This is a genomic window from Acinetobacter sp. ANC 4218, assembly GCF_002135245.1.
GTDB lineage: Bacteria > Pseudomonadota > Gammaproteobacteria > Pseudomonadales > Moraxellaceae > Acinetobacter.
This window is the reverse complement of sequence record NZ_NEGD01000009.1, coordinates 1-180,780: the sequence shown is the minus strand read 5'-3', so window position 1 is coordinate 180,780 and position 180,780 is coordinate 1. Positions and strand designations below refer to the sequence as shown.

Here is a 180,780-nt window from a genome sequence, read left to right as displayed (position 1 = left end):
CGAATGCGGATATTAACGCATCTCGTAACATCTTAGCGGTAGGACATACCGTTTTGTCTGTGGAGGGAAGACGCAGTAAAGGTCGCCCTGCGAAGCAGAAAGCAAGCGAAATCCGTGAGGAAGTCGCCTAAGAGCCTTTGCTTTTAGAATCCCTGAGAAACGAGTTTCGCAAGGAGCTAGTCGAAAGTGGTGGGAGTATGTCAAATTGTCGCTGCCATTCCTTTAACGCCCAATTATACGACAAACGAGCAACGCCACACGCTTGAGCGAAATGACTTGCTTGCTTGTTGGTGGGCATCAACTCAATGACATGCCCTCGTATAAATCGACTCATAGTACTTCTTTAACCGCCTGTATTAACTTTTGATTCTTTTTACTTCGACTGCCATACAATCTTGCAGAGAATACAGTGATAATTTCCAGTATATCTTGGGCAAGTTCTTCTTCAAAACTCAGATTTTCGCCTTGATTAATAATCACAATTTCAACATTTCTTGCTTCACATAAAGCAAAAACCAACTCAGCACCAAAGCGTAGTAAGCGATCTTTATGTGTTAAAACCAAACGACCAATTTGATTATCAATAATCCCATCTAAAAGAGCCTTTAAACCCTTTTTATGGTAATTCATGCCTGAACCGAGATCGCTGATGAGTTCAAATGTCCAGCCTTGTTTAGCACAGTACATTTCTAAAACTTGTTTTTGTCGCTCAAGATCAGCCTTTTGGTCATGACTTGATACTCTTGCATAAGCAATCGTTTTTCGATTATTTTGAATAGCAAGATCATGGATAAGTTCAGGCGTTATTTTACTTAGATCATAACGTCTGTGATTTTTAGGGGTTCTATCTGCAACTAAAGTGCCTTCCTCATCCCATCTTCTTAGGGTTTGAATGGAAACGCCCAATGTTTTAGCTGCAACACCAATACTAACATATCTACTCATTTGTATATAATAATATAGAAATAAGTAGATTTAAATTAACATTTAACAACTCTTGTAGCACACAAGGTTTTTTTTCGAGGCTGATCTCATGTCACTGTTACGCCGTTGGTTTGATCCACTTCGATCGAGTTGGTTTTATCAAAAGCCAACTCGTCAGGTGGAATTATCTACGGAGCAGGGTTTAACCATCCACTTGCGTCTGGATGATGTCTATAGCTATCTGGCTGCACAGCAGTTACCTGAACTTGAAGAAATCTTGAGTGATGAGATCAAACCCTTAAAGGTGATCATTTCCAGTGAAACGGCAGAACCTCCCAATAACATGTCAGAAATGGAGTGGCAAAATTACTGCCTCAACGATGCCAAAATTTTGTCCAAACAGCATCGTTTTAGTTTTCATGAAACCCCCGAACAGCCACCACTTGAAGCCATTGCTCAAGCAGAAACCATCCTTCGCAATACTCCTTTACGCGGCCAGGATTTCCTGTATTTACTCGAAGATGTGTTCCACATGCTGTGGCAAAAACAGTATGGCAAATTGCGTACCTTGCATGCCATGGCTAGTCGCCATCATCCAGCGCAAAATTTTCCGGAACGGATTTTTAACGATAACGAAGTGCTTGTCAGCTATTTTGAATTCGGGGAGCGCAAGTATCATGCGGTGGATGATCTGCTGCGTTTGACCCGCCGTTTAAAACAGCAAAAATTACTCACTGGCAATCCGATTTTCCTGATCAACCATATTGAATGGCGTGAACACCTGATTAGTGATGCTGAGGAACTGAATGAAATTCAGGCGCTGGATCCGGAACTGGATTTATATATTGCCCTGGAAGACCCGATTTCCTGGCTATTGTTGGCCTATATTAAAGAAGAGCTGGCCAATTTTTATAATATTCACCTCAATGTTTACCCGCTGTCTTATCATGGACGGGACCTGTTTGACTGGGGGCTGGCGACACGCTTGTCCAAACGTACCGAAGTGAAATTTACCCCGTTTTGCCGTCCTACCCAGCAAGCAACTTATGAGATAGCGAAACTGTTTTATAGCGTGCCTGAAGAGCAGCGTGTGGAAGCCATGTACAGCATTTTGCAGGCAGTCTGGACCAAAGGCAAAGACTTGTCATTTAGGGCACATTTTGACCAGATCAAGCGTGATTTAGAGATCAATGAACTGAGCACTGAAGATATTGCTGCCAAATTAAAAGAAAATGACATACTCTGTGAAATGAAGTCTCAGCCCGATTTTCCTGTGCTCGAACTGCGCATTGATGGTCAAAGTTATGTGTTTAATAGTTTGTACCGGGTCTGGATGATCGAAAGTATTTTTAGTAATGTTTTAGAAGACCAATATAAAAGTGAAAATGATGATAGCAAAGATGAAGAAAGAGAAATGTGAGTCTTTAGAACAGGCCCGTGCACAGATTGATGCAATTGATACCGCACTCATTGAGATGATAGCTACCCGTCAGTTTTATGTCGATCAGGCTACGCGTTTTAAGCGTACTGTACAGGACGTACAATCTCCGGAACGGGTCGAGCAGGTCATTCAGAAAGTACGTGCACAAGCACTAGATTTGGGAACCGATCCTGATCTGGTGGAACATTTATATCGTCAAATGATCCAACGTTTTATTCAGCGCGAATTGCGAGAATTTCGTCCTTAATTTTATTTAAATTTCGCTAAGAACATACTTGCGCTTGGGCATAAGCGTCTAGCAGTAGGAATCCCCCACCTAGCGAAAGCGTAGGTGGTGGAAGAATGTCAAGATTTATCGCCCAGGCTAAAGAACCAGTTCAGAATTAAGGCTGCAAACGTAGCGGTACCAATACCACCCAAATTAAAGCTGCCGAATTGCAGGGCAAAGTCACCGGTGCCTAAAATAATGGTCACCGCAGCCACCATCAGGTTTTTGTTTTTAGAGAAATCAACCTTGTTTTCAATCCAGATTTTTGCCCCGGCAATGGTAATTAAACCGAAGACCACAATCGATGCACCAGTTAAGATAGCAGTCGGAATGGTATGGATAATGGCACCAAATTTTGGTGAAAGTCCCAAGAAAACCGCAAAGATACCGGCAAAAACAAAAATGATGGTGGAATAGACACGAGTCACCGCCATCACGCCAATATTTTCACCATAAGTCGTCATCCCCGGAGCACCGACACCACCTGATAAAGTGGTTGCAAGACCATCGGCAACAAAGGCTTTACCAATATGCGGATCAAGGTTTTCACCGGTCATGGCACCCACTGCTTTGATATGCCCCAGGTTTTCAGCCACTAAAATCAAGGCAATCGGCGCAATAATTAGCATGGCATTGGCATCGAATACCGGTGAGTGGAAGGTAGGAATACCAAACCAGTCTGCCTGTTGAATTGGAGCAAAATTAATGGGTGTGCCATGTCCCATCACATTGGAAACAATATAATAAATTAAGTAAGCCAGTAATAAACCGATCAATAACAGCAGACGTTGCAGCAGGCCTTTGGTAAATACTGCAATAGAACCCATGCACATCACGGTGACCAGTGACATCCACATATTGAAGTTATTCCCTGCTACGCCTTTAACAGTCACCGGTGCCAAATTCAGGCCGATGATCATGACCACAGCACCAGTCACTACAGGGGGCATGAGTTTTTCAATCCATTTGGTTCCGGTTGCCATCACAATAAAACCAAAAATGGCATACAGAATACCGCAGGCCATAATACCACCAGCGGCTAGGGCCAGATTGGTATTGGGTGCACCCGTACCCGAAGCGGCATAACCCGTTGCTGCAATGACCACCCCAATAAAGGCAAAGCTGGAACCCAGATAACTCGGCACACGTCCCCCGGTCATCAGGAAAAACAGGATGGTACAGATGCCTGACATTAAAATAGCCAGATTAGGATCAAAGCCCATCAGGAAGGGCGCAAGTACAGTCGCCCCAAACATGGCAAAAGCATGTTGTACACCCAAAACTACACTTTGTGCAGGTGGAAGGTATTCATTGGTACCGACAGGACGTGCATCGATACTGCCTTCGTACGGGCGCCATTTGGGAAACCAATTGGACATTTTTTGAGCACTCTAAAAACAAATTGTGCACATCATACGCTTCTTTTTTGGAAGATTTAATCATTGAAACAAAATTTTATTTATACTAATACCATGACTTTTCAAATATTTTTACCATGTGATAAAAAATTTAATAATTAAAAATAACGCTAAATCAATAGTTAATAGGTATGAAGATGGGTTGATAGATTCATAAATATTTTTTGTTTTATTTATAAAAAATATAGTCAAATCATTATAAAACTAATACAATGGTGCAATGAGTTATTCAGAACATTTTAGACGTAAAATTTTAGCTAAGCTTGAGGAAGGTTATTCTATTCGAGCGGTAGCTGCACAATTTGAAATTAATAAAAATACCATTGTTGAATGGAAGAAACGTATAGAGATTAAAAAAACTCGCGTACGTAAACCTTCTAAAATTAACGATGATGCTTTACGTGAAGATGTTGAAAAGTATCCTGATGCTTATCAATATGAACGTGCTGCACGTTTTAATTGTGGTGTTTCATCTATTGGTGCTGCATTAAAGCGCTTAAATATTACAGTTAAAAAAAGACGTTAAGCCATCCTAAAGCAGATACAAAGCTTAGGGATAAATTTATTCAGCAAGTGAATGAATTAGAAAAAACCCACCCGATTATTTATCTGGATGAAAGTGGTTTTAAGTCACATGATTACAGACCTCATGGCTACTCACGAAAAGGAGTACCCTGTTTAGGGCAATATAATTGGCAATTAAAGAATCAGACCAATGCCATTGGAGCAATCCATGAGGGTAAGTTATTTTCAGTCGGTTTATTTGACTGCAAAATCAATTCAGATGTTTTTCATTTTTGGATTGAGCAATTCCTCATACCAGCATTACCTGAAAATAGTGTAGTGGTTATGGATAATGCAGCATTTCATAAAAGAGCAGATATTCAGGAGTTATTGGAACAACAAGGGCATAAAATTCTTTGGCTTCCTGCATACAGCCCTGATTTAAATCCTATAGATGAGCGATATATCGTGCAAGGTGGGCATGGGTTAAACGTAAGCGTAAAGAATGGTTGATCGACTCAGTCGATGAATTATTTCGAGTTTTTTTCAAATCCTGTATGGATAATAAAGTAGTTTGACTATAATGGGAAACTTTTGACCATAAGGTTAAAAAAAGCACATTGCAGGAATGTGCTTTTTCTATGGGAAATCAGAATTTAACCGGTATTACGCAATCCGGCTGCAATCCCGGCAATACTCACCATTAAGGCATGATCGACTGGGGTATGTTCTGCCTGACGTTCTGCCAGATAGCGACGGCGGCGTTTCATCAGTTCGGCCTGCAATAAATGCAGCGGCAACAAATACGGTTTGCGTACCCGCATAGACTGATCCAGCACTTCATTGCTGCTGAGCAGTTTGGATTCGCCTTTCAGCGCCAGCAAGGTTTGTACCGCATCTTTTAAGCGCTGACGCAGTTCATTGCCCAGGACTTTTAAGTCTTCATCTTCGGTCAAATGTGATTCGTAATATAAGGCGACATTACTATCTGCTTTGGACAATACCATTTCCAGCATGTCAATCAGGGTCTGGAAATATGGCCATTGTTGCAGCATCTCATCCAGCAGTGGTTTTTGCCCTTGATGAATCACCTGGTTAATGGCTGCTCCAGTGCCCAGCCAGGCTGGAAGCATCAGACGGATTTGGGTCCATGCAAAGACCCAGGGAATGGCACGTAAGGATTCAATCCCACCACTGACCTTGCGTTTTGCCGGGCGTGAACCGAGTGGCAACATTTGCAATTCTAGTTCCGGTGTAACCGTACGCAGGTATTTTACAAAATGTGGATTTTCACGCACGGTTTGACGATACACCTGTACCGACAAATCGGTCATGCTATGCATCAGTTCACGCCATTCATCCTTAGGTACCGGTGGCGGCAATAGGGTTGCCTCTAAAGTGGCTGCGGTATAAATCTCCAGATTCTGTAAGGCAATACCTTCCAGACCAAACTTGAAGCGGATCATTTCCCCTTGTTCAGTCACGCGAATGGCACCGGAAATCGAGCCTGGCGGTTGTGAAAACAGTGCCTGCTGGGTTGGAGCACCACCCCGGCTGATGGAACCGCCGCGGCCATGGAACAGGGTGAGTTGTACTGCATGTTTTTTTGCCACCGCAGTCAGTTCTTCCTGCGCACGGTATTGCGCCCAGTTGGCAGACATAAATCCGGCATCTTTGGCTGAGTCGGAATAGCCAATCATCACCTCGTGCTTGCCCTGAATATGCTGTTTGTACCAATGCATATTGAACAGGGTATTCATGGTACTGGCTGCACCGTCCAGATCTTTCAGGGTTTCAAACAGCGGAACTACACGAAGTGGATGCTTGATGCCGGCTTCTTTTTGCAGCAATAACACGGCCAAGACATCACTTGGATATTCCGCCATGGAAATAATATACGCACCCAGACTTTCTTCCGGTTGTTCGGCCAGCGTGCGCATGGTGGCAAACACTTCCTGTACATCCGGATGTTCAATCAGGCTTTGTTTAGGTTCATTCAGATGTTTAGGCAACAACGGACGTTTGCTTTGTAATTCCTGCAACAGGAAGTTTTGGCGCGCCTGTTCGGTCCAGGTTTCAAAATTGCCCAGACCCAGATATTCAGTAATGGCAGAAATGGCCTGACGATGACGACCGGATTCCTGACGGATATCCAGTTTCAGCAGTTCAATGCCAAAGCAGTTGACGCGATGGATAAAGTCCAGCAGTTTGCCATTGGCAATTTCTGGCAGGTTGCAGGCAATCAGTGAACGGTAGCACAGCAATAAAGGCTGTAATAATTCATCTTTGCTTTTAATCACCAGATGATCATCGGCATCTTGCCCTTGCAGTTTTTGCGCCAGCCAGTGACGGGTGGCTTTGAGGCGTTCGCGGGTATCCCGCAGATATTCACGGTAGGGTTCAGGGTGGCTATGGCCCAGTGCCTGCATCAGTTCATCGCTGCAGTTTTGAATCGACAGTTCCCAGCGCAGGTCTTCCATATCACGCAGATATAAATCAGCCGCTTTCCAGCGCGACAGCCACAGCACCTCCTGGGTAATGTTATGCGTGACGTTCGGGTTGCCGTCACGGTCACCGCCCATCCAGGAGGCAAAACGCACCGGTGCAACGGTTAAAGGTAAACGCTGGCTACAGTGATCTTCAACCATTTCATCCAGTTCGCGGATGAATTTGGGAATGGCATTCCATAGGGTTTGTTCAATAGTGGTAAAGCCCCATTTCGCTTCATCGACTGGGGTTGGCCGGTGCTGGCGGATTTCATCGGTCTGCCAAGCGGAACAAATCAGTTGTTTGAGTTCTTGCAGTACGGCTTTGCGTTCACGTGGGGTCAGTTTTTGTTGATCAGACTTAAACAGGCAGTCATTAATATCATCATATTTTTGAATTAAGGTACGACGGCTGACTTCAGTCGGATGTGCAGTCAACACCAGTTCAATTTTCAGTTCACAGATTTGCTTGAATAGGGTGTCGGCTGAAATTTCGTGATCTTTAAATTTCTGGAACAGATGATCGAGCGGATTGGGAGAGGGTGCATGTTCATCGAATTCGCTTTGACGGCGACTTCGAACTACATTGTACTGTTCGGCAATATTGGCAAAATTCAGAAAGTGGGTGAATGCACGGGTAAGTGGAAGAATCTCATCATCTTCCAGACTCAGGAATAGTTGTTCAAGCTGTTTTTCGGCTTCTACCTGGCCATCACGTGCACCTTTGGACAGGGCACGAATCTGCTCCACCTGATTAAACAAATCTTGTCCCGCATGTTCCTTGAGGGTTTCTCCCAGTAAGTTCCCAAGTAAGCGTACATCCTCACGCAGTGGAGCATCAATTTGTTGAATCATTTTTTTTCATTCTCCTAGGCTACTCCTTTGAATATACCCCGATTCAATGACATTCCAAGTAGGGGGCAGACAAAAGTCGGTAATTTTTTGCTGCTAAAACTAGCAATTGAGTTGCCGTTGGTGCAGTCAAGGAAAATGGAATTACAGATTTTAAGGTTTTTTCTGATATTTCAGCATAAAGATTTCAATACTGTTCAAGATAATCTGCTGTTTCTCTTCAGCAGTGGGTACTTCCCGCACCCCAAGCAGCACTTCATGATGGCGCAGACCCAACAGTAAAGAAAGGATCAGTAAGGTCAGGTTTTTTAATGCTTCTGGCTGAATAAAGCCCAATTCGATAGCCTGCTGAAAAAAATTTTCCCACAGTGCATTCATACGCAGATGGCATGCATTATAAAACGTCTGTGCCAGTGGATTTTGTTCCGCCGCCAGTTCCACCAATAAGCGTTCCAGCTTGATGGCCTCTGGCAAATTGGTGATATTGAGGGCCAGCTCACAGGCATGCACAAATTCTTGATAAAAATTACTGTCGGCTTGCAGGTTTAAGGGGCGAGCACTGAGTAATTCTTCGCATGTGGCAACAATGGCACAGACAAATAAATTGGCTTTATCCTGAAAGTGATTGTAGACGGTCAGTTTGGTGACACCCGCTTCCTGGGCAATCTGGTTCATGCTGGAACCATGGTAGCCACACCTTAAAAATAAGCTTTTTGCTGCAGTTAAAATGCGCTGACGTTTTTCTAAGTCTTTGGGGCGACCCACATTTATTTGCACAATTTTTTCCAAAAAAATGAAAAAGGTCATTGATTTGACCCTCGATTCCCAATTAATGTACCGATAAGTATATTAATTAAAAAACGATCAGTTTAAGATAATGCTTATTTTGCCTTAAAAAACATTTTGAGATAAGAGCCAACCTCATGAGCATAGTAAAAATTGCAGTAAAAACCGCCCTGGTCAGCATGATGATTATTTGCAGTGTGACTTTATTGGGCTGCAGCACGGAGGCAACCGAAACAGAACAGGTTCCGTTTGTGATGGTGACTCAGCCGAACAATACCCATAATGAGCAGAAAAGCTATGCCGGAGATGTGCAGGCACGCCAGCAAACGGCTTTGGCCTTCCGGGTGGGCGGACAGATTATCGAACGTTATGTCGATGTGGGCGATCAGGTCAAAGTGGGGCAGGTACTGGCAAAACTCGATGTGAAAGATGCCCAGCTGCAGCTCAATGCAGCAAAAGCTCAACTGGAAAGTGCCCAATCGGCCGCAAAAATTGCCGCAGATGAACGGCAGCGCTTTAAGCAATTGCTGCCGATGAATGCGGTCAGCCATTCGCAATATGATGCGGTGGATAATCAGTATAAGTCAGCGATGTCCGCGCTGAAACAGGCGCAGTCCAATTATCAGGTTACGAGTAACCAAACCGGTTATAACCAGCTGATTGCCAATAAAAATGGCGTGATTACTGCGCGTAACATTGAAGTGGGGCAGGTGGTCGCTGCGGGACAGGCTGCTTATCAGGTGGCGATTGCCGGTGATCGTGAGGTGGTGATCGGGGTACCGGAACAGGCCATTTCAGAGATTAAAGTCGGTCAGACAGCATGGGTTACTTTATGGTCCGAACCTGAAGATAAATTTGCCGGCTATGTGCGTGAAATTTCTCCGGCAGCCGATCAGTCCCGAACCTTTAGTGTCAAAGTCGCTTTGCGTGGAAGTAATGCTGCCATTCAGCTGGGCCAGAGTGCACGGGTATTTTTTAACAATATCCAAAACAATGTACTTAGCGTGCCTTTGTCCAGTGTCTCGGCCAATGGTCAGCAGGCCTATGTCTGGGTGGTGAAACCGGACCAGACCATTCATAAGGTGGCTGTGAACCTGGGAGCCTATGGTCGTGACAGTGTGCCGGTATTGTCCGGTCTGAATCCGCAAGATTATGTGGTGATTGGCGGGGTGCATTTATTGCGTGAAAAACAGAAAATCCAGCCGATTGACCGAGAAAATCGTGCCGTGAAAATTCAGCCAGGAGCTGTATCATGAATTTAGGCTCGAACTTTAACCTGTCGGAATGGGCCCTGAAAAATAAAGGCTTGATTCTTTATTTCATGCTGCTGCTCGGCATTGTCGGCATTGTTTCCTATTCCAAACTGGCCCAAAGTGAAGATCCCCCATTTACCTTTAAGGTGATGGTCATCCAGACCTACTGGCCGGGTGCAACCGCACAGGAAGTGTCGTTGCAGGTCACTGACCGCATCGAAAAGGAGTTGATGAGTACCGGTAATTACGAACGCATCATGGCCTATTCGCGTCCCGGTGAATCACTGGTGACGTTTGTCGCCAAAGATTCGCTGCGCTCAAACCAGATTCCCGATGTCTGGTATCAGGTGCGCAAAAAAGTGGGCGATATCCAGCATCAATTGCCGAGTGGGGTGCAGGGGCCGTTTTTTAATGATGAATTTGGCGATACCTTTGGAAATATCTATGTCCTGACCGGCAAAGATTATGACTATGCCATATTGAAGGAATATGCCGACCGTCTGCAACTGCAACTGCAACGGGTCAAGGATGTCGGCAAGGTCAATCTGGTAGGCCTGCAAGACCAGAAAATCTGGATTGAACTGTCCAATACCAAAGCGGTACAGCTCGGCATTCCGGTCACAACTATTCAGCAAGCCCTGCAACAACAAAATACCGTGGCCAGTGCCGGCTTTTTTGAAACTGGCACCGACCGCATTCAGATGCGGGTCAGCGGTCAATTAAAAAGTATTGATGAACTTAAACAAATGCCCCTGTTGGTGGCAGGAAAAACCATTCAGCTGGGTGATGTTGCGGACATTTATCGTGGCTTTAGCGAGCCGGCCCAGCCACGCATGCGTTTTATGGGCGAAAATGGCATTGGGATTGCCGTATCCATGCGCAAAGGTGGCGACATTCTGGCTTTGGGTAAAAATTTAGAGGCTGAATTTGCCCATTTGCAAAAATCTTTGCCCTTGGGCATGCAGCTAAAAAAAGTTTCCGACCAACCGGTTGCGGTGAAACGCAGCGTGAATGAATTCATGAAAGTGCTGGCAGAAGCGGTGATTATTGTCCTGTTGGTCAGTTTCTTTTCCCTGGGTTTTCGTACCGGTCTGGTGGTGGCATTTTCCATTCCACTGGTGCTGGCCATGACCTTTGCCGGCATGAATCTATTCGATGTCGGACTGCATAAAATTTCACTGGGCGCTTTAATTCTGGCGCTCGGTTTATTGGTGGATGACGCCATTATTGCCATTGAAATGATGGCCGTAAAAATGGAGCAGGGCTATAGCCGGCTGGAGGCGGCAGGTTTTGCCTGGAAAACCACGGCTTTTCCCATGCTGACTGGCACTCTGATTACCGCAGCCGGCTTTTTACCGATTGCTACTGCTGCATCCAGTACCGGTGAATATACCCGTTCCATTTTCCAGGTGGTGACCATTGCCTTGGTGGTGTCATGGTTTGCGGCAGTCCTTTTTGTACCGTATCTGGGCGATAAGCTGCTGCCCGATTTTAATCAAGACCTGCTGCAAAAAGCGCCATGGTATCAGCGCTTATGGGCGCGCTTACGCAGGCAACCCGAACCGCAAGCTGTGCTACATCATGCCGGTGAGCATCATTATCCATACCAAACCCGGTTTTATCAAAAATTTAGAGGTTGGGTGAGTCAGTGTATTAGCTACCGTAAAACCGTGATTGCCACCACGGTCGGCATTTTTGTGCTGTCGGTGCTGATGTTTAAACTGGTGCCACAGCAGTTCTTCCCGCCGTCTAACCGGGCTGAAATTCTGGTCGATTTAAAACTGGAAGAAGGGGCATCGCTCACGGCCACAGAAAATGCGGTAAAAAAAGTGGAAAAATTCCTGTCGACCAAACAAGGTATCGACAATTATGTGGCCTATGTCGGCACGGGTTCCACCCGTTTCTACTTGCCACTGGACCAGCAATTGCCACAGGCCAGTTTTGCCCAGTTTGTGGTTTTGGCTTCGTCCTTAGATGACCGCGATGAAATCCGCAAATCTTTAGATCATGAAATCCGTAAATTGCTGCCGGATGTGCGTACCCGGGTCTCGCTGTTGGAAAATGGTCCGCCTGTCGGTTATCCATTGCAGTATCGCGTTTCCGGTGAAGACCTGAATCTGGTGCGTCAATGGGCACATAAGGTTTCCGCCGTCATTGCAGAGAATCCGAACACCACTAATGTTCATCTGGACTGGGGCGAACCGAGTAAGGTCATTCAGCTGAATATTGATCAGGATCGCGCCCGTCAAATGGGAGTATCAACTTTAGATTTGTCACAATTCCTGAACAGTTCCATCAGTGGTGCTGTGATTAACCAGTATCGTGAAAAACGTGAACTGATTGAAATCCGTTTGCGTGGAGACCAGAACGAACGCATCAATGTGGAATCTTTGTCCAGTCTGGCTGTACCGACTGTCAATGGTGGTTCAGTACCTTTGGCACAAATTGCCAAAATTGAATATAAGTTTGAAGATGGCCTGATCTGGCATCGTAACCGTTTGCCGACCATTACCGTACGTGCCGATATTCGGACCAAGTTGCAGCCTGCAACCGTGGTCGGGCAACTTGCTGATAAAATGGATCAGCTGCGGGCCGAATTGCCAAGCGGTTATCTGGTTGAAGTGGGCGGTACGGTCGAAGAGTCGGCTCGTGGACAAAACTCGGTCAATGCTGGTATGCCGTTTTTTCTGGCGGTGGTGATGACCTTGCTGATGATTCAGCTCAAGAGTATGTCTCGTGCATTTATCGTCTTTTTGACGGCACCTTTAGGCCTGATTGGAGTAGTATTGTTTCTGTTATTGCTGAATAAACCCTTTGGTTTTGTGGCAATGCTGGGAACCATTGCCCTGTCAGGCATGATCATGCGCAATTCTCTCATCCTGATTGACCAGATTGAACAGGACATTCAGGCTGGACATGATCCCTGGAATGCCATTATCGATGCAACCGTACGTCGTTGCCGCCCGATTGTGCTGACTGCTCTGGCCGCAGTATTGGCGATGATTCCACTCTCCCGCAGTATTTTCTTTGGTCCGATGGCGGTGGCGATTATGGGAGGCTTGATTGTGGCGACCCTATTGACGCTGTTCTTTTTACCGGCATTGTATGCACAATGGTTTAAAGTGAAAAAAAATAGCCAAACGGAGTAATTTTTTGACAATAATCAGGTGCGAAACGTTGAAAACTTCAATATAGTAGCACCTAATATTTGTATACATTTTTATCAAGCAATTTACTGCATATTAAAACTCTAAACATGCGGTAAATGGGGTTGAAACGCACATGAAGCAAGACAACTTAAGCCGACTTCGCCGTTCCGTTGCGATTTCCTATGTCTTGATGTTTTTCGCGTTATTTACTGTGATTAGTGGCATATTTGCTTATTGGTTTGCGCGTAAAGTTACACAAGTGGATGAAGTGGAGGTCTGGCTTGAAGCCCAAGCCCTCTGGATCATGCGTAATATTGTGATTTATATGATTTTGGTATGTTTTGCAGCACTCTGGTTTATTCCGCTGATTTTCTTTTATTGGGATAGTGCAGTTTGGGTAAAAGGTTGTACCGTTGCAGGCGTGGTTTTCGCCATGATTGCCTTCTTATTCTTGTTGAATGCCTGGCTGAAAGGAATCTCCCGGTTTTTCAAAAATAAAGCCGTTTTCTAATCCGAGTAAACTTTTTTCCCCTCTTTCCCTTGTAAAATTTGTTTCCGTCCCCAATTTCACACCACAGTTAAGTATTAAATAAAATTCCGTGAGGAGCATCGCCAGACATGGCTAAACGTGATTATTATGAGGTTTTGGGCGTCGCTAAAACCGCTAGTGATGATGAAATTAAAAAAGCCTACCGTAAGTTGGCGATGAAATATCATCCAGACCGTAACCCGGACAACCCTGAAGCTGAAGAAAAATTTAAAGAAGCTGCCGAAGCTTATGAAATTTTATCCGACAGTGAAAAACGCAGCATGTATGACCGTATGGGGCACAATGCCTTTGAAGGCGGCATGGGCGGTGGTGGCTTCAGTGGTGGTTTCAGCGCTGAAGACATCTTTAGTCAGTTTGGCGACATCTTTGGTGGCGCATTTGGTGGCGGTGGTGGCCGTGGCCAGCAACGTGCACGTCGCGGATCAGACCTGCGCTACGTGATGGAATTGACCCTTGAAGAAGCGGTCAAAGGCGTGAAAAAAACCATTACATTTACTGCGCCGGCACCGTGTGAAACCTGTGATGGTAAAGGCTCTAAAAATCCGAACGATGTTGAAACCTGTAAAACCTGTCATGGTGCAGGTCAAGTGCGTATGCAGCAAGGTTTCTTCTCTGTTCAGCAAACCTGTAGCACCTGTCGCGGTCAGGGTAAAATCATCAAGAACCCATGTAACACCTGTCATGGTTCTGGTGTAAAAGACCGTCAGCAAACCCTTGAAGTGACCATTCCTGCTGGTGTGGACAATGGCGACCGCGTACGTTTAAGCGGTAAGGGCGAAGCAATCCGTGATGGTCAATCCGGTGATCTATACGTAGAAGTGGTGGTGCGCGAGCATGACATCTTCCAGCGTGATGGTGCCGATCTGTATATGGATGTGCCGGTATCTATTGCCGATGCTGCATTGGGTAAAGAAATCCAGATTCCAACCCTAGATGGCCGTGTCAGCCTGAAAATTCCTGAGGGCACTCAAACTGGCAAACTGTTCCGCTTGCGTGGTAAAGGGGTTAAACCGGTACGTACCAGCATGCAGGGTGACTTGCTTTGCCGCGTAGTGGTCGAAACTCCGGTGAATTTGACTGCTCGTCAACGTGAGTTGTTGAAAGAATTGCAAGAAACGATGGATGGTGATGACAATAAATCATCGCCTAAGAAGAAATCGTTCTTCGGTCTGTTTGATTAATTTCAGACATAGTTTGAAAAAAAGGGGGGAATATTCAATATTCCCCCCTTTTTTATAAGCGCTTATTCGATGATTGGTTTGTCAATAGCTTCGACATCTACCCATTGCGTTGCTGCTTCGCCAGCCGGTTCTTGCTTGGTCGCTGCCGGATTAGTTTCAGCTTGAGCCGGTGTAGCGCTATGGGTACGAATATTTATTTTGACTTGCGATAAGCTTTCCAAAGTATCTCCCGCTTGGATTGCCGGTTCTGCCCACGCTGTGTTGACGATGGTTGCCATAAAAACAGTTAACGTGATTTTTTTCGAATGCATGTTGATTTCCTTATAATTCATCTTTTGATCACTCGTGTTGCGTAGTCTGCGCAGTGATGTTTACAGGGAGATGAAAATCAGCAGCAAAATCATTTATTTTTAATGCTGAACTTTCAATATAGCAACCGGTCGGGGTTGAGCCATTACATCGTCATCGTGCTTTGGCATAAACATTCGTCATGACCGGTTTCTTTTTAAATAAAAAATTTCAGGCTGAAACTTAGTCTCGGTACATAGTTTTGATATAGTAAGAACAATTTAAAATCAACATTGGGAATATGTTATGTCAGCAGCTCCACGCATTGGTGTATTGGGTGCAGGCGGTCGTATGGGACGCATCCTTATTCAGGCCGTTAAAGAAGCAGGTTACCAGCTTGCAGCAGCAGTTGAACGCCCTGAAAGCAGCCTGATTGGTGCAGATGCAGGTGAGCTTGCCGGTATTGGTGCTGTGGGTGTAAAAGTGGTAGGTAGTCTGCAAGAAGTTTTGCAAGACTGTGACGTGGTGATTGATTTTACTGCACCAGTTGCAACTGCTCAGCATTTAAAATTGTGCCGTGAAGCAGGTGTAGCGATTGTGATTGGTACCACAGGCATGAATGATGAACAAAAAGCGTATCTGGATGACAGCGCAACGCAAACCCCTGTGGTTTATGCTGCCAACTATTCGGTTGGCGTGAACGTTTCGATCAAACTGTTAGAGCTGGCGTCTAAAGTGTTTGGTGATACCGTCGATATTGAAGTGATTGAAGCGCATCACCGTCATAAGGTCGATGCACCGTCAGGTACAGCACTGATGATGGGTGAGGCGATTGCCGACACTTTGGGGCGTAACTTGAAAGAAGTGGCTGTTTACGGTCGTGAAGGTCATACTGGCCCACGTGATCGTCAAACCATTGGTTTTGAAACGATTCGTGGTGGCGACATCGTCGGTGAACACACAGTGATGTTTATTGGTGAAGGCGAACGTGTGGAAATTACCCATAAAGCCACCAACCGTATGAACTTTGCCGCAGGGGCCGTTCGTGCCGCAGCATGGGTCGTGGGTCGCGAAGCATGCAAATATGATATGAAAGACGTACTGGGTTTTAACGATATTCAGGTATAAAAAATCGTCAAAATCATTTATAACAATACAACAAAATTAAAATAAGAAGCTCAACGGAATGAAAAAAGTGATCTTGATGGCTTGTGCCGTAGCCTGTTTGGCTGCTGCACAGGCTAAACCTGTCGATAATGCCAAGCTCAGTATTCACAAAAATAATATTAAGGTCTGGACCTATCAAAACAGTCAAAACCCGGTATTTTTATATAAAGCTGAAACCACCTACGATACGCCTTTTGAAAAGGCCGTTGGTCTGATTCTGGATGTCGACCATGCGGTGAAATGGGTACCGTATATGGGGAGTATCAAAGTCCTTTCGCGCGATGATAAAAAAGGCGAATTTTTATTGTATATGGTGCTGGATTTTCCTTTTCCGCTAAAAGACCGTGATTTGGTGGTGCAAGGCAAAATGATAAAAGATGCTCAAGGCATCATCACGATCAAGAATAAAGCGGTTGATAAAGCTTATGCCAAAAATCCGGATTATATCCGTTTAACCCATTATGAAGGCGATTGGACCTTTCAGAAATTAGCCAATAATAAAGTCAAGGTTTCAACTTATGGTTATGCCAATCCTGAAGGTTCCATTCCTTTAACTTTTGTGAATATGTTTGTACAGCAGCAACCTTATCAGATGCTGCAAAAGATGAAGACAGAACTTGCCAAACCCTCAAGTATTCCGCTGTTGCCTGAAGCCTTACGCTAATTAACAAAACAAAAAAAATTCCGCATTATGCGGAATTTTTCCTCATCGTATCTGATGAAATTTGAATTCAGCAGAATCAAAGAAAAATTAGAAATCAGCTTTTAACACAATCCGGTAACGGGCCTGACCCGAATGTAGACGTTCGATCGCTTGATTGAGCTGTGACATTGGAAAAACTTCAATTTGTGGCGCAATATTTTTCCGCGCAGCAAATTTCAGTAACTGACGCAGTGCAGCAGGCGAGCCGGTAGGTGAACCGGTAATCGATTTTGCACCGCCAATCAGCATGCCGGCAGAGATCTGCATCGGTTCAAGTACCAGACCCAGCATATGTACCGTACCGTTTGGAGCCAGAGTGGTTAAATAGGCAGCCCAGTCCAGAGTGACATTGACGGTGCTTAGCAATAAATCAAACTTGCCGCGTTGAGCTTTTAATGCGACTGTATCACGGCTATTCACCACATGGTCTGCACCCATGGCTTTCAGTTCTTCGGTCTTATCTAAGTTAGACGTGAATGCGGTAATTTCACAGCCCCAGGCTTTCAGCAGTTTGATTGCCATATGACCCAGGCCACCAATACCAATCACACCCACATGATGAATGGCCTGAATCTGGTGTTTTAAAATCGGATCAAACACGGTAATCCCACCACAAAGTAACGGACCGGCACTTTCCGGATCCAGATCTTCGGGCAGGGGAATCACCCATTGCCAGCCGGCACGGACTTTATCGGCAAATCCACCAGCATGACCCACAATGGTCGCTTTTTTCTCACCGCTACATAGGACTTGCTGACCTGATACACAAGGATCACAATGCTGGCAGCTTTCAGCAGTCCAGCCGATGCCTACGCGTTGTCCCACTTTCAGACCTTTGGCTTCTGAACCCAGCTGGGTAATAGTGCCAATAATTTCATGCCCGGCCACCACAGGATAAACCGAAGATTTCCAGTCATTATTAATCACTGAAATATCGGAATGGCATAAACCGCAGTATTCAACTTTAACTTCAACTTGATGGGGCTGTAGTTCTCCTGCATCAAACTGATAGGGTTCAAGTGCTGCACCTGCCTGCATCGCTGCATAGGCATGGATGATATTGTCACTCATGGCAGAATCCTTTTATGGTTATAGTCACGTGTTAAGTTGATTTAAAAGTGCAATGGTTTTCATGGTCTTCGACCATACCCACAGCCTGCATAAAAGCATAGCAGGTAGTGGGTCCAACAAATTTAAAGCCTTTCTTTTTTAAGGCTTTGGATAGTGCAAGGCTGATGTCGGTTTGGGCCGGTGCCTGACGATAATCCGGCACATCATTGTGTAGGATCTGATGTTCAACAAAGCTCCATAACCAGTCGCTGACATTCATTTGTTGTGGTTTTAATTCTTGTGTTAACTGCTGCCAGGCCATGGCATTGTCACGGATGGCCTTGAGCTTGCCGATGTGCCGGATCAAGCCGGCATCTTGGAGTTTATTTTCCAGTTCTGCATCACTGAACTGGGCGATCTTGGCAATTGGGTATTGAAAGAAATGTTGCCGATAGCAGTCACGTTTTTTCAGTACGGTAATCCAGGACAGACCGGCCTGCTGTCCTTCCAGGCACAGCATTTCAAATAAATGCGCCTCATCATGACTGGCTTTGCCCCACTCATGATCATGGTAAGTCATATACAGTGGATCATTCGAGCACCAAGCACAGCGTTGAATCGACATTTTTGATGCTCCTGACCAGGTTTAAAGCTTGAATTCAGTCCATTGATCTTGCTGGTTATCCCAGTAATACAGTTCGGCTTGCGGTAAATCGGTGAATTGAATCCACATATCTTTACCCGTTTTTTCTGCAAAACCGGTGCTGATCAAAAGCGCTTCTTCGGTAATTTCCATCACCCAGCCCTGGTGGGTTTGTCCCGCCAACACAATTTTCTGTTGATTGCCTGATTCAGCAAATTCGACCAAACGATTGATCAACGCTTCTGACATGAATAGTTCCTAAAAATTAACGTAAATAAGGATAGGGATTCACCACGCCACGACCCTTACCTTCGAGGTAAATACCGTAGTGTAAATGCGGTGCCGTATGACGGGCATTGCCGGTATTGCCGACATAACCAATCAGATCACCTTTTTTGACATAATCACCGACATTTAAGCCGCGTTTATGATCATCAAGATGGGCATAGTAATGCCAGCTTCCACCAGGACCCAGAATCCAAACCACTTTACCACCCAAATTGTTATTGCGTAAGTCGGCAATGAGTCCTTCTGTGGCACTCAACACTTTTGTTCCACGTGGAGCCATGATATCAATGCCTTCATGAGTACGACCATGACTACGCGAAGCTCCCCAAGTATCTTTTAATTGTCTGGCTTGGATATTTTTGACTGGTATAGGCAATGATGATTTCAGCTGCATACTTTTCAGCTTTTGCATCTGAGCCGGGGGAAGCGGGGTAGAGGACGGTTTTTGCGGTGTCGAGGTACATGCCGCAATCCACAAAATGCTAAAACCCAAGAATAAGGCTGAAATAAAACGTAGCACTGTTCATCCTTTTTTCATTCTAATGTATATGAAATTATTTGAACTACAGTACCTGACTATCTCATAAATTTACTGCAGAGATCAATTTTTTCATTGCAGTAGGCAGACCCATGGCGGTTGCCTTTTGTGGTGTTAACCAGGTGCCATTCAGTTCAATGGCCAGATGTTCTTGCTGGTCAGTATCGACGTCAAAACACAAGGCTTCCAGTTGCCAGGTAAAATGAGTAAAACTATGCGTGATTTGCCCACGTTGAATCACTTTTTTTAAACCTAAAGATTGGCACAGTCGTTTAAATTCGGCAGCATCTTCGAGAATCGGCAAGCACCATAAACCGCCCCATAGCCCGCTATTCGGGCGTTGTTGCCATAACCATTGCTGTTGAGACTGAATCAGCAAAACTTGCGCTGATTTTACCGGAACAGGCTTTTTGGCTTTTTTAAACGGCAGCTCAGTTTCCAGTCCCTGTTGATGGGCTTTACAATGCTGCTGCATCGGGCAATATAAACACAAGGGTTTTTTCGGCGTACAGATGGTTGCCCCGAGATCCATAATCGCCTGAGTATAGTCATGATTGCGTTCAATAGGACACAACTGTTCTGCCAGTTGCCACATGGCACGTTCATGCACAGGTTTGGACAGGTCATCTTCAATGGCAAAGAAACGTGCCAATACCCGTTTGACATTGCCATCCATAATCACACCGTACTGACGCAAACCGAGGGACATCAGTGCCCCGGCAGTGGATGGGCCAATTCCGGGAAGCTCAATCCATTGTTCTAATGTAGTTGGAAAATGACCTTGACGAGCTACCATTCCCGCAGCTTTATGCAAATTTCGAGCGCGGGCATAATAACCCAGACCCGCCCAATAAGGGGCTACATCATCCCAACTGGCCTGTCCCAAATCTGCTACCGTCGGAAAGCGTTCGATGAAACGTTCAAAATATTGCAGCACAGTTTTAACTTGGGTTTGCTGCAACATGATTTCTGAGACCCAGACCTTGTAGGGATCGTCCGCGACTTGCCAAGGCAAATCATGGCGGCCATGAACGTCAAACCATGAAAGCAGGGCATCGGCAAAAGAAAACTGTGACATGTGAACCGTAGCGTGAGAATAGATGAATAGTTTGACATACTCCCACCACTTTCGCATAGCTCAAGTGGAGGATTCTAAAAGCATAAGCTCCTAGGCGACTTCCTTACGGATTTCGCTTGTTTTCTGTATCGCAGGGCGACCTTTACCACATCCTCCCTCCACAGACAAAACGGTGTGTCCCACCGCTAAAATGTTACATGCAGCATTAAAGTCTGCATTCGCAACAAAACCGCATTCGACACACTCAAATTTCTCTTGGGTCTGTCGGTTTTCTTTCGCTACATGACCACACTGAGAACAGGTTTGACTGGTGTACTGTGCGTTTACCTTAACAAGCAATCCACCGCTCCATTGTTGTTTATACTCAAGCATATTAACAAGCATCGACCATCCTTGATCTAGAATGGCCTTGTTCAAGCCTGACTTGGCTTTCACGTTTTTGCCTTTCTGCTCTTGTGTGCCACTTGCTGACCTCGACATATTGGCTACTTCCAAGTCCTCAACTACAATCATTGCGTGGTTTTTGCTGAACGTTGTGGTGACTTTGTGCAAGTAGTCATGCCGAATATTGGCAATATGGTGATGTAACTTTTGAATCTTGTGATTCAACTTTTTCCAGTTCTCACTGAATTTCACTTTCTTGGCCAGTTTTCTTTGTAGCTTGGCAATTTTAATCTGATTTTGTTTAAAGCTGTTTTTAGGTGAAATCACTTCACCCTCAGAGGTTGTTATCAGCTTCTTGATACCTAAATCCACGCCGATTGCGGTTTTGGATGGGTGAACTGGCTTTTCAACCGTGCGGTTGGTACAGAATGAAATATACCAGTGACCACATAGCTTCTTGATGGTAATGCTTGTGATTGTCCCTAGAATTTCTTGAGATTTTTTAAACTTAATCCATCCGATTTTCTTAGGTAGTGAAACTCTGTTGTTGTCGATCTTACAACCCTGAAAGGGGATTCTGAATGATTGATCACCACTCGATTTTTTCTTAAATCGTGGCATCAATGGGCGTAATTGGATTTCAGAACCATCAGCCAGTTTAAAGAATTTAGGTTTTTTAGGTTTACGCTTTTTTTGTTTTAGTTGAGTATGTTCTTTGGGATCAAAGAATTTAGCCCATGCCTTAGCAAGATCACGGATTTTTTGTTGAAGTGAAGCTGAGAAAGTATCACCGAGAAAAGCAAAATCAGGGTTTTTCTTTAATGGTAGTAAGTGTTTTTCTAACACTTCGTAACGTATGTATTCTTCTTTAGAAAACAACTCAAATGATTCAGCTAGAATTTTATTCCACACAAAACGAGCAGAACCTATTGCTTGATTAAGCAATATTTCCTGTTCTTCATTCGGCAATAGCCTGAATTTATATTGTTGTAAAATCTTCATTTAAACCATTGTTTAAAAAGAATTAATATGGTCGAATTATACCCAAAATTGTTAAAAAACCAACTGAAATTAATTTTAAATTGGCTTTCGCCACTCGCTTATATCCCCCACCTGACTGTCGGTGGGGGGCTTACGCTCGATTCAGATAAAGTTTGATCCATTTTATTTGCTGGTCATGCCCCAGCGCTCGTCAAGTTTCAAGGTTTGGCCTTCATAGCGTGGAATAACATGAATATGCAAATGTTCATCAACCTGGCCAAATACCGCACCATCATTAAAGCCAATATGAAAACCTGTAGGATGGTAACGTAGCTTTAATTCATTACGGGCAAGCTCAAGCAGAGACATCAGGCTTTTGCGTTCTTTGTCCGTGATATCAAAAAAAGAACTGACATGACGTAAAGGAACAATCACGGAATGACCTTTGGATAAAGCATTTGGTTCGGGTAAAATGACCCCGAAATCATTTTTATCAATGATGTCATATTCATCAAAATTGCAATATGCACAATTATTTGTAGTCATTGTTATATCCTCTCTAAATTATCCATGTCAGTGGATCGGTAAAAATAGCCAAACGATCTTTACCTTCATTGTTATTCACCAAGTCGTGTTTTAAATAATTCATACATGGCAGATAAACCTTGTTGTTCGGCTGCTGCGTTATAGCCCAGATCAATACCATTGGCTTTGGCACGTTCGTCTGCCAGCGGGTTGCTAAAACCATGTTTAGCATCTTCGAAGACAATCACTTCATGCTCGACTTGAGCAGCATGCATCTCTTCTTTAAAGCGTGCGACATCGTCCAGGCTGACCATACTATCCAGTTCTCCGTGGAGTACTAAAATTTCAGCTTTTACCTGTCCGGGCTGTGCAGGGGTTTTCGGAGTTAAGTTACCATGGAAAGTCACCACAGCTTTTAAATCCGCACCAGAACGAGCTAGATCAAGTACCACTTTGCCGCCATAACAAAAGCCTATAGCTGCCAGTTTATCTGCATTTACTTCTTCTTGTGCAGCTAATGTGGCTAAACCTGAAGACGCACGGGTCACAATTGTTTCAGGATCTTCAAAGGTTTGCATCATCCATTCGCTGGCTTGAGGAACAGCTGTGGTGACTTTTTTATCTCCGTACATATCAATGGCAAGAGCGGCGTAGCCGTGTTCGGCAAGTTCACGTGCACGTTGTTCGGTGTAATCATTTCGTCCCCACCATTCTGGTGCCACAATAATGCCAGGGAGCGGTTTTTCCGATTCAGGTGCGGCAAAGTATCCGATCAAATGTGTTCCATCTGGGGCAGTGTACTGAATTTCGCGAGTTTTAATGCCGAGAGCCATGGATTCAATCCTTGTAATAAATAAAAAATGTCTGAATTAAAAAGTATAGAAAAGAATTTCTTTAATGATTGTACAAGATTGTTCAACTTTGACGACATACTAAGATGCATAAATTGAAACATGCTTTTAATTCAGTAGAATATGTATCTAAATATTTAATAAATAAGGAGTTAATATTATTTTTAGGTGTTGGGAAAAGAGAAAATAGATCGGCAGGATTTCAGAATAATGACCTCTTCCAGAACGGAGCGCAACATGTGCCAGAGTATCTCATCCATGCTAAAAATGGCGAGCAGTCATAACTGTTGGGGGAGTTTCAGATTGACCCACTCGCTATTTTGAAATGAGATAGTGACTGACCGATTACTTGCTGGATTTGGGCAATACTTCAAGCAGTTCGACATCAAAAATCAAGGTGCTATTCGGTTCAATCACATCGCCGGAGCCAATTTGACCGTAGCCAAGTTGTGCCGGAATGAAAAAGCGATATTTGGCCCCTTCGTTCATCAGCTGTAAGCCTTCCACCCAGCCTTGAATCACTTGGCTGACCTGAAATTCCGCTGGCTGGTTTCGGGCAATCGAGCTATCAAACACGGTTCCATCAATGAGCCGGCCTTCATAATTGACTTTAACCACGGAATAGGGCTTTGGCGATTTTCCGTTGCCCTGTTTTAAAATCTGATACTGCAAACCTGATTTGGTGCTTTGAATACCTTCTTTTTTGGCATTGGCTGCTAAAAATTCCGCCCCAATTTTGGCGTTGGTTTCGGCCTTTTGTTTTAATTCAATCAGCTGTTTTGCTTCACTTAGCTTTTTATGCTGATTCAAAACACGAGCCATTTCTTCATCTGTCAGGGCAGATTTAACGCCTTGAGTGGCTGTCTTTAAACCCAGGATGAAAGCCTCCAAGTCTAAATCTTTAAATGATTCAGTATTGCTGCGTCCCATTAAGTAACCGAAGCTGTAACCAACTTGTTCTTTTAAACTACTGCTATTGGTCACCGTTTTTGCAAAACTTGCCGTTGTGCACATGCATAAACAAAGTAGTGTTATAGATGTTTTCATTTTCTTATCTCAAGATAAAGAAAGGAGAGCAACAGCTCTCCTTAAAATTTTTATTTTACTTTAATCAGTTCAACATCAAAAATCAGGGTGCTATTGGCAGGAATTGTGCCCGGAACACCTTGTTCGCCGTAGCCTAATTGTGAAGGAATATAAAGGGTGGCTTTACCGCCTTCTTTCATCAGTTGCAAGCCTTCAGTCCAACCGGGAATGACCTGATTCAGCGGGAATTCAATCGGTTGGCCACGTTCAATCGAGCTGTCAAATACCTTGCCATCGACCAGTTGGCCTTTGTAATGAACGGTAACCACAGAAGTAGCAGTCGGCTGTTTACCTGTACCTTCTTTGGTGATTTTGTACTGCAAGCCTGAAGCCGTGGTTTTCACACCTGGTTTTTTCGCATTTTCAGCCAAGAAATTGTCACTTGATGATTGAGCTGTTTTGGCTTGGTCCAGCTGTTTCTGTTGCATCTCTTTTTGGAACTGCTGATAGGCTTGTTGAAGTTCTTGTTCTGTATAAGCCGGTTTATTACGAGCATGCCCTTCACGTACACCTGTAACAAAACTGTTAATGTCTAATTCAGGCGGGGTTTGATGTGCGACTTCATAACCGAGCGCATAACTGATTTTTTCAACAGCAGAGGCATTTTTTGATGCTTTTGATGTCACGGTAGCCGGGTTTTGAGTTGCATAATAAACAGGTACAAGTGCAGCACCGCCTAAAAGAACAGCGACAGCGATGGGTAAGGCTTTACTCATAGGTTTTCCCAAAATCATTTTATATTAAAAAAGTTGCATTAATTTTAGCAGACTTTTCTATGCAGCACGTTTCGAGCGAATCGTGGTGTACAGAAATCCAATATATTCTTATCAACCCAACTATTCTATAACAGGCTGAATATAGAAAACATTTCTCATACAATAAAATATCTGTTTTTTATTTCCATAAAAAATAAGCCTCAAAAGCAAAAGCCAGTGATTTCCCACTGGCTTTCAGCCTACAGCGCTTTAAACGATATCGATGAAAAAGATTTAATCATTGTCTTTTGAGGCTTTATAACCATAAGTATAGTTATAGCCATAGCCATAGCCATAGCCATAAGCGCCCGAGCCACGTTGAATATCATTCAAAATAAAGCCATTGACCTTAACATTGACTTGTTCAAAACGATTGACAGTTAATTCCAGTTCTTTCATCTGTGATTTTGCATATCGTGCGATGACTAAATTCACACCCGCATATTGTGAAATGATAATACCGTCTGTTACTGCCAGTACAGGTGGGGTATCGATAATAACGTGATCATAACGGGGTGAAATTTGTTCTAGAAGTTCCGAGAATTTTGCCGAACTTAAAAGCTCTGAAGGATTCACCGGACTTTTACCACGGGTAATTACATCCAGGTGGGGAACGTCAGTGGATTTAACAATACTTTCAAGTGTTTGTTGACTATTTAAATATTCAGCCAAACCGGATTGGTTGTCATGGTTGAAATACTTATGTAAATAACCACGACGCATATCACCATCAATAATTAATACCCGCTTATTACTTTGCGCCAAAATTGTCGCTAAGTTTGCTGAAATAAAAGATTTACCCACTTCAGGGGAAGGACCAGCAATCATGATGATATTGTTTTTGGCGTTGCTTAAAGCAAAGTGAATGGCAGTACGCATGCTACGTAAGCTTTCGATGGCAATATCATCGCTATTTTTAATGGCTAAAATAGGAATATGCTTTTTCTTTTTCAGAAGCTTAATCCGACTTTCTTGAATCGGTGAACGTGGAACAGTGGCATAGACCGGTAAATCCAGTTCATTTTCAATTTGATCCGCATCTTTAATCCCTGAGCGCATCATATTGCGTAATAAAGCCAGTAAGGTTCCCAGGAAACCACCCAGGAATATGGCCAAAATTAAAATTTGCAGTTTCTTTGGTTTAATTGGTTCAATTGGCAATACAGCTGTATCAACCACACGGACATTGCCAATTTCACCTGCTTTGGCAATGCGCAATTGCTGGTATGAGTTAAGCAGGGCGGTATAAAGCTGCTGTTTGACTTCAACCTCACGGTAAAGTTGCAAATAGCGGCGTTGCAAGTCTGGCAACTGTTTTAAGGTGCCATTCAGCTCGGCAATTTTCTTATTAATTGCGCCCAGTTGAGCATTCATTTGCTCCATCACCGGATGTTCATTGGTGTATTTTGCAGAAGCTTCTGCCAGTTTCTGCTCCAGTTCAGCTTTGGAGGTTTCAAGCTGAATGCTCTGGGTTAAATACAGTTCAGATTCTTTGGTCACATCAACAGTATTATACTGTTGGCGGAATTTGTTGAATTCGCGTTCAGCCACATCAAGCTGCTGTTTTAATTCTGGTAACTGCTCTTCAAGAAATTTAAGCGTTTGTGCGGTTTCAGCGGAGCGACGTTCAATATTTTGGTGGCTATAGGCAACCAGAATTGAGTTAAGGACTTTGGTAATATGCTCTTTGTCTTGACCTTGATAATTTAGGCCCAAAATGCCGGTCAGTTTGCCTTTTTCGGCCACAGAATAGTTATTTGTGATTGAACCCATTGCTGCGGGTAAAGACATTTTTTGAATATTATAGCTGTCTTTTAACGGGTCTTGAGTGTAAATGGCAACTTTCCAGGTTCCGGATGCTGAGCTGTGTTGGCTCTCCTGGTTGATCGGACCACTAATAACCACTTGCTGGGTTGCTGCATCTGTTAGAGTGAATTTATTGTCATTAAAATTAAGCAGCAAATTTTTGTCTAAATAGTCAGGTGGAACTTCAAACTTGCGAACCTCAAAGGACTGGGCATCATCCTTAAATAAAACAGATTTGTTTTGATATTGGGTTTGATAATCATGGGGGTGTAATAAACGATCAAAAAAACTGTTTTCTGTGCCTGAAATTTTTAAATCGAGATTTAAGTTTTTAATAACAGAACCCAGTACCAAACGGGACTTGAGAAGTTCTATTTCAGCTTGAGCTGGTTGCTTCTGCTCAATCATATTGGATAAATCACCCAATAAAGCAGCAGAGGTTCCCTTACTTTCCTCTACTTGTACCAGGGCATCCACTGAATAGGTATCCGGCGTTGTTTTTAAATACAGCAGTGCAGAAACCAGACTTAAAATGATGCAGAGTGCTATCAGTTTCCATTGCGCAATCAGTGAAAAGAAGAGTTCTTTTAAATCAATAGTATCTTCAGTATTGGTATTTTGGCTCATAATTTTGCTATCAAAAAGTTAAATATGTTGTGTCCAGTCGCTAATACAATCCCGTATTAACTGACAGGTTTCATCAAAGACCAATTGCTCATGCTGGTAAGGGTCAGGAACGTTTCTGCCTTGCCAATGCCCTAAGCGGAAAGTTTTTCCTTTCGCAAAAGGCCAGGTCTGCTCTATATGCTTTTGCTGATTTTGACTCATCACTAAAACCAAGTCTGCTTGCTTGATTCGCTTTGCATCCAGTTTTTTTGCAATATGAGCACTTATATCAATACCTAGATGCTGCATACAAAGTGTCGCTTTGGGGTCTGCGTTATGGCCGACTAAAGCGGCAATACCTGCAGACTCAATATGCAGTTGCGGATACTGCTGTTTTAAGAAATATTCAGCCATCGGGCTACGACAGATATTGCCTACACAAACTACAAGAATGTTCTGAATTTGCATTATTGCCCCAGGCGATCCAAATTATAAAGTGCATTCGAGAATGGAATAATTTGGTTCACGACACGTTGCCAACGCGCCAGGCCGGAAGCATCGACATAGACAATATCATTGCTGCGCATTTTGAACTTGTTGGCTAAACCAAAATCGGCAATACTGGTTAAATCCAGTTGATATACTTCAGTCAATGGATTCATAGCATCGCTACGGACGACATAAATTTTACTTCGGCTCGCAGACAGCGGATTTAAACCTAAACTTTCACCTAAAACATCACTTAAACTCATGCCCTGATCACGCATTGGCAGGGATTGGTTTTTACCCGATTCACCCATCACATAAATTTTTTGGTTTTCACGTGAATTGACATATAAAGTGTCATTGGGTTGGATCAGCAGGTTATGTAAGGACAGTCCAGCTTTTTCCAGTTCAATACTATTGAGCTGATAGGTGCGACCTTGTCTGACCAGGGTAATAGATGTGTTATCGCCTTGCTGGGAATTCACTCCACCTGCCATGCCCAAAGCGGTATATACACTGATAGGTTGATCACTGAGCGCAAATTGTCCACCTTTCATCACATTGCCTTGTACAGAAAAGCGCTGGCCTTGATAGGACAAGATGCGAGCAATCACATCCGGTGTTTTTAAATAACGAGACAGCTGGTTGCGTAATTCCTGATTAACCTGTGTTAATGATTTTCCTGCTGCTTTATAACGACCAATCATGGGAAATTGAATATAACCACTTTGGTCAATTTGATAACCATTAGCCTGAGCAGACTGTTCACTACTTATTGAACTTGTAGGCGGGGTAATTTCAGGATAGGCCCAAAGATAAATAGAAAGAATATCTCCAGGACTCAATTTATAATTTTTATGGGAAGTATTAAATAAATGGGCATAATCCTGACGAATATTGATTTCAGCAGGCTGCACGGCAAACAACGATTCTTGGGTGAGTTTGATTACATTGACTTGAGTGCCCAAATCCGTTTGATAAACTCCTTCGCTTGGTAAGTCATAAGTTTGAAGACCTGATGTAATAGCACAACCAGTCATTCCTAAACTCAGTGCAAACATAACGCTATAACGGTAATAACTCACTCGAAATCCTGTTTATAAAAATAATTTTAAATTAAATATATAGGTCTAATTCGTCCAAAAATAAATTTGAACCCTATTATTTTATACCATTAATGTTTTGTTACCTAGTCTAAGATGTTGTTGAATCGTAAGATGTTAGGTATAGGAGAGGAAATACTACTTGGTTATCATTAAATAAGGAATTGTGGGAAAATGAAATTTATTTATTGCATGATATTTTTCGCGTTTATAAGTCCTCATTTTAAGGTTGACTTAAATTGCCCGTTTGAATGATCTCTCCTCTAAAGACAATATTTTACAATTAAAATTACTGCAATTTCTGTTATATTATAATGCTATTTACAACGTCACGATGATCAAGAATTCATCGATCGCATAGGCTTCTATATGTTACAACTCTCTGAACTGAAAATAGCAATTATTGGGCTAGGTTATGTCGGTTTACCCTTAGCTGTAGAGTTTGGAAAACAAGTCCCTGTTGTTGGTTTTGATATTCATCAAAAGCGTATTGATGAATTAAAACACGGTCAAGACCATACCTTAGAGGTCTCGCCTGAAGAATTAAAACAATCTACTCATTTAACCTATACTGCAAATTTAGAAGATCTAAACGACTGCAACTTCTTTATTGTGACGGTGCCGACCCCGATTGATGAATATAAACAGCCGGATCTGACGCCACTGGTCAAAGCCTCACAAAGTATTGGTAAAGTGCTGAAAAAAGGCGATATTGTTGTTTATGAGTCAACGGTTTATCCGGGAGCCACTGAAGAGGTGTGCATTCCTGAACTGGAAAAAGTTTCAGGCTTGAAATTTAATCAGGATTTCTTTGCTGGTTATAGTCCAGAGCGTATTAATCCGGGTGACAAATTGCACCGCGTGACCAATATTCTCAAAATCACTTCAGGTTCTACGCCTGAAGTCGCTGATTTTGTTGATCAGGTCTATAACCTGATTATTGAAGCCGGCACGCATAAAGCTACCAGCATTAAAGTGGCCGAAGCGGCAAAGGTGATTGAAAATACCCAGCGGGATGTCAATATTGCGCTGATTAACGAGCTGGCCTTGATTTTCAATAAAATGGGGATTGATACTGAAGCGGTGCTTGAGGCTGCGGGAACGAAATGGAATTTCCTGCCGTTCCGTCCGGGTCTGGTCGGTGGGCATTGTATCGGGGTGGATCCGTATTATCTCACCCATAAAGCACAAGCGATTGGTTATCACCCTGAAATTATTTTGGCCGGCCGCCGTCTGAATGATGCCATGGGTGCCTATGTGGTGACTCAGCTGGTGAAAGGCATGCTGAAAAAACGCATTCAGGTGGAAGATGCCAAGGTGCTGATTCTGGGTTTAAGTTTTAAAGAAAACTGTCCCGATATCCGTAACACCCGCATCATCGACATTGTCAATGAACTGAAAGAATATCACGTGAATGTGGATGTTTATGATCCATGGGTAGATTGTGCCGAAGCCGAGCATGAATATGGGATTCATCCAGTTCCGACATTAACAGACCACAGCTATGACGCCATTATTCTGGCGGTGGCACATCATCAGTTTAAAGAGATGGGCGTAGAGAAAATTCGTGCCTTGGGCAAAGCAGAACATGTTTTATATGATTTGAAATATGTACTTGCACAGTCTGAATCTGATCTTCGTTTGTAATTTTAAAAGTGTTAGGAAGTATCGTCATGAGTCAATATCAGCTGGTTTGTGAACAGTTAAAGCAAGCACCGAAAACGTGGCTGGTCACGGGGGTTGCCGGTTTTATTGGCTCCAATCTGTTAGAAACACTGTTGAAACTCGATCAAACGGTTGTCGGTCTGGATAACTTCGCTACCGGTCATCAACATAACTTAGATGAAGTACAGTCATTGGTCACTGCGGCGCAATGGGCGAAATTCACCTTCTATGAAGGCGATATCCGCAATCTGGAAGACTGTCAAAAAGCCTGTGCCGGTGTGGATTATGTCTTGCATGAAGCAGCTTTAGGCTCAGTACCACGTTCGATTGCCGACCCGATCACCACCAATGCAGCCAATATTACCGGCTTTTTAAATATGCTGACGGCTGCACGTGATGCCAAAGTCTCCAGCTTTACCTATGCCGCCAGTAGTTCAACTTATGGTGACCATCCGGCACTGCCTAAAGTTGAAGAAAATATCGGCAAGCCACTTTCGCCTTATGCGGTCACCAAATATGTAAATGAGCTGTATGCTGAAGTCTTTGCCCGAACTTATGGCTTTAAAACGATTGGTTTGCGTTACTTTAATGTCTTTGGCAAGCGTCAGGATCCAAACGGTGCCTATGCAGCCGTGATTCCAAAATGGACAGCGGCCATGATTGCCGGTGATGATGTGTTTATCAATGGCGATGGTGAAACCAGCCGGGATTTCTGCTTTATCGATAACACGGTGCAAGCCAATATTCTGGCAGCGACCACAGCCGATGATGCCGCAAAAAATCAGGTCTATAACGTCGCAGTGGGTGACCGTACCACCTTGAATGATTTGTATCGTGCGATTCAGGCTGCACTGGCTGAAAATGGCGTGAACTATACGAAAGATGCGGTGTACCGTGACTTCCGTGCCGGAGATGTGCGTCATTCCCAAGCCAGCATTGCCAAAATTGAACAAGCCCTGCGTTATGCACCTGAGTTTCGAATTGATGCCGGTATTCAGCTGGCCATGCGCTGGTACGTTAAAAATCTGACATGATTGCGCGTATTTTCGCCAAATATCAGTCGATTGGCTTAATCACGTCGAGTTTATTGGTAGGTGCGATAATTACATTTATCGCACTTCCTTTTTTAACGCGCCTTTATTCGGTTCAGGATTTTGGTGAATATGGCATTGCATTGGCTGTGGTCAGCGTTTTATCGACCATTGCCAATTTGCGTCTCGATCAAGCCTTACTGGTCGCGGAAGAGCAGGACAAAAAAAGCCTGATCTTTGAAGGAGCGATGTTCTCCACAGCTATTGTAGCGGTCAGTGCCATCATCTTAAGTTTTATTTTTAATGCGGCTGTGGTGGTTGCCATTTGTAGCGGTGTGTTGGCCAATACCCTGATTCAAAGTATCTATAACTATAAATTTGCCGCGTATGCCGAATATTTCTGTGCCGGACTGAATATTTTGCGTAGCCTGATTGTGGTGCTGGTACAGCTGGGCTTGCCCTTGTTGATGAGCATCAGTCTGGTCAACAGTTACAGTGTCAGTTCAGTGCTGATGCTGCTGTTTGTACTAATTTATATTGTAAAAAATCAGCTTTATCAGGTCAGTTGGCAGGCATTTAAGCACTATCAGGATTTTATTTATTCCAATACCCCGCATGCCTTGCTGAACAGCTTTTCGCATAACTTGCCTTATTATGTGGTCTCGCATTTTGTCGGTGTGCAGGCGATGGGCTTCTATGCCATTGTGGAGCGGACTTTGCGGGTGCCGATTAATTTAATGTCGCAAACCATTCGCCAGTTTTTTATCCGCAAATTTAAACATCTGGAAAATAGTCAGGAAGCCCTGAAAAGCAGTGTACTGCTGAGTCTGCTGTCTTTGCCGCTATTTGCCGTGTTTTTTGTGCTGCCAGAATCCCTGTATTTATGGGTATTTGGAAAAGACTGGGTCGGCATCTCTACCTATTTCCAGATTTTGGCCTTGGGCTATTGGGCCATTTTTTGTAATCCGCCCAGTTCGGCCTTCTTGATTGCACAGCGTAGTAGCCATGTGCTGTTTAGATTGCAGATTATTGAGTTATTGATTAAATTCGTTTTATTTTTCGGCCTCTATACACTGCTGGAAGATAAAATTTATATGCTGCTTTCCGTACCGGTGGCCCTGATTTTTTATAACTTTGCCATTTTATTTTCTGTGTGGAGTAGCAAAAAGTGATGTTTTTTAAAGCTTTAAAACTCATGAACTGGTTCGCTGCACAATGCCGCAAGGTTGTTTATAATCAGGCTTTTGGTACCCAGTTTAAATATTTTGGTAAAGGCACCACGCTTGAAATTGCCGGGCGGGTGCATATTGGAAAAAACGTCTATATTGGGGATCACGTCAGCCTGATTGTGGAACAGGGCGCAACGCTTAGCATTGCCGACAACAGTTTTATTGGTGAAAGTTGCTATATCAAATGTTTTGGCGGTGACATTGCCATTGGTCGTGAGGTCAGCATCAATTCCAAGTCATTCATTAATGGTTGTGGTGGGGTCAACATTGGCGATAATACCCGTATTGGTACGCAAAGCATTATTATTGCCAGTAACCATAAATTTGGCGAACCTGATCTCTTAGTGAAAGATGCGATTACCAAGCTGGGTGTCAGCCTGGGTGAAAATATCTGGCTGGGTGCCCGGGTCACGGTTCTGGATGGTGTCGTGATCCCAAATGATAGCGTCATTGGTGCCTGTAGTTTGGTCTCTAAACCTTTGCCTGAGTCCGGTGTCTATGTCGGGATTCCGGCTAAAAAAATCAAATCGGTGTGATGGCTCATCCATATCGTTTACATTATTTTCAGCGTAAAATATTGCACTGATTTTTCTTCTTTCCGATTTAGATCCTTCTACTCAGGTCATGCTTATGGCATTTATGGTTTCTGCTTTTCGACAGCTGTTTGATCTCGCTTATTTTTTTGCGAAAGGCAGTGTGGCTTATGCACGCCGTAAAGGAGTAAGTGTCGGGGAAAATTGCCGAATTTATATTAAAAGCTGGGGTTCAGAGCCGTTTCTGATTTCTATTGGCGATCATGTCACGGTGACTTCCGGGGTGAAATTCATCACTCATGATGGTAGTACCTGTCTGGTCAAAAATCAGCACGGCAAACGCTATCAACGCTTTGCTCCGATTCAGGTCGGTTCGCATGTGTTTATTGGGGTCAACACTATTGTTATGCCAGGGGTGAAAATTGGTTCCAATGTGGTCATTGGTGCCGGTTCGGTGGTGACCAAAGATATTCCGGATAACAGTGTGGCGATTGGTGTACCGGCCAAGGTGGTCTCAAGTTTTGCTGATTATGCTGCCAAGATTCAAGCCAGCTGTGCCAGCGATTCTGAACTGGCTGGCATCCAGGATTATCAGCAACGTGTACAACGTGCGATGGATCTGCAAGCCTCCAAAAATACTCATTAATTTCTCCCAGTTTAGGTACTGTTATGCTCAATAAAATCATATTTTTTTTGCCGACCTTAGGTGGTGGTGGGGCAGAACGTACCGTGATTCAATTGGCCAATAATCTGGTGCAGCAGGGACGCAAAGTGGATGTGGTGGTCTGTGACATCAGCGGGGTAAAAGGCACATTACTGCCTGAAGTGGATCCGCAGATTCAATTGATTGATTTAAGCTGTGGCCGTGTTGCCAATGCCATTTTCCCACTCAAAAAACGCTTGCAAGCGGTGGACTATGATGTGCTGGTCGCGACCCAGACCCATACGAATATTATTGCTGCCCTGGCCAGACGTTTAGCCAAAAGTCAGGTCCGGTTGATTTTACGCGAGGTTTCCACCCCTTCAAAAAATTTGAAATTGCAGGGCTTGGCAAAGTGGCTGCTGAAAACCCTGGTCAAAATGACCTATCCAGCTGCCAGTCAGGTGGTCTGTGTGTCCAATGGCGTGCTGGATGATTTTCGTGAATATTATGCCTATTCCAAGAATAATTTAGTCACCATTTATAATCCGGTGATTGACGAGACCTATGCTGAAAAATTGCAGGTCGCGGTTGAGCATCGTTTCTTTCAGCCAGAACATAAAGTCATTCTGGCAGTCGGGCGTTTAACCGAAGCCAAAAATTTCGGTTTTTTGATTCGTTCTTTCCATGCCTTGTATCAACAGCACCCGGAAACCCGCTTGATTATTCTGGGAGAAGGGGAATTACGCGGTGAACTAGAGCAATTGGTTCATGACTTAAGCTTAAGCGATGTGGTTGATCTGCCCGGCTTTGATCCCAATCCCTATGCCTATTTTAAATATGCCGAGCTGTTTGTCTTGAGTTCCAACTGGGAAGGCTTGCCCGGGGTGCTGATTCAGGCTTTGGCCTCGAAAGTTAAAGTGGTGAGCACCAATTGCCCGAGCGGTCCAAAGGAAATTTTGGCGGATGCTAAATTTGGCTTACTGGTGGAATGTAATGATCAGGCGGGTATGACTGCGGCGATGCAGCAGGCGATTTTCGGTGAATATATCACGTATGATGACACTGAACTGGCTGCACATTGTCTGCAATTCCATAAACATACCGTGCAAAAGCGTTATTTGCAGCTGATGGAGCGCTCCGCATGAAGCAGCCGAAACCAACCATGGTGCATGTGATTACCAACTTTGCCGGAGTGGGTGGGGCAGAGATGATGCTGGCACGCCTGATTCAGCAGACCCGCGACCAGTATGCGCATGTGATTATCGCACTGATGAAAACATCGGAGGTGTATGCCGAAACCCTGGCGCAATGCCAGTCTTATTATGCATTGGGCTGGAACGGGCTGAATACACTGGGGACGATTGCTAAGCTGCGGCATTTGCTCAAGTCCATCGCGCCAAAAACGGTGCAATGCTGGATGTACCATGCCAATGTATTGACCAGCTTAAGTTGCATTGGTCTCAGTCCAAAACCCGAGATTTTTTGGGGCATTCATCATTCACTGGCCTCTCCCAAAGAAGAGTCGCTGAGTACCAAAGTCGCCCTGGTCATGAGTAAAGTTCTAGCTACGCAGCCCCAAGGCGTGATTTATTGCGCGCATTCATCCTTGCAACAGCATCAACGCTTTGGCCTGAAAAATAGCAATGCTCAGGTGATTGCCAATGGCGTGTTTCTGGACAAGTTCCAGCCCAATCCTGAACTGCATCAACCGATCAGCATTGGTTTTGCCGGACGTTATCATACGGCAAAAGGCTATCCGTATTTGTTTGCGACTCTGGCAAAACTGAAAGATCAGCCGATTATTTTTAAAATTGCCGGCAGTGGGGCAAGCTTAGAGAATCCCGAAGTCAAAGCCCTGTTTGAACAATTCGGGCTAGATAAAAACAAAGTGCATCTGCTCGATCAGGTTGCCGCCATGTCGGCATTTTATCAGTCGGTGGATGCCTTTTTGATGACCTCGATTACCGAAGGCTTTCCCAATGTGCTGGTCGAAGCGATGGCATCCGGTCTGCCCTGTATCAGTACCGATGTCGGCGATGCTAAATATATAGTTGATGAGCTGGGTGCCATTGTGCCGCCACGTGATCCGGAGGCGCTGGCCAAGGCCATTTTGGATTATGTCCATTCCAGCCAGGCGGAAAAATTACAGTTGAAACAAGCCAGCCGTGCACGGGTAGAACAACATTTTAGTATTGAAAGCGTGAGTCAGCAGTATCTGGACATGTGGAGACAAGGTGCATGAAGTTTTTGATGATTTGTAGCTATCTGCCTTCAGCATTGAACTTTAGAGGCAAACTGTTAGAAGCGATTCATGCTCAAGGTTATGAAATTCATGTGTTTGCACCGGACCTGACGGATTTTCCTGATGAATTAAAACAGTTGCAGCAGTTGGGTTATCAGGTTCATTGCATCCCCATGCAACGCGCAGGCACCAATCCACTGGCCGATCTCAAGCTGCTTCACACTCTGTATCAGATGATCCGGCAGGTTCAGCCGGATATGGTGCTGAGCTATACCATTAAACCGGTGATTTATGGCACCTTGGCGGCATGGTTGGCGCGGGTACCGAAACGCTTTGCCTTAATCACGGGCCTTGGCTATGCCTTTCAAAATATTGAATCGGGCAAACGCAGCTTTTTTCAAAAACTGGTGCATGGCTTATATGCCCAGGCACTGAAACATGCCGATAAAGTGTTTTTTCAGAATCCGGATGATTTAAAACTCTTTCAGGGCATGCAGCTATTGTCTGCAAACAAGCCAACTGTGGTAGTCAATGGTTCAGGGGTGAATGTACAGGATTTTGAGCTCATGCCTTTACCGCTCAATGAAGATGGACAAGTGAAAGCCTCATTCCTGTTGATTGCTCGATTACTCGGCGATAAAGGCGTGCGTGAATATGCCGAAGCGGCCCGCATTGTGAAAGCGCAATATCCTGAAACGGAATTTCATCTGGTCGGCTGGATCGATGACAATCCTTCTGCGATTTCACAAGCTGAGCTTGATACCTGGGTACAGGAAGAAACCGTGAAGTATTGGGGTAAACTGAGTGATGTACGTCCGGCTATCGCAGCAAGTTCGGTTTATGTATTGCCTTCTTACCGGGAAGGAACCCCACGTACCGTGCTGGAGGCCATGGCAATGGGTCGAGCCATTATTACCACCGATGCACCGGGCTGCCGTGAAACGGTGAGTAATGGCGTGAATGGGTATCTGGTCGGGGTTAAATCGGTCGATGATCTGGTGCAAAGCATGCAGTATTTTATTGAAGATCCCCAGCTGATTAGCTATATGGGACAGCGTTCCCGTGAAATGGCACTCAATAAATATGATGTGCATCAAGTGAACCGACATATGCTGACAGAAATGCAGATCATTGCTAAGCCATGACTGAGATGAATCAGCTGGACAGGATAAATAATTCAGAGATGGTCTTATGATCGTGAAATACATTAAAAGTGACTTGTATCGCTATACCGGAAAGATCAGCTTTAAACTCTTTTTAAAAAACTATTTGTTTAATCGTGGTTTTAACTTTTCAGTCTGGTTGCGACTCGCCAGTGCAAAATCCATTTGGGCAAAATTTGCCTATCCCATTTATTATTATAAGAAAAAGAAATATGGCATTGATATTCACATCACCACAAAGATTGGCTATGGCTTGTATATCGGTCATGGCGGTCCATTGGTGGTCAATCCCTCAACCGTCATTGGGAATAATGTAAATTTGTCGCAATTTAGCACCATTGGTGCGAATGGGGGCCGTCAGGCTGCCGAAATCGGCGATAATGTTTATATCGGTCCTCAGGTCTGTATTGTGAATCAGGTTAAAATTGGCTCCAATGCAACGATTGGTGCGGGCAGTGTCGTCACCAAGGATATTCCAGAAGGTGCCACCGCTGCGGGCAATTATGCAAAAGTGTTGCATATGAACAATCCGGGTGGATTGGTGAATAGGCGTTGGACTGATCTTTAATATATAAAATGAGTGAAATGAATGTTAAAGCGTGTTCTGGATGTCATGATTGCTTCGACGGCCTTGCTGCTGCTGTCCCCAGTCTATTTTTTTGTGGCCTATAAGGTACGTAAAAATTTAGGCTCACCGGTGCTGTTCCGTCAGCTACGTCCGGGACTGCATGGCAAACCCTTTGAAATGATCAAGTTTCGCAGCATGAAAGATGCGGTGGATGAAAATGGAAATCCATTACCTGACAGTGAGCGCCTCACCCCATTTGGTCAAATGCTGCGTGCTACCAGTCTGGATGAAATGCCGGAACTGTGGAATGTGATTAAAGGTGAGATGAGTATCGTTGGACCACGGCCACTGTTAATGGAATATCTGCCTTTATACAATAGCCAGCAGGCCAAGCGCCATAATGTGCGTCCCGGCATGACCGGACATGCACAGGTGAATGGCCGTAATACCATCAGCTGGGAAGAAAAATTCAAGCTTGATACCTGGTATGTCGAAAATCAGTCGCTGTGGCTGGACTTTAAAATTATGCTGAAAACCGTAAAAAAAGTACTTGCCAAGGATGACATCAGTGCCGAAGGCGAGGCAACCATGACAAAATTTACCGGCACACCGGAACAGAAAAATGACTAAACTCTATGCCATATATGGTGCTTCGGGCTGTGGGCGTAGCCTGATGCCAGTGGCACGGCAGCAACTGGCCCGTGAACAGGACCGTTCTGAAATTGTCTTTATTGATGATGCACAGACCGCCATCACCACGGTCAATGCTCATCGTGCCATGAATTATGCAAGCTTTCTGGCTGAACCCGCTGCGCAAAAACAGGTGCTGATTGCCATTGCCAATAGCCAAGTCCGTGAAAAAATCGCCAATCGCCTAGAAGCGGATGGTATTCAGCTCTGGTCAGTTATGGCAGATAATGTGGTGCTGATGGATGATGCCCAGATTGCAGCTGGTGCAGCCCTGAGTCCATTTGTGACTATTACCTCGAATATTAAAATTGGAAAATGCTTCCACGCCAATTTATACAGCTATGTCGAGCATGATTGCGTGATTGGGGATTTCGTTACCTTTGCGCCAGGGGTAAAATGCAACGGCAATATTCATATTCAAGACCACGCCTACATTGGTGCCGGTGCCATGATCAAGCAGGGCAGCCCCGGTCAACCTTTGGTTATCGGTCGTGGTGCGATTGTCGGTATGGGTGCCGTGGTGACCAAAAGTGTGCCGGCTGGCGTTACCGTGGTGGGCAATCCGGCGCGTATAGTTGAATCCAGATAGAATTTAAAGCTAGGAAAATTCCATGTTAAACAGTGCATTTGAGCCGTGGCCAAGTTTCACGCAATCAGAGGCAGATGCGGTTTCAAAAGTCCTTTTATCCAATAAAGTGAATTACTGGACCGGTCAGGAATGTCGTGAATTTGAAAAGGAATTTGCACAATTTGCCGGAACGGATTATGCCGTGGCTGTGGCGAATGGCACCGTAGCACTCGATCTGGCTTTAAAAGCACTGGGCATTGGTCAGGGTGATGATGTGATTGTCACCTCACGCACTTTTTTGGCTTCGGCAAGTTCAATTGTGACAGCCGGGGCCAATCCGGTTTTTGCCGATGTTGAACTGGATTCGCAAAACATTTCACGCCGTAGCATTGAAGCCGTACTCACACCAAATACCAAAGCGATTATCTGTGTGCATCTGGCCGGCTGGATGTGCGATATGGACCCGATCATGCAATTGGCCGAAGAACGTGGCCTTTATGTGATTGAAGACTGCGCCCAGGCGCATGGCGCGATGTATAAAGGCAAATCTGCCGGCTCGATTGGTCATATTGGCGCATGGTCCTTCTGTCAGGACAAGATCATGACCACGGGCGGTGAAGGCGGCATGGTCACCACCAACGATGAAGCACTTTGGAAAAAAATGTGGTCCTATAAAGATCACGGCAAGAACTTTGACAGCGTCTACAATACGCAGCATCCACCGGGATTCCGCTGGTTGCATGACTCCTTTGGCACCAACTGGCGCATGATGGAAATGCAGGCGGTGATTGGACGTTTGCAATTGCTGGAAATGCCGGCCTGGACAGAAAAACGTAATAAAAATATGGCACGTATTCAGGCAGCATTTGAAAATAGCCCATATTTTACCGTGGCAAAACCATCCAGTGATTATGTGCATGCAGCCTATAAATGTTATGTGCAAGTCAATGTCGATACCTTGCCAGAAGGCTGGTCACGCGACCGCATCATGGCAGAAATTAATGCGCTGAACGTACCATGTTTTAGCGGTTCATGTTCAGAGGTGTATCTGGAAAAAGCCTTTGAGGGAACCAGCTGGCGTCCGGCTGAAAGTTTGCCAAATGCGAAACGGTTGGGCGAGACCAGCCTCATGTTCTTGGTGCATCCAACTTTATCTGAGCAAAGCATGAATAAAACAGTGGATGCTATTCAGCAGGTCATTACTAAACTCTAAATGAGAAAAGGCGTATAATTTGCGCCTTGTTTAATTTTCTATTCCCTAAATTCGAGCGCCTTGTGAAAGACATTATTCGATCTATAGCATCTTTACCGCGTCGCCAAAAACAAGTCGTTTTGGTGCTGATGGATCTGTGTGTCTTGCCGCTCATGATGTGGCTGGCATATGCCATTCGTCTGGCACGCCCCAATGTTCAGGTGATGCAAGGCTTAGAAAGCTGGTATCTGTATATTGGCAGTCTAGGGGTGGCTATTTTTGCATTGCTGGGCATTTATAGTGCGATTGTCCGTTCGTTTAATGAAGATTACTTGTTACGGATATCCATAGGAACTTTTGTTCAGATTGTAGCGCTATATGCGATTAAAAAGCTGGATGTCGCCTTTATCCCGATGAGTATTCCGCTCATGTACGGTTTTATGCTGTTTTCTTACATGTGGTGGAGTCGTGCTGTCATTCGATATGCAACGATTAAAACCTTTGCCAAAAAACAGACCCGTAAACGTGTCGCAATATATGGTGCAGGACTTGCGGGTCAACAGATTGCAGCAGCCCTCAACCGTTCAGATGATTATCTGCCGGTTTGCTTTATTGATGATAAAAACTCCCTGCAAGGGCAATCTTTAAGTGGATTAAACATTTATTCCCCTAAACGTGCCCTGAATAAATTAGGTAAATTCGGTATTGAGGAAATCCTCCTGGCAATGCCTTCAGTGGGACGTGCGCGCAAAAAGGAGATCATTGAGTCGTTTGAATCTGCAGATGTCAAAATCATGGAATTGCCCGGTGTGACGCAACTGGTCGATGGTCAAGTACATGTCTCGGATATCCGTGAAGTCGATATTATCGATTTGCTGGGTCGTGATCCGGTGCCCCCCAAAGCTGAGTTACTTGAAAAAAACATTAAACATAAAGTGGTGATGGTGACCGGGGCAGGGGGCTCGATTGGCTCGGAACTGTGTCGCCAGATTGTCAAACATCAGCCGAAATGTCTCGTGTTGTTTGAAATGTCGGAGTTCGCGCTGTATTCGATTGACCGTGAGCTGCAAAATTCGGATATTCAGGTTGTCCCGGTTCTGGGTTCTGTCACCAATCAGGCCAAATTAGAACGTATTATTGCCGAATATCAGGTACAAACGGTTTATCATGCCGCAGCCTATAAGCATGTACCCTTAGTGGAAGCCAATCCGTTTGAAGGTATTTATAACACTTCGATTGGTACCGCACGCAGTGTTGATGCTGCGGTGAACCAAAAGGTGGAAACCTTTGTTTTAATTTCCACCGATAAAGCGGTGCGCCCGACCAATGTCATGGGTGCTTCGAAACGGATGGCGGAACTGTACTGTCAGGGTCTGGCTGCAACAAATCCGCAAACACAAATCAGTATAGTACGTTTTGGCAATGTCTTAGGTTCATCGGGTTCCGTGGTGCCGCTGTTTAAAAAGCAGATCGCCCAAGGCGGACCGGTCACGGTAACCCATCCTGAAGTGACGCGTTACTTTATGACCATTCCGGAGGCTGCACAGCTGGTGATTCAGGCAGGGGCCATGGGTACGGGCGGTGACGTATTTTTATTGGACATGGGAGAGCCGGTGAAAATTGTCGATTTGGCCAAACAGATGATTCGTTTAAGTGGTTTCCGCCCGATTGATGAAAATGGCATAGGGGATATCGAGATTCAGTTTACCGGACTGCGTCCCGGTGAGAAATTGTATGAAGAATTGTTAATTGATCAGGAAGATGTTGAAAATACACAGCATTCTCGAATATTAAAGTCATATGAAAAATATTATTCATGGCAAGAGATTTTAAGCGTTTTTGATCATTTAAATATGCTTAGCAGAGAAACTACTGAAATAAAATTGCTATATATGTTATTAAATAAATATGTTTCAGGTTTTAATCGGTAATGAGATTTTTAATACTTGATTTTTTTTTAAATTATTAAAATAGTTAATAATTTAATTCTAATCTCTCTAATTAAATTCTTAAAAAATCCAAGAGAACCTTTACAATTATTCCTTTTAAAATTTAATTCATATAAATATTTTTATAATTATTCATTTGAAAAATCTGCTATATTATGCGCTGATTTTAATAATCTCTTAATTACATAATATATTACATAGGCTTAAGTGGATGTTACAGCTTTCTGAACTAAAAATTGCGATTATTGGGCTAGGTTATGTAGGTTTACCCTTAGCTGTAGAGTTTGGAAAACAGGTTTCTGTTGTTGGTTTTGATATTCATCAAAAGCGTATTGATGAATTAAAAAGCGGTCAAGACCATACCTTAGAGGTCTCGCCTGAAGAATTAAAACAATCTACTCATTTAACCTATACTGCAAATTTAGAAGATTTAAAAGACTGCAACTTCTTTATTGTGACGGTGCCGACCCCGATTGATGAATATAAACAGCCGGATCTGACTCCACTGGTCAAAGCCTCGCAGAGTATTGGTAAAGTGCTGAAAAAAGACGATATTGTTGTTTATGAGTCAACGGTTTATCCGGGAGCTACTGAAGAGGTGTGCATTCCTGAACTGGAAAAAGTTTCGGGCTTGAAATTTAATCAGGATTTCTTTGCCGGTTATAGCCCAGAGCGCATTAATCCGGGTGACAAATTGCACCGCGTGACCAATATTCTCAAAATCACTTCAGGTTCTACGCCTGAAGTCGCTGATTTTGTCGATCAGGTTTATAACCTGATTATTGAAGCAGGTACACATAAAGCCACCAGCATTAAAGTAGCGGAAGCGGCTAAAGTGATTGAAAACACCCAACGTGATGTGAACATTGCACTAATCAATGAGCTGGCTGTGATCTTTAATAAAATGGGGATTGATACTGAAGCGGTACTGCAAGCCGCAGGCACGAAATGGAATTTTTTACCATTCCGTCCGGGTCTGGTCGGCGGGCATTGTATCGGGGTGGATCCGTACTATCTCACCCATAAAGCGCAAGCGATTGGTTATCACCCTGAAATTATTTTGGCCGGCCGCCGTCTGAATGATGGCATGGGTGCCTATGTGGTGACTCAGCTGGTGAAAGGCATGCTGAAAAAACGCATTCAGGTGGAAGATGCCAAGGTGCTGATTCTGGGCTTGAGTTTTAAAGAAAATTGCCCCGATATTCGTAATACTCGTATTATCGATATTGTTCAAGAACTTCAAGAATACAATATTAATGTTGATGTATATGACCCTTGGGTAGATGCTGAAGAAGCACAACATAAATATGGCATCAATCCAATTTCGACTCTCGAAAATTGTAAATATGATGCGGTCATTCTCGCGGTTGCCCATGAAGAATTTAAAGTGATGGGAAGTGATGCAATTCGAGCTTTAGGTAAAGAAAGTCATGTGCTTTATGACTTAAAATATGTCCTATCACAAGATGATTCAGATATACGTTTATAACGATTATGACTAATATATTAATTAAAAAAATAGCAATCCTATTGGGTGGTAATTTAGGTGCTCAAATAATTACTATATTATCTATGATGGTAATTACTAGAATATATCAACCTGAATCTTTTGGATTATATAGTATTTTTGTATCATTGATTTCTGTATTAATACCCATTAGTACGGTGTGTTTAACATTAGCATTTTTCTTGGAGTCTAAAGAGAGTAATTTAAAAAAAATATTTAATACTAATATTTTTTTAGCCTTATGTTTCTTTGTTTTTTTAAGTTGTTTAATATTTATTATAAAATTAACAAATTTCATCAGCGCGAAATTTATAAATGATTTAGGCTCTTTAATTTATTTAGTCCCTATTAGTGTGCTTTTAGGTTCATTATATGATAATTATTATCAATACTCTCTTAAATTAGAAAAATATAATAAAATTTCAAAATCAGTTTTATTTTCATCTTTTTTATCTAATATATATAAAATAATTTCAGGGTATGGAGTTGCTATTACGATAAATTTGGTTTTTGGTTATTTTTTAAACTACATTTTGCAAATAATAATTTTGTTAAAAAGTAACATATTACCAAAAATTAAAATTCATAAATATGATGTAAAATATACTATTTCAAAATATAAATTGCTAATTTTTTTTAGAACTCCTCAAGTTTTTTTAAGTACGATAAGCGAATTTATACCAATATTATTTTTGGCAAATTATTATGGAGCGAAAGAAGTTGGATATTACTCATTAGCAAGATCCATATTGTCAGCACCTACGGTTTTAGTTGGTAAAAGTATTACGGATGTTTTTTTATCTAAATTATCATTAGATTTAAATAATAATTTAAATATAAATAAAATTTTAGTGAAATCTGTAATTGTTTCATTTTTTATTTCGGTTCTTATATATCTACCATTTATTTTTTATGGAGATTGGTTATTTTCTTTGATATTTGGTAATAAATGGGAAGAATCTGGTAAATTAGCATCAGTAATGTGTTTTTGGTTAATAGGTGTATTGTCTACAAGAACAATAGTTGCAGCAATGACGGTAAAAAATTTACAAAAAAAATATTTAGCTTTTGAAATCGTTTTTTTATTTTTTAAAATTTTAATTTTATTTTTTGGGGTCGAAAGTTTTACCAGTTATATTGATGTAATCTTAGGTTTTAGTCTGATTAATTTTTTATTTTATTTCATGTTAATTTTTTTGTGTATTTTCTCTAAGGATTAAGAAGTGAAAAAAGTTCTTTTATTAAACTCATTGTATTATCCAAATATTGGTGGAGTTGAAAATAGTATTAAGGAAATTTCTAAAGTTCTAATAGAAGAAGGCTATAGTGTAGATTTAATTTGCAGTGATAGGAATTATGTTAATACAGACTCTTTGAAAAAAGAAGAATATTTTCAAAATATTAATATAATGAGATATAATTATCCATATGGTATTTTTGGATTGTTTTTTCAGTTTATAAACTTGTTAATAGTTCTTATAAAAAATAGAAAAAAATATGACTATATAATAAGTAGAGATCATAATTTAACATTTTTTGCCTCATTTATATATGGATTTAAAATCTCATATATTATACCTGCTGTTGTTTTTTATCAGAATGAGGGTGGAGTTAAAAAATATTTGAATTGCGTAATACAGTTGCTAAGCTTCATAATGGCTAAAGAAATTTTTGTATTTAGTGGAAAGGTAGGAGAACAGGTAAAAAAACAAATTTTATGCTTAAGAAAAACTTCATTATTGAGAGTTGGAGTTGATAAATTTAAATTTAAATTTAAAGCAGAGCAAAGAGAAAAAATTTATAAAGAGTTAGATGTTGATAAAGATAAAAAAATTATATTATGTTTAGGTCGTTTTTCAGAAGTTAAAAATTTTGATATGGCAATTGATGCTATGAATTATTTAAGTGATGAGTATTTGTTACTAATTGTGGGTGCAGGACCTGAATTGGGTAAATATAAAAAAAATATTGTAAAATATAAGCTTGAAAATAAAATAAAAATTTACGGAGCAACCAAAGAGCCAGAGAAATTCTATGCGATTTCAAATATTTTTTTGATGATTTCAAGATATGAAGCGTTTGGACAAGTATTACTAGAAGCAACAGCAGCAGGAAATAAAATAGTAGCATTTGACTGCTCTGAAAGTAAAACATCAGTTAAGGAAATTTTTGGTAATTCTTCATTTGTTGAATATTGTAAAAAATATGAAAGTAAATCTTTAGCAGAATCAATAATTTTTTGTAACGATAAAAAAGTTATTAATTCTGATTATGATAAAATTTTATCTTCATATTCATGGCAAAAAATGGTTAATCAAATTTTAAATTAAAAAATTAGTGTTAAATTTACTTTTAAAATAAATGGAATGAAGTTGGTTGTAAATGAAATTGAAAGATAAAAATTTTTTAAATTTAGCAATACTATTGATTGCTTTATCAGTTCCATTTTCATATATAGATTTATTTGGGATTAGGATTTTTCCATTTATATTATTGTGTGCTTTTTTGTTTTTATTTCGTTTTTTAGGAAATCCTGTCTCTGTACGTAATTTTTATTTTTTTTCTAGCTTGCTATTTATAGTTTTTTTTATGTCTGTTTACTCTGGAAATTACAATTCTGTATTTGGTGTTTTATTTTTTTATTTTTTGTCTTATTGGACTTTATTTTTAGAAAAAAAATATATTGAAGAAAGTGTTTATTTTAAATTGATAAAATTTTATATATTTAGTGCTCTTTTTTTAGGTATTGGTGTTTTTCTTCAAAATTATTTTTATAATAACTTTGGAATTTTATTTGGAAAAATTGACGAATATAGTGATCGAATTGGTTTTGGTTTTATATGGAGTGATTATAGTTTTTTATCTTTATTTATAGTTTCAGCTATTCCATTGATTTTTTATTTTAAAATTAATTTTTTATATAAATTTATTTTAGCTGTTATTTTAATTTATACTTCATACTTAACGACAGCTAGAACTGGTATATTTTCTTTATTTGTATTTGTATTTGTATTTGTATTTGTATTTGTGTTTAAAATTACTGCTTTTAAGCATAGATTTAATTTTTCAACCATATTTTTATTTTTATTTTTTATTTTAATTTTTTCGGGTTTTTTTGTTAATTTCTATTTGGGAAATAGTGAATCTAGGTTTTTAAGTCTGGATTCAAATGGTAGGATTGAAGACTATTATATTGCTCTAGAATTTTTTAAAGAAAACTGGTTGTTTGGGTCTTTTTATGATACAGCCTTATATAGAAAAGAAGCGGCTATAGTTCCTCATAATATTTTTATTTTTAATTTGGTTTTAGGCGGAATATTTATATTTTCATTTTTTATTTTATGGTATTTTGATTTATTGGTTTATTACTACAAATTAAGAAAAGAAAAAATTTTTTATTCTTTTTTAATTTGTCTGATTGGCTTTCAATTTATTCCTGCGGTTTTTACAGCATATTTCTTCTCTTTTTTGTTATCAATTATGTTTTTTAGGTTAAGATTTTTGAGGTTAAATAATTTAAAATGAATATTTTATATGTGATAACTGGTCTTGGCGGGGGCGGTGCTGAAAAAGTCGTCTGTGATCTTGCGGACAAAATGCATAATTTTGGACATCAAGTAAAGATTGTTTATTTAAAAGGTCGAAAAATAACAGTAAAACCTCAATCTAATGATATAGAGCTTATATATTTGGGTTTGGAAAACTTGATAAGTTTTTATAGTGCATCAGTCAAACTAAAAAAAATTATCAATGAGTTTAAACCTGATGTAATTCACTCTCATATGGTGCATGCAAATCTTTTTGTGAGATTAAACCGGTTATTTGTATTAATGCCAAAATTGATATGTACGGCGCATAATGCAAATGAAGGTGGTTATATCAGAATGAAGCTTTATTCGCTTACTAATAATTTTTCAGATTTAGATACCAATGTTAGTAAAGAAGCTCTAGAAAGATTTATTAACATAAAAGCTTTCGATGAAAAATCAGTTGCTATATATAATGGAATTGATTTGAAAAAATTTAAATTTTCCAAAAAAAATAGAGGGAATGTCATCAATATTTTGGCAGTAGGAAGATTAACTGAGCAAAAAGATTATCCAAATTTTTTAAAAGCATTATCATTACTGCCTAATAAATCAATAATTAGTGTAAAAATTGTTGGTGATGGTAGCGAGAGAAGCAATATTCAAAAATTAATTTCTGAATATAAATTAGAAAATACTGTTGAAATGTTAGGGCGACGAGAAGATATTCCTCAACTTTTTTCAAAAGCTGATATTTTTGTTTTATCTTCCTTATATGAGGGGTTTGGGTTAGTAGTGGCTGAAGCTATGGCTTCTAATACTTTTGTTGTTGCTACAGATTGTGGTGGTGTTAAGGAGGTCATGGGAGGTCATGGTATTCTTGTTCCTCCTAAAGATAGTGACGCTTTAGCCAAGGGAATCTTATCTGCGATAAATTTATCTGATGAGAAAATTTGTATAAACAATTCTGAAGCTAGGAATCATGTATCGAATAACTTTGATATAGATAAAATCGTTGAACAGTGGTTAGAAGTTTATGAAAAATAAAAATATTTTTTTTGTAGGTACAACAGCATCTAATTTATATCTTTTCCGCAAAGATTTTATCGTTTCTTGTATCAATAAAGGTTATCAAGTTTACGCTTTAGTCTCTGAATATGATGATACTTGGTTAGAAAAAATAAAAAGTTTGGGTGCAGTGGTTATTACGTATGAGTTAAGTCGTAGTGGACTTAATCCTTTTCATGATTTAAAAACACTTTTTCAATTAAAGAAAATTTTTTCAACCTATCAACCAGATATTGTATTTTCTTTCTTCACTAAGCCTGTGATTTATGGTTCATTCGCGGCTCGTTTATCTAATGTTCCCAATGTTGTTGGTATGATCGAAGGATTAGGTTCACCTTTTACTGAACATCCTCAGGGTCAATTATTCAAAATGAAACTGGTTCAATTTTTTCAAGTTTCACTTTATAGAGTTGTATTTCCATTTATAGATAAAATTATTTTTTTAAATGAGGATGATCCAAAGGATTTAGTTGTTTCAAAAAAAATATATCATCGTAAAAATGCAATTCAAGTCCTCGGTGGAATTGGATTAAATCTCGAAGATTATCCATATAGTCCTTGGGATATATCATCCAATATCTCATTTGTGATTGTCGCAAGATTATTGGTTGAAAAAGGTATTTATGAATATTTAGCAGCTGCTAAAATTGTAAAAGAAAAATATCCGAATGTTTATTTTAAAATTATTGGTAGTTTAGATACACAAAATCCGTCGGGACTTACACAAGATGAATTAGATAATGTGATTCAATCTGGTGTGATTGAATATAAAGGTTTTACTAACCAAATTGCTGAAGAATTAAAAAATTCTAGTGTCTTTGTTTTACCTTCGTATCGTGAGGGGGTTCCTCGTAGTACTCAGGAGGCTATGGCAATTGGACGGCCTGTAATTACTACTGATGTTCCAGGGTGCAGAGATACTGTCATTGATGGTGTAAATGGATTTCTGACTCCTAAATGGGATGTAAATGCATTAGCGAATAAAATGATGTATTTTATTGAACACCCAGAGCAAATTAATATTATGGGACAAGAAAGTTATAAAATGGCTCGAGATAAATTTGATGCTGAAAAGGTAAATATTAAGTTGTTGAGAATAATGGACATATGTAATTGATACGAAAAAGGTTATTTTATTATTCTGATTTTTTATATTTTACTTTATAAATAGAAAATTTTTGAAATAATTTTATCACCTAAATTATGTACCACAACATATTGTACAATGTGTGATACATTTATATTCCATTTTAGTAAATAATTGGAAATCTCAGTATATAATTGAAAGCTGTAAAGATATGTAAAAACTTTCATTGTGGAATAGTTTTTACTATTTTTTCCTCGTGAAATTCACAGTATACTTCACGTTAAGCTTAAAATATTTTAAAGCTCTAAATGCTACAGAAACTAACAGTTAGATAAAATTTCAGTGCTCATATTTTTTAATCTGATGAGTAAACTTGATTATTTAAGGGTAGGGTAGGGGTAATGAAACGACTCTTGGATATTATTATTGCCATTTTAGCATTAATTGTCTTATCTCCGATATTTCTATTGGTATCTCACAAAGTAAAAAGAAATCTAGGTTCACCAATTTTCTTCTTACAAGAACGTCCAGGTAAGAACGGTAAACATTTTAAAATGATCAAGTTTCGTTCTATGAAGGATGCAGTAGATAAAGAAGGGAATCCTTTACCAGATGAACATCGAATAACGCCATTTGGTCAAAAACTTAGATCTACCAGTTTGGATGAAATGCCTCAGCTCATTAATGTTTTAAAAGGTGATATGAGTATTGTAGGTCCTCGTCCTATGCTTAAAGAATTTGTTGAGCTTTATTCACCTGAACAAGCACGTCGTTTGGAAGTTCGTCCTGGTATGACTGGACTAGCTCAAATTAGTGGTCGAAATGAACTGGATTATGAAGAACGTTTTAAGTGTGATGTGTGGTATGTAGATAATCATTCTGTTTTAGTTGATTTTAAAATTATGTGGAAAACAGTGGGTGTCATGACTAAGCGAGAAGGGATTAATGCCCCTGGACATGTGGGTCCATCTTTATTTAAAGGTAATGCCCCTCAAGTTCAGTCTGAAAAAGTAGAATCTTAAACTTCACATCAAAAGTTACATTTTAAGTTATGATCAAAAAAGCCATTCTCCCGGTTGCAGGCCTCGGCACACGTTTTTTACCTGCAAGCAAATCCATCCCTAAAGAAATGGTCACCGTGGTTGACCGTCCTGCGATTGAATATGTAGTGAAAGAAGCTGTGGCAGCTGGGATTGAACAAATCATCTTGGTGACTCACTCTTCCAAAGCCTCCATTGAAAACTATTTTGACCGGAACTTTGAGCTGGAAACAACGCTTGAAAACAAAAAGAAATTCGATTTACTTAAAGAAATTACCGAGATTTTACCCCCGCATGTCAGTGTGATTAGCGTACGTCAGCCACAACCACTTGGTCTAGGTCATGCCGTGCTCTGTGCGAAAGCAGTGATTGGAGAAGATGACTTTGCAGTTTTACTGCCTGATGTATTGGTGAAAGATTCTGATCCAGTCAATGACCTCAGTTTGATGATTCAGCGTTTTAATTCATCTCAAGCTTCACAAATTATGGTGGAAGCTGTGCCAGATCATCAGGTCGATCAATACGGTATTGTCGATGTTGCAAGCTCACCTTTAGAAGGTGAAAGTAGCGTAATGCAAGGGATTGTGGAAAAACCGGCAGTCGGTACTGCACCCTCTAATCTTTCCGTCGTGGGGCGTTATGTCCTGCCTGCCAAAATTATGCAATTATTGGAAAATACCCCGAAAGGTGCAGGGAACGAAATTCAGTTAACCGATGCGATTGCGGAATTACAAAAGACGGAAACGGTTGAAGCCTATCGAATGAAAGGTCAAACCTTTGACTGCGGCAGCAAACTGGGTTATCTCAAAGCCGTGTTACATTATGGTGTAGATCATCCTAAATTGGGTGAGGACTTTAAAGCACTCATTCGGGAACTTGCATTATAAGGCGGTGAATAATGAAGGTTGCAGTATTTGGACAAACCCTGTATTCAGGTGTCCTGTCAGCATTGTTGGCCGAATGCGGTCATCAGGTGTATTGGTGTGATTTTCTAAAAAAAAGTGCTTTAGAACAAGCTTATGCCCAAGATGATGCAGTCAAACAGTTACTGGATAAACAGGAAAAAAATGGCTTTTTAAAATACTGTCACCTGAATGATATCGCCCTGGATATGGATGCCTATTTCTTTAGTTTTAATCCAACTGAAGAACATCTGGGGATTGAAATATTAAAAGAAATTGGTCAGCGTCAAATTATTCATCCTAAACTGATGATTAATGCGTCCACGCTAGGCTTGCATGGTACGGAAAAATTTCAAAAGTATTTACCTGAAGATGACTGGGTGTATTTACCTGACATCATTCAGGAAGGGAATGCCTTGGGCAGCATGACTCAAGCCGAACAGTTGATTGTGGGCTGTGAGCAAAGCAAGGTTCAACTCAAAATCCAGGAATTATTGCGTCCATTATTTCCCCGTCATCAGCAATATCTATTTATGCCCATTTTGGATGCCGAATTTACCAAACTCAGCATTTCAGGCATGTTGGCGACACGCATTAGCTATATCAATGATTTAGCCGTAGTTGCGGAAAAACTGGGCATTGATATCGAGCATGTACGTCAGGGCATGGCAGCGGATAGCCGGATCGGATCATCGTATCTGTATCCAGGTGCGGGTTTTGGTGGAGAGAACTTCTCACATGATATTCTCACTTTGGCCAATACCGTGTCCGGGACAGGGGCTAAAAGTCAGCTATTGGCGCAAGTTTGGGAAATCAATGAACAACAAAAAGAGCTGCTGTTTAGAAAGCTGTGGAATTATTACCATGGTGATTTAAAAGACAAAACGGTGGCAATTTGGGGTGCCTCTTTTAAAGAAAATACGGCACGTATCCAGCAATCCCCGATTCATATCATGCTGAAAGCCTTATGGGCGCAAGGCGTGACGGTCAAACTGCATGATCCGCAGGCATTGGCAGAAATTGAGAAAGTCTATGGCCATCGTGCGGACCTGATTTATTGTACAAACCAGTATGAAGCCGTAAACGGCGCACATGCCTTATGCCTGTTAACTGCCTGGAAACAATATTGGAGTCCGGATTACCCGACTTTATTAAAAATCATGCAGCATCCGCTGATTCTGGATGGTCGAAATATTTATGATCCCGACTATGTGAAAGCACAGGGATTTGCTTATATGGGGGTAGGGCGTTAATGACGAATCAAATACAACCTTATCCAGTAGAAGAGATTGATAGCGTTCTAAGCAAGCTGCTGAACTTGAAAAATGAATACGAGAACAGGCATTTAAGCGATTTTTTTGCAGAAGATCATGACCGTTTTCAAAAATTTTCTGTAAATTTAGACAATGTGATTTTTGATTTTAGCAAGCATCGGATCAATCAGGCTGTACTTGACCATTTGGTTGAGTGGGCTCATGCACAACAGCTCAAGCTCTGGATTAAACGGCTGTTTTCCAGTGAAGCCATTAACTATACCGAACAGCGTGCGGCGATGCACTGGGCATTGCGTTTGCCTCCGCATGATCTACAGCATGCTGAAGTTGCAGCGCAGGTTCATCAGCAACTTCAGCGCATGTATGCCCTGGTGGAAAAAATCCATGCCGGTCAGTTTCGCGGTGCGACCGGGGAGGTGATTCAGGATGTGGTCAATATTGGTGTTGGAGGGTCGGATCTTGGGCCAGCGATGGTTAGCCATGCGTTATCTGATTTTAAAAAAAAGACTACCCGGCCGTTAAATGTACACTTTGTCTCGACCATGGATGGCAGCCAGCTTTCAGCATTGCTGCATCAGCTGCGCCCCGAGACCACTTTATTTATTATCTCATCCAAGTCTTTTGGTACCATTGATACTTTATCCAATGCACAAACCGTGCGTTTGTGGCTGGAAAAAGCCTTAGGTCAGCATCCGCATATTCTCAAGCACCATTTTATCGGAGTATCCACCAAACCCGAGAAAATGACTGAATGGGGCATTGCGCCTGAAAATCAGTTGTTGCTTTGGGATTGGGTTGGCGGGCGATATTCGCTCTGGTCATGTATTGGCTTGCCGATTGCATTAACCATTGGGGGGGAAGGCTTCAAGCAGCTGCTGGCCGGGGCTTATGCCATGGATCAGCATTTCCGGAATGCCCCTTTTGCACAAAATATTCCGGTATTGATGGGCTTGCTGGGTGCCTGGAATGCCAACTTTTTAGATATCCAGACCCATGCCATTTTGCCTTATGATGGCCGTTTAAAATATTTTGCTTCGTATTTACAACAACTGGAAATGGAATCGAATGGCAAATCGATTCAACGTACAGGTGAGCAGGTTGGAACCAATACTTGCCCGATTGTTTGGGGCGAGGTTGGACCGAATGCCCAGCATGCTTTCTATCAGTTATTGCATCAAGGCACACAAGCGGTCAGCTGTGATTTCATTGCTCCGGTAAAACGCTATAATGCCCAGCAATTTACTTATGTAGACAATGCTGAGGCCTTGATTGAGCAGCACCATTTGGCCCTGTCCAACTGTCTGGCACAGTCGCGCTTGCTGGCATTTGGCAATCAGGCATTAGATCAGGCTGAACTCAATGATTTACCTGCCTATAAACAATATGCAGGCAATCAACCCAGTAGCACCATTTTACTTAAAGAGCTGACACCCTATAGCCTGGGGATGCTGATTGCCATGTATGAACATAAAGTGTTTGTGCAGTCAGTGTTATGGAATATTAATCCCTTTGACCAGTGGGGCGTTGAAAAGGGCAAGGAAATTGCCAATCAGCTGCTGCCGATTTTAAGTGGCGAAAGTCAGAATATTTCAGAGCTGGATGCCTCGACTCAAGGTTTATTAAAGATACTATTAGGAAAAACCCATGGCTAAAATTTTGGTGACTGGCGGTGCAGGCTATATTGGTTCGCATACCTGCGTGGAGCTGTTAAATTCAGAGCATGAAGTGATTGTGCTGGATAATCTCTGCAATAGTTCGGAAGAATCTTTAAACCGTGTACAACAGATCTGCGGAAAAACGCTCACTTTTGTGCAGGGTGACATTCGCGATGCACAGGGTCTAGATCAGGTTTTTCAGCAGCACCACATTGATGCGGTGATTCATTTTGCCGGTTTAAAAGCGGTAGGAGAAAGCCAGCAAATTCCGTTGGCATATTTTGACAATAATATTTCTGGCTCCATTCAACTGGTACAGGCCATGCAGCGCGCAGGGGTATTTAATTTGGTCTTCAGTTCATCGGCCACCGTATATGATGAGGCCAATGTATCGCCTTTAAATGAAGACATGCCTACAGGTATGCCAAGTAATAACTATGGTTATACCAAACTGATGGTTGAACAGCTTTTACAGAAATTGTCCCAAGCAGATGAACGCTGGTCGATTGCTTTGTTACGTTATTTCAATCCGGTCGGTGCGCATAAAAGTGGCCGTATTGGAGAAGATCCGCAAGGCATTCCGAATAACCTGATGCCATTTGTCACTCAAGTTGCAGTAGGCCGTCGTGAAAAACTGGCGATCTTCGGCAATGATTACGATACCGTTGACGGAACTGGGGTGCGCGATTATATCCATGTGGTGGATTTGGCGAATGCACATTTGTGTGCCTTGAATAACCGTTTAAATGCTCAAGGTTGTCGTGCCTGGAATATTGGAACCGGTCAGGGTTCATCGGTTTTAGAAGTGGTGAAAACATTTGAACGGGTCAACCATGTGCCGGTCGCCTATAGCATTGAGCCGCGTCGTGAAGGCGATGTGGCGACTTCATTTGCAGACAATAGCCGTGCTGTGCAAGAGTTAGGCTGGAAACCGCAATATACTCTGGAAGATATGCTGGCGGACAGCTGGAACTGGCAAAAGCAAAATCCGAATGGTTATCGCAACCAGTAAATATGAAAAAGGAGCTTTCAATCAAGCTCCTTTTTTAATACCAGAAATTTTTAGCCTTGAATCAGTTGGGTTAATTCATCCACATAATTTTGTATCGGTTTAGGATTTTTATCTGCACGGCTTTCAATATTTAAGCGTAGTAATGGCTCGGTATTGGAAGCGCGTACGTTTAAACGCCATGCGTCAAAATCCAAGCTTACACCATCTGTTTGATCAATAGCTGGATTTTGATCGGCATAGTGATCAAAAATCTTTTGAATGGTCGTTTGAGTATCTGCCACTTTGAAGTTGATTTCACCTGAGCATGGGAATTTTGCAATCATTTCTTCTACCAAGGCAGACAACGGTTTTTGAGTTTCAGACAATACCGACACCGCTAACAGCCATGGAATCATGCCGCTATCGCAATAGGCAAAGTCACGGAAATAGTGGTGTGCAGACATTTCCCCGCCATACACGGCATTATACTCACGCATTTTTTCTTTAATGAAAGAGTGGCCGGATTTAGACTGGATCGCTTCCCCTTGGTATTGTTTAACAATATCAAAGGTATTCCAGACCAGGCGAGGGTCATGCACAATTTTCGCACCTGACTGCTTTAGCAAGAATGCTTGGGCCAATAGACCTACAATATAATAGCCTTCAATAAACTGGCCTTTTTCATCAAACATGAAGCAGCGGTCAAAGTCGCCATCCCAGGCAAGGCCCATGTCAGCCCCATGCTCAATAACGGCTTTACGTGTACTGTCACGGTTTTCAACGAGCAGCGGGTTAGGAATACCATTCGGAAAGGTGCCATCAGCTTCATGGTGAATTTTAATAAATTCTACTGGTACATTCAGGACTTTGAATTTTTCTTCAATTGCATCAATCACATGACCTGCTGCCCCATTACCTGCATTCACTACCAGTTTTAAAGGTTTAATTTTTGCAGGATCAATGTAGGTCATCAAATGATCTACAAATTCAGCCAGAATGTTATATTTTTCAGTCGTGCCTTTTTGCCCGACCTCTTTAAATATTCCCGATTCTACTAAAAGTTGGATGTCTTTTAGACCGGTATCTGCACTGATCGGACGGGCATTTTCACGCACCAGTTTCATGCCATTATAGTCCATCGGATTATGACTGGCAGTGACTTCGATACCGCCCTGTACATCAAGATGGAATGCACCGAAGTAAACTTCTTCTGTACCGGTCATGCCCAAATCCAAGACATTCACACCGGCATCATTTAAACCTCGAATGGTCGCCTGTTTCAGGTCTTCACTGCTCAAACGAATATCACAACCGATTACCACTGTTTTAGGTTGATAAATCTGGCCATAAGCCCGGCCAATTTTATAAGCGATGTCTTCGTTTAATTCTTCACCCAATTTTCCACGAATATCGTAGGCTTTAAAACAACTCAGTGTCATGTTTTTTACTCTTTACTTTGCAAGAAAAAGGCCGGTTACCCAGCCTTATATCAAAATTTATTATTCAACTGTGACCGATTTTGCCAGGTTACGTGGCTGATCGACATCCGTTCCACGCAAGACAGCCACATGGTACGACAGCAGCTGCACAGGAATACTGTAAACAATTGGCGCAAGGAGTGGACTGATATTTGGCACATGAACCACATGCTGACGCTCTTTGCCTTTAATACCGCTGTTCTCATCGGCAAAAACAAACAGTTCACCACCACGGGCCTGAACTTCTTCCATATTGGATTTAAGTTTGTCGAGCATGTCGTCTTGCGGAGCAAGAATCACCACCGGCATGTCATTGTCCACCAGTGCCAATGGACCATGTTTGAGTTCACCTGCTGCATAACCTTCGGCATGAATATATGAAATTTCTTTCAGTTTCAATGCACCTTCAAGGGCAATCGGGAACTCGGTACCACGACCTAAAAACAGGCAGTGCTGCTTTTCTACAAACAGTTCAGATAAACGTAAAATGTCTTTGTCTTGCTGCAGGGTATCCAAAATGACTTTCGGGGTATGCCATAAGTCAGCAATAATCGCTGTCATCTGTTCAGCAGAGATACTCTGCTTCACTTGACCAATCTTGAGTACCAACAGCATGAGTGCGGCAAGCTGGGTGGTAAATGCTTTGGTTGACGCCACACCAATCTCAGGTCCAGCCAAGGTTAACAGGCCATGATTGGTTTCACGTACCATAGAAGAGGTAGCTACATTACAAATGGTCATGGTGGTAATGTTTAAATTTTTTGCAGCAGCACGTTTTTGGGTATCACGCAGTGCAGCCAAAGTATCGGCGGTTTCACCGGATTGAGAAATACACACATATAGTGTGTTATTGACAATCACAGGCGTGCGGTAACGGAATTCGCTGGCGATTTCCACCTGACAAGGCAGGTCAATCAGTTGCTCAAACCAGTATTTTGCAATCATGCCGGCATGGTAACTGGTCCCGCAGGCAATAATTTGTACCTGTTGAATCTTTTCAAAATCAGCAACGGCCTTATTTAAGAAATCTTCGCGTAAATCGTTGCCATTCAAGGCTTGGGAAATGGTCTGCTGAATCGCTTCAGGTTGCTCATAAATTTCTTTGAGCATGTAGTGCTTATATTCACCTTTAGACGCATTGCTGACTGTTGCATCCAGTTCTTTTACTGGACGATTCACCAATTTCCCATCCACGAACACTTCAATACTGTTGCGTGTTAAACGTGCAATATCACCTTCTTCCAGGTAAATAAAACGGTTGGTAATTGGAAGCAGGGCCAATTGATCCGAACTGATAAAGTTCTCGCCAATGCCGACACCAATAACCAAAGGTGAACCCTCACGAACGGTAATCAGCTCATTCGGATGATCAGTATGCACGATACCCAGTGCATAAGCCCCTTTGAGCTGAGGAACAACCTGTTGAACCGCTTCTAGAAGACTGGAAGTTGATTTCAATGCATCATTCACCAGATGCGCAACAACTTCAGTATCTGTTTGTGAAGTAAACACATAGCCTAGAGCTTCAAGATCGTCTTTCAGTTCTTGATAGTTTTCAATAATGCCGTTATGCACCACAGCCACCGTACCAGAAACATGCGGGTGAGCATTATTTTCAGTCGGTTTGCCATGGGTTGCCCAGCGGGTATGGGCAATCCCCAGTGAACCTTCGATATTCGACTCATTCACTGCCTGTTCTAGGTTGATCACTTTACCCACACGGCGTTCGCGCAGGACATGACCGCCATTGATCAGTGCAACCCCAGCTGAATCGTAGCCACGGTATTCAAGGCGCTTCAGGCCTTCAATTAAAATATTGCTAATATTACGTTCTGCAACGCCACCGACAATTCCGCACATATTTATAATCCTCTTATTTTTTCAGTTTTTGGGGGCGTTGATAGTTTTCTTTAGCCACTTGTTTTGAGCGTTCAAAGGCCAAACTATTTTCTGCGACATCGCGTGTGATGACTGAGCCAGCACCCACAGTTGCTCCATTGCCGATACTGACCGGAGCAACCAGTGAACTGTTCGAGCCGATAAAAGCTGAATCACCAATAATGGTTTTAAATTTATTCGCGCCATCATAATTGCAGGTAATGGTGCCGGCACCAATATTTGAACCTGCGCCAACTTCGGCATCACCTAAATAAGTAAAGTGATTGGCTTTAGAACCGAGTCCAATACTTGAATTTTTAACTTCAACAAAGTTGCCGATATGGACTTCATTGGCCAGTTTGGCACCTGGACGTAAACGGGCAAATGGACCAATTTGCGTATCTTCACCGACCACGGCATTGTCAAAGATACTGTAGGGTTGTACCTTGGTGCCTGCTGCAATCTTGGTATTCTTAATGACACAACCCGCACCAATTTCTACATTATTGCCAAGTTCACAATCGCCTTCGATAATCACGTTGATGTCGATACGTACGTCTTGACCGACTGTAAGATTGCCACGTAAGTCGAAACGGTTTGGATCAATGATATGCACACCTTGCTGCATCAGAAGTTTGGCCTGATAGAGCTGGAATTCACGTTCTAAAGCTGCAAGCTGGACCCGGTCATTCACGCCTTCAACTTCAAAGGCACGTTCCGGTTCTACAGAAGCCACTTCAAGACCATCGGCAATCGCCATGGCCACGATATCCGTCAGGTAATATTCGCCTTGGGCATTGTTGTTGCTTAATTTTGGTAACCATTGATGCAGTTTGGCATTGCTGACACAGTAAATACCGGTATTAATTTCCTTAATTTGACGCTGTGCATCGCTGGCATCTTTATGCTCGACAATGGCCTGAATTTTATTGTTTTCACGCACGATACGGCCATAACCGGTCGCATCAGCCAAGGTTAAGGTCACCAGGCCAATTCCTGTTTCACGTGAAACAGCCAATAGTTTTTCTAAGGTTTCTTGGCTAATGCAAGGGACATCACCGGAAAGAATCAGGGATACGCCATCAGTAGGCAGCACCGGTAAAGTCACTTTTACCGCATGACCGGTACCGAGTTGCTCTGCCTGTTCAACCCACTGTACATTTTCCTGTGCAAAGGCTTGTTGAACTAGATTACCGCCGTGTCCAAAAATGGTAATAATATTTTTGGCATTTAATTTTTTAGCCGTTTCAATGACATGACCGAGTAGAGGGCGTCCTGCGAGCGGCTGCAATACTTTGGGTAAGCTCGAACGCATTCGAGTTCCTTTACCTGCAGCAAGAATAATCACAGAAGTTGACATAATACACCTTAAAAACTTGGCTTAAGCCATTGAAATGTTGAGGTACACGAGAATACAGATTGCGGCCCAAATGCCGGCAATAATATCGTCAAACATAATGCCAAAACCGCCTCCGACTTGACGGTCGATGACACGAATAGGCCAGGGTTTCCAGACATCAAATAAGCGGAACAGGACAAATCCGACGAACACCCAAAGCCAGCTCATTTGTGCGAAGTAAATCAGGGGCAGAAACGTAATCGATTGTCCTGCGAATTCATCCCAAACAATACGGCCATCGTCATGTACGCCCATTACTTTAGCGGTTTGCCCACAAATATAAATGCCAATAAGTGACATTAAAATCATGGCAATAATGGAGGCTGTAAAGCCAATTGCAAGCCAGGCAGGAATAAACAGCAATGCAAAGGCCGAACCAAAAGTGCCCGGCGCTTTGGGTAACAACCCGGAACCAAATCCGACACCGCAAAAAACGATAAAGCGGTTGTACCAGGACATGTCTTTAAAATGAATCGCAGGTTTATGCAAAGTGTTGATATCCATGAAAATGCAGCGAATGGTCTACGCCATTCTGCACAAAAGTTAACTCAGTTTTTTGGTCAATTTGTCCAATTTTGCTAATGTTGACATCTAATTGTTGTTGCAAAAGCTTTTCATAATTTTGCGGGCTTATTGTAAAGCATAACTCGTAGTCATCGCCACCCGCGAGGGCATATTGCCATTGCTGTTCTTGAGTTAAATTTTGTAAATCTGGACTGATCGGTAACTGGCTTAATTCCAGTATTGCACCCACTTTTGAGGCTTTTAAAATATGGCCTAAATCTTGCGCTAAACCATCAGACACATCAATCATACTGGATGCCAGGCCTTTGAGTTGTTGTCCAAGCTGGCAACGTGGCGTTGGATAATCCAGACGTTTTTGTAGCGGATGTCCTAAATTGTGCAAAGCAAATGCAGCATCACCGACTGTGCCAGAGACACAGACATAATCACCGACTTGTGCGCCTGAGCGTGTGATGGCTTTGCCGGTGTCTATCCAGCCAAGTGCAGTGACCGAAATGGTGAGATGAGGACTTTGCGTGGTATCACCGCCAATTAAACTCACCCCAAATTGATCGCAGCAATCATATAAACCCTGACTAAAGCCTTTGAGCCAGTCATGATCAATTTGGGGTAGGCTCAATGCCAGTAAAATGCTGTGCGGTTTGGCACCCATGGCGGCAATGTCAGATAAATTGACCGCAACAGATTTCCAGCCGATGGCATGGGGATTTGTATCTAAGGGGAAATGTCGTCCAGCAACTAAAGTATCGGCACAGATGACCAGTTGTTGCTGTGGAGGAGGGGTGAGCAAGGCTGAGTCGTCACCGACACCTAAATCGACCGACGCGGAAGTCTTCCGATTAAAATAAGTATCAATGATCGAGAACTCAGCCATACAACAAATCTACTTTATTTAGTTGGCTTGTTGCTTTTCTGCTGCACGTAAGGTTGTCGCTAAACGATCCAATACACCGTTGATGTATTTATGGCTGTCTGCACCGCCAAAATGTTTAGCCAGCTCGATTGCTTCATCTAAAACGACACGATATGGAATTTCAAGATGTTCTTTCAATTCATACGCACCCAGACGAAGAGTCGCGAGTTCAACGCCGTCAAGCGCACTAATTTCACGATCCAGCACAGGGATTAGGAGCGCATCCAATGCTTCATGATTGGCAACCACTTGAGTCAACAATTCATGATAATAGCCGAGATCCACTTTGTGCATGGCATTTTCCACACGTGTACGTGCTTCAATTTCATGTACCGGATTGTGGCTCATCTGCCATTCATAAATTCCTTGTACAGTAAAACGACGTGCTTTGCGTTTTGCTGCATAAGTTGCTTGAAGTGTTTGCGACATAGCGTTAAATAGCCTTTAACAAGTTAACCATTTCAATCGCAGTAAGAGCAGCTTCACTGCCTTTATTACCTGCTTTTGTACCCGAGCGTTCAATCGCCTGTTCAATACTATCCGTAGTCAATACACCATTAATGATCGGTAAGCCAGTGTCCAGGCCAACCACGCCTAAACCTTTGGCACATTCGCCAGCAACAAAGTCGAAGTGCGGCGTGCTACCACGAATCACTGCGCCCAGGGCAATAATGGCATCAAAACGATCAGCAGCAGCCAGTTTCTTAGCCACTACCGGAAGTTCCCAAGCGCCAGGTGCATGAACAACAGTGATATTATCCTCTGATACACCATGACGTTTCAATGTATCAATTGCGCCTTCTAATAGATGTTCGACAACAAAACTATTAAAACGACCCACTAAAATCGCGTAACGGCCTTCGCTCGCGAGATGTAACATACCTTCAATACGGCGAACTGCCATAGCAACCTCGATGATTTTTTAAGTTGTTTGATGTGCAGTGATGTATTCCACCACTTCCAAGTTAAAACCTGATAACGCATTAAAACGTAATGGAGAGCTGAGCAATTTCATTTTCTCAACCCCTAAATCACGTAAAATCTGGGCACCGACACCAATGGTTTGGTACTGCTGAGACAGTGCAGCATTGGATTTGGCTGGTTTGGGTATATTTAAACTTTCCAGCGCAGGGCCAAGGTCCGGTAGATGATGTTGGCCAATCCAGACCAAAACGCCACGCTCGCTAGAGGCAATTTCTTTCAGCGCCTTGTCGAGATTCCAGGCCGGTTCGCCATCTTGCTTGTTGATTTTCAGCAGGTCACGTACCGGGTTAAAGCCATGAACGCGAACGGTAGTAACCCCTTCTTTCGGTTCACCTTTAACCAAGGCTAAATGAATGTCCGGGTTACCAACTTCACGGTAACGGAATAGTTCGAAAGTTCCGTATTCCGTATTTAAAGTTTGTTGATCCAGACGTTCAACCGTTTGTTCATTGGTCATGCGGTAATGGATTAAATCCGCAATAGTCCCGATTTTCAAACCATGCTTTTCAGCAAAAATTTCAAGATCTGGACGGCGCGCCATGGTGCCGTCTTCTTTAATAATTTCACAAATCACTGATGCAGGTTCAAGTCCTGCAAGACGGGCCAAGTCACAGCCTGCTTCAGTATGCCCGGCACGGTGCAATACGCCACCTGGCTGAGCCATCAACGGGAAAATATGACCCGGTTGTACAATATCCGCAGGTTTGGCATGCGCGGCCACAGCAGTCTGAATGGTATGAGCACGTTCAGCTGCTGAAATACCCGTTGTAATACCGTTGGCGGCTTCAATTGAGAGCGTAAAGTTAGTCCCGTGCTGTGCGCCGTTGGCATCCACCATGAGGGGAAGATTGAGCTGCTGACAACGGTCGCGGCTCAAGGTGAGACAAACCAAACCACGTGCATGTGTGATCATGAAGTTGATGTCTTCAGGACGTACGTGAGTCGCAGCAATGACGAGATCACCTTCATTTTCACGGTCTTCATCATCCATCAGGATGACCATTTTTCCTGCACGGATATCTGCTACGAGCTCTTCAACGGTATTGAGCGGCATCAACCTTCACCTTCTTTTTGTCTCAAATGACATTTTGCTTGCATTGATTGTTGCATAGTCTACCGTTTTTTTACGATGTTTGCCTATGCTTATTGATTTCCATTCCTGGTTCATTGTTATACACAGAGCCTGAACGCTTGAAAAGAGGCCTTTATTTTAAAAAGCCGTGATTATGCTGAATCTTTAAGCAGTTGAAATACATAAATAATGACAAGCTTATGCAAAATGCTGCTGATTTATAGGGTTTTGTATGCGAATAGAATAAAAAAGCCCCCATCTTTCGATGAGGGCTTTTTTGAATCTGGAGCGGGAAAGGAGACTCGAACTCCCGACCCCAACCTTGGCAAGAGTCACCGACATAAAATACACTAAATAACATAATCGGTATTTTAATAAATCCTATATATAACAGTTATATAGAGTTTTTATTTTGTGTGGTGTAATTTAAGGTAGGGTAGGGTACTTTGATTTTTTGGTCACTAAATTTACTTTGATAATCAACAATAATAACCAACATACATATGCTTAATCTAAAGGTATTTTACAGACTGGTATATTTATGATGAGAGGGGTGTTGCTTGGGGCTACGGTTTCTGTTTTGCCTTTTGGCGTAAGACGTACAAATATAAGCTTTCTACTTTTTCACGTGCCCATGGTGTAGTACGCAAGAATCGTAATGATGATTTAACACTTGGGTCTATGCAAAAGCATCTAATTTCAATTTTACGACTCAAGCCTTCAAAGCCGCCATAGTAATCTAGCAACTCATCTAAAATGTCAGCAAGCTTTTTGCCGTGTAAGGGGTCATTGGATGTGTTCATATTGGATCAATCGTATTTGGTAAGGAAAGTGGTGGCAGTCCATAAATAAATTTATAGAATTAGGTCGACTTCGTACCCAAGTTGTCGCTTAAATTTAAGTAACTTGGGGGCAGCTCTATCTTTAGAGTCTTTATGCAACAAAGCCCAATTCAACTACAAATACCACATTCAAAACTATTTTTACTACCATCAGTACGAATTATGTAGTAGAACCTAAAGACCTTTGTAATGCGGGTAATCGAACAAATGACTAACAGCGAAAAGGTCTTAGCTAAAGCTGTTTTAACTGCAGCACAAAAAATTGGGCTAACACATGATCAACTTGCCATGATTCTTGATATAAATTTATCGATAACCAATATAGATTGTTGCAGATTCTCATTACGGCAAAAAGAAGTTGCCCTCAAACTTATACGTATCACAGTGGCCGTAGATACTCTCTCCGGCGGCAATATTTCAACTATCCAACATTTTATGAAATATCCGAATAAAATAACGAAAGGTATTCCGTTGGATCAAATCCAAAATATTTCTGAGCTTGAAACCGTTTTACAATTTGTGGAAGGCCTTCAAGCTAAGTCGTAATTTATGCAAGGTTTCATTACTTAGAAACTTAAGCTACAACCCGATCCCATCCTTCAAATTCACAATATAAGAAGCATCTTTTTCAAGAGGTAGGCTAACCTAACTCTAAAAAATGAAGTAAAAATTACTATACACATATAGGCTCTATTTCAATAATTTAAGGCAAAATAGAATTTTATAAATTCAATAACTATTCAAGAGTCACAATAATAAGTTTGCTATATAGCGAATATTTGCCATAATTTGTTAAAAGTTTGCTATATGGCTAACAAATTTCTAGAGTTAAAATTGATATGGCTACAAGAGAAGAAATAGGTAAAGAAATACGTTTGGCAAGAAAAGCTCTGGGCTATACACAGAAAAAACTTTCAGAAAAAACCAACGTCAATAAAACAACAATTTCAGAGATAGAAAATGGCCATTTTACAGGCTCATTTAGCATATTTGAAAGTGTACTTAATGCGGTAGGCCTGCAATTTGAAGTGGATAAAAAGAAGTATAAATTTCCGCAGTGGGATGAAATTGAAGCAATGTTTGCGGAAGATGATGAATAAAAGTTTAGTGGCTTAGATTATCAGTTGAAGTGCAAAAAAGAGTAATTTTTAGATAAAAAGAAAATTATTTGAGAAATTTTAGTCTTTTTACAGGTTCTCCTAATCATCTGTAAGTATCTGAAAGTCTGGATGCAATTTTTTCCAATGTTCTCTTAATTTTTCTTTATGAGCGGAAATCATAGGTAAGTCTAGTAATAGCACTGGCCATAATGATCGAGCTTTATTCATAATATCGTGAAGTTGCTTCTCGATGATACGCCACGGAACGCCGACTTTTTCTGCCCATTGTTCAAAGTGTTTCATCTCAGCTAAATACCAATCTTTATTTTTGGCAAGATTCAATGCGAAGTGACGCTCATTTTCAATATATACACTGGTCATCAATATATCGTATGCGGGTGATAATCTAGGTGCACTTTTATCGTAATAAATCATACTCCAGTTTTTTAAGTGCGCATCTCCATTGGCGAGTAAAATATTGATGAGTAAGCGGCTGGCAAATTGCTGAATATCAATAATTTTGTTATCTGAATACTGGTAAATGATCTTGCCTATCTGCTCATAATTTGTGGTGCTGTATTTCTGATGTGGATATGCACCGAAGATCTGAGCAAAGTCTTCGATGTGAATAAGCTCTGTAGTATCAGCAGTACTCTGTCTATCAAATCTTTTGATTGCAAAAGCATATTGCTCTTGGGGTAAATTTAATGGTGGAAGGTTTTGTAAGAGTGCCATATCCACCAAGCGAATCTCAGGGACATCTATTCCGACCATTTTGGCAAGGCTCATCATAGAATATTCATTTAGCGGAACAAAAGCATGTCTGGAAGAAGGAGTTTTGACAATCCAGTCCCCGAGTAGAGACGATTCCGTTGCCTGGACTAGTGTAAAACGCCCATCTTTGGCTTTCATGGAAAACTTCATTTGGACGCCGGCCAAGGAAAACTTATTATCTGTTCGAATCTCTTGCTTTAAGATCTGATCTGGATTAGAGATCTGCAGTTTGAATTTTATTTCATCTGGAATTTCTTCTGGATCTAATGGAGTCGCAATGAGTGCTCCAGGTAAATCATGACCTAAAGCTGCCAATAACTGAAATTCATTGTCTATATGTACTTTGAGGCTTTGTGCAATTAGTTCGCATAATGCACCTTCTGGTAGCAAGTTTGATAGCAAGGGATGTAAACGCTGATGTGTAACATAGGTCTTTTCTAAAATCTTATCCACTTGAGGATACAAGCGGGAAGTCAGCAGGCTCAAGGTCGGGCGTTGCTGATCAGAGCGGAAAGAATCTGTAAAAACCAGAATATTTTTTCCGCTCTGAAATCCTGCCAAGTATCCAACGATACTGTGATGTAATGTTAATTTCAGGACGGCAACAGTATTCATGGTTCCTCTCCTCCGAGAAGACCCTTCCATGGGTTAGTCATTAAGTCATCCTGATCTTCAATAGTGACTTTAATTTCATCATTCAATAATTGTCTGATCAAATGAACCTTATCATCAGGGATGAGCATCAGTTGAGCATTTAATCCTGCCGCTATAATTTCTAAGGTCTCTAATCGAGGGTTGCCCTGACTTTCCAGTTTTTGGTACTGCTGTCTTGAAATGCCTGTACGGGATTGCATATCAACTTGCTTTAAGCCCAATTGGGTTCGTCTTTTTTTGATTTGCTGAAGTAAAGACTTATTCATTGTAGATACATTTATTGCTTTTATGTCCTGTAAGAAACATATTAGTTTCTTTTTTTTTGAAAAGCAATTTATGATTTTATTATTTCGATCTGTAAAACAGCCTTAGCTACGTAGTGATCTGAAATCACTCTGAAAATACAGTTAAAATACGCGGTTCAATTTACCTTAATCTCCTTACGGAATTGGCAGAAAGATTGTCAATGCCAGATCTGAACTGTCGGCAACTCTCTGGCAAAATTTCCTGGCAGTCCTGCATTTAACTGCCTAGCGCAATCTGATAATAAATAATAACAAACCCGCCGTGCAGTTAGCATACAGTAAGTAAAGGAATGGTTGACTGTGATCATAAAAATAGCATATCAAGCCGGAGGGAAACTAGATGGCTAAGTATAGTAATATCAATAGTTTTAATACTTTAGAAACATTAACCGTCGGTTCAGAACACTATCAGATTTTCAACCTGTCCAAATTGCAAGTGCAGTTAGGTGACCTGTCTCGACTACCAAAATCTTTAAAAGTCTTGCTAGAAAATTTACTACGTTTTGAAGATCAGCTCACGGTGAAAACCGAGCATATTCATGCATTGGCAGGGTGGCTAAACAACCGAACCTCAGAACAGGAAATCCAGTATCGTCCGGCACGGGTGCTGATGCAGGATTTTACCGGTGTTCCCGCAGTGGTTGATCTTGCCGCGATGCGTGCCGCAGTGGCCAAAGCCGGTGGTGACCCGGAAAAAATTAATCCGCTGTCACCGGTGGATTTAGTCATCGATCACTCGGTTATGGTCGATTACTTTGCCAGCCCGCAAGCTTTTGAGCAGAATGTCGCAATTGAGATGCAACGCAATGGCGAGCGCTACCAGTTTCTACGTTGGGGGCAGGCGGCGCTCAATCAGTTTCGCGTGGTGCCGCCAGGAACCGGGATTTGCCACCAGGTCAATCTGGAATATCTGGCACAAGTGGTCTGGAGTAATGAGGTCGATGGTCAGCGCTTTGCCTTTCCTGATACCTTGGTTGGTACCGATTCACATACCACCATGATCAATGGCTTAGGCGTGTTAGGCTGGGGGGTAGGCGGTATCGAGGCGGAAGCGGCCATGCTGGGCCAACCGATCTCCATGCTGATTCCGGAAGTGATCGGCTTTAAGCTCATCGGTAAACTCAAAGAAGGTATTACAGCAACTGATCTGGTGCTGACCATTACCCAGATGCTGCGTCAAAAAGGCGTCGTTGGAAAATTTGTCGAATTTTATGGCGATGGCCTGGCCGATTTACCCTTGGCGGATCGTGCCACGATTGCCAATATGGCACCCGAATATGGCGCTACCTGTGGCTTTTTCCCGGTTGATGAGGTGACGCTTTCCTATTTACGTTTAACTGGACGTCAGCCGGAAAGAATTGCCTTGGTAGAGGCCTATAGCAAGTTGCAAGGATTATGGCGCAATCCGGGGGATGAACCCGTCTTTACCGACACTCTGGCTTTAGATATGTCGACGGTAGAAGCCAGTCTGGCGGGTCCGAAACGCCCGCAGGATCGTGTACTCTTGTCACAAGTGCCAAAAACCTTTCATGCCTTCATGGATTTGACCTTAAAACCGGTCAAGGAAGAAAAAGAGCGTCTGGAAAATGAAGGAGGGGGAGGTACAGCGGTTGAAGCGAAACAGGCCAACCTGCCCCATGAAAATGCTTTTTGTGTAATTGATGGTACAAAATATCCGTTGCAGCATGGTGATGTAGTGATTTCAGCTATTACCTCCTGTACCAATACCTCGAATCCCAGTGTCATGTTGGCAGCAGGGCTATTGGCCAAAAAGGCAATCGAAAAAGGTTTACAGCGGAAACCCTGGGTGAAAAGTTCACTGGCTCCAGGTTCTAAAGTGGTCAGCGATTATCTGCATGCAGCAGGGTTGACGCCTTATTTGAATCAGCTGGGTTATAACCTGGTGGGTTATGGTTGTACCACCTGTATTGGTAATTCGGGACCTTTGCCTGAAGTAATTGAAGAAGCTGTGCAATGTTTTGATTTGAATGTAGCTTCAGTGCTCTCCGGAAACCGTAACTTTGAAGGACGGGTGCATCCTCTGGTGAAAACCAACTGGCTCGCCTCACCACCTTTGGTGGTTGCCTATGGTCTGGTCGGGAATATTCGAACTGATCTCACGACTGAGCCGATAGGTGAGGGTTTTGATGGCCAGGCGGTTTATTTAAAAGATATCTGGCCGACACAGGTGGAAATCGATGCCGCACTGCAGAATGTGAATACCGAGATGTTCCATAAAGAATATGCGGAAGTGTTTGAAGGCGATGCCAAGTGGAAAGCGATCCAGATTCCACAAAGTCAAACCTATGCTTGGGATGAACAATCCACCTATATCCGGCATCCACCCTTTTTTGCAGAAATTGATCAGCCGGTGCGACCAATTCAGCAGATCAGCCAGGCACGGATTTTGGCGGTATTAGGTGATTCAGTCACGACAGACCATATTTCCCCGGCGGGCAATATTAAACAAGATAGTCCAGCCGGACGATATTTGCAGCAACAGGGTGTTGATGTAAAAGACTTTAACTCTTACGGATCCCGTCGTGGTAACCATGAAGTGATGATGCGAGGTACCTTTGCCAATATCCGCATTAAAAACGAAATGCTGGGTGGCGAGGAGGGTGGCAATACCCTGCATATTCCAAGTGCAGAAAAACTCTCGATTTATGATGCGGCAATGCGCTATCAGGCAGAACAAACCCCACTCGTGATTATTGCCGGGAAAGAATATGGCACCGGTTCTTCACGTGACTGGGCGGCTAAGGGCACCAACCTGTTGGGGGTGAAAGCGGTGATTGCTGAAAGTTTTGAGCGGATTCACCGTTCCAATCTGGTCGGCATGGGGGTGTTACCTTTACAGTTTGTAGGGGGTCAAAACCGGCAGATCTTGAACCTAACCGGACATGAAACCCTCTCAATTTCAGGCTTGTCGGATGATATTCATCCGCATCAAATGCTGGACGTAGAGGTGCAACATGCCGATGGTACGCATAGCCATTTTCAGGTGTTGTGTCGTATTGATACCTTGAATGAGGTGGAATACTTTAAGGCCGGTGGTATCTTGCACTATGTCTTGCGTAATTTGCTCGCTTCCTGAATTGAATGATAAAAAGACCCGACACCTGCCCCAATGCCGGTCAGTTAAGGAATGAGCCCAGAAGCCTTTGAGGCAGCTTCAAAATGAGGCTGTCTCGTGTCTAGGATACTGGGAGCAGTCCATATGTGATATAGGAGTTATGTTGAATTCTTTGAGACTCAAATAGTTCTTCTTAATTTCTCTAAAAAAATAAGGGAATACTTTCCCTTATTTTTTCAGCATGTTTGTTATTCAGTCATAGCGTGAAATTTGATTACGCTGAGTGATTACCATACACAAACTTTAAAATCACTGCCGACCCAACATGCTTTTTGTTTTTGAGAGCGTACAGCTTCACCCCATATAGAACCACCACCGCCTAATTTAGTTGCTTGGACAACAGCCTGATCTTTACTTTCGATCATGACCATAAGCCCTTCAACTTTTACTTTTTTAGTGATATTTGGATGGCTGATATAAAAGCTTCCACCCCCTTGCGGTTCAAAATTACATTTCCCTTTGTAACGTGTTTGACCGCCCTCATCAATTTGACAGGTTGCTTCCTTTACTTTTGCTTGAGCAAGCATGGGAAAGGTAGATAACAATCCGAATGATAGGATGAGGCATAGATTTAATTTTTTCATATTAAGTTCCATGGTAATTCATCATTTATTGTTTTAGAGACAATTTAAGCTAATCGGCTTTAATGGTTCTGATCACACAATTACCGATCTTCAAGCATTAATACACTGACGCAATCATAACTAAAAAGTGAAGAAGGACTTTATCCTTTATTTGCAAGCTACTTTTTTCGCACTCTGGAATGCCATAATCGATATAGTGCCCTCAGATTTTTCTAATTTTCTGTCACCAGCAGTAATAAGGATACAATCCCCCTTTTTAATGGAATTTAGGCTTTGGAATTGCTTGGTTGAGATGCCTACCGTGTAGATAGCAATATCTCCCTTACTTGAAGATAAGTAAGCGCCTTCTTCACTCCATTCCAATTTACTTGTGACTTTAGTGGTAATTGTGGCTGCATAAATGCTAGATGTAGAAAAGATTGCTGCAATAGCCAATAGTTTGAATGCTTTCATTTTTAACCCCCTGATAAGTAATAATAAAGAACGATTATAAAACTAATTTTTTAAAATTTAGTTAAATTAACCTGAGTGCGATATAAAAAAAGAGTAGAAAAAACCTATATTTGCAAAATATTGATTTTAAAGATAAAATATCATAAAAAGGCTTTCAATGAATTATATTACCGAATTGTTTTGTATTTTGGATGATTTCTGCAAAAAATTAATGAATCTTTTATGTGCTTATCAGCTTTGTCATCAAAATAGGCCAACTATTCAAATTTGCGAAGCATTCGCTTAAGCAGAATTCGGATTAATAGAGAGTGCATCTAAAGCTCCCTTTCAAGATTCTCATAATATAAAAGGTTAGTTATATTGCTAAAAGGCTAGTTTATTTAGCCTTAGTACTTTTAATTTTTAGCCCAGTCATTCTTGGCTTCGATATACATTATTACAGCTAAATTACAACATCAAGTAGAATTGCTAGACAAGTTGCTTGAGTACGTCAAGGCTAATGAAGCATGGTTAAAGCAACTCCTATACCAGAAGTTAATTGAGCATAAAAGTTCTGAGAAAAAAATTTTACTTTCTAAAATTTTTAGATAGCAAATAAAACTTTATAAATATAAAATATTTAGGAATAATATGTCTTCTTAAATTATGAAAAAATTACCTTTAATATTTTTGTATTTATCTTTTAGCTTATCCAATTTTGCACATGCAAATAATGAACAAGTTCGAAAAGTAGATTTAATAAAAAATATTTATAAAATTGAATTGAGTTCACTAAGCCGAACCGATACGTTAAAAGCTAATGCAACCCCCGAGTTTAGAAAAATACTTAATACAAGAGATTCGATCCATTCTAAATTTGGTGGAGAGTATTGTGACTGGGTGCGTTATGTTTATATCCCAGGTAATGATAGTGATACAAAATATAGTGGGATGAAATTTACAGTTCTTAGTAATGGTCTTGTAAGAGCACAAGGTAAAAATTTTGGTGAAAAATTTCATCGTGATTTTAAAGTAAAGTGTGATGTTAAATCATGTAAAGTTGATGATGTTTACGACCCAGAGAGTTATAAGATTGAAATGCAACAGCTAGCTAAAAAACCATATTGTTAATTTCATATTTGCATGAAATTTTGACACAAATATTTCATACATGAAAAAGCCCGTATTTCCAAGCTTTCCAAATGGCACTGTTGCAAATAACCACTAATGGTAAGCTGAATGCTCTTTTAGCTAAAGGTGCAGCATATGAATCTCTTCCATGATTGGCATTTTCAGGGTGAGATCATCCTTTGGGTTGTGCGTTGGTATTGTAAATATGGCAGAAGAAGTGGCAAATTCCAAAAGTGATCAATACGGATAAAGCACCCACATATGGACGTGCTTTATCACCGTTAAAATGGGAAGGAAAATGTCCATCAGACCTTGAGCACAGGCAGATTAAGTACAAAAATAACGTGATTGAATGTGATCATGGCAAGCTAAAGCGGATCATCAGGGTCACCTTAGGATTCAAATCTATGAAGACGGCTTATGCCACAATTAAAAGGTATTGAAGTCATGCGTGCACTACGTAAAGGACAAGCTTCGTCATTTTATTATGGTCAGCCTCAGGGTGAAGTGTATCTAGTGGATAGGTTTTTCGGTCTCTAAGCACTTTTTAAAGGGAACACCATCGACTCAAGTTTCTATTTGCAACAGTGCCTTAAAAGGAAATATTCACACGTATTTCAATATATTGTGAAGCAAAAATAAATTTATTTTGAACGTGAATTTTAAATAGTTTTCAAATACATTATGTATCATAAGTTGTTATTTTTAATTAAAAAATAATTTGGGTTTAAAGAGGGAATATGAAGTTTATCATTCAAATCGGGCTAGCGCTGACTTTTTTATTTGGCTCCATGCAGATCAATGCAGAAGTTTCAATCAATAAATTTATGAATGCTTCTCAGGCTTCGGCATCATTCAATTGTGCTTATAAAGGTAAAGCTGCCAGTAAAAAGTGTGTAGTCACACGTTCAATGGTGAAAGCATCAATTGATTCAGTAACAAAGCAAATTTACGGGGCGAATGAATCCTTACCATTATTGACTATTAGATGGCCAGATGGGGATGTGAGTCGTTATCTAGGTATGGATAGTTGGGAGCTTAAAAACTTGGGTGATCAAAAAACCTATCGGCTAAAAACATTGAACACAGATGAAAGTCAGCTTGATCTTAGAAGAGGGGTGATTATTCAGAGTGATGTATCTACTGAACATGTACGTTTTTGGTAAAAAACCAATGGTCGGGAAAAAATGAAAAATTTAATCAGAAGTTTCTTTGCAGTTATCGGTCTTTCGATTGTGACTATATCAGCACATGCACAATCCTGCTCCGCACTGAATTCACAATCTAGTCAGCGCTCAGCCATGTATCAGCCTAGACTTTCATTTGAAGTGACAGGTCAAAAGGGTTTTCGGACTTATTTTTATACGGCACCCACTGAACAGTGTAAACAAAAAAGTCTTTTTTTGATTCCTAAAGATTCCATCATTGCTTATGAAGAAATTCGTATCAGTAATCAGACATGGATCAGCGTCATGTATGTTCGCAACGATGGATCTACAGTTGAGGGGTGGATGAAAAAGAAAGACTTTAAACAAACGGGAAAAATAGGTTTCTAAGTATGTTGTATCCATCCCTAGAAGAACAAACCAAAATTGCCAATTTCTTATCGATTATCGACTAAAAATTTAAGTTTTAGCATAGCAAATTGAACTAGCTAAAATGGGGAAAAAGGCTTTTTATAGTAGAAGTTTGTTTAAGGGAAAACATCCCATTTAAAATTTTATGAAACGTTACATCGAGTTAAAAAAAAGATGAAAAATGCATGGTTAGGTAGTGTTACTGGGATTGTATTAGGTGGTGCAGCAGTATGGGGTTATTTAGGGTATAGCGGGCAGTCGACTGCAACAGCTACAGTTCAACAACCCAAAACCACACAGCAATCACCTGAATCAAAAAAATCTGGTTTCCTTAGTCAAGACTTGGTGGATGCACGTTTAAATGAATTAAGTTTTAAAGAAGTTATGCGCCTATTTTACAAAGATAATATGCGTAATGTTTTTGTAAATGAAGGTGAACTTGAAACACAAAATTTTGTAGCAATTGGTTCGCCAGATGAAGCTGGTGAAAATACCGTTGCGATCATGCATCCAATTATTAACTATCGAAATATGGAAGGTGAAGCACGCTTTTTAGTCATGATTGAAAAAGTGCAAGTGATGGAAAATGGGAGTGTGGTGAGTTGTCATGCTTGTGTCGGTAGTTTGGACTTATATAGCTTTAAAAAACTCACTAATGGACAATTTCAAATAGTCAGTAAGAGCCAACCCGAACAAGAATATGGCGGCAGCTATGGACGTGTACATTTAGATCGAGAACAAATTCTAAATAATATGCAGCCGATTGGTAAGAAACTTATTGGCAGCTTTTATCAAAGTAGTTATACCAGCACAGGTGAAACGAGTAGTTCTTGGAACGTGATTCACTTACCTGAAGATGATTTTATTGGTGCTTATGGTGTCGCTGACGCAGCTGGTGACAATGCAGGAAACCATGAACCCGAATCTCCTTTGCATTTTAGCTTCGACAGTACGATTCAAGTCCTTGACAATGGGAAAAAATATTTTCCAATCCAAGTCAATTATAGTGGGGAAAAACCCAATGCAGACTTCAGCAGTATTGAACCGGCCAATCAATCGTTGGTTGTGAATTACAATGCAGAGAAAAAAGAATATCAGTAATCAAACTCAACCAGTGCTGAAATGGGTGCCATCATCTTTTCTAAAGAGATGAGAAACCATAGCCACATTTGACAGCTATTTAGAATAGGGTGACATATGTGCAGCTTAAAAATTCTACAGTGCTGTATCAAGTGGATAACAGCACAATAAACTTAGGGGTAAAAATGAAACAACTCTTTATTTGTATTACAGTGTTATGTCCAATGTTAGTGGGTGCACATGCTTTTCAATATCAAAAAACCCAGGGAGAGCTAAAATATTACACAGGACAAACCAATTTAACCGGTACATATTCACGGAATCTTGATCCTGAGTATGTGGACTATATGGGGGATGATGTGTGCTTTTATCCAGACAAAAAATCATCATCGTTAATTCCTCGACCTAAAGGCGACACACGTATTGCATGGTTCTGTTTTTCTAACTTTGAAACAGCAAAGAAAACCTTTAAATTGCCAAACAGCATTAAGAAAGGCTATTGTACGTATGAAGGTAAAGCTACAGTAACCATCAAAAACTATAGATTACTCATTGCAGAAACTGAAGGATATGATTCTAGTCACTTAGTGAGTGCGAAAAATATAACACCAGCCAAAGCTATGAAATGTGAATCTTATAGTTAATCTCTTTTTATAAATTTAATTAGTAATTTATAAAGCAAATTGGACAGCATACAGCGAATAACCGTTGGTATAGCGATGAGAGTAATTGCTGATGTTTGTCCATGAATATGACATATGTATGAGAATTATTTTTAGTGGATAGTTGAAAAATCAATAATTACTTAGACACCCATTCTTATTAAAGATGGACACTTTGACAAATATTCTTATAAACCAAAGTGGCTATTACATGCATTCAAAATGATCCTCTTATTATTATAAAAAGCTTCACGCCACGCTGTTATACAAATATGCAAATTTTTCTTGTGCTTAATATTAATAAACATTAATATTTATTTTAAATATCAAATACTTTAGTAAAATATGAAATTAAAAATTTTTCTAACTGCATTATGCATTTTATCTTCGGGTACAGGCTATGCCAACTCCTCTCAGCAGGAAAAAATAAATTTTGTTAAAAAAGTATATGAAGATCACTTAAATGAAGACTTGATGGGGATTGATGTATTAAAGCTACATGCATCCAAAGAATTGCGCTTACTAATTCAGAAGCGAGATGCTATTGCAGATCGTCATGAAGGAGATATGTGTGAATGGGTGCGTCAAGTGCTTATTCCGGGCAATGATTATGATGTTCGTGCTAATAAAATAAAGTACTCGGTACTACCAAATGGACGTGTACGCGCACAGGCTAAAAATTTCGGAGAAAGTTTTCATGTTGATTTTGATGTGAAATGTGATGCTCAAGGATGTAAAATTACTGACGTTTATGATCCAGGAAGTTATAGAAAAGAACTAATATCTATTGTGAAAAATGGTACATGTTAATATATCTAAATTTCCCTCAATTTAGAATTCTTAATAAGAATATTTGATAAAATTAACTTAGTTAAGAAAAGAAATTTCTTGTAAGCATAATGGAGATTAGTTGATGTACTAATCTCCAATTACAACATTAAAAATCATGACATTCCGATGGGATTTCCCAATCAATCAGACCTGCCGAGTCATCATATGTAGCAATTACAGTACAAGAAGATGTGATATGCCCACCTCTAATTACTCCAACTTTTACTTTATAGGTGGCCGAATTACTTGTTCCTTTAACAAACTTCAAGTCTTCAATTTCAGTGACTTGAAAAAGACTATCTACTTCGGCAGCACTATTTATTTCATAATCTAAACTTTGATTTTCATCAATTGCATAGATAATTGCATCTGCATATTTTTTATACTTTCTATCTTCCTTATCTTTTTTGTATTCACTTAAAGCTTGATTAGCAGCTTCTTCATTCTTTGATTTTTCAGAAATAGGCTCAGACACAGGAATTTCTACAGCTTCAGGAACAGTATTAGAAACGGGTACAGATTCAACAGTTTTTTCATTAGGTTTAGAACATGCTGTCAAAGCGGTGATGGCAAGGGCTAAAGCAGAAGTTTTAAAAATATTTATTTGCATGAAATTCTCTATTTTAAATTATTGATTGTAGTTAATTTTATTTAAAAAATATATCCTTGATACAAGTTGATAATCCAAAAATAAATAAACTAACTCCTATTTGAGCTGAAGTAGAATCAGCTTGAAATAAACCATATAAAGTGAGCCGAATTTTTTTGGAATTAGATAAAAGGAACTCTTAGGAAAATAATAGAATTCCAAAAGATTCTTTTTACTTATTTATTACATAATATGATTTCAGATTTAATTTATAGTTTTCCTAAATAGAAGTTAAAAATCTTATATTTATGGGCTAAAAAAATTATATAGTTCAGTGCCATTCATTATGTTATTTAATGAGTTTATCTTAAGTAATGTAATAAATTTATTAATAAATCTAATAAATATTTTTTTAAAAATAATGTTATATTTGGGTAATTTTTTGTAACTGAATAAAAAAATGTTTTCTTTTTTATCTATAGAATTCGCATTGTCGTTTATTCTATTTTTTGCAATTTATTGGGTATTTAGGAATAAGCCTCAGATTCAGAATCTGATTCTCGTTATTACAAGTTATTTGCTGGTTTTTTTGATGGCTGGTGGGTTAGCTATCATCATTTTACTTGTCTTTAGTCTGATAGTTTATTTAATATCTATATTAATGGATCGATATGTTTTAATTAAGAAAAAATTATTAATTTCTGGAATTGTAATAACATTAATTCAGCTAAGTATCTTTAAATATTATGATTTTTTTAAACCTATAGTTTCTGAATTTTTAGATAAATTTAATTTAGATAATTCCGGATTGGCAGCAAATTTAATTTTACCTTTAGGCATTTCCTATTACTCATTCCAAGCGATTAGTTATTTGGTTAGTCGTTATAGGAATGAAATAGATTGTCCTAGATTTAATTTAATTCAACTTTTAATGCATTTTTCATTCTTTGTAACTATAACTGCCGGCCCTATCGCTCGTGCTCAGAATGCAAAGGGGCTGACTGATATTAGTGGCCAGTCTTGTGGAATGAGTACACAGATAACGACGAATCAGCCCCGTAAAATTTTATTACCGAGCTTGGCTTTAATACTTCTGGTTTTAGCGTTAATAAAAAAATGGTGGATTGCGGGTTGGATTGCGGATCAATGGGTAAATCCCGTATTCGCTAATCCAATGCAATATCATAGTTTAGAAATATTAGCTGCGATTTATGGTTATACCTTGCAGCTATTTCTTGATTTCTCCGGCTACAGTGAAATGATGATCGCTTTTGGCCTGCTGTTGGGTTTTAGATTACCTGTAAACTTTAGAGCTCCATTACTTGCCCACAACATTCGTGATTTTTGGGATAAATGGCATATCAGTTTGTCTACCTGGATCCGAGACTATATTTATATCCCGCTAGGGGGAAGCCGGGGTGGTTTTACACTAACCCAATTAAATCTAGTGATTGCAATGGTGTTATCAGGTATCTGGCATGGTTCAGGATGGAATTTTTTTATCTGGGGATTGTTACACGGCTTAGCATTAGTACTGCTTAATATCTCAGATAAAGTCTATCAAAAGGTCTTTAAAGTAGACATAAAACATGCACGTGATGCTTTTGCAAAATCAAGTTGGATAGGTAAAACCACTAGCATATTTTTAACAATCACCTTTGTTAGTTTTTGCTTTGTTTTCTTTAGAGCCAAAACCTTCGAAGAGGCATTGCAAGTATTTAGAGCCTTATTAAGTAATTATATTAATGTCCAGTGGACTAGTAACCCATTATATTTGCTGACTTTGTTAACGATAGCTTGGATGATTTACCCATTTGTTTATCGGGCATTGAGTAATTTAAGTTCATATCAACGAAAGATCCCAAGATATGCATTGCTAGTACCGCTCTTCACTATTTTCATCACTATTATCATTTGTGCACCCTCGGGAATTCCTGGATTTATATATGCAAATTTCTAATGAATCAAAAATGCTAGAGCTTGAATATGAAATTAATACTCAGGAATTTGATCAAGCTGGTGATCATGTCCAGAGTTATATTTTTATTCTTGTTACTCTGATTTTTTTTGCATTTTTATCAATTTGGATTATGCAAAATTCAGTCAATGCCTATTTTCAGCAGACTTATCATAAAGAAAGCCCTTTATCTAAGTTAGAAAAATTTGAAGTATGGACATTAGGTGGGCAGATTGGTGATCTTTTATATACGAAACATGGCTTGAATAAAGTCATTGTTGGCCAATTGAATACCGACATCATAAGCCGATACAATGAGCATTATGCTTATACACCAGAATATCGCAAGTACTTGCTAGACCTTGAAAAACAAGAAAAGATCCGATTAGCAAAAGAAGAACAAGCAAGGGTACATCAAGCTTTACTTGACCAATTTACCTTGACTAAAACTGACCAAGTTTTCTTTGCAGGTGACTCATTAATGCAGGGGGTTGCGCCGCATGTGCAAAAGCATTTGCAAGAAAAATTTGATATTAAAACCATTAATTTGAGTAAACAAAGTACCGGCTTATCTTACCCAAGCTTCTTCGATTGGCCTAAAACAATTCAAGATACTATTTCTGCAAATAAGCAAATTAAAGTTTTAGTTGTGTTCTTAGGAGCGAACGATCCTTGGGATATGCCAAACCCTAAAGGTGGAAGTTACCTTAAATTTCAATCGCCTGAATGGGAGACTGTCTATCGTTCTCGCATTTCTCAAATCATTCAAACAGCTAAAGAAAATCGAATTAGTGTGATGTGGTTGAGTCCACCAAACATGAAAAAAGATTCGTTGAATCAGCAGATGGTATATTTAAATCGAGTCATTAGTGATGAAGTGAAAAAGCATCAGGCATTTTTTATTGATTCCAGACCATTACTCGGTGGAAAAAACGATATTTACAATGAATATGTTACTAAAAATGGAGATTCTATTAAAATGCGTAGTGCTGATGGAATCCATTTTTCAACAGACGGTCAGAAACTGATTGCACAAGTTATTTCAAGCCATCTAAAAATTATTCATTAAACTCAATAAAATACAGGTTAAGTCTATGTTGATTAAAAAGTCAGTTTATTTAGGTGTATTCTGCATTTTAACGATCGGATCGCCAGTTTACGCTAGTAATTTGACCAATTTTAATGATCCTAATACCGACCAATTAATGACTGCTTTTAAAAATAAATCTGTTCATATTGTTCAATTCGGTGATTCCCATACAGCAGCTGATGTAATGACAGGAACGTTAAGGACTCAATTACAAAACCGGTTAGGAAACGGTGGAATGGGGTGGGGAATGCCTATGTATTTTTCTGGGCAGCGTTTAGTCCGTTATGGGTACGATAACAATGGTTGGGAGCCAATCTCTAGCCGTCAGCAACGAGATCAAAATTATACTTTGGGGGGCTTAATCGCTACCCCTAAGTTTAATGGAGCAACCTTAACCATTAAATCAAAACAAAGTGAACTTTCGCAAAAAATCAAAGTAAATTTAAGGCAGGCTGCAACGGATGGTAAGTTTTTGGGCCGAGATGCACAAGGTCATCAATTTGAGATTGAAGCCCCAATCAAAAACAATACCTGGCAAACAGTCGAGTTTGTGGCACAATTACCATTTACCATCACTGCTTCAAATGCAGAACAATCAGCAATTGGGGGATGGTGGGCAAAAAATCAAAATGGTGGGGGTGCTGTTGTTTCAGCATTAGGAATTAATGGAGCAGAATTATCATATTGGAATCGCTGGAACGAGGGGTGGCAGCAAAATTTAAAGAGCATCTCGCCTGAATTGATTATTATTGCTTATGGAACAAACGAAGCATTTAACGACAATATTGATGTTGATAAGTATAAAAATTTATTAATTTCGAAAGTTAATCAGATCCGTGTAGCGAGTCCTGATACTGCCATTATGATTGTTTCAGCACCAGAAAGCTTAAAAAATATCGCGGGTCAATGTGGGATAAGACCAATTAAATTAACTGCGATTCAAAATGTGCAGTACCAAGTTGCACAGCAAAAGCATACTTTGTATTGGAATTGGCAACAAGCCATGGGGGGGGGATGTTCGATGAAATCTTGGATTACTCAAGGTTTAGGTCGAAAAGATGGGGTTCATTTTTCAGAAGCAGGTTATCAAAAAATAGGACAAGCATTGGCAGAAGATCTACTGTCTTTTGTAGGATTACAACAAAGTTATAACACTCCTACGAATACAGAAGTTAATGTAGAGAAATCTTCACAGCAGTATAAACCTTCAACAAATACAGGATATGCGAGTATTTGCTTGGAAGGAACTAAAGAGTGTAAAAGTATAAGCTTTTAACAATTGAATTATTATAGTCTTAGATTAGCATTTGAAGTGCAACACCATGTTGTTGCCATAATACCTGACTCGGACTGTTAAAGCCGAGTCTTTTTCTTGGGCGATGATTCAAACGTTGAGTGATTTCTGCAATATATGCATCCGTATAGGCGTTTAAATCACTACTTTTTTAATATATTGCCTGATTAAGCCATTGGTATTTTCATTCGTGCCTCGTTGCTAGGCGCTATAAGGATCAGCGAAATACCAGTCTATTTCTAATTCTCGAGCAGCATACTCATGCAGACTGAACTCCTTACCATCATCTGCGGTAATAGTCTTGAGCTGATCTTTGATCGGCTCAAGTAGACTGATGGTTGTCTGGCAAATTTCTTCTACCTTGCTTGAGCTACACTTTTTCAGCCAATAAGGGGTATTTTACTATTTTAATAGTAATATACTGGCGAAAAATGACTATATTTTACTATTAAAATAGAATTATGGGGGATGTTAAACCCACAATGGAAATCATGCATAGATTAGCAATTTAATCAGTTTTAAGAAGTTCCTCTTGGTGTAATACAGCCATAGGCTTATTTACGGTCGAAGGTGATATGTCATCTAACTCATTAAGCTGAATAGATAGTGGACGGCCAATACAGGCTAGATGTAAGCAAAATTTAAATGCAGCAAGAGCATGACCATCTTTTACTGAATAGAGTTGTAGACGAGGAAATTCCTCTTGAGTTGATGGATGTTTATCTGTTGATGCTTTTGCTAATTTGAAAAGTTGAGGCTGTTGTTTAGCATCTAACTTTGTTTGCAAATCTTGTCCAAATAAGTGCCAAAATTTGGCAGGAAATAAAGCCTTAACCTGGGAGTAAAAATGTTCGAGTTGATCGATATCCTTCCAGCGATAATGGATACCTGTGTGTGATGCGGTCACTCGATTCAAAAATACATTCAGGACGCATGCAATTTGTGTTGGTTTTTTACGAGCTATTTTCTGTAAATGTTCAAAAAAATAAGTCACCGCATGAAGCTCTTCAGCGGTATCAAGCATCGCTGGCTTTAACTGGGTTGAGCTCTCAATACTAAATAAACGCGGATTCCCTTTTTTTGATTTAATATTTGCTAAATTTAGGGCATTTTCATACCAATAATTGACGAGTTCTTCTGGTAAGCACATACGTTGAGCTGCACTTTCAGGATCGTTAGTAGTCTCCAATATATTGAGCGTTTCATAGAAGCGTTGAAGTGAAATTTTAGAATCTTCTGTTCCAACAAAGAAAGCAAAAAAATCATGGGATTGATCTATTTGTAACGACAGTTCATCTAAAATGTCAGTAGCATTACTTTGAAGCCATTTTGTTTGATCGTTCAATAATATAGTTGCTAGAACTGCCTGGTTTTTTTCAAAATTAAAGTCTTTTTCATCATTTGTTATTTTCAAATTTTTAAACGTTGCATTGTGGCCCATAATTTTTTTAGCCAATTCATTAGGCATATCTGGATGATATTTTAGTAGTTTTTGACCAGCTATGAGATAACTTAAATGAATATAGCTTTTGAAAGTTTCAACTGGCTCTATATGTCCTAAGAGATGTGCAATAACAAACCAATGGTTTTGTCCATGTTGATTTTGAAGTAGCTCAGCTCGAATTTTTTGATATTCGTTTTCGCTATAGTCAGTTAGCTTTTGCACAAGTGGTGCATATTCACAGTTCAGTAAAAGCGATAAATGATTCGCTGCAGTGTGACGAAAAGAGTGAAAGGAGTAATGATGCCCTTTAAAGACCTGATTCAATATCAGTTTTAGGGGTACGGTGACAGTGTGTTTATTCAGTTTTTTATTTTCATTCAAGTTGCTGAATAAATATAAACTTTTCTTATTCTCTAAACGTTTTTCAACAACAAAATCGCTAAAGAATTGGTACTCATCATCTTTTAGCAAAGCGTATGCAGGCACAATCCGTTCCGCACTATCCGTTTTGAGCAGATGTTGATTCCCTTGTTTTTTTGAACCATAAGGTTGAACCCAGATAGAAAATTGATTTAAACCCTCGATATCTTTTACACGTAACCCGAGTATTTCGTTAATACGCATACCAGTACGGTAGGCCAAAATATAAATGATTTTTAATAATTTATAATAATGGTCGGAGATGGAGTGGTCATGTAAGAGCTGATTTAACTTCTTTAATATTACTTGGAAGGCTGTGTGACCAATGATGCGTGCACGAGGTCGACTTTGCGATGAGATAAATTCAAGTTCGAAATCTTCTGCTTGAAAAACAATTTGTTGGAAGGTGTGAAAACGTTTCAACATGCGGATCGTTTGGTCTTTAGACTTCTTAAATTCGGGTTGATTGGATTCGTCAGCAAGGCGTGTATTGCTGATGATTTGTTGATAAATTTTGGTCAGCAGATCGTTAACATCTTCATCGGCATCAATGTATTGCAAGGCATGAGTTAAAAACGGTTCTGTAATTCGGGTGTAATATGTATAGATTGAACTATCTGCGAGTTTTTGATTGTCTTGAAATGCCTTCGTGTACTGAGTTGTATCAAAATCAAAGGTGGCTGATAATTCTTTTATTTGCTCTGAACTTGGTTGATAGAGACTGATGAGCCATAAGATAATGCGCTTAGAAAACTCATTAAACTGCTCTTGGTGACGCAGGCAAAAATCAATAATGAGTTTAGCAATGGGTTGGTCCGTTGATGATGTGCGAATAATTTTCAGCAAGTTTTTATGAATAAATATCACATTTTCTACTGCTTCAGACGTATTGAGATCTGGTAGGACTTTGGCTGTAGAAGAGACATTTCGTTCGATTTCATCACTTAATTGAGTTTTAAATTTTGGGAATGCAAAGTTTTCAAACTCATGTTCTGATAAACCACACGTGAGAGTGTCTTCTAACAAACATTGTGAGAGGGCAGGATCAATATCTGCATTCTGTAGTTGTAGCCAATTAAAATTGGCGTAGTCACGTAAAAACTTAAAAGTCTTGTTGGTGTATGGATGTTTTATTTTTTGAAAAATGAGGTGCAGATACGCATTCACATCTAGACTGATGTCACGAATTTGTCTTGTATTAAAATGAATGAGCCAAAGTCTTGTCAGCTGATCTGGGATAAAATTACGTGATTTTCGAATTGTTTTTTCATCAACAAATAGATCGCCATAGCTTGGAGAAAGTGGCTCTAAAAAGATGATATTAAAATCGCAAATTTTTTGGATTTTTGCAGGGTTTTTTAAATGTTCGAGCAAAGCATTTAATGAAGATGTTTGATTTAATCCACCGTATAACATTGAGCAAAGCAGAATATTCCCAATAATTTCATTATTAGAAAAAGCGGAACTATCTTGAGCAAGAATCCAATAATCCCAAAGTTTTTCTATAATGATGTCAATTTCATGACCGGCCTGGATCCAATCCAAAGTGAAAATTGGTTCATCGCGTTTCATCTCAAAGGTGAGATACGGTAATGGGAAGTCTAGGTTATTGCTCTTATTGAGGTCTTTGATATATGTTCGGAAGAATTCATGTGCATATTTTTTCCAAGCCAAATTTGGTGCTTTACGTTTAATAAACTCATAAATCGCAGGATAAGCTTGAATTAAGTCCTCAGTTGAGAATTTTTGTTCATCAAAGTATTGTCGGAGCTCTTGTTCTGCATCAGCTCGTAGAGTCTTTTCTAATTCATTACGTTGAAGTTGACGTCTATCTTCAGCATAGCGTTTTTTTTGGATTTTTTTATTGAATGATGACATTTACTTCAATCCCGCTAATTTTAAATTGATCTTTCATTTGCTCTAAAACATTCGCAATTTTAGAAAATTGAGATAGGGATAAACTGGAAAAAGGATGTGCTGCTTCTTGTTGCATGAGCTCATGTCCAAAGAGAGCTAAAATCTCAGGTTCGGTAATTTTATGAGTTAAAAAAGCACGAGCTGTGTGGCGATGCCAGTTAGCATGATCAAGACCTAATTCGGGATGAAAGTTTTTTACTAAAGATGGGCTTAGCGGTATCCACTCATCATCTTGGATGATCCCTAAGAGGGGGAGCTTACTCGTTTTGATTTGTTGTATGACATCACTTAAAGCAGGATGACTCATCATGATTTGAGTCGAAAAATATTCTAAAAAATTAAGGAATTTTTTTATTTCTTCAACTAGAAATGGACAAAGCGGAATGAGGCGTCCGAATCCATTGCGGCCGCCTACTTCTTTGTCTGAAACCATCAAAATTTGGCGTTTTAAATTAAAGTTTTTAAGAAATCCAGGGAATTCAGCAACGGGGCGTGCTGCTGTAAAAAGAAGGAGGATATGCCACAGCCAGAGATTGTAATGATTAAAAATGGCAATCAGATCGTCTTCAGCTTGTGAAAAAATATTAAATTTCAATACAGAAAAAATCTCTGTAATGACCTGTGGTTTTGGAGCTTTACGACTACCAAAATGAGTTATTAAATCAGGGAGCGAACGTACACAGCTTTCATATGTGCTTGCTACCTCTGCACAAAGTGATTTTAGAATATCAATATATTGTGCATGTAATCGTAGGATATTCTGATGACAATAAGAAACAGATGATGACTGATTGGCATCAATCCCTGTGATTAAATCTGCGAGTTGTTTATTCCCTGTTTTTGCAAGAACCGTATGATGCAGTAGAGAACTCACCTTTACGACAGACAGTTTTGGAATCAATAATTCTTGTCTTAATTTGCGTAAATATTGTTGTATATCATCGAAACTAACCGAATCCATTTTGCGGAGATCCTCAATGAATAGATTCGGGATTGGAATGTCTAAATAGATCGTCTGATTAAGCAAGCTGTCTGAATACTCAAAATCTCGGTTTTCAAATACATTAAATTTACTGTTTAAGAAGAATTGATCATTTTTATTGATCATTTTTTGGCGGTTATTTAAGTTTTTAGCTCGCTTGCTTTGTATATATAGCCACTCATTCACACTATTACCGGTCAAAAATGCGAGCATTAGGATCAAAGCACTTTTATTTTGATATTCAGAGTAGTCCACATGAAGTCTTTTCAGTAGATGGTTCACGCTAGATGGATTCGGAAAAAAACTACTCGACGTGAGTAAATGTTCTTTGCGTTGAATATGTTTTGCAACAAGCGGTAGAACATAGCTTTGACTCGTTTCTGAATGTGCTGCGAGTGGTGTGACGTCAGTTGGATTGACAACAATTTGCCGATTAATCGGCTCATCAATTAAGGTTTCTATATTCAGTGCTTTAGATTTAGCCCCTTTTTTGATTTCGATACTTTCTTCAATGAATTGTTCTTCATCAAGAAACTGATGTTGAAGCTGTGTATCGATACTGGCACGTGCAATCTTCGCTTTGTTTTTTAAAACGTAGTTAAAAGTAATGCGAATATCATTGAGTAGATTGCGATCAAACTCAGGCAATTCATCCGTATCTAATGTGATCAGATGTTGAATAAATTGTTCTAAGCTCTGTGTTGGATCTTGAAGATAGGTACTCCAGAGACGTTGATACTCTTCTGTATTTTGATATTTTTTTTCAGTATCTAAATTTTTATTTGCAGTCCTAAAGCGCTGGAATAAGCGCTTTACGGTATTGAAGTGTTCTGTGTGTGCTTGTTTAAAAAGCTCTGGTTTAAGCTCAGGAAGAGCAATTAAATAAATGGCCGCTTTTAAAACTAGAATATTCCAATGTTGCGCATGAGTTTGTGACTCAGATAATTGCGCAATTGAATTGATATATGACGTAATGGGTAAATCACTAATCTTAACTTTTTTCGTGAAAGCGATTACCGGTGGTGTCGGCAGCTGCGAATCAAACTCTACATCGATATCAAAGTAATCGAGATTGAGACCAACCAAACAATTGTCAGTCTGTTGAGAAGACAATAGTTTAACCACAAAATTAATATGTTTGGCACGCTCAAATTGCTCATTACCAAACAGTTTTTCAAGCATTTTTTGCAGTGAAATAACTGGCAAATCAATATGCTCATTTAGATTGTTCGACACTATGATCTCCAAATTTTTTCTGTACTTAGACAGCTAGCAGGGCGATCGATAAGTTCTTTTACACAACTGCTGTGTAGTGATAATTGATTAAAAATCTGTGTGCGTTCTTGCTTGATATTTTTAATGCGCTGATTAAGTTGATTTCGAGAACATGAAAGTAGTTGTGCAAGCAGTTCCAGACTCATTTGATGATGTGGTTTTAAAGATGATTGTTTGTTAAGGATTAATAGTGTTTGACGTGAAAGATGTGTGTTAATTAAATGCAATGTTTTTCGTGGATTTAACGACCGAATATCAAATTTTGAAGTTTTAATGAAGTGAATAAATTCACGACTGCATAACTCCATCAGAAATGCTAACTCATCATCTGAAAAAGATTGTTGATGGTGAACAATTAAAGTGATTTCCTTAATATCCTGATTTAAGTAGCTAATATATAAGTGAATATTATTGAGAATAGTGTAGCTATCAAACTCTGAGGTTTTCCACACATGGAGCTCTTTTATACGATTAGAAATATCTAAATCTGCAGTGAGATTTTTAAACATATTTAAGTAGCACAGGTTGAAACCATAAGCACGTGGATGAATGATGATTCTGCTTTTTTTAAAATTTTTTAGAGTACTTATCTGTGTTGCTGGAAACTTTAAAAGTAGTTCAGATGTCAAATCCATGTGTGCTATTGAATAAAAATAATACAGTAATATTCACGTATATTTAGAGTTTTTGAATATGGCAGGAGGCATCATTTTTTTCTTGTTTTTAAAGTTTATGTATTATTGAAAGTTTCAAATTTTCCTCCTCGATTGGATACTCACTATTAGTTAGCTATATTTGTGAGTTGGCAGAAAATATCATGTTTCTATTATGATGTTCACATAGCTGATTAGAATGAATAGGTTAGGGATGAGTACAGCTGATTATTACAATAATAATGCTCAAATTTTTTTGATAATACATACCGAGTTGACATGCAGAGTTTGTACGAACCTTTTTAAGTATTTACCTACACAATTAAAGATTTTGGACTTGGGCTGTAGGTCGAGTGGTGATACTTTGGATTTCAAAAAAGAGGGTATCAAGTTGATGCAATAGATGATTCGGTTGAGTTGGTAGTTAAGGTGCGAGAGCTCACAGGGATTAATGTTAAGCAGTTAAGTTATTCTGTGTCGCAGATTCGGCCTTGACATTTTTTAATGGTAATTAAAACCAAACTGGAATAAGTTTTTAGTAAACATGTAGACGAATTTAACTTGATTGATATCGAGAGCCAAAGATGGAAATTAAACAACTGAAACAGGTAGAAGTCATTACAGATGTTGTATGTGATGTATGCAACCAATCAACGAAATTGGAGTTTGGAACCTTATCAGCAAATTGGGGCTATGGTTCCAAGCATGATGGTGAAAAATATGAGTTGCAGTTATGTGAAAAATGTTTCTTTTATGCCCTGGTGACATTAAAAAAAGAGCGAGCAGATGAGTTTATGTTTGATGAAAATTTTGACCCTTCGACCCTAGATGGGTTTGGGGTGAAGTGAACCTATCATCGCGACAGGTTCTAAGAATCCAAAAATATACTGATCCAAATTCAAGCCGGTAGTTTCATTTTTAATGGCGAGTAAGGGATTCAGGAAAAATATTATTCTTTGCTTCGAGGTCACTGAGTTCGGAAAAGGCTTGAATACCGCCTGCAGCTTTAATTCCATCTAAAGCGACAGATAGAGCTTCCTGATCTGACGGAAATGTTTCATCCCATACGGTAGAAGTACCACTTTGGCTCACCACTTCCAGTGTCCAATCACTGTCAGGCAGTCGATAAATAAGAATTTCGACCTGCTGATTATGTTCCTGTAAAACTTGAGATAAGGGAGAGTCAATTAAATCATTTTCATCATAATCGTGAGTATGGTGATTGTCTGACATCAGCGGCAACCTTTATTGTATTTAACATCCATCCATAGTAATAAATGAATCAAATTTTGCCTAGCGGAATGAATGTTATGGATACAAAGCGCGGCTAATTCTAAAAAATAATAGCCCCTACAATAAAACAAAATAATCCAAAAATTATCCATAGCCAGACATTTGATTTGGATGTTTCCATACTTTGGCTATTCAATAGTGATAGTTGCTGAGAAGAATTCTGTAAGGTATTTGGCTTATTTGTATAGGGACGATGCTTGGAATAAGAAAGTCCTGTTCCTGGGATACCAATACTCGTTTGAGTTCCCTTTTTACCAATATTCAGAGAAGCACCAGATTTGCCAATGCTCGCGCTACTTATCCCTTTATTGGTCAGATTGTTTTTAAACCCGGTAAAATTTTAATGCTCTTGCGAAATCTGAAGCCCATTTATTTTCCTTTGTAGAAACCAGCTCAGTTTTTATTTCAATAAAGTAGGGACAATAAAATGAGATTTTGGCTCAATCCTAGAACTGTTCATTTGACTTATCTAGTGAAATATCAGTATGTTATTTCACATAAGATATTAGCTTTAAGACAATGAATCAAACATTAAATTATTACAAGCAGCATGCTCAAGCATTTTTTGAAAATACTTATCAGGTCGAAATGGAAAGTCTCTACATACCATTTTTAAGGTGTTTACCAGAACAGGCATCGATTCTGGATTTGGGCTGTGGTTCGGGGCGGGACACTTTGGCGTTTAAGAAAAAAGGCTATCAAGTTGAGGCAATGGATTATTCTGCCGAGCTGGTTAAAAAGGCTAGGGAGCTGACCGGCATTGAAGTACGTCAGCAAAGTTTCTATGAATTAAATGAGAGTGAGAAGTACGATGGTATTTGGGCCTGTGCTTCTCTTTTACACTGTGACAGAGATCGTTTGCCTGAAGTGATGGGGCGCATATTCAAAGCACTAAAGCCAAATGGCGTGTGTTACATGTCTTTTAAATATGGCAATACAGACCGTGAGAAAGAGGGACGTAGCTTTACTGACTTGAATGAACAGCAAGCTCATGACTTACTTAAACAGATCGATCGGGCTTTACTGTTGCAGCAATGGATTACGATAGATAAACGTCCAGAGCGTAGAGAAGAATGGATGAATATTCTGATTAGAAAAGTGCAGGCTTAGATATGTTATTCAGTCTAGCCGAAATACCAACCCCTCAAGAACAACTAAAATTCTTAAAGCATATTCAGCAGATTTTACAGTCGGGGACGTTTACTTCGACCTATAAGTTTGCCTTGCTGATGAGTATCACACGTCTGGCGATTGAACAGGGGCAAGATACTGGTGCTACATTGCATGTGGACTATCAGGATATTGCGGAAAAGTTTATTGAGCTGTACTGGAAACAGTCACTACCATTTCAGTTTAATCACTATGAGCCTTTTACCATTCATCAAAGTACAGGTAAACAAGCAAAAATCATCAGTGAAATCCAAAAGGCACAGCAACAATTTAAAACTTTGGCAGCTTTAAGAAAAGACCAGCTTTACTGGAATCGGCTTAAGGGGAAGGTTACAACAACGGTGAAGCAAATGCCGGTGGTGTATTTGCAGAATTTGAATGGTCAAACCATACAGTTTCTCTATAGTCTTGAAGATTCCAAGAAGTCCCTCAAGCTGTTGCCCAAGGTGATGTATTGCTTAAGACAATTTAGTGAAATCATTGAAGAGTTGTGCCAGAAGCGCTGGATTGATTTTGTTCGGCTAAACAAGCAGAACTTGGTGGTACTGGATGGTTTGCCTGACCTAGATGAATTCATGTTTGCCCCAAGTCGCAATCAACTGGGGCAGGTCGCGGACTTCTTAATTGATTTACAGCAATGCCAGTGTTTTTACTGTGGCAAAAGCCTAAAAAATTCAAAATATGTTGTAGATCATTTTATTCCATGGTCTCTATATCCTGCCGATACCGGACATAACTTTGTTCTGGTAGATGACAAATGTAATTCACAGAAAAGTAATTATTTAGCATCTGAGCAATTCTTTGAGCAATGGAGAGAACGTAATCATCTGCATGATCAAGCCATTACACGAGAGATTTCTCAACTTGGCTTCTTAACGGATCTGCAGCGTTCGCATCGGGTTGCTGATTGGGCTTATAAACAGGCGATAGAGAATGAGTATTTAGTCTGGTTAGGGGGAAAAGAGAAGAAGATATTAGCCCGAGTGTATTAAAGTATTAAGTTTTAAAAATATTTTTAACTGTATGAGTCACACAAATTCTTTAAAAAGACTGCGTCAATATGTGACGTTAATTTCCTGAAATTTCTTTAAATAATTATTGGAAAAGGATATTTTAAGGACAACTCTTCTTCATAATTGATGATAAGAATGGAACAGCTTAATCCATCAGATCTAAAAGCAATATTACATTCGAAACGTGCCAATTTGTACTATCTTGAACATTGCCGTGTGATGCAGAAAGATGGTCGAGTACTTTATTTGACTGAGGCTAAAAACGAAAATCAATATTGGAATATTCCTATTGCCAATACCACAGTGATTTTATTGGGTACAGGCACATCAATTACTCAAGCAGCAATGCGCATGCTCGCAAGTGCTGGTGTTTTAGTTGGTTTTGCAGGGGGAGGTGGCACGCCTTTGTTTATGGGCTGTGAAATTGAATGGATGACACCTCAAAGTGAATACCGTCCAACTGAGTATATGCAAGGTTGGATGCAATTTTGGTTTGATGAAGCCAAACGCTTAGATGTTGCTAAACAGTTTCAATTGGCTCGAGTTGAATATATTCAGAAGATTTGGTTGAAAGACCGAGATTTAAAAGAATATACCTTTCATGTAGATGATTTAGATATTCAACAGGCTTTAACGGGTTATGCAGCAAGAATTTCACAACAAAGTAAAGTCGGAGACTTACTACTTGCAGAAGCTGCAACCACAAAGCAACTTTATAAAATTGCAGCGACTCGTACAGGTTTAAAGGATTTTAGTCGAAATCCTGAACAAGGTGATTTAGCTAATGATTTTTTAAATCATGGCAATTATCTGGCTTATGGTTTAGCAGCGACAACACTTTGGGTACTTGGAATTCCACACGGTTTTGCAGTCATGCATGGCAAGACGCGTCGAGGGGCTTTAGTGTTTGATGTGGCGGATTTAATTAAGGATGCTGTGGTTTTACCTTATGCCTTTATTTGCGCCAAAGAAAAAATGACTGAACAAGAATTTAGACAGCAGATTTTGCAGAAGTTTACTGAGCATAAGTGTTTAGACTTTATGTTTGATCAAGTCAAAGCGCAAGCTTGCAAAAATCATGATGTGGATGAGGAAACATTATGATTGTGACCTTTATTAGCCAATGCGAAAAGAAAGCGATTCCTCGAACCAGGCGTGTGCTAGATGCTTTTGCTGATCGGATTGGAGATAACACCTGGCAAACGGTGATTACCGAAGAAGGTCTAATCTCAGTTAAAAAATTGTTGCGTAAGACTGTGACTAAAAGTACAGCAGTAAGTTGTCATTGGATTCGGGGCAGGCGTAGAAGTGAGTTGCTGTGGATAGTGGGCAATCACAACAAATTTAATAGTGAAGGAATTGTGCCAGTCAATCGAACATCAAAACAGCTAAAAGTAGATTATTGTGATCAGAATTGGCACTCAGCAAGTTTTGTTAGTCAAATCACTCGTATCGCGGCACTATTTCATGATTTTGGTAAAATTAATCCTTTTTTTGCAGCAAAGCTAAAAAATGCTTTAAAGAATAAAAAACCAGTAGCAGATCCGTTTCGACATGAATGGATTTCTTTGAGATTATTTGAAGCTTTTGTGCATAGTTGTGGCGATACAGATAAGGATTGGATTTCTCAGCTAACTTCAATATCTGGAAAACGTCATGATTTTTCGTGGTTTGAAAATGTTATTAAAGATGAAATCGACCAAGTATCAAATTCGCCTTTTCAAAATTTACCACCGATTGCAAAACTAACCGCATGGCTCATTGTTTCACATCATCGCTTACCTATACTAAATACAAAGGATCCAAGTTATGAAGCAAACAAATTTAAAACGGTTTTGGATGACTTAAACTTTAAATGGTGCTATCCAAAACAATATTTAGAGGATGATACCAGTAAACAAAAAGAAATTAAGAAATGCTGGGATATTCGGCAAGAGCATATTCCTTTCAATAGTGACACGTGGTGTAAAGAAGCAAATTCATGTGCAGGAAATTTAATGCAACTGCTGAATCTTCCTCATTCAATTGGGTTAGATGATCCTTATGTGAGTCACATTTCACGCCTAACCTTAATGTTGTCAGATCATTATTATTCAAGCTGTGATGCCAATCCTAAATGGCATGATCCAAGTTATGAGCGATATGCTAATACAGATAAATTTGGATCATTAAAACAAACACTAGATGATCATTTGGTGGGAGTGAGTCAATCGGTTAGGCAACTTATGGGGGCATTGACTCGATTAGATGCCTTGTTTGATCGTTTACCTCAGCAAAAAAGTTTGGAAGGAAAAACCAATAATCCATATTACCAATGGCAAGATAAGTCTTATCAACTGGCGCGTAAAATACAAAAAGACTATCCAAATCATGGTTTTTTTGGTGTGAATTTAGCTTCGACAGGTCGTGGCAAAACCTTGGGTAATACACGCATTATGTACGGCCTTGCTGACCCTGATAAAGGCGCACGTTTTAATATTGCTCTAGGTCTTAGAACATTAACTTTGCAAACAGGAAAGGCTTTACGTCACAAACTCGATTTGGATGAAACTGATTTAGCCATTATGGTTGGTGGCGGAGCAGTTAAAGAAATCTTTGAGCATTATAGTCATAAAGATTCATCTGAAATTTTAGAAGAAAATATAGAAAATTTTGATCCTGAACAAAATCAGTATATTGCAGAAAATATCGGTTCAGAATCTTTAAATGGACTTACAGATGAAGAGAGTTATGTCGATTACGATGATCATGAGCTAGATTTTGAAGGCATACTTGATCAGCAGCATATGTTTGCCAAATGGTTAAAGGGGAATCATCAAGTTAGAAAAATGCTGATGAGTCCAATTTTATGTTGCACGATTGATCATCTAATTCCTGCTACTGAAAGTACTCGTGGCGGTAAACAAATTGCACCGATGTTACGTTTAATGTCTTCAGATTTGGTACTTGATGAACCTGATGATTTTTCTCCTGAAGATTATTATGCATTGACACGTTTAGTACACTGGGCAGGTTTACTGGGTAGTCGGGTATTATTGTCCTCTGCAACGCTAACACCTGCCGAAATTAATGGTTTGTATTTAGCGTATAGTTCAGGGCGAAAATTTTATAATGCCAATCGTACACAAGCAGACCAACCGATTATTGCTGCGTGGTTTGATGAAAATCCAAGCAGTATTTATCATGAGGTCATTCCTTGTGATCAAAATATCAGTGACAGTCAAGCGAACGACATCTTTAAAAAAGCCCATCTCAAATTTACTAAACAACGTGTTGAATTCTTAAATCAGCAAGCACAGCACACTAAACGACGTACAGTTGAATGGGTGGGATTACCCCGAAAAATATCAGCTCAGGAGAAGTGGGAAAAAGTATTTGCGGAAAAAATTCTGCAAACAACAATGCTTGCACATCGTGAAAATTCGATTACAGATCCCGATACAGGCAAACAATACAGCGTAGGCTTGGTACGTTTTGCCAATATTGATCCTTTGGCGGAGATTGCTCAGCAATTATTAAAACAGCAAATTGATCCAAATATACGTATTCATATTTGTGTCTATCATTCGCGTTTTCCATTGTTAATGCGTGCAAATATTGAAAAATATTTAGACGAAATTTTAGATCGAAACCAAGCTAAACAGCCACACGATCATGCCATGGTTAAGGGGTGGTTAAAAAGATATCCAGAACAACAACATATTATTTTGGTTTTCGCCTCGCCTGTCTGTGAGGTGGGGCGAGATCACGACTATGATTGGATGATCTTAGAACCATCATCTATGCGTTCGATTATTCAGGCTTCTGGACGGGTGCGACGCCATCGGATAGAAGCTTATAACAAACCAAATGTATTTTTAATGGAAACCAATATTCGACATTTTAAACATCCTGATCGAAGTTGTTTTTCACGCCCAGGCTTTGAAGCGACAGGTTTCGAGTTTAAAGCGGATAGACATTTTTTAAATGGTACTGCTGAGAATGTTGATAATGGGTTAATTCGAAAAGTACATCTAGATCAATTAGATGCTATACCACGTTTGCAACAACCGGGAGCAAACTACTTAAAGAAATATTATGAAAAATTTGGTTATCCAAATTTAGTTGATTTAGAACATGATCGCATGCATTCAATTTTATTGGGGCAAGGAATTAGCTCTGATATGCGAGTGAGTAAAAGTGTACCGATTAAATTTCCAACCTATGCTTTTTGGAACACGCCCATTCATTACACAGGTATTCTGCAACGCTTGAGCCAATTTAGACAATCACAAGCAGAAAAGTTAATGGCATTTAGGGCAGAGGAAGAAGAGAGCGAGTTAGGTCTTTATGCCTATAACGATAAAACGGGAAATTGGCTTTATGAAGAAAGTTTAATTCGACGAGTTGAGCTACCTAACAATCCGCAGATTCATTGTTGGCCAAATCAGAATCCTCAGCAGGCATTGCAGAAATATGTGGAGGTCAATCCAAATGAAAGAATTTGGAGTGAGAATTGTGGGCGTTATTTAAGTTTAAATTTACCCAAGCTAGAAGACCTGCAAAAGTGGAAATACCACGATTGGTTAGGATTTATCAGGGAATAACCCTGATAAACCTTGCTTTCTAAGCTGCCTATATGGCAGTGAACAGATTGAATAAAAGGAACTATTTCTAAGCTACCTTTATGGTAGTGCCTTACTTAGTAATGATAAGTCTTTTTATTTTACATAGAAATAGCTTGTGGAATAAAAGAAAAATCTGTATTTTACTTGTTATGGTTACTTTTAGTTTGAATTAAAGTAACTAGGTTTAATATTTAAATAAAGATTAACCATCGATCTGGCAGGATCACACATCACCCGATAGGGTAAGGGGGAAATAATGTTTAGCACGCATTTAATCAGAAGGGTCTGATTAATTGGATACATTCATCATTTACGATAGTTAATCTATCTAGATGATAACAAAAAATGATTTAAAACATAATTTATTTTGTAATGAGTACAAAAAATGAATGATGAAGTAGAGGGAGTTCAAGACTCCGAGCCTGCTAGCATTCGTGAGTTAATCGAGCAATATATTCAAGGACGTTTGAATGAAAAGCTAGAAAAACTTAAAGCGGATGACACGGCAGAGCGTAACAAGTTATTAGAAAAATATGAGGTTGAAACGTGGCTTGATGATGCAAGTTTGCGTATTAGCCAATTACGTTTGGCGACTCATACGCCGAAACAGCATCATCCTGATTCAAAAGCATCTGCCATGTTTTATAGCAATACGGATAAAACACATGACTATGTGGGTTCCCAAGGTATCAAACTAGATGCGGATGTCATTGGTAATGCAGCTGTACTCGATGTCTTTAAGATGCTGCGTTTATCTTTTCAAGGTACGTCGTTACTAGAGCGTTTGTTAAATGCAGATCAGGAATTAATCACAGCATTGTCTGTGAAATCTGAAACGGCACAACTGCGTTATGAGCGTTTTTTAGCATTTAGTCAGTTGCCAACAGAACTCAATGCAGGACGTTTATCGAAACAAGTGTTATTTCCTGTGCAAAATGATGAATATCATACCTTGGTGATTTTATATCCGAGTTCATTGGTTCATCGAGCGTATCAACAGCTCTCATATGATCGGTTTAGCGATGAGAGTAAAGCACTACATGAAGCACGGTTTAAAAAATTACATCATGCACATGAAAGCCGTGAATACCCGAATCTATTGGTACAAAATTTTGGTGGTTCTAAACCACAAAATATTTCACAGCTTAATAGTGACCGTCGTGGCTCTATGTGGCTATTACCGTCTATTCCACCCACTTGGAAAGGTCAGCAGATTGAACTACCAAAACGTGGTTCGGTTTTTACAGGGTATTTAAGCAACCGTAAAGAGATTAAGCCTTTATTGAAAAAAATCGTGACTTTGTATCGTAAAGAAGATCGTCGTAATAACGTCGAATTTCGTGCACAACGTGATGATTTGATCTCTAAATTGGTGGATTGCATTATTGATATGAGTTTTGAACTGCAACAAAGTGCATCATCGGGCTGGACACAGGATTCTAATTTTAGTCGTGCAGAAAGCTTTTGGCTGGATTATGGCTACCGAGAAGCGCTCTTTGACAAAGAAGATGCCAAAGAATTGACGGAAGAAGAAGCCGAGTGGTTACAGGCTTATCGTGAACGAGATTGGCATACTGAAGTGGGTTATAACTTTGGTAAATGGCTCAATGATATCCTCATCAAAAAAGGCAAGATTGTGGATTTGGACGATCATGAAGCTCGCACGTGGTCTTTAATTTTACGTGACAAATTACAATTGCTGAAAGAGGAGTTTGCCTAATGCATCAGACTTATCCTAAAGCGTTGTATGTTGTACGTCTAAATGTTGAAAATGCATCTATTATCAGTAGTCATTTAACGTGGGGCTTCCCAGCACCGAGTGCATTCACTGGATTTATGCATCATTTACAGCGTCAGCTGAATCAAATTGCTGAATATGCATCTATTGAGTGTTGTGGTGTCGGGATTATATCTCATCAATTTAACCCACAAATTACCAAAACCAATAGTTTCCGCTATTCGCCTTATCAACTGAATTTGGCTCGTCACCCCTTGAAAGCAGATGGTTCTACACCAGCGATGATTGAAGAGGGCAAGGGACATTTTGAAGTCAGTTTAGTGATTGGTTTGGCGGGAGATGGTCTTAATCCGCATCTATCTGCCAATGATGAAGATTTATCTACTCAGACACAAAGCCTGTTAGATCGATTAAATCACTTGGTCTATAACATGCGTTTGGCAGGTGGTTCTGTTTTCCCACATAAGCGTGTCAAAGCTAAATTGATCAATTGGTCAGAACATGATGCGGTAGATAAAACCAAAATACTACGTCGGAGTGTATTACCAGGCTTTGCTTTACAGCATCGTCATGAGCTTTTGATTGCACATCAAAATTGGTTGGCTCAGTATCCAACATATTTAGCGACTCAGAAAAATAGTCCTGATTTACTCGATACTTTATTGGACATTCACCGCTTCAATTTTGTCAGTACTGCACAAGAAGCATCAGTCGATCAAGAGTCAGTAGACGGTGTTTGGACGTTACGACCACGGCCTGAACATTTAAAAGGTTGGCTCGTGCCGATACCGATTGGTTATGCAGCTTTAACGGATTTACAGCCTCAAGGTGTTATTAAAGGATTACGTCATGATGACTATCCCGCCACCTTTGTCGAAACCTTAATTAGTTTAGGTGAATGGCAAAGCCCACATCGTATTAAAAATATTGTTGATACTTTATGGAATTACAACACTGAACCTACAAATGGGCTGTATGAGCTCGTTCAACCATTTGCACCGAAATTAGATATCGACACGTCATTACCAGACGAAGACACCCATCAATCATTTGAATTTGAATCTGAAATAGAAGAAGAGGAATTTTAATCATGGCTAAGAATGACAAATTAAAAACAGCATCGGTACTTTCATTTAACCGTCATCTTGATGCATCAGATGGACGTATGTTTGCAGTAAATTGGGTGGAGATTGCACAAGGCACAGGTAATACACCAATTTTAATTCAAGCAAAATCTGTGCGTGGTACGATTTCGAATCGCCCTAAAAATAGCAAAGAAACTGATGAAGCAGCGATTAATGCAGCAGTGAATAAACCAAATTTACAAACGGTTGATGTTGCTGCTTTACCACAAGGTAAAGATACGGTTGCCGTGACGTTTAGCTTACGTGTATTGCCAAATGTAGGTCGTCCATCTGCATGTAATGATGCAGCATTTGCTGAACGCCTTGAAGCGGTGGTGTCAGGCTATGAAACAGCGAATAAGTTTAGTGAACTTGCGAATCGCTATGCTGTGAATTTAGCCAATGGTCGTTTTTTATGGCGTAACCGTATTGGCGCTGAAAATGTTACGGTCACAGTTGAGCGTTTAATTGATGGTAAGAGCGCAGAAAAATTAAGTTTTGATGCATTACAAAATCGTTTAAATGAAGCAACTGTACACCAAGCTCAACAAACTGAAATTAAACAGCTTTCAGCTTGGATTGAAGCAGGTTTAAGTGGTCATGATCATGTATTACTTAAAGTGACAGGTTTTTCTCGTTTAGGTGAGGGACAAGAAGTCTATCCATCACAGGAACTCATTTTAGATACGAGTAATTCCAAAGGTGCTAAAAGCAAAACTTTATACTCATTTGGCAACAACGAAGCTGGTATGCATTCTCAAAAAATTGGTAATGCACTACGCACAATTGATATATGGTATCCAAATGCAGATAAACCGATTGCAGTTGAGCCGTATGGTTCAGTGACTTCAGAAGGTAAGGCGTATCGTCAGCCTAAAGAAAAACAAGACTTTTATAGTTTGTTTGATGCTTGGGTTAATTACAATAAAGTACCTGAACTTGAACAGCAGCATTATGTAATGGCGGTTTTGGTTCGTGGTGGTGTATTTGGCGAGAGTGATAAATAATGAATTATTATCTGGAATTAAAATTTCTGCCAGATGATGAAATCTCGATTAACTTTTTATGGTCTAAAATTTATAAACAGCTACATCTTGCATTGGCTGGTTTAAAAGACGAAAGCAGTAAGGTGAAAATAGGTTTTTCATTTCCTGATTATCGTTTTGATCCTCAAAAAGAGAAGGGATTTATTGGCGAAAAGCTACGTATCTTTGGCTTAAGTGAACAGGAATTAATTCAACTGGATGTGCCAAAATGGCTCAGTCGTTATTTGGATTATGTACACATTAGTTCTGTAAAAGCAGTACCTTTAGAAAAAGTTACTGGTTATGCAGTCTATAAGCGTAAACAAGTGAAGAGTAGTGCTGCCCGTTTAGCACGACATGATGAGAGAAAAGGGCGCTTTAGTTTTGAAAATGCCTTGGCACATTATGGTCAGTTTGTAAAAACAACTGATTTACCCTATATCAATATGCTGAGTGACAGTACATCTGAAGATTTAGCATTAAGTCAGAAACATGCTTTTAAAATTTTTATTGAAAAGCGATCTGCTGAAAAATCTGAAACTCAGATTTTTAGCACTTACGGATTAAGTTCGGTGTCATCTGTACCCGAATTTTAACCCAATATTTTTTCACTCTTTAACAGCTTAATAAAATCAATAGCTTATGATAGTGGTTTAAAACTTGGGTCTTTTGAGAGATTTAAGAGTTAAATCACTGTTATAACTTTATTTTTTGCTTTAAAATTACTGTTCACTGCCATACAGGCAGCTTAGAAAAACATCAGAAGAACTCCAAACATTAACAAATCGTTCACTGCCATACAGGCAGCTTAGAAATGTCTGTGCATCGCGCATTTCAACAAAAACCAGTTCACTGCCATACAGGCAGCTTAGAAATTCAAGCGCATCACGAACTACACCAATTGCATGTTCACTGCCATACAGGCAGCTTAGAAATGTAGCATTAAGGTGGTTTTTTACACCGGCTAGTTCACTGCCATACAGGCAGCTTAGAAATGATTGTGTCATGGTGTTTTGGGATAGCTAACGTTCACTGCCATACAGGCAGCTTAGAAATGGCCATTGTCAGTACGAGTACCAGATTTAAAGTTCACTGCCATACAGGCAGCTTAGAAAAATATCCTCCCTGGTCATTGCCAGTATCTCACGTTCACTGCCATACAGGCAGCTTAGAAATCTTTGAAGCGCCCAATAATGCGCTCCCACTCGTTCACTGCCATACAGGCAGCTTAGAAATATAGAAAGTGGCTAATCCTGTTAAGTAATTGGTTCACTGCCATACAGGCAGCTTAGAAATTGTGAAAAATGTGGTAGCTCGGAACGCTCAGGTTCACTGCCATACAGGCAGCTTAGAAATCACACTCTTTTGCGGCATCACGAGTACATGAGTTCACTGCCATACAGGCAGCTTAGAAATTCACTTAACAGCATGTTATTAACAACTTCAGGTTCACTGCCATACAGGCAGCTTAGAAATGCACCGCCAATGACGGTGCTTAGCGGTGTTTGTTCACTGCCATACAGGCAGCTTAGAAATTAAGTTCAGCCCAAACACGGATGCCTAAACCGTTCACTGCCATACAGGCAGCTTAGAAAAGACATTGAAATGGATTTCCGTGATATGCATTGTTCACTGCCATACAGGCAGCTTAGAAATGATCCTGATGTAACCCATGCCGAAGCAGTGAGTTCACTGCCATACAGGCAGCTTAGAAAATCAATACCCTGGCGTTTCAGTAAGCGTTTTAGTTCACTGCCATACAGGCAGCTTAGAAAATCAGCTGTTACACCTACCGCTTGCTGTAATTGTTCACTGCCATACAGGCAGCTTAGAAAGTTTGTCCTCCAATTAGGCGATTCATTAGCTTGTTCACTGCCATACAGGCAGCTTAGAAAAGCACAACTCCAATTCACGGTATGCACAGTGCGTTCACTGCCATACAGGCAGCTTAGAAAGTCAATCTAATAAATTCATCATGAAAGTTACGGTTCACTGCCATACAGGCAGCTTAGAAATAAGTAAGGTAAATATTCATCAGCCTGTACTTGTTCACTGCCATACAGGCAGCTTAGAAAAATATCCCAAGCACATTTAGTATCAATGATCAGTTCACTGCCATACAGGCAGCTTAGAAATAATGATTTTTTGTTTTAGCGTACCAAGACCAGTTCACTGCCATACAGGCAGCTTAGAAATGGTATTGTTTGCGAACTCAGTGCAGACTATAGTTCACTGCCATACAGGCAGCTTAGAAATGTTTGATATTTTTCAAATCTGGACGAGTTGAGTTCACTGCCATACAGGCAGCTTAGAAAACCACTACAGCGCAGCTCATTAATGTAAAACGGTTCACTGCCATACAGGCAGCTTAGAAAATTAAAAGATTGCTCAACCATAAAGAAGATGAGTTCACTGCCATACAGGCAGCTTAGAAAAATGATATCTACTGATCCGTCATATAACTGCAGTTCACTGCCATACAGGCAGCTTAGAAAACATATTTCCATTTCAAAAGCGAGTTGCATGCGTTCACTGCCATACAGGCAGCTTAGAAATTTAAATAATCATCCACCACAATCGTATAATCGTTCACTGCCATACAGGCAGCTTAGAAAAACCGATGTATTCACCCGCTTCAACCAGTAGGGTTCACTGCCATACAGGCAGCTTAGAAAGAAGTAATGCGGCCATATTTCAAGTCAATACTGTTCACTGCCATACAGGCAGCTTAGAAATTCTGCATCTTTGACTTGGGTTGGATTTACCGGTTCACTGCCATACAGGCAGCTTAGAAATATACCTAAAACAAAGAAAATTAAAACCACTTGTTCACTGCCATACAGGCAGCTTAGAAATGTGGCCGCATTGAACTCCGCATTAAACCCGGGTTCACTGCCATACAGGCAGCTTAGAAATAAATACGATCCAGCACGCTCTAAACTGATTTGTTCACTGCCATACAGGCAGCTTAGAAAAACCAATTGCGCTGAAAATCATCATCCTGATCGTTCACTGCCATACAGGCAGCTTAGAAAATTGTGCCAATTAGGATTTCCCACTGGGTTTTGTTCACTGCCATACAGGCAGCTTAGAAAAAGGAGAAACTTATGACCATTCTCCAGCGGAGGTTCACTGCCATACAGGCAGCTTAGAAATTATACCGGTGTGGTATCAGTCAAGCGTGGAGGTTCACTGCCATACAGGCAGCTTAGAAAGCAATAGATCCCTGAATAGCAACAGTTTGAGCGTTCACTGCCATACAGGCAGCTTAGAAAAATAAGGATGGTTCCGGTGCCAGCACTCGCAAGTTCACTGCCATACAGGCAGCTTAGAAACATAACCATTTATAGCCAACACCACCATAAAGGTTCACTGCCATACAGGCAGCTTAGAAAACCTCAACCTTACCTATTCTTATTTCATAAATGTTCACTGCCATACAGGCAGCTTAGAAAAATGATATCTACTGATCCGTCATATAACTGCAGTTCACTGCCATACAGGCAGCTTAGAAAATGGCATCACGATCCGAATACTCTTCTATCTTGTTCACTGCCATACAGGCAGCTTAGAAAATTAGGTGAAACATCACACCTAACAATGCCAAGTTCACTGCCATACAGGCAGCTTAGAAACAAAAGAAGATCCAACCATTGACGTCATTTGTGTTCACTGCCATACAGGCAGCTTAGAAAACTTGCTGCAGCTGGGATGCTGTCATTCCATTGTTCACTGCCATACAGGCAGCTTAGAAAAAACCTTTTACATCTTTCCGCTTTTCCTGCCAGTTCACTGCCATACAGGCAGCTTAGAAATTAACAATATTTAACCCAAGAGACGCAAGAGGGTTCACTGCCATACAGGCAGCTTAGAAATCCGCTATTGCCACCACCCAAGCCCTCAACTTGTTCACTGCCATACAGGCAGCTTAGAAATTTTTTCGTTGTATAACGCTCAATTTTATAAAGTTCACTGCCATACAGGCAGCTTAGAAATTCAATGCCCAGCATTCTACTTTTCTGCCGATGTTCACTGCCATACAGGCAGCTTAGAAATTTGCTAGACAAGTGATTAATTCAGGTAGAAAGTTCACTGCCATACAGGCAGCTTAGAAATAACTCTGATGTTCTGTTTTGCATGCTAATTCGTTCACTGCCATACAGGCAGCTTAGAAAAGAAAGGTTATCAAGCTTGTTTATGTATTAATGTTCACTGCCATACAGGCAGCTTAGAAATAGAAGTTGCAAAAAATCGAGATGATGCAATTGTTCACTGCCATACAGGCAGCTTAGAAATGTTAAAGATATGAAACAGGAGAGTAAATCATGTTCACTGCCATACAGGCAGCTTAGAAATACTAACTGATGCTATTGGTTATAACAGAATTGTTCACTGCCATACAGGCAGCTTAGAAATAAATTAATATGGCTTATTCCCTTCTGCATAAGTTCACTGCCATACAGGCAGCTTAGAAATGTTCAAATTGCAGATGGAACCAAATCTGTTTGTTCACTGCCATACAGGCAGCTTAGAAAGGATGCGCCCCAACCATATCACGATCAGATAAGTTCACTGCCATACAGGCAGCTTAGAAATTCAAGACACCCTGCTCAAAAGAGCAAGGTGAGTTCACTGCCATACAGGCAGCTTAGAAAATCAAGTACGCGTCAGTTTCACACGTTGGACAGTTCACTGCCATACAGGCAGCTTAGAAAGATCTAATTAAAGATCAGGGTTGGTGGTGGTTGTTCACTGCCATACAGGCAGCTTAGAAACTTGATCTAATTCTGTTTTATATTTTTGTACCGTTCACTGCCATACAGGCAGCTTAGAAATGGATTTGAAGCTGAATTTGTTCTTCTACGATGTTCACTGCCATACAGGCAGCTTAGAAAAATGACTGAAATCGAATTCAATCAAACCGGTGGTTCACTGCCATACAGGCAGCTTAGAAAAAAGCGTATCTAAAAAATTAGGAATTGGTGCAAGTTCACTGCCATACAGGCAGCTTAGAAATTGACCCATCACTTAAAATTTTGATTGATTTTGTTCACTGCCATACAGGCAGCTTAGAAAATATGCAGGAGAATAAAAAGGCATGTCATTAAGTTCACTGCCATACAGGCAGCTTAGAAATAACAATTCTGACTGAGCGCCTTACTGGCGTTGTTCACTGCCATACAGGCAGCTTAGAAAATTAAGAATGAGGTGTATAACGATTCAACCCCGTTCACTGCCATACAGGCAGCTTAGAAATAGAGAACCAATAAAGTTAATACAGTTCTGGAGTTCACTGCCATACAGGCAGCTTAGAAAACCTTGTGTACGGAAAGCAGCAACAACAATGTGTTCACTGCCATACAGGCAGCTTAGAAATTGTGTAGCAGAGGATAGGCGACCTACATTGCGTTCACTGCCATACAGGCAGCTTAGAAAATCCCAGAAAACTGCTCCAATTCAATTCCATTGTTCACTGCCATACAGGCAGCTTAGAAAAGCTAGCACATTACCTTGGTTCGCAGTTAGAGGTTCACTGCCATACAGGCAGCTTAGAAAAAGTGAATCAGAGCTTGCTATTGTGCAATCTGGTTCACTGCCATACAGGCAGCTTAGAAAAGCTTCAAGGTGGCTCAATCGCGGCTTCTTACGTTCACTGCCATACAGGCAGCTTAGAAAATCTGTCGTAGGGACGGATGAATCAACTCTGTGTTCACTGCCATACAGGCAGCTTAGAAAATCGTCCAGCAGAGAAATCAGGGTTAATCATGGTTCACTGCCATACAGGCAGCTTAGAAATTGCATCGATTTAAATATTCTTGATCCATCGCGTTCACTGCCATACAGGCAGCTTAGAAATTAACAATATTTAACCCAAGAGACGCAAGAGGGTTCACTGCCATACAGGCAGCTTAGAAAAGTTTGGGACATATAAGAATCTATTTGCTGTCGTTCACTGCCATACAGGCAGCTTAGAAATTCAGGAAAAAGATTTAACCCTTGATATTAGAGTTCACTGCCATACAGGCAGCTTAGAAATCCGAGAAAATATTGTGCATATTCGAGGAAACGTTCACTGCCATACAGGCAGCTTAGAAAATCCAAGTTATAGCAAATGCCTCTCTTGCTGTGTTCACTGCCATACAGGCAGCTTAGAAAAGTACAAGCAATTGATCAGCAAAACGTCATTAGTTCACTGCCATACAGGCAGCTTAGAAATGGAAGTAGATTGGAAGAATTGCCGAAACCGTGTTCACTGCCATACAGGCAGCTTAGAAATGTATTATTTGTATAGGTTGTGCCACTTGATCGTTCACTGCCATACAGGCAGCTTAGAAAGTTTGATAACCAGCGGAATGTTTGGGCAAATCGTTCACTGCCATACAGGCAGCTTAGAAAAAAATAGCACTAGCTGGATGCGCCCCAGCCATGTTCACTGCCATACAGGCAGCTTAGAAAGATAATATTATATTAAATTCAGTGCAAACAAAGTTCACTGCCATACAGGCAGCTTAGAAACAGGAGCGTTTTAGCAGATTGCCGATTCATATGTTCACTGCCATACAGGCAGCTTAGAAATACGCTTGGAGTTTTTTGGTGAAAAAACACTAGTTCACTGCCATACAGGCAGCTTAGAAAAACTATATCTGCAACTCTAAGTTGATATGACTGTTCACTGCCATACAGGCAGCTTAGAAATACTAAACCAAAATTACTATCATATGCTAGCTGTTCACTGCCATACAGGCAGCTTAGAAATGATTGGGGAGAAGCTGAATACCTGCAAAACGGTTCACTGCCATACAGGCAGCTTAGAAAATTAAGAAAGGCTTGGTTTTCCTCAATGGCCTGTTCACTGCCATACAGGCAGCTTAGAAATGGGAAAAATCAAAGATATTGTGGCCAATGCTGTTCACTGCCATACAGGCAGCTTAGAAATGACGACATACGAGCATTGTGTAGTTCATCGTGTTCACTGCCATACAGGCAGCTTAGAAAACTAGAATCAGTTTTTGAAACTGTAAAAGTTAGTTCACGGCCATACAGGCAGCTTAGAAATGTTGACGAGTACAGCCAATTTCCTCGCACAGGTTCACTGCCATATAGGCAGTTTAGAAAACTCGGAGCTTGTCAGAGCAACTTACCAGTGCGTTCACTGCCATATAGGCAGCTTAGAAAAGTACTGCTGATGTTTTGAAGTCGGTGCTCGGGTTCACTACCGTATAGGCAGCTTAGAAGTATTATCTTCAGTAATACTTATGCAAATGATTGTTTCTTTAAATAATGTTTGTAATAAAAAAGCCAATTATCTCAGTAAAATAATTGGCTTAAGTGAGAGTTAAGCTTATCCGGTTATTCTTTGATCATCCCAATAACACGGTACTACAATTAAATGGTTCTCATGTAACCGTGACCATAATCGGACACCTAAATCCCGCTGCATATTTTGGACTGTGAAATTGGAAATCAGCAGGGTAGATTTCATATTGTCATAACGGCTATATAAGACCTTATGCACCATCTCTAGGCGTTTTTCGTGCCGGTCATGCAGACCATATTCATCAATCACCAATAAATCAAAACTGGAAAAATGGTCGATGACTTCTTTCTCAGAGCGTGAAGCATCTGACCAGGTGTCCATCATTTTTTGAGCAATTTCTGCACTGGTATAGTAGCGTGCAGATTTTGTACTGTTATGGAGAATGTTGCGAATAATTGATGCACTCAGATGGGTTTTACCTGTACCCGGTGTACCAATCATCAACATATTCGGGTTGTGGTCAGAAATAATCTGCTGTGCAAAGGCCTGACATATCTTGATGGTATTGTGTTGTGCAGGGCATGCAACTACATAATTTTTGAAGCCACTATCCAGGTAGCGTTTATTGAGCCCTGAATTTTTAATTTTCTGTTGTAGCAATCGCTGTTGCAGTTCATTCTCATAGGCTGCATGTGAGTGATGGACGGTTTCTTTGGCACACAATTTACAGAGCCTGTGACCTGCAATTTCCATTAGGGGTATATGATGGGTAGGGCAAAGTGTTTCCGTTGTTTCTGCGCGAAACTGGAGTGTTTTAAGCATGGTATTCATGGCTGATCTCCTAAATCCATTTTGAATTTTCTAAAAAACTCTCATTTTTTTCTTCAAAATTTGAAGATGAAGATGAAGATGAAGATGAAGATGAAGGGCATGGTTCAAGCATGACTTGAGTAATACTCGGGCTCTTCTCAGGAGCTGCTTGAGCATTTACTTTTCGTTGCTTGTTAGATGCTTGAGCATTGCTTGCGGATTTATTCCAGCGTGCTTGAGCTGCATTTTTAGCTTTATCAGATTTCATTTGCTGATTTTGCAATGCCTGGCTTTTTAAACGGGTTAAAAAATTTGAATGAATCTGTTCGGATTCGACTTCAAACAATTCCAGAGCTACCAGCGTATTCAGCAAAGTTTTAGCCTTGGTGTGCTGCAGTAATTTCGTGATGCTGCATACTGTTGCTAGGTCATGAGGAATGGCACCATTTTTCCAGAAATCCATCATTAACAGCAGTGCCGCACCAATTTGTTCTGCGGTCATTCGTGCAAATTTCGCCTGTAAGTCACCAATATAGAGTGGCATCCAAATTGAAATATCTTTATGCATAGGTCACCTTTTTTATAGGTATAGAGGGCTAAGGTCATCGATTGGATGACCTTGTATATTTATTTGATCAGGGAGCTAAGCTCATTAACCGGAGGCGAGCCTGTTGGGCCAAGTCATCGTAATGGGCTTGCCCTTCATCCAGCATTCGCTGTAACCAGAGTCTCAATGCTTGGTGATCATCGAAGCATTTGTTAACCTTCAGCAAAAATGCCAGATTGTTCAGTTTGGGAATGTGTAACTCATGGATTAATTCACGAGCGACCATATCTGCTTCTGGGCTAACGACTACACCGCCAAAGAAAGCTTTACTATTCATGAGCAAGCTCCTCTGTATTTAGTCTTTCCAGCATTGCTTCAAAAGCACTGCCATCGCGACGCGTAACATTGGGAATGTAACGGCTATAGACCCGGAACAGCATTTCAGTCGTTGAATGGCCCAGCTGGCGTGCGATCCATTCTGGATTCTCGCCTGCCGACAGCCAGAGCGTTGCAGCGGTATGACGTGTTTGATAAGCACGACGAGGCTTTAGTCCTAAATAGCGTAGCAGGGGATGCCAGACACGTTTATTCACTAAACGATAATCGAGAGGTCCACCATCGCGGTTACAGAAGACAAAACTGGATTTGCCATTATTCAAGCTTTTCTGTTGCAGAAAGGCCTGATAAACCCGATCACTCATTTGGATGGTACGGTCAGAACCATAAGTTTTGGTTCCACCAAGCTCCCCATTCACTAATGCTTCACGAATGTGGATTTCCCGACGTTGTAAGTCCACATTTTTCCATTGCAAGCCATCGATCTCACTGGTGCGCATACCTGTGAAAAATCGAACAGTATAATAAGGCTTAAAATCATCACGAACTGTGGCTAAAATTGCATGTACTTCCTTTAATGAAAAAGGTGTTACTTCAATCTTTCCTTGCTTTAAGTTCTTGATATTCTTATAAGGGCTATCAAAGTCATATCGTTCGGCAGCACTATCGAGTATCATACGAAGTGCTATCATAATCTGGTTGATTCTTGATGGTGAAAGGCATTCTTGGTTTTTTCCGTGAGTCACTTTGGCGAGGGATGAACGGAATCCAAGAATGTCTGACTTTTTGATATTAATAACCGGAATTGTGCCAAAAAAAGGGATTAAATACTTTTTGATCACAATCTGAATTTTTCCCTTGTAGCTTGCACGCCATTCTATTTCTTTATCAGTGAACCAGATTTCACAGAACTTGGAAAATAGAGGTGTTTTAGAGCTGATTTCATTTACTCTGTTTTCTGCATTTTTGATTTCTTTTAAACGAGAACTTTTTGGAAAGTACTTAGCATAGTCAAAAATACCCAATAAGATTTCCGCTTCCATTCGCTCAATCGCTTTTTCAAGCTTTTTGCGATTTTGAGCATTGTCTTCAAGAGCTGTTGTTTCACGACAACGGATGTTTAAGTATCGAAAATCGACACATAACTTACCGTATCTAGTACGAATAGCAGCCATAATAATGTTCTCCTTATTGAAGTTGTAGGCTGTGTAGCGAGCCTAAAGTGGTTTTAGTCATATCTTCTTCAATACGCTCCCATACATATAAAATTTTGCGTCCACCAAAAGGGCGGATGTAATGAATGCCTTCGATTAGAACACTGTCCTTCAACTGATTACGGATGGTACGTTCGTTGTAATGGATTCGTTCCGCCAGTTCTTTTGTAGTAATATAAGTAAGATTCATGTTTGTATCCTTTTATAAAGTATCACAATGGTGTTATTTAAGATCACAATGCAATAATAAATGCGTTTAACACATCATGCAAGTACTTTATTACACAATGGTGGTAATTAATGATAGTTTGTAACTTGCCTGTTCTTTTGGCGGAACGAAGAATGAAAGTGGCAGATGTAGCTCGGGCAACCGGAATGAGTAAGACAACTTTACATAAGCTTTATAATGGTCAATCAACTCGTATTGATTTTGAAACATTAGAAAAATTATGCGTATTGTTAAATGTAGAGGTTGGTGATTTATTAAAGTTCAAGCAGGAAGAATAAGTTTTTTAATAAAAACCTTTCCATAAATTAATAATTTTTTAACTTAAGATTTTGTTTTTATTGTATATTTTTGGTGACCAAATTTGGTCACCATTTTTATAAAGTAGTGAAAAAGACTTCAATAAAAGCCAGAATGAAGTATTTTAAGTTTTTTTAGAATTACTCAGCCGATGTTCACTAAAATTTATACAAAATCTTTAATATATTGATCTATATGTGATGGTTGCAGGGCACGTTTAGGGCACTTTTGGTCACGTAAGCCCATTTTCAAGTGATCCATCTTAACTTTTTACTAGCTTTAAGCGTTTTAAGTTTATAAGTTTAGAAAGGAAATATTGTTTAAAATCAACAAGAAAAAAGCCCCCATCTTTCGATGAGGGCTTTTTGAATCTGGAGCGGGAAAGGAGACTCGAACTCCCGACCCCAACCTTGGCAAGGTTATGCTCTACCAACTGAGCTATTCCCGCGGAGTCTATAAAGTTTTTTAAGTGAAAAAAACTAAATGAAAAAATTTTGAGCGGGAAAGGAGACTCGAACTCCCGACCCCAACCTTGGCAAGGTTATGCTCTACCAACTGAGCTATTCCCGCATGCCGTGTATAATACATTATGCAAAAATAGGGTCAATAACTTTGTGAAAAAACTTGTATCAATTGCATAAAATAAAACCATTTTGTACGGTTTTGCTGCTTTTATAAACAAGATTGAAGTTTGAAAAGAAAATTTTATCCTGAAATCCAGGAATGATAGGTTGTATAGGCACGAAGATTGAATCGGAACACGGTATACTGAAGCCAGAAATTGAACTATTTGGGAGTATCTTGATGAATTTAGAACAACAGTTGATTCAACGCCTGCAAGAGTTATCACCAGTTCATTTAGAAGTGGTGAACGAATCATCCGGTCATGGCGGCTATTTCCCGGGTAAGGAGTCGCATTTTAAAGTGATTGTGGTGAGTGACATTTTCCAAGGCTTGCGTTTGGTGCAACGTCATCAAAAAATTTATGCAGCAGCAGGGGACTTGCTTGCACCAAGCCGTATTCATGCCCTGGCGATTCATGCTTTTGTGCCATCAGAATGGCAAGGACAAGACACCTCAAGTCCTGAATGTGCACATGCGCCAAAAGCTGAATTATAAGGAAGATTAAACAATGGATATGCAGCTGACGGTAAAAATTGTGCATATGATTGCGGTGACTTTATTGATTGGGGCAATCCTTGCACGTGCTTTTACTTTATTTGTTGGAGTCAACGGCAATCAGCCCAATCCGGTGGCACGAAAATTTCTGGTCGCCTGGCAACATCTTGCCATGACGATTATTGTTTTGACCGGGCTAACTTCATTAGTAATCAAGAATTTTGAAGTACAACCATGGTTTTATGCCAAAATCATCCTGTTTCTGGTGCTGTTTTCTTCCTTGATCAAAGCCTATAAAAAAGATGACCGTATTTTACTGGTCCAGCGTCGCGCAGGTTTAATAATTGCAGTGGCTGCACTGATCGCCATTATCGGATTAGTCATCATCAAGCCGAATTTTGGCTAATTGTTAGACATGATTATTCTAGATGTAAGATGTGTAGGATAAACTGCAATTCATAGATAACTATAAATGATAGGGGGCTTCCAATGCTGGTACGTGTGGTTTTTAATCAAAAAGGTGGGGTCGGTAAGTCCAGTATTGCCGTCAATCTGGCTGCAATTAGTGCACATCAGGGGTTGAAAACCTTGCTGATTGATCTCGACCCTCAAGCCAATTCCAGTCAATATCTATTGGGGGATGATGCGACCTATACGGTGGATAAACCGGCGCTGGAACCCAATATTGAAAATTATTTTCAGGAAGTGTTGGGGGCAACCCAAAGCAAAGGACTTTTAGGCAATGCCATTGGTTCCATTTTAAAGAACCGTGATAAAGGTCTGGAGCATTACGTGCACCAATCACCTTTTAAAAATCTGGATGTGATTCCTGCAAGTCCGACTTTGGGTGCACTGGCTCATGCCTTGGAGTCAAAACACAAGATTTATAAATTGCGTGATGCCTTGCAGCAACTGCAAGGACAGTATGACCGGGTGTATATCGATACACCGCCGGCTTTTAACTTCTTTACCTTATCGGCGTTGATTGCTGCCAGTCGCGTGCTGATTCCTTTTGATTGTGACGTATTTTCAAAACGTGCATTACAGACTCTGATTGAAAACGTCATCGAAACTCAGGATGATCATAATGAACGTCTGGAAATTGAAGGGATTGTGGTCAATCAGTTTCAGGCCCAGGCTAAATTACCGCGTGAAGTGGTGCAACAGCTGAAAGATGAAAGCTTGCCTGTATTAGACAGCATGTTGCCGCCGTCCATTTTAATGAAAGAATCGCATCTTAAAAATCAGCCTTTGATCCATTTGGCGACTGATCATAAATTGACGCAAGCCTATCAATCGTTGTTCAATGAAATTGAGCATATATAAGTATTGAGATTTCTCATGAAAACGATTTATCTAAGCCTTCTTTTGGGAAGTACGGTTTTATTGGCTGCATGTGCAACGACGGTGAAACCGAGTTATGTTTCTCCGACCCAGTATCAAGCGCTCAATTGCCAGCAATTGCAAAGTGAATATAACCGTATTCAGCAATATATCGACGATGGTGTGCAGGCGCCAAAACGCACTGGCGTCGGTGTGGGTGTCGGTGTAGGCGGTGGTTGGGGCAGTCATGGCGGCTGGGGAATCGCTCCGAGTGTTTCAGTCAATATGGGACAATCTTCAAATAGCAAAAACACTGAACTGGCACGTCTATTGGGTGATCAGGAAGCTGTGGTTCAGGCGGCAAAATTCAAAAACTGCCCAATTATTGTTCGTAATAAAGTTCAATAATTCATCAATTTATCCCGCTGTTGAGGTGCTGTACCTGACAGCAGGGGGGATAAAATATTAGCAAAATGTTTCAATGTAAATATTATTAATATCAATTGGTTGCTGTTTTTTGATGGAATCTTTAAACGCATCAGGTGATATTTTTTTATCGAGAAATACTTGTCATTTTTTATCGGTTTCATATAAGGTGTGCCCCATCAGGATGGTGATATCAGGTATTTATGATCGAGAGTTGGCTTTTTGTATTGGCAGTGATTGCGGTATTGATGATTCCGGGTCCAACCAATGCATTACTTGCAAGCTCGGCTTATCAACAAGGCATTGCTAAAACCAGTCTGTTTATTCCGGCAAAAATGCTTGGCTATTTTTATGCCATTAATTTGTGGGCATTACTTATTCATTTGTGTGATCCAGTATGGCCGAACTTTATTCATATCCTGCATTTTTGTAGCGCCATTTATGTGAGTTGGATGGCTTTTCATTTGTGGAAAGCGTCAGATTTGGAAAAGCATAATCAACGCCATCCTTCGATCCGACCTCGACAACTGTTCTTTTCTACCTTCAAAAATCCTAAAGCCTTATTATTTGCTGCCGGTGTTTTACCGCTTGAAACCTGGAGCAATCCCACCAATTTTATTTTGGTATTTGCAATGTTCAGTCTGGTCCTGTTACCTACGGTGGTGTTCTGGATGTTTTTTGGGCGGGCCATTCTGGCGGGTCAGTCCAGACAAATAAAAGCCGATCTGTTATATAAAGGATCGGCCATGTTGCTGATTATGTGTATGTTACCCGTTGTGATTCGCTTCTTTTAATGCACTTTTTTGAGTTTCTTGCGAATAAAACCAATGATGCCCGGCAAGACACTAATAATAATGATGCCAAAAATCAGATGGGTAAAATTGTCTTTAACAATCGGCATATTGCCAAACAAGTAGCCTAAAATTACAAAAGAACCGACCCAGCAAATGGCACCAATGACATTAAAGCTGAGGAAATATTTATAATTCATGTGACCTGCACCGGCGACAAACGGGGCAAAAGTACGGGCGAAAGGAATAAAACGGGCAAAAATAATAGTTTTTCCGCCATGTTTTTCAAAGAATTTTTGCGTATAGGTTAAATGCTTTTTATTAATGAACCGTGATTCAATTTCAAAGACACGCGGTCCAATAAATTTACCAATATGATAATTCAGCGTGTCGCCCAATACTGCGGCAGTAAACAGCAAGATGACCAGAATATAAGGATTCATTGCGCCTGTGGATGCTGCTAAGGCTCCTGCTGCGAACAGTAGGCTGTCACCCGGCAGAAATGGCATAACCACCAAACCGGTTTCTACAAAAATAATCAAGAAAAGAATGGCATAAATCCACACGCCGTAATCGGTGATAAATTCGAGCAGATGGGCATCAACGTGTAAGATAAAATCAAGCAGTTCCATGGCGCTACAGACAGCAAAAATGTGCTGAAATCCTAGCAGTCTGGGGCATGAAAGTCAGTACCAAAAAGAAAATTAATTGCATTTTCATCCTTCCCTTTTTTCACAATGATTTATCTTACAAATTATTTATTGACCCCGATAAAAACAGGCTTAGGATGAAGAGGTCATTAAAACAAAAATCAAAAGGTGACCTCATGTTTAATCCGAATATTTTTATAAAAAATCTGCTGCAAGGTCTGCAAACCGATGCCTTTATCGCTTTGGTTGCACGTGTATTGATAGCCTATATTTTTCTGATGTCTGGCTGGATGAAAATCAATGCTTATACTGCAACGGCCGGGTATATGGAATCTAAAGGTGTCCCGGGTAGCCTGCTGCCTTTGAGTATCCTGGTCGTCGTTAGCGGTGGTCTGGCCTTGTTCTTTGGTTTCCAGGCCCGCCTGGCTGCTTTGGGCTTAGCTATTTTTACCTTTATTTGCGGCTTTATTTTCCACGGCACTGGGACTCAGGATGATGCCATTCACCTGATGAAAAATATTGCCATGACTGGTGGACTATTGTTCTTGATGTTGCATGGTGCAGGTAAATTCAGTGTAGATGACATGCTAGAGAGATCATCACCAGAGTTGAGGAAAATAGAAGGTTGATTCTAGCTTGTACAGGTCTTTTTGTAATTACATAAAACCTGCGTACAAATTGCCTGAATTTTGCTTCAATAAAGTTTGATGAAGCTACCAAAGTGGAGTCAGGTATGAAGCAAATGTTATGGGTAATTTTTATCTCTGGTGTAATGTTTTCTACAGCATCCTGAGCGGGTAAAAGTGATCAGATGATCGTGAATGAAGCTGCCCAAAATATGGTAACGGTTGCAGAAGCAAAACAACTGGCAGATGAAACTGCAGTGACCTTATCCGGCGTTATTGTCAAACGAATACGGGGCGATCATTTTGAACTCAAAGATGGTTCCGGTTCAATTGACATTGATGTCGATGATGATTTTTGGAAACCGATGGGCTTAAAAGCCGGCGATCAGGTGAAAGTGATGGGTGAAGTGGATACTCAAAGTGATCAATCCACCAACATCGATGTTGTTAAAATAGAAAAACTGTTAAATCCAAAGGATAAATGGCTTTGGTATAATCAGAACTAAACTGCAAGATTTGACTTAATCACCAAAGTCCTAGAGAGCATACGACAAGGTCTAAACAGATGAGGTCGATATCCATCATGATGAAATTGAAGGATATCTAAATCGTGAAAATAGAAAAATGGCAATATAAATAAGGCATCCGGACGGGTGCCTTGTTGTGCCAGAAATATAATGCAATCAACGAATTGAAAGCCTTGTGCGAATAGTGTGCTTAATGCGCCGAAAAATGATAGAATGCAGCGCTTATTTCGTTTGCCTTGCATAGTTGTTTGTCATGACTACCAATACTCAAATCACTGAAGACCGCATCCTGATTCTGGATTTCGGTTCTCAATACAGTCAGCTGATTGCACGTCGTGTACGTGAAGCTGGTGTATATTCTGAAATGTATGCCTATGACATGTCTGAAGAAGACATTCGCGCATTTAAACCAAACGGTATCATCTTGTCGGGTGGTCCGGAAAGTGTTCATGAAGAAGGTAGTCCACGCGCACCTGAAGTTGTATTCAACCTGGGTGTACCTGTATTGGGTATTTGCTACGGCTTGCAAACCATGTCCGAACAGCTTGGCGGTAAAGTAGAGCCAGGTACCGTGCATGAATTTGGTTATGCTGCGGTAGACGTTTTGGTTCGTGACCAGCTTCTGGGTGATTTAGACGATGGTGAAAACAAACTCAATGTTTGGATGAGCCATGGCGATAAAGTCAGTGCAATTCCTGAAGGTTTCCAGGTGACTGCCAGTACACCAAGCTGTCCATTTGCAGCAGTAAGCGATGAAAAACGCCGTTTCTATGGCGTGCAGTTCCACCCGGAAGTGACCCATACTGCAAAAGGTGCCGAGTTATTGTCTAACTTTGTACACAGCATTTGTGGTTGCCGTAATCTTTGGAACTCGGAAAACATCATCGACCTGCGTGTTGAACAGTTACGTGAACAGATTGGCGATCAAAAAGTATTGCTTGGTCTTTCAGGTGGCGTAGATTCATCTGTAGTTGCTGCGCTTCTTCATAAAGCCATTGGCGATCAATTGACTTGCGTATTCGTAGATAATGGCTTGCTTCGTTTGAACGAAGGCGAGCAAGTGATGGATATGTTTGCGAAAAACATGGGTATCCGTGTAATTCGTGCCGATGCTGAAAACCGTTTCTTGTCCGCTCTCGCAGGTGAAGTTGACCCTGAGAAAAAACGTAAAATCATTGGTCGTGAGTTCATTGAAGTCTTTGCTGAAGAGGCACGTAAGCTTGATGGCGTAAACTTCCTGGCACAAGGCACAATTTACCCGGACGTGATTGAATCTGCTGCAACTAAAAACGGTAAGGCACACGTAATTAAATCACACCACAATGTGGGCGGTTTACCAGAAGATTTAGCATTTGAACTGGTTGAGCCAATCCGTGACCTGTTTAAAGATGAAGTACGCCGTTTAGGTACCACTTTAGGCTTGCCGTTTGAGATGCTTTATCGTCATCCATTCCCGGGTCCAGGTTTGGGCGTGCGTATTTTGGGTGAAGTGAAAAAAGAATATGCCGACATTCTTCGTCTGGCTGATGACATCTTCATGCAAGAACTTCGCGCTAGCGGTTGGTATGACAAAACTGCTCAAGCCTTCGCTGTATTCCAACCAGTTAAATCTGTTGGTGTAGTGGGCGATGGCCGTCGTTATGCATGGGTGATTGCACTTCGTGCCGTTGAAACTGTTGACTTTATGACAGCTCGTTTTGCGCATCTTCCATATGAATTGGTAGACAAGATTTCGACTCGTATCATGAACGAAATCAAAGATGTTTCACGTGTGGTTTATGACGTGTCATCTAAGCCACCAGCAACGATTGAATGGGAGTAACTTTCAGCATAGCTGAAAGTCTTGCGAGGTGACAAAGCAGTGCTTTGTTATTTCACCTCTCAGGGTTTCAGGAAGCACTGCTTCCTGCCTAAATTACGCCATGAGCAAAATTAAAAGCATTGCTTTGAATTTTGTGCAAGATGCGCGCGGCAGTTTAGGAATCTAGAATTATTCAAATAAAAAAGAGCGCTTAGGCGCTCTTTTTTATATTTTAAAAAATTAATCTTTGAAGAATAGGAATAAATATTTTGAGCCACTAAATTCGGCTTTAGTATGCAAGTCGAGCGCAGTTTTCATATTTATAAAATAGACCAAGGCTGTTTCGATGAAGATAATTTTTAATTATTCATGGGTATAAATCGCCACCTGATTGCGTCCATTTTTCTTGGCTTGGTAGAGTGCAATATCGGCATTTTTAATCAGCAGGTTTAAATCACTTTGATTTGGCTGCAGTTGGGATACTCCAATCGACACACTGAAATTAAAAAAGCACTTATCTTTAACACAAATTTGATGGCTTTCAATTTTTCGGCATAAGCGGTTGGCAATATTCATCGCATCTTCCAGTGTGGTATCGGGTAGCAAAGCAATAAATTCTTCCCCCCCAAAACGGGCCAGTACATCGCTATGACGCATTTCCCGGCGAGTAATATCAGCCAGTACCCGCAGCACTTCATCTCCCACATCATGACCATATGTATCATTAATATTCTTAAAAAAGTCGATATCAAACATCAATAGACAGGTTAAATTATATTTGGGCCATTGCTGTATGTTCTGTTCGGCCAGTTGTAAAAATTGTCGGCGGTTATATAACTGGGTCAGTTCATCCGTATGCGCCATTTCAGTTAAGGTGTAATAGTTCCAGTCATTGAGTAACACCCGCAAAAAATTACGTTTTGAATTTAATGTGTTATTCCAGCTGATATACATGCTGAGCAATAAAACCGGCGCGTAAATGAGTGAAAATAAAATCAGTTCCTGGACACTGACCAACCTGAATACGCCATTAAAAATCACCGCACTAATCAGCAGGGAACTAAAAATAGAATTACGAAAAGATACCTGTATGCATAAATTGCCCAATAAAATAAAGATGATGCTGGCGTAGAGATACGTATTCACAACGGGACTATGTGATAAATACAGCAGTTCAAGCCATATTGCTGCTGCAGCTGCAACAGAGGCTGGCAGCAAGCTATCCAGAATTTTAATATTCTTGCAGTAGCGGAAAGCCAGCCAGTTGACCGACAGTGCCAAGATGACAAGACTGAGCCGTGCAATACCGGACAGCATGCCAATGTCCGGTAATAAAACCCAATCGACAAAGAAATAGCTTAAAAAAGTCAGCTGACCAATAAAATTGACGCATTTTAAAAACTGTCGTTGGTGCTTATTTTGATAATCCAGATAATATTGTTGAAATTGTTCCGGAATACGGGTGCTAGGATGTTCTAGTTGGTGTTCTATCTGTTTTTGATTGGCGAGCGTACACAGCTGCTTGGGTAAAATGGCAGTTCCGATATTTGAATATTTATCTTTATTGTTCCCGATATGATTATATTCTTGATTTTCAGAGTAATGAAAATTTTCCTGCTGTCCTTGGGACATGATTATCCTCTTCTATAGCAGATTGGTCAGGGAGAAATAGTATGCTGAGGAAAAATATCTGTATACAGAAGACTGGGTAAGTCATCGCTATAATTGTGACAAAAAATTTTTTTCCTATAAAATTCATATGAATAGGGTAAAAATAGTCAATCATTTATCGCGTTTAGACCTTGTTTTATGAAGAAAATTTCAAAAATAATATTGTCCTGTCCATAGTATTCAGCGTACTAACTTTAACTATAGGCTGAATGATGAAGAGTCTATATGATTGATAACAATAGGTAGGACTTACAAGAACAGTTGCGTTCATGAAATTCAGGATAGTCATATGACCAATAGCAGCTATACAGAGCTTTCCAATTCGGACGATTGTGAAAAATACGTAAACCGCTTTATTCAGGAATTTCCTTTGCGTAGTGCGGAAATTGGACAGGGCACTGTGATTAAGCGCGCCTTGCCCAGTCGCCATAAGCGTTTAATTGGGGCATGGTGCTTTCTGGATCATGCTGGTCCCGTGACTTTTCCCCAAGGTGATGGTCTGGATGTCGGACCACATCCACATATTGGCTTGCAGACTTTTACCTGGATGATTGAAGGCACCATGATGCATACCGACAGCTTGGGTACAAAGCAACTGATTCGCCCCAAACAGGTCAATTTAATGACCGCAGGATATGGCATTTCCCATACTGAAGTGGCACCGGAAACCGAAACCCATATGCACGCTGCGCAGCTCTGGATTGCCTTGCCGGATGACAAGATTAATATGGCACCGCGTTTTGATCATTATCCGGAACTGCCGGTGGTGGAAAAAGATCAGGTTGAATTTACCGTACTGGTGGGGGAGTTCTTGCAAACTCGGTCCCCAGTTGCGGTGCATAGCGAATTGCTGGGTGTGGATTTAACTGCACAGGAATCCACCACCACCCGAATTCAACTGAATCCGGAATTTGAATATGGCTTTATGGCGCTGGAGGGGGCTGCTGAAGTCAACGGTCATGAGCTGACAGAGGACAACATGGTCGTGCTGGAACCAGGCATGACGGAAATTGAAATCCAGTTACATAAAGGCAGTCGAGTACTGCTATTGGGTGGCGAACCTTTCGAGTCACCAATATTACTGTGGTGGAACTTTGTCGGGCGGACTCAGGAAGAGCTGTGCCAAGCCCGTGACCACTGGATGAATCAGGATAACCGTTTTGGCACCATTCCTGACTATCCGGGACCTCGCCTGGAAGCACCTGCATTCCCCAATAAAATGCGAGCCTCAAAATAACAATAAAATTCAGGAAGTTGGAATATGGAAATTATTGCAAATGCAGAAGTACAGAGCCTGGATGAACCTTGGTCAGGCGAAGTGAAAAGTGGCAAACACCAGTTTATGACGGATAAACCTGAATCATTGGGCGGGCAAGATCGGGGTCCTGCACCTTATGATTTTATTTGTTCCGGTCTGGTTTCCTGTACCATGATTACGCTGCGCATGTATGCCAGTCACAAAGGTCTGGAGCTCGGTCAATTTTCAGTAGAAGCTGATTTTAATAGCAATAAAGAAGGTAAAGAGTGGATTGAACGTCGTTTGTCCTTTGCTCAGCCATTATCGGATGAACTGAAACAAAAAATTTTAGACATTAGCAGTAAAACACCAGTCACCAAGACGCTGTTACGCAGTCTGGACATTAACACGGTTCTGCTTTAAATCCATGATCCAATAGCCATGACATTGTGTGCAAAGCAGAATGTCATTTTTCCAGCCGATCGGTCATGATCAAAATATAAAAATAGAGGTCAAAAAATAATGATTACACTGCACCATTTAGATCAATCGCGTTCTTTTCGAATTTTATGGGCTTTAGAAGAGCTGGCTCAAGATTATCAGGTCAAGTTTTATAAACGTTTACCAACATTTGCTGCACCGCCTGAATTAAAACTGGTTCATCCTTTGGCTAAAGCACCGATCTTGACTGATGAGGACCAGACGATTGTCGAATCGGCAGTGATTTTGCAGCATTTGCAAGAAAGTTATGATACAGCGCAGAAATTTAAGCCGAAGGCCAAAAAAGACCAGCAACAATACCGCTACTGGATGCACTATGCCGAAGGCTCCTTAATGCCGTTATTGCTGATGCAACTGGTGATGAACAATGTACCGAAACGTGTACCCTGGCTGATTAAGCCAGTGGCACATAAAATTACTTCCGGCGTGAAGGCGGGATTTATTCATCCGCGTTTAAAAGAGCATATTGCTTATCTGGAAGATTATTTATCCATGCATGAATATTTTGCCGGATCATTTTCTTTTGCCGATATTCAGATGTGGTTTCCACTCGATGCCATTCAATCCAGAACATCCGGTTCATATCCCAATATAACCAAATATCTGAAACGTCTTGAGGAACGGCCTGCTTTTCAGAGAGCCAGGTTCAAGGAACAAAGCCTGACTTAAAACAGGTAGGTGGCCTGTTTTAGATCAGGGTTAAAACAGGCCGGTCTAGCAGAGTTTGTACAGGCGTTCTTTAGGGAAAATGACTTTAAAAGTCGAGCCTTCATTCTCTTTGGATTCAATTTCCAGATGCGCGCCGTGTTGCATCAACACATGTTTCACAATGGCCAGACCTAAGCCAGTGCCACCGGTTTGACGGCTACGCGCACTATCCACACGATAGAAACGTTCGGTTAAACGTGGCAAATGTTTGGGGTCAATCCCGATGCCGGTATCTTGAACGGTAAAGATGCCGTGTTCACCATCATCATGCCAGCCCATGGTAATCGTTCCACCTTTAGGGGTGTACTTAATGGCATTGGTAATCAGGTTGCTAAAGGCACTGGCTAGCTCGGTCTCGGAACCGATCAGGTCACAATGGCTGTCAATGTTGAGATTGAGCGCATGGTGATAGTCGACATTATAGGCTTGTGCATCATCAAACAGCTGGTTCATCAGACTTGGCATTTCAATAATCTGGTTTTTCGCGATTTTTTTATCATTTTCTAAACGCGACAATAGTAATAGATCATTCACCAAGGCATTCATGCGCTTGGTTTGCGCCTGCATCTGGTCGAAGGCACGTTTCCAGCGCGGGTTTAAATCTTCCTGATCGGTAAAGGTTTCAATATAACCGCTGAGTACGGTAAGCGGGGTACGTAATTCATGGGAAATATTGTCGACAAAGTCTGTGCGCATCTGTTCCAGATTATGCATGCGGGTCACGTCATAAGCCACCAGTAAGCGGCTTTCCCCACCAAAGCGGGTCATTTTGACTTGTACATAATGGTCTTCAAAGGCCGAAGATTTCATTTTCAGGCCATCGGGTGCTTCATCAATATGGTTAAAATATTCAATAAAACTGGGCTGGCGCAGAATGGTTAAAATATTGCGACCACGATCTAGCGGTTGAATACCCAGGAGTTTTTCTGCAGCCGGATTCCACCATTCAATCTGGTGCAGATCATCAATCAGTACCACCGCTTCAGCTAGCGCCACCAGTGAAGATTGCGCCCGATCAATCAGGCCGACCATTTCTGCCTGAACAATACGCTCCTGGCGCTGCGAACGATAGACATTAAACAGCAAGGCTCCCCAGATGCCATTTAAACTGGGCGGCACATCATAAGGACGGTTGGAAATCCATTCATTGACCAGATACAGTGAACGCAATTGCAAGGCAAAAAACACCGTAAGGGCGATGAGAATAAAAATCCAGAAATACCCAATCCCTAAACCGATTAAACCTGCGATCAGCAATAAAAAGGCGAGCAGACGTAAATCTTGCTTGGCAAAAGTCCATAAACTGCTGTAACGAAACTGTTTATGTTCTCGTGCAAGTTCCGGGACGGGGTAGGGTTCATACATAAAATATAGTTGACCTAAATGACGACTAACCTAAAGCGACATCTGCGCGGGTAGAAAAACGGTAACCTGTACCACGAACCGTTTGTACATAACGGTCTGCACCAAACGGTTCCAGCACTTTACGCAAACGACGGATATGTACGTCAATGGTACGATCTTCAATATATACGTTACCACCCCAGACCTGATCCAGCAATTGAGCACGGGTATAGGCACGTTCCGGATGCGTCATAAAAAAGGCCAATAAACGGTATTCCGTGGGTCCCATTTCTAAAATATTCTGACCATGACTGACCCGCTGGCTGACAGGGTCGAGTACCAGACCGTTAGCATCAATGGTTTTTTCACCGTTTAAGGCATTGGCACGGCGTAACACGGCCTTAATGCGGGAAACCAGTTCCCGGGTAGAAAAGGGTTTGGTCATGTAGTCATCTGCACCGGCATCCAGACCTTGTACTTTATGGTCTTCTTCAGCGCGGGCAGTGAGCATGATGACTGGAATTTCTGATAGGGTTTCATCGCGTTTCAGACGGCGGCACAGATCTACACCGCTGACACCACCTGGTAACATCCAGTCGAGTAGAATAAGCACAGGGCGTTGATCCACAATCATTTGATGGGCCTGTTTGGCATCTTCAGCCTGTAGGCATTGGAAGCCCGCCATATCCAGCGAGGTATGGATCATTTCCCGGATCGGGAGCTCATCATCGACGATTAATATATAGTCATCTTTCACAGCGCAATACCCTATTTCACGTAAACGGTGGACCGTTTTATATTTATGACAGGCTTATTACAAAGATTAATTATGACAGTATCATTGCAGAATAGGTAGTTCGGCTGAATTTCGCAAGAAATTGTCACAATTTTAATAAGATACAATCAAGAATTAAAAATAAATCAGTTAGATAAATATATTAAATTCAATATGTTGAGTATTTATTGACAGTTTGGTGACCAGGGCTGTGCCGGAATCATATTTTTTCTTTTTTCGAAAAAGTATCAAGCAGCGATAAAAAAACGATACTGCAAGAAGACAGTACATCCTCTATAGAGAGCTTGAAACCACTGACTACCCAGCGGATGGCGATTTGCGTGACATAGCCATTTAGGCCAGTCGAAATCATCGAAATTTCACGTTCAGAGCGGTTAATGTTCGGCATCATCAGCATCACAAAGGCATGAATCATACGGTCAAAACGCGACATGGTTTCATGGATGGTGGCCTGGTTATGCAGCTCCTGAACCAGCATGGCATCAATATAAATAATCCGTGCCATACCCGGATTGTCTTTTAAGGTGGTGAGCAGGGCGGTTAAACCGGCTTCGATCATTTTCCGCGGATCGGTGGAGGCCTGCATAATCGCCTGCGTGACATTGTGCTGCAACTGATCAATCAGCTTTAAAAAGATGGTCTGAAACAGTTCATCACTTTTCTTAAAAGATTCATAGAAATAGCGTTCAGTCAGTTTGGCTTCCGTACAAATATCCTTGACTGTGACTGCAAAAAAACCATGTGTACCATAGGCTTCAATTCCGGCTTCAATCAGTTTTTCTCGACGTGCCTGTTTACGTTCGCTTAAAGACATACCTTTAAATTGACGTTCTTTAGTTTTTGCCGGTTTATTTTGATTTTCTTCGAAATTTTTGTGCTGTTCAGTCATAGATGTGGTGTGCCGAATGAAATCGAGATTTTGCCTTATATTAACAATAATTTATCTTTAGACCTATGTTTAAAACAAAGCTGCAGCTTTGCCAGTACAGGGATCAATAGACGATATATTATATTGACAATGGTTATTGTCAAAATTATATTGGATGGATGAACTGCAATCTTCCAGATAGAAAAACAATCGAGATGTTTAGATGGATGAGGCAGCAAGCTGAATAAGGATAGCTCATGAAAAATTTTAAAAATAAAGTCGCAGCCATTACTGGGGCAGGGTCGGGTATTGGGCAGCAATTGGCCGTACTTTTGGCCAAGCAAGGCTGTCATTTGTCTTTAAGTGATGTCAATGAACAGGGTTTGGCGAAAACAGTTGAACTGGTCAAAGACAGTCATGTCCGTGTGACGATAAAAAAAGTCAATGTGGCCAAACTGGAAGAAGTGCGCGACTGGGCTGCTGAAACCGTGAAGGACCATGGTTCCGTCAACATGATTTTTAACAATGCTGGTGTGGCATTGGGTTCAACCGTGGAAGGGGCGAGTTACGAAGAACTGGAATGGATTGTGAATATTAATTTCTGGGGCGTAGTATATGGTACCAAGGAGTTCTTGCCTTTAATCAAGCAATCGGGTGAAGGTCATATTATCAATATTTCCAGCCTGTTTGGCCTAACCGCACAGCCGACCCAGTCTGCCTATAACGCCACCAAGTTTGCGGTACGTGGTTTTACCGAATCCTTGCGGCAGGAACTGGACCTGGAAAACTGTGGCGTGAGTGCACTCTGTGTGCATCCAGGTGGTATTCGGACCAATATTGCCAATGCGGCAAAAATGAATGACAGTATTCGAAGCTTAGGTATGCATCCGGAAAAATCGGCCAGGTCTTTTAATAAATTATTACGTTGCCCACCTGAAGAAGCTGCCCGCCAAATTTTGGAAGCAGTGAAAAAAGACAAGCGCCGTCTACTGATTGGTAACGATGCCAAAACCCTGGACTTAATCCAGCGCATTTTGCCGACCGGTTATCAGCGTGTTACAGCATTTGCCACCAAATTTAGCAATAAAAACAAAAAATCGGCTTAAAATACGGCTTTTAAAAAACCCGCAAATTGCGGGTTTTTTTATGTGCTGAAATGCAGCTTTTCAAATCCGCCCAAAAGTATGCTTTCTTAAGTTTTAACCCGTCAATTGAAGGTATAGGAGAGACTCAGAAATAACTTTATATCTAAAAATAAGAAATAAAAATAAAAAAACCAGCTGAATTTAAATAAGCAAGTGTTGAATTATCAACACACATATCGCGTTAAAACCAACATATTTGGTTGGGATAATGGTAATAAGTATATATAAAACAATAACTTAAAATGTTGGCACGCTTGTTGTAATAACAGGGAGGTGTAATGATAAGAAATTAGGTAAACCTCATGACAGTTTTAAAAGATTTAAAGGCAAAACAATCGCGTGCTGCTCAAGTACGTTCTCAGCTTGATTATCCGGTGATTGATACGGATATCCATACCAATGCCTATAGTCCGGCTCTGGAGGATTATATTGCGCAGTATGGGGGTTCACGTGTGGTCGATGTATTTCGTAGCCATTTAAAAAGTAATGGTTTAAACGCATTAGCGGCAGAGTGGTACAACGCCAGCCCAGAAGAACGTAAAAACCGTCGTCTATTCCGTCCGCCATTTTGGGCACTCCCTTCAGAAAATACCTATGACTTGGCAACGGTTGCCTTACCGGGCTTATTGTATGAGCGTCTAGAAGAACTCGGTACGGACTATGCTGTGCTCTATCCGAATCTGTCTTTATTTCCAATTAATTCATCCAATGATGACCTGCGTCTGTCCTTAACCCGTGCGATTAACCATTTTCATGCCGACATCTATCAGCCTTATGCCGACCGATTGACGCCAGTGGCTGCGATTCCGCTCAATACGCCGCAAGAAGGGATTGAGGAACTCGAGTTTGCACAAAAATTGGGATTAAAAGCTGCACTGATTCCCGGTTCAGTACGTCGTCCAATTCAGGCTGTTGCAGAGAAATATCCTGAAGATACTGATCTGCGTCGTTATGCTTACTGGTTAGATTTCTTCGGCATCGATAGTGAATACGACTACGACCCGTTCTGGCAAAAGAGTGTGGATTTGGGGATTAACCTGTCGACGCACTCGGGCAGTCAAAGCTGGGTGGCACGTAATTCACCAAGCAATTATATGTTCAACCACATTAACCACTTTGCCGATGCCTCTGAAGCATTGGCCAAAGCCTTGTTTTTTGGCGGTGTCACTGAACGTATTCCACAGCTTCGTATTGCCTTGTTAGAAGCAGGGGCAGCATGGGGGCAAAACGTGTTGACTCATCTGGTTGACCGTTTTGAAAAACGTGGCAATGAGCATGTGCAGCAATATAACCCGAAACGGCTAAACCGTGAATTGGCGCTAGAGCTGTATCGTCAATATGGACATACCTTGTACCAGGGTCGTGAACTGAATGAAGCGGAGATTATCGAGAGTTTATTTGGCGTGGCTTCAACTTCACGTTTCCAGACGCAAAATCCAGCTGAAATAAATGACTTTGCCTTGGCCAAAATACAAAACAAACAAGACATTTGGGATCGTTGGGTACCGAACTTCTACTTTGGCAATGAAGCAGATGACCGCACGATTGTCGGTGCATTGAATCCTAAAGGTAATCCATTTGGTCAGAAAATTAATGCGCTCTATTCATCAGATTCTGGCCATTGGGATGTTCCCGAATTAACTGAGCCGTTGGCAGAAACTTGGGACTTGGTGCAAGAAGGCGCGATTACGGCAGAAGACTTCAAGGCCCTGGTTTTTACCAATCCATACCAGTTCTATACCGCCAATAATCCGGACTTCTTCAAGGGCACGCAAGTTGAACACAAACTGAAAAACAATCAGGCCGCTTAAACCTAACTACTCGGAAAATTGAAACAACCTCATGCCTTTGGCATGGGGTAGGGGAAATTTTGTATTTAAAACAATAGATGAAGTGAATGTAACAATGAGAAAGACGAGTTTAACTGTTGCGATTGGATTTATTCTGACGACGACATCGAGTTTTAGCTTTGCCCAGGATGCCACTCTCAACAAGCAATTGGAGGGACTCAAAAAGCAGATTGAAGTTTTACAACAGCGTTTAAATGCAGTGGAAGTGCAAAGTTCGACATCCACAAAAAAAGCAGTTGTTCCAACCACTGTAAATGTAGATAACAGCGAAGAACTGACCGCTCAAGACAGCGCAACTGGCGAAGAAGTCGTAACGGCTGAAGCGACCCCTGCAACATCCGACGATATTGAAGGTTTAAGAGCCGATATCGAAAACTATAAATATGACCAGTCTCGTCAGTATGAACGTCAAACCGTGAAGTCGACCCGCGATACGACTTTATTCGGTACGGTGCAACTGCGTGCCAATGTGCAGGACAATAACACTGCACCCAATACGCCTAAATCAAGCTTTGATGTGGGTACGGCATTGCTGGGCGTGCGCGGTAACTTGTTTAAAGATTATAACGAAGGCAAAAACCTCGATTACCAGGCCTCTTTTGGTTATTCAAAGCGTAATGATGGCAGCAACAACAGTAACTTTAACTTGCTGGATGCTTACCTGCGCTATCACGTATTTTCTACCAATGGCGGTGCAGAAGTTCCCAAGCTGAACCTGACTTTGGGTCAACAATTGCTGCCATTCGGCTTGGACGTGCAATCACCGGAAGATTTACGCCCCACCATCAGCACTGCAACTGCACCGACGTATTTGGGTTTATTTACCCGTCAAAATGGTTTGATTGTGCGTGGCGATGCCAAGCCATTTGTGGACTATGGCGCGAACTATCGTGCCCCGCTGTTTGAATACGCGCTTGGGGTGACCAACGGTAATGGCAGTAATAAAACCGATGACAACAATAGCAAAGATTATATCGGTCGCGTGGCATTTACCTTACCTGTGGATTATGCCAGCTGGCTTCGCGAACTGAAATTCGGTGCTTCCTATATTAAAGGCGAAGCAAAATTATCTGGTTCAGGCATTAGCGACAACAAGGCCAAACGTGATCGTCTGGGTTTTGATGTGTATTACAACCACGCACCCTTTGGCGTGACTTATGAGTATCTGCAAGGCAAAACCCATTACATCGATACGACTGTACCTGCCATAAAAGAAGCCAAAGCAGAAGGTCATACCGTCACCGCATTTTATACCTTGGGTGACCAGTTCTATAACAGCATTAAATCCAATGCCAAGTTTGATGATTTCTGGCCGAAATCGGTTCAGGGTTACTACCGTTACGACAGCTATAACCCGAATAAAAATCAGAAAGATTATCTCGATAGCGCAAGTGGCCGCATTGGTGAATATGACATTCATTCACTGGGTCTCAACTTGTTTTTTGCCCAGACCACCAAATTCCAGTTACAGCTCAATCACTACATTTATGACATTGAGACGGCCACCCAAAAAGACAGCAACGAATTGCAGGCGCAATTCCAATACACATTTTAATTCAATTATTTAAATTATATAGGACTGTTAAATATGAAACTTTTCTCTAAAAAAATTGCAGCAACATTCTTGGCCCTATCAGCACTGGGATTAAGCCTGCAAATTCATGCCGCCAACCCGAAAGAAATCCGAATTTCTATGTCTGGTGCCGGTGAAGGTGGGAAACCGAAACTTGGCGGTTTCTTTATTGCAACTGCACAAGCAAGAGGGGTGCTGGAACAAGAATTTAAAAAAGATGGTATTGCGGTGAAATGGTTATTCTTTCCGGGTGCAGGGCCCGCTACCAATGAAGCTTTGGCTAACGGTAAGGTCGATTTTGCTTTCCATGGCGACTTGCCGTCATTGGTGGGGCGTTCAACCGGTCTTAAAACTAAGGTTTTGTTTTCAACTGGACGTTTTGGTCCAACTTATGTTGTCGTGCCAGCAGATTCTAATGCGAAGAGTGTGGCTGACTTAAAAGGGAAGAAGTTTTCCGTATTCAAAGGAACAGCAGGTCAAATTGTATTTAACCGTGTCTTGGCAAAATATAGCCTGACAGAACGTGATGTACGAGCTATTTCACAAGATGTCTACTCTGCGCGTACATCACTCGCAACAAGAGATATTGATGCCACGATTACTTCACCCTTTAGTCTGGTTTCACGTGGAGTCGCAAAGAAGTTAATTGAAATTAAGGATCCAAAAGTTGCCCCACTTACACATTTTTGGGTAACCGAAAGTTTTGAAAAACAATATCCAGAAGTGACGCAACGTGTAGTCACCACATTAATTAAACAGGCGAAATGGAGTTCTGAAGAAGCCAACCGTGTCACCCAATACAAGCTGTGGGCACAAAGTGGTATTCCATTGGTTGACTATCAAAAAACCTGGGATGGCTGGAACCTGAAAGACCGTAATTCGCCATTACTGGACGAGTTTCATCGTGCACAAATTGACAGCGCATTAAAAATTGCCAAAGATGCAAAACTCATCCGCCGCGATGTCGATACCAAAACCTGGTATGAGCCTAAGTACTTAAACAATGCCTTGAAAGAACTGAATTTACAGAACTATTGGCGTGCATTTAATGCCAATGGTCAGCCGAAATAATTCAGGAATGTGGTTATGAATCCGATTGAAAGCAATGTTGTCCTTAGCCCCCTGAGCGCAAAATTCATGGGCAGTTTTGTACTTTTGACCATTATTGCCGGTTTAGGCGTCGGTGTTGCCCGTATTTTGATCTCATTGTACGCCGTGCAGCTCGAAGCAACAGAGCTTCAGTTGGGACTGATTGCAGCAGCGCAAAGTGCAGGCATTCTGCTGATGGCGCTGCCGATTGGGGTCATGGTGCAGCGTCTCGGTTCACTGAAAGTTTTTAGTCTGGGTAGTGTGATGGGTGCAGCTTTGTATGCGCTCACCCCATTGCAGGAAAGTGCCTGGTATTTACTGGCATTGACAGCCTTGGTGAGCTTTGTCTTACCAATGCGCTTTGTCTCGATTAATACCGTTTTCCTGAGCAATTTAAAGCGTCTTGGGCCAGCCAAAGCAGGCTGGTTCCGGGGTTCACACATGATGGGATTTTTCCTGATTGCCCCGGCTTTAACCGTCTTGCTGATTCAGCACTTTGGTTATAGCAGCAGTTTTTACTGTGTTGCCTTGATGTTTCTGGCCACGCTATTTTTTGCCCCGTTTTGCTTTCAGCAAGTGCATCAGACTGCAGCCAATGCACCGCATTTTCAATGGCGAGATGTGGTTGCCCCACTGGCATTACTGAAAACCCATGCTGCCTTACGTATGGTCTGCGCTTTAGAGTTTTTAAGCAGTCTGGCCAATAACTATTTTGGTTTTTTCATTGTCGTTATCGCCATTCAAAGCTTCTCCATGGCTGAATCGGCGGCAGTCATGTTGTTGACGACCCAAGGCCTGGTTTTTGTCGGTTCCTTATTTACCCTGGGTGGCTGGGCCGAACTGATTGGCTATCCGAAATTTTACTGGATCGGACTGAGCTTAATGGGCAGTGCCTTACTGATTTTGGCCATCACGCCGATTACATTCTGGATGTGGCCGGCATCGCTGATGCTGGGACTCGGTTTGGGCATGCTGCACATTGCCAACTTTATGGCATTTGCCAGGGTGGGCGAGCAAACTGCGATGGCAAAAATTTCGCCGATTGTGGCGCTGGTTGGCCCAGCCGGTGGCTTGTTTGGCGGCTTTTTAGGCGCTGCATTGGGTGCCAGTGTCGGCTTGCAAAACCTGTTTTTCCCGATTGGTCTGGCGTTTATCGGACTGATTTTATTGATCTCTCGTGATCAGGCATTTATCTCTTTTTTAAAACCTGATGATTCACAACAACCAGCAGAAGGACAAGAATCATGAGCCTTACGAATGTAAGCACACATTCGGTACAGTGGCAAAGTTACCGGAATGCATTTGAATTTTTTAAGAAATACCTGAAAGTAACCTTGCAATTGGCTTGTGGTCTGCTGCTACCGGTGTTGTTTTTGGCGGTGTGGCATGTGGCAAGCGTGCAGCAGTGGTTGCCAGAGCAAATTTTGCCAGCGCCACAATTGGTGTGGAGTACCAGCGTTGAACTTTGGCAGTCGGGTGATCTGCAATTTCACTTTGCCACCAGTGCCAAACGCATTTTCTGGAGCGTGGCTTTAGGGGCGAGCGTAGGCTTAAGTCTGGGGATCTGGTTTGCGTTATCACAGCGTGCGCAGCGTTTTGTCTTGCCGACGATTCAGCTCCTGACCCAGTTTCCAATCATTGGCTGGATTCCACTGCTGATGATTTTCTTGGGCATTGATGAAGCCTTGAAGATCGTTGCGATCTCATTAGCTGTGGTTTCACCGGTACTGATTGCAACATTTAAAGGCATTCAGCAAGTGCCAAACCGTTTAATTGAAGTGGCACAGGTCTATCAATTTTCCAAATTCCAGACTTTTTCTAAAGTCATTCTACCTGCCAGCCTCCCTGCGATTATTAGCGGTCTACGCCAAGGCGTAATGCAGGCGTGGCTGGCTCTAGTGTTTGTGGAATTACTGGCAAGCAGTGAAGGCATTGGCTTCCTGATGGTGTGGGGACGTCAATTGATGCAGATGGATATTATTTTCATGGGCATTATTTTAATTGGCATCACCGGTTTTATTCTGGACAGTGGTTTGGCTGCCTTTGAACGCCTTGCTCGTTTTTATGCAACGCGAGTAGGGGGGTAATCATGTCAGAACTCAGTCTTGAAAAATCAGCCATCCGTGTAAATTCAGCTGTAGAAAAAAGCATTAAAGTGCTGCAAGCCTTGATTTTACCCCTCGCCTTTATTGCACTTTGGGCGGTGGCATCTGCTTTACAATGGCTGGATGCCAAACTGATTCCATCACCCTTGACGGTATTCAACGGAGCAATCCAGAGCATTAGCCAAGCCGAATTTTGGCAGGGTTTTGTGGCGAGCTTGAGCCGTAATTTTGTCGGCTATGCCATTGGTGCAACGCTCGGTGTGGCCTTTGGGGTGGCTTTAGGGACTACACGCTGGATCAACTGGTTATTTGCACCTGGTTTTAACGTATTGCGTCAGGTGTCACTCTTTGCATGGTTGCCGTTAATTTCGACCTTTTTAGGCTATGGCAACGGCGCAAAAATCCTGTTTATCAGCCTTTCGGTATTTTATCCGGTGGCGCTGCATAGCCTGGAAGGCGTGAGCAGCATCAGTGCGAAATACAGTGAAGTCGCAAGAGTCTATCAGTTTCCAAAATTGTATACCTACCGCAAGCTGATTTTACCGGCCGCCAGTCCACAGATTTTTGTCGGTCTGCAACTCGGTTTGATTTTCGCCTGGCTGGCAACCGTGGGTTCAGAATTTTTACTGGCAAATTATGGTGTTGGACTGGGTAATCTGGTCATTCGTGGTCGTGAGCAGTTTAATGTGTCTTTGATTATTTTAGGCATGCTGAGCATTGGTTTTGTCGGGGTGATTTTAAACAGCATCCTTGTCCGTATAGAACGAAAAGTCCTGTGCTGGCAGCAGAGCAGTTAGGAGAAATAACAATGAAAATACTCCCAAAATTTTGGCAAAAAGCGGTCTTGGCTGCCGTGATCGGTGCAAGTGTCGTTGCAGGCTGTAGCACACAACAGCTGGAAAAAAATCCTCCCGCTGCAGTAACGAATTTGCGTTACCAAAGTTATCCCGGTCTGGTGTCCTTGCCTGAACTGGCACAAGACTTGGGTTACCTGGGCAAAATTAAACTGGATTATGTCGGCACGGTACAGGGTGGTCCACAAGACCTGCTCACGCTGGTTGCAGGCGATGTCGACTTTGCCTCGGCCTTTAATGGGGCGGTGGTGAAAGTGATTGCTGCAGGTCTGGATGTTGTACCGGTTGTTGCATCTTATGGCAGTGATGCGGAAATGAACGTGGGTTTCTATGTACTGGAAAATAGCCCGATTCGTAGCGCACGCGATTTTATTGGCAAAAAAGTCGCGGTAAATGCCTTTGGCGCACATTATGAATTTATCGTGAAAGATTATTTACTGCGTCATGGTTTAACCGAAAAAGAAATTCGTGAGGTGGAGCTGATTGTCTTGCCGCCAATCAGTGCCGAGCAAGCCTTACGCAATGGGCAAATTGATATTGCTGTGTTCTCGGGCATTTTGGAAAAACGCGCATTAAAAAGCGGAGGTGTCCGTCCGGTGTTTAAAGATATTGAGCTTTATGGACCATTTACTGCCGGCAGTTATTCAATGCGCCGCGACTTTATTGAGCAAAACCCGGAGCTGGCCAAAACCTTTGTCAATGGTGTGGCACGTGCACAAGAGTGGCTACACAACACACCAAAAGAACAAATTATTGCGCGTATGGAAAGCATTATTGATAAACGTCAGCGCAACGAAACCAAAGTCCTGATCCCATTTTATACCGGAACCGGTGTACATGCAGTGGGTGGGGTGCAAAAAGACCAAGACTTCGCACCTTGGGTCAAGGCTTTGGTACAAGAGCAGAAATTAAAACCGCATCAGCTCAATGTCAGTACGTTGTATAGCAATGAATTTAATCCTTATGCAGCACAAAAAAATTAAGATTAAAAAAGGAATATAACCATGACCAGTGCTTTAAATTTAGATCATGTGCGTAAGGTTTTTCCCGCACAAAATCATGCCAATAGCAAAAATTATAAACCTGAATTCGTGGCGGTTGAAGATGTCACTCTAGATATTCAGCAAGGTGAATTTGTTTCCATCGTGGGTCCTAGCGGCTGCGGTAAATCGACTTTACTTGACCTGATTGCCGGCCTGACCAAACCTTCTTCGGGGCAGATTTTACTCAGTGGCAAACAGATTACCCAACCGGGTCTGGATCGTGGCATTGTGTTTCAGCAATATGCACTGTATCCCTGGCTGACCGCTTTAGAAAATATTGAATTTGGTCTGGAAGCCAAAGGTGTAGATAAAAAAACTCGCCGTGAAAAAGCTTTGTATTACCTGCAACTGGTCGGGCTGTCCGGTTTTGAAAAACATTATCCGAATGAACTTTCAGGCGGCATGAAACAGCGTGTTGCGATTGCACGCAGCCTCGCCTATGAACCTGAAATTTTATTGATGGATGAACCCTTTGCCGCACTGGATGCACAAACCCGTGAAACCCTGCAAGAAGAACTGATTAAAATCTGGCAAAGCTCGAAAAAAACCATTGTTTTCATTACTCATAGTATTGATGAAGCGATTTTCCTGAGCCAGCGCGTGGCCATTATGACCTCTAGACCGGGACGGATTAAGGAAGTCATCGACATTCCAGCTAGCCTGAAAGCCAAAGATGAGGACATCCGTTCAACGGCTGAATACGGCAAAATTCGTCATCAAATCTGGTCGCTTTTAAGCGAAGAAGTGATTAAGGCACAAGCACTCGAAAAAGATAAACAGCTTGCTCACGCATAAATAAAATTGAGGATTATTCATCATGTCATCGACTCAACAGGCGATTCCGCATAGCGAAGCCTTTAGCCCGTCAAAACCACGTCTGGAACTAAGCTGGCTGAACACCATTTTTAAACGTAGTATTGCTATCATATTATTTTTATTGCTTTGGGAAACCTTACCTCGAACAGGTGTGGTCAGTCCGGCATTTTTACCGCCATTATCCACCGTGTTGGAAACGGCCTGGCAGCTTTATCAAAGTGGTCAATTGGGTACGCATTTCTTTGCCAGTATTCAGCGTTCAATCATTGGTTTTGCTCTGGCCTTAGCGATTGCCATTCCACTGGGTTTGGTGATCGGCTGGTACAAACTGGTTGCAGAAACCCTCAATCCATTACTGGAACTGTTTCGTAATACCACGGCGCTGGCCTTAATGCCGCTGTTCATTTTATTTTTAGGCATTGGCGAAGCCTCTAAAATCAGTTTGCTGGTCTATGCCTGCACCTGGCCAATTCTCTTAAATACCATTACCGGTGTACAAACGGTCGATCCGCTACTGATTAAATCTGCACGTACTATGGGTTTAAAACCCTATCAACTGTTCCGTAAAGTGATTTTACCCGCTTCTGTCCCGACCATATTTGTCGGTATCCGTCTGGCCGGTGCGATCTCGATCCTGGCTTTGGTGGCAGTAGAAATGTTTGGTGCCAAAGCCGGACTGGGTTATCTGATTATGTATTCACAGTTCAGTTTTGAAATTCCACAAATGTTCGTGGGAATTTTAGTGATTACCTTAGTTGGATTATCGTTTAATTATATTTTGATTGGCCTGGAAAAATACTTTACGGCCTGGAAACGTAATCCAGTCGAATAATAAGAATTAAAAATCATTAAAATAGACTTCTTTCATAATTATTCACACCCTCTTTGTATTTCTCCCATAGGGAGAAATAAAAGGAATTTATAAAAGAAGCCTAATAAAAAACCTCGATAGATAAATCGAGGTTTTTTATTATCTGGTTAAAATTTAAATAGTAAAATAAAAGCATAATAAAATAAATGAGAGGATATTTATAATAAACCATATTTAATTAACCGGGTACGAATGACATTACGGGTCACGCCTAATAATTTAGCCGTATGTACCTGGTTGTACTGGCAGTATTGATAGGCACTGCGAATAAATTTTTCTTCAATCAGCTCATTGATATTGGTCTGTTTAAACTGTTCCGAAGACTGAAAAATACGCTGAAATGTCTGTTCCAAAAGTTGTCCTGCATCCTGAAGATCCTTAATTGTTCCATTCACTGAAGTAGTTGAAGTAAAGCTAAAAGGTTCAGTTTTTTGGGCAATCGATTGAATACTGGAGAAAGTAATATCTTCCGGTTCAACCACCCCATTTTTACTGACTAAAACGGCATGATGAATGGTGTTTTCCAGCTCGCGGATATTGCCGGGCCAAGGGTGCAAAGTCAGTTTTTTGAGCGCCAGTTGACTGAGACGCAATGGGGTCGCATGCGGGTCGGTCTGGTAGACCTGAATAAAGTGTTTTGCCAGCGGAAGAATGTCATCACGACGCTCTGCAAGCTTTGGAATTCTGAGTAAAGCCACATGCAGGCGATAAAATAAATCTTCCCTGAAACGTCCGTCCTGCACGGCTTTTTCCAGATCGACATTGGTCGCAGCAATGATGCGCACATTGATTGGAATCGGCTTGAGTGAACCGACACGCACGATTTCGCGTTCCTGTAAAATTCGTAATAATTTGACCTGCATCGACAATGATAAATCGCCAATTTCATCTAAAAATAAAGTGCCATTATGGGCTGCTTCAAACCAGCCCACACGGGTATGGATTGCACCGGTAAAAGCCCCTTTTTCGTGTCCAAAAAGTTCACTTTCGACTAATGATTCGGTGAAAGCGCCACAGTTCACCGCCACAAACGGGCCTTTGGCGCGATGGCTGAGCTGATGAATCTGCCGGGCGACCAGTTCTTTACCCGTGCCGGTATCACCAATAATCAACGCATTGGCTTCACTTGGCGCAATCTGTTCAATACGGGCAAGCAGCGCCTGTGATAAAGGATCTTCAAATACCGTCGCCGTTGCACGCTTATGCTTCAGGGCAGAGGGTACATTGGGGTGGGTTAAAATAGACATGAGATTCTTATACTTGTTGAAAATGTTAATCATCATGAAATATTTAAAATGGAATGATAAATAATATATCGGTATTTGATTATCGCTTTCAGATATAAATTAAAGCTGGGATTCTTTATCTTTTTAAAAGATAAAAAAAATAGGGATAACTAAAGGATAAATCAAGATAAAGCAAATCAATAATCTGTTTTATATTAGAGATCTCTAAATAACAAAAGGCAGAATTAAAATGGCAATTACTTCAGTAAATGTACGTAACCAGTTTAAAGGCATTATTCAAGAAGTATTAGAAGGTGACGTTGTTTCAGAAATAAATGTGGAAACCAAAGCCGGTCTGTTCACTTCAATTATCAGTACCCGTTCAGTCAAAGACCTAGACCTTAAAGTCGGTTCTGAAGTTGTGGTGTTAATCAAATCGACGGAAGTGTCCCTGGCGAAGCTTTAATTCGCGAGTGCCTCAAGCTTTACAGGAGAATTGAGAGATGACACAGCAAGCAACCGGCCATGTATCTATTCAGCAACTCAGCAAAACCTATCCGACACAAAACAATGACGCTTTAACTGTGCTGGACGATATCAATTTAGACATCCAGCCAGGTGAGTTCATCAGTATTGTCGGCAGCAGTGGCTGTGGTAAATCCACACTGTTACGCTTATTGGTAGGACTGGAAAATAGCTATCAAGGCCAGATTCAGGTGGATGGCAAAAAGATTTTTGGCACCAGTTTACAGCGCGGGATCGTGTTTCAAGACCACCGTCTTTTTCCGTGGTTAAGCGTGCGTGAAAATGTGCGTATTGCACTGCATCAAAGTAAGCTGACACGGGCTGAAGAAGACAAACTGATTGATGAACATCTGCAATTGGTCAATCTGACCAGTTTTGCCAATGCCTATCCATCCCAGCTTTCAGGCGGCATGAACCAGCGTGTGGCGATTGCCCGCAGTCTGGTCAATCGTCCGGAAATTTTATTTCTGGATGAGCCTTTTGGCGCACTGGATGCCTTAACTCGCCAGAACCTGCAAGACGAATTACAGCGGATTTGGCAGGCAGAAAAAATCACCATGGTGATTGTGACCCATGATGTCGAAGAGGCGGTATTTTTAGGTGATCGCGTAGTGGTGATGCAACCCCATCCGGGCCGGATTAAACGTATTGTTGATGTCCCAGTTGCCCATCCGCGTAAACGTGAAGATGTACGTTTGCACAATATTAAAAATGACATTTTGACGGATTTTAGCGATCCGTTAAAAGACCAGTTACACCGTAATAAACTGGCAGCGAAGTTTTCAGATTATCAATTTGCCTGGTAATGCTATGTCCTGTTTTATCCAAAAGCCTGCGTAAAGTAGGTTTTTTAATGTCTGCTTAAAACAGCCAGAGATAAAAAATCCCTCACGAATGAGGGATATTCAATTGCTTTTCAATCAAGATGCTTTGACTTGCTGACCTGCCAGCACATACTGGTTTTCAGGACGTTTCAAACCTAAATTTTCACGTAAGGTTTTGCCTTCATATGCAGTACGGAACAGGCCACGGCGTTGCAGTTCCGGCACAATAAATTCAACAAAGTCATTTAAGCCAGCTGGGGTAGTCGGCGGTAAAATGTTAAAACCATCCGCCGCTTCATTTTCAAACCAGTTCTGTAGCTGATCGACCACTTGTTCTGGTGTACCCACCAGCGTCCAGTGCCCACGTGCCGAGGCAATATATTCATACAGCTGGCGAATGCTGAAATTGTGCTTACGTGCAATATCAATCATCATTTGCTGGCGGCTGGAGAAATTAATATCGGCATCTTCAAGTTTAGGGAAGGGGGCATCCAGGTCATATTTCTCCAGGTTAATTCCACCGGATAAACCTGACAGTAAACTTAAGCCAACTTTGGGATGAATCAGGCTGTTTAATAACTGGTATTTTTCTTGTGCTTCCTGTTCAGTTTTCGCAACAAAAATGGATACACCCGGCATGATTTTTAAATCATCGGCATGACGGCCATATTTCAACAGACGGCTTTTTACATCGCGGTAAAATTCCTGTGCATCGGCCAGGTTTTGTTGCGCGGTGAAAATCACTTCGGCATATTTACCTGCCAGTTCACGGCCATCTTCCGACTGACCTGCCTGTACAATCACCGGGTAACCTTGTGGTGGACGAGAGACATTTAAGGCACCCTCAACTTTAAAGTATTTTCCTTGATGTTTGGGTTCGTGGAATTTGCTGACATCAAAAAATTGGCCGCTTTCCTTATTGTAAAGGAATGCATCATCCTCCCAGGAATCCCAGAGTTTTTGTGTCACTTCAATGAATTCGTCGGCACGTTCATAGCGTGTTTTCGGATCAGGATGCTGTTCCAGTCCGAAGTTACGCGCGGTATCAGCTGAAGCTGTGGTTACGACATTCCAGGCAGCCCGACCTTTGGAAATATGATCCAGCGAGGCATATTTACGCGCTAAAATGTAGGGATCTTCATAAGTGGTCGATGCGGTGGCAATAAAACCGATATTTTGGGTCACGGCTGAAAGGGCTGCAAATAAGGTCACCGGTTCAAAACCGACCGCTTTGTCGCCTAAACCCCGTTGGCTTTCTTTCGCATTACCCCAACTGACCGATAAACCATCGGCAAGGAAATAGGCGTCAAATAAGCCCTTTTCTGCGGTTCGTGCCAGTTCAATTGCATAATCAATATTTAAATGATCTTGCGGACGCGATTCAGGATGACGCCAGCCGGCAGCATGTTGTGATGTTGTGGGAATAAAAGCACCGAGTTTAATTTGACGCTTAGACATTGTTCTATCCTATGAAGTGTATTTTTCTCAATAGTGTCTATTTCAAGATGCATGCCATTTTAAAAATATAATTAAAACAATAATATAAAATACATAATATTTTTATGTGTTTAATAATCAACAGTAAAAAAGTTGCTTTGTTGCAAATGGAACAGTAGGAAAAATGCAGTGTTTATATGAAATGCTATTTAAGACAGGAAGGATGGTTTTTCTGAGTTTATGTTATTAATAAGATCAAAAGTCCAAGAGGTTTTAATAGCACATTAAAAATGCCCCGTAGGGCATTTTTAATCGTTCCTGGATTAAGATGCCTGCGCTTGTTGTTGTGCTAGTACGTACTGGTTTTCCGGACGTTTCAGTCCCAAGTTTTCACGAAGGGTGCTGCCTTCATATTCGGTACGGAACAGGCCACGGCGCTGCAGTTCTGGCACAATCAGGTTGACAAAATCATTTAAACCGACAGGCGTGCTTGGTGGCAGAATATTAAAGCCATCTGCAGCTTCATTTTCAAACCATTCTTGTAGTTGGTTCACAATCTGCTCAGGAGTACCCACCAGCGTCCAGTGGCCACGTGCAGAGGCTACATATTCATACAGTTGTCGGATGCTAAAATGATGCTTGCGGGCAATATCAATCATCATCTGCTGGCGACTGCCAAAATTGATCAAGCTTTCATCCAGTTCAGGGAAAGGCTCATCGATGTCATATTGTTCCAGATCGATTCCGCCGGACAAACCGGAAAGCAGACCCAGACCGACTTGTGGATGAATAAGACTGTTTAACAGATCGTATTTTTCCTGTGCTTCTTCTGCCGTTTTTGCCACAAAAATCGAAACACCCGGCATGATTTTCAGGTCATCCGGATGACGGCCATATTTAGCTAAACGACCTTTCACATCACGGTAAAATTCCTGTGCATCGGCTAAATTCTGCTGTGCAGTAAAAATCACTTCGGCATATTTTCCAGCCAGCTCACGGCCATCTTCAGACTGACCTGCCTGTACAATCACCGGATAGCCCTGTGGCGGGCGCGGTACGTTTAATGCTCCTTGCACTTCAAAATATTTGCCCTTGTGCTGAGGTTCATGAAATTTTTCTGGCTGGAAAAACTGTCCAGAGGCTTTGTCATATATAAAGGCATCATCTTCCCAAGAATCCCAGAGTTTCTGTGCAACCTCAATAAATTCATGTGCACGTGCATAGCGGCTTTTGGCATCTGGATGTTCGGACAGGCCAAAATTGCGCGCGACTTGTTTAGAGGCTGTGGTGACTACATTCCATGCCGCACGTCCTTTGGAAATATGATCCAGTGAGGCGTATTTGCGTGCCAGCGTATATGGGTGCTCATAGGTGGTCGATGCAGTAGCGACAAAACCAATATTTTTCGTCACTGCAGACAGGGCAGCGAATAGGGTGACTGGTTCAAAGCCAGTATCTTTATCGCCCAGACCCCAGCCTTTGCTGGTGGCGGAACCCCAGTCGCCGCGTACAGCTAAAGTGTCCGCCAAAAAGTAGGCATCAAATAAACCACGTTCTGCCGTTTTGACCAGCTCAATGGCATAGTCAATATTTAAATGATTCTGCGGACGTGACTGCGGATGACGCCAGCCGGCAGCATGCTGAGAAGTGGTTGGAATAAAAGCACCAAGACGGATTTTACGTTCAGCCATGAGAAAAACCTTGTGTTTTTTATGTTGTCAGCTGGTTATAACAAGGAATTTTCAGGCTTAAAAATACGATAAAATTAAATCCATATAAAAAATATGGATTAAGCAGGAAATACGCCAATCACAAGTTTTTTGCTTGGATTTATTTCGCTGTTAAAAGCTGAATATTACACCAGTGCCTTAATGGTCTTTTTCTTCCACACGAATTGGTAATACATGCCTTGCATGATGCACAGGATGACAAAGGCTAGGGCATAGGCATACCAGATGCCTTGCAAGCCCCACCAGTAACTGAACAGGTAGGCACAGGGCACTTCAATCAATAAAATCGCAGCAATATTAATCAGCATCGGTAGGGTCACGGTACCGCTGGCACGCATGATGGAAGCAAAAATTGCACTGGCACCAAAAAACAGGATGGACCATAGCACAATAAATAACAGTTGCTGTCCCAGTACCACCACCGTCGGGTCGGTGATAAACAGCGTCATCAGATATTTCGAGAACAGATAGGCTAGAGCCACCAATCCACCGGTAATCACGATATTCATAGCGAGTGCAGTATGGGTCACTTTATTGAGCAGATCCGATTTTTCTGCACCAATCGCCTGTGCTGCAAAAATGGATGCGGCAATGGAAATAGACAGGGCGGGAAACTGGATGTAATTCAAAACCTGATTGACTGCCCCATAGGCTGCAGTGGCATGTGAACCATAACGGTTGACCAGGCCGACAATGACCAGTCCGGCAACAGATGTGGTGACCATTTGAACGCCGGTAGGAATACCTAAACGTAGAATAATTATACTCATTTCCGGGTGATGGCGAATATGGCTGAGCAAATGACGGTCAGGCTTCAGCGGGTGACCTTTTTTATTCAGGTAAATGTACAAAAAGATCAGGACTGCCATATAACCGACAGCGGTCGCAATTGCTGGAGCAATAATGCCCATTTTCGGAAAGCCAAAATATCCGCCAATCAGCACCGGGGTGATCAGGACCCCGATCATAATGGTCATGGCAGAGGCAATCAGTGGTGTGGTACTGTCACCGACTCCGCGCAAAATCGAGCTATAGATAATATAAACAAACAGTAGGGGACTGCCGGCCAGCATCCACTGTACATAAGGCAGCGATAGGGGCATCACCTCCGGGTTGGTACCTAGGGCCAAAAGAATATTTTCGGCAAAAAACATCCCCAGCAGGGCAATGATACTACCGCCAATGAGGGTCATGAACAGGGTAGATCCCACCACATAGCGCACTTTTTCAATATTTTTCGCTCCCCAAGCCTGTCCAACCAATACCGTTGCCCCTGTGGAAAGCCCAATCACAAAAGCCAGCAGGCAGAACAGAATTGGAAAAAATACCGCCACCGCGGCAATGGCATTCACCCCCATCATTTGCCCGACAAAAATGGTATTTATGGTTCCGGACAGGTTTTGCAGAATATTGGTCGCAATTAACGGCCACAGAAAAATCAGAAATGTTTTCCACAGTTTTTGCTGGTTGAACAAGGAGTGATGATGAGGAGGCATGGAACGTCCTGTAACGATTTTTTATCTTTTGATTCTCATTGCTAACCCTACCTGAGTTAGCTTAAACAAGCCTTAGTTATTCCGTAACCAAGGCCGGATTTGATTGCAAATGATGAGCTTAAACAGCCGATAAAATGGCAGTAGCCTGTTCTAAGGTTTCATCTTTTTTGGCAAAACAGAAGCGGATTAAACGTAAGTTTTCCGGTGCTTGCTGATAAAACACAGAGATTGGAATGGCAACAATGCCATGCTGTTCAGCCAAGAATTTACACATCTCGACATCATCCAGATCGGGACGAATAGCACTGTAATTCAGGTTTTGAAAATAGGTGCCTTGTGAAGGGGTAAAATGAAAACGCGAATTACGCAGCCCTGAATTAAACAGGTCACGCTTTTCCTGATAAAAATCTGCAAGCCCTTCAATATGTTCGGGATGCTGCTGCATAAATGTGGCCAGCGCCATTTGTATTGGTGTCACCCCGCAGAAACTGGCGAACTGATAGACCTGTCTGAATATTTTCATCAGTTCAGGTGAGGCAATACAATATCCGGTTTTCCAGCCAGTGACATGGAAAGTTTTACCAAAGGAACCGACCACGATGCTGCGGTCACGTAATTCAGGGAATGACAGCGCCGAATAGTGCTTTTGACCATCATAAATCAGGTGCTCATAAACTTCGTCGGACAGAACAATGATATTTTTATCGCGAATCAGTTCAATTAAATTTAACCAGTCCTGACCTGACCAGATGGCACCGCTCGGATTATGCGGGGTATTCACAATGATCATCCGGGTTTTGTCGTTAATGGCATTCTTAACACGATCCCAGTCTACTGAAAATTGTGGGGCGGTCAGGGGAATATGTACGGCTTTAGCTCCCACCAGTTTAACGCTGGGTCCATAACTGTCATAACAGGGGGCGAAAATAATCACTTCATCACCGGCATGAATCAGTGCTTGAATGGCAACAAAAATGGCAATCGTGGCTCCGGGGGTAATGGTGATTTCAGTCAGCGGATCAATCACCAGTTGATCGCGTTGTAAAAATTGCTGGGCTACCTGTTCCCGCAGTGAAATCAAACCATCACTGGGTGCATATTGGTTAAAACCATCTAGAGCCGCCTGGCTTAAGGCTTTGAGTAGCGCGGGTGGGGCAGCAAAGTCAGGAAAACCCTGGGAGAGATTTAGGGCATTTAGGCGATGTGCCATCGCGGTCATTACGCTGAAAATAGTGACACCCTGTGCCGGTAGTTTGGAATGAATCTCAAGCATGACCCGAACTCTTCAATATTCTTTTGCTTTTCAGTGTAACAGCAAGCGCAGCACAGCAAAATAAAAGGATAGGCTTAAGCTCTGCACATTTTTATCTAATTTCATTCATTTAACTGAATTACGCTGATGGATAAAATTAACAAAAAACCTACTGGACGAAAAAAACAACATTTCCTAGAATGCGTCTCAAATTAAAATAAAGCCATAACAACAATAAATGAACATGTTTAAAAATATCCATACTGTAATGGACAGTGTGGGCTTAAGTTTGCAAAAGCGCGCCCTGCACATCCAGTTTTCCAATGAGTTGCTGAATGCTCAGGTCTTTATTCAACGTATTGAAGGGCAGCACCGCATCAATCAGGGCCTAAAAGCTGAACTGATGTGTCTGTCGACGCATGCTTATATTCCATTAAAACAATTTATTGGCGGACAGGTAGCTGTGGATCAGGTGACCGATGCAGGTGAACTGTCCCGGATGACCGGGGTAATTACTGCTGCCAGTCAGGGGCAAAGTGATGGTGCACTGACCCTGTATAAACTGACCCTTGAAGATGCGACTGCACTTTGGCACAAGCGCCGTAATAGTCGCGTGTTTATGAACAAAAGCGTACGTGAGATTAGCGAAATCCTGTTTAGGGAATGGCAAAGCAAAAGTGGCCTGTTTGCAGCCAGTCTCAGTTTAAATATGCAAGGCCTGAGCAAAGAATATGATGTGCGTCCTTTTGTGATGCAGGCTAATGAAACCGATTATGAATTTCTCACCCGACTGTGGCGCAGCGAAGGCATTAATTGGCTGATTGATGAAGCCGAGCATGTCGTTGCCAGCTCGGCAGCAGGCATTCAAGCGCAAAAATTATGTTTGATTGATGAGAATCATCAGTTTAATGCCTTAAAAAGAAGATCGGTGCGCTTTCATCGTAGCTATGCCGCAGAAGTGTTTGACAGCATCACCAGTTTTATTGCCGAACGCGCTTTGCAATCGACTGCCGTTCAGGCTCAGCGCTGGCAACCCAGTCTGCTGTTTCAGGATCAACCCTATTCCCAGCTGAGCAAGCATCAGCATAGTGATGTACAGGACAATGCAAGCTTAAGTCTGGAACAGGCCTGGAGCATTAGCCCCGCATGGACATCTGACTTAACGGGTACGGATCAAAGTACTGTTTCAAACAACCAGCAACTGGAAAAACTGAACCGGCAACTGAGCCAGTACCAAGACTTGCAGGCCAAATATTTTACTGCCCAGAGCAGTGTACGGGATGCTCATGTGGGCTACTGGTTTGAATTGCTCGGCCATCCTGAAATTGACCAGCATTCGGGTTCAGACAAAGAATTCCTGATTTTAGGCAAGTCTTTTTATAACCAGAATAATTTGCCGAAAGACATCCATCGGCAAGTCGATAGCTTGTTGAGTTTAAGCCGTTGGCAGCAGCAGGGTGAGGAACGACAGGGGAATGAGCTGTATCTGGTCCGCCGCAATATTGCCGTAGTGCCTGAATTTCATCCCCTAAATCACCGACCTGTAGCGTATCCGCAACGTGCCAGAGTAGTCGGTCCGGAAGGGGAAAGTATTTATGTCGATCAGTGGGGGCGAATAAAAGTCCGCTTTTTGTTTACCCGTGACGAGGATCATGGACATGATGGCGGAGCCGGCAGCAATGACAATGATAGCGATTCAGCCTGGGTGGATGTCCTGACCCCGTGGGCAGGTGAAGGTTATGGTGTGCGTTTTCATCCACGGATTGGTGAAATTGTGGTAATTGACTTCTTTGAGGGGGATGTGGACCGGCCTTTTGTGGTGGGGCGGATTCATGAAGCGGAACGCCATCAGACCATGTTTGATGGCAAAGGGCAGTTACCGGAGACCAAAAAGCTCAGTGGTATCCGCTCGCAGGAAGTTGGTGGGTCGGGTTTTAACCAATTGCGTTTTGATGATACCTCTGGACAGATCAGTAGCCAGTTACAGAGTAGCCATGGCGCAAGTCAGCTGAATTTGGGACATCTTAGCCATCCCAAAGCTGCTGAGGCCAGTGAGGGTCGTGGTGAAGGTTTTGAGCTAAGAACGGATCACTGGGGTGCTGTTCGGGCGGGTGAAGGTTTGCTCATTTCCACACATAAACAAGATAGCGCGGCAGGTCATCATTTAGAGGTGAATCAGGCCAAACGTCAGCTTGAAAATAGTTTCAATCATTCAAAAGCACTCAATGACATAGCGAAAAATCAGCAAACAGATGCACTCACCATTTTAGACAATTTAAAGCATTTTCTAGAACAGATGGAACACAGGGATGAAGCCAAAGCAAATGCCTTTAAACAGGCTTTAATGATTCTTGCTGCGCCAAGCTCCATCGCCTGTGTCACCCATGAAGATTTACATTTCTCTGCTGATGGGCAGATCAGTCAAACTGCTGGAGATGCAATTAATTTCTCAACGCAAAAGTCATTCATTAGCCATGCTCAAGACAAGATCAGCCTGTTTGCAGCGCAGCAGGGCTTTAGTGCATATGCGGCGAAAGGCAAAGTCGAGCTTCAAGCACAGGATGATGCTATTGAAGCCATAGCCCGTAAGGTCATTAAGCTGATTTCGATCGAAGACCAGATTGAAATCACCAGCCCGAAAGAAATTGTACTGACAGCGGGTGGTTCACAGTTAAAGATTAATGCAGAAGGTATTTTTACGACTACGGGTGGCAAGTTTGAGAGTAAGGCTGGACAACATAGTTTTGTAGGAGGAGGGAAGGTAGTTATGCCTCAGATCAGTTTACCAATGTTTGAAACGCCTTATAGTAATCAGCTGGATTACAGCTGGAATCGTTTTTCAGAGGGTGAAAAGGAAATTTTTATTGTTGATCAATTAGATGGAAAATTAATTAAAAATATTAAAAATGAGCTGGATAGTGAAAAAAATATGAGTTCCTTCAGGTTCTATACGCCACAACAAACAGAATTTACAGCATTGGGGTTTAATTCTTTAAATACTTATTTAAGTCAGGACATATCAAACGATAATGGTGATGAGCTGATAGAAGAAACAGAAGAAGAAATTTTAGAAGATGATGAAGTTTACACAGAAGAGGATTTTGATTAATGAGTCATCTAATCACAATTTTTTCTAAATTCTATGATAAATCAGGTCAACGAATTATTAATCTAAATGTAAAGTCCCGTTATCAAGGCTCAAGCAGAGAAAACCAGCAAAAAACAGATGAAAAGGGTTTTTTCATCTTTCAGGCTTCTTCTAACAGAACAATCGAAATTTTAGCTAAACCACCGAATGCTAAAGAATATACAGTTCTTAAAATGATGAATTCATCCGTAAGCTCATCTGCCAGTTATCCGGTAAAAGTTTATTTACCCAAAACAATTGAAGAATATCGACAAGAAAACATAAAAATTCTTCAGAGTAAAACTGTAAAAAATCTTTTTAAGGTGGTTGATCGTCATGGAAAAGTGATGAGCAACTTTCCTATACAATCGCGTCCCAAAGGGAAAAATTCTTTTGAGCGTTGTACCAATCAAGAAGGACTGGCAGAAATAGAATCTTCTCCAAATCGGGACATCGAAATTTTAGTGCTGACATCGGGTGATACATTTGTTTTAAAAAAATCTGTAAATTCTGGCAGTGGTTCTGAACAGCCAATCCTTATTCAATTAGATGAATCTTGCGATAACTTTAAAAGTTTATCGACGATTACGCTGCTGGATAGAAATGATAATAAATATAATGTAGCAAAAACCAATGTTGAAATATTGGCTCTAGAGAGCAAAGAAAAAAATCTAATTTCTGTTTCAAATGGAAAGCTTGCAGTTCGAGGTTATATTGGAAAATGGTTAAAAATAACAGTATATAAACCTGATGGTACGCCACTCAAATCGGTAAATTATTTACCAAAAAGAATAAAGGAAAGTTCAGTTAAGTTGCATTTAGATGTGGATGTAACAATCGGTAGCACAGCGAAAAATGAACCGAATATTAATAAACCTATTACAGAAAGTATTACATGTATGACTTGTGGGAAGTCTTTAAAACTTGACATAGATTTTATAAAGAATATCGCTCCGAAAGCTAAAGCTGAATTTCAAGCAGCATTATTAAAGTTACCTAACTTTATGAAAAAATATGGAGTAAACTCTTGTAGAGACTTAGTTAATATTTTAGCTCAGGGAAAAATAGAAACTGAGAATTTTACAAAACTAAGAGAGAGTTTGAATTATACTAAGAAAACTTTTAAGAAACCTGAAAATATTTATAGAATATCTCCAACGGCAATAAATTTAGGTTTTGAGAGACGTGGCATGGGAGGATATACTAGACAGCAGAAACTTAATTATATTTGGAATCATCTAGCCGATAATGATGCTGCATATGGTTTTCATTTATATGGAAATGATAAATATCCCAATAGAGATTATAGAGGAAGGGGGTTATTACACTTAACCCATTTTATAGGCTATGAAGATTGTGCTAAAGGAACAGGTTTAGATATTGTTAATAATCCTAATCTTTTAGAAAATAATTATGGTGTAGCCATAGAGACAGGGATTTGGTTTTGGAAAAACAAAAAAAATGGAAAAATAGTCAGTCTTACAGCAGGTGAAAGCATAAAAATTGATTCGGATAGTATAACAACTTCTATAACGCACTTAGTAAATGGTGGAGAAATGAAATTGAATGAAAGAAAAATAGCTAAAAAAGAGATAGCTAGAAAATTTATTTTTAAATATGGTACATGTAAATGAATTATTTTTTAAAAAAATTAATATTTATTTTTCTGTCTATAATATTAAATTCTTCTATTTATGCAAAAAATATATTTAAATTAAATGATTATCAGTGTGTGGAGTCCAGAGAGAGTGTTAATATACTGGATGTATATATAAGTGATTGTGGAAAAAAATAAATAAAATGGATTCTTATGAGGTTCCTGCTAATGATCTGAAAATTGATTATATATTTTCTAACAATTTCAAAGATAAATATAATATTTTTCTTGGGATTTCATATAGTGAAGATTATAGAGACCCACTAAATAGATTTAATTATTTAAATAAATATTATATGATACGTGCCTATGAGTGTAATAAAAATAATTTTTGTAAGGAAAATGAAAAGTTATCTAATTTTTTTGGTAGTGGTGGTGATATAATAGATTATAAACACAAAAAAATAATATATAAATTTCCTTATTCTACTCAGAGTGACTTAAAAAATGAATTAAATTCAAAGTTATTTAAAGATTGGATGAATGGAAATCTTGATAGTGGAATAGTACTTCGTAAAACATTTATTAATGATGTTAATAATTTTACCCCAGAACATATCGGATATTTGATTAAAGGCGATAAATTTAAAATAAAAGAAGTGAGTTCTAGATGGTTAAATATTGTATATACAAATAAAAATGGTCGAACGACTTCAGGATGGATAGCATGTCAAGATACAACAGTATGTAATTAATTCTTTTGCCTCCTTATGGAACTATGGTGTGCTTTGAGGGGTTTAAGAAAATTCTGACTATTTGATTTTTTCTTATATAAAAAAGTAGCTACAAAGGTAGCTACTTTGAACTTTTACCCTTCCAAAACTTCTTCCAGTAATTCTTCACTCGGTGCAAAGTAATAAGCCCCGTCCATTGGCGTCACAAAGTGAAGCAAACGGTCATGAATACCGTCACTAGCTGTACCAAACATATGTTCTAGCATATGATCGATAATGTTTAAGTTTTTGATATAAGCAATAAAGAATAAACCTTGGTCACCTCGACCTTCGCCATAAGGAAGGGAATGGCGTAAAATTTCCATTTCTTCACCTTTCTCATCCTCAATCACCACACGGGCAATGTGGGCATCTTTAGGCTTCACCTCATCATCCAGTTCAATCGACTCTAACTTGGTTCGACCTATCACATTTTCTTGTGCATCGACTTTTAACTTTTTCCATTTTTCCAGGTTATGTGCATATCGCTGCGCAAAGACAAAAGAGCCATCAGCAAAAATTCCGGCATCTTCATCGAGTAAAGCGACTTCGGCACGATCATCGGGGAATTGCGGATTTTCAGTGCCATCTATGAAACCAGTCATGTCACGTCCATCGAAATAGCGGAAACATACCCGTTCATCCAGTACTTCAACTTTGTCTTGAATACCTTCAAAGAAAGACTGGCTTAAGGCAAAGCAGATGTCGGCGCGAGCACTGGCAATATGAATGAGCAGATCAGCAGGGACAACAGGCATCTGGAATGAACCTTGAATCGGTTGTAATTGCTTAAAGCCGGCAGGAGTTTGATGATAAAGTTTTGCCCAAAGCTCCGGACCAAAAGCGACGCCTGTTTTAATTTGTGCATTCGGATGCTGGGTGATTAAACGGTCACGGGTGCTAAATAAATCCGCAAGTTTTTCTTTTAACTCTTCAATCGTTAAGTCTTTTAAACGTAAAACAATAAACCGGGCATGATCTGAAGGTAACGGTAAAATTACAGATTGGGCAGTCATACAGGGCTCCTAACAATTTTTATAAAATACGTATCTGGCTTTATTGTGCCTCATCACTGCTTGAGTGAATAGCCCAAGGCTTGAGTTTGCACTTCGATTTTTAAGCCCTTTAAAAGATGAAAAGTCATATAATAGTTTCACTTTTTTATCTCCTTATATTTTATGTCTTACCAAGTTTGGCTTGCCTATATGCTGGCATGCTGGGTCATCAGTATTTCTCCTGGAGCAGGTGCAATTGCTTCGATGTCGAGCGGTTTAAATTATGGTTTTCGACGTGGATACTGGAATGCTTTAGGTTTACAGCTGGCACTTTTAGTGCAAATCGGGATTGTGGCAGCTGGGGTCGGGGTGCTATTTGCCACGACACCTTGGGCTTTTTGGGTGGTGAAATGGTTTGGCGTAGCGTATCTCTTGTATTTGGCATACCTGCAATGGACAGCACCCGCACAGGCCATTGAGATTCAACATCAACAACCGACTAAATCGATTCCTAAATTGGTCTTATATGGCTTCTTGGTCAATATGAGCAACCCGAAAGCGATTGTATTTTTACTTGCCGTGTTGCCACAGTTTCTGGATTTGTCTAAACCACAATGGATTCAGTATCTGATTATGGCAGTCACCATGGTGACGATTGATCTGATCGTGATGGCGGGTTATACAGGATTGGCCGCCAAAGTGCTGAGACTTTTAAAATCGCCGGAACAGCAGAAATATATGAACCGGACCTTTGCGGTATTGTTTGCCTGTGCAGCAACGTTATTAAGTTTGGTACATCAATAAAATGAGAATGGATTAAGTCACAGCCTGTTGTTCTTCCATCAGCATAAATAACATATCCAGTTCCGGTGATGCATAATCCAAAGCCGTCATTGCAGCCGTGATTTGTCCGCGATGATGGGTAGCATGATTGAACACATGCATTAGTGTTGCTGCATAAGGTAGGCTCAAGTCTTGGCCCCGTGTATTCCGGTAATGTAGCACGCCATCTAAAGCTTCCTGGTTTAGCTCTTGTATCAAGCTCTGCCACAGCCCAGCACTTTGAAGCAGCCGTTCTAATAATCGATGACGGTCAGTCTCAATCACACTGTTTAAGGCGATAGCGGGTGATTCCCCTTTAGAAAAACGAGAAAACCAAAGTTCATGTTCAGCAACAAGCAAGTGGTTCAGTGTACCCAAAATACTTTTGAAGAACAGACCACAATCTTTCGCAAAATCTTCATCAGAAACAGTGTGTAGAGATATGCTTAAGCGATGGGTGGCCCAAAGATGATAACGCGCCCATAGTTCGAAGGTGTGAATATTCATTGGAAAACTTATTTTGTTTTTTATTTGAACAGTATATATAAAAGCCGTTTGAAGCTTTGGCTAGAATAAAACTATTGTCTGGATAAAGTTGAAATGTATCAGCGTTCAGTGAGTTTTAAAGCCTGAAGGAATTCATGTTCAGTTAATACCACAATACCCTGTTTCCTAAACAGCGCGGCGGTTACGCCTTCACCCTGAATTTTATCTCCTGTAAATGTTCCATCATAAATCAAGTCACTGCCACAGGATGGACTATTTGCTTTTAGGATGGCATGAGTAACCTGATGTTCTTGCGCCAAGGCTAAGGCTGCATAAGCCCCTTGAATAAAGGCATCAGAAACATTCATGCCTTCTCGATCTATTACAGTCGCATGATTGTTCAGAACATCTCTACCTGATGCATTCTGAATTTCAGCAGGCGGGCGAGGGGTAGGCAGTCCGCCACTGATCTCAGGACATAAACTCACATATTGATCAGGTATTAAATATGAAACTAATTCCCTGACTAAACAATCTTGTCCATCGTAACGAACTTTTTGTCCAAGCAGACAAGCACTAATAAAGTATCGCTTGCCGGTCATCACCTTAGCTCAGCTTCTTGAACTTTTGTACGGTAAAAATCACCGCAAATAAAATTGCCATAGTCAGGACAATGGTCAGGCCGGTAGAGGTATCGAGTCCTGCGCTGGACCATAGCCCGACACTAATCCCGATTTGTGCAATCACAAAAGCCCAAACCACCATCTGTTTCGGCGAGTTTGCCAGCAAACGTGCTGTTAATGCCGGAATCACCAGTAAAGCGCCCATCAACAATGAACCGACCGCACGCAAAGCCAATACGGTAAACAGGGCCAGCAGTAGCATAAACACCAGACGTTGCCATTTGGCATTCACGCCTTCACTCACTGCCATATCGGGATCAATCGCAATCTGAATCTGTGCTTGCCAGTTTTTATACAACACAGCTAAAGCCGCAATAATGACTAGGGCAAACATCGGCAAGTCTGACCAGGAAATTTGCAACAGATCGCCAAACAAATAGCTGAGCAGTTCAGGTCTTAAACTTGGAATATGCTGAATAAACAGTAAGCCCGAGCAGAGCAGGGTGGCTGAACAAAGTGCCAGTAAGGCATCATTGGGTAGGCGAGGATCATGTAGTACCCATAAAATAGCCACCAATAAAAAGGCCAGAAAGCTCACGCCCAACCATAAAGGCAGGCTCAAAGCACCTGCAATCGCCACGCCCAATAAAGTGCCATGTGCCATGGTGTCGGCAAAAAAAGACATCCGTCGCCATAACATCAGACAGCCCAGCGGAGCCGTCAGAAACACCAACAAGGTTCCCATGGTCCATGCAGGTAACAAGAGTTGTAACCATTCCATCATGGCTTAAGCTTCCGGTTCAGGGTGAATATGTGGACGAGGATCATGCTGACACGGAGTCGCACTGTCACCATGCGCACAGTGGTCATGATGATGTTGATAGAACACCCGATTGGTGCCAAAAATAGCCTGATATTCCGGATGCTGCTGCACATTTTCCGGCAAGCCGCTACAGCAGATGTGCTTGTTTAAACAGACGACGCGATGTGTACCCTGCATGACCCATTGCAGGTCGTGTGAGACCATCAACACGGCACAGCCATATTTGATCGGCAGGCTTCTGACATATTCATACAATTCAGCTTCAGACTGAATGTCCAGACCCTGCATCGGTTCATCCAGGACCAGAACATCGGGTTGACGCAGTAAAGCCCGTGCCAATAGCACTCGTTGCCGTTCACCACCTGAAAGTTGCTGAACTTTACAATCCTGTAATTTGGTAATGCCGGTATCACGAATAATTTCTGCTTTAATATCTGCATCACAGTGTTCTAAAGCCAATAAATCCTGCACCCGCAAAGGCAGGCTATGCGATGGACTAAACTTTTGCGGCACATAGGAAAACTTGAGTTTTTTATGGCTATGAATTTTTCCTGAATTGGCTTTTACAATGCCTAAAAGCACTTTAATCAGGGTAGATTTTCCCGCACCATTTGGACCGATCAGGGTGACAATTTCTCGCTCGTGTAAAGCGAAATCCACATTTTTTAAAATGTCACGGTCATCAATCCGCACACTGATTTTATCCAGGGCAATTAGGGGATTGACTGTTACTGTTTGTTGCGACACTGCTGACATATCCCGGAAATTTCAATAATACTGTGATGCGCAGTAAATTGATCAGATGCTGAAAGTTCATCTAATTGTTTTAATAGCCCCTGAGCAGAGGCTTCTTTAACATTTTTGCATTCGGTACAAATTAAAAATGCTGCCTGATGTCCTTCGCGCGGATGACAACATGGAATATAGGCATTAATCGAAGTTAAACGATGGATTAAACCTTTTTCCAGTAAAAAGTCCAAAGTGCGATATACCGTTGGTGGTGCAGCAGGACGGTCAGATTCACTCTTGATTTTAGCCAGCAAGTCATAGGCACCCATAGGACCGCTGGCATTTAAAATCAGTTCCAGCACTTCTTTACGTAATGGGGTTAAGCGTGCGCCAGTCGTTGCACAGAGACTTTCTGCTTCAGCAAGACGTGTTGCTATATTATGATGGTCATGTACGCCATGTAATGCATTGTGATGTTCGTGCGAACATAAGCTCATAGCAAAACCTCAAGTGCGAAATTTATAAAAATCAAAGGACATTAAATCTTAACATGAAGCGATACCCGTTTCGATAAACATAGGCATTTTTGTCGATTTGTTATATTATAACACTTATTGAGTATTTGGTGATTTTCTTCATGTCCCGTTTCTTTGCATTTTGTGTTCTGGCTTTATTTAGTAGCGCTGGCTGGACACAGAGTCTGGTGGTTTCTACGCATCCCATTTATCTTATTGCTCAGGAAGTGACTCAGGGCGTGGAGAAGCCTGTGCTCTTACTAGGGGATCAGTCTGGACATGACATTACCCTGACGCCAGCGCATCGCAAAGCCATTCTGGATGCCTCACTGGTGATCTGGCTGGGTAAGGCACATGAAGCTCCATTGAATAAGCTGTTGTCTGATAATCCCAAAGCGATTTCGATTTTAGATTCCGGTATTGTGCAAACCCTGCCGCAGCGTACTACTCGTGGTGTGGCGTTGAACAATACGGTCGATACACATGTGTGGCTAGATCCCAACAATGCTGTACGAATCGGCTTTTTTATTGCAGCCCTGCGTTCACAGCAATTACCCGAACATAAAGAAGCCTACTGGGCCAATGCCAAACGCTTTGCTCAAGAGATGCTGCTGAGTGCACAACAATACAATAACAATGCAACAGTAAAGCCTTATTGGGCATATCATGATGCCTATCAGTATCTGGAACGTGCTTTAAACCTGAAATTTTCCGGTGCATTGACCGATGATCCACATGTTGCACCGACCATTGCCCAAATCAAGTATTTAAATGATAGCCGTCCAGCTCGTAATATGTGCCTCCTGGCAGAAGGGCATGCCAGCAAGAACCAGTACCAGAAGTTGAATCCGGTGACCTTCCAGGCGGTCGATGAAAGTATGGGCAGGGAAGGGGACTTTGTGCTGGCATGGAAAAAACTTGCCGAACAAACCCATAAGTGTGTACAAAATGCACGAAAATAATGCAAAAATTAAACAGTAATGGATGAGTTCAAAAGCGATTTATGTAATTAAAAAATCCGACTTAGGTCGGGAAAAGATTGCATGTTCAGGGGTGTAACTCTATAATGCCTGCGATTAAAAACGATCATCAGCTAAACTTGTCAAGCATGATTGCTGTGAGTGAATAAATAATGAGCCGAACTAGTCGCATGATTGACCGACGATTAGCGAAAGCTTTAGTCATTTTACAAGCATGCATGATCCCTGTTTCAGCCTTGATAGCGTGGGTCCTGAAAGACTCAACTGCAGCTTACAGCGCCGCACTTGGTGCGTTGGTGTGTTGGCTTGCAAGTTGTTATTTTTCTTGGCAATCGTTTCGAGCAGCAGGTGCGCGAGCTTCAAAACAGGTTCTTTCGAACATGTATAGAGGCTTGATGGGCAAGTTTGCAATTGTGATTGTTGGTTTCATTTTAATTTTAAGCAACGTCAAACCGTTGTCAGCGGTGGCGCTGTTTTGTGGATTTATACTTGTTCAGACGATGACGTGGGTCGCACCTTTTTGGGCGTCACGACTCCGGAAATAAGTTTAAACACAACAAAAAATTGAAAAGTTTTTTAGGAGAAGAACGAGATATCAGGCAGCACGCGATGTTCGTTCTCTCTATTTAGTATTTGACATTGACCAGGTGTGATTTATGGCTGCTGAAGAACATGCCCTTACTTCGACCGAGTACATCAAGCATCACTTGACCAATTTAACCTATGGCAAAATGCCTGATGGTTCTTGGAAATTGGCTGAGACTGCTGATGAAGCTCAACAGATGGGGTTCACTGCTATTCACTTGGATTCAATGGGTTGGTCTATCACTCTCGGTGTGGTTTTCTGTTTGTTGTTCTGGTTAGTAGCGAAAGCTGCAAACGCTGGTGTTCCTACCAAGTTCCAGTCTGCAATTGAAATGATCATCGAGTTTGTTGACTCAAGTGTCCGCGACACTTTCCATGGCAAATCACGCTTAATTGCGCCTTTAGCCCTCACAATTTTTGTGTGGATTTTCCTGATGAATGCGATGGATTTACTTCCAGTGGATTTCATCCCGCATCTTGCAGGAATTATTGGTTCAAACGTATTTGGTATGGACCCGCATCACGTTTACTTCAAGATTGTTCCATCTACTGACCCTAACGTTACCCTTGGTATGTCATTGTCGGTATTTGTACTTATCTTGTTCTATAGCATTCGTGAAAAGGGCATCGGCGGTTTCGTCGGCGAGTTAGCACTCAACCCATTTAACCCAAGTAACCCAGTTGCAAAAGCGTTGCTCATTCCAGTGAACTTGATTCTGGAACTCGTAACATTCCTTGCACGTCCAGTTTCATTGGCTCTACGACTTTTCGGTAACATGTATGCAGGTGAGTTAATCTTCATCCTCATCGCATTATTACCGTTCTGGATCCAGTGGGCGTTGTCTGTGCCTTGGGCGATCTTCCACATTCTTGTTATTACGTTACAAGCATTCATTTTCATGATGCTGACTATCGTATACTTGAGTATGGCTAGCGAAAAACATTAATGGTATTGCCTGACTGTCAAAGGATGGTTGGGCTTAATTTTTTACTTTAATTTGGTATATACCTAACCTCTGAGGAATTATCATGGAACTCACTTTAGGTCTAGTTGCAATTGCATCTGCTATCTTGATCGCTTTTGGTGCTTTAGGTACTGCGATTGGTTTTGGTCTTTTAGGCGGCCGTTTCCTTGAAGCTGTAGCTCGTCAACCAGAATTGGCTCCACAACTTCAAACTCGTATGTTCTTAATCGCGGGTCTTCTTGATGCTGTGCCTATGATCGGTGTTGGTATTGGCTTGTTCTTCATCTTCGCTAATCCATTTGTAGGTTAATCAGCTTAATTCCTAAATTAAACCATTGAGGAATAGCAATGAATATCAACCTCACATTGATTGGCCAAGCGATTGCATTTGCGATTTTCGTCGCATTCTGCATGAAGTTTGTATGGCCACCACTAATCAATGCGATTAGTGAGCGTCAGCGTAAAATCGCTGATGGCTTAAACGCTGCTGAAAAAGCGAAAGCTGACCTTGCCGATGCGCAAGCTCAAGTGAAAGCTGAATTAGACGCAGCTAAAGCACAAGCGGCTCAATTGATCGAACAAGCGAACCGTCGCGGTGCGCAATTGGTAGAAGAAGCGCGTACTCAAGCAGCTGCTGAAGGTGAGCGTATTCGTCAACAAGCGAAAGAAGCTGTTGATACTGAAATCAATGCTGCTCGCGAAGAATTACGTCAACAAGTTGCTGCTCTTGCAGTGATTGGTGCAGAAAAAATTCTGACCCAGCAAGTTGACGCAGAAGCTCACAATGCCATGCTGACTCAGCTGGCTGCTAAACTTTAAGAGAGGCGGATTATGGCTGAACTCTTGACGTTGGCACGCCCATACGCTAAAGCAGCATTTGCTTACTCTTCTGAGCAAGGTGCAACTGACGCTTGGTCAAATGCATTAACTTTGCTCAGTGCTGCGGTGCAAGACGAAGCATTTTCAGCTTACTTAAATCGCCCTGAGCTTACTCCTGCAGAGCAGGTAAGTGTTTTTGCTAAAGTTTTAGGTGAAGATCAAACCGCAGCAGTGTCAAACTTTTTGACATTGCTTGCTGAAAATGACCGTTTGACTCTTCTTCCTGAAATTGAAACAGAATACGAACAGCTCAAATCACAGAATAACAACACTGTGGATGTTGTGATTGAATCAGCATTCCCATTGTCTTCTACACAAGAACAACTACTTGCAGATGCGTTGAAAAAACGCTTTAACGCTGCGGTAAATGTTTCTGTAGAAGTTAAACCAGAATTAATTGCTGGTGTAGTTATTCGTGCAGGCGACCAAGTGATAGATGATTCTGCGCTTAACAAGCTTGAAAAAATGCGGACTCGTCTTCTTGCGTAATTATTTATAAAAAATTACTGCGTAAAAGAAGACTGAACTTTAAAAAGATTGAGGTATAGCGCAATGCAACAACTGAATCCATCCGAGATCAGTGCGCTCATTAAACAGCGTATCGGCGATCTGGACACCAGCGCGACCGCTAAGAACGAAGGGACCATTGTTATGGTTTCCGACGGTATTGTGCGTATTCACGGCCTTGCTGATGCAATGTACGGTGAAATGATCGAATTCGACGGCGGCTTATTTGGTATGGCACTGAACCTAGAACAGGATTCAGTGGGTGCCGTTGTCTTAGGTAACTACTTAAGCCTTCAAGAAGGTCAAAAAGCGCGTTGCACAGGTCGTGTATTAGAAGTTCCGGTTGGTCCAGAACTTTTAGGCCGTGTAGTAGATGCTTTGGGTAACCCGATTGATGGTAAAGGCCCTATTGATGCAAAACTTACTGATGCTGTTGAAAAAGTAGCACCAGGTGTAATTTGGCGTCAATCAGTGGATGAACCTGTACAAACTGGTTATAAATCAGTAGATACAATGATCCCTGTAGGCCGTGGTCAACGTGAGTTGATCATTGGTGACCGTCAAACTGGTAAAACAGCAATGGCGATCGATGCGATCATCGCTCAGAAAAACTCTGGCATTAAATGTGTATACGTAGCTATTGGTCAAAAACAATCGACTATTGCTAACGTAGTACGCAAGCTTGAAGAAACTGGCGCTATGGCGTACACAACTGTTGTAGCTGCAGCTGCAGCTGATCCTGCAGCAATGCAGTATCTAGCTCCTTATGCTGGCTGTACAATGGGTGAGTACTTCCGTGACCGCGGTGAAGACGCGCTTATCATTTATGATGACTTGTCTAAACAAGCTGTTGCTTACCGTCAAATTTCATTGCTTTTACGTCGTCCACCAGGTCGTGAAGCATATCCTGGTGACGTATTCTATTTACACAGCCGTTTACTTGAACGTGCTTCTCGTGTATCTGCTGACTACGTTGAGAAATTCACTAATGGTGAAGTTAAAGGCCAAACTGGTTCATTAACTGCATTGCCGATTATTGAAACTCAAGCCGGTGACGTATCTGCATTCGTACCAACCAACGTAATTTCGATTACTGATGGTCAGATCTTCCTTGAAACATCATTGTTCAACGCAGGTATCCGTCCTGCTGTGAACGCGGGTATCTCTGTATCTCGTGTTGGTGGTTCTGCTCAAACCAAGATCATCAAGAAATTGTCTGGTGGTATCCGTACCGCTTTGGCGCAATATCGTGAATTGGCAGCGTTTGCTCAGTTCGCTTCTGACCTTGACGAAGCAACTCGTAAGCAACTTGAACATGGTCAACGTGTAACTGAGTTAATGAAGCAAAAACAATATGCTCCTTACTCAATTGCTGACCAGGCTGTTTCAATTTATGCATCTAACGAAGGCTACATGGCTGACGTTGAAGTGAAGAAAATCGTTGCATTTGATGCTGCGTTAATTGCTTACTTCCGTTCAGAACACGCTGCAGTAATGCAAAAAATTGACGAGACTGGTGCTTGGGACAAAGATATCGAAGCTGAATTCAAAGCTGGTATTGAAAAGTTCAAAGCGACTCAAACTTACTAATTTAGCAACTTGCTAGATTAGTGTTGGTTTGGTTCACGGAATCAACCTTCGAGGGCTCGAAAGAGCCTTCGAATACTAGGTTAAGCGTATGGCAAATTTAAAAGAAATTCGCGCCAAAGTAGCTAGTATCAAAAGCACGCAGAAAATTACTCGCGCGATGCAGATGGTAGCAGCTTCTAAGATGCGTCGTGCGCAAGAGCGCATGGCTCAAGGCCGTCCGTATGCCGAAAATATGCACCGTGTAATTGCTCATTTGGTCCAAGCGAATCCTGAATACAAACACCGTTATATGGTTGAACGCCCAGTTAAGCGCGTTGGCTATATCATTGTGTCATCAGATCGCGGCCTTGCTGGTGGTTTGAACATTAACCTGTTCAAGAAAGTGGTTAAACACGTCCAACAGCAACAAGAGCAGTCAATTGAAGTTCAATTTGCTTTAATTGGTCAAAAAGCGGTTTCGTTTTTTAAAAACTACGGCGGTAAAGTGCTTGGTGCAACTACAAACGTAGGTGATGCGCCAAGTCTTGAACAGTTAACTGGTTCTGTACAGGTGATGTTGGACGCTTACGATAAAGGCGAGTTAGATCGTATTTATCTGGTGTCAAACGGCTTTGTCAATGCCATGACTCAAAACCAAAAGATCGAACAGCTCGTTCCTTTAGCAGCTGCTGAAGAAAGCGAAGGTCTGAACCGTCAATACGGTTGGGACTATATCTATGAACCAGAAGCTGAAGAGCTTTTAAATGGTTTATTGGTTCGTTACATCGAGTCTATGGTTTATCAAGGCGTGATTGAAAACATCGCGTGTGAACAGTCTGCGCGTATGGTTGCAATGAAAGCTGCAACGGATAACGCGGGTGAGCTGATCAAGAGCCTACAACTTATTTATAACAAGCTGCGTCAAGCCGCGATTACTCAGGAAATTTCTGAGATCGTTGGTGGTGCCGCTGCCGTTTAACATTATTAGTTTGAATTGAGGAGACAGCAATGAGTAGCGGTCGTATCATTCAGATCATCGGCGCGGTTATCGACGTCGAGTTTGAACGTAACAGCGTTCCTAAGATCTATGACGCTCTCCACGTTGATGGCACTGAAACTACATTAGAAGTTCAGCAACAACTTGGTGATGGCGTAGTTCGTACTATTGCAATGGGTTCTACTGAAGGCCTTAAGCGTGGTTTGAACGTAACTAACACTGGCGCGCCTATCTCTGTACCTGTAGGTACTGCATGTTTAGGTCGTATCATGGACGTTCTTGGTCGCCCTATCGACGAAGCTGGTCCAGTTGCCACTGAAGAACGTTTGCCGATTCACCGTCAAGCACCTTCTTATGCTGAACAAGCAGCATCTACTGACCTTTTAGAAACTGGTATTAAAGTCATTGACTTACTTTGCCCGTTCGCTAAAGGTGGTAAAGTTGGTCTGTTCGGTGGTGCCGGTGTTGGTAAAACTGTAAACATGATGGAGTTGATCAACAACATCGCTAAAGCGCACTCAGGTTTATCTGTGTTTGCTGGTGTTGGTGAGCGTACCCGTGAAGGTAACGACTTCTATCACGAGATGAAAGACTCTAACGTACTTGACAAAGTAGCGATGGTTTACGGTCAGATGAACGAGCCACCGGGTAACCGTTTACGCGTAGCGTTGACTGGTTTGACCATGGCTGAGTACTTCCGTGACGAGAAAGACGAAAACGGTAAAGGCCGTGACGTACTATTGTTCGTAGACAACATCTACCGTTATACACTGGCAGGTACTGAAGTATCAGCACTTCTAGGTCGTATGCCATCTGCAGTAGGTTACCAACCGACTCTTGCAGAAGAGATGGGTGTTCTTCAAGAACGTATTACATCGACTAAGTCTGGTTCTATTACGTCAATCCAAGCGGTATACGTACCTGCCGATGACTTAACAGATCCATCGCCTGCTACTACCTTCGCTCACTTGGACGCAACTGTAGTATTGAGCCGTGACATCGCATCTTCTGGTATTTACCCAGCGATCGATCCACTTGACTCTACTTCACGTCAGTTAGATCCATTAGTTGTGGGTGCTGAGCATTACGAAATTGCTCGTTCAGTTCAAAACGTTCTTCAACGTTATAAAGAATTGAAAGACATCATCGCGATTCTTGGTATGGACGAATTGGCTGAAGAAGACAAACTTACTGTATACCGTGCACGTAAGATCCAACGTTTCTTCTCTCAACCGTTCCACGTAGCTGAAGTGTTTACTGGTGCTCCTGGTAAACTTGTACCGCTTAAAGAAACAATTCGTGGCTTTAAAGGTCTTCTAGCTGGTGAATACGATCACATCCCAGAACAAGCGTTCTATATGGTTGGTGGTATTGACGAAGTGATTGCTAAAGCCGAGAAACTTTAATTAGCTACCTAATTTAGGAGATTCTCATGGCGACTATGCAATGTGACGTTGTAAGTGTTAAAGAGTCTTTGTACTCAGGCACTGTAACTATGCTAATTGCTAAAGGTGCTGGCGGTGAGTTGGGTATTATGCCTGGCCATGCTCCGTTAGTAACTTTACTCAAGCCGGGCGCAATCCGCGTTCTGCTTGAAAATGGTACAGAAGAGTTAATCTATGTATCTGGTGGTGTACTTGAAGTTCAACCGCATGTTGTTACAGTACTTGCAGACACTGCAGTACGCGCTGACAACCTTGATGAAGCAGCAATTATTGAAGCTCGTAAACAAGCTGAACAATTGCTAGCAAATCAAAAGAGCGACTTGGACTCTGCTGCTGCGCTTGCTGCTCTTGCAGAAACTGCTGCTCAGCTGGAAACCATCCGCAAAATCAAAAACCGCGCTCAATAAGACACGGTTCGAGATTGAAAAACCACCCGAAAGGGTGGTTTTTTTATTTTTAAATTCTTTTTACCTCCCCAAGAGATTATTCCTGCTTAAAAAGCAGAGTGAATTTTCTATATTTAATTCTATTTTTCTTTAAAGAAAGCCTGTCTGAGCTGAGCTAACAACATATCACTCACTTTGTCATCTTGTGTCTTAATCAGTTGCTTCAATTTTTCAGCTTTGGGTGTATCCTCCGGAACGATAATTTCTTCTCCAGATTGGTCAGCATATGAAATAGGTTGCGGGTTTGCTGTGGCTAGATTGGATGAAGCGGGATATTCAACATGCCAAAGCTGAGTTGAAAGCGCCATGATGTATTTATATTCATCCGTATCTGGCTGAAAACGTTTATACAGTTGCAAATCTTGTAATGCTTCTAAACGATCATCTGTGTCAGTGGAGGAAGGACTTTGCCCTTCGACAATGATTGGGTGAATTTCATGTTGCATCAAATGGTAGTCAAGCCAGTCACCAAGCAGGTTGTGGTCAATATCTGCAACATAATCGCTGTTTTGTTGGACCAATTGTTGTAGCCGTTGCAATACGCTCATTTCTTGTTGTTGAAGTGCGTAACGTGCTTCAGTGTCCAGTTGTTCCAATTCTTTCATGGGCAAATCTAAAAAACGTTGTTGCTGTTCAAAAGCATCAACAATATTGCTTTGATGGAGATTATTCCATTGCTGCAAGGCGTGAATTTCCAGCTGTTGAATTTCTTTAAATGCTTTGCTTTTGTAGTGACTGAGCTTAATACGCTGAATATTTTGTTGATTCAATTCAATTCGTTGTTTGATATATTCAACATAAGGACCAGTTTGCTTTGGGCTGACCGGTTGGATCACATCAACCAATAACAACTGCTGTTGTTGATTATGTTTGAGCCAGTCTTGAATCAGTTGAACATCTTTTATAGGGTGAGAAAAAAATTGATTTAAGCGTGGCATAGCTTTTTCAGGCATGATGAAATGCAACACGCCATACGCCATGATTGCTAAACAGACCACCACAAGAATAATTTTTTTCATATTATAAAATATTTTTTGTGTTTGCTATTTGTACATATTATAGGAAAAATGAGAAGTGGATAATGTTTTTTATAAAAACATCAATTGTATAGAGGGAAAATAGAACACAGAGCACTGTTCTATTTTTAACTTAAAATTTCATTCGATCTTACTTCCAGCTTATATCTCTACCTTTTTAGATTACCCATGCGCATGTTTTTACTTTAGGAAAATTGGCTTTTGCCGGGTTATTTCAAGCCAAACAATTTCTATTTCATTTTAACAGTGCAAAAATAATATCTAAAGTTGCATAGGTTATAAGCAGGTATTGGGTATAGATTAAAAGTATCTACTTTGAACGCTTATGGTTTTAGATGAACCTTATCGAACATGAACCGCACTTTTGGGAACTTTACCAAGAAGATATTTATTATTACCTTGGTATTGCAGTGGATATGAGCTCGGTCGTATCCTGCTGGGACTTGGTTTTAACGCAAGATGAAATTCTGGATTATAAACAGTACGGTCGAAAGAGTATTGAGGAACTGACAAAGTCGATGGTTGCTTCTGCATATAAGGGTGATTTTTCTGCTATGGAAAGCCGTCTAGCCTCATCTAAAGAAAAACAAGCGATGCAGGCTGCTTTTAAACAATGGCGTGTACAGTAAAATCTATGAGTCGGTAAGAATGAACCTCATCGCTAAGATGAAAAATCACCTTTAATAATTATGTTTACTCTCTATAAATCTTAGTAAAAATCTGAGTTAAATGCGACATGTCTAGTTCTTATCCGTTGCCCGAATCCCGACTTTAGCAAGATCGGCTATCCCTTGCTGTTATTTATAGTCTTACCAGGGATTTTTTTCAAATCGGCTTCAAACTAAGAAACAATTATTTTAGAGCCGGCCCCCCCCTTGTACTGCTGAACGGCAAGCACATCTAAAGTGATCAAATCCGATACAAATCCACTCATTTTGATGATTTATTGTTCGATATAGTAGAGCTGTGGCTCCTCTAACAAGAGTCTTCTCAGTATGCATAATATGGAGAACATCAATATGGCGAATACAATGAAAGCCGCGGTGGTTACGGCATTTAACCAGCCGCTGCAAATACAAGAGCTGGAAATTCCGAAAATCAGTCCGGGCAAAGTACTGGTGAAAATTATTGCAACAGGTGTTTGTCATACCGATCTGCATGCCATGCATGGGGATTGGCCGGTAAAACCGACTTTACCTTTTGTTCCAGGACATGAAGGCGTGGGTGAAGTCATTGAGGTCGGTGAGGGTGTAGAGCATTTAAAGGTGGGTGATATTGTCGGTGTTCCGTGGCTGTATTCTGCATGTGGTCATTGCGATCATTGCTATGCTGGCTGGGAAACCTTGTGCAAGAAACAGCAAAATTCGGGTTATTCAGTGAATGGCAGTTTTGCTGAATATTGCCTGGCAGATGGTGACTACGTCGGCGTGATTCCTGAAGGTGTCGATTTGCTGGAAATTGCTCCGATTTTATGTGCTGGCGTGACAGTCTATAAAGGTTTGAAAATGACTGAGGCCAAAACCGGGGACTGGGTCGCCATTTCCGGAATTGGCGGTCTAGGTCATGTGGCAATTCAGTATGCCAAGACCATGGGCTTTAATGTGGTGGCAATTGATGTAGATGATTCTAAACTGGAATTGGCCAAAAACTTGGGTGCCGATGTGACCATTAATGCCCTGAAAGTGGATGTCAAGGAAGAAGTCATGAAAGCCACGGGTGAGGGTTGTCACGGTGTTTTGGTGACTGCGGTATCGCCAAAGGCATTTGAACAGGCTGTGGCGATTGTTCGTCGTGGTGGCACTATGGTTTTAAACGGTTTGCCAGCGGGAACCTTTGACTTGTCGATTTTTAATATGGTGCTGGAAGGGATTACCGTGCGCGGCTCGATTGTCGGAACGCGTCTGGACTTGAAAGAAGCACTGGATATTGCAGCGCGCGGCAAGGTCAAGGCGCATATCCATGTAGAACCGCTTGAGAATATTAACGATATTTTTGAGCGTATGGAGCAGGGTAAAATTGATGGCCGTATCGTGATTGATATGAGACTTTAATCTTCAATTTAAACAGACCAATTCTGCGGGACCGCTGAATTGGTCTTTATTTTTAGAGGCTTTATCTACAGGGGGATTAACTTTCCTGATCTGATTCACTTGGACCTGAATCATGCTGACCTTCAGGAATCATCATCCCGGCCAGTTTAATCATTTCCGTCTGGATAGTACCCATTTGTTGTTCAATTTTCTTGAAATCGACCTGAGTCAAGTCGAGCTCGCCATTTAAAAACGGGGTAGCTAGTACTTGCTGATTAGCCTGCATCACATTTTGACGAATAGAATCAATTTCCTGACTTTTCAGGTTCAAGCTGCTGAGTGCCTGATCAAAACCTTTTAACTGGGCTTTTAAGGATTCTGCAGTGCTTTGTAATTGCTGCTGATCATGATTGGAAACAGCCGCTTCTAAATCCGATTGGCTCTGTTTGAGCTGTTCAATATAGTCACCGGTTTTCAATTGCATATCGGCAACATCGCGGACAATATAAAACATGTTTCCGCTTTTCAGTTCCGTTTTATTAGCTGAGGCTTCTGTAGCTGACGGGGTAGAGACCTGTTCGGAGACTTCGCTGGATGTTTCATTTTCAGTTGAATCCGGTGTACTGGCTTGTTCACAACCGATCAGCAAAAGGCCCGCACTAAACATCACAAAAGGAGAAACCGCATTTTGGATGAATTTTTTCATATCTCTTTCATTTCAGCTTCAATCAATACATCACAATATAGGGACAGAATGTGGAGAAAAAACTAATTGTTGCAAAGTGATAACAAATATTTTGAATATAAGCGCTTGAGTTATTAAAAAAGAGCGCTGCAGCGCTCTTAACTTTACATAACCTGAGTTCGATGAAATCCACTTAACCTTTTAGCATATTTTGGAAAGTTGGCTTATTGGGGTTCAAACAATAAGCCACTACAGCAGCCATGATATTCACCATGAAGTTATTTACCGAACGATGACGTGAATGTTCAAGTTGATGTAAATTTTTTAATTGATCATTCACTGTTTCGATCAATCCTCTTCTGCAAAGTAATTGTTTTTCTTCTTCAGTTTGGATGGGTTTATTTTTCATATTCCGACGTGATGGGGTCAATATTTTCAGTCCTCTTGCTGCTAAAGCTTCGGCTTTTGCTTTGCTCAAATAGCCTTTGTCTCCGAGTAGGATCCCTTTTAATTCTTGAGTTAAAGATTCTAATATAGCAACATCATGAACATTTCCCGATGTCAGCTTGAGATTAATAATTTCACCTAAATTATTGATAACGAGATGTAATTTAAAACCATAAAACCAACCCGTACTACTTTTTCCACGACCGGCCAAGCCTTTAAATACACGATGCCTTTTAATCCGAAGATTATGGCAAACTACCAATTTAGTGGAGTCAATGATACTGATTCCCGTATCTTTTCCTTTCACCTGATGGAAGAAACTACTCAGAGCTTGCAAACAACGGGGCATGATTTCAATAAATCGGTTGTAGCTAAGCAGTTTAGGAAAAGCAGATTTCCAGAATGGAACGATCATTTGGCAATAAAAATATTTGAAGAATCTAAAACCGGATTGATGAAATAAAATGACAATGGTCATTGCTTCAGACAAGCTTAAAGCTGACTTTTTCAACCTGGTTTTTTGATTAGAAATTAAAGCTTTCTCTAAAGATTCATTAAATTTTTTGCAGAAATCATCCAAAATACAAAATAATTCGGTAATATGATCCATTGAGAAGCCTTGTTTTATAACATTTTGTCTTGAGAACCAATATGTTACAAAAACAGGGCTTTTTTTCTACTCTTTTTTTATATCGAACTCAGGTTACATAAATGACTAAGCTCAATTTGTCATAATTTTCACAATACTGTGATTGAGCGTGTTAATCAGTACATAGTCGCCATTGACGCGAATCCAGCGCTGGTTTTTGCCCGGTTTACTCAGATTTTTATAACGCTTATGATCAATTGCATAGCCTTTACCATAATAATGTGAAGGCAGGGCTTGACCGGCTTTCCAGTCGCGGGATGGTTTTAAAACCCGATCTTGTATGACTTCATGATGACGCTGTCCAGCGTGCTGTTGGCCATGTGTGTCACCCGGATGCATATTTTGGGCATGGCTGTTATTTTCATGGGCATGAGCAGGTGGCGCGGCGATTGCTGCAGGTGCTGCCAGCACGGCAGTGGTTAAAGCAAAGAGTCCAGCATGTACTAGTTTTTTCATGGGTTTACCTATATTAAAAATAGCTGTCAGCCGATATTTTTATTTCACCTCTAAGTTAAAGAGAAAACGTGAATAATCTATTGTATAAATGTAATTTGCTGCCTGCTCTGAAGCATGAATGGCATGCAACTCTCTGAATTCCTGCCTTGATTTGAATCTGCTAATTTCTGTGGACAACCAGCTCCGATGTCCCTTTGCTGGCTGATCGGGAATTTTCAAAGTGCTAGGGCAATCGGCTTTCATTATCCGTCAGTAGTGTGTTTTGTCTGGTGATGATTTGGACTGGCATCTCATTCATGCGGCAGGTTGTTGCACCGATATGATAATAAAAACCGGGGGTAGAAATAGCCTGACGTTCGCCAGGTTTTGGCCATTTTTAACAGATTTCATGTCTGGACAGTTTTTTGAAAGTTAAAATGATTAGAGAAAAATAAAGCCGACTTCAGCCTGAATTAAACACGCTGAACCGGCCGGTTTAGAGCATACTTTTATTTGGCAAGTTCAGCATTAATCGCATCAACAATACGCGGATCATCGGCTGTGATGTCTGGTGCAAAGCGGGCCACCACTTCCCCTTTTTTATTGATCAGGAATTTTTCAAAGTTCCATAACACTTCAGGCGGCTCATTTGGAGTCAGGCCATAATCGACCAGATCTTTCCACCAAGGTCCTTCGCCAATACGTTCAGGAATGGCCTGAGTCAGGGTTTGATAAAGCGGATGCTTATCTTCACCTGCTACGGAAATTTTAGAAAATAGCGGAAAATCCACCTGATAATTTAAAGAACAAAATTCCTGGATTTCTGCATCAGAACCCGGTTCCTGAGCCAGGAAATTATTGGCAGGAAAACCTAAAATTTCCAGTCCTTGGTCTTTCTTTTCTTTATACAGTTTTTCTAAGCCTTCATATTGCGGGGTTAAACCGCATTTAGAGGCGACATTCACCAACAGCAATACTTTGCCTGCATATTGATTTAAGGTGATGTCCTGTCCGGCAATGGTCTTGACCGGAATATCATAAACAGATTGGCTCATGAGAAAGTCCTTGAATATTTGAATGTGAATGACTGCTTTGTTTTAAAGCTTATTGTGTCGATCGACAAGTTTTTATTGAGATCTGGATGGTAATCTTTCATGCAGGGTAAATAAAAACAGGCCAATCGACCTGTTTTTATCATGCAATGCATTATTGTGCGGTTTTGACTTTGTTTTCCAGAGCCTGCATGTCGGCGACCAGTTCTTTTTGCAATTGCGTTGCCTGGTCTCGCAGTTCAGCAATTTTTTTCATATCCGGTTTTTCGGCAATACTTTCTTCAGCAAGTTCGATACCCAGATTATTGGATTCTTTAATTTTGCCACGTACTTTGTCTAGCTCGGTACTTTTCAGGGCTAAAGCATCCAGATCCCGGTTAAAGTTCGCAATATAGGTTTTCATTTCTGCAATGATCGTATTTAGTGCGGCTTTATCATTTTTTTGCGCAGCCTGGTTGGCTTTATTTTGCAAGTCTAAAGCCTCTTTGGAGCGATTTTGGGAGAGGGTCTGGATTTCAATTAAATCATTTTTAATATCTTTGATATTGTTTGTACTCAGTGCTGCGGTTGCAGGTTGTGTACTTGCAGGGGAAGCGCTGGTAGCTGCTGACGATGCGGGTGCTTCATTTGATTTTTTATCACAGGCTGTTAATGCCAGAGTGGCAACACAGAGTGAAGCCAGTAAGGGTGTTTTCATATCGCATCCTTATAGATCCAATGACAACATCAGACCTAACTATTTAAAAAATATTAAAGACGTTAAGAAATATATGCTAGAGACTCCCTTTAATAGAGTGCTGTCATCAAAATGGCATAGGAGTTTAGCCCGTGACTAGGGCATTTTTGTTGTTAAGCTGCTGCAAATTGCAAAGTAGTTATTTAAGTTCATGTAAGTATTAGATATCACGCAGTTGTGCAGGTGTTTGTTCGGTATAGCGTTTAAAAAACTCAATAAAGCTGGAACTGTGCTGATAACCCAGCTCATAGGCCAATTTTTTCACTGTCTTGCCTTGGCGAATTTGAGAGATTGCATATAAAATTTTAGCCCGATTGCGCCATTCCGATAAGCTCAATTGTAATTCTTGCTGGCTCAAGCGCAGTAAATGTCGTTCGCTCATAGGCGAGCCGCTGAGAAGTTGCTGCAAACTCTTGTGAAAGAGCTGTGGATTGGCCAATTGCTGTAATAGCGGCTTAAGCAAAACATGGTTGGTTTGCGGTAAATAGTGATCATATGCCGCTGCAGTTTTTAGTTGATCCTTCACTACCAGTAATAAATGCTGATAATGTAGTGTAGTTATACCCTGCTGTTTTTGCTCTAAGATTTCATGCACCAAATGCCGAAGAAAGGGGCGAATACTTAAGGTTTTGGTGCAAGGTGCAAAATGCTGACATAAGTAAGGATGTACTCGAATACAGACATAGTGGGTGATTTTTTCATCTAGTGCGATAGAGGTATGTGCTGTTTGTGGAGGGAGCCACAGACCATAATTCGGTGGTGACAGATAAATTTGTCCTTCAATTTCATATTCCAAAATACCATTCAAACTAAAATTGAAATCACCCCATAATGAACTGTGTGGCGCAATAATTTCATCTTTCTGATAAAAGAATTCATCCACTTCTATATAGTTTTGAATCTGCTGGAGCATGTGAATGTCCTTGATCTTTATGTATGCGTACTTTCATGCCTGAAAGATATTGGGTGTCATTTCAATCGTCACAACCCAATGCTTCAGTGTCCTGAGCGCAGTATTAATGTCTGAAATTCGATATTATAATTATTTCAGACTTCAGTAAAAATAAAAACTGAACATTCAAGCATGGTATAGGGCATGACACAGCAACACAAAACAGTCTGGTGGGCATTTGTTTTGCCATTACTTGCAGTTTTAATCTGGTCGATGAACATTACCGTAACCCGTTATGTGGCGGACTATATTTCTCCGGTTAGCATCAGTTTCTATCGCTGGCTGGTGGCTTTTATCGTCTTAACCCCGTTTATGCTGGGCAAGGTCTGGCGTGAAAGTCAGCTAGTTTTGGCACACTGGAAGCAGCTCGCCGTTCTTGGTGCTTTTGGTATGGTGCTGTATCAAGGGTTGGGCTATAGCGCAGCGCATTATACCACTGCGACTAACATGGGCATTATCAATGCCTTTATTCCGGTATTTACCATTTTTGTGTCCATGCTCATGCTTAAGGACATGCCTAACCGTTTTGCTGTTGTAGGCAGCATGCTGTCTTTTGCCGGTTTGCTTTATGTCATGGCTCAGGGGAATTTGACCCATCTGCTGCAATCTGGTGGACATCCGGGCGATATCATGATGGTACTGGCAGTATTTTTTTATGCGTTTTATGGCGTTTTCCTGAAAAAATGGCAACTGCAGATTCCCTTGCTGATCAGTCTTTATGTTCAGATTATTTTTGCCCTGCTTTACCATTTGCCCTTCGTTTTATACTTGGGGCTGGATGCAATTGATCAACACAATGTAAGCAGTGTGCTGTATGCCGGTATTTTCCCATCTTTGATTGCACCCTTGGTCTGGATGTTGGCGGTACAGATGATCGGACCGAATCGCACCAGTATTTTTATGAATTTAATGCCGGTCTGTACGGCCATTATTGCCAATCTGTGGTTAGGTGAAGCATGGACCGTGTATCACAGCATCGGTGGTCTGGTCATTTTATTGGGTATTTTATTGGCTCAAAAGAAAGATCGGGTAGTAACAACAGCAAAATTAAATGCATAAACGTAAAAATAACAGATTAAAAAACAGACAAATAAACTGGTTTTATCATTAATTTTTATGGAAATAAAGTCTGAGTCGTAGTTTTAAAAAAGTATTTAAAATGGATATTTAGCTAAAAGATAATTAAAAAATAGTGAGATAATTTAAATTATTAATAAAAAGTGATAAATATTTGATAGTTTTTAGCTGTCTTTTAAGATAAATAATATATTTGTATAAAGAAATTAATTATTACATAATATTTATATCGTGAATGTTTAAGTTATTCTTAACAATCTTTAAACCTTCACAACCAGATTTACATACCCTCTGGATGTGATTTATGCACATCCTTTTTATGCTCAACCATCCCTATATGGTTGAGCTTTTTTTTGCCTGAAAATAATATTCAGCCCGTATTATATCAAAGTGATCCGCATTAAGCGCGGATCACTTCACCTGTTTCAGCATCCACAATACGGCTAGGTTCTTTGCTTAAACCTAAATCGCCATTTAAATAATCTACTTGGCTGGAAAAATATTGGCTGGCTTCCTGAAGGGAGCGGGCAGGGTTTTTTCCAGCAGGATTGGCACTGGTCGAGACAATAAAACCGTTAAAGGCATTGCACAGTGCGACACATAAGGGATGGGTAGTGACCCGTACCGCTACTTTGGGATGGTTGCCTTTAATCCATGCCGGAATATGATCGCCTGCGGGTAACAGCCAAGTGGTTGCACGTTCGGTCGGAGAGCGATGACTCCATGAATCAATGACCTGTTGGCGCATTTCCGCAGTCAGCGGTTTTAACAGATGTTCTACCTGTGCAATTTGTGCTGCCAGGAGAATTACCCCTTTTTCAATGGGACGTTGCTTTAAACGTAGAATTTCCAGGAACGCTTGTTCGTTAAAAGGATCACAGCCTAAGCCCCAAACTGCCTCTGTGGGATATGCTAAAACATGTCCCTGTTTTAAACATTGAGCAGCTTCGGCAACAGAGGTGCTAATCATCAGACCTTTCTCTTCAAATTGATTAAAGCGCTATTGTGAACCTTATTTGCCTGGACGACAACGTAGATATATGCCAGCTTGTTGGGTGCACAAGCCAAGTAATTCCAGTTCCATCAATTGACTGGTCAGGGTGGCAATGTCTAACTGCAGTTGAATGACCAGCTCATCCAGAAGTTGCCCGACCCAGTCCAGCTGATTGTACAAAACGCTTAAATGCGCTGGCAGTTCGGGTTGGGTATCCAAAGGGGCAAGTTTGCTGGCCTGTTCGCTGTGCTGTTGAGTATGCCATTGTGTCGGCAGGGCTAGATCTTCAATCAACTGTTCAGGATGATCGACTAAAATGGCACCTTCACGAATCAGTTGATGGCAACCTTGATGATGCTCGCTATAAATATGTCCTGGAATGGCAAAGATCAATTTGCCTTGTTCTGCTGCCCATTTTGCCGTGATTAAAGAGCCGCTTTTCAGTGCAGCTTCTGCAACAATGACCCCGAGGCTTAAGGCACTGACAATGCGGTTGCGCCGTGGAAAATGTTGCTGTAAAGGAGGGGTTCCAGGCAAGAACTCGGTGATTACCGTACCGGCCTGAGCAAGAATCTGCTGTCGCAACGGATGATTTTGACTGGGATAGGTCAGGTCTAGGCCTGTACCCATCACGGCAATGGTGCGATTGTGCTGCAAAGCACCCTGATGAGCGGCTTCATCAATGCCTTGTGCCAAGCCACTGCTGATATAAAAGCCTTTTTCACTGAGATAATAAGCAAAGTCATAGGCCACCTGGCGTCCGTGATTGCTGGGTTTACGGCTACCGACAATGGCAATTTGCGGTTGTAACAGGGCTTGGACATTGCCCTGACCAAACAGGATCGGCGGCCTATCGGCATAGGGCAGTAGTTGCTGCGGGTAGTATGCATCATCCTGCAACAGTACAAAATCACTCTGTTTTTGAATCAGATCAATACAATGTTGAAATTGCCGCTGTGATTCAGGAAGGTGAAAATCTCGCAGCCGCTGAATATGATTTTTGTGAATGCCAAGTTTTTGCCAGGTTTCAATTTGGTCAGGCTGTGTTGCTTTGGCCAGATGGGTATAGTGTTGATTGATTTTATAAAAGCTGGTCAGTGAGTGTTGTACCAGAAACCATACGCGAATGTAATCCAGCTGCAAGGAATTTAATGAACTGAGCATAATGAGACCTTTAAAGATGTCTTCTTTTTATTGTTTAAATTATTGTTTAAAAAATAAGGCTGAATCTCAGCCTTATTTTATTTTGATTGAAGGATTATTCATCCATCAGAGGTGGCTGGATGCCAGCACCCACTTTAATTGGCAATTCGCTATCCAGTACATAGGCATAACTCAGGTTATCAAAGCTCTTGAATACCATGATGTTACCAATGCGCTGTCCAGGGAGTTGAATACGCTCTTTGGTTTTCGGGTCAGTCACGACTTCGCCTTTCTGGCTCACCGTCAATACATGTCCAGCTTGAACGCCTTGCAAACTACCACGGTCAATCGTCACCACACTGTGTTTTGCAGCAGTGCCAATTGATCCCATCACGCGAACCACTTGGCCACCGGCAGCTACATCTTCTGCATTGGTTGGGTAGAACAAGGTTGGAAGCATTGGATCATATTCGGGCAGTACACGGTCACCACGACGAACTTCAGCATTATAGGTATCTGTCAGTTCAAGCGTAGTAATGTCATTTTCACCACGGATGGCAATGCCAGATGCCACCTGAATCAATTCAAGACCGGCATTGTATTTTTTGCCTTTTGCATCGGTAAACATATACGGTTCACCTTCACGGTAAACTGCATAGCGTTGGCCCACTTCCAGACCATTACCGCGTGCATAAACGGTTTGACCTTTAGCCGCCAGAACACGTTGATCCGCCGTGCCTAAAATGTATGGCGTACCTGTGATGGATTCAGGTGCAACAATGGTGCTGCGTTCTAACCACTGCTTGATGTGTTCCAGCGGAATGACTGGAATGGCATTGTTTAATGATTCTACCCGAACCTGAGGTTGTAACTTAGTGCCACCGGTATAACGACGGATAATCCCTTCACAGCCATCACCTTCATCTTTACCAATAATTGGTTTGCCGTTATAGGTACACATGAGCAGGCGGTCGCCCGGGAAAATCCAGTGTGGGTTTTTCACATGTTTATTGCTGGCCCAGATTTCAGGCCAACGTACTGGATTCTTCAAAAATCTTTTGGAAATATCCCATAAAGTATCGCCTTTTTTTACCACATAAACTTGTGGTGCTCCGGCTTTTAATGCAGGTGGATTGATATTACGGGCAGGTGCTGCTTCAGCAATGCTGACCATGCCAGCCCCAACACTTACACATACGGCAAGTGCCAACAATTGTTTTTTAAACCCCAAGGCACTAAAAGTTGGCATGCCCTTCAAAACCTTTTTCATTATCATAATTCCTAAAATTATGTATGTAGTTGCGTTATAATAACGATATTACACACATTTTTTTGATGAAGCATTCCTTCATTTTGTTTTTTGATCAATGGCATAAGTGAGGACACCGTATGGCCTTATTACCTATTTTAAGTTTCCCGGATCCCCGTCTGCGTACCATTGCTAAACCAGTCGAAGAAGTTACTGATGAAATTCGTCAGCTCGTAGCCGATATGCTTGAAACCATGTATGAAGCCCCAGGTATCGGTTTGGCTGCTACACAGGTGGATCGTCATATTCAGCTGATTGTCATGGATTTATCTGAAAATAAAGATCAACCCATGGTCTTTATTAACCCCAAAGTTACGCCATTAACTGAAGAAACTCAGCCTTATGAAGAAGGCTGTCTGTCAGTGCCCCAAATATACGATAAAGTTGAGCGTCCGTCACGTGTAAAAATCGAGGCAATTAACCTTGAGGGTCAATCATTTGAGCTGGAAGCAGACGAACTTCTCGCTGTTTGTATTCAACATGAAATGGATCACTTAAATGGTAAATTATTTGTCGATTATTTATCGCCTTTAAAACGTCAACGTGCACGTGAAAAAGTGGAAAAAGTAGTGCGTCAGCGCCAAAAAGAAAAAGTCGCGGTGAAACGCTAATCCATACAATTTCCGGATTAAATAGTTTAAAAAAAAGCCCAATTTAAATTGGGCTTTGTTATACTGGCCGCCGACAAATTTTAGGATTTGCCTGTGCTTTTTCGTAGTGGTCTACTGCTATCTTGTATAGCCGTATTTTTACAGATTGCTGTGTTTTTACAGCCTTTGCTGCCGAAGCAATATCAGATTGCTCCGGTCTGTGAAACCATTACGCGTGCATTATTGCAAAAACCTGCTTCATCGTACATTTCCGCATCCACACATGTACATCATCAGTTGCATCAAGATCATCAACAGCAGCCTGTAGAACATGGCCATCATGATGCTGATCATCAATGTCAGTATTGTACCGTCTACGGTAATTTGGTTTTGCCTCCTGAACTGGAGGTCAAAGAAGTTTTAGACCGTATTCAAGTACGCTTATTGGCATTCCAGAAGACTTTTAGTCATGTCTGGTTTGTTTTACAGCGACTCTTTCTTCTTCCTCAAGGGCGAGCCCCGCCAATATTCGCTTAAACCATGTTTTATACGCCGGGTCTTCACTGACTTAGGCACAGTTATATTTATGATTTAAGTGAGATTGAAAATGGCTCAGCCAAAATTCTTTTTACAGCCACTTGCGGCTGCGATTTGTGTTGCCGGTTATTCAGCGGCTGTATTTGCCGAGCAACAAACGACTACTGTTCAAACCTTAGCGCCGATTGTGGTAACTGCTCATCAGGGCAATGATGCCAATGGTTTGATTGTGCATGCCGATCCCAAACAGCCGATCCAGCCGATTCCGGCGACAGATGGTGCAGATTATCTGCAAAGTATTGTCGGTTTTAGTTCAGTCAATAGCGGTGCTGGAACCAATGGGGATGTCACCTTCCGTGGTATGTTTGGTTCACGGATTAAAATTTTGACCGATGGTACGGAAAACCTCGGGGCATGCCCAAGTCGTATGGATTCACCGACGTCGTATATTTCCCCGGAAAGCTATGACCGGATCTCGGTGATTAAAGGACCGCAGACGGTGCAATATGCCAATACCGGTTCGGCTGCGACGGTTATTTTTGAGCGTGGTCCGGAAACAGAATTAACGGCTGAAAAAAATTATCGTGGTCAGGCCAGTGTGCTGCTCGGTTCTTATGGTCGTCTGGATCAGAATGTGGAAACGGCAATCGGCGATGAAAAAAAATATATCCGCCTGAATACCAATCGTTCTGTGTCGGATAGTTATAAAGATGGTGATGGCACCACTGTTCCATCGGATTGGGAACGCTGGAATGCCGATGTCGCATTGGGTTGGACACCGGACGAAAATACATGGATCGAACTGAGTGGGGGAAAAGCCGACGGTGAAGTGGTGTATGCAGGCCGTGATATGGATGGCTCTAAATTTGCCCGGGAAAGTCTAGGCTTGCGATTTGAGAAAAAGAATATCAATGATGTGATTAAAAAAGTTGAAGGGCAAATCAATTACAACTTTAACGATCATGTCATGGATAACTATAGCTTACGAGACGTTCCTGCGGCTGATAAATCCATGAATGTTACGCGCCGTACGCTGAATACCCGTCTTGCAATGACCACTGAATGGGACAAGTTTCAACTCGTATCAGGTGTGGATTCACAGCAAAACCATCATGCCGGTGGGATGAGTTCTGCCATGATGAATATGCCCGTGAAGACAGATATGAAGTTTAATTCCTATGGGGCATTTGGTGAACTAAGTTATCAGATGACTGAACAACATAAGTTGGTCGGTGGTGCGCGCGTTGATGATGTTAGTGTGGAAAAACTTGCAAAAGGGGTGAAGCGGACTGAGACCATACCAAGTGCTTTTTTGCGCTTAGAAAGCCAGCATCCAGATCATAATACCAAAAGCTATCTTGGTCTTGGCTATGTTGAACGCATGCCGGATTATTGGGAACTTTTTAGAACTGATTATGAAGGTACGATGCATACCTTCAAACGCTTAGATACTGAAAAAACCTTACAATTGGACTTAGGTTATCAGCATCAGCATGGTGCATTAAATACTTGGGCTTCAGCTTATGCCGGGCTAATCAATGATTTTATCTTGATGACTTATGATCCAACCAAGATGACCAGTATGATGGCCAATGCAGCAGATTCACGTAATGTGGATGCAACCATTGCTGGTGCAGAAGCGGGTATTGGTTATCAGTTTACCGATGCAATTCAGGCGGATGTGAGTGCAATGTATGCGTGGGGGGAAAATACCACAGACAATACACCATTACCACAGATAGCACCTTTAGAGGCACGTATCAACTTACGTTATATTCAAGACAACTATACTCTGGGTGCATTATGGAGAATAGTGGATGATCAAAGCCGTATCAGCCAGAATCAAGGCAATATTGTCGGTAAGGACTTTAAGGAAAGCGCAGGTTTTGCCACTTTATCCCTAAATGGAACTTATCATTTACGAGATGGTGTTGATTTGTCAGTCGGTATTGATAACGTGCTTGATAAAACCTATACCGAGCATCTAAATAAAGCGGGCAGTGCTGGCTTTGGTTTTGATAGTGATGAACAGTTTAACAATATTGGACGTAACTATTGGGCACGGGTGAGTATGAAGTTCTAATTTGTCTTTAAATTAGGCAAAAAGCAGGAGTATTCTCCTGCTTTTTTGGTTTTTTATTTTATAAAATTTATATTTTTCATAATCTTATGTTGAGGTGATATTTCTAAATAAAATAATGAATATTTTTATTTAAATAATTTAATTATATAAAACATATACTTATTTATTTTATGGTTTATAAAATAGACACCCGATTCAACTGCTTTAAAAAAGGAGTTGCATTGGATAAGGGATGGTGTAGAATGCACATCCATCGGCGGTGATGAAGATTAAAACTTCTGATAAAACAGCAACTTAGCGCGAAGTGTTGAGATTTGGTTTTAGAAAGAAAGTTTAAAATAATTTGAATTACTGATTGACACTGAGAATATCTAGTGTAATATAGCCGACCTAGCTTGCTGGTGACGAATCAGTAAGAAGATCATTAAGAGATTATGAAGAACAACTTGTGTGGATTTTTACTGGTTGATTGATCGAAATTATTTTCATTGATTGATGGTAGAAATTACTCGAAGTTTATTTGAGAAATATTTGTCAGAAAATTGATGAGCCAAGATTGGTAGCCATAAGCTACTACTGATTTTAAACTGAAGAGTTTGATCATGGCTCAGATTGAACGCTGGC

Annotated in this window: 167 protein-coding genes, 2 tRNA genes, 3 pseudogenes and 1 CRISPR repeat array; of the genes and pseudogenes, 100 read left to right on the top strand and 72 right to left on the bottom strand. The window is 41.3% G+C overall.

Features of this window, described 5'->3' with window-relative positions:
- Positions 1 to 127: 127 nt before the first annotated feature.
- Together B9T38_RS16990 and B9T38_RS10635 are read right to left on the bottom strand one after the other, a co-directional pair.
- On the bottom strand, positions 128 to 298 hold the full coding sequence (locus B9T38_RS16990; RefSeq protein WP_251992226.1) for a helix-turn-helix domain-containing protein: 171 nt from the start codon (positions 296 to 298) through the stop codon (positions 128 to 130).
- A gap of 32 nt (positions 299 to 330) precedes the next feature.
- Positions 331 to 945 (bottom strand): IS607 family transposase, encoded by a 615-nt coding sequence (locus B9T38_RS10635; RefSeq protein WP_086196774.1) that lies wholly within the window; start codon positions 943 to 945, stop codon positions 331 to 333.
- 88 nt (positions 946 to 1,033) lie between these two features.
- Between B9T38_RS10635 and B9T38_RS10630 the strand changes: the two genes are divergently transcribed.
- Together B9T38_RS10630 and B9T38_RS10625 are read left to right on the top strand one after the other, a co-directional pair.
- Positions 1,034 to 2,344 (top strand): hypothetical protein, encoded by a 1,311-nt coding sequence (locus tag B9T38_RS10630; RefSeq protein ID WP_086196773.1) that lies wholly within the window; start codon positions 1,034 to 1,036, stop codon positions 2,342 to 2,344.
- Complete coding sequence (locus tag B9T38_RS10625; RefSeq protein ID WP_086196772.1) at positions 2,325 to 2,612, top strand: chorismate mutase; 288 nt, start codon at positions 2,325 to 2,327, stop codon at positions 2,610 to 2,612. Before B9T38_RS10630 ends, B9T38_RS10625 begins: the two co-directional genes overlap by 20 nt.
- A 98-nt stretch (positions 2,613 to 2,710) precedes the next feature.
- Here the strand turns inward: B9T38_RS10625 and B9T38_RS10620 are convergent, their stop codons facing one another.
- The gene (locus tag B9T38_RS10620; RefSeq protein WP_086196771.1) at positions 2,711 to 4,012 is read right to left on the bottom strand and encodes a solute carrier family 23 protein; all 1,302 of its coding nucleotides are present in this window, start codon (positions 4,010 to 4,012) and stop codon (positions 2,711 to 2,713) included.
- A gap of 259 nt (positions 4,013 to 4,271) precedes the next feature.
- Here B9T38_RS10620 and B9T38_RS10615 point away from each other — a divergent pair, with 259 nt between their 5' ends.
- A complete protein-coding gene (locus B9T38_RS10615) occupies positions 4,272 to 4,577 on the top strand; it encodes an IS630 transposase-related protein (protein ID WP_000122230.1) in 306 nt (101 codons plus the stop codon).
- A 47-nt stretch (positions 4,578 to 4,624) separates the two neighbouring features.
- Positions 4,625 to 5,068 (top strand): transposase, encoded by a 444-nt coding sequence (locus tag B9T38_RS10610; RefSeq protein ID WP_171263221.1) that lies wholly within the window; start codon positions 4,625 to 4,627, stop codon positions 5,066 to 5,068.
- Between the two features lie 143 nt (positions 5,069 to 5,211).
- Here B9T38_RS10610 and ppc read toward each other — a convergent pair whose 3' ends face one another.
- Together ppc and B9T38_RS10600 are read right to left on the bottom strand one after the other, a co-directional pair.
- Positions 5,212 to 7,896: a phosphoenolpyruvate carboxylase gene (ppc, locus tag B9T38_RS10605; protein WP_086196770.1), complete on the bottom strand. Its 2,685-nt coding sequence runs from the start codon at positions 7,894 to 7,896 to the stop codon at positions 5,212 to 5,214.
- A gap of 150 nt (positions 7,897 to 8,046) precedes the next feature.
- The gene (locus B9T38_RS10600; RefSeq protein ID WP_086196778.1) at positions 8,047 to 8,670 is read right to left on the bottom strand and encodes a TetR/AcrR family transcriptional regulator; all 624 of its coding nucleotides are present in this window, start codon (positions 8,668 to 8,670) and stop codon (positions 8,047 to 8,049) included.
- Positions 8,671 to 8,816: 146 nt separating this feature from the next.
- Between B9T38_RS10600 and B9T38_RS10595 the strand changes: the two genes are divergently transcribed.
- From B9T38_RS10595 to dnaJ, 4 genes are all read left to right on the top strand, one after another.
- Positions 8,817 to 9,935, top strand: coding sequence for an efflux RND transporter periplasmic adaptor subunit (locus B9T38_RS10595; protein WP_086196769.1), 1,119 nt, complete (start codon positions 8,817 to 8,819; stop codon positions 9,933 to 9,935).
- Complete coding sequence (locus tag B9T38_RS10590) at positions 9,932 to 13,081, top strand: efflux RND transporter permease subunit (protein ID WP_086196768.1); 3,150 nt, start codon at positions 9,932 to 9,934, stop codon at positions 13,079 to 13,081. The genes B9T38_RS10595 and B9T38_RS10590 overlap by 4 nt, the downstream gene beginning before the upstream one ends.
- A 133-nt stretch (positions 13,082 to 13,214) precedes the next feature.
- Complete coding sequence (locus B9T38_RS10585; protein WP_086176574.1) at positions 13,215 to 13,592, top strand: hypothetical protein; 378 nt, start codon at positions 13,215 to 13,217, stop codon at positions 13,590 to 13,592.
- Between the two features lie 107 nt (positions 13,593 to 13,699).
- Entirely contained in the window at positions 13,700 to 14,812 is a 1,113-nt protein-coding gene (dnaJ, locus tag B9T38_RS10580; RefSeq protein WP_086196767.1) for a molecular chaperone DnaJ, read from the top strand.
- 62 nt (positions 14,813 to 14,874) lie between these two features.
- Here the strand turns inward: dnaJ and B9T38_RS10575 are convergent, their stop codons facing one another.
- Positions 14,875 to 15,123, bottom strand: a complete 249-nt coding sequence (locus B9T38_RS10575; protein WP_086196766.1) for a hypothetical protein — start codon at positions 15,121 to 15,123, stop codon at positions 14,875 to 14,877.
- A gap of 283 nt (positions 15,124 to 15,406) precedes the next feature.
- Between B9T38_RS10575 and dapB the strand changes: the two genes are divergently transcribed.
- Together dapB and B9T38_RS10565 are read left to right on the top strand one after the other, a co-directional pair.
- Complete coding sequence (gene dapB / locus B9T38_RS10570; protein WP_086196765.1) at positions 15,407 to 16,228, top strand: 4-hydroxy-tetrahydrodipicolinate reductase; 822 nt, start codon at positions 15,407 to 15,409, stop codon at positions 16,226 to 16,228.
- 58 nt (positions 16,229 to 16,286) lie between these two features.
- Positions 16,287 to 16,931 carry an START domain-containing protein gene (locus tag B9T38_RS10565; RefSeq protein WP_086196764.1) on the top strand — a complete coding sequence of 215 codons (645 nt, stop codon included), beginning with the start codon at positions 16,287 to 16,289 and terminating at the stop codon, positions 16,929 to 16,931.
- Between the two features lie 87 nt (positions 16,932 to 17,018).
- On the opposite strand, the gene ahr is transcribed toward B9T38_RS10565, so the two are convergent.
- The 13 genes from ahr to B9T38_RS10495 form a co-directional block, all read right to left on the bottom strand.
- Positions 17,019 to 18,041, bottom strand: coding sequence for an NADPH-dependent aldehyde reductase Ahr (gene ahr, locus B9T38_RS10560; RefSeq protein ID WP_086196763.1), 1,023 nt, complete (start codon positions 18,039 to 18,041; stop codon positions 17,019 to 17,021).
- Positions 18,042 to 18,072: 31 nt separating this feature from the next.
- Positions 18,073 to 18,645, bottom strand: coding sequence for a DNA-3-methyladenine glycosylase I (locus B9T38_RS10555; RefSeq protein WP_086196762.1), 573 nt, complete (start codon positions 18,643 to 18,645; stop codon positions 18,073 to 18,075).
- Positions 18,646 to 18,666: 21 nt separating this feature from the next.
- Complete coding sequence (locus B9T38_RS10550; protein ID WP_086196761.1) at positions 18,667 to 18,912, bottom strand: hypothetical protein; 246 nt, start codon at positions 18,910 to 18,912, stop codon at positions 18,667 to 18,669.
- 16 nt (positions 18,913 to 18,928) lie between these two features.
- Positions 18,929 to 19,471: a M23 family metallopeptidase gene (locus B9T38_RS10545; RefSeq protein ID WP_086196760.1), complete on the bottom strand. Its 543-nt coding sequence runs from the start codon at positions 19,469 to 19,471 to the stop codon at positions 18,929 to 18,931.
- 61 nt (positions 19,472 to 19,532) lie between these two features.
- Entirely contained in the window at positions 19,533 to 20,567 is a 1,035-nt protein-coding gene (gene mutY, locus B9T38_RS10540; RefSeq protein ID WP_086196759.1) for an A/G-specific adenine glycosylase, read from the bottom strand.
- A 90-nt stretch (positions 20,568 to 20,657) separates the two neighbouring features.
- Positions 20,658 to 21,953, bottom strand: a complete 1,296-nt coding sequence (locus B9T38_RS10535) for an RNA-guided endonuclease InsQ/TnpB family protein (protein WP_086196758.1) — start codon at positions 21,951 to 21,953, stop codon at positions 20,658 to 20,660.
- 162 nt (positions 21,954 to 22,115) lie between these two features.
- The gene (locus B9T38_RS10530; protein ID WP_086196757.1) at positions 22,116 to 22,478 is read right to left on the bottom strand and encodes an HIT family protein; all 363 of its coding nucleotides are present in this window, start codon (positions 22,476 to 22,478) and stop codon (positions 22,116 to 22,118) included.
- Between the two features lie 71 nt (positions 22,479 to 22,549).
- Positions 22,550 to 23,290, bottom strand: a complete 741-nt coding sequence (locus tag B9T38_RS10525; RefSeq protein ID WP_086196756.1) for a dienelactone hydrolase family protein — start codon at positions 23,288 to 23,290, stop codon at positions 22,550 to 22,552.
- A 363-nt stretch (positions 23,291 to 23,653) separates the two neighbouring features.
- The gene (gene bamJ, locus B9T38_RS10515; RefSeq protein ID WP_086196754.1) at positions 23,654 to 24,355 is read right to left on the bottom strand and encodes a BamJ family beta-barrel-assembly machinery protein; all 702 of its coding nucleotides are present in this window, start codon (positions 24,353 to 24,355) and stop codon (positions 23,654 to 23,656) included.
- 50 nt (positions 24,356 to 24,405) lie between these two features.
- On the bottom strand, positions 24,406 to 25,110 hold the full coding sequence (gene bamJ, locus B9T38_RS10510; RefSeq protein ID WP_086196753.1) for a BamJ family beta-barrel-assembly machinery protein: 705 nt from the start codon (positions 25,108 to 25,110) through the stop codon (positions 24,406 to 24,408).
- 273 nt (positions 25,111 to 25,383) lie between these two features.
- Complete coding sequence (locus tag B9T38_RS10505; protein WP_086196752.1) at positions 25,384 to 27,582, bottom strand: polysaccharide biosynthesis tyrosine autokinase; 2,199 nt, start codon at positions 27,580 to 27,582, stop codon at positions 25,384 to 25,386.
- An 18-nt stretch (positions 27,583 to 27,600) separates the two neighbouring features.
- A complete protein-coding gene (locus tag B9T38_RS10500; RefSeq protein ID WP_086196751.1) occupies positions 27,601 to 28,029 on the bottom strand; it encodes a low molecular weight protein-tyrosine-phosphatase in 429 nt (142 codons plus the stop codon).
- Entirely contained in the window at positions 28,029 to 29,108 is a 1,080-nt protein-coding gene (locus tag B9T38_RS10495; RefSeq protein ID WP_086196750.1) for a polysaccharide biosynthesis/export family protein, read from the bottom strand. The genes B9T38_RS10500 and B9T38_RS10495 overlap by 1 nt, the downstream gene beginning before the upstream one ends.
- Positions 29,109 to 29,519: 411 nt before the next feature.
- On the opposite strand from B9T38_RS10495, the gene tviB (B9T38_RS10490) reads away from it, so the two are divergent.
- The 24 genes from tviB (B9T38_RS10490) to galE all read left to right on the top strand — a co-directional run bounded on the left by tviB (B9T38_RS10490) (position 29,520) and on the right by galE (position 55,695).
- Positions 29,520 to 30,797, top strand: a complete 1,278-nt coding sequence (gene tviB, locus B9T38_RS10490) for a Vi polysaccharide biosynthesis UDP-N-acetylglucosamine C-6 dehydrogenase TviB (RefSeq protein ID WP_086196749.1) — start codon at positions 29,520 to 29,522, stop codon at positions 30,795 to 30,797.
- Positions 30,798 to 30,823: 26 nt separating this feature from the next.
- Positions 30,824 to 31,849, top strand: a complete 1,026-nt coding sequence (locus tag B9T38_RS10485) for an NAD-dependent epimerase/dehydratase family protein (RefSeq protein WP_086196748.1) — start codon at positions 30,824 to 30,826, stop codon at positions 31,847 to 31,849.
- Positions 31,846 to 33,018 (top strand): lipopolysaccharide biosynthesis protein, encoded by a 1,173-nt coding sequence (locus B9T38_RS10480; protein ID WP_086196747.1) that lies wholly within the window; start codon positions 31,846 to 31,848, stop codon positions 33,016 to 33,018. The genes B9T38_RS10485 and B9T38_RS10480 overlap by 4 nt, the downstream gene beginning before the upstream one ends.
- Positions 33,018 to 33,611, top strand: coding sequence for an acyltransferase (locus B9T38_RS10475; RefSeq protein WP_086196746.1), 594 nt, complete (start codon positions 33,018 to 33,020; stop codon positions 33,609 to 33,611). Before B9T38_RS10480 ends, B9T38_RS10475 begins: the two co-directional genes overlap by 1 nt.
- Before the next feature lie 94 nt (positions 33,612 to 33,705).
- The gene (locus tag B9T38_RS10470; RefSeq protein WP_086196745.1) at positions 33,706 to 34,254 is read left to right on the top strand and encodes an acyltransferase; all 549 of its coding nucleotides are present in this window, start codon (positions 33,706 to 33,708) and stop codon (positions 34,252 to 34,254) included.
- 23 nt (positions 34,255 to 34,277) lie between these two features.
- Positions 34,278 to 35,396 (top strand): glycosyltransferase, encoded by a 1,119-nt coding sequence (locus B9T38_RS10465; RefSeq protein ID WP_086196744.1) that lies wholly within the window; start codon positions 34,278 to 34,280, stop codon positions 35,394 to 35,396.
- Complete coding sequence (locus tag B9T38_RS10460) at positions 35,393 to 36,493, top strand: glycosyltransferase (RefSeq protein ID WP_086196743.1); 1,101 nt, start codon at positions 35,393 to 35,395, stop codon at positions 36,491 to 36,493. The genes B9T38_RS10465 and B9T38_RS10460 overlap by 4 nt, the downstream gene beginning before the upstream one ends.
- On the top strand, positions 36,490 to 37,638 hold the full coding sequence (locus B9T38_RS10455) for a glycosyltransferase family 4 protein (RefSeq protein ID WP_086196742.1): 1,149 nt from the start codon (positions 36,490 to 36,492) through the stop codon (positions 37,636 to 37,638). Before B9T38_RS10460 ends, B9T38_RS10455 begins: the two co-directional genes overlap by 4 nt.
- A gap of 46 nt (positions 37,639 to 37,684) precedes the next feature.
- Entirely contained in the window at positions 37,685 to 38,224 is a 540-nt protein-coding gene (locus tag B9T38_RS10450) for a serine O-acetyltransferase (RefSeq protein WP_086196741.1), read from the top strand.
- Positions 38,225 to 38,245: 21 nt separating this feature from the next.
- Positions 38,246 to 38,854: a sugar transferase gene (locus B9T38_RS10445; protein WP_086196740.1), complete on the top strand. Its 609-nt coding sequence runs from the start codon at positions 38,246 to 38,248 to the stop codon at positions 38,852 to 38,854.
- Complete coding sequence (locus B9T38_RS10440; RefSeq protein WP_086196739.1) at positions 38,847 to 39,503, top strand: NeuD/PglB/VioB family sugar acetyltransferase; 657 nt, start codon at positions 38,847 to 38,849, stop codon at positions 39,501 to 39,503. Before B9T38_RS10445 ends, B9T38_RS10440 begins: the two co-directional genes overlap by 8 nt.
- Before the next feature lie 22 nt (positions 39,504 to 39,525).
- The gene (locus tag B9T38_RS10435) at positions 39,526 to 40,695 is read left to right on the top strand and encodes a DegT/DnrJ/EryC1/StrS family aminotransferase (protein ID WP_086196738.1); all 1,170 of its coding nucleotides are present in this window, start codon (positions 39,526 to 39,528) and stop codon (positions 40,693 to 40,695) included.
- Positions 40,696 to 40,757: 62 nt separating this feature from the next.
- Entirely contained in the window at positions 40,758 to 42,605 is a 1,848-nt protein-coding gene (locus B9T38_RS10430) for a polysaccharide biosynthesis protein (RefSeq protein ID WP_251992225.1), read from the top strand.
- A 229-nt stretch (positions 42,606 to 42,834) separates the two neighbouring features.
- Positions 42,835 to 44,112 carry a Vi polysaccharide biosynthesis UDP-N-acetylglucosamine C-6 dehydrogenase TviB gene (gene tviB / locus B9T38_RS10425; RefSeq protein WP_086196737.1) on the top strand — a complete coding sequence of 426 codons (1,278 nt, stop codon included), beginning with the start codon at positions 42,835 to 42,837 and terminating at the stop codon, positions 44,110 to 44,112.
- Between the two features lie 5 nt (positions 44,113 to 44,117).
- Positions 44,118 to 45,350, top strand: a complete 1,233-nt coding sequence (locus B9T38_RS10420; RefSeq protein WP_086196736.1) for a lipopolysaccharide biosynthesis protein — start codon at positions 44,118 to 44,120, stop codon at positions 45,348 to 45,350.
- Positions 45,351 to 45,353: 3 nt separating this feature from the next.
- Positions 45,354 to 46,460 (top strand): glycosyltransferase, encoded by a 1,107-nt coding sequence (locus tag B9T38_RS10415; protein WP_086196735.1) that lies wholly within the window; start codon positions 45,354 to 45,356, stop codon positions 46,458 to 46,460.
- 52 nt (positions 46,461 to 46,512) lie between these two features.
- The gene (locus tag B9T38_RS10410; RefSeq protein ID WP_086196734.1) at positions 46,513 to 47,655 is read left to right on the top strand and encodes an O-antigen ligase family protein; all 1,143 of its coding nucleotides are present in this window, start codon (positions 46,513 to 46,515) and stop codon (positions 47,653 to 47,655) included.
- Positions 47,652 to 48,704, top strand: a complete 1,053-nt coding sequence (locus B9T38_RS10405) for a glycosyltransferase (protein ID WP_086196733.1) — start codon at positions 47,652 to 47,654, stop codon at positions 48,702 to 48,704. Before B9T38_RS10410 ends, B9T38_RS10405 begins: the two co-directional genes overlap by 4 nt.
- Complete coding sequence (locus tag B9T38_RS10400; protein ID WP_086196732.1) at positions 48,694 to 49,842, top strand: glycosyltransferase family 4 protein; 1,149 nt, start codon at positions 48,694 to 48,696, stop codon at positions 49,840 to 49,842. The genes B9T38_RS10405 and B9T38_RS10400 overlap by 11 nt, the downstream gene beginning before the upstream one ends.
- 371 nt (positions 49,843 to 50,213) lie before the next feature.
- Positions 50,214 to 50,834, top strand: coding sequence for a sugar transferase (locus B9T38_RS10395; protein WP_086196731.1), 621 nt, complete (start codon positions 50,214 to 50,216; stop codon positions 50,832 to 50,834).
- Between the two features lie 29 nt (positions 50,835 to 50,863).
- A complete protein-coding gene (gene galU / locus B9T38_RS10390) occupies positions 50,864 to 51,739 on the top strand; it encodes a UTP--glucose-1-phosphate uridylyltransferase GalU (protein ID WP_086196730.1) in 876 nt (291 codons plus the stop codon).
- 11 nt (positions 51,740 to 51,750) lie between these two features.
- Positions 51,751 to 53,007: a nucleotide sugar dehydrogenase gene (locus B9T38_RS10385; protein ID WP_086196729.1), complete on the top strand. Its 1,257-nt coding sequence runs from the start codon at positions 51,751 to 51,753 to the stop codon at positions 53,005 to 53,007.
- A complete protein-coding gene (pgi, locus tag B9T38_RS10380) occupies positions 53,007 to 54,680 on the top strand; it encodes a glucose-6-phosphate isomerase (protein ID WP_086196728.1) in 1,674 nt (557 codons plus the stop codon). Before B9T38_RS10385 ends, pgi begins: the two co-directional genes overlap by 1 nt.
- Complete coding sequence (gene galE, locus B9T38_RS10375) at positions 54,673 to 55,695, top strand: UDP-glucose 4-epimerase GalE (RefSeq protein WP_086196727.1); 1,023 nt, start codon at positions 54,673 to 54,675, stop codon at positions 55,693 to 55,695. Before pgi ends, galE begins: the two co-directional genes overlap by 8 nt.
- Before the next feature lie 50 nt (positions 55,696 to 55,745).
- Here the strand turns inward: galE and B9T38_RS10370 are convergent, their stop codons facing one another.
- The 9 genes from B9T38_RS10370 to B9T38_RS10325 form a co-directional block, all read right to left on the bottom strand.
- The gene (locus tag B9T38_RS10370) at positions 55,746 to 57,113 is read right to left on the bottom strand and encodes a phosphohexomutase domain-containing protein (protein ID WP_086196726.1); all 1,368 of its coding nucleotides are present in this window, start codon (positions 57,111 to 57,113) and stop codon (positions 55,746 to 55,748) included.
- 60 nt (positions 57,114 to 57,173) lie between these two features.
- The gene (glmS, locus tag B9T38_RS10365) at positions 57,174 to 59,012 is read right to left on the bottom strand and encodes a glutamine--fructose-6-phosphate transaminase (isomerizing) (protein ID WP_086196725.1); all 1,839 of its coding nucleotides are present in this window, start codon (positions 59,010 to 59,012) and stop codon (positions 57,174 to 57,176) included.
- Positions 59,013 to 59,025: 13 nt separating this feature from the next.
- Positions 59,026 to 60,390, bottom strand: coding sequence for a bifunctional UDP-N-acetylglucosamine diphosphorylase/glucosamine-1-phosphate N-acetyltransferase GlmU (gene glmU, locus B9T38_RS10360; protein ID WP_086196724.1), 1,365 nt, complete (start codon positions 60,388 to 60,390; stop codon positions 59,026 to 59,028).
- A 21-nt stretch (positions 60,391 to 60,411) separates the two neighbouring features.
- The gene (locus tag B9T38_RS10355) at positions 60,412 to 60,933 is read right to left on the bottom strand and encodes a phosphatidylglycerophosphatase A family protein (RefSeq protein WP_086196723.1); all 522 of its coding nucleotides are present in this window, start codon (positions 60,931 to 60,933) and stop codon (positions 60,412 to 60,414) included.
- Positions 60,911 to 61,828 (bottom strand): thiamine-phosphate kinase, encoded by a 918-nt coding sequence (gene thiL / locus B9T38_RS10350; protein WP_086196722.1) that lies wholly within the window; start codon positions 61,826 to 61,828, stop codon positions 60,911 to 60,913. Before thiL ends, B9T38_RS10355 begins: the two co-directional genes overlap by 23 nt.
- An 18-nt stretch (positions 61,829 to 61,846) precedes the next feature.
- Positions 61,847 to 62,296, bottom strand: coding sequence for a transcription antitermination factor NusB (gene nusB, locus B9T38_RS10345; RefSeq protein WP_086196721.1), 450 nt, complete (start codon positions 62,294 to 62,296; stop codon positions 61,847 to 61,849).
- Positions 62,297 to 62,300: 4 nt separating this feature from the next.
- A complete protein-coding gene (gene ribH / locus B9T38_RS10340) occupies positions 62,301 to 62,771 on the bottom strand; it encodes a 6,7-dimethyl-8-ribityllumazine synthase (RefSeq protein ID WP_086196720.1) in 471 nt (156 codons plus the stop codon).
- Between the two features lie 18 nt (positions 62,772 to 62,789).
- A complete protein-coding gene (ribBA, locus tag B9T38_RS10335; protein ID WP_086196719.1) occupies positions 62,790 to 63,905 on the bottom strand; it encodes a bifunctional 3,4-dihydroxy-2-butanone-4-phosphate synthase/GTP cyclohydrolase II in 1,116 nt (371 codons plus the stop codon).
- 584 nt (positions 63,906 to 64,489) lie between these two features.
- Positions 64,490 to 64,726, bottom strand: coding sequence for a VF530 family protein (locus B9T38_RS10325; protein ID WP_002058193.1), 237 nt, complete (start codon positions 64,724 to 64,726; stop codon positions 64,490 to 64,492).
- Positions 64,727 to 64,954: 228 nt separating this feature from the next.
- On the opposite strand from B9T38_RS10325, the gene B9T38_RS10320 reads away from it, so the two are divergent.
- Positions 64,955 to 65,311 (top strand): hypothetical protein, encoded by a 357-nt coding sequence (locus tag B9T38_RS10320; protein WP_086196717.1) that lies wholly within the window; start codon positions 64,955 to 64,957, stop codon positions 65,309 to 65,311.
- Between the two features lie 293 nt (positions 65,312 to 65,604).
- On the top strand, positions 65,605 to 65,865 hold the full coding sequence (locus B9T38_RS10315; protein ID WP_086196716.1) for a helix-turn-helix domain-containing protein: 261 nt from the start codon (positions 65,605 to 65,607) through the stop codon (positions 65,863 to 65,865).
- A gap of 99 nt (positions 65,866 to 65,964) precedes the next feature.
- Here B9T38_RS10315 and B9T38_RS10310 read toward each other — a convergent pair whose 3' ends face one another.
- Together B9T38_RS10310 and B9T38_RS10305 are read right to left on the bottom strand one after the other, a co-directional pair.
- On the bottom strand, positions 65,965 to 67,254 hold the full coding sequence (locus B9T38_RS10310; protein WP_086196715.1) for a type II toxin-antitoxin system HipA family toxin: 1,290 nt from the start codon (positions 67,252 to 67,254) through the stop codon (positions 65,965 to 65,967).
- On the bottom strand, positions 67,251 to 67,559 hold the full coding sequence (locus tag B9T38_RS10305) for a helix-turn-helix transcriptional regulator (RefSeq protein ID WP_004282130.1): 309 nt from the start codon (positions 67,557 to 67,559) through the stop codon (positions 67,251 to 67,253). The genes B9T38_RS10310 and B9T38_RS10305 overlap by 4 nt, the downstream gene beginning before the upstream one ends.
- A 379-nt stretch (positions 67,560 to 67,938) precedes the next feature.
- Between B9T38_RS10305 and acnA the strand changes: the two genes are divergently transcribed.
- A complete protein-coding gene (gene acnA, locus B9T38_RS10300; protein ID WP_086196714.1) occupies positions 67,939 to 70,695 on the top strand; it encodes an aconitate hydratase AcnA in 2,757 nt (918 codons plus the stop codon).
- 266 nt (positions 70,696 to 70,961) lie between these two features.
- Here acnA and B9T38_RS10295 read toward each other — a convergent pair whose 3' ends face one another.
- Positions 70,962 to 71,318 carry a hypothetical protein gene (locus B9T38_RS10295; protein WP_086196777.1) on the bottom strand — a complete coding sequence of 119 codons (357 nt, stop codon included), beginning with the start codon at positions 71,316 to 71,318 and terminating at the stop codon, positions 70,962 to 70,964.
- A 147-nt stretch (positions 71,319 to 71,465) separates the two neighbouring features.
- A complete protein-coding gene (locus B9T38_RS10290) occupies positions 71,466 to 71,771 on the bottom strand; it encodes a hypothetical protein (protein ID WP_086196713.1) in 306 nt (101 codons plus the stop codon).
- A gap of 645 nt (positions 71,772 to 72,416) precedes the next feature.
- On the opposite strand from B9T38_RS10290, the gene B9T38_RS16985 reads away from it, so the two are divergent.
- The 7 genes and pseudogenes from B9T38_RS16985 (at position 72,417) to B9T38_RS10250 (ending at position 77,010) form a co-directional block, all read left to right on the top strand.
- Positions 72,417 to 72,881 carry a hypothetical protein gene (locus tag B9T38_RS16985; protein ID WP_227519133.1) on the top strand — a complete coding sequence of 155 codons (465 nt, stop codon included), beginning with the start codon at positions 72,417 to 72,419 and terminating at the stop codon, positions 72,879 to 72,881.
- A 212-nt stretch (positions 72,882 to 73,093) separates the two neighbouring features.
- Positions 73,094 to 73,421 (top strand): annotated as a pseudogene (locus B9T38_RS10275) (DDE-type integrase/transposase/recombinase); the annotation flags it as partial.
- A gap of 200 nt (positions 73,422 to 73,621) precedes the next feature.
- Complete coding sequence (locus B9T38_RS10270; RefSeq protein ID WP_086196712.1) at positions 73,622 to 74,047, top strand: hypothetical protein; 426 nt, start codon at positions 73,622 to 73,624, stop codon at positions 74,045 to 74,047.
- 21 nt (positions 74,048 to 74,068) lie between these two features.
- Positions 74,069 to 74,437 carry a hypothetical protein gene (locus B9T38_RS10265; protein ID WP_086196711.1) on the top strand — a complete coding sequence of 123 codons (369 nt, stop codon included), beginning with the start codon at positions 74,069 to 74,071 and terminating at the stop codon, positions 74,435 to 74,437.
- A gap of 195 nt (positions 74,438 to 74,632) precedes the next feature.
- A complete protein-coding gene (locus tag B9T38_RS10260) occupies positions 74,633 to 75,559 on the top strand; it encodes a hypothetical protein (RefSeq protein WP_086196710.1) in 927 nt (308 codons plus the stop codon).
- Positions 75,560 to 75,723: 164 nt separating this feature from the next.
- Complete coding sequence (locus B9T38_RS10255; protein WP_086196709.1) at positions 75,724 to 76,182, top strand: hypothetical protein; 459 nt, start codon at positions 75,724 to 75,726, stop codon at positions 76,180 to 76,182.
- Between the two features lie 363 nt (positions 76,183 to 76,545).
- A complete protein-coding gene (locus B9T38_RS10250) occupies positions 76,546 to 77,010 on the top strand; it encodes a hypothetical protein (RefSeq protein ID WP_086196708.1) in 465 nt (154 codons plus the stop codon).
- A 127-nt stretch (positions 77,011 to 77,137) separates the two neighbouring features.
- On the opposite strand, the gene B9T38_RS10245 is transcribed toward B9T38_RS10250, so the two are convergent.
- Positions 77,138 to 77,641: a hypothetical protein gene (locus B9T38_RS10245; RefSeq protein ID WP_086196707.1), complete on the bottom strand. Its 504-nt coding sequence runs from the start codon at positions 77,639 to 77,641 to the stop codon at positions 77,138 to 77,140.
- Between the two features lie 571 nt (positions 77,642 to 78,212).
- On the opposite strand from B9T38_RS10245, the gene B9T38_RS10240 reads away from it, so the two are divergent.
- Genes B9T38_RS10240 through B9T38_RS10230 form a run of 3 tightly spaced genes read left to right on the top strand, consistent with a single transcriptional unit; the run spans position 78,213 to position 81,943 of the window.
- On the top strand, positions 78,213 to 79,580 hold the full coding sequence (locus B9T38_RS10240) for an MBOAT family O-acyltransferase (protein WP_286086728.1): 1,368 nt from the start codon (positions 78,213 to 78,215) through the stop codon (positions 79,578 to 79,580).
- Positions 79,567 to 80,646, top strand: coding sequence for an SGNH/GDSL hydrolase family protein (locus B9T38_RS10235; protein WP_086196705.1), 1,080 nt, complete (start codon positions 79,567 to 79,569; stop codon positions 80,644 to 80,646). Before B9T38_RS10240 ends, B9T38_RS10235 begins: the two co-directional genes overlap by 14 nt.
- Before the next feature lie 25 nt (positions 80,647 to 80,671).
- Complete coding sequence (locus tag B9T38_RS10230) at positions 80,672 to 81,943, top strand: SGNH/GDSL hydrolase family protein (RefSeq protein WP_086196704.1); 1,272 nt, start codon at positions 80,672 to 80,674, stop codon at positions 81,941 to 81,943.
- Between the two features lie 19 nt (positions 81,944 to 81,962).
- On the opposite strand, the pseudogene B9T38_RS17205 reads toward B9T38_RS10230, so the two are convergent.
- From B9T38_RS17205 to B9T38_RS10210, 4 genes and pseudogenes are all read right to left on the bottom strand, one after another.
- Positions 81,963 to 82,348: pseudogene (locus tag B9T38_RS17205) on the bottom strand (IS30 family transposase); the annotation flags it as partial.
- Positions 82,349 to 82,469: 121 nt separating this feature from the next.
- The gene (locus B9T38_RS10220) at positions 82,470 to 85,703 is read right to left on the bottom strand and encodes a site-specific integrase (RefSeq protein WP_086196703.1); all 3,234 of its coding nucleotides are present in this window, start codon (positions 85,701 to 85,703) and stop codon (positions 82,470 to 82,472) included.
- Entirely contained in the window at positions 85,687 to 87,960 is a 2,274-nt protein-coding gene (locus B9T38_RS10215) for a hypothetical protein (protein WP_086196702.1), read from the bottom strand. The genes B9T38_RS10220 and B9T38_RS10215 overlap by 17 nt, the downstream gene beginning before the upstream one ends.
- Positions 87,960 to 88,634 carry a hypothetical protein gene (locus tag B9T38_RS10210; protein WP_086196701.1) on the bottom strand — a complete coding sequence of 225 codons (675 nt, stop codon included), beginning with the start codon at positions 88,632 to 88,634 and terminating at the stop codon, positions 87,960 to 87,962. The genes B9T38_RS10215 and B9T38_RS10210 overlap by 1 nt, the downstream gene beginning before the upstream one ends.
- Positions 88,635 to 89,236: 602 nt before the next feature.
- On the opposite strand from B9T38_RS10210, the gene B9T38_RS10200 reads away from it, so the two are divergent.
- Entirely contained in the window at positions 89,237 to 89,500 is a 264-nt protein-coding gene (locus tag B9T38_RS10200) for a hypothetical protein (RefSeq protein WP_086196700.1), read from the top strand.
- Between the two features lie 70 nt (positions 89,501 to 89,570).
- Here B9T38_RS10200 and B9T38_RS10195 read toward each other — a convergent pair whose 3' ends face one another.
- Positions 89,571 to 89,885, bottom strand: coding sequence for a hypothetical protein (locus tag B9T38_RS10195; RefSeq protein WP_086196699.1), 315 nt, complete (start codon positions 89,883 to 89,885; stop codon positions 89,571 to 89,573).
- 100 nt (positions 89,886 to 89,985) lie between these two features.
- Positions 89,986 to 90,314, bottom strand: a pseudogene (locus B9T38_RS10190) (DUF4236 domain-containing protein).
- Between the two features lie 150 nt (positions 90,315 to 90,464).
- On the opposite strand from B9T38_RS10190, the gene B9T38_RS10185 reads away from it, so the two are divergent.
- From B9T38_RS10185 to cas6f, 8 genes are all read left to right on the top strand, one after another.
- Positions 90,465 to 91,055, top strand: coding sequence for a class I SAM-dependent methyltransferase (locus tag B9T38_RS10185; protein WP_086196698.1), 591 nt, complete (start codon positions 90,465 to 90,467; stop codon positions 91,053 to 91,055).
- A gap of 2 nt (positions 91,056 to 91,057) precedes the next feature.
- The gene (locus B9T38_RS10180; RefSeq protein WP_086196697.1) at positions 91,058 to 92,107 is read left to right on the top strand and encodes an HNH endonuclease signature motif containing protein; all 1,050 of its coding nucleotides are present in this window, start codon (positions 91,058 to 91,060) and stop codon (positions 92,105 to 92,107) included.
- Positions 92,108 to 92,263: 156 nt separating this feature from the next.
- A complete protein-coding gene (cas1f, locus tag B9T38_RS10175) occupies positions 92,264 to 93,232 on the top strand; it encodes a type I-F CRISPR-associated endonuclease Cas1f (protein ID WP_086196696.1) in 969 nt (322 codons plus the stop codon).
- Positions 93,229 to 96,714, top strand: a complete 3,486-nt coding sequence (cas3f, locus tag B9T38_RS10170; RefSeq protein ID WP_086196695.1) for a type I-F CRISPR-associated helicase Cas3f — start codon at positions 93,229 to 93,231, stop codon at positions 96,712 to 96,714. The genes cas1f and cas3f overlap by 4 nt, the downstream gene beginning before the upstream one ends.
- A gap of 406 nt (positions 96,715 to 97,120) precedes the next feature.
- Positions 97,121 to 98,455, top strand: coding sequence for a type I-F CRISPR-associated protein Csy1 (gene csy1 / locus B9T38_RS10165; protein WP_086196694.1), 1,335 nt, complete (start codon positions 97,121 to 97,123; stop codon positions 98,453 to 98,455).
- Positions 98,455 to 99,561 carry a type I-F CRISPR-associated protein Csy2 gene (gene csy2 / locus B9T38_RS10160; RefSeq protein ID WP_086196693.1) on the top strand — a complete coding sequence of 369 codons (1,107 nt, stop codon included), beginning with the start codon at positions 98,455 to 98,457 and terminating at the stop codon, positions 99,559 to 99,561. The genes csy1 and csy2 overlap by 1 nt, the downstream gene beginning before the upstream one ends.
- Before the next feature lie 2 nt (positions 99,562 to 99,563).
- The gene (csy3, locus tag B9T38_RS10155; RefSeq protein WP_086196692.1) at positions 99,564 to 100,604 is read left to right on the top strand and encodes a type I-F CRISPR-associated protein Csy3; all 1,041 of its coding nucleotides are present in this window, start codon (positions 99,564 to 99,566) and stop codon (positions 100,602 to 100,604) included.
- The gene (gene cas6f / locus B9T38_RS10150) at positions 100,604 to 101,218 is read left to right on the top strand and encodes a type I-F CRISPR-associated endoribonuclease Cas6/Csy4 (protein ID WP_086196691.1); all 615 of its coding nucleotides are present in this window, start codon (positions 100,604 to 100,606) and stop codon (positions 101,216 to 101,218) included. The genes csy3 and cas6f overlap by 1 nt, the downstream gene beginning before the upstream one ends.
- 131 nt (positions 101,219 to 101,349) lie before the next feature.
- A CRISPR array of direct repeats spans positions 101,350 to 107,858; the repeat unit is 28 nt; unit sequence GTTCACTGCCATACAGGCAGCTTAGAAA.
- Between the two features lie 106 nt (positions 107,859 to 107,964).
- Here cas6f and B9T38_RS10145 read toward each other — a convergent pair.
- From B9T38_RS10145 to B9T38_RS10125, 5 genes are all read right to left on the bottom strand, one after another.
- Entirely contained in the window at positions 107,965 to 108,711 is a 747-nt protein-coding gene (locus tag B9T38_RS10145; protein ID WP_086196690.1) for an ATP-binding protein, read from the bottom strand.
- Positions 108,712 to 108,721: 10 nt separating this feature from the next.
- A complete protein-coding gene (locus B9T38_RS10140; protein WP_086196689.1) occupies positions 108,722 to 109,258 on the bottom strand; it encodes a DUF1376 domain-containing protein in 537 nt (178 codons plus the stop codon).
- Positions 109,259 to 109,325: 67 nt separating this feature from the next.
- Complete coding sequence (locus B9T38_RS10135; RefSeq protein WP_086196688.1) at positions 109,326 to 109,574, bottom strand: hypothetical protein; 249 nt, start codon at positions 109,572 to 109,574, stop codon at positions 109,326 to 109,328.
- Positions 109,567 to 110,748: a site-specific integrase gene (locus B9T38_RS10130; protein WP_086196687.1), complete on the bottom strand. Its 1,182-nt coding sequence runs from the start codon at positions 110,746 to 110,748 to the stop codon at positions 109,567 to 109,569. The genes B9T38_RS10135 and B9T38_RS10130 overlap by 8 nt, the downstream gene beginning before the upstream one ends.
- A 13-nt stretch (positions 110,749 to 110,761) precedes the next feature.
- Positions 110,762 to 110,977: a hypothetical protein gene (locus tag B9T38_RS10125; RefSeq protein ID WP_001054887.1), complete on the bottom strand. Its 216-nt coding sequence runs from the start codon at positions 110,975 to 110,977 to the stop codon at positions 110,762 to 110,764.
- A gap of 110 nt (positions 110,978 to 111,087) precedes the next feature.
- On the opposite strand from B9T38_RS10125, the gene B9T38_RS10120 reads away from it, so the two are divergent.
- On the top strand, positions 111,088 to 111,294 hold the full coding sequence (locus B9T38_RS10120) for a helix-turn-helix domain-containing protein (RefSeq protein WP_081403350.1): 207 nt from the start codon (positions 111,088 to 111,090) through the stop codon (positions 111,292 to 111,294).
- A 391-nt stretch (positions 111,295 to 111,685) separates the two neighbouring features.
- Here the strand turns inward: B9T38_RS10120 and B9T38_RS10115 are convergent.
- Positions 111,686 to 111,761: transfer RNA gene (locus B9T38_RS10115), tRNA-Gly, on the bottom strand.
- A gap of 49 nt (positions 111,762 to 111,810) precedes the next feature.
- Positions 111,811 to 111,883, bottom strand: a tRNA-Gly gene (locus B9T38_RS10110).
- 234 nt (positions 111,884 to 112,117) lie between these two features.
- Between B9T38_RS10110 and B9T38_RS10105 the strand changes: the two genes are divergently transcribed.
- From B9T38_RS10105 to B9T38_RS10080, 5 genes are all read left to right on the top strand, one after another.
- On the top strand, positions 112,118 to 112,432 hold the full coding sequence (locus B9T38_RS10105) for a BolA family protein (RefSeq protein WP_086196686.1): 315 nt from the start codon (positions 112,118 to 112,120) through the stop codon (positions 112,430 to 112,432).
- Positions 112,433 to 112,445: 13 nt separating this feature from the next.
- Positions 112,446 to 112,838, top strand: coding sequence for a SirB2 family protein (locus B9T38_RS10100; RefSeq protein ID WP_086196685.1), 393 nt, complete (start codon positions 112,446 to 112,448; stop codon positions 112,836 to 112,838).
- Positions 112,839 to 112,921: 83 nt separating this feature from the next.
- Positions 112,922 to 113,758: a ParA family protein gene (locus B9T38_RS10095; protein WP_086196684.1), complete on the top strand. Its 837-nt coding sequence runs from the start codon at positions 112,922 to 112,924 to the stop codon at positions 113,756 to 113,758.
- 15 nt (positions 113,759 to 113,773) lie between these two features.
- The gene (locus B9T38_RS10090; RefSeq protein ID WP_086196683.1) at positions 113,774 to 114,163 is read left to right on the top strand and encodes a hypothetical protein; all 390 of its coding nucleotides are present in this window, start codon (positions 113,774 to 113,776) and stop codon (positions 114,161 to 114,163) included.
- 221 nt (positions 114,164 to 114,384) lie between these two features.
- Complete coding sequence (locus tag B9T38_RS10080) at positions 114,385 to 114,975, top strand: LysE family translocator (protein WP_086196681.1); 591 nt, start codon at positions 114,385 to 114,387, stop codon at positions 114,973 to 114,975.
- On the opposite strand, the gene B9T38_RS10075 is transcribed toward B9T38_RS10080, so the two are convergent.
- The gene (locus tag B9T38_RS10075; protein WP_086196680.1) at positions 114,972 to 115,604 is read right to left on the bottom strand and encodes a DedA family protein; all 633 of its coding nucleotides are present in this window, start codon (positions 115,602 to 115,604) and stop codon (positions 114,972 to 114,974) included. The two genes, B9T38_RS10080 and B9T38_RS10075, sit on opposite strands and share 4 nt — an antisense overlap.
- 194 nt (positions 115,605 to 115,798) lie before the next feature.
- Between B9T38_RS10075 and B9T38_RS10070 the strand changes: the two genes are divergently transcribed.
- From B9T38_RS10070 to guaA, 3 genes are all read left to right on the top strand, one after another.
- Entirely contained in the window at positions 115,799 to 116,251 is a 453-nt protein-coding gene (locus tag B9T38_RS10070) for a DoxX family protein (RefSeq protein ID WP_086196679.1), read from the top strand.
- Between the two features lie 182 nt (positions 116,252 to 116,433).
- Positions 116,434 to 116,754: a NirD/YgiW/YdeI family stress tolerance protein gene (locus B9T38_RS10065; protein ID WP_086196678.1), complete on the top strand. Its 321-nt coding sequence runs from the start codon at positions 116,434 to 116,436 to the stop codon at positions 116,752 to 116,754.
- A gap of 274 nt (positions 116,755 to 117,028) precedes the next feature.
- On the top strand, positions 117,029 to 118,597 hold the full coding sequence (guaA, locus tag B9T38_RS10055) for a glutamine-hydrolyzing GMP synthase (protein ID WP_086196676.1): 1,569 nt from the start codon (positions 117,029 to 117,031) through the stop codon (positions 118,595 to 118,597).
- 342 nt (positions 118,598 to 118,939) lie between these two features.
- Here guaA and B9T38_RS10050 read toward each other — a convergent pair whose 3' ends face one another.
- Positions 118,940 to 120,208 (bottom strand): GGDEF domain-containing protein, encoded by a 1,269-nt coding sequence (locus tag B9T38_RS10050; RefSeq protein WP_086196675.1) that lies wholly within the window; start codon positions 120,206 to 120,208, stop codon positions 118,940 to 118,942.
- A gap of 328 nt (positions 120,209 to 120,536) precedes the next feature.
- On the opposite strand from B9T38_RS10050, the gene B9T38_RS10045 reads away from it, so the two are divergent.
- From B9T38_RS10045 to B9T38_RS10035, 3 genes are all read left to right on the top strand, one after another.
- On the top strand, positions 120,537 to 121,484 hold the full coding sequence (locus B9T38_RS10045) for a pirin family protein (protein WP_086196674.1): 948 nt from the start codon (positions 120,537 to 120,539) through the stop codon (positions 121,482 to 121,484).
- A gap of 24 nt (positions 121,485 to 121,508) precedes the next feature.
- A complete protein-coding gene (locus B9T38_RS10040; RefSeq protein ID WP_086196673.1) occupies positions 121,509 to 121,907 on the top strand; it encodes an OsmC family protein in 399 nt (132 codons plus the stop codon).
- 99 nt (positions 121,908 to 122,006) lie between these two features.
- Positions 122,007 to 122,654: a glutathione S-transferase gene (locus B9T38_RS10035; RefSeq protein ID WP_086196672.1), complete on the top strand. Its 648-nt coding sequence runs from the start codon at positions 122,007 to 122,009 to the stop codon at positions 122,652 to 122,654.
- Positions 122,655 to 122,699: 45 nt separating this feature from the next.
- On the opposite strand, the gene phoR is transcribed toward B9T38_RS10035, so the two are convergent.
- From phoR to B9T38_RS10020, 3 genes are all read right to left on the bottom strand, one after another.
- Positions 122,700 to 124,058 carry a phosphate regulon sensor histidine kinase PhoR gene (gene phoR / locus B9T38_RS10030; protein ID WP_086196671.1) on the bottom strand — a complete coding sequence of 453 codons (1,359 nt, stop codon included), beginning with the start codon at positions 124,056 to 124,058 and terminating at the stop codon, positions 122,700 to 122,702.
- Positions 124,059 to 124,083: 25 nt separating this feature from the next.
- Complete coding sequence (gene phoB / locus B9T38_RS10025; protein WP_086196670.1) at positions 124,084 to 124,794, bottom strand: phosphate regulon transcriptional regulator PhoB; 711 nt, start codon at positions 124,792 to 124,794, stop codon at positions 124,084 to 124,086.
- Positions 124,795 to 125,032: 238 nt separating this feature from the next.
- Positions 125,033 to 125,722, bottom strand: a complete 690-nt coding sequence (locus tag B9T38_RS10020) for a TetR/AcrR family transcriptional regulator (protein WP_086196669.1) — start codon at positions 125,720 to 125,722, stop codon at positions 125,033 to 125,035.
- 236 nt (positions 125,723 to 125,958) lie between these two features.
- Here B9T38_RS10020 and B9T38_RS10015 point away from each other — a divergent pair, with 236 nt between their 5' ends.
- The 10 genes from B9T38_RS10015 to B9T38_RS09970 all read left to right on the top strand — a co-directional run bounded on the left by B9T38_RS10015 (position 125,959) and on the right by B9T38_RS09970 (position 137,008).
- On the top strand, positions 125,959 to 126,807 hold the full coding sequence (locus B9T38_RS10015; protein WP_086196668.1) for an SDR family NAD(P)-dependent oxidoreductase: 849 nt from the start codon (positions 125,959 to 125,961) through the stop codon (positions 126,805 to 126,807).
- A 341-nt stretch (positions 126,808 to 127,148) separates the two neighbouring features.
- Positions 127,149 to 128,657, top strand: a complete 1,509-nt coding sequence (locus tag B9T38_RS10010) for an amidohydrolase family protein (RefSeq protein WP_086196667.1) — start codon at positions 127,149 to 127,151, stop codon at positions 128,655 to 128,657.
- A gap of 94 nt (positions 128,658 to 128,751) precedes the next feature.
- Positions 128,752 to 130,251: a putative porin gene (locus B9T38_RS10005; RefSeq protein ID WP_086196666.1), complete on the top strand. Its 1,500-nt coding sequence runs from the start codon at positions 128,752 to 128,754 to the stop codon at positions 130,249 to 130,251.
- Between the two features lie 33 nt (positions 130,252 to 130,284).
- The gene (locus B9T38_RS10000; RefSeq protein ID WP_086196665.1) at positions 130,285 to 131,340 is read left to right on the top strand and encodes an ABC transporter substrate-binding protein; all 1,056 of its coding nucleotides are present in this window, start codon (positions 130,285 to 130,287) and stop codon (positions 131,338 to 131,340) included.
- Positions 131,341 to 131,355: 15 nt separating this feature from the next.
- Positions 131,356 to 132,606: an MFS transporter gene (locus tag B9T38_RS09995; protein WP_086196664.1), complete on the top strand. Its 1,251-nt coding sequence runs from the start codon at positions 131,356 to 131,358 to the stop codon at positions 132,604 to 132,606.
- Positions 132,600 to 133,445 carry an ABC transporter permease gene (locus B9T38_RS09990; RefSeq protein WP_424623755.1) on the top strand — a complete coding sequence of 282 codons (846 nt, stop codon included), beginning with the start codon at positions 132,600 to 132,602 and terminating at the stop codon, positions 133,443 to 133,445. Before B9T38_RS09995 ends, B9T38_RS09990 begins: the two co-directional genes overlap by 7 nt.
- 2 nt (positions 133,446 to 133,447) lie before the next feature.
- Positions 133,448 to 134,260: an ABC transporter permease gene (locus tag B9T38_RS09985; RefSeq protein ID WP_086196662.1), complete on the top strand. Its 813-nt coding sequence runs from the start codon at positions 133,448 to 133,450 to the stop codon at positions 134,258 to 134,260.
- A gap of 11 nt (positions 134,261 to 134,271) precedes the next feature.
- A complete protein-coding gene (locus tag B9T38_RS09980; protein WP_086196661.1) occupies positions 134,272 to 135,300 on the top strand; it encodes an ABC transporter substrate-binding protein in 1,029 nt (342 codons plus the stop codon).
- Between the two features lie 21 nt (positions 135,301 to 135,321).
- Positions 135,322 to 136,155 carry an ABC transporter ATP-binding protein gene (locus tag B9T38_RS09975; protein ID WP_086196660.1) on the top strand — a complete coding sequence of 278 codons (834 nt, stop codon included), beginning with the start codon at positions 135,322 to 135,324 and terminating at the stop codon, positions 136,153 to 136,155.
- Positions 136,156 to 136,177: 22 nt separating this feature from the next.
- Entirely contained in the window at positions 136,178 to 137,008 is an 831-nt protein-coding gene (locus B9T38_RS09970; RefSeq protein ID WP_086196659.1) for an ABC transporter permease, read from the top strand.
- Between the two features lie 197 nt (positions 137,009 to 137,205).
- On the opposite strand, the gene B9T38_RS09965 is transcribed toward B9T38_RS09970, so the two are convergent.
- Positions 137,206 to 138,294: a sigma-54 interaction domain-containing protein gene (locus B9T38_RS09965; RefSeq protein WP_086196658.1), complete on the bottom strand. Its 1,089-nt coding sequence runs from the start codon at positions 138,292 to 138,294 to the stop codon at positions 137,206 to 137,208.
- 229 nt (positions 138,295 to 138,523) lie between these two features.
- Between B9T38_RS09965 and B9T38_RS09960 the strand changes: the two genes are divergently transcribed.
- A complete protein-coding gene (locus tag B9T38_RS09960) occupies positions 138,524 to 138,739 on the top strand; it encodes a TOBE domain-containing protein (protein ID WP_086176493.1) in 216 nt (71 codons plus the stop codon).
- A gap of 37 nt (positions 138,740 to 138,776) precedes the next feature.
- Positions 138,777 to 139,604, top strand: a complete 828-nt coding sequence (locus tag B9T38_RS09955) for an ABC transporter ATP-binding protein (RefSeq protein ID WP_086196657.1) — start codon at positions 138,777 to 138,779, stop codon at positions 139,602 to 139,604.
- A gap of 114 nt (positions 139,605 to 139,718) precedes the next feature.
- On the opposite strand, the gene B9T38_RS09950 is transcribed toward B9T38_RS09955, so the two are convergent.
- From B9T38_RS09950 to B9T38_RS09935, 4 genes are all read right to left on the bottom strand, one after another.
- Positions 139,719 to 141,080 (bottom strand): LLM class flavin-dependent oxidoreductase, encoded by a 1,362-nt coding sequence (locus tag B9T38_RS09950; protein WP_086196656.1) that lies wholly within the window; start codon positions 141,078 to 141,080, stop codon positions 139,719 to 139,721.
- A 302-nt stretch (positions 141,081 to 141,382) separates the two neighbouring features.
- The gene (locus B9T38_RS09945) at positions 141,383 to 142,750 is read right to left on the bottom strand and encodes an LLM class flavin-dependent oxidoreductase (RefSeq protein ID WP_086196655.1); all 1,368 of its coding nucleotides are present in this window, start codon (positions 142,748 to 142,750) and stop codon (positions 141,383 to 141,385) included.
- Positions 142,751 to 142,914: 164 nt separating this feature from the next.
- On the bottom strand, positions 142,915 to 144,285 hold the full coding sequence (locus B9T38_RS09940) for an MATE family efflux transporter (protein WP_086196654.1): 1,371 nt from the start codon (positions 144,283 to 144,285) through the stop codon (positions 142,915 to 142,917).
- Positions 144,286 to 144,403: 118 nt separating this feature from the next.
- Positions 144,404 to 145,558: a methionine aminotransferase gene (locus B9T38_RS09935; protein WP_086196653.1), complete on the bottom strand. Its 1,155-nt coding sequence runs from the start codon at positions 145,556 to 145,558 to the stop codon at positions 144,404 to 144,406.
- Positions 145,559 to 145,781: 223 nt separating this feature from the next.
- Here B9T38_RS09935 and B9T38_RS09930 point away from each other — a divergent pair, with 223 nt between their 5' ends.
- The 3 genes from B9T38_RS09930 to B9T38_RS09920 all read left to right on the top strand — a co-directional run bounded on the left by B9T38_RS09930 (position 145,782) and on the right by B9T38_RS09920 (position 151,016).
- On the top strand, positions 145,782 to 148,646 hold the full coding sequence (locus tag B9T38_RS09930; RefSeq protein ID WP_086196652.1) for a type VI secretion system Vgr family protein: 2,865 nt from the start codon (positions 145,782 to 145,784) through the stop codon (positions 148,644 to 148,646).
- Positions 148,646 to 150,298, top strand: coding sequence for a glycoside hydrolase family 19 protein (locus B9T38_RS09925; protein ID WP_086196651.1), 1,653 nt, complete (start codon positions 148,646 to 148,648; stop codon positions 150,296 to 150,298). The genes B9T38_RS09930 and B9T38_RS09925 overlap by 1 nt, the downstream gene beginning before the upstream one ends.
- 166 nt (positions 150,299 to 150,464) lie before the next feature.
- On the top strand, positions 150,465 to 151,016 hold the full coding sequence (locus B9T38_RS09920) for a hypothetical protein (protein WP_086196650.1): 552 nt from the start codon (positions 150,465 to 150,467) through the stop codon (positions 151,014 to 151,016).
- A 113-nt stretch (positions 151,017 to 151,129) separates the two neighbouring features.
- Here the strand turns inward: B9T38_RS09920 and B9T38_RS09915 are convergent, their stop codons facing one another.
- A complete protein-coding gene (locus B9T38_RS09915; RefSeq protein ID WP_086196649.1) occupies positions 151,130 to 152,050 on the bottom strand; it encodes a Dyp-type peroxidase in 921 nt (306 codons plus the stop codon).
- 162 nt (positions 152,051 to 152,212) lie between these two features.
- On the opposite strand from B9T38_RS09915, the gene B9T38_RS09910 reads away from it, so the two are divergent.
- Positions 152,213 to 152,833 (top strand): LysE family transporter, encoded by a 621-nt coding sequence (locus B9T38_RS09910; RefSeq protein ID WP_086196648.1) that lies wholly within the window; start codon positions 152,213 to 152,215, stop codon positions 152,831 to 152,833.
- A gap of 12 nt (positions 152,834 to 152,845) precedes the next feature.
- On the opposite strand, the gene B9T38_RS09905 is transcribed toward B9T38_RS09910, so the two are convergent.
- The 5 genes from B9T38_RS09905 to B9T38_RS09885 all read right to left on the bottom strand — a co-directional run bounded on the left by B9T38_RS09905 (position 152,846) and on the right by B9T38_RS09885 (position 156,009).
- Positions 152,846 to 153,358, bottom strand: coding sequence for a DinB family protein (locus B9T38_RS09905; RefSeq protein ID WP_086196647.1), 513 nt, complete (start codon positions 153,356 to 153,358; stop codon positions 152,846 to 152,848).
- A gap of 98 nt (positions 153,359 to 153,456) precedes the next feature.
- Positions 153,457 to 153,939: a 2-thiouracil desulfurase family protein gene (locus B9T38_RS09900; protein ID WP_086196775.1), complete on the bottom strand. Its 483-nt coding sequence runs from the start codon at positions 153,937 to 153,939 to the stop codon at positions 153,457 to 153,459.
- Positions 153,940 to 153,943: 4 nt separating this feature from the next.
- Positions 153,944 to 154,744 (bottom strand): zinc ABC transporter permease subunit ZnuB, encoded by an 801-nt coding sequence (gene znuB / locus B9T38_RS09895; RefSeq protein ID WP_086196646.1) that lies wholly within the window; start codon positions 154,742 to 154,744, stop codon positions 153,944 to 153,946.
- 3 nt (positions 154,745 to 154,747) lie between these two features.
- Positions 154,748 to 155,539 carry a zinc ABC transporter ATP-binding protein ZnuC gene (znuC, locus tag B9T38_RS09890; protein WP_086196645.1) on the bottom strand — a complete coding sequence of 264 codons (792 nt, stop codon included), beginning with the start codon at positions 155,537 to 155,539 and terminating at the stop codon, positions 154,748 to 154,750.
- Complete coding sequence (locus B9T38_RS09885) at positions 155,512 to 156,009, bottom strand: transcriptional repressor (RefSeq protein ID WP_086196644.1); 498 nt, start codon at positions 156,007 to 156,009, stop codon at positions 155,512 to 155,514. The genes znuC and B9T38_RS09885 overlap by 28 nt, the downstream gene beginning before the upstream one ends.
- 140 nt (positions 156,010 to 156,149) lie before the next feature.
- Here B9T38_RS09885 and B9T38_RS09880 point away from each other — a divergent pair, with 140 nt between their 5' ends.
- The 10 genes from B9T38_RS09880 (at position 156,150) to B9T38_RS09835 (ending at position 164,361) form a co-directional block, all read left to right on the top strand.
- Positions 156,150 to 156,989 (top strand): metal ABC transporter solute-binding protein, Zn/Mn family, encoded by an 840-nt coding sequence (locus B9T38_RS09880; RefSeq protein ID WP_086196643.1) that lies wholly within the window; start codon positions 156,150 to 156,152, stop codon positions 156,987 to 156,989.
- A gap of 170 nt (positions 156,990 to 157,159) precedes the next feature.
- Positions 157,160 to 157,552 carry an ATP synthase subunit I gene (locus B9T38_RS09875; protein ID WP_086196642.1) on the top strand — a complete coding sequence of 131 codons (393 nt, stop codon included), beginning with the start codon at positions 157,160 to 157,162 and terminating at the stop codon, positions 157,550 to 157,552.
- A 111-nt stretch (positions 157,553 to 157,663) separates the two neighbouring features.
- Positions 157,664 to 158,539 carry a F0F1 ATP synthase subunit A gene (gene atpB, locus B9T38_RS09870; protein WP_086176476.1) on the top strand — a complete coding sequence of 292 codons (876 nt, stop codon included), beginning with the start codon at positions 157,664 to 157,666 and terminating at the stop codon, positions 158,537 to 158,539.
- Positions 158,540 to 158,621: 82 nt separating this feature from the next.
- Complete coding sequence (atpE, locus tag B9T38_RS09865) at positions 158,622 to 158,867, top strand: F0F1 ATP synthase subunit C (protein WP_000424060.1); 246 nt, start codon at positions 158,622 to 158,624, stop codon at positions 158,865 to 158,867.
- Positions 158,868 to 158,905: 38 nt separating this feature from the next.
- Complete coding sequence (locus B9T38_RS09860; protein ID WP_086196641.1) at positions 158,906 to 159,376, top strand: F0F1 ATP synthase subunit B; 471 nt, start codon at positions 158,906 to 158,908, stop codon at positions 159,374 to 159,376.
- Positions 159,377 to 159,388: 12 nt separating this feature from the next.
- A complete protein-coding gene (locus B9T38_RS09855) occupies positions 159,389 to 159,925 on the top strand; it encodes a F0F1 ATP synthase subunit delta (protein WP_086196640.1) in 537 nt (178 codons plus the stop codon).
- A gap of 63 nt (positions 159,926 to 159,988) precedes the next feature.
- Complete coding sequence (gene atpA / locus B9T38_RS09850; protein WP_086196639.1) at positions 159,989 to 161,533, top strand: F0F1 ATP synthase subunit alpha; 1,545 nt, start codon at positions 159,989 to 159,991, stop codon at positions 161,531 to 161,533.
- 88 nt (positions 161,534 to 161,621) lie between these two features.
- Positions 161,622 to 162,491: a F0F1 ATP synthase subunit gamma gene (gene atpG, locus B9T38_RS09845; protein WP_086196638.1), complete on the top strand. Its 870-nt coding sequence runs from the start codon at positions 161,622 to 161,624 to the stop codon at positions 162,489 to 162,491.
- A 29-nt stretch (positions 162,492 to 162,520) separates the two neighbouring features.
- Complete coding sequence (gene atpD / locus B9T38_RS09840) at positions 162,521 to 163,915, top strand: F0F1 ATP synthase subunit beta (RefSeq protein WP_086196637.1); 1,395 nt, start codon at positions 162,521 to 162,523, stop codon at positions 163,913 to 163,915.
- Between the two features lie 26 nt (positions 163,916 to 163,941).
- Positions 163,942 to 164,361: a F0F1 ATP synthase subunit epsilon gene (locus tag B9T38_RS09835; RefSeq protein WP_086196636.1), complete on the top strand. Its 420-nt coding sequence runs from the start codon at positions 163,942 to 163,944 to the stop codon at positions 164,359 to 164,361.
- Between the two features lie 119 nt (positions 164,362 to 164,480).
- Here B9T38_RS09835 and B9T38_RS09830 read toward each other — a convergent pair whose 3' ends face one another.
- Complete coding sequence (locus tag B9T38_RS09830) at positions 164,481 to 165,419, bottom strand: hypothetical protein (RefSeq protein ID WP_086196635.1); 939 nt, start codon at positions 165,417 to 165,419, stop codon at positions 164,481 to 164,483.
- A gap of 353 nt (positions 165,420 to 165,772) precedes the next feature.
- Between B9T38_RS09830 and B9T38_RS09825 the strand changes: the two genes are divergently transcribed.
- Together B9T38_RS09825 and adhP are read left to right on the top strand one after the other, a co-directional pair.
- On the top strand, positions 165,773 to 166,066 hold the full coding sequence (locus B9T38_RS09825) for a hypothetical protein (protein WP_086196634.1): 294 nt from the start codon (positions 165,773 to 165,775) through the stop codon (positions 166,064 to 166,066).
- A 390-nt stretch (positions 166,067 to 166,456) separates the two neighbouring features.
- Positions 166,457 to 167,488, top strand: coding sequence for an alcohol dehydrogenase AdhP (gene adhP / locus B9T38_RS09820; protein WP_086196633.1), 1,032 nt, complete (start codon positions 166,457 to 166,459; stop codon positions 167,486 to 167,488).
- A 76-nt stretch (positions 167,489 to 167,564) separates the two neighbouring features.
- Here the strand turns inward: adhP and B9T38_RS09815 are convergent, their stop codons facing one another.
- The 6 genes from B9T38_RS09815 to B9T38_RS09790 form a co-directional block, all read right to left on the bottom strand.
- Positions 167,565 to 168,173 carry a PM1805 family lipoprotein gene (locus B9T38_RS09815; protein WP_086196632.1) on the bottom strand — a complete coding sequence of 203 codons (609 nt, stop codon included), beginning with the start codon at positions 168,171 to 168,173 and terminating at the stop codon, positions 167,565 to 167,567.
- A gap of 172 nt (positions 168,174 to 168,345) precedes the next feature.
- Positions 168,346 to 169,209: an IS982 family transposase gene (locus tag B9T38_RS09810; RefSeq protein WP_004679438.1), complete on the bottom strand. Its 864-nt coding sequence runs from the start codon at positions 169,207 to 169,209 to the stop codon at positions 168,346 to 168,348.
- Positions 169,210 to 169,320: 111 nt separating this feature from the next.
- On the bottom strand, positions 169,321 to 169,704 hold the full coding sequence (locus tag B9T38_RS09805) for an RcnB family protein (RefSeq protein WP_086196631.1): 384 nt from the start codon (positions 169,702 to 169,704) through the stop codon (positions 169,321 to 169,323).
- A 488-nt stretch (positions 169,705 to 170,192) separates the two neighbouring features.
- Positions 170,193 to 170,738 (bottom strand): glutathione peroxidase, encoded by a 546-nt coding sequence (locus B9T38_RS09800; RefSeq protein WP_086196630.1) that lies wholly within the window; start codon positions 170,736 to 170,738, stop codon positions 170,193 to 170,195.
- 151 nt (positions 170,739 to 170,889) lie between these two features.
- Positions 170,890 to 171,432 carry a PM1805 family lipoprotein gene (locus B9T38_RS09795; RefSeq protein WP_086196629.1) on the bottom strand — a complete coding sequence of 181 codons (543 nt, stop codon included), beginning with the start codon at positions 171,430 to 171,432 and terminating at the stop codon, positions 170,890 to 170,892.
- Positions 171,433 to 171,631: 199 nt separating this feature from the next.
- The gene (locus B9T38_RS09790) at positions 171,632 to 172,384 is read right to left on the bottom strand and encodes an AraC family transcriptional regulator (protein ID WP_086196628.1); all 753 of its coding nucleotides are present in this window, start codon (positions 172,382 to 172,384) and stop codon (positions 171,632 to 171,634) included.
- Between the two features lie 183 nt (positions 172,385 to 172,567).
- Between B9T38_RS09790 and B9T38_RS09785 the strand changes: the two genes are divergently transcribed.
- Positions 172,568 to 173,482 (top strand): DMT family transporter, encoded by a 915-nt coding sequence (locus tag B9T38_RS09785; RefSeq protein WP_086196627.1) that lies wholly within the window; start codon positions 172,568 to 172,570, stop codon positions 173,480 to 173,482.
- A gap of 418 nt (positions 173,483 to 173,900) precedes the next feature.
- On the opposite strand, the gene tsaC is transcribed toward B9T38_RS09785, so the two are convergent.
- The 3 genes from tsaC to B9T38_RS09770 form a co-directional block, all read right to left on the bottom strand.
- Positions 173,901 to 174,470: an L-threonylcarbamoyladenylate synthase type 1 TsaC gene (gene tsaC / locus B9T38_RS09780; RefSeq protein WP_086196626.1), complete on the bottom strand. Its 570-nt coding sequence runs from the start codon at positions 174,468 to 174,470 to the stop codon at positions 173,901 to 173,903.
- Between the two features lie 42 nt (positions 174,471 to 174,512).
- Complete coding sequence (dprA, locus tag B9T38_RS09775) at positions 174,513 to 175,658, bottom strand: DNA-processing protein DprA (protein WP_086196625.1); 1,146 nt, start codon at positions 175,656 to 175,658, stop codon at positions 174,513 to 174,515.
- A 94-nt stretch (positions 175,659 to 175,752) separates the two neighbouring features.
- Positions 175,753 to 176,907, bottom strand: a complete 1,155-nt coding sequence (locus tag B9T38_RS09770) for a LysM peptidoglycan-binding domain-containing protein (RefSeq protein WP_086196624.1) — start codon at positions 176,905 to 176,907, stop codon at positions 175,753 to 175,755.
- A gap of 119 nt (positions 176,908 to 177,026) precedes the next feature.
- Between B9T38_RS09770 and def the strand changes: the two genes are divergently transcribed.
- The 3 genes from def (at position 177,027) to B9T38_RS09755 (ending at position 180,156) form a co-directional block, all read left to right on the top strand.
- Positions 177,027 to 177,557: a peptide deformylase gene (gene def / locus B9T38_RS09765; protein ID WP_086196623.1), complete on the top strand. Its 531-nt coding sequence runs from the start codon at positions 177,027 to 177,029 to the stop codon at positions 177,555 to 177,557.
- A gap of 93 nt (positions 177,558 to 177,650) precedes the next feature.
- Complete coding sequence (locus tag B9T38_RS09760; RefSeq protein ID WP_086196622.1) at positions 177,651 to 178,073, top strand: DUF2946 family protein; 423 nt, start codon at positions 177,651 to 177,653, stop codon at positions 178,071 to 178,073.
- A 70-nt stretch (positions 178,074 to 178,143) separates the two neighbouring features.
- The gene (locus B9T38_RS09755; RefSeq protein ID WP_086196621.1) at positions 178,144 to 180,156 is read left to right on the top strand and encodes a TonB-dependent copper receptor; all 2,013 of its coding nucleotides are present in this window, start codon (positions 178,144 to 178,146) and stop codon (positions 180,154 to 180,156) included.
- Positions 180,157 to 180,780: the final 624 nt, after the last annotated feature.

What these genes read in the sequence shown, in the direction of transcription:
- B9T38_RS16990 (WP_251992226.1), bottom strand. Translation starts at nt 298, where the DNA reads ATGCCCACCAACAAGCAAGCAAGTCATTTCGCTCAAGCGTGTGGCGTT.
- B9T38_RS10635 (WP_086196774.1), bottom strand. Translation starts at nt 945, where the DNA reads ATGAGTAGATATGTTAGTATTGGTGTTGCAGCTAAAACATTGGGCGTT.
- B9T38_RS10630 (WP_086196773.1), top strand. Translation starts at nt 1,034, where the DNA reads ATGTCACTGTTACGCCGTTGGTTTGATCCACTTCGATCGAGTTGGTTT.
- B9T38_RS10625 (WP_086196772.1), top strand. Translation starts at nt 2,325, where the DNA reads ATGAAGAAAGAGAAATGTGAGTCTTTAGAACAGGCCCGTGCACAGATT.
- B9T38_RS10620 (WP_086196771.1), bottom strand. Translation starts at nt 4,012, where the DNA reads ATGTCCAATTGGTTTCCCAAATGGCGCCCGTACGAAGGCAGTATCGAT.
- B9T38_RS10615 (WP_000122230.1), top strand. Translation starts at nt 4,272, where the DNA reads ATGAGTTATTCAGAACATTTTAGACGTAAAATTTTAGCTAAGCTTGAG.
- ppc (WP_086196770.1), bottom strand. Translation starts at nt 7,896, where the DNA reads ATGATTCAACAAATTGATGCTCCACTGCGTGAGGATGTACGCTTACTT.
- B9T38_RS10595 (WP_086196769.1), top strand. Translation starts at nt 8,817, where the DNA reads ATGAGCATAGTAAAAATTGCAGTAAAAACCGCCCTGGTCAGCATGATG.
- B9T38_RS10590 (WP_086196768.1), top strand. Translation starts at nt 9,932, where the DNA reads ATGAATTTAGGCTCGAACTTTAACCTGTCGGAATGGGCCCTGAAAAAT.
- B9T38_RS10585 (WP_086176574.1), top strand. Translation starts at nt 13,215, where the DNA reads ATGAAGCAAGACAACTTAAGCCGACTTCGCCGTTCCGTTGCGATTTCC.
- dnaJ (WP_086196767.1), top strand. Translation starts at nt 13,700, where the DNA reads ATGGCTAAACGTGATTATTATGAGGTTTTGGGCGTCGCTAAAACCGCT.
- B9T38_RS10575 (WP_086196766.1), bottom strand. Translation starts at nt 15,123, where the DNA reads ATGCATTCGAAAAAAATCACGTTAACTGTTTTTATGGCAACCATCGTC.
- dapB (WP_086196765.1), top strand. Translation starts at nt 15,407, where the DNA reads ATGTCAGCAGCTCCACGCATTGGTGTATTGGGTGCAGGCGGTCGTATG.
- B9T38_RS10565 (WP_086196764.1), top strand. Translation starts at nt 16,287, where the DNA reads ATGAAAAAAGTGATCTTGATGGCTTGTGCCGTAGCCTGTTTGGCTGCT.
- ahr (WP_086196763.1), bottom strand. Translation starts at nt 18,041, where the DNA reads ATGAGTGACAATATCATCCATGCCTATGCAGCGATGCAGGCAGGTGCA.
- B9T38_RS10555 (WP_086196762.1), bottom strand. Translation starts at nt 18,645, where the DNA reads ATGTCGATTCAACGCTGTGCTTGGTGCTCGAATGATCCACTGTATATG.
- B9T38_RS10550 (WP_086196761.1), bottom strand. Translation starts at nt 18,912, where the DNA reads ATGTCAGAAGCGTTGATCAATCGTTTGGTCGAATTTGCTGAATCAGGC.
- mutY (WP_086196759.1), bottom strand. Translation starts at nt 20,567, where the DNA reads ATGTCACAGTTTTCTTTTGCCGATGCCCTGCTTTCATGGTTTGACGTT.
- B9T38_RS10535 (WP_086196758.1), bottom strand. Translation starts at nt 21,953, where the DNA reads ATGAAGATTTTACAACAATATAAATTCAGGCTATTGCCGAATGAAGAA.
- B9T38_RS10530 (WP_086196757.1), bottom strand. Translation starts at nt 22,478, where the DNA reads ATGACTACAAATAATTGTGCATATTGCAATTTTGATGAATATGACATC.
- B9T38_RS10525 (WP_086196756.1), bottom strand. Translation starts at nt 23,290, where the DNA reads ATGGCTCTCGGCATTAAAACTCGCGAAATTCAGTACACTGCCCCAGAT.
- bamJ (WP_086196754.1), bottom strand. Translation starts at nt 24,355, where the DNA reads ATGAAAACATCTATAACACTACTTTGTTTATGCATGTGCACAACGGCA.
- bamJ (WP_086196753.1), bottom strand. Translation starts at nt 25,110, where the DNA reads ATGAGTAAAGCCTTACCCATCGCTGTCGCTGTTCTTTTAGGCGGTGCT.
- B9T38_RS10505 (WP_086196752.1), bottom strand. Translation starts at nt 27,582, where the DNA reads ATGAGCCAAAATACCAATACTGAAGATACTATTGATTTAAAAGAACTC.
- B9T38_RS10500 (WP_086196751.1), bottom strand. Translation starts at nt 28,029, where the DNA reads ATGCAAATTCAGAACATTCTTGTAGTTTGTGTAGGCAATATCTGTCGT.
- B9T38_RS10495 (WP_086196750.1), bottom strand. Translation starts at nt 29,108, where the DNA reads ATGTTTGCACTGAGTTTAGGAATGACTGGTTGTGCTATTACATCAGGT.
- tviB (WP_086196749.1), top strand. Translation starts at nt 29,520, where the DNA reads ATGTTACAACTCTCTGAACTGAAAATAGCAATTATTGGGCTAGGTTAT.
- B9T38_RS10485 (WP_086196748.1), top strand. Translation starts at nt 30,824, where the DNA reads ATGAGTCAATATCAGCTGGTTTGTGAACAGTTAAAGCAAGCACCGAAA.
- B9T38_RS10480 (WP_086196747.1), top strand. Translation starts at nt 31,846, where the DNA reads ATGATTGCGCGTATTTTCGCCAAATATCAGTCGATTGGCTTAATCACG.
- B9T38_RS10475 (WP_086196746.1), top strand. Translation starts at nt 33,018, where the DNA reads ATGTTTTTTAAAGCTTTAAAACTCATGAACTGGTTCGCTGCACAATGC.
- B9T38_RS10470 (WP_086196745.1), top strand. Translation starts at nt 33,706, where the DNA reads ATGGCATTTATGGTTTCTGCTTTTCGACAGCTGTTTGATCTCGCTTAT.
- B9T38_RS10465 (WP_086196744.1), top strand. Translation starts at nt 34,278, where the DNA reads ATGCTCAATAAAATCATATTTTTTTTGCCGACCTTAGGTGGTGGTGGG.
- B9T38_RS10460 (WP_086196743.1), top strand. Translation starts at nt 35,393, where the DNA reads ATGAAGCAGCCGAAACCAACCATGGTGCATGTGATTACCAACTTTGCC.
- B9T38_RS10455 (WP_086196742.1), top strand. Translation starts at nt 36,490, where the DNA reads ATGAAGTTTTTGATGATTTGTAGCTATCTGCCTTCAGCATTGAACTTT.
- B9T38_RS10450 (WP_086196741.1), top strand. Translation starts at nt 37,685, where the DNA reads ATGATCGTGAAATACATTAAAAGTGACTTGTATCGCTATACCGGAAAG.
- B9T38_RS10445 (WP_086196740.1), top strand. Translation starts at nt 38,246, where the DNA reads ATGTTAAAGCGTGTTCTGGATGTCATGATTGCTTCGACGGCCTTGCTG.
- B9T38_RS10440 (WP_086196739.1), top strand. Translation starts at nt 38,847, where the DNA reads ATGACTAAACTCTATGCCATATATGGTGCTTCGGGCTGTGGGCGTAGC.
- B9T38_RS10435 (WP_086196738.1), top strand. Translation starts at nt 39,526, where the DNA reads ATGTTAAACAGTGCATTTGAGCCGTGGCCAAGTTTCACGCAATCAGAG.
- tviB (WP_086196737.1), top strand. Translation starts at nt 42,835, where the DNA reads ATGTTACAGCTTTCTGAACTAAAAATTGCGATTATTGGGCTAGGTTAT.
- B9T38_RS10420 (WP_086196736.1), top strand. Translation starts at nt 44,118, where the DNA reads ATGACTAATATATTAATTAAAAAAATAGCAATCCTATTGGGTGGTAAT.
- B9T38_RS10410 (WP_086196734.1), top strand. Translation starts at nt 46,513, where the DNA reads ATGAAATTGAAAGATAAAAATTTTTTAAATTTAGCAATACTATTGATT.
- B9T38_RS10405 (WP_086196733.1), top strand. Translation starts at nt 47,652, where the DNA reads ATGAATATTTTATATGTGATAACTGGTCTTGGCGGGGGCGGTGCTGAA.
- B9T38_RS10400 (WP_086196732.1), top strand. Translation starts at nt 48,694, where the DNA reads ATGAAAAATAAAAATATTTTTTTTGTAGGTACAACAGCATCTAATTTA.
- B9T38_RS10395 (WP_086196731.1), top strand. Translation starts at nt 50,214, where the DNA reads ATGAAACGACTCTTGGATATTATTATTGCCATTTTAGCATTAATTGTC.
- galU (WP_086196730.1), top strand. Translation starts at nt 50,864, where the DNA reads ATGATCAAAAAAGCCATTCTCCCGGTTGCAGGCCTCGGCACACGTTTT.
- B9T38_RS10385 (WP_086196729.1), top strand. Translation starts at nt 51,751, where the DNA reads ATGAAGGTTGCAGTATTTGGACAAACCCTGTATTCAGGTGTCCTGTCA.
- pgi (WP_086196728.1), top strand. Translation starts at nt 53,007, where the DNA reads ATGACGAATCAAATACAACCTTATCCAGTAGAAGAGATTGATAGCGTT.
- galE (WP_086196727.1), top strand. Translation starts at nt 54,673, where the DNA reads ATGGCTAAAATTTTGGTGACTGGCGGTGCAGGCTATATTGGTTCGCAT.
- B9T38_RS10370 (WP_086196726.1), bottom strand. Translation starts at nt 57,113, where the DNA reads ATGACACTGAGTTGTTTTAAAGCCTACGATATTCGTGGAAAATTGGGT.
- glmS (WP_086196725.1), bottom strand. Translation starts at nt 59,012, where the DNA reads ATGTGCGGAATTGTCGGTGGCGTTGCAGAACGTAATATTAGCAATATT.
- glmU (WP_086196724.1), bottom strand. Translation starts at nt 60,390, where the DNA reads ATGTCAACTTCTGTGATTATTCTTGCTGCAGGTAAAGGAACTCGAATG.
- B9T38_RS10355 (WP_086196723.1), bottom strand. Translation starts at nt 60,933, where the DNA reads ATGGATATCAACACTTTGCATAAACCTGCGATTCATTTTAAAGACATG.
- thiL (WP_086196722.1), bottom strand. Translation starts at nt 61,828, where the DNA reads ATGGCTGAGTTCTCGATCATTGATACTTATTTTAATCGGAAGACTTCC.
- nusB (WP_086196721.1), bottom strand. Translation starts at nt 62,296, where the DNA reads ATGTCGCAAACACTTCAAGCAACTTATGCAGCAAAACGCAAAGCACGT.
- ribH (WP_086196720.1), bottom strand. Translation starts at nt 62,771, where the DNA reads ATGGCAGTTCGCCGTATTGAAGGTATGTTACATCTCGCGAGCGAAGGC.
- ribBA (WP_086196719.1), bottom strand. Translation starts at nt 63,905, where the DNA reads ATGCCGCTCAATACCGTTGAAGAGCTCGTAGCAGATATCCGTGCAGGA.
- B9T38_RS10325 (WP_002058193.1), bottom strand. Translation starts at nt 64,726, where the DNA reads ATGAACACATCCAATGACCCCTTACACGGCAAAAAGCTTGCTGACATT.
- B9T38_RS10320 (WP_086196717.1), top strand. Translation starts at nt 64,955, where the DNA reads ATGCGGGTAATCGAACAAATGACTAACAGCGAAAAGGTCTTAGCTAAA.
- B9T38_RS10315 (WP_086196716.1), top strand. Translation starts at nt 65,605, where the DNA reads ATGGCTACAAGAGAAGAAATAGGTAAAGAAATACGTTTGGCAAGAAAA.
- B9T38_RS10310 (WP_086196715.1), bottom strand. Translation starts at nt 67,254, where the DNA reads ATGAATACTGTTGCCGTCCTGAAATTAACATTACATCACAGTATCGTT.
- B9T38_RS10305 (WP_004282130.1), bottom strand. Translation starts at nt 67,559, where the DNA reads ATGAATAAGTCTTTACTTCAGCAAATCAAAAAAAGACGAACCCAATTG.
- acnA (WP_086196714.1), top strand. Translation starts at nt 67,939, where the DNA reads ATGGCTAAGTATAGTAATATCAATAGTTTTAATACTTTAGAAACATTA.
- B9T38_RS10295 (WP_086196777.1), bottom strand. Translation starts at nt 71,318, where the DNA reads ATGAAAAAATTAAATCTATGCCTCATCCTATCATTCGGATTGTTATCT.
- B9T38_RS10290 (WP_086196713.1), bottom strand. Translation starts at nt 71,771, where the DNA reads ATGAAAGCATTCAAACTATTGGCTATTGCAGCAATCTTTTCTACATCT.
- B9T38_RS16985 (WP_227519133.1), top strand. Translation starts at nt 72,417, where the DNA reads ATGAAAAAATTACCTTTAATATTTTTGTATTTATCTTTTAGCTTATCC.
- B9T38_RS10270 (WP_086196712.1), top strand. Translation starts at nt 73,622, where the DNA reads ATGAAGTTTATCATTCAAATCGGGCTAGCGCTGACTTTTTTATTTGGC.
- B9T38_RS10265 (WP_086196711.1), top strand. Translation starts at nt 74,069, where the DNA reads ATGAAAAATTTAATCAGAAGTTTCTTTGCAGTTATCGGTCTTTCGATT.
- B9T38_RS10260 (WP_086196710.1), top strand. Translation starts at nt 74,633, where the DNA reads ATGAAAAATGCATGGTTAGGTAGTGTTACTGGGATTGTATTAGGTGGT.
- B9T38_RS10255 (WP_086196709.1), top strand. Translation starts at nt 75,724, where the DNA reads ATGAAACAACTCTTTATTTGTATTACAGTGTTATGTCCAATGTTAGTG.
- B9T38_RS10250 (WP_086196708.1), top strand. Translation starts at nt 76,546, where the DNA reads ATGAAATTAAAAATTTTTCTAACTGCATTATGCATTTTATCTTCGGGT.
- B9T38_RS10245 (WP_086196707.1), bottom strand. Translation starts at nt 77,641, where the DNA reads ATGCAAATAAATATTTTTAAAACTTCTGCTTTAGCCCTTGCCATCACC.
- B9T38_RS10240 (WP_286086728.1), top strand. Translation starts at nt 78,213, where the DNA reads ATGGCTGGTGGGTTAGCTATCATCATTTTACTTGTCTTTAGTCTGATA.
- B9T38_RS10235 (WP_086196705.1), top strand. Translation starts at nt 79,567, where the DNA reads ATGCAAATTTCTAATGAATCAAAAATGCTAGAGCTTGAATATGAAATT.
- B9T38_RS10230 (WP_086196704.1), top strand. Translation starts at nt 80,672, where the DNA reads ATGTTGATTAAAAAGTCAGTTTATTTAGGTGTATTCTGCATTTTAACG.
- B9T38_RS10220 (WP_086196703.1), bottom strand. Translation starts at nt 85,703, where the DNA reads ATGTCATCATTCAATAAAAAAATCCAAAAAAAACGCTATGCTGAAGAT.
- B9T38_RS10210 (WP_086196701.1), bottom strand. Translation starts at nt 88,634, where the DNA reads ATGGATTTGACATCTGAACTACTTTTAAAGTTTCCAGCAACACAGATA.
- B9T38_RS10200 (WP_086196700.1), top strand. Translation starts at nt 89,237, where the DNA reads ATGGAAATTAAACAACTGAAACAGGTAGAAGTCATTACAGATGTTGTA.
- B9T38_RS10195 (WP_086196699.1), bottom strand. Translation starts at nt 89,885, where the DNA reads ATGTCAGACAATCACCATACTCACGATTATGATGAAAATGATTTAATT.
- B9T38_RS10185 (WP_086196698.1), top strand. Translation starts at nt 90,465, where the DNA reads ATGAATCAAACATTAAATTATTACAAGCAGCATGCTCAAGCATTTTTT.
- B9T38_RS10180 (WP_086196697.1), top strand. Translation starts at nt 91,058, where the DNA reads ATGTTATTCAGTCTAGCCGAAATACCAACCCCTCAAGAACAACTAAAA.
- cas1f (WP_086196696.1), top strand. Translation starts at nt 92,264, where the DNA reads ATGGAACAGCTTAATCCATCAGATCTAAAAGCAATATTACATTCGAAA.
- cas3f (WP_086196695.1), top strand. Translation starts at nt 93,229, where the DNA reads ATGATTGTGACCTTTATTAGCCAATGCGAAAAGAAAGCGATTCCTCGA.
- csy1 (WP_086196694.1), top strand. Translation starts at nt 97,121, where the DNA reads ATGAATGATGAAGTAGAGGGAGTTCAAGACTCCGAGCCTGCTAGCATT.
- csy2 (WP_086196693.1), top strand. Translation starts at nt 98,455, where the DNA reads ATGCATCAGACTTATCCTAAAGCGTTGTATGTTGTACGTCTAAATGTT.
- csy3 (WP_086196692.1), top strand. Translation starts at nt 99,564, where the DNA reads ATGGCTAAGAATGACAAATTAAAAACAGCATCGGTACTTTCATTTAAC.
- cas6f (WP_086196691.1), top strand. Translation starts at nt 100,604, where the DNA reads ATGAATTATTATCTGGAATTAAAATTTCTGCCAGATGATGAAATCTCG.
- B9T38_RS10145 (WP_086196690.1), bottom strand. Translation starts at nt 108,711, where the DNA reads ATGAATACCATGCTTAAAACACTCCAGTTTCGCGCAGAAACAACGGAA.
- B9T38_RS10140 (WP_086196689.1), bottom strand. Translation starts at nt 109,258, where the DNA reads ATGCATAAAGATATTTCAATTTGGATGCCACTCTATATTGGTGACTTA.
- B9T38_RS10135 (WP_086196688.1), bottom strand. Translation starts at nt 109,574, where the DNA reads ATGAATAGTAAAGCTTTCTTTGGCGGTGTAGTCGTTAGCCCAGAAGCA.
- B9T38_RS10130 (WP_086196687.1), bottom strand. Translation starts at nt 110,748, where the DNA reads ATGGCTGCTATTCGTACTAGATACGGTAAGTTATGTGTCGATTTTCGA.
- B9T38_RS10125 (WP_001054887.1), bottom strand. Translation starts at nt 110,977, where the DNA reads ATGAATCTTACTTATATTACTACAAAAGAACTGGCGGAACGAATCCAT.
- B9T38_RS10120 (WP_081403350.1), top strand. Translation starts at nt 111,088, where the DNA reads ATGATAGTTTGTAACTTGCCTGTTCTTTTGGCGGAACGAAGAATGAAA.
- B9T38_RS10105 (WP_086196686.1), top strand. Translation starts at nt 112,118, where the DNA reads ATGAATTTAGAACAACAGTTGATTCAACGCCTGCAAGAGTTATCACCA.
- B9T38_RS10100 (WP_086196685.1), top strand. Translation starts at nt 112,446, where the DNA reads ATGGATATGCAGCTGACGGTAAAAATTGTGCATATGATTGCGGTGACT.
- B9T38_RS10095 (WP_086196684.1), top strand. Translation starts at nt 112,922, where the DNA reads ATGCTGGTACGTGTGGTTTTTAATCAAAAAGGTGGGGTCGGTAAGTCC.
- B9T38_RS10090 (WP_086196683.1), top strand. Translation starts at nt 113,774, where the DNA reads ATGAAAACGATTTATCTAAGCCTTCTTTTGGGAAGTACGGTTTTATTG.
- B9T38_RS10080 (WP_086196681.1), top strand. Translation starts at nt 114,385, where the DNA reads ATGATCGAGAGTTGGCTTTTTGTATTGGCAGTGATTGCGGTATTGATG.
- B9T38_RS10075 (WP_086196680.1), bottom strand. Translation starts at nt 115,604, where the DNA reads ATGGAACTGCTTGATTTTATCTTACACGTTGATGCCCATCTGCTCGAA.
- B9T38_RS10070 (WP_086196679.1), top strand. Translation starts at nt 115,799, where the DNA reads ATGTTTAATCCGAATATTTTTATAAAAAATCTGCTGCAAGGTCTGCAA.
- B9T38_RS10065 (WP_086196678.1), top strand. Translation starts at nt 116,434, where the DNA reads ATGATCGTGAATGAAGCTGCCCAAAATATGGTAACGGTTGCAGAAGCA.
- guaA (WP_086196676.1), top strand. Translation starts at nt 117,029, where the DNA reads ATGACTACCAATACTCAAATCACTGAAGACCGCATCCTGATTCTGGAT.
- B9T38_RS10050 (WP_086196675.1), bottom strand. Translation starts at nt 120,208, where the DNA reads ATGTCCCAAGGACAGCAGGAAAATTTTCATTACTCTGAAAATCAAGAA.
- B9T38_RS10045 (WP_086196674.1), top strand. Translation starts at nt 120,537, where the DNA reads ATGACCAATAGCAGCTATACAGAGCTTTCCAATTCGGACGATTGTGAA.
- B9T38_RS10040 (WP_086196673.1), top strand. Translation starts at nt 121,509, where the DNA reads ATGGAAATTATTGCAAATGCAGAAGTACAGAGCCTGGATGAACCTTGG.
- B9T38_RS10035 (WP_086196672.1), top strand. Translation starts at nt 122,007, where the DNA reads ATGATTACACTGCACCATTTAGATCAATCGCGTTCTTTTCGAATTTTA.
- phoR (WP_086196671.1), bottom strand. Translation starts at nt 124,058, where the DNA reads ATGTATGAACCCTACCCCGTCCCGGAACTTGCACGAGAACATAAACAG.
- B9T38_RS10020 (WP_086196669.1), bottom strand. Translation starts at nt 125,722, where the DNA reads ATGACTGAACAGCACAAAAATTTCGAAGAAAATCAAAATAAACCGGCA.
- B9T38_RS10015 (WP_086196668.1), top strand. Translation starts at nt 125,959, where the DNA reads ATGAAAAATTTTAAAAATAAAGTCGCAGCCATTACTGGGGCAGGGTCG.
- B9T38_RS10010 (WP_086196667.1), top strand. Translation starts at nt 127,149, where the DNA reads ATGACAGTTTTAAAAGATTTAAAGGCAAAACAATCGCGTGCTGCTCAA.
- B9T38_RS10005 (WP_086196666.1), top strand. Translation starts at nt 128,752, where the DNA reads ATGAGAAAGACGAGTTTAACTGTTGCGATTGGATTTATTCTGACGACG.
- B9T38_RS10000 (WP_086196665.1), top strand. Translation starts at nt 130,285, where the DNA reads ATGAAACTTTTCTCTAAAAAAATTGCAGCAACATTCTTGGCCCTATCA.
- B9T38_RS09995 (WP_086196664.1), top strand. Translation starts at nt 131,356, where the DNA reads ATGAATCCGATTGAAAGCAATGTTGTCCTTAGCCCCCTGAGCGCAAAA.
- B9T38_RS09985 (WP_086196662.1), top strand. Translation starts at nt 133,448, where the DNA reads ATGTCAGAACTCAGTCTTGAAAAATCAGCCATCCGTGTAAATTCAGCT.
- B9T38_RS09980 (WP_086196661.1), top strand. Translation starts at nt 134,272, where the DNA reads ATGAAAATACTCCCAAAATTTTGGCAAAAAGCGGTCTTGGCTGCCGTG.
- B9T38_RS09975 (WP_086196660.1), top strand. Translation starts at nt 135,322, where the DNA reads ATGACCAGTGCTTTAAATTTAGATCATGTGCGTAAGGTTTTTCCCGCA.
- B9T38_RS09970 (WP_086196659.1), top strand. Translation starts at nt 136,178, where the DNA reads ATGTCATCGACTCAACAGGCGATTCCGCATAGCGAAGCCTTTAGCCCG.
- B9T38_RS09965 (WP_086196658.1), bottom strand. Translation starts at nt 138,294, where the DNA reads ATGTCTATTTTAACCCACCCCAATGTACCCTCTGCCCTGAAGCATAAG.
- B9T38_RS09960 (WP_086176493.1), top strand. Translation starts at nt 138,524, where the DNA reads ATGGCAATTACTTCAGTAAATGTACGTAACCAGTTTAAAGGCATTATT.
- B9T38_RS09955 (WP_086196657.1), top strand. Translation starts at nt 138,777, where the DNA reads ATGACACAGCAAGCAACCGGCCATGTATCTATTCAGCAACTCAGCAAA.
- B9T38_RS09950 (WP_086196656.1), bottom strand. Translation starts at nt 141,080, where the DNA reads ATGTCTAAGCGTCAAATTAAACTCGGTGCTTTTATTCCCACAACATCA.
- B9T38_RS09945 (WP_086196655.1), bottom strand. Translation starts at nt 142,750, where the DNA reads ATGGCTGAACGTAAAATCCGTCTTGGTGCTTTTATTCCAACCACTTCT.
- B9T38_RS09940 (WP_086196654.1), bottom strand. Translation starts at nt 144,285, where the DNA reads ATGCCTCCTCATCATCACTCCTTGTTCAACCAGCAAAAACTGTGGAAA.
- B9T38_RS09935 (WP_086196653.1), bottom strand. Translation starts at nt 145,558, where the DNA reads ATGCTTGAGATTCATTCCAAACTACCGGCACAGGGTGTCACTATTTTC.
- B9T38_RS09930 (WP_086196652.1), top strand. Translation starts at nt 145,782, where the DNA reads ATGTTTAAAAATATCCATACTGTAATGGACAGTGTGGGCTTAAGTTTG.
- B9T38_RS09925 (WP_086196651.1), top strand. Translation starts at nt 148,646, where the DNA reads ATGAGTCATCTAATCACAATTTTTTCTAAATTCTATGATAAATCAGGT.
- B9T38_RS09920 (WP_086196650.1), top strand. Translation starts at nt 150,465, where the DNA reads ATGGATTCTTATGAGGTTCCTGCTAATGATCTGAAAATTGATTATATA.
- B9T38_RS09915 (WP_086196649.1), bottom strand. Translation starts at nt 152,050, where the DNA reads ATGACTGCCCAATCTGTAATTTTACCGTTACCTTCAGATCATGCCCGG.
- B9T38_RS09910 (WP_086196648.1), top strand. Translation starts at nt 152,213, where the DNA reads ATGTCTTACCAAGTTTGGCTTGCCTATATGCTGGCATGCTGGGTCATC.
- B9T38_RS09905 (WP_086196647.1), bottom strand. Translation starts at nt 153,358, where the DNA reads ATGAATATTCACACCTTCGAACTATGGGCGCGTTATCATCTTTGGGCC.
- B9T38_RS09900 (WP_086196775.1), bottom strand. Translation starts at nt 153,939, where the DNA reads ATGACCGGCAAGCGATACTTTATTAGTGCTTGTCTGCTTGGACAAAAA.
- znuB (WP_086196646.1), bottom strand. Translation starts at nt 154,744, where the DNA reads ATGATGGAATGGTTACAACTCTTGTTACCTGCATGGACCATGGGAACC.
- znuC (WP_086196645.1), bottom strand. Translation starts at nt 155,539, where the DNA reads ATGTCAGCAGTGTCGCAACAAACAGTAACAGTCAATCCCCTAATTGCC.
- B9T38_RS09885 (WP_086196644.1), bottom strand. Translation starts at nt 156,009, where the DNA reads ATGAGCTTATGTTCGCACGAACATCACAATGCATTACATGGCGTACAT.
- B9T38_RS09880 (WP_086196643.1), top strand. Translation starts at nt 156,150, where the DNA reads ATGTCCCGTTTCTTTGCATTTTGTGTTCTGGCTTTATTTAGTAGCGCT.
- B9T38_RS09875 (WP_086196642.1), top strand. Translation starts at nt 157,160, where the DNA reads ATGAGCCGAACTAGTCGCATGATTGACCGACGATTAGCGAAAGCTTTA.
- atpB (WP_086176476.1), top strand. Translation starts at nt 157,664, where the DNA reads ATGGCTGCTGAAGAACATGCCCTTACTTCGACCGAGTACATCAAGCAT.
- atpE (WP_000424060.1), top strand. Translation starts at nt 158,622, where the DNA reads ATGGAACTCACTTTAGGTCTAGTTGCAATTGCATCTGCTATCTTGATC.
- B9T38_RS09860 (WP_086196641.1), top strand. Translation starts at nt 158,906, where the DNA reads ATGAATATCAACCTCACATTGATTGGCCAAGCGATTGCATTTGCGATT.
- B9T38_RS09855 (WP_086196640.1), top strand. Translation starts at nt 159,389, where the DNA reads ATGGCTGAACTCTTGACGTTGGCACGCCCATACGCTAAAGCAGCATTT.
- atpA (WP_086196639.1), top strand. Translation starts at nt 159,989, where the DNA reads ATGCAACAACTGAATCCATCCGAGATCAGTGCGCTCATTAAACAGCGT.
- atpG (WP_086196638.1), top strand. Translation starts at nt 161,622, where the DNA reads ATGGCAAATTTAAAAGAAATTCGCGCCAAAGTAGCTAGTATCAAAAGC.
- atpD (WP_086196637.1), top strand. Translation starts at nt 162,521, where the DNA reads ATGAGTAGCGGTCGTATCATTCAGATCATCGGCGCGGTTATCGACGTC.
- B9T38_RS09835 (WP_086196636.1), top strand. Translation starts at nt 163,942, where the DNA reads ATGGCGACTATGCAATGTGACGTTGTAAGTGTTAAAGAGTCTTTGTAC.
- B9T38_RS09830 (WP_086196635.1), bottom strand. Translation starts at nt 165,419, where the DNA reads ATGAAAAAAATTATTCTTGTGGTGGTCTGTTTAGCAATCATGGCGTAT.
- B9T38_RS09825 (WP_086196634.1), top strand. Translation starts at nt 165,773, where the DNA reads ATGAACCTTATCGAACATGAACCGCACTTTTGGGAACTTTACCAAGAA.
- adhP (WP_086196633.1), top strand. Translation starts at nt 166,457, where the DNA reads ATGGCGAATACAATGAAAGCCGCGGTGGTTACGGCATTTAACCAGCCG.
- B9T38_RS09815 (WP_086196632.1), bottom strand. Translation starts at nt 168,173, where the DNA reads ATGAAAAAATTCATCCAAAATGCGGTTTCTCCTTTTGTGATGTTTAGT.
- B9T38_RS09810 (WP_004679438.1), bottom strand. Translation starts at nt 169,209, where the DNA reads ATGGATCATATTACCGAATTATTTTGTATTTTGGATGATTTCTGCAAA.
- B9T38_RS09805 (WP_086196631.1), bottom strand. Translation starts at nt 169,704, where the DNA reads ATGAAAAAACTAGTACATGCTGGACTCTTTGCTTTAACCACTGCCGTG.
- B9T38_RS09800 (WP_086196630.1), bottom strand. Translation starts at nt 170,738, where the DNA reads ATGAGCCAATCTGTTTATGATATTCCGGTCAAGACCATTGCCGGACAG.
- B9T38_RS09795 (WP_086196629.1), bottom strand. Translation starts at nt 171,432, where the DNA reads ATGAAAACACCCTTACTGGCTTCACTCTGTGTTGCCACTCTGGCATTA.
- B9T38_RS09790 (WP_086196628.1), bottom strand. Translation starts at nt 172,384, where the DNA reads ATGCTCCAGCAGATTCAAAACTATATAGAAGTGGATGAATTCTTTTAT.
- B9T38_RS09785 (WP_086196627.1), top strand. Translation starts at nt 172,568, where the DNA reads ATGACACAGCAACACAAAACAGTCTGGTGGGCATTTGTTTTGCCATTA.
- tsaC (WP_086196626.1), bottom strand. Translation starts at nt 174,470, where the DNA reads ATGATTAGCACCTCTGTTGCCGAAGCTGCTCAATGTTTAAAACAGGGA.
- dprA (WP_086196625.1), bottom strand. Translation starts at nt 175,658, where the DNA reads ATGCTCAGTTCATTAAATTCCTTGCAGCTGGATTACATTCGCGTATGG.
- B9T38_RS09770 (WP_086196624.1), bottom strand. Translation starts at nt 176,907, where the DNA reads ATGAAAAAGGTTTTGAAGGGCATGCCAACTTTTAGTGCCTTGGGGTTT.
- def (WP_086196623.1), top strand. Translation starts at nt 177,027, where the DNA reads ATGGCCTTATTACCTATTTTAAGTTTCCCGGATCCCCGTCTGCGTACC.
- B9T38_RS09755 (WP_086196621.1), top strand. Translation starts at nt 178,144, where the DNA reads ATGGCTCAGCCAAAATTCTTTTTACAGCCACTTGCGGCTGCGATTTGT.